The organism is uncultured Shewanella sp., assembly GCF_947501665.1.
Lineage (GTDB): Bacteria > Pseudomonadota > Gammaproteobacteria > Enterobacterales > Shewanellaceae > Shewanella.
The window spans coordinates 115,344-330,820 of sequence record NZ_CANMWS010000001.1 but is presented as its reverse complement, the minus strand read 5'-3'; the positions used below and the strand labels follow the sequence as shown (position 1 = coordinate 330,820).

191 protein-coding genes and 8 pseudogenes are annotated in these 215,477 nt (G+C 39.1%); 83 read left to right on the top strand and 116 right to left on the bottom strand.

The window, feature by feature from the left end; genetic code table 11:
- Window positions 1-131: 131 nt before the first annotated feature.
- From cydC to Q0976_RS01500, 3 genes are all read right to left on the bottom strand, one after another.
- A complete protein-coding gene (gene cydC / locus Q0976_RS01510; protein WP_299490152.1) occupies window positions 132-1,913 on the bottom strand; it encodes a cysteine/glutathione ABC transporter ATP-binding protein/permease CydC in 1,782 nt (593 codons plus the stop codon).
- A 3-nt stretch (window positions 1,914-1,916) separates the two neighbouring features.
- Window positions 1,917-3,788: a cysteine/glutathione ABC transporter permease/ATP-binding protein CydD gene (cydD, locus tag Q0976_RS01505; protein WP_299490150.1), complete on the bottom strand. Its 1,872-nt coding sequence runs from the start codon at window positions 3,786-3,788 to the stop codon at window positions 1,917-1,919.
- Window positions 3,789-3,982: 194 nt separating this feature from the next.
- On the bottom strand, window positions 3,983-4,363 hold the full coding sequence (locus Q0976_RS01500; RefSeq protein WP_299490148.1) for a DOPA 4,5-dioxygenase family protein: 381 nt from the start codon (window positions 4,361-4,363) through the stop codon (window positions 3,983-3,985).
- Window positions 4,364-4,503: 140 nt separating this feature from the next.
- Between Q0976_RS01500 and Q0976_RS01495 the strand changes: the two genes are divergently transcribed.
- Window positions 4,504-5,844: a glycosyltransferase family 4 protein gene (locus Q0976_RS01495; RefSeq protein ID WP_299490146.1), complete on the top strand. Its 1,341-nt coding sequence runs from the start codon at window positions 4,504-4,506 to the stop codon at window positions 5,842-5,844.
- Between the two features lie 64 nt (window positions 5,845-5,908).
- Here the strand turns inward: Q0976_RS01495 and murA are convergent, their stop codons facing one another.
- The 7 genes from murA to mlaF form a co-directional block, all read right to left on the bottom strand.
- The gene (gene murA / locus Q0976_RS01490) at window positions 5,909-7,168 is read right to left on the bottom strand and encodes a UDP-N-acetylglucosamine 1-carboxyvinyltransferase (protein WP_299490144.1); all 1,260 of its coding nucleotides are present in this window, start codon (window positions 7,166-7,168) and stop codon (window positions 5,909-5,911) included.
- A 9-nt stretch (window positions 7,169-7,177) separates the two neighbouring features.
- Window positions 7,178-7,435, bottom strand: a complete 258-nt coding sequence (locus Q0976_RS01485; protein WP_299490142.1) for a BolA family protein — start codon at window positions 7,433-7,435, stop codon at window positions 7,178-7,180.
- Window positions 7,436-7,448: 13 nt separating this feature from the next.
- Window positions 7,449-7,742 (bottom strand): STAS domain-containing protein, encoded by a 294-nt coding sequence (locus Q0976_RS01480; protein WP_299490140.1) that lies wholly within the window; start codon window positions 7,740-7,742, stop codon window positions 7,449-7,451.
- Entirely contained in the window at window positions 7,742-8,455 is a 714-nt protein-coding gene (locus tag Q0976_RS01475; RefSeq protein WP_299490138.1) for an ABC transporter substrate-binding protein, read from the bottom strand. Before Q0976_RS01475 ends, Q0976_RS01480 begins: the two co-directional genes overlap by 1 nt.
- Before the next feature lie 14 nt (window positions 8,456-8,469).
- Complete coding sequence (gene mlaD / locus Q0976_RS01470; RefSeq protein WP_299490136.1) at window positions 8,470-8,943, bottom strand: outer membrane lipid asymmetry maintenance protein MlaD; 474 nt, start codon at window positions 8,941-8,943, stop codon at window positions 8,470-8,472.
- A gap of 173 nt (window positions 8,944-9,116) precedes the next feature.
- On the bottom strand, window positions 9,117-9,905 hold the full coding sequence (mlaE, locus tag Q0976_RS01465) for a lipid asymmetry maintenance ABC transporter permease subunit MlaE (protein WP_299490134.1): 789 nt from the start codon (window positions 9,903-9,905) through the stop codon (window positions 9,117-9,119).
- A gap of 47 nt (window positions 9,906-9,952) precedes the next feature.
- Entirely contained in the window at window positions 9,953-10,765 is an 813-nt protein-coding gene (mlaF, locus tag Q0976_RS01460) for a phospholipid ABC transporter ATP-binding protein MlaF (RefSeq protein ID WP_299490132.1), read from the bottom strand.
- A gap of 179 nt (window positions 10,766-10,944) precedes the next feature.
- On the opposite strand from mlaF, the gene Q0976_RS01455 reads away from it, so the two are divergent.
- The 10 genes and pseudogenes from Q0976_RS01455 to Q0976_RS01410 all read left to right on the top strand — a co-directional run bounded on the left by Q0976_RS01455 (window position 10,945) and on the right by Q0976_RS01410 (window position 19,477).
- Window positions 10,945-11,904, top strand: a complete 960-nt coding sequence (locus Q0976_RS01455) for a calcium/sodium antiporter (RefSeq protein ID WP_299490185.1) — start codon at window positions 10,945-10,947, stop codon at window positions 11,902-11,904.
- 42 nt (window positions 11,905-11,946) lie between these two features.
- Window positions 11,947-12,924 carry a KpsF/GutQ family sugar-phosphate isomerase gene (locus Q0976_RS01450; protein WP_299490130.1) on the top strand — a complete coding sequence of 326 codons (978 nt, stop codon included), beginning with the start codon at window positions 11,947-11,949 and terminating at the stop codon, window positions 12,922-12,924.
- 1 nt (window position 12,925) lies between these two features.
- A complete protein-coding gene (gene kdsC, locus Q0976_RS01445; protein WP_299490128.1) occupies window positions 12,926-13,477 on the top strand; it encodes a 3-deoxy-manno-octulosonate-8-phosphatase KdsC in 552 nt (183 codons plus the stop codon).
- Window positions 13,474-14,031 (top strand): LPS export ABC transporter periplasmic protein LptC, encoded by a 558-nt coding sequence (lptC, locus tag Q0976_RS01440; RefSeq protein WP_299490126.1) that lies wholly within the window; start codon window positions 13,474-13,476, stop codon window positions 14,029-14,031. Before kdsC ends, lptC begins: the two co-directional genes overlap by 4 nt.
- Window positions 14,018-14,515: pseudogene (gene lptA, locus Q0976_RS01435) on the top strand (lipopolysaccharide transport periplasmic protein LptA); the annotation flags it as partial. The gene lptC and the pseudogene lptA, both read left to right, overlap by 14 nt.
- A gap of 587 nt (window positions 14,516-15,102) precedes the next feature.
- Window positions 15,103-15,834, top strand: a complete 732-nt coding sequence (gene lptB / locus Q0976_RS01430) for an LPS export ABC transporter ATP-binding protein (RefSeq protein ID WP_299490124.1) — start codon at window positions 15,103-15,105, stop codon at window positions 15,832-15,834.
- Window positions 15,835-16,059: 225 nt separating this feature from the next.
- Entirely contained in the window at window positions 16,060-17,523 is a 1,464-nt protein-coding gene (locus Q0976_RS01425) for an RNA polymerase factor sigma-54 (RefSeq protein WP_299490121.1), read from the top strand.
- 392 nt (window positions 17,524-17,915) lie between these two features.
- Window positions 17,916-18,359 carry a PTS IIA-like nitrogen regulatory protein PtsN gene (ptsN, locus tag Q0976_RS01420; RefSeq protein ID WP_299490183.1) on the top strand — a complete coding sequence of 148 codons (444 nt, stop codon included), beginning with the start codon at window positions 17,916-17,918 and terminating at the stop codon, window positions 18,357-18,359.
- Window positions 18,356-19,198 (top strand): RNase adapter RapZ, encoded by an 843-nt coding sequence (gene rapZ, locus Q0976_RS01415; protein ID WP_299490119.1) that lies wholly within the window; start codon window positions 18,356-18,358, stop codon window positions 19,196-19,198. The genes ptsN and rapZ overlap by 4 nt, the downstream gene beginning before the upstream one ends.
- 3 nt (window positions 19,199-19,201) lie before the next feature.
- Window positions 19,202-19,477: an HPr family phosphocarrier protein gene (locus tag Q0976_RS01410; RefSeq protein ID WP_299490117.1), complete on the top strand. Its 276-nt coding sequence runs from the start codon at window positions 19,202-19,204 to the stop codon at window positions 19,475-19,477.
- Window positions 19,478-19,561: 84 nt separating this feature from the next.
- Here the strand turns inward: Q0976_RS01410 and Q0976_RS01405 are convergent, their stop codons facing one another.
- The 4 genes from Q0976_RS01405 to Q0976_RS01390 all read right to left on the bottom strand — a co-directional run bounded on the left by Q0976_RS01405 (window position 19,562) and on the right by Q0976_RS01390 (window position 23,690).
- Entirely contained in the window at window positions 19,562-20,221 is a 660-nt protein-coding gene (locus tag Q0976_RS01405) for an OmpA family protein (protein WP_299490181.1), read from the bottom strand.
- Window positions 20,222-20,854: 633 nt separating this feature from the next.
- Complete coding sequence (locus Q0976_RS01400; protein ID WP_299490115.1) at window positions 20,855-21,256, bottom strand: GtrA family protein; 402 nt, start codon at window positions 21,254-21,256, stop codon at window positions 20,855-20,857.
- 11 nt (window positions 21,257-21,267) lie between these two features.
- The gene (locus tag Q0976_RS01395) at window positions 21,268-22,653 is read right to left on the bottom strand and encodes a glycosyltransferase family 39 protein (protein WP_299490114.1); all 1,386 of its coding nucleotides are present in this window, start codon (window positions 22,651-22,653) and stop codon (window positions 21,268-21,270) included.
- Window positions 22,650-23,690: a glycosyltransferase family 2 protein gene (locus tag Q0976_RS01390; RefSeq protein WP_299490112.1), complete on the bottom strand. Its 1,041-nt coding sequence runs from the start codon at window positions 23,688-23,690 to the stop codon at window positions 22,650-22,652. Before Q0976_RS01390 ends, Q0976_RS01395 begins: the two co-directional genes overlap by 4 nt.
- A gap of 117 nt (window positions 23,691-23,807) precedes the next feature.
- On the opposite strand from Q0976_RS01390, the gene Q0976_RS01385 reads away from it, so the two are divergent.
- From Q0976_RS01385 to Q0976_RS24170, 6 genes are all read left to right on the top strand, one after another.
- Entirely contained in the window at window positions 23,808-24,500 is a 693-nt protein-coding gene (locus Q0976_RS01385) for a response regulator transcription factor (protein ID WP_299490110.1), read from the top strand.
- Window positions 24,501-24,551: 51 nt separating this feature from the next.
- A complete protein-coding gene (locus tag Q0976_RS01380) occupies window positions 24,552-25,862 on the top strand; it encodes a HAMP domain-containing sensor histidine kinase (RefSeq protein WP_299490108.1) in 1,311 nt (436 codons plus the stop codon).
- Window positions 25,863-25,989: 127 nt separating this feature from the next.
- Window positions 25,990-26,490 (top strand): acyloxyacyl hydrolase, encoded by a 501-nt coding sequence (locus tag Q0976_RS01375; protein ID WP_299490106.1) that lies wholly within the window; start codon window positions 25,990-25,992, stop codon window positions 26,488-26,490.
- A 4-nt stretch (window positions 26,491-26,494) separates the two neighbouring features.
- On the top strand, window positions 26,495-27,718 hold the full coding sequence (locus tag Q0976_RS01370; protein ID WP_299490104.1) for an MFS transporter: 1,224 nt from the start codon (window positions 26,495-26,497) through the stop codon (window positions 27,716-27,718).
- Between the two features lie 9 nt (window positions 27,719-27,727).
- Window positions 27,728-28,633 carry a histidine kinase dimerization/phospho-acceptor domain-containing protein gene (locus Q0976_RS01365; RefSeq protein WP_299490102.1) on the top strand — a complete coding sequence of 302 codons (906 nt, stop codon included), beginning with the start codon at window positions 27,728-27,730 and terminating at the stop codon, window positions 28,631-28,633.
- A gap of 137 nt (window positions 28,634-28,770) precedes the next feature.
- Entirely contained in the window at window positions 28,771-29,208 is a 438-nt protein-coding gene (locus tag Q0976_RS24170; protein ID WP_366525043.1) for a heme NO-binding domain-containing protein, read from the top strand.
- Window positions 29,209-29,411: 203 nt separating this feature from the next.
- Here the strand turns inward: Q0976_RS24170 and Q0976_RS01360 are convergent, their stop codons facing one another.
- The 5 genes from Q0976_RS01360 to Q0976_RS01340 all read right to left on the bottom strand — a co-directional run bounded on the left by Q0976_RS01360 (window position 29,412) and on the right by Q0976_RS01340 (window position 36,173).
- Window positions 29,412-30,338, bottom strand: coding sequence for a DUF302 domain-containing protein (locus tag Q0976_RS01360; protein ID WP_299490100.1), 927 nt, complete (start codon window positions 30,336-30,338; stop codon window positions 29,412-29,414).
- Window positions 30,339-30,468: 130 nt separating this feature from the next.
- Entirely contained in the window at window positions 30,469-33,522 is a 3,054-nt protein-coding gene (locus tag Q0976_RS01355; RefSeq protein ID WP_299490098.1) for an efflux RND transporter permease subunit, read from the bottom strand.
- On the bottom strand, window positions 33,519-34,601 hold the full coding sequence (locus Q0976_RS01350) for an efflux RND transporter periplasmic adaptor subunit (protein ID WP_299490095.1): 1,083 nt from the start codon (window positions 34,599-34,601) through the stop codon (window positions 33,519-33,521). Before Q0976_RS01350 ends, Q0976_RS01355 begins: the two co-directional genes overlap by 4 nt.
- Before the next feature lie 104 nt (window positions 34,602-34,705).
- Window positions 34,706-35,326 carry a TetR/AcrR family transcriptional regulator gene (locus tag Q0976_RS01345; protein ID WP_299490093.1) on the bottom strand — a complete coding sequence of 207 codons (621 nt, stop codon included), beginning with the start codon at window positions 35,324-35,326 and terminating at the stop codon, window positions 34,706-34,708.
- Window positions 35,327-35,426: 100 nt separating this feature from the next.
- The gene (locus Q0976_RS01340; protein ID WP_299490090.1) at window positions 35,427-36,173 is read right to left on the bottom strand and encodes a class I SAM-dependent methyltransferase; all 747 of its coding nucleotides are present in this window, start codon (window positions 36,171-36,173) and stop codon (window positions 35,427-35,429) included.
- A 410-nt stretch (window positions 36,174-36,583) separates the two neighbouring features.
- Between Q0976_RS01340 and Q0976_RS01335 the strand changes: the two genes are divergently transcribed.
- A complete protein-coding gene (locus Q0976_RS01335; RefSeq protein ID WP_299490088.1) occupies window positions 36,584-37,024 on the top strand; it encodes a hypothetical protein in 441 nt (146 codons plus the stop codon).
- Window positions 37,025-37,032: 8 nt separating this feature from the next.
- On the opposite strand, the gene Q0976_RS01330 is transcribed toward Q0976_RS01335, so the two are convergent.
- The gene (locus tag Q0976_RS01330; RefSeq protein WP_299490085.1) at window positions 37,033-37,191 is read right to left on the bottom strand and encodes a hypothetical protein; all 159 of its coding nucleotides are present in this window, start codon (window positions 37,189-37,191) and stop codon (window positions 37,033-37,035) included.
- A gap of 52 nt (window positions 37,192-37,243) precedes the next feature.
- Here Q0976_RS01330 and Q0976_RS01325 point away from each other — a divergent pair, with 52 nt between their 5' ends.
- From Q0976_RS01325 to Q0976_RS01310, 4 genes and pseudogenes are all read left to right on the top strand, one after another.
- Window positions 37,244-38,143, top strand: a complete 900-nt coding sequence (locus tag Q0976_RS01325) for a hypothetical protein (protein WP_299490083.1) — start codon at window positions 37,244-37,246, stop codon at window positions 38,141-38,143.
- A gap of 503 nt (window positions 38,144-38,646) precedes the next feature.
- Window positions 38,647-38,756: pseudogene (locus tag Q0976_RS01320) on the top strand (IS110 family transposase); the annotation flags it as partial.
- Between the two features lie 330 nt (window positions 38,757-39,086).
- Window positions 39,087-39,632 carry a hypothetical protein gene (locus Q0976_RS01315; protein ID WP_299490081.1) on the top strand — a complete coding sequence of 182 codons (546 nt, stop codon included), beginning with the start codon at window positions 39,087-39,089 and terminating at the stop codon, window positions 39,630-39,632.
- Between the two features lie 629 nt (window positions 39,633-40,261).
- A complete protein-coding gene (locus Q0976_RS01310) occupies window positions 40,262-40,594 on the top strand; it encodes a hypothetical protein (protein ID WP_299490079.1) in 333 nt (110 codons plus the stop codon).
- A gap of 165 nt (window positions 40,595-40,759) precedes the next feature.
- Here the strand turns inward: Q0976_RS01310 and Q0976_RS01305 are convergent, their stop codons facing one another.
- Together Q0976_RS01305 and Q0976_RS01300 are read right to left on the bottom strand one after the other, a co-directional pair.
- Entirely contained in the window at window positions 40,760-41,494 is a 735-nt protein-coding gene (locus tag Q0976_RS01305; RefSeq protein WP_299490076.1) for a single-stranded DNA-binding protein, read from the bottom strand.
- A gap of 93 nt (window positions 41,495-41,587) precedes the next feature.
- On the bottom strand, window positions 41,588-42,955 hold the full coding sequence (locus tag Q0976_RS01300) for an MFS transporter (protein WP_299490072.1): 1,368 nt from the start codon (window positions 42,953-42,955) through the stop codon (window positions 41,588-41,590).
- A 289-nt stretch (window positions 42,956-43,244) separates the two neighbouring features.
- Between Q0976_RS01300 and Q0976_RS01295 the strand changes: the two genes are divergently transcribed.
- Complete coding sequence (locus tag Q0976_RS01295; protein ID WP_299490069.1) at window positions 43,245-43,694, top strand: dirigent protein; 450 nt, start codon at window positions 43,245-43,247, stop codon at window positions 43,692-43,694.
- Window positions 43,695-43,706: 12 nt separating this feature from the next.
- A complete protein-coding gene (locus Q0976_RS01290) occupies window positions 43,707-44,405 on the top strand; it encodes a c-type cytochrome (protein WP_299490067.1) in 699 nt (232 codons plus the stop codon).
- 8 nt (window positions 44,406-44,413) lie between these two features.
- Here the strand turns inward: Q0976_RS01290 and Q0976_RS01285 are convergent, their stop codons facing one another.
- The 7 genes from Q0976_RS01285 to ilvC all read right to left on the bottom strand — a co-directional run bounded on the left by Q0976_RS01285 (window position 44,414) and on the right by ilvC (window position 54,159).
- Window positions 44,414-45,544: an alanine--glyoxylate aminotransferase family protein gene (locus Q0976_RS01285; RefSeq protein WP_299490064.1), complete on the bottom strand. Its 1,131-nt coding sequence runs from the start codon at window positions 45,542-45,544 to the stop codon at window positions 44,414-44,416.
- Window positions 45,545-45,707: 163 nt separating this feature from the next.
- Window positions 45,708-47,252: a threonine ammonia-lyase, biosynthetic gene (ilvA, locus tag Q0976_RS01280; RefSeq protein WP_299490062.1), complete on the bottom strand. Its 1,545-nt coding sequence runs from the start codon at window positions 47,250-47,252 to the stop codon at window positions 45,708-45,710.
- 54 nt (window positions 47,253-47,306) lie between these two features.
- Window positions 47,307-49,151 carry a dihydroxy-acid dehydratase gene (ilvD, locus tag Q0976_RS01275; RefSeq protein WP_299490060.1) on the bottom strand — a complete coding sequence of 615 codons (1,845 nt, stop codon included), beginning with the start codon at window positions 49,149-49,151 and terminating at the stop codon, window positions 47,307-47,309.
- Window positions 49,152-49,267: 116 nt separating this feature from the next.
- Window positions 49,268-50,194: a branched-chain amino acid transaminase gene (locus Q0976_RS01270; protein ID WP_299490057.1), complete on the bottom strand. Its 927-nt coding sequence runs from the start codon at window positions 50,192-50,194 to the stop codon at window positions 49,268-49,270.
- A gap of 11 nt (window positions 50,195-50,205) precedes the next feature.
- Entirely contained in the window at window positions 50,206-50,463 is a 258-nt protein-coding gene (gene ilvM / locus Q0976_RS01265; protein WP_299490056.1) for an acetolactate synthase 2 small subunit, read from the bottom strand.
- On the bottom strand, window positions 50,460-52,133 hold the full coding sequence (ilvG, locus tag Q0976_RS01260) for an acetolactate synthase 2 catalytic subunit (RefSeq protein WP_299490054.1): 1,674 nt from the start codon (window positions 52,131-52,133) through the stop codon (window positions 50,460-50,462). Before ilvG ends, ilvM begins: the two co-directional genes overlap by 4 nt.
- Window positions 52,134-52,677: 544 nt before the next feature.
- Entirely contained in the window at window positions 52,678-54,159 is a 1,482-nt protein-coding gene (gene ilvC / locus Q0976_RS01255) for a ketol-acid reductoisomerase (protein WP_299490050.1), read from the bottom strand.
- Between the two features lie 205 nt (window positions 54,160-54,364).
- Between ilvC and ilvY the strand changes: the two genes are divergently transcribed.
- The 5 genes from ilvY to Q0976_RS01230 all read left to right on the top strand — a co-directional run bounded on the left by ilvY (window position 54,365) and on the right by Q0976_RS01230 (window position 60,826).
- Window positions 54,365-55,237, top strand: a complete 873-nt coding sequence (ilvY, locus tag Q0976_RS01250) for an HTH-type transcriptional activator IlvY (protein ID WP_299490048.1) — start codon at window positions 54,365-54,367, stop codon at window positions 55,235-55,237.
- 275 nt (window positions 55,238-55,512) lie between these two features.
- A complete protein-coding gene (locus tag Q0976_RS01245; RefSeq protein ID WP_299490045.1) occupies window positions 55,513-55,692 on the top strand; it encodes a hypothetical protein in 180 nt (59 codons plus the stop codon).
- A gap of 56 nt (window positions 55,693-55,748) precedes the next feature.
- Window positions 55,749-57,212 (top strand): sodium:solute symporter family protein, encoded by a 1,464-nt coding sequence (locus Q0976_RS01240; protein ID WP_299490043.1) that lies wholly within the window; start codon window positions 55,749-55,751, stop codon window positions 57,210-57,212.
- A 289-nt stretch (window positions 57,213-57,501) separates the two neighbouring features.
- A complete protein-coding gene (locus Q0976_RS01235) occupies window positions 57,502-58,479 on the top strand; it encodes an HlyD family secretion protein (RefSeq protein ID WP_299490041.1) in 978 nt (325 codons plus the stop codon).
- 37 nt (window positions 58,480-58,516) lie between these two features.
- Entirely contained in the window at window positions 58,517-60,826 is a 2,310-nt protein-coding gene (locus Q0976_RS01230; protein ID WP_299490039.1) for an FUSC family protein, read from the top strand.
- A 233-nt stretch (window positions 60,827-61,059) separates the two neighbouring features.
- Here the strand turns inward: Q0976_RS01230 and Q0976_RS01225 are convergent, their stop codons facing one another.
- Window positions 61,060-61,914, bottom strand: coding sequence for an SMP-30/gluconolactonase/LRE family protein (locus tag Q0976_RS01225; RefSeq protein ID WP_299490037.1), 855 nt, complete (start codon window positions 61,912-61,914; stop codon window positions 61,060-61,062).
- Between the two features lie 176 nt (window positions 61,915-62,090).
- Between Q0976_RS01225 and Q0976_RS01220 the strand changes: the two genes are divergently transcribed.
- Both Q0976_RS01220 and Q0976_RS01215 read left to right on the top strand, forming a co-directional pair.
- On the top strand, window positions 62,091-62,618 hold the full coding sequence (locus tag Q0976_RS01220; RefSeq protein WP_299490035.1) for a GNAT family protein: 528 nt from the start codon (window positions 62,091-62,093) through the stop codon (window positions 62,616-62,618).
- A gap of 201 nt (window positions 62,619-62,819) precedes the next feature.
- On the top strand, window positions 62,820-64,238 hold the full coding sequence (locus Q0976_RS01215) for a hypothetical protein (RefSeq protein ID WP_299490033.1): 1,419 nt from the start codon (window positions 62,820-62,822) through the stop codon (window positions 64,236-64,238).
- 327 nt (window positions 64,239-64,565) lie between these two features.
- On the opposite strand, the gene Q0976_RS01210 is transcribed toward Q0976_RS01215, so the two are convergent.
- On the bottom strand, window positions 64,566-65,786 hold the full coding sequence (locus Q0976_RS01210) for an MFS transporter (RefSeq protein ID WP_299490031.1): 1,221 nt from the start codon (window positions 65,784-65,786) through the stop codon (window positions 64,566-64,568).
- Between the two features lie 138 nt (window positions 65,787-65,924).
- Between Q0976_RS01210 and Q0976_RS01205 the strand changes: the two genes are divergently transcribed.
- Together Q0976_RS01205 and Q0976_RS01200 are read left to right on the top strand one after the other, a co-directional pair.
- Window positions 65,925-66,698: a helix-turn-helix transcriptional regulator gene (locus Q0976_RS01205; RefSeq protein WP_299490028.1), complete on the top strand. Its 774-nt coding sequence runs from the start codon at window positions 65,925-65,927 to the stop codon at window positions 66,696-66,698.
- Window positions 66,699-66,780: 82 nt separating this feature from the next.
- Complete coding sequence (locus Q0976_RS01200) at window positions 66,781-67,902, top strand: pyridoxal-phosphate dependent enzyme (RefSeq protein ID WP_299490026.1); 1,122 nt, start codon at window positions 66,781-66,783, stop codon at window positions 67,900-67,902.
- A gap of 1 nt (window position 67,903) precedes the next feature.
- Here Q0976_RS01200 and Q0976_RS01195 read toward each other — a convergent pair whose 3' ends face one another.
- From Q0976_RS01195 to Q0976_RS01180, 4 genes are read right to left on the bottom strand one after another with little or no spacing between them, the layout of a single operon-like run.
- Window positions 67,904-68,380: an alpha/beta hydrolase gene (locus tag Q0976_RS01195; protein ID WP_299490024.1), complete on the bottom strand. Its 477-nt coding sequence runs from the start codon at window positions 68,378-68,380 to the stop codon at window positions 67,904-67,906.
- A 39-nt stretch (window positions 68,381-68,419) separates the two neighbouring features.
- The gene (locus Q0976_RS01190) at window positions 68,420-68,749 is read right to left on the bottom strand and encodes an alpha/beta hydrolase (RefSeq protein WP_299490021.1); all 330 of its coding nucleotides are present in this window, start codon (window positions 68,747-68,749) and stop codon (window positions 68,420-68,422) included.
- A gap of 30 nt (window positions 68,750-68,779) precedes the next feature.
- Window positions 68,780-69,637, bottom strand: a complete 858-nt coding sequence (locus tag Q0976_RS01185; protein WP_299490018.1) for an alpha/beta hydrolase — start codon at window positions 69,635-69,637, stop codon at window positions 68,780-68,782.
- Window positions 69,634-70,503, bottom strand: coding sequence for an alpha/beta hydrolase (locus Q0976_RS01180; RefSeq protein ID WP_299490016.1), 870 nt, complete (start codon window positions 70,501-70,503; stop codon window positions 69,634-69,636). Before Q0976_RS01180 ends, Q0976_RS01185 begins: the two co-directional genes overlap by 4 nt.
- A 271-nt stretch (window positions 70,504-70,774) precedes the next feature.
- Between Q0976_RS01180 and Q0976_RS01175 the strand changes: the two genes are divergently transcribed.
- From Q0976_RS01175 to Q0976_RS01165, 3 genes are all read left to right on the top strand, one after another.
- Window positions 70,775-72,304 carry a YifB family Mg chelatase-like AAA ATPase gene (locus Q0976_RS01175; protein WP_299490014.1) on the top strand — a complete coding sequence of 510 codons (1,530 nt, stop codon included), beginning with the start codon at window positions 70,775-70,777 and terminating at the stop codon, window positions 72,302-72,304.
- 159 nt (window positions 72,305-72,463) lie between these two features.
- Window positions 72,464-73,372 (top strand): acyltransferase, encoded by a 909-nt coding sequence (locus tag Q0976_RS01170; protein ID WP_299490012.1) that lies wholly within the window; start codon window positions 72,464-72,466, stop codon window positions 73,370-73,372.
- 3 nt (window positions 73,373-73,375) lie between these two features.
- Window positions 73,376-74,323: an acyltransferase gene (locus tag Q0976_RS01165; protein WP_299490010.1), complete on the top strand. Its 948-nt coding sequence runs from the start codon at window positions 73,376-73,378 to the stop codon at window positions 74,321-74,323.
- 54 nt (window positions 74,324-74,377) lie between these two features.
- Here Q0976_RS01165 and Q0976_RS01160 read toward each other — a convergent pair whose 3' ends face one another.
- Window positions 74,378-75,469 carry a branched-chain amino acid aminotransferase gene (locus Q0976_RS01160; RefSeq protein ID WP_299490008.1) on the bottom strand — a complete coding sequence of 364 codons (1,092 nt, stop codon included), beginning with the start codon at window positions 75,467-75,469 and terminating at the stop codon, window positions 74,378-74,380.
- A 335-nt stretch (window positions 75,470-75,804) separates the two neighbouring features.
- Between Q0976_RS01160 and Q0976_RS01155 the strand changes: the two genes are divergently transcribed.
- Together Q0976_RS01155 and Q0976_RS01150 are read left to right on the top strand one after the other, a co-directional pair.
- Window positions 75,805-76,338, top strand: coding sequence for an outer membrane beta-barrel protein (locus tag Q0976_RS01155; protein ID WP_366525037.1), 534 nt, complete (start codon window positions 75,805-75,807; stop codon window positions 76,336-76,338).
- A 241-nt stretch (window positions 76,339-76,579) separates the two neighbouring features.
- On the top strand, window positions 76,580-76,783 hold the full coding sequence (locus tag Q0976_RS01150; protein WP_298773662.1) for a cell division protein ZapB: 204 nt from the start codon (window positions 76,580-76,582) through the stop codon (window positions 76,781-76,783).
- A 3-nt stretch (window positions 76,784-76,786) separates the two neighbouring features.
- Here the strand turns inward: Q0976_RS01150 and Q0976_RS01145 are convergent, their stop codons facing one another.
- The 9 genes and pseudogenes from Q0976_RS01145 to Q0976_RS01105 form a co-directional block, all read right to left on the bottom strand.
- Window positions 76,787-76,999: a DUF1107 domain-containing protein gene (locus Q0976_RS01145; RefSeq protein ID WP_299490005.1), complete on the bottom strand. Its 213-nt coding sequence runs from the start codon at window positions 76,997-76,999 to the stop codon at window positions 76,787-76,789.
- Between the two features lie 354 nt (window positions 77,000-77,353).
- Window positions 77,354-77,962 (bottom strand): thiol:disulfide interchange protein DsbA/DsbL, encoded by a 609-nt coding sequence (locus tag Q0976_RS01140; RefSeq protein ID WP_299490003.1) that lies wholly within the window; start codon window positions 77,960-77,962, stop codon window positions 77,354-77,356.
- A gap of 305 nt (window positions 77,963-78,267) precedes the next feature.
- Window positions 78,268-78,942 (bottom strand): thiol:disulfide interchange protein DsbA/DsbL, encoded by a 675-nt coding sequence (locus Q0976_RS01135; protein ID WP_299490000.1) that lies wholly within the window; start codon window positions 78,940-78,942, stop codon window positions 78,268-78,270.
- 115 nt (window positions 78,943-79,057) lie between these two features.
- Window positions 79,058-80,077 (bottom strand): serine/threonine protein kinase, encoded by a 1,020-nt coding sequence (locus Q0976_RS01130; RefSeq protein WP_299489997.1) that lies wholly within the window; start codon window positions 80,075-80,077, stop codon window positions 79,058-79,060.
- Between the two features lie 11 nt (window positions 80,078-80,088).
- Complete coding sequence (locus Q0976_RS01125; RefSeq protein WP_299489994.1) at window positions 80,089-80,394, bottom strand: DUF3630 family protein; 306 nt, start codon at window positions 80,392-80,394, stop codon at window positions 80,089-80,091.
- 179 nt (window positions 80,395-80,573) lie between these two features.
- Window positions 80,574-80,921: pseudogene (locus Q0976_RS01120) on the bottom strand (protein adenylyltransferase SelO family protein); the annotation flags it as partial.
- Between the two features lie 262 nt (window positions 80,922-81,183).
- Window positions 81,184-81,631 (bottom strand): annotated as a pseudogene (locus tag Q0976_RS01115) (protein adenylyltransferase SelO family protein); the annotation flags it as partial.
- A 153-nt stretch (window positions 81,632-81,784) separates the two neighbouring features.
- Window positions 81,785-82,126 (bottom strand): annotated as a pseudogene (locus tag Q0976_RS01110) (protein adenylyltransferase SelO family protein); the annotation flags it as partial.
- Window positions 82,127-82,328: 202 nt separating this feature from the next.
- The gene (locus Q0976_RS01105; protein WP_299489991.1) at window positions 82,329-82,928 is read right to left on the bottom strand and encodes a hypothetical protein; all 600 of its coding nucleotides are present in this window, start codon (window positions 82,926-82,928) and stop codon (window positions 82,329-82,331) included.
- Window positions 82,929-83,231: 303 nt separating this feature from the next.
- Here Q0976_RS01105 and Q0976_RS01100 point away from each other — a divergent pair, with 303 nt between their 5' ends.
- Window positions 83,232-84,116 (top strand): hypothetical protein, encoded by an 885-nt coding sequence (locus Q0976_RS01100; RefSeq protein ID WP_299489988.1) that lies wholly within the window; start codon window positions 83,232-83,234, stop codon window positions 84,114-84,116.
- A 196-nt stretch (window positions 84,117-84,312) separates the two neighbouring features.
- On the top strand, window positions 84,313-84,915 hold the full coding sequence (locus Q0976_RS01095; RefSeq protein ID WP_299489986.1) for a lipid-binding SYLF domain-containing protein: 603 nt from the start codon (window positions 84,313-84,315) through the stop codon (window positions 84,913-84,915).
- A gap of 129 nt (window positions 84,916-85,044) precedes the next feature.
- Here the strand turns inward: Q0976_RS01095 and Q0976_RS01090 are convergent, their stop codons facing one another.
- Together Q0976_RS01090 and Q0976_RS01085 are read right to left on the bottom strand one after the other, a co-directional pair.
- Window positions 85,045-87,294: a YgiQ family radical SAM protein gene (locus tag Q0976_RS01090; protein ID WP_299489983.1), complete on the bottom strand. Its 2,250-nt coding sequence runs from the start codon at window positions 87,292-87,294 to the stop codon at window positions 85,045-85,047.
- A 186-nt stretch (window positions 87,295-87,480) separates the two neighbouring features.
- A complete protein-coding gene (locus Q0976_RS01085) occupies window positions 87,481-87,879 on the bottom strand; it encodes an MAPEG family protein (RefSeq protein WP_299489981.1) in 399 nt (132 codons plus the stop codon).
- A 204-nt stretch (window positions 87,880-88,083) separates the two neighbouring features.
- Between Q0976_RS01085 and Q0976_RS01080 the strand changes: the two genes are divergently transcribed.
- The 3 genes from Q0976_RS01080 to Q0976_RS01070 all read left to right on the top strand — a co-directional run bounded on the left by Q0976_RS01080 (window position 88,084) and on the right by Q0976_RS01070 (window position 91,975).
- Window positions 88,084-89,304: a threonine/serine exporter family protein gene (locus Q0976_RS01080; protein ID WP_299489977.1), complete on the top strand. Its 1,221-nt coding sequence runs from the start codon at window positions 88,084-88,086 to the stop codon at window positions 89,302-89,304.
- 266 nt (window positions 89,305-89,570) lie between these two features.
- Entirely contained in the window at window positions 89,571-91,274 is a 1,704-nt protein-coding gene (locus tag Q0976_RS01075) for a ShlB/FhaC/HecB family hemolysin secretion/activation protein (protein WP_299489975.1), read from the top strand.
- A 119-nt stretch (window positions 91,275-91,393) separates the two neighbouring features.
- Window positions 91,394-91,975 (top strand): nucleoside triphosphate pyrophosphohydrolase family protein, encoded by a 582-nt coding sequence (locus Q0976_RS01070; protein ID WP_299489973.1) that lies wholly within the window; start codon window positions 91,394-91,396, stop codon window positions 91,973-91,975.
- A gap of 86 nt (window positions 91,976-92,061) precedes the next feature.
- Here Q0976_RS01070 and ubiA read toward each other — a convergent pair whose 3' ends face one another.
- The 4 genes from ubiA to plsB all read right to left on the bottom strand — a co-directional run bounded on the left by ubiA (window position 92,062) and on the right by plsB (window position 99,463).
- Entirely contained in the window at window positions 92,062-92,925 is an 864-nt protein-coding gene (gene ubiA / locus Q0976_RS01065) for a 4-hydroxybenzoate octaprenyltransferase (protein ID WP_299489971.1), read from the bottom strand.
- A 27-nt stretch (window positions 92,926-92,952) separates the two neighbouring features.
- Complete coding sequence (gene uvrD / locus Q0976_RS01060) at window positions 92,953-95,115, bottom strand: DNA helicase II (RefSeq protein ID WP_299489969.1); 2,163 nt, start codon at window positions 95,113-95,115, stop codon at window positions 92,953-92,955.
- A gap of 662 nt (window positions 95,116-95,777) precedes the next feature.
- Window positions 95,778-97,040: a tryptophan permease gene (mtr, locus tag Q0976_RS01055; protein WP_299489967.1), complete on the bottom strand. Its 1,263-nt coding sequence runs from the start codon at window positions 97,038-97,040 to the stop codon at window positions 95,778-95,780.
- Window positions 97,040-99,463 (bottom strand): glycerol-3-phosphate 1-O-acyltransferase PlsB, encoded by a 2,424-nt coding sequence (gene plsB / locus Q0976_RS01050; protein WP_299489965.1) that lies wholly within the window; start codon window positions 99,461-99,463, stop codon window positions 97,040-97,042. The genes mtr and plsB overlap by 1 nt, the downstream gene beginning before the upstream one ends.
- Window positions 99,464-99,839: 376 nt before the next feature.
- Here plsB and lexA point away from each other — a divergent pair, with 376 nt between their 5' ends.
- The 6 genes and pseudogenes from lexA (at window position 99,840) to Q0976_RS01020 (ending at window position 106,153) form a co-directional block, all read left to right on the top strand.
- Entirely contained in the window at window positions 99,840-100,457 is a 618-nt protein-coding gene (gene lexA / locus Q0976_RS01045) for a transcriptional repressor LexA (protein ID WP_299489964.1), read from the top strand.
- A 164-nt stretch (window positions 100,458-100,621) separates the two neighbouring features.
- Window positions 100,622-101,158, top strand: a complete 537-nt coding sequence (locus tag Q0976_RS01040) for a SulA-like leucine-rich domain-containing protein (protein ID WP_299490177.1) — start codon at window positions 100,622-100,624, stop codon at window positions 101,156-101,158.
- Between the two features lie 797 nt (window positions 101,159-101,955).
- Window positions 101,956-103,050: pseudogene (gene coxB, locus Q0976_RS01035) on the top strand (cytochrome c oxidase subunit II); the annotation flags it as partial.
- A gap of 69 nt (window positions 103,051-103,119) precedes the next feature.
- Window positions 103,120-104,709, top strand: coding sequence for a cytochrome c oxidase subunit I (gene ctaD / locus Q0976_RS01030; protein ID WP_299490174.1), 1,590 nt, complete (start codon window positions 103,120-103,122; stop codon window positions 104,707-104,709).
- A 2-nt stretch (window positions 104,710-104,711) separates the two neighbouring features.
- Window positions 104,712-105,281: a cytochrome c oxidase assembly protein gene (locus tag Q0976_RS01025; RefSeq protein WP_299489963.1), complete on the top strand. Its 570-nt coding sequence runs from the start codon at window positions 104,712-104,714 to the stop codon at window positions 105,279-105,281.
- Window positions 105,278-106,153 carry a cytochrome c oxidase subunit 3 gene (locus Q0976_RS01020; protein ID WP_299489962.1) on the top strand — a complete coding sequence of 292 codons (876 nt, stop codon included), beginning with the start codon at window positions 105,278-105,280 and terminating at the stop codon, window positions 106,151-106,153. The genes Q0976_RS01025 and Q0976_RS01020 overlap by 4 nt, the downstream gene beginning before the upstream one ends.
- A 66-nt stretch (window positions 106,154-106,219) precedes the next feature.
- Here the strand turns inward: Q0976_RS01020 and Q0976_RS01015 are convergent, their stop codons facing one another.
- Window positions 106,220-106,438 (bottom strand): DUF2909 domain-containing protein, encoded by a 219-nt coding sequence (locus Q0976_RS01015; RefSeq protein ID WP_299489961.1) that lies wholly within the window; start codon window positions 106,436-106,438, stop codon window positions 106,220-106,222.
- Between the two features lie 43 nt (window positions 106,439-106,481).
- Between Q0976_RS01015 and Q0976_RS01010 the strand changes: the two genes are divergently transcribed.
- The 5 genes from Q0976_RS01010 to Q0976_RS00990 all read left to right on the top strand — a co-directional run bounded on the left by Q0976_RS01010 (window position 106,482) and on the right by Q0976_RS00990 (window position 110,510).
- Window positions 106,482-107,177 (top strand): SURF1 family protein, encoded by a 696-nt coding sequence (locus Q0976_RS01010; RefSeq protein WP_299489959.1) that lies wholly within the window; start codon window positions 106,482-106,484, stop codon window positions 107,175-107,177.
- Between the two features lie 175 nt (window positions 107,178-107,352).
- Window positions 107,353-107,898: a hypothetical protein gene (locus Q0976_RS01005; RefSeq protein ID WP_299489956.1), complete on the top strand. Its 546-nt coding sequence runs from the start codon at window positions 107,353-107,355 to the stop codon at window positions 107,896-107,898.
- Window positions 107,898-108,881, top strand: a complete 984-nt coding sequence (locus Q0976_RS01000; RefSeq protein WP_299489953.1) for a COX15/CtaA family protein — start codon at window positions 107,898-107,900, stop codon at window positions 108,879-108,881. The genes Q0976_RS01005 and Q0976_RS01000 overlap by 1 nt, the downstream gene beginning before the upstream one ends.
- Window positions 108,882-108,904: 23 nt before the next feature.
- On the top strand, window positions 108,905-109,807 hold the full coding sequence (gene cyoE / locus Q0976_RS00995; protein ID WP_299489950.1) for a heme o synthase: 903 nt from the start codon (window positions 108,905-108,907) through the stop codon (window positions 109,805-109,807).
- A gap of 58 nt (window positions 109,808-109,865) precedes the next feature.
- On the top strand, window positions 109,866-110,510 hold the full coding sequence (locus Q0976_RS00990; RefSeq protein WP_299489948.1) for an SCO family protein: 645 nt from the start codon (window positions 109,866-109,868) through the stop codon (window positions 110,508-110,510).
- A 44-nt stretch (window positions 110,511-110,554) separates the two neighbouring features.
- On the opposite strand, the gene Q0976_RS00985 is transcribed toward Q0976_RS00990, so the two are convergent.
- Entirely contained in the window at window positions 110,555-111,604 is a 1,050-nt protein-coding gene (locus tag Q0976_RS00985) for a polysaccharide deacetylase family protein (RefSeq protein WP_299489946.1), read from the bottom strand.
- 306 nt (window positions 111,605-111,910) lie between these two features.
- Between Q0976_RS00985 and Q0976_RS00980 the strand changes: the two genes are divergently transcribed.
- Window positions 111,911-113,245 carry an MATE family efflux transporter gene (locus Q0976_RS00980; RefSeq protein WP_299489944.1) on the top strand — a complete coding sequence of 445 codons (1,335 nt, stop codon included), beginning with the start codon at window positions 111,911-111,913 and terminating at the stop codon, window positions 113,243-113,245.
- A 345-nt stretch (window positions 113,246-113,590) separates the two neighbouring features.
- Here Q0976_RS00980 and Q0976_RS00975 read toward each other — a convergent pair whose 3' ends face one another.
- The 3 genes from Q0976_RS00975 to Q0976_RS00965 all read right to left on the bottom strand — a co-directional run bounded on the left by Q0976_RS00975 (window position 113,591) and on the right by Q0976_RS00965 (window position 116,806).
- Window positions 113,591-114,712: a trypsin-like serine protease gene (locus tag Q0976_RS00975; RefSeq protein WP_299489942.1), complete on the bottom strand. Its 1,122-nt coding sequence runs from the start codon at window positions 114,710-114,712 to the stop codon at window positions 113,591-113,593.
- Window positions 114,713-115,354: 642 nt separating this feature from the next.
- On the bottom strand, window positions 115,355-115,933 hold the full coding sequence (gene nfuA, locus Q0976_RS00970) for a Fe-S biogenesis protein NfuA (protein WP_299489940.1): 579 nt from the start codon (window positions 115,931-115,933) through the stop codon (window positions 115,355-115,357).
- Window positions 115,934-116,113: 180 nt separating this feature from the next.
- Entirely contained in the window at window positions 116,114-116,806 is a 693-nt protein-coding gene (locus Q0976_RS00965) for a double zinc ribbon domain-containing protein (protein WP_299489937.1), read from the bottom strand.
- Between the two features lie 138 nt (window positions 116,807-116,944).
- Here Q0976_RS00965 and bioH point away from each other — a divergent pair, with 138 nt between their 5' ends.
- Window positions 116,945-117,790: a pimeloyl-ACP methyl ester esterase BioH gene (gene bioH, locus Q0976_RS00960; RefSeq protein ID WP_299489934.1), complete on the top strand. Its 846-nt coding sequence runs from the start codon at window positions 116,945-116,947 to the stop codon at window positions 117,788-117,790.
- Between the two features lie 454 nt (window positions 117,791-118,244).
- Here bioH and Q0976_RS00955 read toward each other — a convergent pair whose 3' ends face one another.
- Together Q0976_RS00955 and Q0976_RS00950 are read right to left on the bottom strand one after the other, a co-directional pair.
- Entirely contained in the window at window positions 118,245-120,242 is a 1,998-nt protein-coding gene (locus Q0976_RS00955) for an LTA synthase family protein (protein ID WP_299489931.1), read from the bottom strand.
- A gap of 170 nt (window positions 120,243-120,412) precedes the next feature.
- Window positions 120,413-122,755: a Tex family protein gene (locus Q0976_RS00950; protein WP_299489928.1), complete on the bottom strand. Its 2,343-nt coding sequence runs from the start codon at window positions 122,753-122,755 to the stop codon at window positions 120,413-120,415.
- A gap of 947 nt (window positions 122,756-123,702) precedes the next feature.
- On the opposite strand from Q0976_RS00950, the gene Q0976_RS00945 reads away from it, so the two are divergent.
- From Q0976_RS00945 to envZ, 4 genes are all read left to right on the top strand, one after another.
- The gene (locus Q0976_RS00945) at window positions 123,703-125,181 is read left to right on the top strand and encodes a sodium:alanine symporter family protein (RefSeq protein ID WP_299489925.1); all 1,479 of its coding nucleotides are present in this window, start codon (window positions 123,703-123,705) and stop codon (window positions 125,179-125,181) included.
- A 94-nt stretch (window positions 125,182-125,275) separates the two neighbouring features.
- Window positions 125,276-125,758, top strand: a complete 483-nt coding sequence (gene greB, locus Q0976_RS00940) for a transcription elongation factor GreB (protein WP_299489922.1) — start codon at window positions 125,276-125,278, stop codon at window positions 125,756-125,758.
- Between the two features lie 456 nt (window positions 125,759-126,214).
- Window positions 126,215-126,940: a two-component system response regulator OmpR gene (gene ompR / locus Q0976_RS00935; RefSeq protein ID WP_299489919.1), complete on the top strand. Its 726-nt coding sequence runs from the start codon at window positions 126,215-126,217 to the stop codon at window positions 126,938-126,940.
- Window positions 126,941-126,943: 3 nt separating this feature from the next.
- Entirely contained in the window at window positions 126,944-128,260 is a 1,317-nt protein-coding gene (envZ, locus tag Q0976_RS00930; protein ID WP_299490171.1) for a two-component system sensor histidine kinase EnvZ, read from the top strand.
- A 128-nt stretch (window positions 128,261-128,388) separates the two neighbouring features.
- On the opposite strand, the gene Q0976_RS00925 is transcribed toward envZ, so the two are convergent.
- Genes Q0976_RS00925 through Q0976_RS00915 form a run of 3 tightly spaced genes read right to left on the bottom strand, consistent with a single transcriptional unit; the run spans window position 128,389 to window position 131,105 of the window.
- A complete protein-coding gene (locus Q0976_RS00925) occupies window positions 128,389-128,862 on the bottom strand; it encodes a peroxiredoxin (RefSeq protein ID WP_299489916.1) in 474 nt (157 codons plus the stop codon).
- A 54-nt stretch (window positions 128,863-128,916) separates the two neighbouring features.
- Complete coding sequence (galK, locus tag Q0976_RS00920) at window positions 128,917-130,062, bottom strand: galactokinase (RefSeq protein WP_299489913.1); 1,146 nt, start codon at window positions 130,060-130,062, stop codon at window positions 128,917-128,919.
- Complete coding sequence (locus Q0976_RS00915; protein ID WP_299489910.1) at window positions 130,062-131,105, bottom strand: UDP-glucose--hexose-1-phosphate uridylyltransferase; 1,044 nt, start codon at window positions 131,103-131,105, stop codon at window positions 130,062-130,064. The genes galK and Q0976_RS00915 overlap by 1 nt, the downstream gene beginning before the upstream one ends.
- A gap of 721 nt (window positions 131,106-131,826) precedes the next feature.
- On the opposite strand from Q0976_RS00915, the pseudogene Q0976_RS00910 reads away from it, so the two are divergent.
- Window positions 131,827-132,476: pseudogene (locus Q0976_RS00910) on the top strand (transposase); the annotation flags it as partial.
- A gap of 375 nt (window positions 132,477-132,851) precedes the next feature.
- On the opposite strand, the gene Q0976_RS00905 reads toward Q0976_RS00910, so the two are convergent.
- The 4 genes from Q0976_RS00905 to Q0976_RS00890 form a co-directional block, all read right to left on the bottom strand.
- Window positions 132,852-133,424 (bottom strand): DUF1629 domain-containing protein, encoded by a 573-nt coding sequence (locus tag Q0976_RS00905; RefSeq protein ID WP_299489907.1) that lies wholly within the window; start codon window positions 133,422-133,424, stop codon window positions 132,852-132,854.
- On the bottom strand, window positions 133,405-134,253 hold the full coding sequence (locus Q0976_RS00900; protein WP_299489904.1) for an AHH domain-containing protein: 849 nt from the start codon (window positions 134,251-134,253) through the stop codon (window positions 133,405-133,407). The genes Q0976_RS00905 and Q0976_RS00900 overlap by 20 nt, the downstream gene beginning before the upstream one ends.
- Before the next feature lie 206 nt (window positions 134,254-134,459).
- The gene (locus Q0976_RS00895; protein ID WP_299489901.1) at window positions 134,460-134,837 is read right to left on the bottom strand and encodes a hypothetical protein; all 378 of its coding nucleotides are present in this window, start codon (window positions 134,835-134,837) and stop codon (window positions 134,460-134,462) included.
- Entirely contained in the window at window positions 134,834-136,828 is a 1,995-nt protein-coding gene (locus tag Q0976_RS00890) for an S-type pyocin domain-containing protein (RefSeq protein ID WP_299489898.1), read from the bottom strand. The genes Q0976_RS00895 and Q0976_RS00890 overlap by 4 nt, the downstream gene beginning before the upstream one ends.
- A 262-nt stretch (window positions 136,829-137,090) precedes the next feature.
- On the opposite strand from Q0976_RS00890, the gene Q0976_RS00885 reads away from it, so the two are divergent.
- Window positions 137,091-137,600 (top strand): hypothetical protein, encoded by a 510-nt coding sequence (locus tag Q0976_RS00885; protein WP_299489896.1) that lies wholly within the window; start codon window positions 137,091-137,093, stop codon window positions 137,598-137,600.
- Window positions 137,601-138,009: 409 nt separating this feature from the next.
- On the opposite strand, the gene Q0976_RS00880 is transcribed toward Q0976_RS00885, so the two are convergent.
- A complete protein-coding gene (locus Q0976_RS00880; RefSeq protein ID WP_299489894.1) occupies window positions 138,010-138,288 on the bottom strand; it encodes a helix-turn-helix transcriptional regulator in 279 nt (92 codons plus the stop codon).
- Window positions 138,285-138,605, bottom strand: coding sequence for a type II toxin-antitoxin system RelE/ParE family toxin (locus Q0976_RS00875; protein WP_299489891.1), 321 nt, complete (start codon window positions 138,603-138,605; stop codon window positions 138,285-138,287). The genes Q0976_RS00880 and Q0976_RS00875 overlap by 4 nt, the downstream gene beginning before the upstream one ends.
- A gap of 438 nt (window positions 138,606-139,043) precedes the next feature.
- Here Q0976_RS00875 and Q0976_RS00870 point away from each other — a divergent pair, with 438 nt between their 5' ends.
- Window positions 139,044-140,558, top strand: coding sequence for a hypothetical protein (locus Q0976_RS00870; RefSeq protein WP_299489889.1), 1,515 nt, complete (start codon window positions 139,044-139,046; stop codon window positions 140,556-140,558).
- A 501-nt stretch (window positions 140,559-141,059) separates the two neighbouring features.
- A complete protein-coding gene (locus Q0976_RS00865; RefSeq protein ID WP_299489887.1) occupies window positions 141,060-142,337 on the top strand; it encodes an SEC-C metal-binding domain-containing protein in 1,278 nt (425 codons plus the stop codon).
- Between the two features lie 74 nt (window positions 142,338-142,411).
- On the opposite strand, the gene Q0976_RS00860 is transcribed toward Q0976_RS00865, so the two are convergent.
- Window positions 142,412-142,798, bottom strand: coding sequence for a hypothetical protein (locus tag Q0976_RS00860; RefSeq protein WP_299489885.1), 387 nt, complete (start codon window positions 142,796-142,798; stop codon window positions 142,412-142,414).
- A 301-nt stretch (window positions 142,799-143,099) separates the two neighbouring features.
- Here Q0976_RS00860 and Q0976_RS00855 point away from each other — a divergent pair, with 301 nt between their 5' ends.
- The gene (locus tag Q0976_RS00855; RefSeq protein WP_299489883.1) at window positions 143,100-143,459 is read left to right on the top strand and encodes a hypothetical protein; all 360 of its coding nucleotides are present in this window, start codon (window positions 143,100-143,102) and stop codon (window positions 143,457-143,459) included.
- A gap of 274 nt (window positions 143,460-143,733) precedes the next feature.
- Here the strand turns inward: Q0976_RS00855 and Q0976_RS00850 are convergent, their stop codons facing one another.
- The 3 genes from Q0976_RS00850 to Q0976_RS00840 all read right to left on the bottom strand — a co-directional run bounded on the left by Q0976_RS00850 (window position 143,734) and on the right by Q0976_RS00840 (window position 146,409).
- A complete protein-coding gene (locus tag Q0976_RS00850; RefSeq protein ID WP_299489881.1) occupies window positions 143,734-144,159 on the bottom strand; it encodes a hypothetical protein in 426 nt (141 codons plus the stop codon).
- 1,446 nt (window positions 144,160-145,605) lie between these two features.
- Window positions 145,606-146,001: a hypothetical protein gene (locus Q0976_RS00845; RefSeq protein WP_299489878.1), complete on the bottom strand. Its 396-nt coding sequence runs from the start codon at window positions 145,999-146,001 to the stop codon at window positions 145,606-145,608.
- 3 nt (window positions 146,002-146,004) lie between these two features.
- Window positions 146,005-146,409 carry a hypothetical protein gene (locus Q0976_RS00840; RefSeq protein WP_299489875.1) on the bottom strand — a complete coding sequence of 135 codons (405 nt, stop codon included), beginning with the start codon at window positions 146,407-146,409 and terminating at the stop codon, window positions 146,005-146,007.
- 305 nt (window positions 146,410-146,714) lie between these two features.
- Here Q0976_RS00840 and Q0976_RS00835 point away from each other — a divergent pair.
- Window positions 146,715-146,929 (top strand): annotated as a pseudogene (locus Q0976_RS00835) (IS3 family transposase); the annotation flags it as partial.
- A 486-nt stretch (window positions 146,930-147,415) separates the two neighbouring features.
- Here the strand turns inward: Q0976_RS00835 and Q0976_RS00830 are convergent.
- The 3 genes from Q0976_RS00830 to Q0976_RS00820 form a co-directional block, all read right to left on the bottom strand.
- Window positions 147,416-149,593 (bottom strand): DEAD/DEAH box helicase, encoded by a 2,178-nt coding sequence (locus Q0976_RS00830; protein WP_299489873.1) that lies wholly within the window; start codon window positions 149,591-149,593, stop codon window positions 147,416-147,418.
- On the bottom strand, window positions 149,578-151,305 hold the full coding sequence (locus tag Q0976_RS00825) for a dsDNA nuclease domain-containing protein (protein WP_299489871.1): 1,728 nt from the start codon (window positions 151,303-151,305) through the stop codon (window positions 149,578-149,580). The genes Q0976_RS00830 and Q0976_RS00825 overlap by 16 nt, the downstream gene beginning before the upstream one ends.
- A gap of 400 nt (window positions 151,306-151,705) precedes the next feature.
- On the bottom strand, window positions 151,706-152,275 hold the full coding sequence (locus tag Q0976_RS00820) for a hypothetical protein (RefSeq protein ID WP_299489869.1): 570 nt from the start codon (window positions 152,273-152,275) through the stop codon (window positions 151,706-151,708).
- Window positions 152,276-152,618: 343 nt separating this feature from the next.
- Between Q0976_RS00820 and Q0976_RS00815 the strand changes: the two genes are divergently transcribed.
- The 3 genes from Q0976_RS00815 to Q0976_RS00805 are packed head-to-tail and all read left to right on the top strand — an operon-like array spanning window position 152,619 to window position 154,953.
- Window positions 152,619-153,530, top strand: a complete 912-nt coding sequence (locus Q0976_RS00815) for a hypothetical protein (protein WP_299489867.1) — start codon at window positions 152,619-152,621, stop codon at window positions 153,528-153,530.
- Window positions 153,530-154,591: a hypothetical protein gene (locus Q0976_RS00810; protein ID WP_299489865.1), complete on the top strand. Its 1,062-nt coding sequence runs from the start codon at window positions 153,530-153,532 to the stop codon at window positions 154,589-154,591. Before Q0976_RS00815 ends, Q0976_RS00810 begins: the two co-directional genes overlap by 1 nt.
- Entirely contained in the window at window positions 154,588-154,953 is a 366-nt protein-coding gene (locus Q0976_RS00805) for a hypothetical protein (RefSeq protein WP_299489863.1), read from the top strand. The genes Q0976_RS00810 and Q0976_RS00805 overlap by 4 nt, the downstream gene beginning before the upstream one ends.
- A gap of 357 nt (window positions 154,954-155,310) precedes the next feature.
- Here Q0976_RS00805 and cas6f read toward each other — a convergent pair whose 3' ends face one another.
- From cas6f to Q0976_RS00775, 6 genes are all read right to left on the bottom strand, one after another.
- Window positions 155,311-155,913, bottom strand: coding sequence for a type I-F CRISPR-associated endoribonuclease Cas6/Csy4 (gene cas6f / locus Q0976_RS00800; protein WP_299489860.1), 603 nt, complete (start codon window positions 155,911-155,913; stop codon window positions 155,311-155,313).
- Window position 155,914: 1 nt separating this feature from the next.
- The gene (gene csy3, locus Q0976_RS00795; protein WP_299489857.1) at window positions 155,915-156,970 is read right to left on the bottom strand and encodes a type I-F CRISPR-associated protein Csy3; all 1,056 of its coding nucleotides are present in this window, start codon (window positions 156,968-156,970) and stop codon (window positions 155,915-155,917) included.
- 9 nt (window positions 156,971-156,979) lie between these two features.
- Window positions 156,980-159,082 (bottom strand): type I-F CRISPR-associated protein Csy2, encoded by a 2,103-nt coding sequence (locus Q0976_RS00790; protein WP_299489855.1) that lies wholly within the window; start codon window positions 159,080-159,082, stop codon window positions 156,980-156,982.
- Window positions 159,076-160,308, bottom strand: coding sequence for a TniQ family protein (locus tag Q0976_RS00785; protein WP_299489853.1), 1,233 nt, complete (start codon window positions 160,306-160,308; stop codon window positions 159,076-159,078). The genes Q0976_RS00790 and Q0976_RS00785 overlap by 7 nt, the downstream gene beginning before the upstream one ends.
- 173 nt (window positions 160,309-160,481) lie before the next feature.
- Window positions 160,482-161,042 carry a DUF1629 domain-containing protein gene (locus Q0976_RS00780; protein WP_299489852.1) on the bottom strand — a complete coding sequence of 187 codons (561 nt, stop codon included), beginning with the start codon at window positions 161,040-161,042 and terminating at the stop codon, window positions 160,482-160,484.
- A gap of 15 nt (window positions 161,043-161,057) precedes the next feature.
- Window positions 161,058-163,325 (bottom strand): AHH domain-containing protein, encoded by a 2,268-nt coding sequence (locus Q0976_RS00775; RefSeq protein ID WP_299489849.1) that lies wholly within the window; start codon window positions 163,323-163,325, stop codon window positions 161,058-161,060.
- A 229-nt stretch (window positions 163,326-163,554) separates the two neighbouring features.
- Between Q0976_RS00775 and Q0976_RS00770 the strand changes: the two genes are divergently transcribed.
- Complete coding sequence (locus Q0976_RS00770; RefSeq protein ID WP_299489847.1) at window positions 163,555-164,064, top strand: DUF4262 domain-containing protein; 510 nt, start codon at window positions 163,555-163,557, stop codon at window positions 164,062-164,064.
- A gap of 178 nt (window positions 164,065-164,242) precedes the next feature.
- Here Q0976_RS00770 and Q0976_RS00765 read toward each other — a convergent pair whose 3' ends face one another.
- Together Q0976_RS00765 and Q0976_RS00760 are read right to left on the bottom strand one after the other, a co-directional pair.
- Entirely contained in the window at window positions 164,243-164,716 is a 474-nt protein-coding gene (locus tag Q0976_RS00765; RefSeq protein ID WP_299489844.1) for a peroxiredoxin, read from the bottom strand.
- 97 nt (window positions 164,717-164,813) lie between these two features.
- Window positions 164,814-165,134 carry a helix-turn-helix transcriptional regulator gene (locus Q0976_RS00760; protein WP_299489842.1) on the bottom strand — a complete coding sequence of 107 codons (321 nt, stop codon included), beginning with the start codon at window positions 165,132-165,134 and terminating at the stop codon, window positions 164,814-164,816.
- Window positions 165,135-165,355: 221 nt separating this feature from the next.
- On the opposite strand from Q0976_RS00760, the gene Q0976_RS00755 reads away from it, so the two are divergent.
- Complete coding sequence (locus tag Q0976_RS00755) at window positions 165,356-165,922, top strand: hypothetical protein (protein WP_299489840.1); 567 nt, start codon at window positions 165,356-165,358, stop codon at window positions 165,920-165,922.
- Entirely contained in the window at window positions 165,919-167,322 is a 1,404-nt protein-coding gene (locus Q0976_RS00750; RefSeq protein ID WP_299489838.1) for a DEAD/DEAH box helicase family protein, read from the top strand. Before Q0976_RS00755 ends, Q0976_RS00750 begins: the two co-directional genes overlap by 4 nt.
- Here Q0976_RS00750 and Q0976_RS00745 read toward each other — a convergent pair.
- The 4 genes from Q0976_RS00745 to Q0976_RS00730 form a co-directional block, all read right to left on the bottom strand.
- Entirely contained in the window at window positions 167,304-168,329 is a 1,026-nt protein-coding gene (locus Q0976_RS00745; RefSeq protein WP_299489836.1) for a TniB family NTP-binding protein, read from the bottom strand. The genes Q0976_RS00750 and Q0976_RS00745 overlap by 19 nt on opposite strands.
- A complete protein-coding gene (locus Q0976_RS00740) occupies window positions 168,326-170,164 on the bottom strand; it encodes a Mu transposase C-terminal domain-containing protein (RefSeq protein WP_299489834.1) in 1,839 nt (612 codons plus the stop codon). The genes Q0976_RS00745 and Q0976_RS00740 overlap by 4 nt, the downstream gene beginning before the upstream one ends.
- Window positions 170,164-170,697 (bottom strand): TnsA endonuclease N-terminal domain-containing protein, encoded by a 534-nt coding sequence (locus Q0976_RS00735; protein WP_299489831.1) that lies wholly within the window; start codon window positions 170,695-170,697, stop codon window positions 170,164-170,166. The genes Q0976_RS00740 and Q0976_RS00735 overlap by 1 nt, the downstream gene beginning before the upstream one ends.
- 333 nt (window positions 170,698-171,030) lie before the next feature.
- Window positions 171,031-171,813, bottom strand: coding sequence for a class I SAM-dependent methyltransferase (locus tag Q0976_RS00730; RefSeq protein ID WP_299489828.1), 783 nt, complete (start codon window positions 171,811-171,813; stop codon window positions 171,031-171,033).
- A gap of 124 nt (window positions 171,814-171,937) precedes the next feature.
- On the opposite strand from Q0976_RS00730, the gene rlmJ reads away from it, so the two are divergent.
- Window positions 171,938-172,780, top strand: coding sequence for a 23S rRNA (adenine(2030)-N(6))-methyltransferase RlmJ (rlmJ, locus tag Q0976_RS00725; RefSeq protein ID WP_299489825.1), 843 nt, complete (start codon window positions 171,938-171,940; stop codon window positions 172,778-172,780).
- A gap of 46 nt (window positions 172,781-172,826) precedes the next feature.
- On the opposite strand, the gene Q0976_RS00720 is transcribed toward rlmJ, so the two are convergent.
- The 4 genes from Q0976_RS00720 to Q0976_RS00705 form a co-directional block, all read right to left on the bottom strand.
- Window positions 172,827-173,348, bottom strand: coding sequence for a LemA family protein (locus Q0976_RS00720; protein ID WP_299489823.1), 522 nt, complete (start codon window positions 173,346-173,348; stop codon window positions 172,827-172,829).
- 1,041 nt (window positions 173,349-174,389) lie between these two features.
- Entirely contained in the window at window positions 174,390-177,527 is a 3,138-nt protein-coding gene (locus tag Q0976_RS00715) for an efflux RND transporter permease subunit (protein ID WP_299489821.1), read from the bottom strand.
- A 10-nt stretch (window positions 177,528-177,537) separates the two neighbouring features.
- The gene (locus Q0976_RS00710; protein WP_299489819.1) at window positions 177,538-178,680 is read right to left on the bottom strand and encodes an efflux RND transporter periplasmic adaptor subunit; all 1,143 of its coding nucleotides are present in this window, start codon (window positions 178,678-178,680) and stop codon (window positions 177,538-177,540) included.
- A 500-nt stretch (window positions 178,681-179,180) separates the two neighbouring features.
- Entirely contained in the window at window positions 179,181-179,870 is a 690-nt protein-coding gene (locus Q0976_RS00705) for a DNA-3-methyladenine glycosylase I (RefSeq protein WP_299489816.1), read from the bottom strand.
- A gap of 185 nt (window positions 179,871-180,055) precedes the next feature.
- Between Q0976_RS00705 and Q0976_RS00700 the strand changes: the two genes are divergently transcribed.
- Complete coding sequence (locus tag Q0976_RS00700) at window positions 180,056-180,691, top strand: glutathione S-transferase family protein (RefSeq protein WP_299489814.1); 636 nt, start codon at window positions 180,056-180,058, stop codon at window positions 180,689-180,691.
- 60 nt (window positions 180,692-180,751) lie between these two features.
- Here the strand turns inward: Q0976_RS00700 and Q0976_RS00695 are convergent, their stop codons facing one another.
- From Q0976_RS00695 to Q0976_RS00670, 6 genes are all read right to left on the bottom strand, one after another.
- Complete coding sequence (locus Q0976_RS00695; protein WP_299489811.1) at window positions 180,752-181,282, bottom strand: thioesterase family protein; 531 nt, start codon at window positions 181,280-181,282, stop codon at window positions 180,752-180,754.
- A 108-nt stretch (window positions 181,283-181,390) separates the two neighbouring features.
- Window positions 181,391-183,433 carry an oligopeptidase A gene (gene prlC, locus Q0976_RS00690; protein ID WP_299489809.1) on the bottom strand — a complete coding sequence of 681 codons (2,043 nt, stop codon included), beginning with the start codon at window positions 183,431-183,433 and terminating at the stop codon, window positions 181,391-181,393.
- A gap of 130 nt (window positions 183,434-183,563) precedes the next feature.
- The gene (locus Q0976_RS00685; RefSeq protein ID WP_299489807.1) at window positions 183,564-184,037 is read right to left on the bottom strand and encodes a hypothetical protein; all 474 of its coding nucleotides are present in this window, start codon (window positions 184,035-184,037) and stop codon (window positions 183,564-183,566) included.
- Between the two features lie 10 nt (window positions 184,038-184,047).
- Window positions 184,048-186,252, bottom strand: coding sequence for a S8 family peptidase (locus tag Q0976_RS00680; RefSeq protein WP_299490168.1), 2,205 nt, complete (start codon window positions 186,250-186,252; stop codon window positions 184,048-184,050).
- A gap of 207 nt (window positions 186,253-186,459) precedes the next feature.
- Complete coding sequence (locus tag Q0976_RS00675; RefSeq protein WP_299489805.1) at window positions 186,460-186,933, bottom strand: hypothetical protein; 474 nt, start codon at window positions 186,931-186,933, stop codon at window positions 186,460-186,462.
- 147 nt (window positions 186,934-187,080) lie between these two features.
- Window positions 187,081-189,177, bottom strand: a complete 2,097-nt coding sequence (locus Q0976_RS00670; RefSeq protein WP_299489803.1) for a S8 family serine peptidase — start codon at window positions 189,175-189,177, stop codon at window positions 187,081-187,083.
- A gap of 527 nt (window positions 189,178-189,704) precedes the next feature.
- Between Q0976_RS00670 and gorA the strand changes: the two genes are divergently transcribed.
- Both gorA and Q0976_RS00660 read left to right on the top strand, forming a co-directional pair.
- The gene (gorA, locus tag Q0976_RS00665) at window positions 189,705-191,060 is read left to right on the top strand and encodes a glutathione-disulfide reductase (protein WP_299489801.1); all 1,356 of its coding nucleotides are present in this window, start codon (window positions 189,705-189,707) and stop codon (window positions 191,058-191,060) included.
- Between the two features lie 203 nt (window positions 191,061-191,263).
- Entirely contained in the window at window positions 191,264-192,196 is a 933-nt protein-coding gene (locus tag Q0976_RS00660) for a putative sulfate exporter family transporter (protein WP_299489799.1), read from the top strand.
- Window positions 192,197-192,203: 7 nt separating this feature from the next.
- Here the strand turns inward: Q0976_RS00660 and Q0976_RS00655 are convergent, their stop codons facing one another.
- From Q0976_RS00655 to Q0976_RS00645, 3 genes are all read right to left on the bottom strand, one after another.
- A complete protein-coding gene (locus Q0976_RS00655; RefSeq protein ID WP_299489796.1) occupies window positions 192,204-192,353 on the bottom strand; it encodes a hypothetical protein in 150 nt (49 codons plus the stop codon).
- A gap of 149 nt (window positions 192,354-192,502) precedes the next feature.
- Window positions 192,503-193,117 (bottom strand): paraquat-inducible protein A, encoded by a 615-nt coding sequence (locus Q0976_RS00650; protein WP_299489793.1) that lies wholly within the window; start codon window positions 193,115-193,117, stop codon window positions 192,503-192,505.
- 66 nt (window positions 193,118-193,183) lie between these two features.
- Entirely contained in the window at window positions 193,184-194,395 is a 1,212-nt protein-coding gene (locus tag Q0976_RS00645) for an HD-GYP domain-containing protein (protein ID WP_299489791.1), read from the bottom strand.
- A gap of 234 nt (window positions 194,396-194,629) precedes the next feature.
- Here Q0976_RS00645 and Q0976_RS00640 point away from each other — a divergent pair, with 234 nt between their 5' ends.
- From Q0976_RS00640 to Q0976_RS00625, 4 genes are all read left to right on the top strand, one after another.
- A complete protein-coding gene (locus Q0976_RS00640; RefSeq protein ID WP_299489789.1) occupies window positions 194,630-195,292 on the top strand; it encodes a 7-cyano-7-deazaguanine/7-aminomethyl-7-deazaguanine transporter in 663 nt (220 codons plus the stop codon).
- Between the two features lie 623 nt (window positions 195,293-195,915).
- On the top strand, window positions 195,916-196,371 hold the full coding sequence (locus tag Q0976_RS00635; RefSeq protein ID WP_299489786.1) for a hypothetical protein: 456 nt from the start codon (window positions 195,916-195,918) through the stop codon (window positions 196,369-196,371).
- Window positions 196,372-196,405: 34 nt separating this feature from the next.
- The gene (mutM, locus tag Q0976_RS00630) at window positions 196,406-197,221 is read left to right on the top strand and encodes a bifunctional DNA-formamidopyrimidine glycosylase/DNA-(apurinic or apyrimidinic site) lyase (protein WP_299489783.1); all 816 of its coding nucleotides are present in this window, start codon (window positions 196,406-196,408) and stop codon (window positions 197,219-197,221) included.
- Window positions 197,222-197,265: 44 nt separating this feature from the next.
- Window positions 197,266-198,672, top strand: a complete 1,407-nt coding sequence (locus Q0976_RS00625) for a glutamine synthetase family protein (RefSeq protein ID WP_299489781.1) — start codon at window positions 197,266-197,268, stop codon at window positions 198,670-198,672.
- Between the two features lie 266 nt (window positions 198,673-198,938).
- Here Q0976_RS00625 and coaD read toward each other — a convergent pair whose 3' ends face one another.
- The 13 genes from coaD to moaA form a co-directional block, all read right to left on the bottom strand.
- Window positions 198,939-199,415, bottom strand: coding sequence for a pantetheine-phosphate adenylyltransferase (coaD, locus tag Q0976_RS00620; RefSeq protein ID WP_299489779.1), 477 nt, complete (start codon window positions 199,413-199,415; stop codon window positions 198,939-198,941).
- A gap of 111 nt (window positions 199,416-199,526) precedes the next feature.
- Window positions 199,527-200,201, bottom strand: a complete 675-nt coding sequence (locus Q0976_RS00615; protein ID WP_299489776.1) for a TIGR01621 family pseudouridine synthase — start codon at window positions 200,199-200,201, stop codon at window positions 199,527-199,529.
- 14 nt (window positions 200,202-200,215) lie between these two features.
- Window positions 200,216-201,439: a HAMP domain-containing sensor histidine kinase gene (locus Q0976_RS00610; protein ID WP_299490166.1), complete on the bottom strand. Its 1,224-nt coding sequence runs from the start codon at window positions 201,437-201,439 to the stop codon at window positions 200,216-200,218.
- Window positions 201,440-201,521: 82 nt separating this feature from the next.
- Window positions 201,522-202,199 (bottom strand): response regulator transcription factor, encoded by a 678-nt coding sequence (locus Q0976_RS00605; protein WP_299002445.1) that lies wholly within the window; start codon window positions 202,197-202,199, stop codon window positions 201,522-201,524.
- Window positions 202,200-202,202: 3 nt separating this feature from the next.
- Window positions 202,203-202,724, bottom strand: coding sequence for a hypothetical protein (locus Q0976_RS00600; RefSeq protein WP_299489774.1), 522 nt, complete (start codon window positions 202,722-202,724; stop codon window positions 202,203-202,205).
- A gap of 53 nt (window positions 202,725-202,777) precedes the next feature.
- Window positions 202,778-203,110 carry a NirD/YgiW/YdeI family stress tolerance protein gene (locus Q0976_RS00595; protein ID WP_299489772.1) on the bottom strand — a complete coding sequence of 111 codons (333 nt, stop codon included), beginning with the start codon at window positions 203,108-203,110 and terminating at the stop codon, window positions 202,778-202,780.
- A 110-nt stretch (window positions 203,111-203,220) separates the two neighbouring features.
- The gene (locus Q0976_RS00590; protein ID WP_299489770.1) at window positions 203,221-204,330 is read right to left on the bottom strand and encodes an ABC transporter ATP-binding protein; all 1,110 of its coding nucleotides are present in this window, start codon (window positions 204,328-204,330) and stop codon (window positions 203,221-203,223) included.
- Window positions 204,320-204,997 (bottom strand): molybdate ABC transporter permease subunit, encoded by a 678-nt coding sequence (gene modB, locus Q0976_RS00585; protein ID WP_299489768.1) that lies wholly within the window; start codon window positions 204,995-204,997, stop codon window positions 204,320-204,322. The genes Q0976_RS00590 and modB overlap by 11 nt, the downstream gene beginning before the upstream one ends.
- Window positions 204,997-205,827, bottom strand: coding sequence for a molybdate ABC transporter substrate-binding protein (modA, locus tag Q0976_RS00580; protein WP_299489766.1), 831 nt, complete (start codon window positions 205,825-205,827; stop codon window positions 204,997-204,999). Before modA ends, modB begins: the two co-directional genes overlap by 1 nt.
- A 20-nt stretch (window positions 205,828-205,847) precedes the next feature.
- Window positions 205,848-206,297, bottom strand: a complete 450-nt coding sequence (moaE, locus tag Q0976_RS00575; protein WP_299489763.1) for a molybdopterin synthase catalytic subunit MoaE — start codon at window positions 206,295-206,297, stop codon at window positions 205,848-205,850.
- Window positions 206,298-206,300: 3 nt separating this feature from the next.
- Window positions 206,301-206,552, bottom strand: coding sequence for a molybdopterin synthase sulfur carrier subunit (moaD, locus tag Q0976_RS00570; RefSeq protein WP_299489758.1), 252 nt, complete (start codon window positions 206,550-206,552; stop codon window positions 206,301-206,303).
- 194 nt (window positions 206,553-206,746) lie between these two features.
- Window positions 206,747-207,226, bottom strand: a complete 480-nt coding sequence (moaC, locus tag Q0976_RS00565; RefSeq protein WP_299489755.1) for a cyclic pyranopterin monophosphate synthase MoaC — start codon at window positions 207,224-207,226, stop codon at window positions 206,747-206,749.
- Window positions 207,227-207,294: 68 nt separating this feature from the next.
- On the bottom strand, window positions 207,295-208,275 hold the full coding sequence (gene moaA, locus Q0976_RS00560; RefSeq protein WP_299489753.1) for a GTP 3',8-cyclase MoaA: 981 nt from the start codon (window positions 208,273-208,275) through the stop codon (window positions 207,295-207,297).
- Window positions 208,276-208,642: 367 nt separating this feature from the next.
- Here moaA and Q0976_RS00555 point away from each other — a divergent pair, with 367 nt between their 5' ends.
- Window positions 208,643-210,292, top strand: coding sequence for an electron transfer flavoprotein-ubiquinone oxidoreductase (locus tag Q0976_RS00555; RefSeq protein WP_299489750.1), 1,650 nt, complete (start codon window positions 208,643-208,645; stop codon window positions 210,290-210,292).
- Between the two features lie 117 nt (window positions 210,293-210,409).
- Here the strand turns inward: Q0976_RS00555 and Q0976_RS00550 are convergent, their stop codons facing one another.
- Complete coding sequence (locus Q0976_RS00550) at window positions 210,410-211,096, bottom strand: MOSC domain-containing protein (protein ID WP_299489747.1); 687 nt, start codon at window positions 211,094-211,096, stop codon at window positions 210,410-210,412.
- Window positions 211,097-211,132: 36 nt separating this feature from the next.
- Window positions 211,133-211,975 carry a PfkB family carbohydrate kinase gene (locus Q0976_RS00545; protein ID WP_299489745.1) on the bottom strand — a complete coding sequence of 281 codons (843 nt, stop codon included), beginning with the start codon at window positions 211,973-211,975 and terminating at the stop codon, window positions 211,133-211,135.
- 144 nt (window positions 211,976-212,119) lie between these two features.
- Between Q0976_RS00545 and Q0976_RS00540 the strand changes: the two genes are divergently transcribed.
- Together Q0976_RS00540 and Q0976_RS00535 are read left to right on the top strand one after the other, a co-directional pair.
- On the top strand, window positions 212,120-213,103 hold the full coding sequence (locus tag Q0976_RS00540; RefSeq protein ID WP_299489742.1) for a nucleoside hydrolase: 984 nt from the start codon (window positions 212,120-212,122) through the stop codon (window positions 213,101-213,103).
- 77 nt (window positions 213,104-213,180) lie between these two features.
- Window positions 213,181-213,432 (top strand): DUF333 domain-containing protein, encoded by a 252-nt coding sequence (locus Q0976_RS00535; RefSeq protein WP_299489740.1) that lies wholly within the window; start codon window positions 213,181-213,183, stop codon window positions 213,430-213,432.
- A gap of 69 nt (window positions 213,433-213,501) precedes the next feature.
- On the opposite strand, the gene gltS is transcribed toward Q0976_RS00535, so the two are convergent.
- On the bottom strand, window positions 213,502-214,725 hold the full coding sequence (gene gltS, locus Q0976_RS00530) for a sodium/glutamate symporter (RefSeq protein WP_299489738.1): 1,224 nt from the start codon (window positions 214,723-214,725) through the stop codon (window positions 213,502-213,504).
- 185 nt (window positions 214,726-214,910) lie between these two features.
- Window positions 214,911-215,078 (bottom strand): DUF2986 domain-containing protein, encoded by a 168-nt coding sequence (locus tag Q0976_RS00525; protein WP_299489736.1) that lies wholly within the window; start codon window positions 215,076-215,078, stop codon window positions 214,911-214,913.
- Between the last annotated feature and the right edge of the window lie 399 nt (window positions 215,079-215,477).

Genomic DNA, 215,477 nt, shown 5'->3' with positions numbered 1-215,477 from the left:
AAAGCATTTATTTTCACTTTATTTATTAAGCACAACTTCCTAACGATTTACCCCCTAAGTTATCCACAAAGCGCCCTATTATTGCTGCAAATTACGCCACCACGAAAAAACTCTGCCTCTAATCGGCAGTTTTATACTCTTGAATACAAACTTTGGTAATACTCATCCGTTTCAAATAATGTTTGATGCGTTCCAGATGTTCTGATTTTTCCGTTTTCTATAATATGTACACTATCCATAATGGGCATGGCCGTTAAACGATGACTTATCATAAATAAGGTTTTGCCTTTGGCAAACTCAAGCAATAAATGCAGTATGTCTCGTTCCGTTTTTTTATCGAGTCCTTCTGTCGGTTCATCTAATAATATAAGCGGTGCGTCTCTCAATAATACCCGAGCAACGCCAATCCTTCTTTGCTCTCCACCAGAAAGCTGCCTTCCTCCTTCACCTATCCATTGATCGAGTCCATGGCTTGCTTTGTCTATAGAAGATAATAAGTGGCCCAATCCCACTTGATGCAAAACTTGATTCAGTTTCACATCATATTCGACACGTTCAACCTTCTTCATTTTGTGGAACGTAACATTCATAGCTAATAGTAGATTGTCTCTCAATGTCCCACTGAATAAATAAACACGCTGACTCATGACTGTCATACTCTGCCTCAACTCTGCTTCACCCAGTTCAGCAATATTCTGGCCATGAATAGTAATGCGACCTTTATCTGCTAACCAATCTCTTGTAATAAGTGATAATAAGCTAGATTTCCCACATCCCGTTTTTCCAAGTAGTGCCACTTTATCTCCCTGCTTAATAGACAGATGAATACCTGATAGCACGGTTTGATTACTCGCATATGAAAAATGCAGATCATGAATGTTCAACGCATCATCACTTTCATTAATTTCACGCGTCCCCCTATTCTTACCAAATATGATACTTGCACTGCGATCGGTTAATTCACTCACTCTGGTAGCTGATGTAATACTGCTCGACAAATGTTGAAAGGCACCTGCTATGGGCATCAGCATTTCAATCGTCGCCATTGTCATAAACACTATCATGGCAAGCATAGGCCCTGGAGGATTATCACTTCCTACCCCAGATGCAGCAAGATACATCAATAACACCACAGCACTACCATGAAATATAATCAACAATGCTTGGCTCAATGCAGTGATATTTGCCATGACTTTTTGATTGTCATAGAAGCTTGTCGCTATTTGCGATAATTGCTCTCTATAGCGTTTTTGGGCACCAAATAATGTTAACTCGGCCTGCCCCTGAATATAATCTAATAGCAAGGTGCGATAATGACGCTTTGTTTCAATTAAAATCCGTCCTGGCTTTTTGCCTAATTGATAAAAAAGAATCGGCATCACCAATAACACAAGTAATAGAAACCCTGATAATACAATTGCCAAGTGCATATCAAAGAAAGAGACGAAAACAAATACACCCAACAACACACATAGCGAAGCAACAATAGGTGTGATCAAACGAAGATACAAATGATCTAACGTATCAATATCAGCAACGAGTCTATTGAGTAAGTCTCCTCCCCTTAAGCCTTGCAGATCTTGAGCACTTAAAGGTAACAACTTACTCCATACCCAACATCTAAGTTGCGTTAATAACTGAAAAGTGGCTTGATGTGTAGCAAGTCGTTCGCCATAGCGGCTCGCTGTTCGAGTGATAGAAAAAAAACGCACGCCCGCTGCAGGCGTAAAAAAATTGAACGCTTGTGCGGTCACCAAGGTTAAACCCGCAATAGCCGAAGCGGATAGAAACCAGCCTGACAGCGATAACAAACCAATGCCAGCTAATAACGTCGTCATACTCAATAACAGCCCCACTGAAAGCATCAGCCACTGCTTTTTAAACATACGAAGATAAGGTATTAATACTTTCATTAATTAATCCTCTGAGTCAGCAGGTTTAGAGTGCACAATCGCGTTTGGGGCAACAGATAAGGATAAAGGATCCATCGCTTCATTTAACATATTACGAAATACACCATCACAGTTTGCCATATCCTTAAATAGCCCTTGCTGAACCAACTTCCCTTTATCCAAAACCAAAATTCTATTTTTATCCTTGAGTTGCTCTAAACGATGCGTCACCATGATACTGGTCTTTGACTTCATTGCCTCTGACAAGCTCATCACAACGGCCTGTTCACTTTGGCTGTCTAAACTTGCTGTCGGCTCATCGAATAAATACACATCCGCCTTATGTGCAAATGCACGCGCAAGCGCAATACGCTGCGCTTGTCCAACAGACACACCTGAGGACTGCTCTCCAATAGGATGATTAATCCCTAAATCCAACGACTCAACAAAATCCATCACCTTTGCCTCAGTCAACAACGAGATGACTTCTTCATCGCGCAAATTAGGATTAGCCATGGCCACATTTTCACGGATTGTGCCATGAAATAATTGGGGTTCCTGCCCCAGCCAAGTCAGTTTTCTGCGCCAATCATCTGTATCACTATCAGAAATTGAAATACCGTTGATAAAGATCTCACCAGTAAAAGGAAGAAAACCCATCAATGCATTGAGTAAACTTGTCTTACCTGCACCACTCGGACCGACAATAGCAATATGCTCACGGGCTTTTAATTCAAAACTAATTGGTCCTAGCAATGTCTGTCCATCAAAGCTCATTACAACTAAATCGATGACTTTTATATCAACAAATTCATTAATGGTGCCTGACGTTACTTGTGCACTATCGGCAGGAAAAGTTAACCTCTTACTCAAAGATAACATTTGACTGGCAGGGCGCTGCTCTTCATATGATAACAAGTCTTGTAATGCTTCAGCAGCGCCAATAGCTTGTGCTTTGGCATGATAATGTGTTCCTAAATCCCTCAATGGCTGAAAAAATTCAGGGGCTAAAATCAGTACAAAAAAACCAGTAAATAAAGTAATAGGGGCGCCGTAACTGCCAAAGTTTAAATGCCCTAGATAACTAAAACCAAAATACACGGCTAATACAGCAATAGATACTGCGGTAAAAAACTCTAACACTGCCGAGCTTAAAAATGCCATTCTCAGTACCGACATCGTTCGCTCTCTAAACTCATTTGATGCTTTCTCGATTGCTTTGGCTTCAGCCTCTCCTCGATAAAAGAGTTTGATCGTACTTAACCCTTTTAACCTATCCATAAAGTGACCACTGAGTCGTGATAATGCGGTGAAATTTTTACGGTTGGCATCAGCGGCCCCCATGCCCACTAAAATCATAAACATGGGAATTAAAGGCGCCGTTAATGCTAAAACAAGCCCTGCCGCCCAATTCATCGGAAACACTATAACTAAAATAATAAGGGGGATAAAACCAGATAACATCATTTGAGGTAAATATTTGGCATAAAAATCATGTAAATCTTCAACTTGCTCCAATACAAGAGTGGCCCAGCTACCAGCGGGTTTACCTTTAATAAACACTGGACCTAAAGTAGAAAGCTTTTCTAATACAGCTTCTCGAATATGTTGCCTAAGACGAAGACCCGCCATAAAGCTGACTCGCTCTCGAGCGTAAGCCAATATTGCTCTAATGATAATGACCACAATTAACGCAATAAACTCTTCTGTGAACGCCGCTTTCGGCATATTAAGAATGATAAGTCCATGTAAACAAGTCGCTAATAACCAAGCTTGGATCACTAATGCAACCCCGGTCAATGCACCTAACATCACACTTAACGATAAATAATGACCGCTTGCTTTTTTATATGATTTTAACCACAGCAATAATGATTTTTCTTGGGATTTATCCATGGTACTCCAAACTCGTGGATCAACATCTAATGCAAGCTTATTGATAAAGTATCCCAAGCATCCATATTAGAAGATACTCACAAACAAAAAAATGCTAGCCAGCGCACAAAACAATCAAACTTAGATGAATATTTGGATAATAATGTAAGTATTTACTTTCGAAATATTCAGTAAATTAACAATAGTGACATATTTTATCTTGGCATAAATAAGGATAGATTCAGTATTAAAGGCTGACCAAGCCAAAATGCATACTCAGTATGATCTTTTAAGTCATTACCCGTATCAGCATGTATTAAAATCGATAAGCCTTGCCTATTTTTATCCAACCAGTGGCATAATTTGTCATATTCCGCTTGATTGAAAGCCAGTTGACAACTCCAGCGTGGATGAGGGCCCACTAATTTTTGATGAAAACGGCCTAATGTCAACGTAAATAAACGTTCCGCTTGCTGACATAATTGTGTGGCCAGCTCAAGCGTGCCAGCATCAAAATACACATGAGCATGATAAAACGCATGAACATTATCAGGTAACATGCCATTTTTATTCTCTATTTCTTTACTCGTTGACATTAAATTGTCCTTACTGCTTATATCATCTGTTTTCGATAAAATATCTTATCTACACCTTGTCAAGGATAATCCATTAGCCCTCTCCATTAATAGTGTCAATATAGTGCCAAACATAATTTACCCTAGGTATAATCAATGCTATGAAAACACTTCTCGTTATAGGCTATGTTTGGCCCGAACCTAATTCTAGTGCTGCCGGCTCTCGTATGCTGCAGCTTCTTAATACTTTTTTACAGCAAGGATACCAGATCACTTATGCCAGTCCGGCTCAGGAAAGCGAACATGCCGTTGTTCTATCCAATTTAAATATTACTTCAGCTCATATTGAAGTCAACGATAGCAGTTTTGATGATTTCATCATTCAACTGCAACCGGATTTGGTCTTGTTTGATCGTTTCATGATGGAAGAGCAATTTGCTTGGCGAGTTGAAAAGCAGTGCCCAAACGCCTTAAGGATCCTCGATACTGAAGATTTACATTGTCTTCGGTTTGCCAGACAAAAAATGGCAAAAACACAGCCTAATACCGTCATTAGCACGGTCAATAATGACACTTTATATAGCGAACAAGCAAAACGTGAAATTGCCGCCATTTTACGCTGCGATTTAAGCATTATGATCAGCGAATATGAAATGCGATTATTACAAGAACGTTTTAACGTACCTGAGTCTATCTTAATTTATATTCCTTTCATGCTACCACCAATGGATAACCCGACCTTTAAGCCATTTACCGACAGAATGCATTTTGTTTCTATTGGTAACTTTCGCCATGAACCCAATTGGGATGCAGTTTTATGTTTAAAGCAGCACATTTGGCCGCTTATCCGTAAAAAAATGCCTAAGGCCCAACTGCATATCTATGGTGCCTATCCCCCTAAAAAAGCCACTCAATTTCATAATGAACAGCAAGGTTTTCTGGTTAAAGGCTGGGTAGATGATGCAAAAGCCATGCTCTGCAACGCTAAAGTATTACTGTCCCCTCTAAGGTTTGGAGCAGGATTAAAGGGCAAATTTATTGATGCTGCAGAGTGCGGCCTTCCCAGTGTGACCACATCCGTAGGCCGTGAAGGATTATTTTTGAATGACAGTTTGTTAAGTGGCAATCTTGTCAATAACAGCCTGATTAATCAAAGTATGACCAATGAAGCAATAAATAAAATAATAGGCGACAACACTGAGACATTACTCAGTAATGACGACTTTAATCAATTTGCCGAATTAGCTATCGAACTCTATAACAACGAAGCCCTTTGGTCTCATTTACAACAAAACGGCCCCAACTGGATTAACCAACGTTTTAGTGAGTCCAAATATCAACACCAGCTCATTTCCCGCATTGATAAGATAAGCCAAACATTAACCACACATCGCCAAAATAATTTTTTAGGTTCAATGTTATTGCACCACAGTATGAAAAGCACGCAATATATGTCGCAATGGATTGAAGCGAAAAATCAACTAATAAAACCGCCCCAATAATATCTTTAGCGCTATGAACAAAAAAGCCATTCGTGAGAATGGCTTTTAATACAAAAGGAATAGGTTACTGTACGCGAGTCACCTGACCACCTAGGCCTTTAAATTTATCTTCAATGTGCTCATAGCCTCTATCAAGGTGATAGATACGATCGACCGTCGTGATGCCATCAGCGACCAAGCCTGCAATCACAAGACTGGCTGAAGCACGCAGATCGGTTGCCATCACTTGTGCGCCATTCAGTTTTTCTATCCCGTGAATAACACAAGTATGGCCTTCAAGCTCCATATTCGCCCCCATGCGAATAAGCTCTGGCACATGCATGAAACGATTTTCAAAAATCGTCTCACTGATAGTGGCAGTGCCTTCGGCTAACACATTCAACACACAAAATTGTGCCTGCATGTCCGTTGGAAAGCCAGGATAAGGTACGGTTTTAATATTCACCGCTTTTGGCCTTTTACCTTGCATATCCAGTTCAATCCAATCTTTACCTGTCGTGATCACCGCACCCGTATCTTCCAATTTGGCCAATACCGCTTCTAGGGTTGAGGGATCAGCATCTAAGCAACGGATCCGCCCGCGGGTTACCGCTGCGGCTACCAAAAAACTGCCTGTTTCGATACGATCTGGCATCACGCGATATTCACAACCTTGAAGTGACTCAACCCCTTCAATACGAATACTGTCGCTTCCAGCTCCTTCAATTTTTGCCCCCATTGCAATCAAGCAATTAGCCAAATCGATGATCTCAGGTTCACGTGCTGCATTCTCAATGACAGTCACGCCATCAGCTAAAGCCGCTGCCATGAGTAAGTTTTCGGTGGCGCCCACACTGACCATATCCATAAAGATATGCGCCCCCTTTAAACGACCATCAACACGAGCCTTAATATAACCTTCATCTACTTCTATTTGCGCACCCATTTGCTCTAAACCTTGCAAATGTAAATTCACTGGCCTTGCACCAATGGCACACCCACCGGGCAATGATACATCTGCTTTACCAAAACGTGCCAATAACGGTCCTAAAATAAGGATCGACGCTCGCATGGTTTTCACCAAATCATATGGCGCACAAAACTCATTTAACGTTTCAGTTGAAATGCATACTCGCCCCGAAGGAGATTGCGTCACCTTAGCTCCAAGGCAACGTAGCAACTCACAACTTGTATTGACATCACGTAAATTTGGCACATTAGACACAATAAAATCTGTTTTTGCTAATACACCTGCCATCAATATGGGCAAAGCGGCATTTTTTGCCCCAGAGATCACAACACTCCCCGCCAACGCTGGACTAGCGGTTATTTCTAATTTATCCACAATGATTCTCTAACTTGGCATATTAAATACTTTTTCACGCTTCCATTGCGTGACAGTAAAAGCATTGATAGTGATAGCATGTAACTCGCCACTGGTAATATGGCCCATCAATGGACCATAAATTGTTTGCTGCTGCTTAACACGGTTCATTCCATCAAAACAGTCACCCACGGCAATAATTTTGTAATGAGTCCCCTCTTGGCTAACATGCACTTCCTCTAAAGACAAAGCCTCAAGCAGTATAGTTTCTATCTCTTTACATTCCATGGTTCTATTCACCTCAGATGACTTCTTCAACAAAGAAATCTTTTAAATCATATAATTGTATTAACTTTTTAACTTGATAAGCAGGTGCTTTCAGGGTCAATTTTACCCCTTCTTTAGCAGCGATACTCACCAATTCAAATAGAAATGCCATGCCAGCACTATCACTAAAGGCTAACTCGCTCAATTCTAATACTTGAGTATTGGCTGCTAATAACGTCGTTTTTTTCGGCCATAAGTCTATCACATCGCTTTGCCCTAAATGGCCACTAATATGACAAACTTCGCCTTTTTGAATAAAAGTCGGCACTAGTTATTCTTCTCGCTTGAGTTGCTACTTATTGGCTGTTGGGCTTTTTCATTTAAAGTTGCAATAACCTTGTCTATCCCTTGCTGTCGAATAAGATTACCAATCTCTGATTGCTTAGTAGATAACAAACTCACCCCTTCAGCGACCATATCAAACGCTTTCCAAGTATTATCTTTTAAACGTCTCACTTTGAAAATAAGCTTAATAGGAGGACGGCCTTGCTCAATCACTTGTACATCAACGCTAACGATCCTCTCATTAGCAAAATCCTCAGCAGGGGAAAACTGTATTTTTTGATTAGTGTACTCTGTAAAAGCTTGCGCATAAGTCGTAACCAAGTAGCCTGTAAACGCTTTCACAAAATTATTACGCTGCTCTTTAGTACTGTCCCTTAAATACTGACCCATGACTTTATAAGACGCATATTTAGAATCAATATAAGGCATCAAATCATCTTGAATAATCACTTTTAAGTAATTCGGATCCGCTTTAATTTTGGCTTGATCCTGATTAAAGCTCGCAAAGGTTTTATTCGCTGCCCCTTCAATCATGGAATAAGGATTTTTGGTATCAATCACAATACTGCTTGCGTCAGTCGTTTTAGAAGCCTCAGTCGTTTGCCCATTTCCAGCATCAGTCCCCTTTGCCAAAACATTTACACTCGACCCTAATAAAATAACCGTAACGGCACTGGCTAATAATTTTTTCAACATAGTTTCAACTCCGTTTATTTGCCTTTAGAAGACATGCTATATAACAGTTGACCAATTAAATCTTCAAGAATTAATGCAGATTGTGTGTCATCAATACTGTCGCCATTTTTTAACATCGATACATCATCATCGACAAACCCAGGCTTTAATCCAAGAAACTGCTCGCCCAATAATCCTGACGTTAAAATGGCTAAACTACTTGTATCAGGAAAAGAAGAATATTGTTTATCCATTGCAATGGTTACAACAGGTTCTAGTTTCACAGGATCCAATTTAATCGCAGTGACACGACCCACTACGACTCCTCCTACTTTGACTGGAGAGCGCACTTTCAATCCACCAACATTACCAAACTTGGCATACAAGGTATAGGTACTATCACCTCTGCTCACTTGTACATTAGCCACATTAAAGACTAACACTAGAAACGCCGCCAATCCTGCCAACAAAAACAGCCCAACGAGTATTTCAATTTTCCGTGTCAACATACCTTTATTACCACTCTTACTTTCGATACTCAATGTATCTACATTTACCCATTAACGGCAACTCATTATCTTCGTTGCCGCCGACTTTTGATGTGCTCATTAATTTATCATCTCATCATACTGACAGACTAAAACTAAATGGACATATTCAACTTGTGTTCAGCTCAGATTCATCATTGTTGACCAAACATCAAGGTGGTCATTAAGAAGTCTAATGCCAATATGGCTAAGCTAGATTGAACCACTGTTTGCGTTGTTGCTTTACTGATCCCTTCAGGGTTAGGAATAACATGATAGCCTCGATATAGCGCTATCCAAGTCACAACAACAGCAAAGACGACACTTTTAATTAAACAATTAACAATATCATTTCGCCATTCAACAGATGCTTGTAAAATGGACCAAAAACTACCTGAATCAATGCCTTTCCAATCCACTCCTACCAAATGACCGCCATAAATCCCCACAGCGCAGAACATCAACGCAAGCAAAGGTAAACTGATCACCCCCGCCCAAAAGCGAGGCGCAACAATTTGTCTTAAAGGATCAATAGCCATCATTTCCAAACTGGATAATTGCTCAGTGCTTTTCATTAAGCCTATTTCAGCCGTTAATGCCGATCCCGCCCGGCCTGCAAATAATAGTGCTGTGACCACTGGACCTAATTCACGCAGTAAACTCAACGCCACCATAGGGCCTAGACTTTGCTCTGCACCATAACCCACTAAAATAGTATAGCCTTGAAGTGCTAACACCATACCAATGAATAGGCCAGAAACCAAAATAATCACCATCGACTGGACACCGACCACATAGAGCTGCTTGATCAGCAATGGGGTGCCCTTTTTCACACGAGGGAATCTCACTACAGAGCGATAAAGCATAATACCTGCACGGCCCATACCCATTACATTATCAATCGCCCAGCGCCCAACATTGGCGATTTTATCAATCACACTCATTCAACACCCACCCTTAAATTTACCTGCTATCTGTATAGAAAAAATATCTATTTCAACCCCTGTAACAACTCTTGCTGATAGTCCTTAGCTGGGTAATGAAAAGGCACAGGCCCATCGGGAGCACCTTGTATAAATTGCTTCAATTGCGCACTGTCTGTATTGCGTAATGCTTCAGGAGTACCATGGGCAATAATCGTTTTATCGGCCATTACATAAACATAATCGGCAATACTTAATACCTCTTGCACATCATGAGAAACCACAACAGACGTCAAGTTTAATGCATCAGATAATTCACGAATAAGTTTAACTAACACCCCCATCGAAATAGGGTCTTGACCCGCAAAAGGTTCATCATACATCACCATTTCAGGCTCTAACGCAATTGCCCGCGCTAATGCTGCACGGCGCTGCATTCCACCAGACAGTTCTGTGGGCATTTGTTTTGCGACGCCTCGAAGGCCCACCGCTTCGAGTTTCATTAACACAATACGCTCGATAATAGGTTCAGCTAACCCTGAATGTTCTCGCAATGCAAAAGCCACATTATCAAAGACATTCATATCAGTAAAAAGTGCCCCACTTTGAAATAACATACTCATACGTTTACGAATAGAAAAGAGCTCAGTACGGCTCGCTCGATGGATATCTTGGCCATCAAACAATACTTGTCCCGAGTCAGGCGTTAACTGCCCTCCCATTAATTTCAATAAAGTGGTTTTCCCAATCCCACTCGGCCCCATTATGGCCGTCACCTTCCCTTTAGGAATAGATAAACTGACATCATCATAGATAACACGTTGGCCACGACTAAAGCCCAAATTTCGAATCTCAATGAGCGGTTTCTGCGTTTGAGTCATACTTGAATTCCGGCATTTATAAGATGAAATATCAGGTCTCCCTGACAAAAATAGAGTGATAAATTGTACGAAATTGATAAAATAGAAACAACATAATCTAGAGTATCTTGTCTCAATACTTTCAATTTACGTCAAATCCAGCGAAAATGCTCGCCAATACTCCTAAAAATTATAATCAAATGCTATTTAATATTCTGATACTGCTCGCTGGTCTTGCCACTCTAGTTTGGAGTGCTGATAAATTTGTGTATGGTGCTGCCGCGTTTGCACGCAATTTCGGCTTACCTCCCATGCTAATAGGACTCACGATAGTCGCTATGGGCAGCTCAGCACCTGAAATGTTTGTCGCGGCAACAGCATCAATCAATGGCATGACAGATATGGCCATCGGTAATGCATTAGGATCAAATATAGCCAATGTCACACTGATTTTAGGGATTACCGCATTATTAGGTGCCATTGCAGTCCAATCACAAACATTAAAACGTGAAATACCTATGATGTTGGGTGCAACAGCAATTGCAGGTTACTTTTTACATGATGGGCATTTAAATCGAATGGAAGGCATAATGCTATTAGCGGTATTTTTCATTCTCATCGGCTACCTTATTTGGCATGCCATTAAGAATAAAGCAGACGATCCCCTCGCCAACCAACACAGTGATGAAATTCCTACTGACGTCCCCACCCCTAAAGCAGTATTATGGCTGATTGTCGGGTTAATATTATTGCCTTTATCTGCCGACTGGATGGTACAAGGCGCAGTTGGTATTGCAAAAGCGTATCATTTGTCTGATTTAGTGATTGGACTCACCATTATTGCCATTGGTACTAGCTTGCCAGAGCTGGCAGCGAGTGTCGCTGGTGTGTTAAAAAAAGAAGATGATTTGGCCATTGGTAATATTGTGGGTTCAAACCTCTTCAATATTTTGGCAGTATTAGCACTTCCAGCACTTATTGCACCTGGGGCCGTCGATATCTCAGCAACCAGTCGCGATTATTATATGGTGCTAGGAACAAGCAGCGCATTGGGCGTATTAATTTTATTAAGTGGGCGTGCAAGACAACTCAAGCCTTGGCATGGTATTGCACTCCTTATAACCTTTATCCTATACCAAACGGCCCTTTTTCTGTCCTAATCGGCACGCTAAGGTCTAGTAAGATTCTATAGAGAGATCAAAATGGTAGATGAAAATAAATTACGCCAATGGGGCAGAAATGTTATTCAAATAGAGCAACAAGCCCTTGAAAACCTTTATCAATATGTTGACTCTATTGAATTTGCCCAAGCCTGCCAGCTTATGTTTGATTGTAAAGGAAAAATCATTGTCATGGGCATGGGAAAATCAGGACACATTGGCAACAAGATTTCGGCAACACTTGCCAGTACAGGCACCCCCGCATTTTTTGTTCATCCAGGTGAAGCCAGCCATGGTGATTTAGGCGTGCTGGGTCAAAATGATGTCATTCTCGCCATATCGAATTCTGGTGAATCAGATGAAATACTCACATTATTACCCGTCATCAAACGATTAGGTTTACCGCTAATTGCAGTAACGGGTAATCCGACATCTAATATGGCAAAATTATCTCAACTGCATTTATGCATACAAGTTCCCGAAGAAGCTTGCCCATTAGGATTGGCCCCAACTTCGAGTACCACAGCGACCTTAGTGATGGGCGATGCACTCGCCGTCGCGCTGTTGCAAGCAAGAGGCTTTACTCAAGATGATTTTGCTTTATCTCACCCAGGTGGTAGTTTAGGGCGTAAATTATTATTAAAAGTGAAAGATGTGATGCATCAAGGAGAACATCTACCTTCTGTCAGTCATCATATTTGTATTTCAGAAGCTTTATATGAAATATCCAAAAAAGGACTCGGCATGACAGCCATTGTCGACGACAATCATAATTTGGTCGGTATTTTTACTGATGGTGATTTACGCCGAGTCATCGATGCAGAAGTCAATTTACACACCACTCCGATAAATAATGTCATGACAAAAGGTTGCGTTACCGTCGATGAAGATATGCTAGCAGCGCAAGCATTAAAGCTCATGGACGAAGAAAATATTAACGGTCTCATTGTCATCAATGCGCAACAGCAAGTCATCGGTGCACTCAATATGCTTGATATGGTCAAAGCAGGAGTTATATAACATGTCACAATCAGGATTTTATGGCCCAATCGAAGACAGTACTTGGGAAAAAGCAAAAAACATCAAACTATTGATATGTGACGTGGATGGCGTTTTTTCTGACGGACTCGTCTATATGAGCAACAGTGGAGAGGAACTGAAAACCTTTCACACACGAGATGGCTACGGTGTTCGCTCATTACTTTCCGCCAATATTAATGTGGCGGTGATCACAGGACGTCAATCACAAATCGTTGAAAATCGAATGACCGCACTGGGTGTCACCCATATCTATCAGGGTGTCGATGACAAGCTTGTTCCCTATCGTGAATTGTTAGAACACTATCATGTCAGTCCCGAAGAAGTGGCTTATATTGGTGATGATATGGTGGACTTAGCGGTTATGAAAGCCGTTGGTTTATCCGTTTGTGTCGCAGACGGGCATCCCTATGTGAAACAACATGCAGATATGATAACCACACTCAAAGGCGGGCATGGTGCATTAAGAGAGCTCACTGACTTGCTTTTATTGAGTCAAAATAAATTTGAAACGGCACATGGAATGAGCATATGAGTCGTGTTAGCATCGCCATCGCACTTTTGTTTGGGACTGCGATCATTTTATATTGGCAGGTGCAATCGAAAAAAGAAGATCAATCACTGAATGTCGATATCAGCCAGCGCCCTGATTATATCGTGGAGGATCTTTCTGGAGTAGAGTATAACAAGTTGGGCTTAGTGAGCAGCCGTGTTTCAGCCAAGCATATGGAACATTATGACAGCACCAACATGACCTATTTTACTGAGCCGGTTTATTTCATTTATCCTGATAACCAACAAGGAAAATGGCGTATACGGGCTAACAAAGGCACTTTAAATAAAGTCACCGGAAAAGTGACATTAGAGAACAATGTCATTATCGATTCATTAAGCCCAGAACAACCTGTAAAGACAGTCAAAACTGATTTTTTAGAACTCGATCTCAACACCAAAATAATGACATCAAATAAGCATATCTATATTACGGGTGTCGATTTTACCATCGAAGGTAAAGGCCTTTATGCTGATCTCAATACGCAAACAGTCAAGCTGACTAGTCAGGTAGAAGGAACATATGAAACCAAATAAATCCATTATTGCCACATTACTGTGCCTTGTTAGTCTTCATGGAGTAGCCAAGGATGGGGATTTAGAGCAAGAGGTTAAAATATCCGCATCGAGTCAAGAAGCTGATATCAAAAATAATCAATTAATTTTTAATGGACCCGTTATCGTCACGCAAGGCAGTATTAAAATTAATGCAGCAGAATTACAAGCCTTCTCTAAAGGTGATGACACAGCTAAAACATTAGTGGCGAGTGGAACACCCGCCACCTATTTTCAAATCATGGATGATGGTCGCCCCGCACAAGCAAGTGCACATGAAATTCACTATGAACTCTCTACTCGCACATTAACCTTAATTGGAGAGGCAACGCTTTCTCAAGGTGGAAGTCGTGTCACAGGAAGCCGTATTCGATATAACATTGAACAACAAAAATTACTGGCGGAAAGTACAGGTAAAGGACAAGATCGCGTTATTACTGTGATCCAGCCTGAAACCTATAAAAAATCAACTAAAACCAATACAACAAAAAAAACAGAAGCATTAACGCCTGAGTCAAACGATAAAAACAACCTGTCACCTGAAGATAACTCACTGACACCCAATAAAAAGACTATTCCTGACACCAAACAAAAACAAACGATTGAAAATGAATCTCAGCCTGATACACAAACAGACATTCAAGAAAAGAGCACACAACAGGTCGACAAGGCAGTTAAAAATGAAATTGGAACTGTTGAGACAAAATTATCACAATTAAATATTAAACGTGAAAAACTGGAAGCCCAACTAACGGCGTTAGCAGCCAGTAAAACCAACAAAGATATCTCAGCCTCTGAATTTGATTTCAAAAAAGTGAATATACAAGAACAAATTGATAAAATAGCCCCACAACAAAAGCAACTGGAAAACCAACTTTCTCAGCTCATGCCATCGACAAGCCAATTAAAAGCCTTATCGACAGACATCGTCAGTCAAGCCACTGATCTGCAAGAATTAGCCTCCAATCTCACTCATTCGACTCAGACAGAGTCCAAGACGAATTCCACTGAAAATGTAAACACCGACACATCGCCACAAAAGCAGGTAGAAGAATGACTACGATTTCACTAGAAGCGCGAAACTTAGCAAAAAGTTATAAAAATCGTGCGGTTGTTCAAAATGTGAGCTTAAAAGTCAATACTGGACAAATAGTAGGGCTACTTGGCCCAAATGGAGCAGGTAAAACCACCACCTTTTATATGGTCGTTGGCTTAGTGCAAAGTGATAAAGGGCAGATATTTCTTGATAATGAAGAGCTAACATCAAACCCTATGCACCTTAGAGCCCGTAAAGGAATAGGCTATTTACCTCAAGAAGCCAGTATTTTCCGTAAATTATCTGTCAGAGATAACATTATGGCTGTATTGCAAACTCGCGCCTCCTTAAGTAAACAAAACCGTGAAGAACAACTAGAACACTTACTTGAAGAGTTCCATATTACTCATATTCGTGACAGTCAAGGCATGGCGCTATCAGGCGGAGAGCGTCGACGTGTCGAAATCGCGCGCGCACTTGCCGCTAACCCCAAGTTCATTTTATTGGATGAACCTTTTGCAGGTGTCGATCCTATATCTGTTATCGATATAAAAAAAATCATTGAACATTTAAGAGACAGAGGTTTAGGTGTACTCATTACCGACCATAATGTCCGTGAAACCTTGGATGTGTGTGAGCATGCCTATATTGTCAGCCGCGGTAATTTAATTGCAGAAGGAACGCCTGCTGAAGTTTTAGACAATAAGCAAGTCAGAGAAGTGTACTTAGGTGAGCAATTCAAGTTATAGTGGATGATTAATGAGTAAGTCGTTAAAAACGCATTAAAATAAAAATTAAAACGGCGGGTAACAATTCCCACTTAATTTAATCATACTTATATCGTATTATTCTAGGTTATGACTTGGTCATCAAAACAAACTGGCCGCCTTAGTACATAAAATATCTTGAGCTTCAGGTCCAACATTAACCCTGCTCAATGATTAGGATAATGACAAGTAGGGAATAGCGGTAACATGAAAGCATCACTTCAGTTAAAAATGGGTCAACATCTCACTATGACCCCTCAATTACAACAAGCCATTCGTCTGTTGCAATTATCCTCATTGGAATTACAACAGGAAATTCAGCAGGCCCTAGACAGCAATCCTTTATTAGAGCTTGATGAAGGCCAAAATGATAATGAACAAAAGTCATTAACATCTGATGATGCTTTTAGCCGTGATACCGACACTCAGCCACCTCAAGAAAATGCCGCGATCGAAACCCCTGAAGCACTCACTAAAGATTCCATGCCGGATGAGCTTCCCATGGACACTTCTTGGGATGAAGTTTATAGCCCTTCTTCTGGAAGTAGCCACTCCATCCGTGATGACATGCCCTTTCAAGGTGAAACCAGTGAAGGTTTATATGAACACTTAGAGTGGCAAAAGAATTTAACCCCATTTTCTGATAACGATTTAGCAATTGCCACCGCCATTATTGATGCCATTGATGAACGAGGTTACCTCACTCAAAGCTGCGAAGACATTTTAGAAGCCATGGGTAACGAAGAAATCGAAATCGATGAAGTCATTGCCGTATTAAAACGAATACAACATTTTGACCCTATCGGTGTAGCAGCAAGAGACTTAGGTGAATGCTTACTTTTACAGCTTACTCAATTTTCTCCTGACACCCCTCATATCGACAGTGCCAAATTATTAATCAGCAATTACTTAGATCTCATTGCGGGTAGAGATTTTCGCTTACTCATGCGTAAAACAAAGCTTAAGGAAAACGAGTTAAAGCAAGCCATTCATTTAATACAAACTCTTAACCCTCGGCCGGGTTTATCCGTTTCTCCGAGTAAAGAAGAATATGTGATCCCCGATGTTTCTGTTACCAAAGTCAAAGGACGCTGGCACGTTGAATTGAACCCTGACAACATGCCAAAAATCAATGTTAATCAACAATATGCTTCTATGGCCCGTAGCACAAAAAATCAAGCTGATGGGCAATTTATTCGCGGCCATTTACAAGAAGCAAAATGGTTTATAAAAAGCTTAGAAAGCCGTAATGACACCTTATTAAAAGTCACCAATTGCATCGTCAAATTTCAACAAGGTTTTTTTGAATTCGGTGAAGAAGCCATGAAACCTATGGTACTCAATGATATTGCTGAGGCCGTCGATATGCATGAGTCCACCATATCCCGTGTCACAACACAAAAATACATGCATACCCCCAGAGGTATTTTCGAGCTCAAGTATTTTTTCTCAAGCCACGTAGGAACAGACGATGGTGGAGAATGCTCATCCACCGCAATCCGCGCTTTTATTAAAAAGTTAGTGGCAAGTGAAAATCAAAAAAAACCTTTAAGTGACAGTAAAATGGCACAATTGCTTGCAGAGCAAGGAATTAAAGTCGCACGCAGAACCATAGCCAAATATCGTGAAGCCATGCTAATTCCACCATCAAATCAGCGTAAAAGCCTATAAACAGGCCGTCAAAAGCACAAATAATGAACAATATGTTTAATTTAACCATTATTTGTATAAAATTTGGTAATAGAGTAACTCGTTATCGTATACACTATGATTAAAAGTTACCCAAAAGCAATTGTTTTACAGCTCAAATCGTAGAGCTAGCAGCCAATAAATGAATTATAATAAGAAATACAGACAAAGCTTGAACAGTAATTAGATCAGATCCATAATGTGCGCCTTAGTTTCACCTGTATTTTTACAAAGATATTGAAAATAAATATTCCGTTCATATCTTGATTTGTTCCTGAAATAAAAGTACTCAATAAACTAAAGTAAAGCATACATCGTCTGAAGAAAAGCGCTTCAGAATAAACAATAAACAATATGAAATTAAATAGTTAATGATGGAATTAAGCAGCATACTTAAGCCAGAATGCACCACTTGTGCAACACCTGGCAGCAAAAAAAAAGTACTTGAGCTCATTAGCGATATCGCAGCTGCTCAGTACCCAGAACTCTCAGCTCAAGAGATTTTTGAAAGCCTATTAACCCGAGAAAAAATGGGCAGTACGGGGATCGGAAATGGCATTGCAATCCCCCATGGCCGATTGAAGAGTATTACTCAACCTATCGCCGTATTAATCAAATGTGAAGATCCCATCGCTTTTGAGGCTATTGACAAGCAACCAGTAGATATCTTATTTGCTTTGCTCGTTCCAGCAGAGCAATGCGAACAACATTTACCAACCTTATCGCTCATGGCAGAAAAGCTTAACGATAAAGCCATATTAAAACAGCTTAGAAAAACCCAAGACGATGCTGAGCTCTATAAGGTAATCACTCAATGAAACTTGTCATGGTCTCAGGGCGTTCTGGATCGGGAAAATCCGTTGTCTTAAGAGTGCTTGAAGATCTTGGCTATTATTGTGTTGATAATCTTCCTCTTCCTATGGTCACGCCATTATTAGAGCAACTCGCAGGCAGTACTGAACGTGTCGCAATTAGCGTAGACATTCGAAACATGCCTGCCGATGAAGAACAAATCAATGAGCACTTAGGAAAATTACCCAGTGATATTGAACTCTGTAGTTTCTTCATTAACTCAAATGATAAAGTGCTCCTAAAACGTTACAGTGAAACTCGTCGATTACATCCGCTTTCACGTAGTAAGGTCTCTTTGCTGGAAGCCATTCAACTCGAGCAGAAACTACTCGAGCCCCTGTCAAAACGCTTCGACTATTATATTGATACTTCAACACTCAATATTTATGCTCTCAGTGATAAAATTAGAGAAATCTTACTTGGCAGCACACATAAAGAGCTAGTCATTAATTTTGAATCTTTTGGCTTTAAACACGGCATGCCAAAAGAGGCAGACTTTTTATTTGATGTACGTTTCTTACCTAATCCTCATTGGAAGCCAGAACTCAGACCGATGACAGGCTTAGACGAACCAGTACAGATATTCTTGAATCAAGAAGCTTTGGTCAATAAGTTAATCTGGCAAATAGAAAACCTATTGCATACATGGTTACCTCATTTAGAACGTAATAATCGCAGTTATCTTACGATTGCTATCGGTTGTACTGGCGGACAACACCGCTCTGTTTATGTAGCAGAACAACTAGCAAGGCGCTTTATGGGTGGTAAACATAAAGTACAAGCAAGGCATAGGGAGTTAAACTAACTTATGTTGAAACTAACGCGAGAAATCACTATCTGTAACAAACTCGGATTGCATGCTCGAGCCGCAACTAAGCTTGCTATTTTAGCGTCCGAATTTGATGCAGAAATTACCGTGATCCAAGATGATAAACAAGCATCAGCTTCCAGTGTATTAGGTTTATTGATGTTAGAGAGTAGCATGGGGAAAACAGTTACCCTTGTTGCCAAAGGTAAAGATGCAAAAGAAGCACTAGATGCCGTTTGCAAATTGATTAATGAAAAATTTGACGAAGAATCATAAGACCTAACAAGACAAAAAGTGTGGTCATAAAAACCGTCCTTGGCTTTTTCAAATTCAACTTTTAATCAATATAAACACCGCACTTTACAGCGGGCTCATGACAATTTCTACTCGCCTATTTTGAGAACGTCCCGCTTTCGTACTATTACTCGCAATAGGAGCGACTTCTCCCATTCCTTGTGAGCTCAAACGACTTGACTTGATTTGTCTAGACATCAGATAATTAGCCACCTCGCTCGCCCTTACTTGAGACAAACGCAAGTTATAGGATGCAGACCCTGAGCTGTCGGTATAACCCAATACATTTAAGCGAGTGTTATCATATTTTTTTGCGACGACAGCAACACTATTGAGCACATTTTTAGCCCCTTGACTTAAATTTGTTTGATCGACGCCAAAAGTCACTGCATTAGGCATGTTCAAAATAATATTTTCGCCATTACGGGTCACACTCACTCCCGTCGATTGTAATTGTTTTCTCAGTTCCGCTTCTTGCACATCCATGTAATAGCCGACACCACCACCTAAAGCTGCACCAGATGCTGCGCCAATCAACGCCCCTTTTCCACGATCACTTTTACTTGAAGATGCCACACCAATTACGGTGCCCGCAATTGCACCAATCACTGCACCAGTTGTGGCATTAGCCGTCTCAGTTTCATTAGTATAAGGGTTGACGGTTTGACAGCCTGCCATCGCAATAGCGACACTCCCCATTAATATAGGAGTAAAAATCCGCTTCATTACTTTTATCACTTTTTTTCCTCATTACGACAAAAAATCAGAAAACCACTCAAAAGTGTGATCAATTCTTAATCATTTTGATAAATTTGGCACTAGTATAACCTCAAGTTATTTAAGAATGCGAACACTTGACGACCTTATAAGTTGCACTATTAAGGTGCATTTGCACTATCTTATCCCTTAAATAAAAAAGCTTAAAAAGTAAATATTAGTAAGTCATTGTAAATAAAAATTAAATATACGGTCCCATATTGGCATGAATTATTCATGATGTTTATTGAACGTCAATGTAAACCCTAGAGGAAACCATGATGAATCAAGTCAAAGAGCGGATTAAGCGATATTTCGACTATTGGTTATCACAACCTCATGTAGGCTTCAGTCAATGGGATGTCTATCAACCCAAAAGGAAATGATAATGAATTATTTAAAGGGCTGGCTCAAAAACTACAGTGAACATTGGTTTTTACTGAGGCATTTAGGCATCAGTCAATGGGATGTCGAAAAATAACCCCCCTACATAGCAAAGCCGATCCTTTGTATCGCCCCCAACGATTAGAGTTTCGGCTTTGCGCTTTTATTTTATCTAGGTATGTTTCTCGTTAACCTTATACCAAATTGATTAAACTGGTATTATTCCTTAATGTGTCGATAAGTGACCCAAGTTGAGCCACACCAGTTCACGACTAATCCGGCCAATACACCTATGGCTAAAGAAGAAGCTGCAAAAATAATATTTGCAGGCAAAAATAGGCCTAATAAATAAAATACCCCCAAATTGACCCCTGCAGCAAAACAGGAAACAACCAAGGCTATGGTAAATTGTGGCCCCTTATTTAATTGACTGCGATGTCGAAAAGTAAAACATCGATTTCCCAGCCAAGTAAGCATAGTCGCCACCAAAAAAGCGATGAGCCTCGCTTGAAAAACAGTCAGGCCTTCCCATTGATAAAGTGCTATAAACAGCGTCATATCAATAAAAAAAACACTGCCCCCCACCAGTAAAAAACGCATGACCTCATTATTGGGAGTCATAATATATCCGATTAATTTCCACATAATAATAGGACTTTCTTATTGGTATTTGCCTGCCTTTGACATTGATCAAATAAGCTATTATCTTCCAAAACTCTATCTTTCACGACGATATAATAAGGTGTTTGAGGTAATATTGATAACGCTTGCTTAGGTTTTACTACCTGCACTTGTCCCTGACTATAATACTGGGCTGAGAACGGAACTTTACCCCAATAATAAGTGGGTAAAGATTGTGTTCGTTGAGCTAATAGCCATTTCTCACTCTTCTCTTTAATGGGACCCTCTCTTAGTCCTATCAAAGTTAAAATCAGTAATATTGCCATGCTAACTGCTATAATTTTCAATCTCGGCACACCCGCATCACCCCACGCTTTTGCTACCAATAAGGCTAGCGCTGGCACACCAGGTAATACATAAGCAGGCAAAATATTTCCAGCTAAAGTAAATAGTAATAAAGGAGAAAGCATCCAGCATAATAAGAATGCTGTCAGCGCATCAAAACCACTTTTTCCTTCTCTATATAGTTTATATAATGCCTTCGGCAAATACAGACTCCACGGCAAAGCAGCAACGATAAAATAAACCCAAATGGTGCCACGCACCCTATCATGTGCACTACCGTATAAATCCCCTTTCCAACCGCTATCCATGAAACGATCCCAGTGCTCCCCGATAATAAAATACTTCAAAAAGCCCGGAGTTGCATGCTCTGCTGCAATATACCAAGGTAAGCAAAGCGCCAACATCAATAAAGTGCCTGAAATTAATGGGGTACGCTGCCACAATAATTTCCATGGTTTAATGAACCCATACTGCCAGAATAACCAGACTCCCACCCCTATGGCAAAAATGACTAGCGTCACCGGTCCTTTTGCTAACATACCAATCGCTAAACCAACAAAGCCTAAATAACCCCAGACGATTTTACCTTGCCAAGATCCATAAAAACCGGCCATAGCCAGCGTGATCCCGACAGTCAGTGCCATATCTGTCATCACCGCACCCGCACTGATATAAAACACAACAGTCGAAATTAAAAGGATGACACTATTAATAGCTGAAATATGATTACGTTTTGCAAAATGATAAATCACATACAACACCAAGACACCAGCAAGAAAGTGAGGAAGCCTTAGGAAAAACTCATTATTTTCAAATACGAAAATAGAAGCTGCGCTCATCCAAGTTTGTAGTGGCGGCTTTCCCCAAAACGGTACTCCATAACTAAATTGAGGCGTTAACCAATTACCGGTTTCAACCATTAATCTTGCCATTTCGCCATATCGAGACTCTGTCGTATCCATTAAAGGGTACAAACCTAACGTCACTAACCTTACGATTAACAAGCCTAACAACACTAATCCTGATGAACGCCATAAACAAACTTTTTTCATTTAAGTGACTCCTGAGCTTCTTCGGCTTGAGATAAAGTACTTGCGGAAGTCTTAACTCCATGTTTCTTTTGAACTTGATGTGACACTTCTTCAATTAAATACAAAGGGCGCTGCTTAACTTCTACAAAGACCCTTCCTAAATATTCACCAATTAAACCTAATGCTAATAATTGAATGCCTGCGAGCCCCAATTGCACCACCATCATAGAAGGATAACCAGCAACCGTTTCACCAAGATATAATGTTTTAACGATCACCCATGCACCATAAGCAAATGAACTTAACGCCGTTAATACACCACACCAAGTCGCTAACCTTAACGGCTTAAAACTAAAAGAGGTGATCCCATCCATCGCTAAGCCTAATAATTTTCCATAATGCCACTTTGTTTTACCCACAAAACGAGGATCCCTATCAAATATCAAGGTCTTTTGTTTAAAACCTGGCCAACTAAATAATCCTTTCATAAAACGATTACGCTCGGGCATTCCATTGATACTATCGACCACTTGTCGGCTCATTAATCTAAAGTCCCCCACATTTTCTGGCACCACAGAGTCTGAAACCCAATTCATTAATCGATAAAAACACTTTGCCGAAAACCGCTTAAACCAAGTCTCACCTAGCCTTTGCCTGCGTTTCATGTTCACAACATCATAGCCTTCTCTCCATACGGCTAACATATCAGGGATTAACTCTGGTGGGTCTTGTAAGTCAGCATCCATCATAATAACGGCTAGACCCCTAGCTTGCTCTAAACCTGCAGACATCGCGGCTTCCTTGCCAAAATTACGACTCAACTTAATACATTGACATTCACAGTGAGCTAAAGCAGCACCGCAGACTTTGTCCCATGTCGTATCTGTGCTACCGTCATCAACAAAGACTATCTCAACGGTATCAGAGAGAGACAGTAGTACACTGTCTAATCTCGCTACGAGTGATTCAATCATTTCAGCTTCATTAAACATAGGAATGATGATTGACAAGCAAATTTCGTTTGTCTTTAACGTACCCTGTGGAGAAAGTGAAGGCATATTTATGTCCTTACGCATCAATTATGCCGTCACTATGCTACATATTAAGTGAATGAAATGTCATTGACATTTCTTCGACAAAATTGGGTGATAATTAGCCATAGACGAGCTCACACAATGACCGAAAACAACACACTTAAGCTATTAATAATAGAAGATAACAAGGATGTTTCTGGTATTTTATGCGATTTTTTCGAAGCTCAGAACACCGAATTAGATTTTGCTGATAATGGTGAGCTTGGCTTGTCATTAGCTCAGCGTTTTGATTTTGATGTTATTATTCTCGATGTCATGCTACCTAAACTGGATGGATTTAGTTTATGTAAACAATTAAGAGCATCGGGGTGCTCTACTCCCGTGCTGATGCTCACAGCATTAGACAACAAAACGGATCAACTACAAGGTTTTAACTGTGGTGTCGATGATTATTTAGGCAAACCATTCGATTTAGATGTGCTAAATGCACGTATTCACGCCTTAGTAAAACGCCACAGAGGCCAAGTGGCTCGAGAAGATATTTATTTTGGTGATGTTGTGGTTGATATAAACAAACATGAAATACGTCGCAAAGGTATCAAACTCATCCTCACGCCGACAACTTATCAAATTCTATTATTATTAATTAAACAAGCGCCCAGAATAGTCAAAAGAGAGCACATTATTGACACCATTTGGGGAGCATCACCACCCAGTAATGATGTGCTACGCAGCCACATGTACCAACTTAGAAACCAACTTGATAAACCTTTTGAAAAGCCAATGCTAGCCACCGTACCAAAAATTGGTTTTCGATTACAGTTGAATGAATAAGTTTATGTTAATTCATTAAACTAAAAGAATGACTTAAGTAGAGGTTTCGTCATGATAAAAAAACAAATATCCGCTAAAAGCTTACCCCAACGTTTACTCATTTACTTTAGCTTTATTGCAATCATATTAGGCTTAAGCTTACACCTTATCACTCTAAGTTTAATGCAGTGGATTGAAGATGAAGTTAATCAACATGAGCTAGAAGTCAGCGCACCTTATGCCATTCAATCTTTTCAACAAGGTGCAAAACAGCCCCTCGCTATAGGGTTAAATGCAACAGCTTACTTTTCACTTGATGCCATTCCTGCCCAATACGGTGCATTAGATCAATACCCCCTTGGATTTTCAAGTGAAATTAATTTACCTGATCCCCAGCCACATACTGATAATGAGCCTGTCTCCTTTTTTTTCTATCGGGGTGAGTTCACCCTTAACGGCAAAAAGACCCCTCTTTTTTTAACCATGCCAACGGAAAATGTTGAACTCAGTTCCCATGAATGGTTACTCATTAATTTTTTTGTATTAATATTGATAGGGATATTATTCATCGCCTTCGGTATAGCCATTAATCGTATTTCAAAACGGCTCATAGCGCCCGTCTTTCAACTCAGTCAGCAGCTCAAGCAGCTCAATCCATGTCAAAACAATAGAGCATTTAGTGTGTCAGCGGAGTCCGCCTCTGAATTTAATGAATTAACCGATAGTCTCAATTATTATCGAGAACAAAATGAACAACTCATCAAGCAAGAACAAGCTTTTGCACGATATGCTAGCCATGAATTGAGAACGCCGCTGACTGTCATTACTGGAGCCGCCAAATTACAAGAACAAAATCCTAATCCTATTTTTCAAGCGAGGCAGAGAGAACGTATCACACGAGCCGCGTTAGAAATGCAACACACTGTTGATGCGCTCCTTAATTTAGTTAAGCATGAAAAAAGCATTGAAAACACAACACGCACTATTACCCTTGAAGAGATTTCACAACTCATTGAACCTTTGAGATTTCTCGCTCAAAAAAAACAACTCAACATAAATATTATCCACACTGAAATGCCAAAGATCCAAGCCAGTCAAGCCGTACTGCGTATGTTATTATCCAATCTCATCACCAATGCTATTAATGCTTCAGAGTCATCCAATATCACACTCAAAATAACAGCTGCACACATCCAGGTAATCGATAAAGGTTCAGGGCTTCTACCCCATAATAAAAATAATCAACAAGGACATCAACTGGGGCTACTCATTGTCAAAAGCTTATGTCAGCGCTACCAATGGCAATTTGAAATTAACAATACTCTTCCTCAGGGTTGCACAGCAACACTCACCTTTCCTCAGCTAGATGAAAATAAACCATAAAAAATTCTGCTAAAGCATTAATGGCTAACTAAAATAAAAGTGAATTCTATTATTTTAGTAGGTCATTAAGATTAAAAAAATATCAAAAGCCACAGTCTCCATTATCTTATTATTACTTTTTCAATCAATGAGCCACGCCAAAACGTCCCCTTTGATTGATCATCTTTCATTGGGTATCGGTCACGCGAATGGAGGAGCCGACACCTACAGACTCGGTCTTCAACATCATTTTAATTCTCCATTATGGCAAAGCAAAGTAATGTCTTTGTCTGGATACTTTGAATTTTCAGTAAGTTATTGGAATAATCACGACAACGATATCACAACGCTATCCCTCTCTCCTGTACTGCAACTCTTTTTTTTCGATAATAGCGCACTTTTCAAACCCTATATAGAATTGGGAATAGGGATTGCCTATCTCTCTAATAAGTATCTTTATGACGATACACTCAAGCAGCGTAATTTATCTAGCTATTGGCAATTTGAAGATAGAATGAGTATCGGCGTCAAAATAAAACAATATGATATTAACTTAAGATTTCTACACTACTCTAATGCTGGTTTTCAAAACCCAAATGATGGAATGGATATGATCCAGCTCACTTTCACTTTCCCAATGGATATCTAATGCAATGAATGACATCAATAAAAATAAACAACATATTATTTTATATATCCCCATGTGTTTATTACTCAGTTATTGGGGGTATATGAAAGTCGCTCTTCCCGTTATTCCCGATCTATTACATAGTTTTCAAACAACACAAAACTTACTCAATCAATTTATTTCACTGGCCTTTATTCTTTCTGGTTTATCTTCTATTTTTTGGGGGGTATTGATTGATAGATTTGAAATTAAACGATTTCTTATATATCTGACTTCTATTGGTATTATTATTTTAGCGTCAATTTCCATAACAACCAATGTGTGGTTTTGGGGGATAAACTACATTGTGGGCGCTATTTTAATGGGTGGACTCGTTGTCTGTTCTAGAAGCTTTGTTATGATTTACCTAACGGAAGAAGCTGATATTAAAAAAGCCCTAACAATGCCAATGGTAGCCGGTTTTTTTGCTGCTTTTTTCATGCCTTATATCAGCGGTTGGTTAGCCAGCTTTTTGGGTTGGAATTACGCTTTTTTTATCATTCCTTTATGGCTCATTTTATTACTTATTCTCCTGTTCAAACTCCCTCCTTCGACTCAAACTATCAACAAAAATATTAGAATAAAAGACAATATTAAAGCGATGTTTCTGCACCTTAAAAATAAAACATTTTTATTTAACATTCTGGGGATCGCTTGTATTTCCTCCATTAGCCAAAGTTATTACATCGCCATTATATTTTGGCTTATGGCGAACTATAGTATTCCCATACAAAGCTTAGCCTTATACCTTTTCCCACTGCTATTTCCAGGAATGATTATTCCACTGTTCATCCAAAAAATATATCAAAAAGTCAATGAGAAAAAAATGATAACTGTATATGTTACACTGTTATTTATTGCCGCTTTCACTGCGTTTATTCTTTATATCATATTTAACATGTCCGCAGCGTTTAGTAGTTGGCTTTGGGTTATTCCGGGTGTGTTGTGCACCATTACACTAGTGTGCTTAGTCCCTATTTTATCATTTCGAGCCTTAAATTCAGTCAAAGAGAACTATAATTCTGCATCTGGTCTACTGACTATTTCTGTCTACTGCGCTGCTGGTTTCGGTATTTATATCAATTCTTTCATTACATTAACGCATTTTTACTTAGAAGGGATTTTTATTTTTGTCGCTGCATCATTACTGATCCTATGCATTCGTAAAAGTATCGAAAATCCGGTCTCTATTGAGCAAACGCCTAGGTAAAAAATCTTCATGAATGAACTTGAAAAACTCAATAAACGCTTAAAAAGAACTCAGGCAGCACTAACAGCAGCTGAAGACTTAGCCGAAAATAAACTCAGGGATACTTATTATGCCCAAGAAAAATTAAAGGCCGAAATTGAAAACAGAAAAATAATCGAACATCATCTAAAAACGACCATCACAGAGAAAAACAAAGCTCTTTCGGTGAGAACACAATTTTTACAACACATCAGTCATCAACTTAAAACCCCAATGAATGCTATTATTGGTATGGCTGAAGTATTAGATAACCCTCAAGAGCCTCTCACCCCAGAACAAGGACAATGCTTAAAAATCATTCACCAATCCGGTGAGAATTTACTTAATATGATTGAAAACCTGATCCAATTTGCCCAACTCTCCTCATCGGTTTACCAACCAAGTACATTAAATTTTAATTTACAAGAAATGTTACATGATTTTACCCAGTTCTATTTACGCTCCCACTTACATAAGAATATGCATATTAAAACAAAGATAGCCCCAGAAATACCCAAGGTTATCAAGGCTGATAAACGCGTACTCATCAACATTATTAGACAATTACTATCCAATGCCATTGCATTTTCTCCCCCTGGATCTCACATCACCATTTCAGTCTCATTGGAAACAGAAAACAACCATCTATTTATGTTGATTGTTAATGTCACCGATACAGGGATAGGCTTTCCAGAAAACCTGTTAATCCAAGTCTCTCAAGCAAATATGAGCCCACATTTACACCACATAGAATCAAATAGTGGACTGGGACTTGGATTAATATTATGTCATATCATGCTTAATAATGTCGGAGGACATCTCAAGATTAAAACCAATGACCCCTGTGGCAGTATCGTCTCTTTTACATTCCCTGCTATGATTAAATCATCTCCCTAATACACTCAAATTGAACTGCCGCTAACTCAAAAGGCCATCCAACTATGAAAGGACATATCTTCAATTTATTAGAGCAATTTATTATTGAACAAGCGGGCGACGAAGCCTTTGAAGATATTTTAGATGCATGACAATTTATCACGACAGAGCCTTTCATTCGATCAGGTACATACCCAGATGAAGATTTAATCGAACTGGTTAATCAAACTTGTAAGAAACTCAACCTCAGTCCTAAAGATGCCCATTTTAGTTTTGGAAAATGGATCTTTCCACATCTCACAAAAATTGCACCACCAGAAGTCACGACTTTCAAGCACCCAAAAAAGCTCTTTTTACGGCTCGATCATATTCACAGAGTCGAGCTGAAAAAAATCTGGCCTGACGCCGAGCCACCAAGATTTCAATGTATTGATACTGGGCCCAATTCTGTCACCATGACTTATGACTCTATAAGAGAAATGGCCGATCTCGTCGAAGGTGTCATAGAAAGTGTGGCAATGAACTACCAAACCGCCATCCAATTTGAAAAAAAACACATCAAAAAGAAAACTATAACGTATATGAATATTTTTTGACTTTCGGTTAAAAGCATTGATTTTTCATGGGTTAATGATGCTCTTAAATCCTAGCAATGTCTGAAACCCAAGCCAAGCATATCTAAGCTGAACTCGTGTTAGTGAGTGTCAGACAGCCCAAACTATTCCTTTAAAGTCAATGAATCACAGACTGCTGTCTAAATCATCACAACAGCTCCTGTCGCTAAATCAACCGAGAGCATTCAATCACTAAATGATCGCTTATACGCTTTATCTATTCTACGTTGAATAATGCGTAATGCCGTATTAATTGGCACTTTATGACGAGTTGCAATTAACAGTAATTCATTATAAGTAATATGCGTATTGCCTTGGTTATCATTCCATATAAGAACCTTTTGTGGAAAACCATCTAATCCTAGTGATTGCGATGCTTTCATCGCCCTTCCACCTGGACCCGGCGCACCAAATAACACTAAGGTCATTTGGGGTAACATGATCCCATGCTCTTTTGCCACTGCTTGGAAATCAATAATATCGAAAACAATTACACCTTTACTATCACGAGCAATATTCACCGCTCTTTTAAGTGATGACTCAAAATCCATTGAACTAGACACAGTAATGAGAGCCGCTTCATCAATACGTGTCAATGATAACGGGCTTAAAATAGACTCATCGATCCCCTGAGTCGCCATCGCAATACTTTGTTCATACCAATGCGCCAATTGGGGCTGTTCACCTAAACCATAACGCTGACTAAGATAAGAAAAATCATTCCAAACCAACTTCACTTCACCATGGGTGGCCTCTTGATAAGCCAATAACTTAATGGGAAACTCCATGGCAATGAGAGGGTTAATCTGTAACAACTGTGATTCTAACAACTTATTATGAAAAAGAGCGACTTGCGTTGGTGCTAATCGACTCCCTTGACTACGAGCTAAACGAGAATGGTCAATATTGAGCACTTTATCCAGTAAAGGATCTTGGCTGATATTACTCGATACAGTATGCATTAGCGCATCTGTTTGTTGGTAATCACTCTCAGGTATTGGAGGAGGCTTGGAACAAGCAACTTGGCCACATACAAGTAAATAAATCGATATTCTTGTCACCTCAACAGGTAATATCAATCGCCGTATCATACCTTTGAATTTGATAAACATCTTCATCTCAATCATCATCCACTCCATCATGTTTTTCACTTCCAAAGAAAGCCGATAAAACTAAGAATAGTTGACAACACAATAAAGTCATCTCATTCAATACCTCCCACCAACTGTGAATAAATGATATTCAATCAATACGTTTCACGTTAAACCAAGTCGCATAAAGTGCAGGTAAAAACAACAAAGTTAAAATCGTTCCTATTGCCGTCCCACCAATTAAAGTATACGCCATTGGCCCCCAAAAAGTGGAGTATGTTAATGGAATAAAAGCCAATACAGCCGCAAGCGCAGTTAAAATAACCGGCCTTGAACGCTGAACTGTCGCTTCAATCAATGCGGTATATTGTGACATTCCAGCGTCTAAATTATCTTTAATTTGCTGAATTAAAATTAATGTATTACGCATTAAAATACCAGACAAACCAATCAAGCCTAAAATAGCTGTAAAACCAAAAGGTTGATTAAAAATTAGTAATGCTGGAACAGCTCCAATTAAGCCTAAAGGGGCCGTTAAATACACCATAAACATCGCAGCAAATGAGCGTACTTGTAACATAATAATAAATAAAGTGAGGCCAATCATAATAGGAAAAATAGGCAATAGTGCGTTATTCGCCATATTAGACTCTTCAACAATACCACCTTCCTCTATCACATAGCCCTTAGGTAATTGACTCATTAAACCTGACAACGCATCTTTTACTTCTGATGATGCCTGATGAGGCTGTACGTCTTCGCCAACATCCCCTCTAACGGTAATAATGGGCATTCGATTTCGGCGCATTAACACCGGATCTTCTGAGCCAAATTCAACGTGCCCAATTTGACTCAACGGAATCGCTTCACCATTCGCATTAACTAAATTAAAATCTTGAAATAAAGTCGGATCCCATTTCTCATTTCCTGCTGTGCGCGCAACAATTTCCACACTGCGAATATTTTCACGCATATTCGTCACAGTCATACCACTAATAAGCAGCTGTAATTGCTCTGACACATCAGATAGAGACATACCCAATTGTCGTAATCGCTCTTTATCTATCACAAAGTCTGCTTTTGCCTGCTTCTCCCCCCAATTACGATTAACACTGCGCATACTGTTATTACTTCGCATAACCTGAGCAACTTGGCTGGAGATGTCTCGTAATTTATCAGGATCTGGACCCATGACACGAAACTCAACAGGGTACGGTGTATAAGGACCATACACAAGTTGAGAGACACGGATCTGAGCTTCTGATCCTAGCCCTGATTGGATTGCTTTTCGTAACTTTAATTTTAAACGATCTCTTTGAGTATCATCTGCTGTCAATACAATAATTTTTGCAAACGCGGGATCCGGAAGCTCTGGGTTATAAGATAAAAAGAATCGAGGTGCACCTTGACCAATATATGCAGTCACCACTTTTGATTCTGGTTGTGATTTTAACCACTTTTCGATTTTTTGAGTCGTGTTGTCCGTTATCGCAAAACTTGATCCTTCTTGCATCTGTAATTCAACCAGTAATTCAGGTCTATCCGAATTAGGAAAAAATTGTTGTTGCACAAAAAGCATGCCAATCGCTGAAATGATAAAGAGCAATAATACTGAACTTGATACTACTCGCTTAAACCTCACAACCCATTGAATTAATTTACGTAATTTCTGATAATTTTTGGTTGCATAAATCGCTTCATGCCCGCCAGAGACTCGCTTAATATTAGGCAATAATTTCACTCCAATGTAAGGCGTAAACACCACCGCGACAATCCACGAAGCAATTAATGCAAAGCCCACTATCCAAAAAATATTACCGGCATATTCTCCAGCACTTGATTGAGCAAAACCCACAGGCGTAAAACCAATTATTGTTATTAAGGTACCTGACAACATAGGTGCAGCAGTATGACTCCAAGAGTAAGCCGCTGCCTTTACACGGCTCATCCCCTCTTCCATTTTTACAACCATGGTTTCGATTGCAATAATGGCATCATCTACTAGCAAGCCTAAAGACAAAATCAATGCACCTAAGGTAATGCGATCGAATTGCCTATCCGTTAATAACATTATTGTGAATACTGCTGCCAAAGTTAATGGAACTGCAGCAACAACAATCATTCCAACTCGCCACCCCATACTCAATAAACTCACCAACATGACCACTGAAATGGCAACAACAAATTTAAGCATAAATTCACTAAACGCATTATCAATATTGACAGCTTGCTCAGAGACTTTACTGACATCAACACCAGCGGGAAGCTGCTCACTAATTGCCGTTACCGCTTTATTTAATGCCTCTCCTAATGCAAGTCCATTCCAGCCCTCTCGCATGACGACGCCCAATAAAATACTAGGCTCACCATTATCACGAATTTTAAAGCTGGCAGGATTTTCATAACCTCTTTGAATCGTTGCAATATCTTTTAATTTGAAGGTATAACCATTACTTGAAATAACAGTATTACCGATATCTTCTAAACGATTGTAGGCACCATCAAGACGAACAAAGACTTTGCGATTTTCAGTTTCAATCGCACCAGCAGGAGACAATCTATTTGCACTTTGTAGTGCAGAAAAAATAGCAGTAGGTGAGATACCTAAACTAGCCAATTTAGCATAAGAAAACTCCACAAAAATACGCTCAGATTGCTCCCCCAAAATATTCACTTTTTTAACGCCAGCCACATGCAATAGTTGCTGTCTAATGCCTTCGGCTTGGCGAGCGAGTAACCGCATAGGCATCCCATTGGCCTTTAAAGCATATAATGCAAACGTCACATCAGAATATTCATCGTTAATAAAAGGCCCGACGACACCCGCAGGTAAACTTTTCGCTTCATCATCTAATTTTTTACGCGCTTGATAAAACTGTTGATCGAGCTCACTTGGTGGCATGGATGATTTAAGTGTCAACGTCATCAGCGCTAATCCCGGACGAGTCACTGTTTCCACTTTGTCATACCAGCGTAATTCTTGCAGCCGTTTTTCAAGGGGCTCAGCCACTAAATCTTGCATCTCTTCAGGTGTTGCTCCCGGCCATACAACCGAGACGGTTAAGACTTTCACCGTGAACATAGGATCTTCAGCACGGCCTAACTCAAAGAAAGAAAACACGCCAGCCAACGTAATTGCAATAATAAGAAATAACGTAATGGATCTTTCACGAACGGCTAAAGCAGATAAATTATATTTATTCATTGAACCACCTGCTTATCATATAGAACGGCAACCAACTCATTTTCATGTAAACGATGCGCCCCATTGGCCGCAATAAACTCATCAAGCTTAAGGGCACCTCGTACACTGGCATTTTTTGTATTCATTCGTAGAATACTAACCCGCCTAAAAGTTACTCTGGAATCTGCTTTATTGAGTACCCACACTCCACTGCCTTGCCCATCGTTATACAAGGCATCAATTGGAACGATAAAACTGCCTTGCGCAGCAGGTAATGTCAGTGTCACACTGACCGTAGAACCTAATAAAGGGGGGTGTTTTCCATTTAATTTAAAACGCGCTTCATAAGTTCGCGTTACAACATCAGCCGCATTTGATAACTCCCTTAAATAAGCATCTCCCTCTGGTATATTTGCATTGTAAAAACGTGCTTTAGCTTGGGTCCCCAACGCTGGGTGTATGGTTTCAGGCAATCTTACGACAGCATCTCTTGGACCGTCTTGTGCTAACGTCATCATAGGTTGCCCCGCCGTGACCACTTGACCCGCTTCGCCCGTCACATTGACAATCACGCCATCAGCATTGGCAACTAACGCTGAATATTCCATCGCATGTTCGGCAATCGATGCCTTCGCTCTTGCCATTGCTAACTGAGCTTTACTCGCCTTCAACGTCGCCAGAGCATAATCATAGTCTTGTTTAGAAACATAACCTTCATCAACAAGTTGACGCTTTCTACGTTCATCACTTTTTGCTTTAAAAACATCTGCTTTTGCCGCTTCAACGGCTTTATTCGCAGAAGTCAGCTCTAAAAAGAGATCTTTCGTATCAAGTCGCATCAATACTTGGCCTTTCTTGACATATTCCCCTGTATTAACCTGCCTTTCTAAAATTTTACCTGCAATACGAAAGCTTAAATCACTCTGTATTTGAGCTTCAACAGTACCACTAAAGGTCCTTTCTTGACTGACATCGGGTTGCACTGCAACAAATGGAATAAACGGCGGTTGTATTCTGGGATCAGTTTCTAGCCGTGGTTGCTGCCCACAAGCGATAAGCAACACGCTCATGAATATGATGATAGGGAGCTTATATGACATACAAATAGGACCTATTAAACTTCAATGGGACCCATTATTGGTTACAAGTTACAAAAAGTCAAACTTGTAACCTTGTTTTATTGATACTTCATACTCATAAAACTTTAAATAGCCAAGCTACGAAGTACCATATTGGTTATTGCTATCAAGCTTTCTTCAAGCTGAGACTCCTCTTTTTGCTCTAATAATAATGGATGTGAAATGTGCAACATCGTATCTCGAATGGCCAAACAAACTTCATCTAAAGGTGCCTTACGATCAAAAACCCCATCTTCACGCCCCTGTATAACCACCTTTTCAATAAGGCTAAAAAGAGCCGCTTGATGATTATTATTTGAACACCAATTATTTTCAAAACTCAATGCGGCAATTTCATGTAATTTCTTTTCTTTAGAAAGAAGCTCTAAACTTCCTTGCATCAATGCCTTAAAAATCAATCTTAGTTTATGAGTTGCACTGTGTTCAGCATCGACAATAGCCGCTAAACCTTCATCAAGCGCCATTAATGTTTCAGCACAAACCGCCTCAGCAATATCTTTTTTAGATGAAAAGAATTTATAGATATAGGCATTAGAAACACCAATGGCTTTTGCAATATCGCCCACAGAGGTTTTGTTATAACCATAATGACTAAAATGCTCAATTGCGACATGAATAATTTGCTCCCGCCGCTCATGTGATTCTGGTCCGCGCTGAGGAAGCGGCGTCTTTTTATTATTACTCATCGACCCTACTTAGGTGACATAAATTAACTTATGTCACCATCTTAGCACAGTCATCAAAAACTCGCTATTTCCTCCAGCGCATCACATTTATCACTCAGAATTAACGAGGTTTACTGGCAATTATCCCTAAAATGCCTCGACCATTACCGCCAAAAAAATGGTCTAGCTCATCTGGAAAGTGAATATCAAAATAGTGACTATCCTCAACAACAAAACCAATCCCCTCCAGTAAGCTTGAGAAACTTTTGATAGTAAACACATGAAAAAAATCAGGTAATGCATCTCCAGGCATAAGATCATTTTTTTCTTGATGAATAAATTGCCCCATATTTTGTATATCGATTTCACCAGGGAAACGTTCACCTAATGCTTCTTTGCGCTTAAACTCATCAATAAAATTAAGCCAGTTCAAATAAGGCGTTGCTGTATTGATATACAGTTTACCTCCAGGTATCAGCCAATCATATGATTTTTTAATTCCTTCTATAACCTCTCCACCTTTTAAAAAATGGAATATATAAGAACAGTGGATCCCACTAATCGAATGACTTTTAAAGTCATAATCATAGGGGAAACACCCTTGTTTTAAGCTTAAAAAAGGCAATAAGGCTTTGGGGGTTTCAGCTTGTAAAATATCCAAATGCTGCTGCTCTAAGTCACAAGCAATGATGTGTTTTTTCATTTCAAGTATGGGAAGAGTCGCTATGCCGTAGGCACAGCCCATATCAATTAAATCATGTGTTGCACTGGCTGCATCTCGAATAAAGGCCTGACTAACATTGGAAAACTGCTTTACCATCACGCCTTTTTTATTCAAAGAGCTTCTTACCCATTCATCATCAACCATCACATCCGCCTGACTTAGAAAACATCTGTTGTCAGTATAGGATCGGTTTAACTTTTGTGATGAACCATACGCCATTTACAAGTTATTTATACATGCCGGTAAGATGTCCTTATGTTCAATTGAGCTTCAAACACCACGCTAGTTTCCCCATTCGTGGAACTTAAATGAATAAGTGATAACGCCATAAAAAAGAGTCACACTTAATCCCCCCGAAAAAGGGCTCCTCAGAAAGCGTTAAAGGACATCGATAACTAAAAAACATTTCACTCTTACGGATAAAAAGATTAATTTTTAAACTCGTCAGACCAATTCATTAAAAAAAGTTTATATTGTCGATATATTTTCATAGCTTGTTCCCATTAAGCTAGCACTTATCTTAATGCTGTACTGAGTATTTAAAGGGGTAATCTATGCTGACAACAACACCACTATCATATTCAAATCATTATCATCAAAGTTTAGAATCTTTAGTCGAGCAAGCGCTGATTTCATTGGAGTGTCCAGCCGAACAACTTACAGGCTTTCGCGATCACTCCAGTATTCACCTTGAATTTGAAAATCTGCCTGATATTACCATCAGTATTGAAAATGATAGACTATGGCTATGGTCGGCTTTTAGTGAACTCACCTCCACTTTAATCACTCAACAGGCAGCAGAATTACTCAGCCTCTTACAACAACCCATCCCTAATATTGAACTCGATCAAGCGGTACTAGTACAAGCAAATCAAGGTTATGAACTCAAAGCTCTGGTCGATCCCAGCTGCCTACATATTGCATCTAATCTCGGTATGATTATCGAGTATTTCTACCAAAAAGTGGATGGTATTAAAAAACTTTTTGCCCAATAACAGTCATTTTAATTCATCATCATCAAACAGAGACATTTTCTTATGCCAACAACATTATCGGTTCCAAAATCTGCTCCGCCACCACCACCAATTTCATCAACCTCCATTGAGAGTTCGCGAACATCGACAAGCATCAACTCAAACACAACTTCAAGTGTAAGAGACAATTTGACAGGAATATCGAGCAGTCAAAACCCAAGCCAAAGTCAATCCGTAAAGGTGCAAAAAGATGGTATCATCTATAGCCCCTTTGCCGTTGAAGACTCTGTTGAACAATGCATGGGGAAAAATATCACCCGCATAAGACAAGGTAAAGAAGCCTATCCTGTTATCGTTAAAGATAACAATGCAAAAGTGCAATTCGAAAACATTAAACAGCAAAAAATAAACCAATACTCTAGCTATATAGAAAGACTTCAAACATTAATACAAAAAAACAACCAAAATATACTTTCAAATAATCAAATAAACTATACTTCTAATGAAAATATACAGTTAAGAGAGCAAACAAATAAAACAATAGAAAATCGAATAATCAAAGATCAGGCATTATTAAGAAATAATCTTGAAATGCTCAATACATATCAAAAATTAGAGGTTTACAGTAATCAAGATAGCCATTTGCTTGGACAACTCTCACAAGGAAAACACAAACTCTACATTGTTGCACATGGTACAGCGGGAAAAGATACGCTGCAGGCTACATTGTCAAAAGATTCACCACAAATTTCATCTAACCAACTTGCTAAAGATCTCAAAAAAGGAGGACTGAAAACCAGCTTTGATGACGTAAGAAGCGTAAGTTGTGAGAGTGCAGACACACGCTCCATCACTTCTTTCAATAAGGAAGAATTAAAAAAAGCAAGCCAACCTACCTATAACTTTAATTTCAATCTGGGTTTTACGAGCTTTAAATCAATTGATCGCCAGCCCTTTGCTCAGGAACTCAGTGACGCACTCGGCGGCTTAGGTTATAAAAACATGAAAGTCACAGGCTATCACGGCTCTGGAAGAGGGATGCCTGAAGGGGTAAATCAACTTCGTGTTCTGGGCGAAAACATCAACTCTGAATCTATGAGACGATCATTGGTGAAACAAGTCTTTACTCCCAAAGTCTAAACAGTAAGTCGTACACAAGCCAACACCGATTCTGCGTTAATGTGCCATCATAATAACCATAGAACTGACTAGTGAACTCATAATTACTCACGGTTTAATTCCAGTTATAATTTGTTTGAACATTAACGCAAAAGATAAGTTTACTGCCAGTCTTACTGAGAGCGCCACCCCACAGTCTTTTAAATCACTTCGAAACTCTTTTTCTTCCTTCTCTAATCTTCTAATGATCCTATCTACCAAGTTTAAAATACTTGTAGTGGCATAGTTAAATAAATATTTTTCTTAAGCGAACCATGTGTCTCGAAGATAATAAGCTCTCGCAGAACCAGTTCTGCAGCCCCATACATAGGTCTGAGCGTCATAGAAGTTATTGGGCGAAGGCCATAATAATGACTTTTCCTGAGCGAGAAATACGGATGATGGGATGGACACCTCTTGTTGAACCGGCGTCATTTGCGCCATATTGAGTTTGCATGTTCAATAATCAACCAAAGGTGTCCAATATGAACGTTACACTAATCGGAATTGATTTGACAAAAATGTTTTTCAAGTTTGTGGTATTAACCAAATTGGGAAATCTATTTTTAATCGTGTGTTAAAACTTTCACAACTTAGCCAATACTCAATAATCTGTTTTTTCTTTACTTATAAATCTAAGTGAATATGAAGGCTTCGAATTCAGCGATGAACTTGCTGAGCGACCAAAACTGAGTCCACAGAACACCTTGAAATGAATCATCCACCAATCTAAAAATCATCACAGCCCTCCAAATAAACGATGTGATAAATCACACTCATTTTTACAATTATTTCATTAATAAAAGTATTTCTGCGAATAACAAAATCTCTTAAAAACTCTTGCAGTATATTCAATTAACACGCGTTCACATGCTATAGCCCAAGCAAACGTTCCCACCCTTTATAACGGTAAAAGGAGAGATATATGTATGCCCAACGACAAATAAAACCTCAAAAAAAAACTGATATCAAAAAAACGAAATCTGCCTCAGTATCCATTAAGTATGACAAAAAAGGCAATCTTCTTCTTAACCCACTCCCAAGCATGTTTTATAACAAGCTTGCTCAAGCATCTTGCATTCAAAAACTTCAGATCATAGATGGCAGTGGCTTTATGAGCGAAGATAGACTCACGCAGTGGCTACAAAACAAAGCATGGGCAAATGCTGACGAGCAACATGTCAGGCACTGCGCTCAGTATATTTTAGCCCATAACGGCACCACGACAGGAGGAGGAACGGCTTATCAAGTTGGAGGAAAAACCGTATTTCATATCTCACATGGTATCAGAGACAGAGATGATGGTTGCACTGTCTTTTTTGTTTGTAATCGCGTTAAAGCAAATAACAATGATGATAAAGGGATAGCCTATATTGTTGGGGTTGGACATCATACTGGTCCCACTTCATACCGATTAGATTGGGGCTGTGGTCAAGGCGCTTTCAATACGGGGGCCAATATTAATCTTTAAATAGCGGCCACGGCTATGTCATCGCCTTATTACAAAGCAAAGGCTACGAGTGTAAATAGAAAATATAACGTGGATCTTAGCCTTTGAATGAAATTGAATAGCATTTTTTATCGATTAAGCTTCGCTTAATATGCGAAGTCCCCCAAGTCGAAGAAACCACACGCTTTGACTTTTTTGCTTTTAGATCCCCATCGAAATTGCTGAAATGCGTTCAATAAATGATGTAAAGCTGACATGGATGTCAGTTTAACTTTCGGGCTATAGGCCGTTCATTGATATCCCTATCATCACGGCATTTGTAAATCCATTTACATCAGATATAGCAGCGGAAGTGTTAATCATTTTTTGAGTCAGCATAAAGCTCGTACTTAATGCAGGTAACTTCGTCTGGGTGTTATGGAGATTATAAAGAGGATAAGGACGAGCAGCCCTCTTTACCCCACGCTTTATTACAAGAAGAAATGGGAACTCACGACCTTCCATTAAGCAAAGCTTAATCGCCGTAAAAAATAGTGCTCAAGTTGTACACCGAAAACGAAAAAACAGATAAAGCAAAAACTCCTCCCTATACTCTATAAGCTCACCTGATCACGCTGGTGAGTCGTCACATATTCTATAAGGAAATGATTATGAATAAATCTATCATAGGCTTACTCATGCTATTCTTTTCAACTAGTGCTATAGCCAGCACTAGTAACGGTAAGATCATCGATTATTGGATACATAATTTCCATGATAGTTTTGCTTTTACCGTTGAAAATCAAACTGGTCGTCCTTATTGCGCCTCATATGGCACCATAGCAGGTCGATATGTCGTTGACACTACGACAGAAAAAGGAAAGTTAATTGCAACTGCTGTCATGGCAGCAAAAGCGGCTGATACCAGTGTTCATGTAGAAGGAACAGGAGATTGCCTTTACTACACTGATTCAGAAGACTTAAATTGGTTACACGTCGAATAATAGTCAATACACACCTCAAAATGTAGATTCAAGGTTATTAGAGACACTGAAACCTAAAACGAAAAAAGTCCTGCTCACGCAGGACTTTTTATCAATTCATCTAACTATTAATTACAAAAGTTAATCACAAGCATTAACCGTTAGATGCACTCTAGGCGCAAAAGCCTAAAACGGAATATCATCATCCCAACCGTCATCCAAATCTGGCGTGAAGTTTTGCGCTTGCTGAGGCTGTTGAGCTGGTTGCGCAGCTTGCTGAACTGGCTGCGGAGCAGGACGCTGCTGAGGAGCATTTTGCACTGGACGTTGCTGAGGAGCAGCTTGTGGTTTAGGCGCATAAGCCGCTTGCTGTTGCATACCTTGTTGTGGTACTTGACCTTGAGGGGCTTGCTGGCCGCCACTCTGTTGACCATAGCCACCTTGTTGTGGCGCGCTCTGATAACCCCCTTGCTGAGGTGCACTTTGTTGACCGCTATTATGTTGGCCATAGCCACCTTGTTGAGGGCTATTTTGTTGGCCACTATTTTGTTGATAGCCGCCTTGTTGACCACCGCCTTGTCCACGGCTGTCTAACATTTGCATTTCACTGGCATTAATTTCAGTTTTATAACGGTCTTGACCCGTTTGCTGATCTTGCCATTTGCTGGTTTGCAATTTACCTTCAAGATAAACTTTAGAGCCTTTTTTCAAGTACTCACCAGCCACTTCAGCCAAACGACGATACATCACAATGTTGTGCCATTCGGTACGTTCTTGTTGCTGGCCTTGCTGATCTTTCCACGTTTCGCTGGTCGCCACGGTAAAGTTGGCTACTGCGTTGCCATTCGGCATGTAGCGTACTTCAGGATCTTTTCCTAAGTTACCGACCAAAATTACTTTATTGACACCACGACTGGCCATTGAACTCTCCTGCAATTGCTAATAAAAACGGATCATGTTGATCGCGTGTTATTTAATATGGGTAAAACGTAAGTGCAGTTAACGCACTCCTATTCATTGGGTGAAGCCTAACACAGCTCGCGCTTCTCTTAAATCGAAATGCGCATCTACTTTCAAATAAGCCACTTTTTCTTCTAGCACGACCATGGCTTCAACCACCCCATTCAACATGGATAATTCACCAGCCATTTGCTTAGCATCTTGTTTATTTTCGATATTAGCTTCAAGTGTATAAGATTTCAACATCACAGGCTTTTCCATACCTAAAGTTAATAGTAGCCAAACAACAATCAAAACCGCAGCGGCAATAAAAACCCCACTCGCCCCCAAATATTGATAGGCACCACCACCAATCAAACCACCACAAAATGCCCCTAAAAACTGGCTTGTGGAATACACCCCCATGGCAGAACCTTTACTCCCCACTGGCGAGAACTTAGCAATCAAACTGGGCAATGACGCTTCAAGGTAATTAAAGCCAGTAAAAAACAATACAATCGCAGCCATCAATAGGGTCAAGTTATGAGAAAACGTTGCCATCACACCTAAGGACAATAACATGATCATCAAGGCAACTTGGAACATCGTCTTGGTATTATTACGCTTAACCCCGATAATAATCAGCGGCACCATCAGCATAAAAGAGCCTATAAAAGCGGGAAAATACAACATCCAATGCTTTTCTTTTACTAAACCTGCATCCACTAAATCCAGAGGCAAAGCCACAAACACTGCCGTTAAAACTAAATGCAAAATAAAAATCCCCGCATCTAACCTAATAAGCTGTGGATCGTTAAGCATGGCTTTTAATTTGGCAGGCACAGCGAGCGTGTCACCTTTGGGAGCATGAGAAATAGGGTTAGGCACCAGTAATTGAACAATTAACATGCCTACAACGGCTAAAATTGCCGTCATATAAAACAAGCCTGATAGCCCAATATATTGCGCAACAATGGGGCCCACCAGCAAAGAAAGTGCAAATGAAAAACCAATACACATGCCAATCACAGCCATCACTTTAGTACGCTGCTCATCACGGGTTAAATCTGCTGCTAACGCCAACACTGCTGCTGCAATAGCACCGACACCTTGCAATGCCCTACCAGCTACCACGCCATAAATACTGTCGGCATTGGCTGCCAATAAACTGCCTAAAGCAAAAACAAAAAGCCCGATGAGAATAATCGGCTTTCGGCCAAATTTATCCGATAATATCCCCATTGGAATTTGCAACATAGCTTGTGTTAAACCATAAGCACCAATCGCTATTCCCACCCAAAGCGGCGAGAATCCCGTTAAGTTTTGTCCATAAAGAGCAAAGACGGGCATGATCATAAACAAGCCCATCATGCGTAAACCAAACACACTGGCCAAAGAAAATGCGACTGTTTTCTCAGTCTTTGAAAGTCCTGTACCGATCATTACTCTGCCCTGATCACCAAAGATATAAAATTAGATCGCGCAGTTTACCATGAAGTTTTTCATTAACCCAAAAGTAAAGTCAGCTAAAGTACAGGTATTGTTACCGCTTTACGTTATACTTATTCCCAGTGACTTGATTTAATACCGCCAAAAATTCATCAAATTCACTCTCATTAAAATACAACTTAATCATTTATTTTAATTATGATTTTATTTAATTGACTCACTTTTATTTACGATATACCCCATCAAAAAAAGCACCATGGGTTAAATATGATTAAGGAATAACATGCGCGCAACAAAAAAGATTAACCTCATCTGTATTGGCCTGCTAATGTCAATTTCATGTAGCACAATTGCCAAAGAGAAGACCCTTGTGACTATTGCCGACGCTAAAACAGCCCCTGCGATATATATCGATCTTCCACCAAAAGGTGACTCTTTAGGCGATCAATATTTATTTGACCAGCCATTATTAAACGATAAAAAACAAAAAATCGGCACCAATAGTGGATTTTGTGTACGAACGCGGCTAAACCATAGCTTGCAATGTCAATGGACACTTAGCTTACAAAACGGCACTATTCAGGTACAAGGCCGAGAATTCGATAAAGGTATTTCACCTATTGCCATCGTCGGTGGCACAGGTCAATATCGATATATTGCAGGCGAAATGGAATCAAAAAACAATGGCGATGGGACCTTTTTACAGACATTAACGTATTCGCTTTTGAAATAAGGTTACCTACGGATGGTCAAAAAATTATTACTCAGTTATTGCGCATTGGTGCATTTATATGCTCCAAGCTATGCGGCATCTAGCGATAGCTTAAAATTGATCACACAAGTTCGAGAACACGCCCATTACTCCTGTGCAGAATGTCATGCTATTGACGGTAATCCCCCCATCACAGATCAATATAACAAACAATCGCCCACCTTAGCTGGGCAAGATATGGATTATTTAATTCGCCAGCTATTGGCCTTTAAAGCAGGTGAACGTCAAACAGATGAAATGAAAGGTATTATGCAAGATTATTCTCGCAGTGAAATTAAGAAAATTGCCCAGTATTTCTCAAAGCAACCGCTTAAAATAGCCTCAAATTTAAATCCAACTATCGATACCTTAATTCACACTCAAAAAGAAGATGCGATATGGGTAGAGAAAGGCAAAAAACTGTATCAAGAAGGCGATATCAAACGCAATATCGCCTCATGCCAAAGCTGCCATGGTATCAAAGGGGAAGGCAACAAAATAAAACATGCTCCACAATTAACGGCCCAGCATGCTCGATATGTTCGAATGGCACTACATGAATATCAGCAAGGTAAGCGAACCACAGATAAAGCATTTGGTAGCCCAATGCAGTTAATCACCAAAAAACTCTCAAATGATGACATCAAAGAGCTCGCTGCTTATATTCAAAGCATGACGCCTTCCTCTCCTTAAAATAGCGCCTAATTCAACACATCACTCAACGCCTTAAGACACAAGCTCACATTTTCACGTCGTGCGCCATAGCCCATTAATCCAATGCGCCATGCTTTACCTGCAAAAGCGCCTAAGCCCGCGCCAATTTCAAGGTTATAATCTTGCAATAAACGCGATCTCACTTGTCCATCATCGATACCTGCAGGAATCAACACGGTATTAAGTTGAGGCAACCTCACCGCTTCTTGCACCACAAATTCAAGCCCAAGCTTTTCTAAGCCTTGACGTAAAATTAAGTGTTGATCTTGATGCCGCTGCCATGCATTTTCCAACCCTTCTTCAGCTAATAAACGCAAAGATTCATGTAAGGCATATAATGCATTCACAGGGGCCGTATGATGATAACTGCGCTTGCCCTCTCCACTCCAATATCCCATCACCAGACTTTGATCGAGGAACCAGCTTTGCACGGGTGTGGCTCTTGCTTTCAGTTTTTCAACAGCCAAAGGCGAGAAAGACACTGGCGATAACCCAGGCACACAAGATAAACATTTTTGGCTACCAGCATAAATGGCATCAATGCCCCATTCATCGACTCTAAGCTCCACCCCCCCTATGGATGTGACCGCATCAACAATAGTTAAACAATCATGTTGTTTCGCTAGTGCACAAAGACTTTTAGCATCAGATAACGCTCCAGTGGAGGTTTCCGCGTGCACAAAAGCCACAAATTTTGCATCGGGATGTGCCTTTAGCGCCGCCTCAAGTGCATCAACATTAACCGCTTCGCCCCATTCATTATCCACCACAACAGCAACCGCGCCAATACGCTCGACATTTTGACGCATACGCTCACCAAACACACCATTACGGCACACAATCACCTTTTCCCCTGGCTCAACTAAATTGACAAAACAGGTTTCCATGCCCGCAGAGCCGGGCGCCGATACAGCCAGCGTCATGGCATTACTCGTTTGAAAGGCATATTGAATAAGTGCTTTAAGCTCATCCATCATGGCCACAAATAAAGGGTCAAGATGCCCAATGGTTGGTTTAGCTTGCGCTGCTAATACTTGTGGGTGTACATCGGAAGGCCCTGGCCCCATTAATATACGTTGAGGCGGGAAAAATGGCTGAACGGTAGGAGCAACTAACATGATATTTCCTTATAAAAACAAGACAAAAAACACTAGAGCAGAAAAATAACTGACACATAAAATAGCAAGCCAATAACATACCACAAGCTTAAAAAAGAATCATAATGAAAAAGCCACACTGAATATTCAGCATGGCTTTTTTGTCTCACCCCTATACTTCCATTCAGTTCGTTAAGAATAATTGATAAGCAGGGTTATGTGTTTCTTCTTTATACTCAAAGCCTAACTTATTTAAAAATTGTTGAAAAGCCAAATTGTCAGTTTCGGGTACTTCAAAGCCTGCCAGTACTCGGCCAAAAGCCGCTCCATGGTTACGATAATGAAACAGCGTAATATTCCACTGGCTTTTTAATGTGATTAAGAATTGAAACAAGGCGCCAGGATGCTCAGGAAATTCAAAACAAAACAAACGTTCTGTCAAAACTTCAGAGGGATGACCACCCACCATATAGCGCACATGTAGCTTTGCCGTTTCATCCATGGATAAATCTTGAACTTCAAAACCTTCATCTTCAAGATTTGTCACGATGCCATCAAGCTCACTTTGTCCTGAAGTGAGTTTAATCCCCGCAAACACCACTGCTTTATCACGGCTGTTGAAACGGTAATTAAATTCGGTCATGACACGTTTTTCAAGTAACTCACAAAAACGCAAGAAAACACCTGGCTTTTCAGGTACTTTCACCGCTAGAATCGCTTCTTTTTGCTCACCAAGCTCACAACGCTCTGACACATAGCGTAAGCTATGAAAGTTCACATTGGCGCCACTTAATATTGCTGCAACCTTCTCACCTTTACCACTATCACCAACATACTTTTTAAGGCCTGCTAACGATAAGGCGCCTGCAGGCTCTGCAATCGCGCGAGTATCTTCAAAAATATCTTTCAATGCCGCGCAAATTTCATCTGAAGAAACCGTGATCACTTCATCCACATATTCACGTGCCAATTTAAACGGCTCAGCGCCAATTTGTTTCACCGCGACACCATCGGCAAACAACCCGACTTTATCCAGCACCACACGCTCATCAGCTGCTAATGCGGCTTTTAAACAAGCAGAATCTTCCGGTTCGACGCCAATGATTTTCACTTGTGGCATCACCGCTTTATAATAAGCAGCAATGCCTGCTATGAGCCCGCCACCACCCACAGGCACAAAAATGGTTTCTAAGTCCCGCTGTTGCTGTAACATTTCTTGTGCAATGGTGCCTTGACCCGCAATCACCGCTTCATCATCAAAGGGGGCCACATATACACGCCCTTCTGTTTTTGCTAAATATTGTGCATGGGCATTGGCCATATCAAAGGCTTGACCATGTAATACCACCTCACCGCCTAAACGGCGCACGGCATCAACTTTAATGTCTGGCGTCGTCTCAGGCATCACAATGACAGCACTTATTCCTCTTGCGGCCGCAGACATTGCTACGCCTTGAGCATGATTACCCGCAGAGGCACACACGACACCGCGCTGACACTCATCAAATGAGAGTTCAGCAATCTTATTGTAAGCACCTCTTAACTTAAAAGAATGCACAGGTTGGAGATCTTCTCGCTTTAAAAAAACCTGACAGCCTAATCGCGCGGATAGCTTATTAAGACTCGATAACGGCGTCACCTTGGCAACATCATAAACGGAGCTCAACAAAATTTTCTGTAGATAATATTGGGCTAATTCTAACTGTGACTGTGAAGCTAATGCGAGCATATCAAACCTCAATGGCAGGACATTCGCTCTGTCCTGCCTATAGATGAAAAAGAACTACAACTTAGTGAGATCGCGCACCGCACCTTTATCGGCACTGGTGGCTAATAGCGCATAAGCTTTCAATGCTGAAGACACCTGTCTAACACGACCAACAGGTTTCCATGCATCTTGTCCTCGCCCTTCCATCGCATAACGGCGTGCCGTTAATGCATCATCACTAATGGCTAAAGTAATAGAGCGAGAAGGAATGTCGATTTCAATTCGATCGCCAGTTTCCACTAGACCAATGGTGCCACCTGCTGCCGCTTCAGGTGACACATGGCCAATAGACAGACCTGATGTGCCGCCAGAGAAACGTCCATCGGTAATGAGCGCACAAGCTTTACCTAAACCGCGAGATTTTAAGTAACTAGTCGGGTAAAGCATTTCTTGCATACCCGGCCCCCCTTTAGGGCCTTCATAGCGGATCACCACCACATCACCGGCCACCACTTCACCACCAAGAATACCGGCTACCGCATCATCTTGACTTTCGTATACTCGAGCAGTCCCCACAAAGGTATGATTCTCTTCATCCACACCCGCAGTTTTCACAATACAGCCATCAAGGGCAATATTACCCGATAGCACCGCTAAACCGCCTTCTTGACTAAACGCAAATTCACGTTTGCGAATACACCCTTCTTCACGATCGATATCAAGACTCGGCCAACGACAACTTTGACTAAAAGCCAGAGTCGTTGGAATGCCCGCAGGACCTGCTGAGAAAAACTGATGCACAGCCGCATCATCACTTTGCGCCACATCATATTTTGCCAACACGGCTTTCAAGCTCTCACCAGCCACGTGAGGCACTTCGTTGTGTAACAATCCTGCTCTATCAAGCTCACCCAAAATCCCCATCACACCGCCAGCGCGGTGAACATCTTCCATATGATATTTAGGCGTTGACGGCGCCACCTTACAAAGATGAGGCACAAGACGTGACAATCTATCGATGTCATCCATAGTAAAATCGACTTCTGCTTCACGCGCCGCCGCCAATAAATGCAATACAGTATTACTGGAGCCCCCCATGGCAATATCCAATGTCATGGCATTTTCAAACGCTTTAAAACTGGCAATATTACGTGGCAGCGCGGATGCATCATCATCACGGTAATAACGTGTCGTTAAATCCATTACACGCCTACCCGCTTCTAAAAATAATTCACGGCGATCGGCGTGAGTGGCTAGCATAGAGCCATTACCAGGCAAAGATAAGCCTAAAGCTTCAGTTAAGCAGTTCATTGAATTTGCGGTAAACATGCCAGAGCAAGAACCGCAAGTGGGGCAAGCGCTACGCTCAATTTTCTCACTGTCTTCATCAGACACGCGCTCATCGGCGCCCGCCACCATAGCATCAACCAAATCAAGCTTAATGATATTATCCGATAGCTTAGTTTTACCCGCTTCCATCGGCCCACCCGACACAAATACCACAGGTATGTTAAGTCTTAATGCAGCCATCAACATACCAGGGGTGATTTTGTCGCAGTTTGAAATACATACCAAGGCATCGGCGCAATGGGCATTAACCATGTATTCGACACTATCGGCAATCAATTCACGAGAAGGTAAACTATAAAGCATACCGCCATGCCCCATAGCAATGCCATCATCCACCGCAATAGTATTGAACTCTTTCGCAATACCGCCCGCTTCTTCGATGGCGCCGGCCACTAAAGATCCCATGTCTTTTAAGTGAACATGTCCGGGAACAAATTGTGTAAAAGAATTAGATATAGCGATAATCGGCTTGCCGAAATCGTTATCTTTGACACCCGTAGCACGCCAGAGTGCGCGAGCACCTGCCATGTTACGACCTTCGGTACTGGTAGCTGAACGTAATTTTGGCATTGCGATTGTCCTATCTTTGAGAAAATAACCCTATATTAGAATGAGCTATTATCATCTGTATCAATAATGCTAAAGCAGCGATGCAATCAACACCCTGCTTTAACCACGACTCATTTTCACTTTAAAGGCTCTAACCAGCCCCACTTATCTTTTGTTTCTCCGGTAAATAAACCAAAGAAGCTATGCTGTACTTTCTTAGTAATAGGCCCACGGTGCCCTTCACCTATATCAATTCTATCGACACTGCGAACAGGGACAATTTCAGCCGCTGTTCCCGTCATGAAAATTTCATCGGCTAGATATAAAAACTCTCGTGACATGGCTTCTTCAACGACTTCATAACCCATGTCTCTGGCAAGAACCATAATCGTATCGCGGGTCAATCCCATTAAAATGGCAGCGGTTGCAGGTGGGGTATAAATTTTGTTTTTCTTCACCACAAATAAGTTAGCACCCGCGCCTTCGCTCACTAACCCGTTAGTATCAAGGGCAATCCCTTCATCAAAACCATTTCGTTTGGCTTCCGTTGAAATTTGCAGTGATGATAGATAATTACCACCCGCTTTAGCGCCAGTAGGGATAGTATTGGCCGCCAAGCGATTCCAAGATGTAACCGCGACATCAACCCCCGCTTCCATACTGTCTTCACCTAAATAAGCTCCCCATGGAAAGCCTGCCACCAATAAGTCACATACTGCATCTTTAGGGGGCGTGATCCCCATGCCCACATCCCCATAAAACGCTAATGGGCGAATATAGGCACTGCTTAAGTCATTTTTCAGTACACTATCAGTACAAGCTTGCATAACCTCATCAAAACTAAAAGGAATAGGCATGCGATAAATCTTGGCTGAATCAAACAAACGTTGCACATGATCCGTTAATCTAAAACCTGCTGGCCCCAAATGTGTGTCATAAACACGTATACCTTCAAATACAGAAGTGCCATAGTGCAACGCGTGGGACATCACATGAACTTTTGCATCCGCCCAAGGCATGATTGCACCATTAAACCAAATATATTCTGCTGTTTTTGCGGCCATTATTTTTTTCCTTATACGCTAGCAAGTTTGTTTTCTATCTTTGATGGTAAGACTTGGCACTCAAGCACATCAATTAATTTATTCAATTGATTACTCAGTAAAGTAATTGCCCGCTCACTCTCTACGGCTATATCCACCATACTAGTCTCATTCTCATGGACTTGCATGTTAATGCTCATCACCTTAAAACCACGATGGCGAATGACTCTTAAAACACGCTCTAATACTTCGGCGCGTTGATGTACCGTTAAAATCATGTCGTAGATCATATTTGCGTCTCCGTCTCGTCCATCATATTGTGATTCGCCGCCCCAGGCGGCACTAAAGGCCAAACATTATGTGCATCATCAATAGCAACATGTAATAAAAAAGCCCCTTTCGCATTAAGCATTTCATCAAGACCCGCTTCGACTTCATCAGCCTTATCAATTGTGCGGCCAGGAATGTCAAAAGCTGAAGCTAAGCGTACAAAGTCAGGATTATCAGATAAATCAGTTTCGCTATAACGCTCTTCAAAAAACAGTTGCTGCCATTGTTTAACCATACCTAACTTTTGGTTATCAATAAGCAATATCTTAACCGGAAGTTGCCGACGCTTAAGCGTGGCAAGTTCTTGTACATTCATCATAAAAGACCCATCACCTGATACCGCAACAACGGTTGATTCAGGGCGACTCACTTTAGCGCCAATCGCCGCAGGTAAACCAAATCCCATCGTGCCCAGCCCGCCACTGGATAAATGATTTTCAGGTCTGTCAAACCACATATGTTGAGCAACCCACATTTGATGTTGCCCCACATCACAGCTCACAACGCTGTCTTTTGGCAGTTTTTGCGCTAAGCGCCTTAACATAGAAGGTGCATAAATCAGCTCCCCAGGACAGTCATAATGTCGCTCATGAGTTACTTGAAGTTGTTTCACTTCCTCGCACCATTCATTGATATTCAATGTTTGAGTAATGGCAGGTAACACTTCACGTAAATCACTGGCAATAGCAACATCCGCAGCCCGCAATTTACCTAACTCTGCCGCATCTATATCAAGGTGAAGCACCTTGGCTTTACTCGCAAAACAAGACAAACGTCCAGTCACTCGGTCATCAAATCGTGCTCCAATGACCACGAGTAAATCACTTTCTTGTACCGCAATATTTGCCGCTTTTGAACCATGCATGCCCAGCATGCCTAAATAACCAGGCGTATCGATAGTAATGCTCCCCAGCCCTTTTAGCGTTGCAACGGAAGGCATGCCAGTCACATCAATAAAGTCACGTAATTGACTCACTGCATTGGCCATTCCCACACCACCACCGGCATAAATAATGGGTTTCTTTGCCGCTTGTAATAAGGCTTTTGCAGCATCAATATCGGAATCTTGATGCCAAGGTTCAGGTATTACAGCATGTAAGGGGGTTTTATATTCCAGCATGGCCACTTGGATATCTTTAGGTATATCGACTAAAACGGGACCTGGACGACCCGAAGTTGCAATTTCAAAGGCTTGATATAAGGTAGGAATAAGCTCATCAATGTGAGTCACCATAAAACTGTGTTTAGTACAAGATAAGGACATCCCTAGCATATCAATCTCTTGAAAAGCATCGGTACCAATAAGATGATTCGGCACTTGTCCGGTAATCGCCACCATAGGCACTGAATCTAATAATGCATCGGCAAGGGTAGTCACTAAATTTGTCGCACCCGGTCCTGAAGTGGCAAAGCACACACCAATTCGGCCACTGGCTCGCGCATAGCCTAATGCAGCAAAAGCAGCACCTTGTTCATGCCGGCTTAATAGGTGATCCACAGTGCTACCATGAAGTGCATCATAAAGCGGCATGATAGCGCCACCAGGATAACCAAAGATTGTATTCACACCATGAGCGACTAACGCTTTGATTACTGCATCAGCACCACGAATTTTCTGCCCTTGTTCCATTAATCTCGTCACCTCTATTGCCATGCATTACAAAAAAATTGTGCTTTACAGCCCATTGAAACTTTAAGGATACTAATAAAAAACCCCCCGGTCCTTTCGGAGCGGGGGGTTTGTTTCAATCTTTAAACCTCATTAGGTATATCGATTTAGCATACGCTGCCCCCGCTGTGACTTGAGAGCCACGACGGTAATAATCACAATAATGAGCTGAGCAACTAAATGACGCATCGTTAATCTATATCCTAATCAGTTTCTTTGCATAAATTCGGTTATCGACTCTTACATAAACATAAAAGCGATACTTAAGGTTTACCACAAAGCCAAAAATAAAGACAACAAAAACTTTGTATCATTTGTTGTCTTTCAGCTAATACGGAATGTAATAGCATTAAACACATGAAAGAACAACATACTACTCACGTCCTTATTGCAACTATTCTACATTCCTTAAAATTAAATCTTGCACTCAAACTCAATCTCAATCTCAATCTCAATCTCAATCTCAATCTCAAAAATTATTCGCGTTTAAGGGCAAACCTAATCATTAAGCTTCTTCTACAATTTTTTTCATTTCTGTCATGTAACCGCGCAACTTAGCACCCACTTTCTCAACTGGGGTATGACGAATAGCTTGGTTGACTTCAATTAATCGAACATTATCGACACCATTATGAGTATCGCTAAGGCCTGCGCCTAATAGTTCTTTAGGCATATTATTGACGTAATCACGCAACATAGGCAACGCAGCGTGATTAAACAAGTAACATCCATATTCAGCCGTATCAGAAATAACAACGTTCATTTCATATAAACGTTTACGGGCAATTGTATTCGCGATTAATGGCGTTTCATGTAATGACTCATAATAAGCAGACTCTTCGATGATGCCGGCTTCAACCATAGTATCAAAGGCAAGTTCTACGCCCGCTTTAATCATAGCAACGAGAAAAATACCTTTATCGAAATACGCTTGCTCATCGATAACCTCATCACTTTCTGGCGCATTTTCAAAAGCAGTATCATTCGTTTCATTGCGCCATTTTAAAAGATTTGCGTCATCATTGGCCCAATCTTCCATCATGGTTTGTGAAAAATGACCACTGATAATATCATCCATGTGCTTAGCAAAAAGCGGTTTAAGAATTGATTTTAGCTCTTCAGCGGTTTCAAAGGCCTTAATTTTGGCCGGATTGGATAATCTATCCATCATGTGAGTAATACCGCCGTGCTTCAACGCTTCGGTCGTCGTTTCCCACCCTTGCTGAATAAGCTTAGCCGCATAACCTGGCTCAACACCATCGGCAACCATTTTCTCATAACCTAAAATAGCTCCCGTTTGTAACATGCCACATAAAATGGTTTGCTCACCCATCAGATCCGACTTCACTTCGGCAATAAATGATGAATGCAATACACCGGCTCTGTCACCACCGGTTGCACTGGCATACGCTTTAGCAATGTCGAAACCATCGCCATTAGGATCATTTTCAGGATGAACCGCAATCAACGTTGGCACACCAAAACCACGCTTGTATTCTTCACGAACTTCGGTACCTGGACACTTAGGTGCGACCATAATAACCGTTAAGTCGGGACGAATTTGCATGCCCTCTTCGACAATATTAAATCCATGAGAATAAGCCAGCGTTGCATTTTGCTTCATGAGTGGCATAACTGAATTGACAGCTGCGGTATGCTGCTTATCAGGGGTTAAATTCAACACTAAATCCGCTGCTGGGATTAAATCTTCAATAGTACCAACACGGAAACCATTGCCCGTGGCCATTTGATACGAAGCGCGCTTTTCACTAATCGCTTGCTGGCGCAGTGCAAAAGAAATATTTAAACCAGAATCACGCATGTTTAAACCTTGGTTTAAACCTTGAGCGCCACAACCTAATATGACAATGTTCCAGTCTTTGATATAATTACAGCCTTCACTGAACTCACTGCGATCCATAAAGCGGCACTGAGCCAGCTGTTCTAATTGTTGACGTAAACTCAGAGAATTAAAATAGTTAGCCATCTGTTGTACCACCTCATTAAAGGACTACGGGGAGCGATTGACTCTCATTAAGCCAAATCGCGATTGAAGCCACTATAGCGCAAGCTTTTCATTGCTTAAAATGATATATTTGGAACACTGTATTGCATTTTTTGCAACACAAATACTATGTTTTGTATTAGTGATCACAGCGTTAAGAAAAATATTTACTACTTGAGCAAATGTTATGGATATTCGTACAATTAAACTCTATCTTCACCTATGTGATAGCTTACACTTTACTAAAACAGCACACGCCATGCATGTGAGCCCTTCAACCTTAAGCCGTGCCATGCAACGTTTAGAAGAAGAAGTGGGTGCACAATTATTTAGGCGAGATAATCGCAGCGTTTCACTGACTAATGCAGGGATTGAATACCGGCATTTTGCCGAACAAACCTTAAATAATTGGGGAAAATTAAAAACAAAAATCGATCCCAAACAAGATCTGCTAAGAGGAAGGTTAAATTTATTTTGTTCCGTAACGGCCGCTTATAGCCATCTACCGGGTTTACTTGACCGCTTCAGGCGAGAACATCCTTTAGTTGAAATAGCCTTAACCACAGGCGATGCTGCGAACGCAATCCATGAAGTAAGTCAAAATCGAACCGACATCGCTATCACTGCTTTACCCGAGCCTTTTCCTGATAGCTTACATTTTTCCAAAATCGATAATATTCCTTTAGCCATCATAGCCCCGACTTTTAGATGTAAAGTACAAGAATTACTTAACGAATCATACCTTCCTTGGGACAGACTGCCTTTTATTGTTCCTGAACATGGCCCTGGACGCATTCGTATTGATAATTGGTTCAGAAAATTAGGGTTAATTCCCAATATTTATGCTCAAGTATCGGGCCATGAAGCCATTGCCTCTATGGTTGCACTGGGTTGTGGTGTCAGCATCACACCAGAAGTTGTCATTAAAAATAGTCCTGTGAGAGATAGGATCCAACTCCTACCTTCACCTATCGCCATAGCACCTTTTGAATTAGGTTGCTGCTGTAAAATAAAGCGCCAAGAAGAGCCCGTGATCAGCGCATTTTTAAAAGCAATATAAATTAACTGATCACACGAAAAGAACCTTAAATTGGTAGTGTAATTACAACCATACCAATTTAAGATCATTATTAACTATTAACCTCCCAGTTGTTACAAAAATGACTAAGTTAAATGATTAGTCTTTCCAACAAACATCTTGTTGATAATTAAGATCTTTTAATACAGCTCACCAGCCAAATTTAGACTAATATCTACTATCAGGTTGATTTAAAATAGTAAATAAACGCAGGCTGAATTACACTGTAAAACACTGTTACACACCATTGAAAAAACATGACTCCCGTAAAAGCGCCTTTGCTCAAACTGTCTTTTTTATGTTTATTATTAACTGCTCCCTTTCTTGATGCCACCACCTATTGGGGGATCCCATTGTGGGCATGGGGCTCACTTATCCTCAGTATCATTTATGCGCTGCTCCTGTTTATCGCACTAGAAAAAGAGTGGGATGAATAAAAAACCTATCACCGCCTTTTCCCTGTTAAAAACGAATAAAATAGCGTAGAGACAACATGACGAATCCCTTACTCAACCCCCCTAGTATGATATTTCTTATCCTTTATTTGGTATCTCTTATTGGCGTTGGCATTCTAGGGAAGCAAAAAAGTCAAGAAAACACACTTAATGACTTCTATTTGGGCGGTAAAAGTTTTGGCGTCGGGGTGTTATTTTTGACCTTATATGCAACACAATACAGTGGTAACAATCTCATTGGGTTTGCAGGTTCAGCTTATCGAAGCGGCTGGTTTTTCTTAGTTGGTATGACCTTAATGCTATCGGTTATCGGTGGTTATATGCTGTATGCCCCCAAGTTATTTCGATTATCTCAGACCCATAATTTTATCACTGTCGGTGATTTCATTGCTTATCGCTATAACAATAAATGGCTCACCACTCTCATTGTCACTATTTGCTTAATGGTGTTATCCGGTTATATTTTAAGCAACCTTAAAGCCATTGGTTATATTATGGATTATGCCACTGGTGGACAAATTAATTTTGCCCAGGGGATAATCTCTATGGCACTGATTATGGTGATTTATGAAACCTTAGGAGGAATGCGCTCAGTTGCTTGGACTGATGCCATACAAGGCATTCTATTGTTAGTCACCATTTTAATTATTTTTACGGTGGTTTGGACTCAGTATGGTTCAATATTAACGAATCAAACCCTACTGGAAAATACTAACAAACAATTCTTTAAAACACCGAACATAGCAGATATAAAGAGTTGGATTGGAACATTAATCATGGTCTGTTTCGGTGCCGCAGTTTATCCTCAAGCCATTCAGCGAATTTATGCAGCCAAAAATAAAAAAACGTTGCAGCGTTCTTTACAATTAATGCTCGTCATGCCATTTATCACCACATTACCCATCATCATTATTGCCATTATCGGCGCCGCACACTTTCCTAACTTAGATAAAGTCACTTCTGATGAAATCATACTGTTAATGCTATCTAAACTTAATCATATTGCCGGTATGCAATATATCATTACTTTGTTTATCGCAGCAGCGATTGCCGCTATCATGTCAACCGTTGATTCAGCAATGCTGGCCATTTCCTCGCTATTTACGCAAGATATTTATCAAGCTTATCGCCCAAAAACGAGTCAAAGAAAATTGATTTATATGGGAAAAGTGTTTACTTGGATATTAATTGCTATTATGGCTAGCTTGGCCATTTATGTCCCTGTGACTTTATGGTGGTTAATCCAATTAAAATTAGAGCTTCTCTGTCAAATCGCACCAGCAGTTATGATGGGGCTACATATAAAACAATTAAGAGCAAGCTCGCTGTTATGGGGCCTCATTACTGGATTAAGCTTTACACTCATTTATATGTTTACCCCTTCTCTCACCCAACCCTTTGGACTTCCAGCAGGTGTCGTTGGCCTCATGCTTAATGGACTCGTAGTGAACTTGCATCATAGATTCATCCACCAAACTCCTTTAAAAAACCAACAAACCTAATTAGCCTGAACTCGAGTTAAGCAGCGCCGTTAAATATCGCTATTTTGGCCCCTATCTGTGTTGTGCTTCCGACTAATAGCGGGCTATTAGGCACGAAACCTCGCCTTGATATCGACAAAAATATCGGCATTTAGCAAAAAGTGACATAAATAAAAACAGGCAAGTAAATTAAGAATTTGATTTTAAATGCCATTAAATTTATATCTGACACTCATTAACCCGAGTTAAGGTTAATTAAAGCCTATCCAGCTATACTGCTAAATATATGCATTTTAATTATGACGATGTCATGGGATCATTTTTTCACAATAAATTGCTGCTTTTAGCAAGCCTTTTACTTCTCTTTATTGCGGGGTATTACAGCTCTGGCTATTTTTTTATTTATAATAACGATGCCTATGTCAGTGCCAATGTCGTCAAAATCACGCCTAGCGTATCTGGCCTGATAACTCACATAAACATAATAGATAATCAAGAAGTTAAAAAAGGTGACTTACTCGTCACTTTAGATCAAGAACCCTTTAATATTGCCGTTAATAATGCCACAGCCCTCGTTGCGCAAGCCGTTGCACAACAAGATTTACTCAGTACTCAACTTAAGGAAGCACAAGCAGGAATAGAAATCAGCCAAGCTCAAGCCAATTTTGCTAAACTCGAATTTGAGCGTTATCAGATATTACAAAAAAAGAACTCAGTCTCTAAAAATGATCTCGACTCCAAACAAGAAGAATACAACATTGCCACGGCCACACTGGAAAAATCTCAACTCACCTATCAGGACTTAGTCAAAAGAGCCCCGCTCGATCAAGCCCTTGTTCAACAACAAAAAGCCGCATTAAGGCAAGCTGAATACAATCTAAAAATGAGTCAAATTTATGCACCATCAGCTGGCTATATTAACAATTTAAAAGTATATGCTGGCGACTATGCCAATCAAGCCACCCCTCTTTTCGGCTTTATAACGAAAAATAGTAAACATATTGTCGCCAATATAAAAGAAAGTAACTTAGTCTCACTGACGAAAGGCACCCTTGTTTGGGTCTACCTATCAAATCATCCTTGGAAGCTGTATCGAGGACAAATCACCAGTTTTGGCAGAGGTGTATCTCGCAGCAATACCCAACCAGACCCATCATTACCTTACATTGAACCTATCACTAACTGGATACGTTACGAATATAGGATCCCCGTTCGTATAAAGCTGATGAACTTTCCTAACAGTAATCATCTCCCTGTTGGTATTGATGCTAAAGTCATCATCTTTTAACCAGCCTAATGTTAAGCGTATTTAAAGGTACTTATTAATGAATGTCCTTGAAAAAATAAAAAAAGACACTCATCTTCAAGTGCAAACCTTTACATTAAGCTCCCCCCAAACAAGATTAGCTTTTCAAGCCAGTGCAGCCGTTATTGTCGCTATTTTTCTGGCCGTCTTATTGCAAACCCAAGAGCCTTATTGGGCAGGCATTTCAGCCTTTATCTCTACCCAACCGACAGTGGGTAATACCTTATCTAAAAGCCTAGAGAGAGCCATAGGCACAATACTTGGTGCAGCAGCGGCTTTACTGATCATCTCATTATTCATCACATCTCCGCCGCTTTTTTCAGTTGCTATTTTTTTTCTTGCTTTTATCGGTATTTATTTAACCTTTGCCATTGAAGAAAAAACTTATACATGGCTTTTTTTCTATGTCACTGGCCTTATGATCTTATTAGCAAGTCTCAATAATCCAACACCTGAAAATTTTATTAATACCGCCTTTTTTCGCAGCCTAGAAATTATTATAGGTGTATTCAGTAGTTGTATCATTAGCTTATGTTTCACCACTCAATATGCCCATAAACAATTAATTGATTCATTGATAAAACTGATTAATTTACTCATTAAGCTAAATGACACAAACATGCAATATATATCATTGATAGCTCAGCCAAAAAGCCATAATCAACATGAGCAAGAAAAAATACAGCAAGACATCTTTGACACGCTTAAAGCAATCAGTACACATCAAATAAAACAGGATCAATTATTAATCTTTGCTCAGCATGAAATCAAATCTAAAAAACAACATGAGCAATTAATCAGTTTACTCACTAATATTAGAAACATCACTTCCATAGTGATGGATACCACACGACATCAATATCTCAGTGGTGCATTCAAATCAATATTGAAAGAAAATGAACATAGCAAAATGCTCTCAGCCTTAAATCAATTCCATACCCCCTTATCAGAAATACTGAATACAATCAAAGTCGCCTTAACAAGTACTACTGTTCTCAGTGTTTTTGAAAAAACAACCCAATCTTTCATCAATGAAAATTTAACGACAATTAAAATAAGTATGGTTCAACTCAAAAGCATGCTTTTTAAAGAATACACAAATCCCCCAGAGACAGTACATCATCATATACATTCTAAACTCATCGGTTACGAATGGTTTCAATCATTAAAATCCATACAAAATGAAACAAAGAAACTTGCGTTACAGAGCAATGTAGGTAAAGCAAAAACCCATGACTCTCCAGAATTTAAACGCCATATCAGCGATTATTTTAAATATGACCCCTACTATTTTAAACATGCAATCATAGGCGCGGCCGCTATTTTATTTGTCCCTTTTATTTGGCTTTATTTTAATTTGCCCGGTTATTATCAAATTGCAGTTTCTATTGCTGTTTGCTTTAACTTATCGAGCGATATCTCTCGAGATAAGGGTCTATTACGTATTGCGGGGTGCCTTATTGGAAGCATTATATCTCTCTTTGTGCTCACTTTAAGCTTGGACAGTTTCCCATTAATATTAGCCATTTTATTTGGCGTTATTTTCAGTTTTGGGCTTTTACATTTCTCCAACACAGACTCCATGAGCCTAGGAACACAGGCTAATGTTGTCTTTATCATAGGTGTAATCAATCAATTAACCCCTAATACATCCCTCGTCGTTCCATTAGAAAGGCTTGGCGGTATTTTTTTAGGTGTAAGCAGTGTCATCATCTTTCAAGCTTTATTTTGGCCTTATCAGCAACAGGACAAAATAAAGCACACCTATACTTTGCTACTGACTCAATTTAATCAAAATTTGGCTCAAATTTTTTCACATAAAAAAGCCTTAAACACCGCCAATCTTTGGGATAGTCAAGGCGCATATAATCTAAGAAGTTTAAAGCGACACCTCATCGCATTTATAAATTTAAACCAAGATAACCATTCAAATAAAGCTGCTTTTCTATCCAGAAAACAAACACCTTTACGCCTATATTACAGTATTTTTCATTTCTTAATGATAAAAGAAGATCCCTATTATACCGAGTTCGTTCAATCACAAGATAAAAATAAATCTATAATCACAGAAACATATAAACTATTGTCGACACCGCTCTCCCCTGATGAAGCAGACGATATTATGACGCAATACAGTGAAATTGAAGCTCAGTTAATAACAATACTGAAGGAAGTCAGTCCCTCCAAGCTGAAAAATAGAAGCAATACAGCAATCACTCCAAACGCTTTTTATTTATCATTACTGAATATATGTAGCCACAAACACACTTTACTGAAAGAAAATACCCTCTACCTTTCTAAGTCAGCACAAACACCGCCGATAGAATAAAAAATACGATAAAAATGCCTTCTTCAAATTTAGAGCCTTTACGATGTGCAGGCATTTTTTGAATCTTTCTTAGATAATCAGAAAATATTTTCATACGACTCACCTACAATATTCACTTCACTAAATTTTACCATGACAATTGATTAAAAGTTATTCGCTTTTGTAACCATTTATTCTATTGTTGAATAAGTCATTAGCCAATTAATCTAGCAGATATACCCACACCCTACGGCTCATGGTTTTCCAACACCGGAATACTCAATATCAAGGCTATAAATAGCACCGGTTAACAGAGATGTCGCTTCCTCAGGATCAAAGGTTTTTGTCGTCATAATAAACAATGTTCTTCGCTCTTTTCCCCCTAATACGCAAGCCAATGGATGGACTTCATCAGGCAAACTAATTTGCTCCAAATACTCACCTTGTAAATTGACTCGATAAACTAAACAAGACTGACTACAGGCAACCCAAACCGCCCCTTGATTATCGAGGCATATTCCATCTGGACAACTTCCTTTGGGAAAGTAAGCGACTTGTCTCTTATTAGTTAACACACCATGACTATTTAATTGATAAGCACTTAAACAGTCTGCAAAAGTTTCAGCAACAAACAAGGTATTGCCATCAAGACTAACGGCCATTCCATTTGCCGTTCCTATTTCTGTTACGGCTGTTAAACAATGTCCATCACTGTCCAAATGCTTAATGTTACCTAGCCTAGGCGATTCTCCTTGCATATAATTAAAGCTAATATTACCAATAAAAGCATTTCCCCTTTCATCAATAATCATATCATTACTGGCAAAACTTCCCTCATCATCCAAGTTCGCCCAAATGTAAAACTGCCCATCATCATTGAGTTTAAGGACGCTATGTTCAAACACTGATACCGCACAAAAGTCACCATTAGGCATCCAACCTATACCTGATAATGCCCCTTCATATTTTGCCACCAACCTGAGCTGCTGTTGGCCATCAAGCACTTTTATTTCCCCAGAAAACACATCAGTAAACCACAGCTCCCCTTTATGCCAACGAGGAGACTCAGGATAACTTAGCCCTTTAGCGACGCATTTTAATTTCGCCATAAAATGACTCAATATAGCTCACAGATAAATTAAGCATAGTGTAAACATACCTTTGAGGAAAAAAACTTTAAAAAGCATTTAATAATCAATAGATAAAAGAATAATATTGTGATAAAAGAGTCACAATATTATTCGATAATCAGTAGCAAGCGGCGATAAAAAGAAGGTTAAATCACATGAATTTAGTAGGTTCAAGAATCACACTCAAGCAATATGATGAAAGCGACTGGCCATTAGCATTGCATCTCTCGACTGATCCTATACTGATGGAACATGTGTACGATCCTTTTACTGAGGAAGAAGCCAGAACAAAATTTGAAATGCAGCTTTTACCTTGGAATAAAGACAGTGAACACTGGTTATCTTTGAGTATTAATCATAATGAAACGGGTGAAAAACTGGGCAGTATTGGCCTAAAAATCACTAACCCCGATGCCGCAATCGCCGAAATTGGCTTTATGCTTAAAGCATCATCACAGGGGAAAGGCTATGGTTTTGAAGCCCTTTCACTCATTCAAGCCCATGCCTTTGTAACCTTAAAGTTGAATAAACTTGTCGCAACCTGCGCCGTTAATAATACAGGCTCCTATAAGCTACTAGAAAAGGCAGGCTTTATACGAGAAGGGCATTTAAAGCAAAACGCCTTCATTGGCGGTCAATATGTTGATGACTATTTTTACGGGCTGTGTAAATACGATAGATAATGCCAAGAACACACTGGCAATAAGTTAAAGGCCGTTAATAAATTAAGCGATAATAAGTCAACGAGCAGATTCAAAGGATTAAAAAATGAAATATAAATAAACAATTACGTTTAATTTATAATTATTCACTTTTCTGATAGCAAGTGAATATTCTACCTGAGAGAATCAAAAGATTAACATTAATTAATCTTAGGCGGTGAAATGTCCCTCTCTATTTCTATTAGTAATCAATCCAGTATTTTCTCACAATCTCTTACGATGGAAAATTTGCAAACAATTGCAGCGGCAAAACATACAGGTAATGTGCTAAACATGAGCTTATTCGAAAAATTCCTTGACTGGGCTTTTTCAGGCTCAGTAAAGCAAGAAACCGCCGAATTACTGTATGATATATTTCATAACGAGAACCAAGATGAAACCCAAATTAAAAATATAATTGAAAAACTGAACAGTTTGGCACATTCTCAAGATCCACTTAAGCAATGCTTCAAAGCCAATGTATATAATGGCCCAAATGGAGAGATGAAATGCCACATTCAAGTTCTGAACCAATCCTGCGATCAAACTATTTTCAAACGCACGATTAGTGTTAACCTTCAAGAAAAAGCACAACAGCAAATAGCAGAGCAATTGAATCATAATCTTTTAGCCCTGCAAAATAATGGACTCATTGAGAAAGCTTATATTAACCCTGACGATATTTTACCAAAACTCATACCGGAAAATTCACATAAACCTCTCGACATTAATCAGCTTGAAATCAACGTAAACCTAAATCAGAATAACCATAGAATCGCAAAAGAGGTTTTTGAAAAAAATACTGAACTAAGAGAGCTCAATGCTCAAAATAATCTTAAAAAAATCGACGAAATCAAAGACTGGTTCATCGATGATGATATGCATTCAGCAAAACGGCTCCTAGAATGCACAGATGAAATAAACCTTTCGAATTCAATCGTCGCCCCAGTATCGATGTGTAACAAAATGATCAACATGCTCAACTCTGTGAAGCCTGAATACAGAGAGCAATTTAATGCCACACTTGAAAAAAATGAAGTAGGTCAATATCAGTTAAAACTTAATATCATTCGTGATGATAAAATTTTTATTCAACACACTCAGCCGGTTGAAGATTACAGCAAGTTTCAACAAATCGACAAAGATGACCTAGACGTTCCTTACGGTTTCTCAGATGAGTTCAAAATAGAAGCAAGCCAGCATCAACTCAAGGTACTAGAATACCCAAATGAAGGTATTGAGCAATTCTCAAGTGTTATTGATCCATACACAGTTAATTTAGGGCAATATAGCCGCGAGCCAAAAGATATTCAAGAAGCACATGACGACACCGAAATCCAGATTGAACTTGCTAAATTTGAAATGATACTACAGGACAAGTTCAAAAAAGATAAACAGAGTATAGAAGAACTATCAAAGACAAATAACCCTACAGTTACATCACTTTTAAATAATTATATCACCATGCAAAAGGAGATATTCTCTAACCTAAGACTTGCTAAAGGAATAGATGTATTTCATGGTGTTGAAGAACACATGAAGTTTGGTGGAAAAGGCCAAATGGATGACAATGGTAATATACACTATTTTAACCATGTATAAGTTATAAAAATCAACAAAAACAACATCAATGAGTTAAATAAGCGCCGCAAAAAATGCTGGCGCTTACATTCTTTTTACTTTAAAACAGCATTGAATTATTCATTGTTAAGGCTAACGCACTCATTTTTATTTACGTACAGGCTCATGACCTAATATCCGTTTATGCATAACCTCTGTAGCTCAATCAATATAAAAATACCATAGCCATTACCACTAATAAATTATTAATGATAAATAAGACTGACTAAACGAAAGTGAAATATTTAGCCGAGATACGATGAGTTCTGAAGCTCTCAAACATATGAAAGAAAGCTTTTACTAAAAAACTTAACTGAATTCAGTTGCCATATTTCGCTTAAATAACGACTCATGACCTGGCTTAGGAATATGCGGCACCAATAAAGCCAGTCCAAGAGACACCACAGCCATACCTGCGCCAATATAAAACACCAATGCAGGACTTATCATCCAGATCATACCTAAGAAAACCGGTAACACCACTGCAGCAATATGATTAATCGTAAAGGACACCCCCGATGTAGACGCAATATCTTCAGGTGATGCAATCTTTTGAAAATAGGTTTTAGTGGCGATAGCCATAGCAAAGAAAATATTATCAATGACATATAAGCTTGAGGCAACCCAATGGTTATCTACCAGTCCATAGGCTACAAACACAATAATTAAACCAATATACTCCACTAGTAGCACATTTCGCTCACCAAAATGTCCGACAAACCGGCCAATTTTAGGTGCTAACCAAACTGTTGCAATTTGATTAATGATGAATAACATGGCCATATTTTCTACCGAAAAGCCAAATTTATCGACCATTAAAAATCCAGCAAACACCACAAATATCTGCCTGCGAGCACCACTCATAAACACCAATGCATAATAAAGCCAATAACGTTTCCTTATTACTAAATGTCTGTGTTGAATTGATTTTTTTGGCAACAAAGGAAAGCGAAGAAATAAATATAAAGCCATAACACAGCCAAGTATTCCTGCAATCACATAAATAACCCAATAAGGCACCTGCAAAAATTCCATCGCACACCAAATAATACTAAAGGTGATTAATGCCGCCATCGCTGTTTTACTGAGTATTTTCCCCATCACGGCTGGCGCTTCTTTTTTCCCTAACCATTGAATTTGTAAGGAGGTATTAATTGTCTCAAAATAATGAAAACCCACCGACATCACAATCGTCGTTGCATATAAACCATAACTCGTTGGAAAAAAACCAGTTAACCCAACACCAATAGAAAGTATAGCCAGTGAAACCACCGCTAAGTATTGCTCTTTTAGGAGTAGCAATAGAAACACAGCCCCAAATGCAAGAAACCCTGGAATTTCACGTAATGTTTGTAATATGCCAATTTCGGTCCCAGTGAAGCTGGCCTGCTCGACACTAAAATTATTTAATAACGCCTGCCAAACTGAAAAAGTAATCGCCACACAAATAGCACTGAGCAATAAAAACTGCTGCGCGTGCTTATCTTGAGAAAAGCCATTCAGAGTATGGTATTTATCCCTAACGTTCATTTTTATTCCTAAGTTGTAAAATAATCTAAAGCAGTTTACGAGGAAATAAAGTGGCAAACTTCATCAATTATGACTTATTATTTATCAAATACGCCAAATTAATCCTTTGTCTACTCCGTGATAAGGAATAACGACTCGATGACCCCTTACCCCTTCACACTCAAAAAAATAATGAAGTACCCTATTGAAGCTATTGTCGCAACACATGAAGCCAATACCTTAGGCATGCCGCATCATCACACTTGGTATCAATTGCAATATGCAGTAAAAGGAACAATGAACATCATTGCTGGCAACCAAAGCTTTCTCATTCCCCCTCAAAGAGCCGTCTGGCTGCCTAAGTATGTCACTCATCAAGTCAATAATTTATCGACAGTCGCTTATCGTAGTTTGCACATTAGTGATGAATTAGGAAAAAAAATAGGTAACAAGGTCAAAGTCATTGAAGTGTCTCAATTTTTAAAAGAACTCATTATTCGAGGCTGCAATGCATGGCAATCTCGCTACGCTTCAACTCATGTAGACAATGCCATGGCAACCTTGATCATTGACGAAATACAGCACGCAGCTGAAAGCCCATTACATTTACCTTGGCCAACGGATCCTAGATTGAGAAAAATCTGCCAAATTCTACAAAATAATCCAGCTGATAACCGAACTTTGCCTGAATTAGCAACACTTTCTGGTGCTTCGGTTCGCACTATTAATCGTATTTTCATCAAAGAATGCCAATTATGTTTTAGTGATTGGCGGCAAAAGTTGCGCGTACTCATAGGGCTTGAGCGACTGCAAACTCATGCATCCATCACCCAAGTCGCATTAGATTTAGGTTATAGCTCTAGCTCTGCGTTTATTAATGTATTTAAAAAACATTTACATGTCTCGCCTAAGCATTATTTAAAGCAAAGCTAATCAACGGTCATAATCATTTAGCAGCGTATAAAAATAAACATAATATGATCTAAAACTTCGACATAAATTCAAAGGAAATGCCATGCAATATTTATGTATGCAATGCAAAACCACCTACCTCGCCTCCCCAACACGCATAAAATGTGATTGCGGTGGAGCACTTTGGCTAAATGACGATACATTAGGATTAAATAAAAGTGATATAATTCAAGAGGACTTTTCGCTTTGGCGTTACAGTAAAGCTTACCCTATCGGTAGGCAAAATATACAAGTCTCGTTCAACGAAACCCTCACGCCTATGCCTGAATGTGTATGGGATAACACGCCCATTTTTGTAAAAATGGATTCCTTAATGCCCACAGGTTCCTTTAAGGCCAGAGGTGCGGCCATGGTCATTAATTACTTATTAAAACAAGGCATTGACTGCTTTGCAGAAGATTCAAGTGGTAATGGAGGCTCCGCTTATGCGGGCTATTGCGCCAAAGGTGGCCTAGCACTCAATGTCTTTATTCCCGCAGGAACCGCAGTAGGAAAAGTCGTACAAACTAAAATGTATGGTGCGAACTGTATTGAAATCAATGGATCACGAGAAGATGTAGCCAATGCAGCTATTAACAGTCTTCACACTCATGGCAGTTACTATGTTGGCCACAACTGGCATCCATTGTTTATCGAAGGTGTAAAATCAATCGCTTATGAAATTTGGGAACAAAACAATTACCAAGCCCCTGATAACATTATTGCACCAGCCGGTAATGGTAGCCTCATCGCTGGCGCTTATCTTGGATTCAAAGAACTCTTAAAAACAGGTGAAATAACTAAAATCCCTAGACTATTTGGTATTCAATCAAAAGCTGTCAACCCGTTTGTTAAACAATTTAATCATGATCACTCCCCCTTAAAACCGCAAGATACCATTGCAGAAGGGATCCGCATTATTCAATCTTCTCGTATAACCGAAATCATTCAATTTGTGCGTCACACTCAGGGGCAATTTATTGATGTATCAGACAAACAAATCAAACAAGCCTTAATAAAAATGGGGCAAAAAGGCTTCTTCATTGAACCAACTTCAGCAGTCGCTTTTGCTGGAATAAGCAAACTCATTAAAAATAATATTATCAAACCCGAGCAAACAACAGTTGGGATCATTACCGGAAATGGATTAAAAGCAACAGAAAAAATACACTCATTGACCAGTTAATTTAATGGATAAACGATTCTACTATACGATTAAATTTCTTAGGGTTTTCAATAAAGGTAAAGTGTTTCCCCCCCTCTTCAACTTCAAAAACAACAAGCTGAGAATCGTTAATAATACTATTCATCCAAATTTGAGAGCTCACAGGTGTTGGGCTTCCTCTACCGACGATAATTAAAGTGGGTAAGTTAATACGAGCAATAACATCACGGCAATCTTGATGAAACTCATTATACAACAATACTGCACCTTCAGAGTTCGACAAAGCACAACTGCTATCCACTAATAAGCCTTCATCCTCAGGAAGAATATTTGGAGTGATCTGTCTATGCAATAAAATCGTCTTTGCCATATCAGCTCTGTCACTTAATAAAGTATTCACAAAACTCATAGAAGAAACAGGATCGACAAAGGATCCATAACTCGCCACTTCTTCTGGTGACCATAGAGGATTAGAAGTTAATACCGGGATTTTATCCACCAATACCAGCTTAGCTAATCGCTCTGCTTCAAATAATTCTCAATAGCAACAAATCACCGCGGCGCCCGATGCATGTCCAAGCGCAACCACATCATTTAAATCCAAATAGCACAGTAATTCATTAACATCTTTAGCAAGTCGATATATTTTAAAGCCATAATTGACCTTTTCAGATAAACCATGCCCCCTCATATCTAACGCAATAATACGATACTTATGACTTAATCCTTCAATTTGATACTTATATTGCTCACAGCTTTGTGACCAACCATGCAGTAAAACTAAAGGTATACCCCGACCTTCATCAATATAATGCAGCTTGACATTGTCAGTCGTCATAAAATAATGATGCACTATATTGGAAACCATCAGACCCCCCAGTCTTAAAACTCATTAAGATTATTCAATAAACTTGTCAATAACACGATTAAATTTAATTGGATTATCAATAAAAGGAAAATGCTTCCCTCCTTCATGCTCTTCAAAAATAATCAATATAGAGCCTGTAATTTGTTCTTTTACCCATTGTTGTGATGATAAGGAAATCGGACTAGCTCTACCCGCGATGATTAAAGTCGGTATATTTATTAAGGACAATACCTCTCTCCAATCTTGATGTACTTCATCATAAAAAAGTATTGCAGCTTGCTCCTTAGGTACAGCTTGACTCGAATCCAACAAACGTTGCCTCATATAAAGAGAAATAGGTGGTGTGAGCATACAATTCAATAACACGGCTTTATATTGATCTCCTTCATTTCCAGCTATCATATTTCTCACCTCCATGGCTGTATGCACATCCATTGCTGCTCCATAGTGCTTCACTTGTTCCGCTGTCCACAGCGGATTAGAAATAGTCATTGAAGGACGATCGACTAACACAAGTTTTAACAGCCTTTCCCCAGTAAATAACTCCCAATAACACATAATGACTGCGGCTCCCACAGAATGACCCAAAAGCGTTATATTGACCAATGCTAAATGTTCAAATAACTCATGGAGATCTTTCGCAAATCGATATATTTTGTATCCATAATCTACTTTTTCAGATTGCCCATGGCCTCTCATATCAAGTGCTATAACACGATTTCTTTGACTAAAGTGCAAAATTTGAGCGCTAAATTGCTCAGCAGACAAGGTCCAACTCGATATCATCACCAAAGATTTTCCTTCACCTTTATCAATATAATGTAATTTCACTTTATCTGATGTGTAAAAATAACCATGTTCAGAGGAAAGAATATGTAAGGGTTTCATCTTTCTTCCTCTTTCTGCTCTTGAATAAAGTCATCAACAACACGATTGAACTTTTTAGGGTTTTCAATAAAAGAGAAGTGATTTCCTCCCTCTTCTTTTTCAAATATAACCAATTGTGAATTTTTTATTTGTTGATGTAACCATTGGTGAGATGCAACTGAGACTAAACTCGCTCGCCCTACAATCAGTAAAGTAGGCACTGTAATTCGAGGTAATAAATCACGCCAGTCTTGGTGAGCATTACTGTAAAAAAGTGTCGCAGATTCTTTATTGGGAACACGCATACTTGCAGCTAAGATTGATACCCTTTGCTCATTTGAAAGCGTTTCTGAGAATAAAGAATGAACAAAAATACGCTTATATTTTTCCCCTTCCTCTCCCGCCAATTGATTGCGTATATCAATGGCAGACTTAGGATCTAATATCGCCCCATATTGTGCTTTTTCTTCTATTGTCCACTTAGCATTAATCACTGTCGCTGCCGACTTATCCACTAAGACTAATTTATCGAGTCGATCTAAACCAAATAAATCCCAATAACAATAGACGATTGTCGCTCCAACAGCATGGCCGAGTAATACCACTTTATCCAATGAAAGGTGAACTAATAATTCATGAACATCTTTTGCAAAGCGATATACTTTATATCCAAAGTCAACAAACTCAGATTCACCATGACCTCGCATATCAAGTGCAATAGTACGGTACTTCAGGCTTAATCCCTCAACTTGATATCGGTATTGCACAGCACTCATTGTCCAGCTGGGGATCATAACGATAGCCTGACCTTGACCTTTATCGATATAGTGTAGATTGACATTATCACTGGTTTTAAAATAGTAGCTATCATGCTTTGAAAAGACCATATTAATCGCTTAAAAACATAAATACCTTGCCTTAATTATAACATTTTCACGGTGAGATTAAGCACTAAATTGTAAGCATTAATTTATATTGAAAACAAATTAAAAATTATTTATATCAAAATGTTATGACTTACCCCTTATCAAATTTATACCCTTGTATATTATTAAGTAAGTTTGTATAGATTATAGAATCATAAAAAACAAAGATGAAAAAATAGAACAGCAACTACACTGTAAAAAACCCACATAGCCTTAATAAAAGGATTGGTTTATGGCCATTGCTTGTGTTAAAACAAGGGCAAATAAAGGGGTTGATGCCCCATCAGTTACTGTTGAAGTACACTTAAGTAATGGTTTACCTGCTTTTAACTTAGTGGGATTACCAGAAACATCTGTCAAAGAAGCCAAAGAAAGAGTACGCAGTGCGATTATTAATACTGGCTTAGAGTTTCCAGTGCGACGTATAACGGTTAACTTAGCCCCTGCCGATCTTCCAAAACAAGGCGGACGTTATGATCTCCCCATTGCTATCGGGATTTTAGCCGCATCAGGACAAATACCACCACAAGCCATTATTCCTTTAGAATTTGTTGGTGAACTTGCACTTTCAGGCTATATACGCCCGTGCCAAGGCCTTATTCCCGTTATCACTGCAGCTCAAAGACAGCAGATCGGTCTTGTTCTTCCTATTGATAATCAAAAAGAAGCTGAATTGGTGGGTTACCAAAATGTACACTTTACCAACACACTACAATCACTTTGCTCTTTTTTACATGGCCAAACCTCTCTTCCCAGCCTGGACAATAATATCCAATGGCAATCCTCCCCAACTGAGCACTCGCACAATCCACTCGGCTGCTTAAGTGATATTATCGGTCAACAACAAGCAAAGTTAGGTTTAGAAATCGCTGCCGCAGGTAACCATAATTTGTTAATGATGGGCCCCCCAGGGACAGGGAAAACCATGCTGGCCAGCAGAATACTCAGCATTCTACCAGATTTAACTTATGAAGAAGCCTTAGAAGTGGCAACCCTATATTCAGTAGCAGGCCAATCGATCAATCAAAATGCTTTTTTCTTACGTAAATTCCGCAACCCTCATCATACCAGCTCAGCGATATCTCTCATCGGAGGTGGCAGTATTCCGCAACCGGGTGAAATATCACTCGCCCATAAAGGCGTGTTATTTTTAGATGAACTAGCAGAATTCCCAAGAAAAGTATTAGATTGCCTCAGGGAGCCGATGGAAACAGGGGAAGTCGTCATTTCACGCGCTGCAGCCAAACTCACCTTTGCAAGTCAATTTCAGTTAATTGCCGCAATGAATCCCAGCCCTTGCGGGGATATAAACAACCCAAGAGCCAATCCAGATCAAATTTTACGTTATTTGTCTAAATTATCAGGCCCTTTTCTAGATCGATTTGATTTAACATTAGATGTACCTAAATTACCTGTAGGCACCCTAAACAATCATCATTCACAGCAAGAAACCAGCCAAATAGTGGCTAAACGCGTAAAACAAGCTCGTGAAATACAACTTGAACGCTCAGGGATACTGAATAATCAACTGACAGGCACTCAATTGAAAAAAACCAATTGGTTTCACCCCTCTGATTTACACTATTTAGAAGACACACTCAATAAACTGGGGCTATCTGTAAGAAGTTACCATAAAATACAAAGAGTTGCTCGAACCATTGCCGATTTAAAAAGTGAGAAAAATATTGATCGCTCTCATATTGCACAAGCCTTGAGTTACCGAGCCATGGATAAACTACTAAACAATTTAAAAGCATATTAGATTATACAGCCTTACCACTGCATTCCCGCAACGATTCATTATCAATAGAATCAACTTGCGTCTGTTAGGCTAATATTTAATCATATTTACATTTCATGATTGAGCCCAAGAGCGACTACGAGTAACATAGGTCTCCAATTTTTATCGAGGCAATATTTAATGGGTTCGTTCGTATCTGGGATCACTGGCTGTTTGGCTTTTTTGTTATATACAATAAATACACTTTTCTGGATCTGCCCTATCCTCATCATTAGTTTACTCAAGCTTCTTCCACTGCGAGTCATACGAACAGTATGCACTTACCTCATCGATTTTTCAGCCAGTTCTTGGATAAGCTGCAATGGTATTATTGAAAGGCTCTTCCACCCAGTTAAAATTAATCTTGAGTGCGATCAGCCGCTCAGCACCAAAGAATGGTATATGGTCATTGCCAATCACCAATCTTGGGTCGATATTTTAGTTTTGCAACGCATACTTAATCACCGTATTCCTTTTTTGAAGTTCTTTTTAAAACAAGAATTAATATTTGTACCAGTCCTTGGTTTAGCTTGGTGGGCGCTGGACTTTCCTTTTATGAAACGCTATAGCCCAACTCAATTAAAGAAAAACCCAAAACTAAAAGGTAAAGACATAGAAATTACCAAAAAAGCCTGTTCAAAATTTAAAACGAAACCCGTTAGCGTAATGAATTTTGTAGAAGGAACACGTTTCCATAAAAGTAAACACACAAGACAAGCTTCACCTTTTACCCACTTACTCAAGCCCAAAGCAGGTGGAATGGCCTTTGCGCTTTCAGCAATGGGAGAGCACATCCATAAATTAGTCGATGTCACCATTTATTATCCGCAAGGGAGTCCCACTTATTGGGAGTATATCTCAGGTAAAGTCAAACACGTCGATGTACATATTAAGGTCACAGACATCAATGACAAAATGAGAGGTGATTATACAAAAGATCGCCAATTTAAGATTGATTTTCAAGCCGAACTGAATAAAATTTGGAAGACAAAAGATGAACAATTAACCAAGATGGCCCAACAAGGGACCCCCAATAAAGAGGTGCTATAATCAATGCTTAATTTTTTACCAGGCCCACTTCTCTATTTAATAAGTGCTGTATTATTAATCATTAATACCACAGTATGGAGTACTCTTATTTGTATCGGCGGGATCATAAAATTCATTACGCCAGCCCCATCTGGACGCATTTTTATTACTAAAATAATGAATCGATTTATGTGGGCTTGGGCAACATGCAATGGCGGTATTTTGTTTTTACTTGCTGACATTGAATGGGATATTGAAGGATTAGACAGTTTAGATAAAAATGCATGGTATTTATTAATCAGTAACCATTTAAGTGGATTTGATATTGCAGTGCAAACTTACATATTACGCAATAATATTCCCATGCTTAAGTTTTTCCTAAAAAAGGAATTAATTTTTATCCCATTAATGGGACTAGGATGCTGGGCGTTAGACATGCCTTTTATGAATCGCTCCAGCCCACGTAAACTGAAAAAAAACCCAAAGCTAAAAGGCAAAGATCTCGAAACAACACGTCGAGCCTGTAAAAAGTTCCGCCATATGCCAACCTCTATTATCAATTATGTTGAAGGTTCACGCTTTACTGAGCAAAAAAAGGCACGCCAAAACTCTCCCTACCGCCATTTATTAAAACCCAAAGCTGGTGGAATAGCCTTTACATTAAGCGCTATGGGTGAACAGTTTACCAATGTTCTTGATATTACTCTTTTATATCCAGAGGCAATGAATAAAGACGCATTAGTTGAAGTGATGCATGGACGCATTAAAAAAATAACCATTCGAATTCGTGTATTACCCGTACCAACAGTAGACGATAAACGTTATTTTTCAGATCCTCAATACAGAGTGGATTTTCAACGCTGGCTAAATCAAATTTGGGAAGAAAAAGACGAAACACTGCACCAATTGATCAATGCACATCAAACCTTATCGACAGATAATAGTCATAAAAAACCATTAGAAAATCAATAAAGACAAAAAAAGCCTTCAGGATTGAAGGCTTTTTATACTCATTATTTCAATCAACTAATGACCCGTTCGGCCCACTTTAACTAGCCAATCTTTAGGGCCTTGCTTATAACCTTTTTGAATATCAGTCAATACGTTATAAATTCGTTTGGTATGCTCGCCAACACCACCATTTCCCACAGTCAGTATTCGCTTATCTTCAAAAATATACGAACCAACAGGCGCTACTACTGCAGCAGTCCCCAATCCACCCGCCTCTATAATTTCGCCAGATTCAATATCTTGAATGAATTTATCGAGTAAAACAGTTTCTTGCCTGACTTCACAACCCAGTAAATCACCCAATTCTAAAATAGACTCAGAAGTAATCGACTTCAAAATGGTATCCGTAAAAGTAGGGATAATCACGGTGCCATCTTTAAGAATATGAAAGTGGTTCATTGCCCCCACTTCCTCTATTTGCTGATTATTAGCATCTAAATAGAGCACCTGTGCCGCACCGTATTCAGCAGCTACTTTACCCGCTTTTAAAGAAGCTGCATAATTCCCTGATGCTTTAGAAGCCCCTATGCCTCCGGATACAGCGCGATGAAAACGTTGACTTATCAGTAAACGAATAGCTTGATTGAAGCCCGCTTTATAATAGGGGCCACTTGGACTTAAAATAACACAAAAGGTATATTGCTCACTGGGTGAAACGGATAAACGATCTTCTGTTGCAAAAATAAAAGGACGAATATACAAACAAGCATCATCTTGCATCGGAAACCATAATCTATCGACATCAATCAACGCTTCAATACCCGCTCTTTGCATTGCTTCAGGCACACCCTGCATGCACAAAATATCTGCAGAACGATTTAATCGTTGAGCATTTTTATCCAATCTAAAAGTATAAATTTCACCATCTTTATGATGAAATGCTTTCGCTCCTTCAAAAACAGACTGGCCATAATGCAGTGCAATAGCACCCGGCGCCACTTCAAAAGGTCCATAAGGCACTATCCTAGGATCCACCCATTGACCCTCTCGAAAATCCATTAAAAACATGTGGTCAGTTCTCAGTTCACCGAACCCCACATTGTCTTTCGGTTCAAATGCCACTTGTCGACGTTCAGACTTTGACTTTAAATTGTAACTAATTTGCATGAAATACCACCTTAATCAATGTGACGCAGACTATGGAGCCTCACGCACAAAGTCAAGTATAATGACCTTCCTCCTCTCTATTTTTATGTATTGAATACATAAAATTATGTGTATGCAATCTCCATATTTAACCAAAAACATGCCATAGAAAACGGTAAACATTAAATCAATATAAACACAGAATTAACATAGAAATACAATTGAATTTCAATTGGTCAATTTTTTCAAAAAACATTAAAATTCAATAAGTAGCTATGTTCAGTTATTATTCAGCTTATCTCTCCTATGATGTTTCGAGAAAAATTTCTTATAATATAGCGGAGTCAATGATGAAAATGATGAAAACGAAATCTCTTGTTTTAGCATCTGTAGTTGCAACAACGCTTTCTATCCCAGCAATGGCCGCCGATAACTTTGTCGGAGCAGCCTACGGTAATCAACAAAATGATTATGATTTTGGCAGTGGTTATTCAAAAGATGTGAATGATCCTACTTACCAACTACGTGCTGGTACTTATATCAACAATGAAGCACGACTTTATTTGACTTACTCATTCAATGATGATGAATTTGCAAAGCAGCAAATGGGTCTAGTCTCTTATGATTTCCTCATTCCTGTCACAAGCGACCAAAAACTCAACTGGTTTGTCGGTGCTACTGCAGGTATGAACCATATCAGTCCTGACGCTTCTTCCCTCGACTCAGCTAATCGATTCGTCTGGGGTGGACAAACAGGGTTACAGTATAAAATAAACCCTAAATTGAGCACTGAAGTGGGTTACCGTTATCTAAAACAGGATTACTCTAAATCGATTGTCTCTCTAGATAACTCACAGCAAGTTTATCTCGGCGTAGATTACCGCTTCTAGAAAATCCACACTGATAAAACCCCTCAATAAGGGGTTTTTTTTCGACATAAGATCATCAAATATAAAACTCTTTCACTCAAGGATTGACTCTTTGAAAAGATAATGTGGAAAAACCACTATAAAATACAAAATTCGTGCAATTTATTGATTTTTTTTTCATCACTTGAAAGAATTGGCTATTCACTAAGCCTACCGCACTGCTAGAATCAGTATTTGTAATCTTGACACAAAAGGAACTCCCATGAGCCTTGAATTATTATCAAAACTAGAAACAAAAATCCAAACTGCACTTGAAACCATTGAATTATTGAAAATGGAGCTTGAAGAGGAACGACAATCAAGTAAATCATTAATTGAGAAAAACCAACATTTACAACAAGAGCTCACTTCTTGGAATGAAAAAGTAACTGGATTAGTTGGTTTACTCAATGAAGAAGTTAGCTAATTATTAGCTCGCTTGTTCTTCAAGGTTTTGCGACTCAATTAGCTCATTGAGTTCATCAATCGCCTGCTGAACCTTTGGCAGGCTTTTCTTGGGTAATAGCACTCTTCCCTTTGAAAATTCTAACCTTCCTAGTCCCCTAACCCAAATCGATCCCTTTAAAAAAATCCTCACGTGTTTGACAATCAATTTTGGTGCATAAACGGGAAATACCCTCATAAAGCGCCTCCTTTAATGATTCTACAATTAACACATTTCAAAAATCAAAACCTGCCCAAATCACGTTTTGGGTATGATCTCTGTTCTTTCACTCTAGTTCGACCATAAAGATAGAAGTAGAGTTGCATCCTTTACAAATAAAAACTGAATTTAACCCCATTTTCAGCATAAAAAAACAATTTAAGCTTCTCTTTCAGACAAATAGTTCGCAAAAATAATAAAGTGACACTTGCCAAAAAAATGACTCTCTGTTAAATTTTATGAGTTACTCAGGGTAATATTGAGCAAATAGCTCTTGTAGCCGTACTTCTCACAAAAATGAAGTACGGTTTTTTTCTATCTATGAAGTTATACCTAATTCAACCCAGTTAAATAATAGGCTATTTGCCTCATCTCATCATAAGATTTAATCGCACCAGTTTCGACACGATATTTTCCGTTTACAATTAAGGTAGGTACGCCTACTATGTCGGCATCTTTAACCGCCTGTTCCATTTGTGCCACCTTACTGCTGACCATAAATGAGGATGCTGCAGCATCAAATTCTGCATCATCCACACCATTTTCAATAAATACTTTTTTAATATCATCTAATTGAGTAAACCGAACACCTGTTTTATGTACTGCTTGAAATAATGCCCCTTCAATGACCTCTTCCACATCAAGTAACTGGGCAATCACAAAGGCTTTAGCCATTTCTTTTCCCATCGCTCCACCCACGGCCGCAACTTGCACCTGTTTAAAGCTTACACCTTGGGGTAACTGTGCTTTCATTTTAGGTATTTCCATCTGTGAAAATTGGTAACAATGACCACAATAAAATGAAAAGAAACTAGTAATTTCAGGCGTTACAGAAGCCCTTTCTCGAATTACGGTGTAATGAACCCCTTCCTTGTACTCCGTTGCTAGCACATTCAACGTCATGAATGATAAACTTAAAATTACTCCAAAAATCGTCTTCATTATCTTCTCTCAAAACACCTTACTTACTAAAAGTCATCAAGCACGGACCAAGGTTGTATCATTAACCGAACTGAATTTATGTAGTAATCAATAAAATAAAAAGACAATATAAAAGATTGAATGGCATTAGGCAGTTAGACAAATAGATAAAATAAAAAAGAAGCCATGTGGCTTCTTTTTAAAAGATTAACAAGTGTTTACCCCCACCTTAAAAGGTTGTCGCATTTCGACAATAATACGCTTTAAATGATGCACTTTTTTACTCTCTGAAAATATGTATCTAGAGTATCATGGGTATCACTTATTTATTTCAAGGTGGTGAGATAAAACGCAATGTTAAGCATATCATCGTAAGATTTAATCGCACCAGTTTCAACACGATATTTACCGTTAACAATCAATGTGGGCACACCCTTAATCCCCGCATCTTTTGTTTCACGTACCATTTGCGCCATTTGAGCATTCACCATAAATGAATTAGCCGCTGCATCAAATTCCGCTCCATCCACACCATTAGCCACGAACAATGCCCTAACATCGTCTAAGCTGGTAAAACGTTGCCTTTTATCATGAATGGCTGAAAATATAGCTGGCTCAATTTTATTTTCAACTTTGAGCAGTTGAGCAATCGCAAAAGCACGGGCCATGACATCACCCATGTTCACGCCACCCTTTCCTTTACCACCTAAAAAGTCAACTTGAACTTGCTTAAACTTCACACCCTTCGGTAAACGCTTCTTAATTTTTGGTACTTCTGATTTTTGAAAGGTATAGCAATGTGGACAATAGAAAGAGAAAAACTCTGTAATTTCAGGCTTGCTTGTGGCAGGCCCTTGATTAATAACAGTGTAATGTACTCCTTCTTTATACTTTGATGCTACTACAGGCTTAGAAACATCAGGTTTAACTGGCGCAGTATCAGCCATCGATACCATTGGCGCGATTAACAACATCGCTGCAATAAGTAATGCTTTTTTCATGCTTATTCCTTGTCGACTTCAAATAATATAATTGTCACTTGGAGCATATCATAGAGTTCTTTTATCTGTATTTCAAAACAGTAATAATATATTACTGCTTAATATCAATTGGACGTTAGTATTGCGGTAACAAACTCAATGGGGGCTCATTCAATGCGGCGAGCTGTTCTTTAAAGGCTAAAATTTGCTGCTCCCAATACTTATCTTGTCCAAACCAAGGAAAGTTCATCGGAAAGGCGGGATCTGCCCAACGGCGACTCAGCCAAGCATTATAATGCAACATCCGCATCGCCCTTAATGGCTCAATTAACGCCAATTGCCGTGAATCAAAGTCACAAAACTCTTCATACGCTTCTAATATCACCTCAAGTTGCAATAATTGTTGAGGTCTATCTCCCGATAATAACATCCACAGATCTTGAATCGCAGGCCCGGTACGAGCATCATCCAAATCTACAAAACTTGGACCATCATTCGGTGTCCATAAAATATTACTAGGATGCAAATCGCCATGTAATCGAATTCCAGAAACATTAACGCTTTCCCATAAAGCAGTAGCTTTAGCAAGCACCTGTTCCACTACAGTGAAATAAGCTTCCCGCAAACTGACTGGAACATGACCAGAACTTTTTAACCACATTAATGACTCATCACCCAATAGTTGAGGTGACATGCCGTCTCGATAATGAAAAACATCCTGTGATGAATATTGATGAATACGGCCTATAAATCGCCCTGCCGCTTCAAGTTGATCAAGATTGTCCACTTCAAATGAACGCCCGCCAATAGAAGGGTATAAAGCAAATTTAAACCCTTCATACACATGTAACGATTGATTATTAATCATAACAGGCGTTGCGATAGGAACCTCATTTGAGACTAAGGCTGCTGAAAAATCATGTTCCTCTTGAATTTGCTCAATACTCCAACGCTCTGGTCGATAAAATTTAACCACATAACGTACACCACGATCGCAGCGAAACTGATACACCCTATTTTCATAACTGTTCAACGCCAATAACCCCGTTTCAGGATAAACACCCAGTGACTCTATGGCGGTTAAAATCAAGTCGGGAGTCAAAGCTTGATAATGAAATTCACTCTGTATTGGCGTACTTGGTTCTACTTTATTCATGTTTTTCTCGTTTACTCATTTGACGCAACATAAGGCTTTAATAATCCAGCTAAATAAATTAACACCTCTATATCCTCTTCGTTTGAAACCGATAACCAGCATACATCACCATAGAATTCATAATGTAACTGCAACTGACAACCTTCAAAGTCCAACAACCATTGATGGCGATCGGCTCCCCACTGTCGTTCTATCACATGGCAATCTAATCGCTTAACGAAAGGCTCTGCAAAATCTGAAAAATGCTCAAAATCCACATTGGCTAAAATTGATAAGCTTAACTGTACTTCATTAAGTTGTATTGCATTTATTTTCATTTTACTCTTCTCAATGACTGTAAGACAGCATCATGTCTGCCTCATCATGGGTTGGTTTTCTGGCAAAATCAGAGACAATTTAAGTAGTTTCGATAAATCATCCTTCTACGTAGCCTTTAGGGCCTCTTGAACCAGAAAATTTGGTACTATATATTTAGAGTTTGACTGATTACGTAATGTCAGCCAATTCTCGATTTTCCGACTCGCTGCTGATAATGAGTAAACCAAATATCAAAATCATCTCGAACCACAAAACCCTCCCTTAAACTCACTTGTTTGTCTTTAGCGTCAATTTGTCCACATTGACACCATGTTAGCGTATGAACTAACTGGCTGTACTTCATTGGCCGCATAAATTCACTAATTAACGCTAAATCATTTTCATCTTCTTTTGGTGAATCTTTTGAGACATTGATTATACTGATGCCAAGTTTATTACGCATTAAATGTAAATAATGGCTAACAAGTTCATTCTGGTATGTGTTTAACACTTTCATTAAGTCATCTGGTGATATAATTGGTATTAATGCTTGGGTTAAACGTTATAAGCTCCAAAGTACCCTCCAGTTGCTGATTAACCTGAACTAGGGCCAAAAGCGCCGTTACATATCGCTTTTGGCCCCTATCTGTGTTGTGCTTCCTACTAATAGCGGGCTATTAGGCACGAAACCTCGCCTTGATATCGACAAAAATATCGGCATTTAGCAAAAAGTAAAATAAATAAAAACAGGCAAGTAAATTAAGAATTTGATTTTAAATGTCATTAAATTTTTATCTGACACTCATGAACCCGAGTTCAGGTTGATTAAACGCATAACGTCCTTGAACATCAAAATCATTACAAATAAAATCTTCCTTAAGCATACCTAAAAAAGCAAAAGGACCAAAATCACTAAAATAGGCATGTTATCAGTATTCATCACTCCATGAACAAGCCCTACAACCTATCAATGTGCAATCATACTCGCAGTATCTTTATCCACCTGACAAAACCATGCCCGGTTGCCTAGGTTATCAGCTCAATGAGGGGAGTGTTGTGAGATAGTGAAATTCAATAATTGGAATTAATTTATCATGCGAACTGGTATCACTATGACAAAAAATACTCAAAGTGAGCAAAACAAATATGACTCTTAGCCAACCTCAGCGTTATTACAGCCATTTCTTGAGTATCTCGCCACACAGGTGTCTTTGAGACTATAACAGCCAAAGCGTGAATCATAGGAATATGTAAATAACCTGAACTCGGGATAAGCAGCGCCGCTTAATAGGGGTATTTAGTCAAATTAAACAATAAAGAATAACTGAAATGATTTTAACCAATTAATTTTAAATGGATAACTAATATTCTTTGACACTCATTATTCCCAGTTCAGGTTAACTAATGTCAAGCTTCAGAAATCAAAAAGATCTCGAGTTGCCGAACGTAACACCGCCCGCCCATCACTATGTCTCGAATAAGAGGTCATAGCCGATCCTTTTAACGCAACATCCCAATCAGCTAAAGGCCCTTGAGCCTCCCCGATAATAACTGAACATCCATCACCCAATTATGAAGTGTAACCACCAAACTGATGACCAGAATAAACTTGAACCTAGTAACAAGCACAGTCAATGATCTGATTGACTGATAACTGAGCGAGTAAAATATTGGTTGGCTAAGTGAGTCCAACAAAATGGGCAGCATCACTCCATCCCACCCATTAGGCTCTTCTAAGTATTGTGGTGACACTTCTGAATAAAAACCGAATAACTGAGTAAAGAAATCTTACTTAAACCCTCTAATTGAAACCTGTATAGCTAAATCAATGCAGATACAGTATACCTTATAGGCTAACCATCTTTAATTAATACCAATTCCATTATAAGGTTCAGAGGCTCCCGCAGAAAGATCATATATAATGAAATTGGTATTAGCATCAAACTTACCACAATTATCTGGCTTGCTTATGCTTTGCCTTCTCAATGCGACTTTTACGACCAGAAAAGCCACTCACCGTTCCATCGGTTAATTCATAATCAATCGCTTGCTGACAAATCGAAATCGCCTCATCAAAATCACCTTTATCGTTTAGCAGTGTTGCCAATTGCATAAAGCTCACCCCTTTCAAATCCAGTAAAGATTCATCTTGACTAATCCTCTCACATAATCGTGAAAAATCTGAGGATAACGTCACGCAAAAATCAACATATTGCTTATCTTTCCGCTGTTTATAGCATTCAGCTATAACCGCAATCATCGCTGTATATTTCTCTTCTAATATTTCAGATTGATTGAGGTTGTCCACATGCTTTTTAAGCCGCTCGTTCGCTTTAACAAAAAGCTTAAACACTTTTTTTTCTCCATCAGTTAAGGACGTTATACTAGGTTCAGCCTCCTCTTCCTTAGACGAAGAAATCGATAAATGTTCAGATGACCCATCAACCTCAGACTGTTCATCATGGATTGTGGCTTCTGGTGTCGAAACGGTTTTATTACGTCTATAAAGATAAACCCCAATTAGTACAATGATAATGATGGCAAGAATTTTCATTTTATCTTCCTTGGATCAATTTAATGCAAGTAATCAAAACATATATAAAAATATCAACTATAAAAATCATAGTATATTGTTTAGAATAATCAGCTAACAAACCCTATTCAGTTTAATTTATTATCAATATTCCTTTTTTGACAGAACATCACTCCCACAAGACTTGTCTTAAGCCTATAAAACATGTAAATAATTATATTAATGTTTATATTACTATTTTTATTTCATATCCTAGAAGCAAACAGGCATCACTCTAAAATACAGCCTCTATACAAATGTGATTAATATTGTGTATAAATAATAATGAATGAATTTAATCAATTTTTCTCTCAAGCCTATTTATGGCTCTCAATATTAGGCGGACTAAATTGCTTAACCGCTTGTATTTACATAAATTTAAATCACCAACCTCGCTCATTCAACTCTCATTTATTAGCGGGAATATTAGGGCTATTAGCGGTCTATTTTTTTACTGGTGCCATCAATGAGCACAACGCCCCCATCCCCATCAATATGTTATTTACGTTAATTATTCCAATTTATTTCTTACTCATGCCATTGGTGTATTTATATTGTAAAAGCAATGTAACAATAAAAAGTATTAATCACTTAAATTGGAAACATTTTTACCCCGCTATCCTCGTCGCTATATTGGTTGTCTTAGTCTTTGCCTACCACTGGTTTATACTCCTTCATTCATCAAATTTATTTTTTCAGACTATCTGGACACCTCAAGAATTTAATATGATTTTTATGGTTTTTCCGGGATTATTAAGCCTGCAAGCCGCTTTCTATTTCATACTCATATTCAATTTATTAAACAAATTTCCATTCAAAAAAGATGCATTACAGAATCCAGAGTTAACACAAATAAAATTTAAATGGTTACTGCTTCTAACCTTTGCACTGATCATGAACTGGCTCGTCAGATGCCTGTTAATCATGCTGCCCTTTTATACTGGCGATACGATCAATCTCTTTAACTTACTCTTATCAAGAGTAATATTGTTAATATCTTTATACATACTTGCTTTCTATGGCTTAAAACAAGTCACTCATATTGCTCATATTAAAAAGCAAAAAATGTCATCCATTCAGCCACCACCATCATCCAATACAGTTAAAGACAACTTACTAACCGACGAAGAACTCGACTTTTTACAACAAGTCATGAATGAGAATAAGTAACCTCTATTTTCCGTACAAATATTTAACACTCTGTGATTTAAGCTAAAAAATACCTTATCTCGTCTCCATATCACTGAACCAGAGCTTGCATGCTTAAAAATACACTCAAGTGTGTTCATTTTTTAATCTAATCATGTTCATTTTTAACTAAGCTATGCGTATGCTTTAAATTCACCCTTTATTTTGGAGACCGCCAATGAAACACCTTATGTCAAAAACAACTTACCTACTATTTATGATATTAAGTCTCTTTTTCACAACACAAGCATTAGCCGACAATCACAATAAAAGTGATTGTAGCCAAATAGATAATTCTTATAAAAAAGCTACCTGTAATTTTAAAAAGGCTAAAGAAACACGCCAGTTCTTTAATAACGCGTATGGGTATGCCCTCTTCCCAACAGTAGGCAAAGGTGGGTTTGTCGTTGGAGGTGCTTATGGTGACGGGCATGTCTACAAAAAAGGAAGAATTACTGGCGACACCACCTTAACGCAACTGTCTGTCGGTTTTCAGCTTGGTGGGCAGGCTTATAGTGAAATCATCTTTTTTCAAAACGAAGCCGCTTACCAAAAATTCACCAGCGGTAATTTCGAATTCAGCGCACAAGCCTCAGCCGTCGCCATTGTAATTGGCGCTAATGCCCAAACGAGTACAACCGGCAACTCCGCGAGTGCAGGTAAATCTGCCGCAGCCGCCTCTTATGTCAATGGCATGGCAACGTTTACCCTAGCAAAAGGCGGTTTAATGTATGAAGCTGCGTTAGCTGGACAAAAATTTACCTTCGATAAAAGAGACTGATATTCCGTTATCGATTAACAATTACAGATAAAAAAAGCCAGTAGGCTCCCTCCACTGGCTTTAACTAGATCACCAATACGCTTTGACACTCATTATTCCAAGTTCAGGTTAACGACAAGTCAATACACATTACCATTGATGCTTTGGTGTTGTCCCCCAAGCATTGGTCTTTGTATTACGTTTAGCCTGTGGTTTTTTACTCTTACTGTTTGCATCAGATTGACTAAATGTTTTTTGTTTTTTCCCATTGCGTTTAGTATCAAATTGATCTGTTGAAAAACGCGTCAATCCTTGTTTTCCTTTGACTGCCGGTTTTGTTTTATAACGTTGCTGTTCATGACGAGTCTCTGCGGGAACTAAACAATTTGCACCATTACCGATAAGATGTTCTTTTTTCATATCAGTCAACGCTTCACGAATAAGTGGCCAACCTGCTGGATCATGATAACGTAACAAAGCTTTATGTAATCGGCGTTGTCTACCCTTTTTAGGCACTGGAACTGTCTCACTGGTATGCTTTACATTTTTTAATGAATTCAATTCAGTATGATAAATTGTTGTTGCATTTGCCATCGGAGATGGATAGAAATTTTGCACTTGATCCAGTTTAAATTTTTCATTCTTCAACCATAAAGCCAAGTTAATCATATCTTCATTAGTTGTGCCTGGATGAGCGGAAATAAAATAAGGAATAAGATATTGCTTCTTTCCAGCCTCTTGAGAATACTTATCAAATAACTCTTTAAATTTATCATAGGTGCCCATACCTGGCTTCATCATCTTGCTCAATGGGCCTTCTTCGGTATGCTCAGGTGCAATTTTTAAATAGCCACCCACATGATGCTTAGCCAGCTCCTTCACATAGCGGGGATCTTCAATAGCTAAATCATAGCGGACACCTGATGCAATCAGAATTTTTTTAATCCCGGGTACATCACGCGCAGCACGATAAAGATCAATGGTGGCTTGATGATCGGTATCTAGATGACCACAAATCGATGGAAAAACACAAGATAGCCGGCGACAAGTCTTCTCCGCCTTTTCACTCTTACATCCCAAACGATACATGTTTGCTGTTGGACCACCTAAATCTGAAATCACACCAGTAAAACCCGGAACTTTATCTCGTATCTCACCAATTTCACGTACAATAGAGGCTTGTGAACGACTCTGAATAATTCGCCCTTCATGTTCCGTAATTGAGCAAAATGAACAACCGCCAAAACAACCACGCATGATATTCACTGAAGTCTTAATCATGTCATAAGCAGGAATTTTAGCGGTGCCATATACAGGGTGGGCAACACGTTGGTAAGGTAAATCAAATACCGCATCCATTTCATCGGTATTGAGTGGCCATGCCGGTGGATTAACCCAAACAGCTCGATCGCCATGAGGCTGATACAAGGCTCTTGCACAACCAGGATTCGTTTCCTGATGTAAAATACGTGAAGCATGAGCATACAAATATTTATCTTGTATTACTTTTTCAAACGCAGGCAATAATACATAGGTTTTTTCCCACGGCTTAGGGCGCGGAGGCTGAACACTAATCGCTTTGGGTTTATCATTATCAAATATTTTAACATCACTAGGGCCTGATAAATTACTACAACCAACATCATCAGCCCCATAAGGATTGGCTAAAGGCTCAATTTTATGTAATTGATCAAGCTTACGCGAGTCCATCCCTCGCCACTCGACTAAAGGCGTCTTACGTAATACTGCTGTGCCCCGTATATCATTTAATTGCTCAATAGATTCACCCGATGCAATTCGATGAGCAATATCAACAATCGGTCTTTCAGCATTCCCATAAACTAAAATATCTGCTTTAGCATCAAATAATACACTGCGTCGTACTTTATCTGACCAATAATCATAATGGGCTATTCGGCGTAAACTCGCCTCAATCCCGCCTATCACCACAGGACTGGTTTTATAAGCTTCTTTGCACCGTTGAGTATAAACAGTCACTGCACGATCAGGGCGTTTTCCCCCTTCATTGTTAGGTGTATAGGCATCATCATGACGTAATCGACGATCTGCAGTGTAACGGTTAATCATCGAGTCCATGTTGCCAGCTGTGACGCCAAAAAATAAATTAGGCTGTCCCAATTGCATAAAATCAGCCTTACTAGACCAATCTGGCTGAGAAATAATACCGACTCTAAACCCCTGCACTTCAAGTAAACGTCCTAGCACCGCCATACCAAAACTGGGATGATCAACATAAGCATCACCTGTCACAATAATAATGTCACAGCTATCCCACCCCAGTTGATCCATCTCTTTTCGAGACATAGGTAAAAAGGGAGCAGTGCCATAACACTCCGCCCAATATCGAGGATAAGTAAATAAAGTCGATTCAACTTGCATGAGATAAAAAGCCTAATAATCTGATTCAGGGCAGAGAAAGCACATTCGCCTCCCTACACAGGGAGGCGAATTATACACGATAAACAGAGTACCCCTCAAATTAAAGCAAAGTGAGCATTAATGCGGCATAAAACAAGAGCAAAAAATCGAATACCGCTTAAAGTCTATAAAACCTATTAATATTCATCACATGGGATCAAAAAATTGAATAAAATTGATAGTCACTAAACCTAACATGACTAACCAAGTCAGTAAGGTTCCCCAATACCGGCCAAAGTGCGCCCCTCCTTTTCCAAGAATGAGCCCCGCTGCATGCAATAAACGTGAAAAAATCCAGACACTACCAAAGCAATGTAATAAGGTGGGCGACATACCGTTCGCCTCTGTCGCCAGCATTAAAATTAATGTTACTGGGGCATTTTCTAATAAGTTACCATGCACTCGTGTGGCAATCAGTAATGTGGTGTTATCTTCAACGCCAACACCTATTTTATGTTCACTTCTAAGCCTTATAACTCGATACGCAAAAATAATAACTAGTAACGCCGTTAAGCTGGCATAAAAACCTGTAATAGCAAGTGACATGAATATCCCTCTTAGAATTGTTTTATGTACTGAATTAAACTCGAGTTAATTAGAATTAAGTTAACATTATTAACAAATGCTTTCTCCTTTTCTAGCGTAAATAGGGTAATATTACCAACTTAAATAGCAAGCAATTAACACCGACTTTCAATTTATCGTCGGAATCCGCATCACAACCCCTCTTTGTTATAGTGAAAAGCAGCAGTGGATAACGAACAATTTTTAAAAAAACGTAGCTTTATTATAAAATTAGGAAAGGCTTTGCATAAGTTTGGCACCCCAGCTTATCGACTTGAAGCTCACCTACAATCAGTATCTCATTTATTGGGGATTGAAGGCTATTTTTTGATCTCACCGACTAGCATGACATTTGTACTACAAAATGAAACTGATCAAGAATACAATCATGTCGCCAGAGTCAATCCGGGAGAGCTCGATCTAGGGGCCTTAGCAAGAACAGATGAATTAGTGGAAGAGCTTCTTTCTGGGCAACGCAGCCTCATAGAAGCACTCGCTCGATTAGAAGAAATAATCAATAAACCTAATCCTTATGGAGTCGGACTCACTTTTCTAGCCTATGGCACTGCAGCAGGTGCATTTTCCATGTTGATGGGCACCAGTTGGAGTGATGTATTTACATCTGCACTCTTAGGATTTATGGTTTATGGCTTAGTTTACCGTGCTGAACGTTCTAAACGTATGGCTGAAATGCTGGAACCGCTTGCCGCTATTCTCTGTGCCATCTTTAGCTGCGCCATGGCACAATTTGATCCCCATATTAATATTCCTGTGGTCATCTTGTCAGGTATTATTATTTTTGTCCCTGGATTGGCGCTCACACTAGGACTCGCTGAACTAGCAGCGCGTGATCTAATATCGGGTACTGCACGCATAATGGACGCCTGTATGCTCCTCTTTAAGCTCTACTTTGGCGCTATTTTGGGCATGGCCGTTGCTGGCGCTCTTTTTACCCCAGATCCTTTCATGGAACCTGAGTCCTTACCACAATGGGCTATTTGGTCTGCCGTCCCGATATTGTCTATGGCATTAGTCATTATTTTTAAAGCCCGTATGAAAGATTCTCCATGGGGTATTTTAGCCGGCATTGTCGCTTTTTTCTCTTCCATGTTAGGTGCCATCTATTTAGGTGAATCTATTGGTATTTTCTTTGGTGCATTAATTGTGGGTATTTATTCCAACCTTTTTGCCCGCTGGATGAAAGCTCCCGCTTCAATAGCCCTGTTACAAGGTATTGTGATCCTCGTGCCAGGCAGTAAAACCTATATCGGTCTCAATACCTTAATTTTAGGGGAAACCATGCTCAATCAATCTCATATAGGTACTCAGATTTTTTTGATCTTTATGTCACTAGTGGCCGGACTCATTTTTGCCAACGTTGCCGTGCCTCCGAGGCGTACATTATAACCTTGAAGCCATAACACAATTCTTCTTTCCTTAACTCGTTAAAGCCTCTTCAACGAGTTAAGGCCCTAAAAATGATGGCTTCGATGACTACACCAGTTCACCGCTAAAAATCACAAACCCTTTCTTTTACTTTTTCCACTTCTTTATTCCTACAACAACTTGACTAACGTGCGTTTTACATCTGTTATTAATAAGCGCAATACGATAAGTAAAACTGATTTAACACATCAATTTTTTAAGATCACTAGCAAGGAGGCGATAAAGCCATGAGGCATCTCTCATTAAGTAGACTTATCGCGTTATCTTTACTTTTTGTCTCATCAAAAGCTTATGTTCAAGAAACGCAACCTTCGAGTCAGCCTGCAAACAACACAAAAAATAATAAACAAGATCAAAAAATAAAAAGCACATTAAATTCAAAAGAGATCGATCCTAATAAACCTTTTCTGATAGATAAAATTATCATCAAAAGTAATAATATTTTTGACACATCACAGTCCAATACATTTTTTATTCATCGTTGGGCCAATTATTTACACATTAATACGCGAGATTGGATTATTCGTAAAAATCTCAATTTTAATGAGCACAGTGAAGTGACACTCAAACAACTCAATGAAGCCCCTAGGTTGTTAAGGGCAGAACCTTACATTCGAGATGCAAAAGTAGAACTTTCAGCTAAAGATCCCAGTGTAAAAAACTCTGACAAAGGTCAAAATGTACTTGTTGAAACATGGGATAACTGGTCGTTGCTGCCCACAGCAGATTTCGGAAGCAGTGGCGGTAATACCAGCACTTCTATTGGCTTAAAAGAAGATAATCTACTTGGACTCGGCATTAAAACACAATTTAAATACAGCTCCGATATCGACAGAACAGGTTATAAGTTTGAAGTTGAAACACCAGTTTATTTTTTAAGGCATGCCACACTCACCACCAGTTTTTTTGATAATGATGATGGCCAAGCAACAGAGATTTTCTTTAACAACCCTTTTTATTCATTAGAAACAAAACAAATGTATTCGGCTCAATATATTGATGATTTACTCACCGACACCTTAAGACAGAATGGTGAGGAGGTAAATGAATTTAAACAACAAATTGACTATATTGAATTGCAATATGGCTGGTTAATCAATAAAGATAATACAGAGTTATCACGCTTCATCATCGGTGGAACAAAAGATAAAAATGACTTTACCAATACCGACGATTACCCCAATTCACAATTACCTAAAAACAGAGACTTCCTCTACCCTTGGATAGGTTACGAATACATCCAAGATGACTATACTGTCTTAAATGATATCTACCTCATTAATAAAAATGAAGATTTTAATTTAGGCTGGTATCATTATGCTCAATTTGGCATAGAAACTAAAGATTTAGGCAATCATTTACCTATTGGCTTCCATCTTGAATGGCTTGCCAGTCGAGGTTATAAACAAGAAGATCATCTTTATTTACTCAACTTTTCGGGTTACAGCGATCTTGCAACAAGCCAAAAGGAGTATTTTCAAATTAATGCCACAGGTGAACATTTTTACCACATCAATCCCAAATTCACCATTTACAACAAGCTCCGCTTGAGTACTTCACAAAATCATTATTATGATGAACCTTTTGCTTTAGGGGATGATACAGGACTCCGTGGATATCCAGATAATTACCAGTGGGGAGATAATCAATGGCTGATCACCAATGAACTTAGATATTACCCCAACATCAATCTCTATCAATTGGCAGAGTTAGGTTGGGCAGCCTTTACCGATATAGGGCAAGCATTTGGTGGCGATGATGAAAATAATGAAGTCTCAGGCCCCATAGGCGTATTGGGAATTGGTGCGAGAGTCTATTCCTCCAAATCCAGTTTTGGTAATGTGGCGCATATCGACGTAACTTTCCCCTTTACTCGCGGTAAAGATGTCAATACGCTTGAATTTCGTTTTCTCGTTAAAAGTCATTTTTAAATCCAAACTTGCCTACCTAAACTGTAACGCGGAATTCCCGCCAAAATCCCCTTTCAATTATAGGTAGATTCCCTTAAAATCACGGCCTCTTTATCTTTCAATTTTTCAAGGTCAAATTGATGAAACTCAGCGCTCTTACCCCTGCTTTATATGAACATCTTTATCGGGATATCCATGAATTTCGCGCCACCTTCGATTTGCCTATTGAAGCACCACAAACACTCGATGATAAAGCCGATACACTTCATACTTCGCTTGCAATTGAAGAACTAACTGAACTGGCTGAAGCAGATTCCAAGATTGAGCAAGCTGATGCAATTGTCGATAGTGTCTATGTGTTAATGGGTCGCTTAGTGCATCTTGGCGCATCACAACTTAATGACAATATTGAAATCAGCTATATTATTGATTTGTTGTTACACGTCGCCAAAAACAGAGGCATTGATTTCATTAGCTGCTGGAATGAGGTCCATTCAAGCAATATGAGTAAAGTGTGTAAAAATGAAGATGAACTCACGGAAACAGTCGCTCACTATGCAAAACAAGGTGTAGAAATCGAAGGCAGTAAAAAAGGCGATTTTATCATTGCGAAATGCGCTAAAGATGTTGAAATGGCAGGTAAAGTCGTACGCCAAGGAAAAGTATTAAAATCTGTATACTACCGTCCAGCGGATCTTGAAAAATTAGTCCAGAATTCATAAAAGCACATAGTCAACAGAAGTAGTTCTTCAAACAATAGTACTACTTCTGCTGATTTTTATAGGATAACGTCAATTAAAACTGCTGCTTATCCAAGCCAATAGTCTAACCCCAACGCAATAAATAAACTCATTCCAGCCCAATTATTATTTAAAAAAGCCTGTAAACACGATGCTCGGTCACGATGAAAAATCAGTTTTTGTTGATATAAACCAAACCCAATAAAAGCCAGAACGCCTAAGCCATAAATAAAGCCTCTATCAGCAACATAACCTGCTGCAATGAAACAAATAAGCGCCACAACCTGAAAAGCCAAAATAATTTGCCTATCAAAACGGCCAAATAATATAGCCGTTGATTTTATTCCGATTTTTAAATCATCATCTCTGTCTACCATGGCATACATAGTGTCATAGGCCACCGTCCAGCACCAATTCGCAGCAAATAACCACCAAGCTTCAGCAGGAATATGCCCTAATTGTGCCGCATAGGCGATTGGAATAGACCAGCTCCAGACTACGCCCAAAAACATTTGCGGCATGTTTGTCACGCGTTTCATAAAAGGATAAATAACGGTTAAAATTATCCCGACAATAGCCAGTTTCATGACTAACGCATTCAGCATCAGAACCAATAAAAAAGCAATTAAGGCTAATCCAAAAAATAAGCTCAGCGCTTCTTTAGTACTCACCTCACCACTGGCTAATGGCCTGCTTTTTGTGCGCTCTACATGGCCATCTAATTCTCGGTCGGCATAATCATTAATAATATCGCCGCAAGAGCGCATCACTAAAACACCAATCACAAAAATCACAATATTTTTGGCATCAGGCATGCCGCCTGCAGCAAACATCAACGCCATCAAACAAGGCCAAAGTAATAAAAAAGTCCCAATAGGACGATCCATGCGTGCTAAACGCATATAAACCGACGCTTTTTCTTTAATATTCATGAATTACATTACCCTACTTTAAATCGCTTAACAGGCTTCGAGTCTTGCATAAGACAACATTAACCATTTACTGCCAACATCAATAAAATTCACTTGTACACGTGACTGCGCCCCACTGCCTTCATGATTGGTTACCACACCTTCACCAAACTTAGGGTGCATGACTTTTTGACCTAATTTGAAACCAGAATCATTCCCCAAATGACTCCCTGTAGTCGACATCCTAACAGCAGGTTTTGATACTTTTGTTTTTAGACGAATTTCTTGTATGTGCTCTTTCGGGATTTCGCCGATGAACCGTGATGGTCTCGCATAATCTTCTCGGCCGTATAATCGCCGAGACTCGGCATAGCAAACATACAGCTTTTGCATGGCTCGCGTCATGCCCACATAGCAAAGACGGCGCTCTTCATCGAGCCTATCGCCTTCTTCTATGGCACGTTGGCTCGGAAATAGCCCTTCTTCCACGCCAGCCATAAACACCATGGGAAATTCTAATCCTTTTGCCGAATGCAGTGTCATCAACTGAACCGCATCGGTGAAATCATCCGCTTGTCCTTCTCCGGCCTCCAGTGCAGCATGAGATAAAAAAGCGCTTAACTCGCCCATATCGTCACTCTCTTCTGGCATGACAAAGCTACGAGCTGCAATAACCAACTCTTCTAAGTTTTCTATTCTGGCTCTGGCTTTTTCACCTTTTTCGGCTTCATACATGGCTTTCAAACCTGAATGACCAATAACATGATCTGTCATTAAATGCAGACTATGAGTCGTCGTGTCTTGGCTCATTCCCACAATCAAATCCATAAAACCACGTACCGCATTCGCCGCACGTCCACTCAAGACTTTCTCTTCTAATAAACGTAGGCTCGCTTGCCACAGCGTCATCTCATGTTGGCGGGCCGTTTGACGTAAAATGTCTAAAGTGCGCCCACCAATACCACGGGTAGGGGTATTCACCACACGCTCAAATGCCGCATCATCGTCTTTATTATTCATAAGACGTAAGTAGCCCATGGCGTCTTTAATCTCTTGTCGTTCAAAAAAGCGCTGACCGCCATAAATACGGTACGCCAAGCCTTTATGTAACAAGGCTTCTTCTAATACGCGTGACTGAGCATTAGAACGATATAAAATAGCGCAATCTTCTAGTTTTTTACCTTGTTCTAACCATTCACTAATGCAGCCAACAATAAAACGTGCTTCATCCATTTCATTAAAAGCGCAGTACAGACCAATAAGCTCACCATCTTTATCGTCGGTCCACAGCTTTTTACCTAAACGCTCAGCATTATGAGCAATAAGCTCATTGGAGGCTTTTAAAATGTGCCCCGTCGAGCGATAATTTTGCTCTAATCGAATAGTTTGTGCGGCAGGAAAATCGGCTAAAAATTTATGTAAGTTTTCCACTTGTGCGCCGCGCCAGCCATAAATAGACTGATCGTCATCACCCACTATCATGACATTGGCTTTCGCACCAGCAAGCACACGGATCCAAGCATATTGAATTGCATTGGTGTCTTGAAACTCATCCACCAAAATGTGTTTAAACCTATCTTGATAATGCGCTAGTATGTGAGGTTTATTGAGCCAAAGTTCGTGGGCTCGCAGCAAAATTTCAGCAAAATCCACTAAACCCGCTCGATCGCAGGATTCTTGATAGACTTTATAAATAGCAAGCAAATTTTGCTCAATGGGAAACCCACCCGCATCAATATGTGAAGGGCGTAGACCTAAATCTTTTTTGCCATTGATATAACCTTGAGCTTGACGAGGTGGATATTGTTTTTCATCAAGGTTTAAACTTTTTAAAATACGCTTAATCAGCCTTAACTGATCATCCGAATCTAAAATTTGAAAGCTTTGAGGTAAATTCACCTCTTTATAATGGGTTCGAAGCAATCGGTGCGCTAAACCATGAAAGGTGCCTATCCACATGCGCCCCATATTTCCACCAGCCACCTTTTCTACACGCTCACGCATTTCAGCAGCGGCTTTATTGGTAAAAGTAACCGCTAAAATAGCATAAGGACTCTGTTGTTCCACTTGCATTAGCCAAGCAATACGGTGAGTCAATACTCGAGTTTTACCACTGCCAGCACCAGCCAGTACTAACATGCTCGATTGAGGTGCGCCCACAGCCTCACGCTGCTTATCATTCAGGCCGTCTAGTAAAAAAGATACGTCCATTATTGCCTCCAAAAAATCAAGCCGGAAGTATAACAGAAGTTATCAGGTGAGGTTATCCCCCCAAGGATCACAAATGAAGAGAAGAGCAAAGAAGATCCACCACTCTTTTAAAACAAGCACACGATAAAATATCGTTAAATCGCTTGTCATTCCAGCAGAGAGCCTCATGTTTGTTGGTTTAACTATAACACTTAGAAATAGGATGAATTAAACGTCTTAAGCAAGAAATTAATCTTCACATAATTAGCCATAAAAAAGCGCCTACATTAAGGCGCTTTTTTATGGCACTAAATATAAATAACCTGAACTCGGGTTAAGCAGCGCCGGTAAATATCGCTATTTTGGCCCCTATCTGTGTTGTGCTTTCTACTAATAGCGGGCTATTAGGCACGAAATCCCGCCTTGATATCAACAAAAAATATCAGTATTTAGTAAAATACACAAAAACAAGAGTGCAAGTTAAGATTCTGATTTTTATATATTATTTAATTTAAACTTGACACTCATTATCCCGAGTTCAGGTTAAATAACCAGAACTCGAGTTAATCAGCGCCGCTTAATAGCAGTATTAAGCGAAACATGAAAATAAATTATAGCCAGATTGATTTTAACTGACTATTGAGATTTTTTGACACTCGTTATCTCGAGTTCAGCTTAAATAATCAACCAAATACAGGCAATAAATCAGCCATGGCTAACAAATGACACGTCGCTGTTACCAAGCCAAATAAAACCACCAGAATAATCAATGATGTTCCACCAGGAACCCGAAAGCTGTCATGATTAGGAAACAACTTTCTAGACTGATAAGCCATCATGGCAGGCACAATTACCGCCCAAATAGTCGCCGCCAAGGCAGCAAAGCCAATTGCCACAAGAAACCCATTAGGAAATAAAACGCCGAGTACCGTCGGCGGAATAAAAGTCACAGCTGCCGTTTTTAAACGCCCTTTTCGAGAACCATCAAAGTTAAATAAGTCCGCTAGATAATCAAATAAGCCTAATGTCACACCTAAAAAAGAAGAGGCCACAGCTAAATTAGCAAATAAATTAAGCATGGTATTAAGCCAATCACTTTCAATCACTTGAGACAAAGCCGCAACTAACACTCCCATATTGCCGCCTTGCTCAATAATATCAGTAAACTGGCTTCGTGCTAAACTGCCCATCGTCGCAATCAACCATAAAAGGTAAATACCTAAAGCGATTAAGGTACCAATAACAATAGCCTTAATAATGGTTTTAGGCTCTTTACCGTAATATTTCATTAAACTCGGTACATTGCCATGATAGCCAAAGCTGGCTAAACCAAAAGGTAAAGCAGCCCAAAGATAAGGAAAATAACTAGGATCACCATTAGGATGAAATAATGTCACACTGCTGACATCAAGCAACAAATTCCCAATCGCTAAAAAGAAGGTGATAACCATACCACCTATCATCACAGTCGTGATCCGATCCACCGCTCTAGTGCTAATAAATACCACTATAGACAACACAACAGCAAAGATTAGCCCGGCAACACTTTGAGGTAATTCAATGCCAAAACTCGACAGACTATGATCAACAATCGAGCCTCCGCCACTGATATAAGCATAAGTTAAGATATAGAGTACAAATGCAATAGAAACCCCATTAATTACCCGCCAGAATTGCCCTAATGTTACTTTGGTTAACGTATCAAAACTATCACCAGGATTAAAATGTAAATTAGTTTCAAGCAAAAGTAATCCTGACGCCAACATGCAAAACCACACACCCAGTAACATTAGTGCTGAGTAACCAAACCACATACCGGCCCCTACGACAGGCAAGGAAAACATTCCAGCCCCGACTGCCGTTCCCGCTATAATCATTGCTCCGCCTAATAGGGAACGATGAGGTTTAATACTCGCTGTAGCTGTCGTTTTAATAGAATGAGGCATTAACTTGAAAGCTCCGCAGCAACACTGTCCACTATGGTTTGCCTTACCGAAGAACGTAACAACATATTGGCGCGCACTTGTATACGGTTAACCTCTTTATGGGAGCCAGAATCACTGAAATATCCTAACTCTTTTAGTTTGACACTCAAAGTGTTGTACAATTTTTTATCATAAAATTCAGGAGCAGTAATTCCATGTAAAGCGCCCAAGCGTTTCGCTAAACGATGACTTTCACGCTCCAGATCAGAGCGTTCCATATCAGGAAAGACTGTTAATAAATTAAAGATAATGGCATAACGTTGTAGGGTTTCACTCACAGTATCAGAGAGTAATAACACTTGTGCCGCTTTAGACTCAACAAGATCAAGTGTATGCGTCTCAATAATAAGACCTTCTTCAATAAAGACATCCAAAACTTGTTCCACATACTGCGCAGGATTAGCTAATCCCATAAATAGCTCAGCTTCAAGCAAAGGATAAAAATCATTGACCACATCAATAAGATCGGCTCGCGTACCATGATCTTGTCTGATCAAGTAGCTCGCTATTAACGAAGGAATAATTAATAAATGGATCATATTATTACGATAATAAGTCATAGTGACGGCATGCTTATCATCAATTGAAATAATATCCCCTAGAGGATCTTGTGTTTCCACGATTTTATTGAGTTCTAATACTTGGTTAACTAAACTGTTCCCATCTCCCTGAGGTAAGGACATATATTGTGTGTACGGCTGAGCTTTAAGAATATGCAAATACAAATCCAACTGCTTTTCCAATAAACTTCTCTCTAGTGCATTTTGCTCTGAAGCCAATAACACTAAACTGGTTAAAGTGACTGAACTCACTGCCGCCGCATCATTAATGTAAGTCATCACTTTACCCGCAAGGTTGTTCACAACAGGGGTAAACCAAGGTTGTTTTTGATCAGGGTCAAATGCCACATCTTCTCGCCAATTTGGCACTTGCTCAGTTAAAAAATGACTTAACGTAATCGGTTGACCGAAATTAACATAGCCTTGACCAAAATTACTCAATTTACGAATGGCACCAAATACTTGCCAAACAGACTCTTTTTCTTTTTTTTGCCCTCTCAGCTCTTTATGATAAGTTTTGACTTCCATCACATGATCATAACCAAGATAAACAGGCACTAAGGTCACCGGACGATCCACCCCCCTTAATACGCTATTAATCGTCATGGCAATCATCCCTGTTTTAGGCGGCAATAATCGACCAGTTCTAGAGCGGCCTCCTTCAGTAAAATATTCAACAGAATACCCTTTACTGAACAATTGAGATAAATATTCTCTAAACACAGCTGTGTATAATTTATTACCTCTGAAACTTCTACGAATAAAGAAAGCACCGCCTCGTCTAAATAAAGGACCCGCTGGCCAGAAATTCAGGTTAATTCCCGCAGCTATATGCGGCGGAACCATACCTTGATAATATAAAATATAAGATAAAAGCAAATAATCCATATGGCTTCGATGGCAAGGTACGTACACAATTTCATGACCATCATGATGCAACTGACGAATTTCTTCAGCGCCTTTAATATTGATCCCTTTATATAACTTATTCCAAAGCCAAGTTAAAAAACGCTCAGCAATACGTACTAAACTATCCGAATAATTAGCCGCCACTTCATCCAAATATTCCATCGCTTTGGTTTTCGCCTCAGCTTCAGAAATTTTCTTACTGCTAGCTTCTTCTTTTATGGCTTTTTGTAATGACTCTGATTTCAATAACGCATGAAACATCGTCTGGCGATCAGGCAATTCAGGGCCTGTCATCACCATGCGTTGACGTTTAAAGTGCGCACGAGCCACTCGTGCTAATTTATGGGCAATACGCTCATCGGTTCCATGCTCGTTGGCCATATAACGCAATGAAACAGCATTGGAAAATTGCACAAAATTATGTCTGCCTAAAAACAAGATCATTAAACACTTACGCAACCAAGTTGGGCTCTCTCGCTCAAATACCGCCGCTTTCATGGTATCGTCTTCTTTACCCGGGGTTCGGCCCCAATATAAACTCACAGGCACTAATTGAATATCGAGTTTAGGGCTGCTCTTATGTGCTCTGAGTAATCGTTTAAACCAATGAAGATAATGTTCAGCACTTTCTCGTTGCCCCAAAATGGGTTTTGCCCCCTCTAAACACACGACTCTAGGTGTGGTGATCCCATTAACTTCAAGTGCTTTATATGGACTGGGTAATCCGATCTTGTCAGTCACTTCACTTAGTGCAGCGATATCACTCACAGATTCTGTTTTCATCACATAAACAACAGGGCGGTTCGGGTCCAAGTTAAGATCTTCAAAAGGATCTTGAGGTACAACAATAGTATGCACTAACTTTTTCTGGATCCAACGAAGCGATTTATACCAAAGCGAGTCTTGTTTAGACATTATTCTTTTACAATGTAAGCGATTTCAATATCGCAACATACTATCAGAAAATGAAAACATTTGCCTATTTAGCACTTTGTTATGTCTTGAACACATCAAGATGCAAGATTCTACCTGAATAAAAAACCTTTTAGGTTGAATTTTGAACAAAGGTTTTAATACTCCTAAACCAAGGAGTAATCACCCAGCATAAGAAAGTGTGAACCCGTTTTTTGGGTGTGTGTAACAGCCCCTACTCTTTATTTTAAAAATATGTTTCTGTAAATAAGATTTTTACGCCACCTTTAAAACAGAGATCTAAAGTAAGGCATATGACTTGCACTCAAAAAAATACTGTATATACTAACAGTTACTGTATAGAAAAACAGGGTTGACTATGAGACCGCTCACCAAAAGACAAGACGAAATTTTAACCCTCATAAAACGAAATATCGCTGATACAGGTATGCCCCCGACACGAGCAGAAATTGCCAAGCGACTCGGCTTTAAAAGTGCAAATGCAGCTGAAGAACATTTAAAAGCCTTAGCCAAAAAAGGGTGTATCGAAATTATTCCAGGCACATCTCGCGGTATTCGATTAACGCAAACCGATACAGAGACTGATTTAGGCCTACCACTGATTGGCCAAGTCGCTGCAGGTGAGCCCATTTTAGCCCAAGAACATGTCGAACAACACTACCAAGTTGATCCTGCCATGTTTCGCCCACAAGCGGATTTTTTACTGAGAGTCCGTGGTGATAGCATGAAAGATATCGGTATTATTGAAGGCGATTTATTAGCCGTACACAAAGTACAACAAGCCCGTAATGGACAAATTGTTGTTGCCAGAGTAGAAGATGACGTAACAGTAAAACGATTTGAAAAGCAAGGGCATACGGTATATTTACATGCTGAAAATGAAGCTTATTCTCCTATTGAAATCGATTTAACCTATCAAAGTTTCAATATTGAAGGCTTAGCCGTGGGCGTGATCCGTAATGGTAATTGGCAATAATTCATTATGACTTGTCTGAACGGGTAAATACAATCGCATGACCCTGTATTTATCCTGCTTTAACATTAAATTCATTATTGCTTCATCACTTGATAAATGGTCGATATAAGAGAGCAGTATGCTAACGCTGTATTCTTGCAACGGAGGTTACGATCTTGAAAAATATAAAAATAACTAAAAGCAAACAACGTGTGGTAACCTTAACGAGTACGCCAGCTCATCATCCTGGGCTCTGGCATTATCAAGATACGTCCAGCAATACAATCAATGCGTTTAATCACAGTATTACTATTCTGAATACTCAGTCACAAGGCACCGAAGAGCTCCTTCATGTGGGCCATAAATTGGCACAATTAAGCCAAGAAGGCCGTTGGATAGTCCTGATTAGTCCACCCAATATTGCTTATAAACCACTCTTAGAAAAAGCTGGGGTCAGAATGGACAGAATATTATTAGTCCATGCAAAAGATGAAGTCGAATCATTATGGGCAATGGAAAAAGCATTAACCAATGGCACTTGTAGCGCAGTGATCACTTGGACACAATCGCTCAACAGCCGTGATAATAGAAGACTGCAAATTATTGCGAAAAAAGCCTGTGCAACAGGTTACATCCTCGACAAAAATACCAATATAACGCAGACTGAACAATTAGCTCACTATAGCGGTGAACTTCCAATACTTAAAAGTGAATTGCACTGAATGGCATAAAGACTCATATTCAATAATAACGAATGATTGAGTCTTTATTTAATTTATAGCATCAAGCTCAATTTAGGCTACACTCATAATTTCCAGCTCAAACATCAATAATGATATTTAATTTAAAATATGAAAATATATTTCTTAATACGAGACTAATTAAGCAATAAAAAGTCGCCACTCGAACTATTAATTTAAATAATTTTATGTTATGAAATTAACAATGAACTTTAGTCGTGATCAAGATCACATTTTTATTATTTTCACACTAGTTTATTAAGTAACTTTATTGAATATTGTCGCTTCATTTCAGAAGCTCTCCACTCAATCGACTGACAATTCATACTTTTTATGACGTATTTTATGCATATAGAATAAAAAACACGCTTGAACAATACGTAAACATTCAGTAATGTATACAGTTATAACAACGATAATTTGTTATATCTGAGCGATTCGTCGTTTGTCTTTGTTAATATTTTTATGAGTACTTACTTAATTAAATAATGAGAATAAATACCCACTAGAATATTGAATAAAATATGCTCCTGATTAGCCCTATTCAAGGATTGAAAAAGCAATTGTTAATCTCGTCCATGCCATTTCAAAGACTAAAATTGGCCTGATATAGTCAGCCGTAGGTGCTCTGTGGAATATAAAAAATATAAACACATTTTTATATTAACCGCTGCATTAGTACTTTGAAGTCATCGTTGCTTTTTTGAGAACTGAAGAGTTCACAGAGAGCAAAGATTTACTGTGTAACTCTTCTTTGTCTATGACGAAGGAGAAGTCTAGTGAAGCAATTGTGGTGTGGTGCTTTGGCGTTACTCTTAACGCCTGCAATCTTGGCAGCAGAAATGCCCTTAAATATGACAGAAGGTGTAACCGATATTAGTGGCAGAGTGTATCACCTGCACATGACTATCTTATACATCTGCTGTGCTATTGGTTTAATTGTATTTGGCATAATGCTCTATTCAATCATCTATCATCGAAAGTCTAAAGGCGCAGTCGCAGCCAACTTTCATGAAAGTACAAAAGTCGAGATCCTCTGGACTGTTATCCCATTTATTATTCTTATTGGAATGGCTATTCCGGCAACAACAACATTGATTGCCATGGAAGATACCAATGATGCTGCGTTAACCATTAAGGTCACGGGCTCGCAATGGAAATGGCATTACAGTTATTTTAATCAAGGCGTTGAATTTTATAGTTTGATGTCGACCCCAAGAGATCAAATTGAAGGTGATGCCCCTAAAGGAGAGCATTACTTACTGGAAGTCGATAAACCCTTAATCGTCCCCATAGGCCGAAAAGTCAGATTTTTACTCACATCAGATGACGTTATCCACTCTTGGTGGGTGCCCGCCTTCGCCATCAAAAAAGATGCGAACCCAGGTTTTATCAATGAAACTTGGACACATATAGATGAGCCAGGTATTTACCGAGGTCAATGCGCTGAACTCTGTGGTAAAGATCATGGTTTTATGCCCATCGTCGTTGAAGCCTTACCAGAAGATGAATTTGAAGCTTGGCTCGTCAGTCAGCAAGAAGAAGCCAGCTTAGCCGCTTTAGAAGCAGAAGCCTCACTTACTGTCACTCTCGAAATGGAAGAACTCATGGAAAAAGGAGAGCAAGTGTATCTGACCTATTGCGCCGCTTGCCATCAACCCAATGGAATGGGGCTACCTGGGGCTTTTCCTGCAATGAAAGACAGTCCCATCGTGATGGGAGAAATCAGCGAACATATTGAAATCATTGTCAATGGTAAACCTGGTACTGCAATGCAAGCATTCAAAAAACAACTCTCTGCAGAAGATATTGCTGCTGTTATCACTTACGAACGTAACGCTTGGGGCAATGATACTGGTGATGTCGTTCAAGCCGCTCATGTTAATAGCCATGGTCAATAAGGAAATAATATGAATACTTTGACCCCAGAAAATCAAGTTAGCATGGAAGACACCCTCAACCCAGAGCAAGAACATGATGATGGACACCATGCTCCACCAAAAGGCATTATGCGATGGTTGTTGACCACCAATCATAAAGATATAGGCACACTTTATCTTTGGTTTAGTTTCATTATGTTTCTTACTGGCGGTGTAATGGCGATGGTGATCCGCGCTGAACTCTTTCAGCCAGGATTACAATTGGTCGACCCTAATTTTTTCAATCAAATGACCACAGTTCATGGTTTAGTCATGGTCTTTGGTGCTGTCATGCCTGCTTTTACAGGCCTAGCTAATTGGCTAATCCCTATGATGATAGGGGCACCTGATATGGCTCTCCCTCGCATGAATAATTGGAGTTTTTGGATCTTACCCTTTGCTTTTATTATTCTATTAAGCTCATTATTTATGGAAGGGGGAGCGCCCAATTTTGGTTGGACCTTCTATGCACCATTATCCACACAATATAGCCCTGATAGTACTGCTTTGTTTGTTTTCTCTGTACATATTATGGGTATTAGCTCCATTATGGGTGCCATTAATGTCATCGTAACCGTCATTAATATGCGCGCACCAGGCATGACTTGGATGAAACTTCCTTTATTTGCTTGGACTTGGCTCATTACCGCCTTTTTGCTCATCGCCGTCATGCCTGTTCTGGCGGGAGCCGTCACTATGGTGTTAACCGATAAATACTTCGGCACCTCCTTTTTTGAAGCCGCAGGCGGCGGCGATCCAGTGATGTTCCAACATATTTTTTGGTTCTTCGGTCATCCTGAAGTTTACATCATGATTTTGCCATCTTTTGGGATCATGTCAGCCATCATTCCTACTTTTAGTCGTAAGAAATTATTTGGTTATTCATCGATGGTTTATGCCACGGCCAGTATCGCCATTTTATCTTTCTTAGTGTGGGCACACCACATGTTCACCACAGGGATGCCCGTATTTGCTGAGCTCTTTTTCATGTATTGCACCATGCTTATTTCTGTTCCCACTGGGGTCAAAATTTTCAATTGGGTTGCAACCATGTGGAAAGGTTCATTGACCTTTGAAACCCCAATGCTCTTTGCCATTTCCTTTTTAGTCCTGTTTACCATTGGGGGCTTTTCAGGCTTAATGCTTGCGATTACGCCCGCCGACTTTCAATATCATGACACTTACTTTGTGGTAGCGCATTTTCATTATGTACTTGTCACAGGTGCCATTTTTACCATTATGGCAGCCGTATATTATTGGTTACCCAAGTGGACTGGGCGTATGTATGACGAACGCTTAGGTAAATGGCATTTTTGGTGTTCAGTTATCTCTGTCAACGTCTTATTCTTCCCCATGCATTTCTTAGGGTTAGCGGGTATGCCAAGACGGATCCCTGATTACGCCATTCAATTCGCGGATATTAATCAAATTGTCTCTATTGGTGGATTTGCCTTTGGGTTATCACAACTTATTTTCTTGGTCGTGTTAATCAAATGTATTCGCAGCGGTGAAAAAGCGCCCGCTAAACCATGGGAAGGTGCGGAAGGACTAGAGTGGGATCTCCCCAGCCCTGCACCTTATCATTCTTTCTCAACTCCACCGGTAATCAAATAATCATGGATAAAGATAAAGCAAATTCAAATAAACGTTTAATTCGTTTTCTCATATTAGGAGCAATCTCTATGTTTGGTTTTGGCTTTGCTTTAGTTCCGCTTTACGATGTACTTTGCGAACAACTGGGAATAAACGGAAAAACACAAAACACAGCCAGTCAATATATTGATAATGAAGTCGATAAAAGTCGAACCATTACCGTCGAGTTTATCTCCCAAGTGCAAAAAGATATGCCTTGGGAGTTTACTCCTCAAGTCAATCGCATGAAGGTTCATCCTGGAGAGTTAGTCCGTACTCACTTTACGGCAGAAAACTTATCAAATAGGCAGATTGTCGGTCAGGCCATTCCTTCTGTCTCACCTGGCATGGGCGCGGCCTATTTTAATAAAACAGAATGTTTTTGCTTTAATCAACAAACATTAACAGCCAAATCAAATGCAGATTTACCGCTAATATTCTATGTCGATCCAGCCTTACCGGACAACATATCCACCCTGACCCTCTCTTATACACTCTACAATATCACCGACAAAGGTTATGTCGATGCAATAGAGCAAGGAGCAGCAAAATGACAACCAAACATGAAAATTATTATGTTCCTGAACAAAGCGCTTGGCCTATTATTGGCGCAATGGGGTTATTCCTCATCGCTTTTGGAGCAGGGACTTATATTTCAGAAATGGGCACCGAAGCCACATTTGGCAAATACACCTTAATTGCAGGTATTGCCGTGATCATTTTTATGATCTTTGGCTGGTTTAGAACCGTGATTGCCGAATCTATGGCTGGATTGTACTCGGCACAAATGGACCGTTCATTTAAACAAGGCATGAGCTGGTTTATTTTCTCTGAAGTGATGTTTTTTGCCGCATTCTTCGGTGCGCTATTTTATGCCAGAATGATCTCCGTGCCTTGGCTAGGCGGAGCCTCTAATAATGCAATGACAGCAGCTATTCTTTGGCCCGATTTTATTGCGGTATGGCCACTTGAAACAACACCAGATGGCCGCTTAACCCAAGCGATGGGCTGGATGGGGTTACCCCTTTATAACACGCTGATCTTGCTCGCGTCATCGATAACTCTACATTTTGCCCATGTGAACTTAGAAAATGACAACATAAAGCCTGTAAAAGCATGGCTAGGAGTCACCATTATTTTAGGTGTCGTTTTCCTCATGCTGCAAGTGCTTGAATATACCCATGCCTATCAAGTCATGGGATTAACTTTAGATGCGGGCGTTTATGGTAGTACCTTTTTCTTATTAACGGGTATACACGGTATGCACGTAACCTTAGGCACTGTATTTCTTTTCGTATTATTTATTCGTATTGCAAAAGGACATTTTACCCACGATAAACATTTTGCCTTTCAAGCAGGAAGTTGGTATTGGCATTTTGTCGATGTGGTCTGGCTCTGTTTGTTTGTTTTTGTTTATGTCCTTTAACACCTTTTTACAGACTCAAATAAAAACGATTTGAGTCTGTAAAACACGTATCCCCTATCAATAATATCAGTAAGGTCTCAGGTTAGGATTAATCAATCCTGATAAAGAAGCAAACACGAGTAATGCCATGACAATCAATGCAAACGCCACTCTTCGCCCTAAAAAACGACTCATAGTGGCTGACTTTTTGCCTTTGACCATGACATACCAAGCACGACCTAGGTTAAAAATCATGAATAGCAGCAGTAACACTAAACAAAGCTTAAACAACAATAAGAGATCCATTCTTACTCCTCAAAAGGTAGTCACAAAATCTGGGGTATTTATTTTGATCTCTACTGTGAGCGTGTTTACCCTTTTGGTCAAGCTAGGTATGTGGCAACTTGAACGCTATCAAGAAAAATTAGATTGGCAACAAGAACTCACCTTAAGACAAAACCAAACAGAGCTCAGTTATCCTCAGTTAATGACCCTACCCAGTCATACTTCATATACAGGGTTTAGGCTATCTACGCGTGTCACCCCAATCCACACGCCAATAACAAATCATATATTACTGCTGGATAACCAAGTATACCAAGGGCAAGTGGGCTATTTAGCGTATCAAATCATGGAAGTCTTACCCCACCTGCCTTGGCTATTAGTCGAATTAGGCTTTGTAGCGGCCAATATCAATCGACAAATTTTACCAAGTATTCACCCCATTTCAGTCCCAACGACACTCAAAGGGCGACTTTACAATAAACAGGCCAATCCAATGAGCCATACTTTAATGGCTGAAAAAGGCTGGCCTAAACGCATTCAAAATCTTAATTTAAATCAGTTAGAAAAAGAACTTCAACATGCAATAGCGCCTGCAGTGCTTCAACCCGATACACTGGATACACACACCTTACCCCATCCATGGCAACCTTTCCCCATGACAGCAGATAAACATAAAGGCTATGCCTTGCAATGGTTTGCCATGGCAGCGGTATTTATTTCGATTATGGGAGGCTTGCTATTAAGAAAAATAAAGCAATGAAAGGCTGATTTATTCTTTTTCGGCTCGTTATTGAACCAGATTAAATAAGTAAAAACCTTCACATGAAACATCTTCCTAGCTGCTTCGGGAAGTGAATATATTCGTTAGTTCACAAGATGGTTATGCATCTATGTGCACTAGAAAATACTCATCAACTAAGGTATGAGGAGATGGAATGAACTCCCCTAAACAAAATGGAAAAAATACGCTATTAATATTACTTTTAGCCTTTATCCTTCCAGTCGCGGTTGCAAAACTGGTGCTCAGTATGGATCTTTACCGAGGAGGAGCCACTAATAATGGTACCTTAATTGCTGCCGATACCACTTATGCCAGTTTAGCGATGAAAAACCCTAAACCTCAACAATGGCAAATATTGTATCTGTTACCCAAAGACTGCCAACAAAAATGTCAAAATCGTCTGTATATTTTACAACAAAGTCACACGGCGCTAGGCAAAGAAAAAGACAGAGTACATCCTGTCATTATGCTCGATGAACACAGTGATATTTCAGCCCTATTACCCTATCAATTTATCACTCATTCAGTTAACAGCAAATTGGCAGCATTATTAAGCGAACAAAAACTCATTATTGTTGACCCCTTAGGCAGCCTCATTATGAGCTACCCTATCGTCCTTAATAAGGATGCGCAAATAATGCAAGGTAAAGCCCTGATTGCAGATCTTCGCAAACTCCTTAAACTCTCGAGGATAGGGTAATGCAAATCAGTCCTTTGCTTAAAATCACCCTGATCTTCACCTTATGTGTCATTTTAATGGGCGCCTATACTCGTCTATCCGATGCGGGACTCGGTTGCCCAGATTGGCCGGGATGTTATGGCATGCTAAAAGTCCCGACGCAGGCACATGAACTCACTGAAGCTAAATTAACTTTTCCTGAATTTACCGTTGAATCAGATAAAGCTTGGTTAGAAATGATCCACAGGTACATTGCAGGCACGTTAGGCATATTAGTCATGCTCATTTTATGGCTTTGCCTTAAAACAGCTAATGCGCCTAAAAATTTACCGCTATTTATTGGTGGGTTAGTTTTATTTCAGGCTGCATTAGGTATGTGGACCGTCACAATGAAACTCATGCCAATTGTGGTCATGTCACATTTACTAGGGGGATTTACCATTATTTCCTTAGTATTGTTACTGTATTTAAGAACCAAGCCTCTGAGAATTATTGGCGGCGATCCTCAAGCCAAAAAGCTAGCCACTTTCTCGCTTGCCTGCTTAAGCGTACTGGTGTTACAAATTATTCTGGGCGGGTGGACATCCGCAAACTATGCCGCCCTCGCCTGTACAGCGCTCCCGATTTGTGAAGGCAACTGGTACCAAAACCTCGACTTCATTAACGCTTTTTCCCCTTGGCAAGGTGAGCATCCCAGTTTTGAATTTGGTGTCCTAGAATATCCTGCTCGAATGACAATACATGTCGCCCACCGATTATGGGCTGTTGTCACTGCAATCATGTTAGTGACTTTAGCATATAAACTCATGCAGCGTGCCCGCTCATCGACATTAAAACAAGCCGCATGGGTATTACTGATCCTTGTTGGGATCCAAATAGGACTGGGGATCAGTAACGTTATCTTCCACCTTCCTTTAGGTATTGCCGCAGCACATAACGCAGGCGCCGCCTTGCTATTGTTGAGTCTAGTATTCATCAATTATGCCTTATGGCGTAAAGCTTAACATTTTGTTTTAAGGAGTAAGAAATGAATAAATCACTATCTTTATCTATGACCCCCCCATTATTGCAATGGCGCGCTTATTTAGAAATGACTAAGCCTAAAGTGGTCGCCTTAATGCTACTCACCGTATTTGTCGGTATGTGTCTAGCAGTACCTGGGGGCTTACCTTTTCCAACGGTTATTTATGGACTCAGTGGTATTGCTATGATGGCAGGTGCTGCGGCCGCATTTAATCATTTAATCGATCGCCGCATCGATGGATTGATGTCTCGAACGGGTAACCGTCCTTTACCTCAAGGTAAGATATCTATATCTCGAGCAATCTTGTTTGCGGTGACGCTCGCCATTGTAGGTTTCATTCTCTTATATGCACAAGTTAACCCACTGACAGCTTGGCTCACCTTTGCCAGTTTAATTGGCTATGCCGTCATTTATACAGCTTATTTGAAGCGAGCAACACCACAAAATATCGTCGTTGGAGGGTTAGCAGGTGCCATGCCTCCTTTATTAGGCTGGACCGCTATCACAGGAGAGTTTCATGGTAATGCATTATTATTAGTGATTATCATCTTTACTTGGACACCTCCTCATTTTTGGGCATTGGCCATCCATAGACGACATGAATATGCAAAAGTAGACGTTCCTATGTTACCAGTGACTCATGGTATTGCTTTCACTAAAACCTGCATTTTTTTATACACCTTATTGTTAGCTATTGCTTGTTTACTGCCAGTACTTGTCGGCATGTCTGGTCCACTGTACTTAGTTTGCTCCACTGTGCTAAGTGGCATTTTTATTTATAAAGCCTGGGTATTAAAATTCAACGACAAACCTGAATTAGCAATGGGGCTCTTTCGTTTCTCCATTTATCAATTAATGTTGTTATTCGCAGCATTACTTATCGATCATTATCTGTGGATCCAATAACTCACTTATCCCTCCCTTTTTTGAGCAATAGAAAAAAGGGACATAAAAAGGATGTCCAATGAAAAAAATTAGCTTACTCGTTATCGGTGGGATTATTTTACTGACTCTAGGGGCTGTCGCGGCCAATCAATGGAAAGGGCAAACTCAAGAAAAAAAACTCTCATTAAAAACCAGTTACGTTTTCCCTGAGGCACGTGTACTCCCGCCATTCACACTCAAAGATCAACAAGGTAATCCTTTTACAAACGAACACTTAAAGGATAAATGGAGTATTATTTTTATTGGGTACACATCTTGCCCAGATGTTTGCCCCACCACAATGAGTAAACTCACTGCAGCCCATGCCCAGCTCAATAGTGATCTGAATATACAAGTGATTTTTGTTTCTGTTGATCCTCAAAGGGATTCCCAAGATAAACTCAGTGATTATATCAATTTTTTCAATCCAGAATTTATTGCCGCAACAGCCGGGCATAAGGTATTAATGCCTTTCACGCGTAGTTTAGGTTTTGTCTACGCCATGGTCGGTGAAGAAGATAACTATCAAGTCGATCATAGTGCTTCTTATGCGCTTATTTCACCAAAAGGAGAAAGGCTAGCCATCATTAAACCCACGTCACCCGCTCCGGGAATAACACCTCAAATCAAAAATAGTGAACTCATGGCTGATATCACCCAAATAGTTGAGCATTACTCATACTAATCACTCCCCCATTGAAAGTAACCACTTCAATGGGGGGATTTTTCTTAGGGCTCTTTTTTCCAAGAACCATCATCATTTGGCCTAACCCAAGGCTGAGAGAACCAATAATAATTACCTGTTTTTTTACTCGGCGCAGTACAATTATAACGAGAGCGACCAGGCGGTAAATCTAATTCCGCTCTAATACTCATCTTATTTGGCGCTATCCATGTTGGTTTTTTAGCCCCTTGACCTTGAATAAAACACATCATTTGACTTTTCTCGATATCACTCATATCCAAAGTCAACATTAACGTCGGCCGCCAATGGCCATTAGCAAGTTCAGGATTACTTTCATTTTGAGCGAGTACAGGCATATTTAAACTGTGAAGTTTAACTTTTAAGCTGGCTAAATTGGCATAAACCCCCGCCACAGGAAAACGAGGAAGCGCTTCCAGTTGAGAGTATACCCCTGCCGCGCCTGATTGCTGACCAAAAGCGACAAAACCTAACTTTGCCATAAGATCTTCAAGATCTTGATTGTATTCTCCATAAGGATAAGCCAACATTTTTAAATTCTGTCCAGTACCCTCCAAAATTTTCTCTTCTGTTTTCACAATGTTTTTTTCTATTCTCGCTAACCACTGTGTTTTTGATTCATTCGGTAATCGACGGATCAAATGTTCATGGCCCCAGCTATGATTTGCAATTTCAGCACCTTCTTTTGATAAAGCCACCAGCTGCTGCCAACTCATCATCGTTTTATATTTCTTCTCAATGGGTTCAACAGACACAAACAAGGTATAAGGGAAATGATACTTCTTTAAAATAGGATGAGCCGTATCAGCAATACTTTGATAACCGTCATCAAAAGTGATTGCCACTGTTTTAGGCGGCATGTTTCTTTTCGCCTTTAATGCCAATACCACCTCAGATAAAGGAACGACATTAAAATGATTTTCGGCCAAATATGCCATTTGCTCTTGAAACTGTTCAGGTGTCACACTGGTAATCGCTGGTGTCTGTGCAGAAACATGATGATATTGTAAAATAACGACAGCGTGAGCCGAAAAACCTGTTAGCGCTAACAACACAAATAACACGTTTTTAATCATAACTATCCAACCTTAAATTTTCCAAGTCGCTAAAAAGTGCACATTGCCAAACTCTGTCAAATGGTTCGTTCAGAGCACGTCATTCACAAAACGCGAACCAATAAGAGTTATGCAACCAAAACAATAAATAATTGAAGCTTTCATTTTTATCCCAGGCATGTTGACTGGGAGATCAATTAGTATATACAAAAAGGTATACTTAGGGGCGCGAGTTTATATAAAATAATCAATTATCGGGAAGTAAACTTGCCATCATTCCATAAAAAATGCCATTTTAGCCACTTTTCATAAGAGCATGCATCACTTATGTCGTTACTTTCATTACTTAGTAATAAGCACAAAAATAAACGCTTATTTGCTTTAGCACTGCCGATGATCCTCTCAAATATTACCGTTCCCTTATTAGGACTGGTTGATACCGGTGTGATTGGTCACCTTTCTAATGCTTATTATTTAGGGGGAGTCGCACTCGGTGCAACAATGATAAGCGTAATTTTATTTTTACTTGGCTTTTTACGTATGGCCACTACCGGTCTCGTGGCACAAGCTTACGGCGCCAATGATAAACAAGGTCAATATCAGCTCCTTTTTCAATCTGCCAGTTTAGCATTAGTATTGGGATTGCTCACTGTCATTTTTCAATCCCCAATCGCCCAGCTTTCTGTTTATTTATCGAGTCCAAGCAATGAAGTCGCCCAATATTGCATAGAATATTTCAGTGTTCGAGTGTGGTCGACGCCTTTTGCATTGTTAAATTTAGCCCTTTTAGGTTGGCTACTTGGTATACAAAAGCCCAAAGCGGCAATGTTACAATTAATACTCGCCAACTGCGTCAATATTTCACTCGACCTACTGTTTGTTCTAGGTTTTGGTTGGGGTGTCAAAGGCGTCGCTTTAGCCTCAGTGATTGCCGATATATCAGGGTTTATTCTCGCCCTATCCGTTATTTGGTACCACTTAAATAAAGATAAAAACTTCCACTTATCAGCATTAGTTAGCCATTTGAAAATTAGTCATTATCAGGCCTTGCTTAGCCTCAATCGCGATATTTTTCTTCGAAGTTTATGTTTACAACTCGTGTTCACTTTTATCACCTTTCACAGTGCTAGCTTAGGCGATAACATACTGGCGGCCAATGCAGTCTTACTCAATCTCGTGATGCTGATCTCTTATGCACTCGATGGCATTGCTTATTATGCTGAAGCGGAAGTAGGTCGAGCCTATGGTGAACAAAACCAAACATTACTCAAAGAAAGCGTTAGCCTAGCATGGGCTTGGTCTGCCATTGTCGCTATCGGGTTTGTATTTATTTTCATGTTTGCAGGAGAGTTCTTCATTAGCTTGCTCACTAATATTGAAACCGTACAAATAATGGCGAAACAATACTTATATTGGATTGTATTCTTTCCTTTACTGGCTTTTAGTTCATACCTATTTGATGGCGTTTATATTGGCGCTGCTAAAGGTAAAATCATGCGTAATAGTATGCTTATTTGCACTTTTATGATTTTCTTCCCCATTTGGTCTTTATTTAGCTCAGGTGAAAACCATGCTCTTTGGGCGGCTTTAAGTGCTTTTATGCTTTCAAGAAGCCTCACACTTGGACTACATTATCACTACAAGCTCAAGTTTTTTCAGTAATATACCCGTGATACTTCAAGATGCCTGTTCTCAGAGTGCGTAAAAGTGCCTAATTCAAGGCGTACTCTTTTGCAAGAAAAGGGGCCAAAATGCTTATTGCCTTTTAAGATGATACAACGTAGAAGTTGGTGCTTTTACACACTCCCAAGGGGCTGGTTTAAAAGCCTTTTATACTGTGTTATTAAACATCGGCTTAGAATGACTAGGCTCGATGTTCAATGCCTTGTCTAAAAGGCTTTTAATTCCAGCTGAATCCTGCAGCTTGAAGTATCATGGGTATATTTAGCAAATGCAACAACAGGCAATATCTTCTAATATTGCCTGTTGTTGCATTTACACAGCCACTTAAATATCATCAACCGTTGTAAAAGAGAATACAATTTGACTTGTCTGCACCCCAAAGCTATTGATCCCATCGACTCGCCAATAATATGTTTCACCCGGCCTTAATTGCCCCGTAGCGAAAGTACGTTCAGACGTATTCGCCACTTGTAAGTCTTCCTCAGTCAAATTCACATTTTGACCGAAATATACATTGTAGGTTTCAGCAGCAGAGCCTTTAAGCCATTGTAACGTAGGAGTGAGTTGTACTTGAGGGTTTTCATCTCTAGGATATTGTAATAGCGTCGATCCTGGCAGCATTGCTTGCATGTCCTTTATTTGTGCTTGAGCAAATTCCTCTGCTCCCCAGTCCAATAATTGAAATATAGAATTGTATTTTAAAGTACCACCATTAACCATGCGCGCCCCATGAGCATAAGAACCATCCTGCCCACTGTGCACCCCAACAATACAATTTCCGCAACCGGTATCATTTCGATACACAGGTGCACCACTATCTCCAGATTCTGACTCATAAGTTGCCATGAAATTTGCTGAAACATAAGTATCGAGAAGCCCTGTGACCCCATCGCCCACATAAAGAGTATAACCGGGTCCATAACCTAACATTCTTACATTATCAAGCCTTACCAGCTCATCAGTTAAACCAAACCACCCTGTAAACTCACCAATATTTTGACTCATTGAGCAATCAGTTAATGTAATTAGGGCATAATCAGCCCAAACGGTCTCTAAAGAATAGTTACCTGATTTGGCCTCTGGTAAATATGTAATCTCTTGTGCTTTACAAGCACCAAATGGCGCCAGTTTATTACTATGATCGTAAGCAGGATATACATTGCTCACATGTTTTACTTCACTAAAGCAATGAGCAGCAGATAAAACATGATTAGGGCCAACCATAGCCCCACTACATCGGTAACTTTTCCCCTCATCATCCATAATAGAAATATAAACAGTTGCGCTTGCAGGGTATTCATTTGTAACAACAACTGCTTCTCTATTCGTGTTTTCTCCGTTAATAGGATCATCAATTGATAAAGCATTAGCTGAGAAAACATACACCCCATAGAACAACGCCACTAAACCAAGTTTCCAGATGATTTGAAATAGACTCTTATTCATCAGTACCACCTAACTTAACCTTTGAACGCCCATATAAAGAATTCAATCAATGTTAGCTCATGAAAAAAAGTGAATGATAAATAGAGTGTATCTAAATATGTCATATAAAAAATATCTTAATGATATTTAGAATATTTACTATCAAGTATATTTATTTCACCGTCCCCAAAATAAAAGCAATTTAGAACCGATCCGTTATTAACCGCATGTCTCATACTTTCTCAACTAAAACGGATCCTCATCATGGTTAATACCAACCTAAGTAACCTGAACGCGAAATAAGCAGCGCCGCTTAATAGCGCTATTTTTGCCCCTATCTATGTTGTGTTTTCTACTAATAGCCCACTATTAGACACGACATCCCGCCTTGATATAGACAAAAATAGTGGTATTTAGCCAAATTAAACAATAAAGAATAACGAGATTTATTTTAACCTATTGACTTTAAATGGATGAGCAATGTTCTTTCACACTCATTATCCCATGTTCAAGTTAAGCCAAAAGAGAGATAGTCCCCCCTAAAAAAAAGCGGGTTAGCAAAGTGGGTAGAAACACAAATACAGAATAAAATTTTATAAATAAAAATCACTTAAAACAAAAAAGCCTGCTAAGTAAGCAGGCTTTAAAATAAATATCATACCTTTACTGATATGAATGCTCACCCGCTTGATGATCCGTCACATCTTTTACGCCTGTGATCTCACCAGCAAACATGTCCAATAGCTGTTTTTCAATGCCATCTTTTAAAGTGACATCAACCATAGAACAACCATTACAACCACCACCAAACTGTAATACAGCCACTTTATCTTCAGTCACTTCGATTAAAGTAATATTACCACCATGACTGGCTAATTGAGGGTTAATTTCGGATTCAATGACATATTGAATACGCTCAATTAAAGGCGCATCACCAGAAACTTTGCGCATTTTTGCATTAGGCGCTTTCAATGTCAGCTGAGAGCCCAGTTGATCGGTTACAAAATCAATACTCGCCTCTTCAAGAAAAGGAGCACTTTTCTCATCAACCATGGCACTAAAACCATTAAAACTTAATTCAGTATCATCTGTTTCCACCGCATCAGGTGGGCAATAAGACACTCCGCACTCAGCCTGCGCAGTACCTGGACTAATGACAAACACACGTATATGTGTGCCTTCAGGCTGATCCGCTAGTAATTTAACAAAATGGGCCTGAGCGGTATCAGAAATATTAATCATGAAATATGCTCCGTCAGGTTATACCTGAGCATTTTAATAAGGAATAGGTCTATGATACTCCGACAACGGGGTTCTGTGTAGTCCCGATTGAGTTTGTCAGCATAATTTTAACACTAAGTTATAATCTATGAAGTTAACCCCAAGATACAAAATAGGTTAGAAAATTGATAATGATGAACGTTAATCCATTAACTTAGGCGCTTCAGCTCTTGCTAGGCACCATACTTGAACGTGAATATGTTGCCGCTGAAATAAACAAGCGATTGCCTGTGTTGTCGCCCCAGTTGTCACCACATCATCGATTAATGCGATACGTTGTACTTCGGCTGCTGGTAATAATTGAAAAGCCTTGTTCATATTTTTTCTTCGTGCTTTACCTGATAAGCCCGCTTGAGCCTGAGTATGTTGAGTGCGAGTCAACTTTTGAGTCGATAATGGAATATTCATTTTTTTACTCAGGCAATTAGCGATTATCCAAGCCTGATTAAAACCTCTTTGTTGCAATCTTTTTTTATGCAAGGGAACAGGTACTAACACCTGCGGCATGGGCAATAATCCTTGTTCATATAATAAAGTAACACGCAGAATCAATGCGTCAGTCAAACAATCTAATGCAGCAAATTGTGCTTGATACTTCATTGATGCAACAAAGGGTCCTAAGCCTTGATGATAACTACATGGTGCCACTATTTTTAAGGGAGTTACTGCTAAACAGTGCCCACAAAAATCTGTCTCTAACTGCATTTTACGTCCACAGCCCAAACAAACAGGCGATGTGTACAAACAAGCTTTAAGGCAAACTCGACAAATACCTTGATGAGGAAATGCAATCTCTTGATGGCACATTAAACAACGATTAGGTAAAATCAGCATAAAGAGATGAATGCTGCTTGTTTTCAACCATTGAAAACATGACATGAATGAACGAAAGTAATTTAGTAACGGCCTTAGCATTAGATTTATCAATGTTTTTTGTTAATCATGTTAAGGTGTTAAACAGGTAAAAGTTAAGTGGAATATTGTCATAATCAAAGTACTAAAACGCCTCATTCATTGCACCTAAACACAATAGGGCAAGGGCCCGATATTGTTATGCTTCATGGCTGGGGCATGAACAGTGCCGTCTTTATGCCACTACAACAGGGTTTCTCACAGTATAGAGTGCATTATGTCGATTTGCCGGGATTTGGCTTCAGCCCAAGTATCAATGGCAGTATTGATGATTGGGTTGATGCAATTATTGATATCGTGCCTGATAACAGCATTTGGTGTGGCTGGTCACTTGGTGGTTTAATTGCTTCAAGAGCCGCTCTACGCTACCCACATAAAATCAAAGCATTATTAACTATCGCTTCTTCGCCCTACTTCATGGAACAAGATAAATCCATTATCGGTGACACAAAAAAAAATACAGATATATCATGGCCGGGTATGGCTCCACAGGTACTAGAGCAATTTCATCATGCTCTTAGTTTAAATTTAACTCGCACAATCAATCAGTTTTTGTCCATTCAAGCAATGGGAAGTCAACATGCAAAAAATGATATTAAACAGTTAAAATCACTCATTTCTGAACGCCCTGCCCCCCAAATAAATGCATTAACCCAAGGGCTTAATATCCTTGCCCGTACCGATTTACGTGAAGATATAAATCAGATAAATCAGCCTTGGCTTAGAATTTGGGGTCGCCTAGATGGATTAGTACCGCAGATTATTCATACCTTAATGCCTCAAAAAAAGTCCATTACCGATATTGTATTACCTAAGGCTTCCCACGCCCCATTTATTAGCCACCCAAAAGATTTTTTAGATGCTGTGCACCATTGGCTAAATAAACTCAACGACTCCCATCACTGACAGGCCTACTCACTTCAATTGGAGCAGTATGCCTGTCACGATAAGAAATAAACAACTCAATAAGAATCGATTCAATGTTCGACGTAAAGACGCAGGCATCAATCACCTCCTGAGAAATAAAAAGTGTCTATACAATAGCGACCAAAAATACAACACCTGATAATAAGTAAAAATAAATCCAATAATGTCAGTAAGTAATCAGACTTATTTTTACCCATTCAGTTCCAGCTTAATTTAAGATATGTGGGATCCAAAGTAATAAAGAGAATAAAATAACGAGTTTTACGACCTCTGTCATAATTAACTTCATATTGATTAACTTCATATTGCTTCTCCAACTTAGCTTTGAGTCCTTAAGTTTATAGAAGATGCTTTAATCTAAGCTGAATAAAAAAGGGATAGCACAGCTATCCCTTAGTAAAAAACACTTAAATAACCCCTTTATTAAAATAGATTAATCACTACTTTTTCCTTCTGTATCGAGTGTTTTTTCACTGAGTGGATTATCATTTAGCCCATTAACATTAAAATAGCCTTTTTGATAAGCTAAGCTTCCCCATAATGCCCAAGCAAGTGCAGTTTGTTTCATATTCTTACTTTGTGCCTGAGGCGTTAAACTTTGCTCATTAGGATTATATTCAAAACCTTTTGGCGCATGCTCAGGCTGCAAAATCACCACATCATTTCCTCGCATATAAGCCATATTTTTATCATATTGCATTAGAGCTCGGCCAGGCCAATCATCACTCACCTGAGTTAAATCCTGCCCTAGCATAGGGTAAGTTGCTGAAATTCCTATTAAAGATAACAATGTTGGAGCTAAGTCGATTTGACTGACAACACGATTATCTTGTTTAGGTGCAATCCCCTCACCTAAAATAACACCTGGGATCCTAAAACGTGAAATAGGGACCAAGCTCGCTCCACTCACACGGCTGTCATGATCAGCAACAATCAAGAAAACCGTATCTTTCCAATAATCAGATTTCTTCGCTAATTTAAAAAATTCACCAATGGCAAAATCAGCATATTTAGCGGCATTATTACGCGTTTGCTTAGGTTGTTCATATAACTTAATACGGTCATCAGGAAACTCAAAAGGATCATGGTTACTCGAACTAAACACTAAACTAGCAAAAGGTTTACCTTGCTTATGTAAACGCTCAAATTCACTATTAGCCTTACGCATGAGATCTTCATCCGACACGCCCCATGACCCCACAAAAGCAGGTGAGTCATAATCGGTTTCATCAACAATATCCTGAAAACCATTACCTAAAAAGAAGCTGCGCATATTATCAAAATAGCTTTCTCCACCATAAATAAACTGAGTGGTGTATCCTTTTTTAGATAATAAATCCGCAATAGTGAAAAAATTAGTCTGGCTCTTGCCTAATTTCACCACAGAACGTGCTGGAGTTGGTGTGAACCCAGTGGTAACTGCCTCAATCCCTCTCACTGAACGTGTGCCCGTTGCATACAAGTCATTAAACGACCAGCCCTGTTGAGATAACTTATCCAAATTAGGGGTCAAGGGAAGCCCGCCTAAATTACCGACAAATTGGGCGCCGAGACTTTCTTCTAAAATAATCACTAAGTTCTTAGGCTTGCCGGTATAACTCGCTTTATTAAAAGTACGACTTGGAAACTCCGTAGACGTAAACTCGCTCAAAGGACGACCGCTATCCGCTCTCACCAAAGAAACAATGTTATCTTCATCCATCTTACCGTAAATCTTAGCCGCATCGGCTTCACTGCCCATCTGATTGATGGCAAAAAATAATGAATAAGAAGAATTGATGACTAAAGAGTTAACTAAAGGATCCGTTGAAAATGCCACCATAGCAGGATTTAACGGTCTATGCCCCAGTGTCGATCGCGCTCCTGCGAAAGTCACAATAATCACCATCAACGCAATCACTGGTCGCCAAAAAAAGCGAGGATAAGTGACTTTTTTAAGTAATGAACCACTTAAACGCCAACCAAACCAAAGAGTCACTATGGTCAATAATAGTGAGAAAATCACTTCTATTGGACGGCCGGCCCATAACATTGAAAGTACTTCTTTAGGATAAATAAGGTATTCAACATAAAGCCGATTAGGTCGAATTCCGTATTCTTCTATAAAGGCGGGTGTCGATGCCTCTAAAAACACAATTAACCATAACCCTATGGTTAGCCAGCTCCTTAAAATAACATGCCATAAACGGCCGATAAAATGTGAACCACTAAAAAGGGCCGTGCCTAGTGCAGCGACTCCCCAAAGCCAACATAAAGTGGCGACATCCACTCGCAAGCCTTGGATAAGTAAATTAGACCAGCCATCTGCCGCACTAACGCGATCGGCTTGCCATAAGCTGAAACCCAATCGGCTTGCCATCATCACAACCAACGCGATAACACAAAAGACTAAAATAGATCGAAATGGACCTAAGTTGACTCTATCTTGCATATACAACCTCTCAATGGAACAACTTGCACGTATTTACCGTGCAATATTGAACTAAGCAATAGTCAATCCTCGTCCATAAGGGAAGTTATCTAAAATTTTTTATACATCAATATCAACTTTACAATAAGCACATTGTTAGCCCGCATTGTTTGCGGGCCATACCTCGAACACTATTTCTTTAACTTAGCAAATGCATCAGCAAAAGCATTCCCCATCGCAGCATTCATCGGTTGCTTTGGTTTACTTTTTACGGCTTGCTCTTGGTGATGATGGCGTTTAGCCTGAGGCTTATGCCTTGGCGCATCAGCAGGCTTAGTCTTAACCTCACCCGCTTTATCGTTAAGGCGCATACTTAAACTGATCCGCTTACGCTCAACATCCACTTCCATCACTTTAACTTTAACAACGTCACCCGCTTTAACAAGCGTGTGCGGATCGCTAACAAATTTATCGGTTAAAGAGGAAATATGGACCAATCCATCTTGATGAACGCCAACATCGACAAATGCACCAAAGTTAGTCACATTAGTCACCACACCTTCAAGGATCATATCAAGTTTAAGATCACGAACCTCTTGCACACCTTCTTTGAAGTTAGCCGTTTTAAATTCACCTCGAGGATCTCGACCGGGTTTATCTAACTCTTCTAAAATGTCAGTGACTGTTGGCAAACCAAAAGCCTCAGTCGTAAAAGCTTGGGGATCCGTGCTTTTTAACACCTCAGTATTACCAATCAAAGCATCAAGGGTTTGCTGTTTCGCTTTTGCAATAGACTCAACTAACGCGTAAGCCTCAGGGTGGACAGCCGAACCATCAAGTGGATGGTTGCCATCTGAAATACGTAAAAATCCCGCTGCTTGTTCAAACGCTTTTGGGCCTAATCTCGGCACCTTGAGTAACGCTTTACGATTATCAAAGCGGCCATTTTCATCACGATATTGCACAATATTTCTTGCTAAGGTCTTATTCAAACCAGCAACTTGTGCAAGCAACGAAGGTGAAGCCATATTTACATCCACACCAACAGCATTAACACAATCTTCAACAACAGCCTCTAAAGAAAGAGACAATTGACTTTGACTCACATCGTGTTGATATTGTCCCACACCTATCGCTTTAGGTTCTATTTTCACTAATTCGGCCAAAGGATCCTGTAATCTGCGTGCTATCGACACAGCACCACGAATAGAAACATCTAAATCAGGAAATTCCTGCGCAGCCAAAGCTGATGCTGAATACACAGATGCACCCGCTTCACTCACCATGACTTTAATTAATGTGGGACACTCTGTTTTTAACGCCGTTATCAATTCACTGGCCAGCTTATCGGTTTCACGAGAAGCCGTACCATTGCCAATAGCAATAAGCTCGACTTTATGCATTTTAACCAAGTTAGATAAAGTCCGGATAGATTTATCCCATTGATTTTGAGGGGCATGAGGAAAAATAGTCGTATGCGCAACACATTTACTTGTTTCATTCACAATAGCGACTTTAACGCCACTACGTAACCCTGGATCTAAGCCTAATGTGACTTTCGAACCTGTCGGCGGCGCCATTAATAAATCAGACAAATTACGACTAAACACTTTAATGGAATCATTTTCAGCCATTTCACGCATACGAGCAAAAAACTCGGTTTCCATTTGTGGTAACACTTTAATCCGCCAAGTGGCCGTGATAACGGTTTTAAGCCATTGTTCAATATCACTCGACCCTAAATTAAACCCTAAATGTTCAGCAATAATCACCACACAATAACTGCTTTTATTTTTCTCCCCCTCTTGACTGGGATCAACATTCAAAGATAAAGACAGTGCCCCTTCATTTCGACCCCGTAGCATAGCTAATGCACGATGGGATGGCACTTTTAGCAATTTTTCACTGTGATTAAAATAATCCTTAAACTTAATCGCCTGCTTTTCTTTGCCTTTAATGAGTTTACTTTCAATTTGAGCACTTTGGCTCACATGGCGACGGATTTTTCTTAATAGCTCTGCATCCTCAGCAAAGCGTTCCATCAAAATAAAACGCGCCCCTTCTAATACTGTCTTGACATCGTTAAAACCCGCAGCCTCATTACAATATTGCTCAGCAATGTCTTCTAGCGTTCCTTGTCTTAAAGACAACAAGGTATCCGCCAGTGGCGCTAACCCAGCTTCAATGGCTATTTGACCCTTAGTACGTCTTTTAGGCTTAAAGGGGAGATACAGATCTTCTAAGCGAGTTTTACTCTCAGCCATATTAATGGCCTGACTCAATTCAACCGTTAACTTTCCTTGAGTATCGATGCTAGACAATATTACTTCACGTCGTTCATTTAAATCACGTAAATACTGTAATCGGCTATAAAGATTACGTAATTGGGTATCATCCAATCCACCTGTTGCTTCTTTACGATATCGAGCCACAAAAGGCACTGTAGCCCCTTCGTCTAATAATTTAATCGTAGACGTAACTTGCTGCTCGTTAACCTTAAGTTCATGAGCAATAATGTGAGCAATATTTTGCATAAATAGAATTGAGCCTAGATTGAAAATCAAAATTATGCCCACAATACCACAGGCGCTAAGCAAGGTTAACCTCCAATCCCAAACAGCTGAAATTTCACCCAATCAAACAAGCAAATAACGCGTCGAATTAACCTGCCAAAAATATGTAAATAACCATAAAAAACAAATAAGTAATCAACATAATAAAATTCATGGCTACAGTCGATTTCATAAAAACAAAACAGCACTCACTCTCGTTAGTCAATATTCCATCCAATAAATAAAGTACCCATATTAAGATGAGGTTAAAACGTTAATTAACATTAAATATCTTAATGATTATATTATTACGAAATAAAAAATACTGTTTTTAAAATAATTATATAAAAATGTTCTTCCACGCTAAAAATAAAGCGTAATCATCAATAAAACATTCCAATTTAAGTTTCATTAATAATTGAAGTATGAAGTGATACTCAATTTTACATTCAATAATATTCAATCAAGCTTCATCGGCAGATAATGCCATCGACACAAAAAAGCACAATGACACTATATTGACCTATAACCACTCTTAAAAAGTGACTAAAAAGGCAACAATCACTAAATAACACTTTATAAAAACAATTTTTATTAACAATAAAAAAACAAATTAACACAAAGATTAACCATTTATTGGTGTCAGCAAAAAATAATGATTAGTATTCAGATGTGTGCTATTTTGCTGTGCCTATTTTTTAAATAACAACGATATTAATATAATTTAAAATAAGATAAATAAAAGGTTTCGAAAAAATATGAATGTTTGTCATCCATAAAAAGACGATATAAATATAAACAAAGTCATTCGTTTTACTTTCATAACTTTGTTTATAAAATATTCATATTTTGTTGAAAAAATCACATTCAGCCAAATACTAAAATCGTTTCGGTACGAATTTAGGTTTAGTAGTGAGGAATAATAAAAAATGTTAGACACTATTGTTAATTTTTTAAACGATTTACTCTGGGGAAAAGTATTGATCTATGGGCTGGTTGCCGCAGGATTATATTTCACCTTACGTCTTGCCTTCATACAAGTGACTCATTTTAAACATTCAGCAAAATTAATGCTCAAAAGTCGTCAGGGTCCAACGAAAGATGGACTCACTTCCTTTCAAGTATTCTGTACCAGCATGGCCGCCAGAGTCGGAGCGGGTAACATGGCAGGTGTTGCTGTGGCGATCAGCGCAGCGGGACCTGGGGCTATTTTTTGGATGTGGCTCATCGCTGTACTCGGTATGGCCACAGCTATGGTTGAATCCACTCTAGCACAAGTCTATAAAGTCCGAGACAAAGATGGACAATTTCGCGGCGGCCCTTCATATTACATGGAAAACGGGCTAGGAAAACGTTGGATGGGAGTGTTGTTTGCCTTTTTCCTTATCCTAGCATTTGGTCTCGTCTTTAATGCCGTTCAAGCCAATACCATTTCTGGTGCCATGAGCAGTATTTTTGATATTTCGCCAACGACAGTGGGAGTCACTCTAGTCATTTTTAGTGGGTTAATCATCATTGGCGGACTGAAAAAAGTGGCGAAGGTGTCAGAGATCATTGTTCCTGTCATGGCCCTTGGTTATATTGGCATCGCATTTATTATTGTACTCATGAATGTCAGCGAACTACCTGCAATCTTTATGCTCGTCATCAAAAGTGCCTTTGGTGTTCAAGAAGTCGTTGCTGGAGGCGTAGGTTATGCCATCGCACAATCCATGCAAGCGGGTATTGCACGAGGTTTATTTTCAAACGAAGCCGGTATGGGCAGCGCAGCCAATATTGCCGCCAGTGCTTCACCCAATCCAAACCATCCTGCATCACAAGGTTTTATTCAAATGATGGGGGTTTTTGTCGATACGATAGTTATCTGTACGGCAACCGCGGCTATCATTTTATTAGCCGGTGACGTGGGCGCAGATAATGACGGTATTGCCATTACTATTCAAGCACTCACTAACCACGTAGGTGCTTGGGGCGGCATTTTTATTGGCTTAGCTATTTTACTTTTTTGTTTCACTTCAATCATTGCAAATTACTCTTACGCTGAAACCAATGTCCTATTCTTAACACGCAATAATAAAAAAGCCCTGCCCTTATTTAGAATGTGTGTGTTAGCCATGGTGATGTTTGGCGCCGTTGCCAAAATTGGTTTAGTTTGGAACTTAGCTGACTTATCCATGGGTCTCATGGCCACCGTTAATATTATTGCCTTACTCATGCTATCTAAGCTTGCCATTAAGGTCATCAATGACTATCGCTATCAATTAAGAGCCGGAAAAACACCGACTTTTAATAGCAATCAGTTCCCTGAACTCGCGAATTTAAAAGGGGGAATTTGGAACGGGGCCGCAACTCCTGAAGAAAATACTGACACTGCGGGCGACCAAGGTTCGGAACCCACAAAAGCATAATATTCATTCAATAAACAAACCACGCTCGTTGAGCGTGGTTTTTTATGTCATTATCAACCCATTCAATATTCTTATATAACATTTGAGTGTTCCAGTGAAAACCAATCTAATTACCCCTGAAGGGTTTGATAAATTAAATCAAGAATTGAACTATCTATGGCGGGAATATCGACCTGAAATTACTAAAAAAGTGACTTGGGCCGCTAGCTTAGGCGATCGTTCTGAAAATGCTGATTATAAAGAAAACAAGCGCCTACTAAGACAAATTGACAGTCGTGTTCGTTTTTTAAGGAAACGCATTGAAGCATTAAATGTCATCCATCATAGTCCAGAACAAAATGGTAAAGTCTTTTTCGGTGCTTGGGTTGAAATAGAAAATGATGATGGGCATAACAAGTCTTTTCGCATTGTCGGGCCCGATGAAATTTATGGCCGCAAAGATTATATATCAATTGACTCCCCGATGGCACGAGCCTTAATCAAAAAAGAGGTGGATGATGAAGCTGTAGTGCAGACCCCCACCGGCCCGCAAACTTGGTATATCAACACCATTACTTATACCAACCCTAGTACATAAGTACTCATTTCAGTGACAATACAAAATATATCACTCAGCTTTCCTCATCTCATGTCTCAATTTTTGTTGCTCCCAGACAGCAAGCAATATTGACTCTCACCAGAAGAAAAGTATCGAGTTCTCATCTGTGTGAATAAACAACAGAGATCAAAAATAGTTAATCAGTACTGAATACACTTCTCAACAATTCTATTTCTGCCGTTTAAATTAGTTACAATTTATCCTTTTTTAATAACATTATGATATATTAATAACCATTTCATAATGTTAATGACTTATTTATATAGCAAAAAGACATGTTCACCTTCACATTTCTTTACTGCTTAATCACCATCAAGACTGAAAAACAACTATATTACAAGAAGACTGTATACGATATGCTTAAAAATTAACTGAAGTACACTGCTATGATATTAAAAAGTCATCATTCATCACAGCCTAATAAAGGGACAAAGCATGGGACAAGAAACTTCCAAAATACTCATCGTTGATGATGACATGCGTTTGCGTTCTCTACTTGAACGCTATTTGGTCGAGCAAGGATACCAAGTACGTAGTGCAGCAAATGCTGAACAAATGGACAGATTATTGGAACGAGAAAACTTCCATTTACTGGTATTGGATCTGATGTTACCTGGAGAAGATGGCTTATCCATTTGTAAACGCTTACGCCAAGATGATGATCAATTACCTATTGTAATGCTAACCGCTAAAGGCGATGAAGTGGATCGTATTATCGGACTCGAATTGGGCGCCGATGACTATTTACCTAAACCTTTTAACCCTCGAGAGCTGCTTGCACGCATCAAAGCTGTCATGCGCCGTCGCACCACTGAAGCACCCGGAGCACCAGCACAGGAGGAAGAAGAAGTCCATTTTGGCGAATTCACCCTCAACCTTGCTACTCGAGAAATGATTAAAGAAGGGCAATCAATCTCTCTCACCAGTGGGGAGTTTGCAGTGTTAAAAGTACTGGTTAATCACCCTAGAGAATCACTGTCTCGAGATAAACTGATGAATTTAGCTCGCGGTCGAGATTATTCCGCTCTAGAAAGGTCTATCGATGTGCAAGTCTCTCGCCTTAGACGACTCATTGAAAAAGATGCCGCAAACCCAAGGTATATTCAAACCGTTTGGGGATTAGGTTATGTATTCGTGCCTGATGGCAGTGAACGTCATTAAATGATGAAAACATCTTGGTGGCAACGATTCATCCCCCATAGCTCTTTTAGTCAAACGGTGGTGTTGATTGGTTGCTTACTATTAACTAACCAAATTGTCTCGTATATTTCTGTGGCAGTTTACTTTATTAAACCAAGCTATCAACAAATAAACCAGCTGATTGCGCGGCAAATAAAATTACTTTTCATTGATGGCGTTGAAGTCGGTCGTGAACACCTCAGCATGGTCGATGCCCTTAACGCCAAAGTACGCGATGATGGCATTCGAATTTACAATCAAAAACAAGCAAGAGAAGCTGGCGTCAATAAAGCAACCTATTACAGTTACTTTTCATCACAAATGTCTGAATATCTCGGCGGTCCAGCTGAGGTGCGCATCGCACAAGGTGCTGAATTTCAAATATGGATCCGCCCACCACAAGCCCCTTCCATCTGGGTAAAGGTTCCCTTGCATGATATTAGTGAGCAAAATTTATCTCCTTTAACCCTATATCTAATGGTCATAGGCGCATTGAGCGTTGCCGGCGGATGGTGGTTTGCACGAAAACAAAACTCGCCTTTAAAACGATTACAAACTTCCGCACTTGCTGTTTCTCGTGGGGAATTTCCAAAAGCTTTGCCCTTAACAGGCTCAAGTGAGTTGGTTGCGGTCACAAAAGCTTTTAATCAAATGTCTTACAGTATGGAGCAACTCGAACACGATAAGGCACTGTTAATGGCGGGCATTTCTCACGACTTACGAACACCGCTAACTCGTATCCGTTTAGCCTCAGAAATGATCAACAGCCAAGATGAATATTTAAAAGAAGGGATCGCCCATGACATCGAAGACATGGACGCGATTATTAATCAATTCATCGATTATATTCGTCAAGATCAATCCTCTAATCATGAGATGGCACAACTCAATGACATTATTAAAGATGTCGCGGATTCTGAAGCCAATAGAAAAGGCAGTATTGAAGTTGAGCTTGCCGATCTTCCTATGATCCCAATACAAATTGTGGCCATTAAGCGCGTGATCAGTAATTTTGTCGAAAACGCCTTTCGCTACGGCAATGGCTGGGTCAAAATCAGTTCCCAATTTAACGGAAAACAAGTTGGCTTTAGTATTGAAGACGACGGTACAGGTATAGATGAAGCCCAAATACCCAAATTATTTGAACCCTTTATTCAAGGCGATAGTGCTCGAGGTAGCATAGGCTCAGGTCTTGGACTCGCTATTGTCAGGCGTATCGTCGACAGACACCAAGGAAAAGTAATATTAAGCAATCGTAAAGAAGGCGGATTACACGCCCAGGTTTGGTTACCGCAGGAATAATTAGATCAATAATGACATTACATAAAAACGTGTGTCTCTTATTGCTAAGATCTAGGACGCAATATTAAAAAACAAATAAAGCGCCATCAAGGCGCTTGCTTTAATCCATTTTAAGTGGAAAACTTAACTTATAGCCCTGCTAAAATCACTTCCGCTTTACTAACGTCAAATGATTTGGGTGCTTCAACATTAAGCGTAGTTACCACGCCATTGTCTATCACCATCGCATAGCGCTGTGAGCGCACACCACCGAAACCAGCAGTATCCATCTCAAGGCCTAATGCTTGCGTAAAACTGGCATCACCATCAGCAAGCATCATGAGCTCTGATGCGTTTTGTGCAGCGCCCCAGGCTTTCATAACGAAAGCATCATTGACCGACACGCAGGCAATAATATCCACACCTTTAGCTTTAAACTCATCGGCGAGGACCACAAAACCGGGCAAGTGCGCTTCGGAGCACGTCGGGGTAAAAGCGCCTGGCACGGCAAATAAAACAACTTTCTTATTGGCAAATAACTCAGTGACGTCATGGGTAACCATGCCATCACTGGTGAGCTCACTTAAGGTAGATTCTGGCAGTTTTTGACCTGTTGCTATCATTGGTTTCTCTCACTTAGCAGGTTATAGGGAATAAACCTGAATACTATAATTTATTTATCCGCTAAATGCGCCTACTGATGCCTTACAAACATAAATACTCGCGACTAACCCAAACATTTTAGAATAACGACTCCCTATTACGCTAGTCAGCATCTGCACTGCATGGGTTGGAACTAACGCCACCACACAACCACCAAAACCACCACCAGTCATTCTCACAGCGCCTGTATTACCCAATACGTCATCAATAATGTCAACTAAACCATCCATTTCTTTCGTTGTCACTTCAAAATCATTTCGGAGAGAAAGGTGTGATTCTTTCATTAACACACTCAGCGCAACAATATTATTGTCTCTTAATGCCTTGAATGCAGCTTGAGTACGTATATTTTCAGTGATGACATGACGCGCTCTTTTATACAAAACAGGTTCAAGCTGCGATTTGGCTGTATTTAACTGCACCAGAGACACATCACGAAGCACCTCTCGATTAAAAAAGTGAGCCACTTTTTCACACTGTAAACGTCGCTGATTGTACTCACTATCAACTAATCCACGTTTAACATTAGAATTAACAATATAAAGAGATAAGTCCTTTGGAATGAATACATTTTCAAAGGTCAAACTTCGACAGTCCAGTAACATAGCATGATCTTTTTCCCCCATAGCAGACACCAGTTGATCCATAATGCCGCAGTTACAGCCAACAAACTCATTCTCAGCTTGTTGGCCCAACAGCGCTGCTTTTACGCCATCTAAACCCAAATCAAATAAGGCATTAAAAACCTTTAAAATAGCAATTTCAAAACTAGCAGACGAACTGAGACCCGCACCTTGTGGCACATTCCCAGAGACAACTAAATCAGCGCCTGTTACGTCAGGAAATTGCATCGCTAATATCTGTAGCGTACCGGCAACATAATTGACCCACATTTGTTGAGCATTAAATTGAATACGATCAAGCGAAAACTCAGCCGTTTCCTGAGCACAATCGTGTGCATAAACACGAATAATCTTGTCATTTCGTCTACTCGCTGCGATATAGGTTCCAAAATTTATCGCCACAGGTAAAACAAAACCGTCATTATAATCAGTATGATCACCCAATAAATTAACACGTCCAGGCGCATGGGTAATCCATTCTGGCTCGGTGAGATATTGCTGAGAAAATAATTCTGAAACTATATGAGCGTTCGACATTATTCGTTCTCCAGATAATGCGTTAACGGCTGTACTTTTAACCTCTCAGCAGCCTGCTCAGCAGTGAGATCACGCTGGACTTCGGCCATCATTTCATAACCCACCATAAACTTACGCACCGATGCTGAACGTAATAAAGGCGGCACAAATGTCGCATGTAACGTCCACTCGGGGTGCTCTTTACCATCATAAGGCGCACCATGCCAGCCCATGGAATACGGAAATGAACAATGAAATAAATTGTCATACTTGGTTGTGATTTGCTTCACTATCGTTGCTAATGACTCTGCCTGTGGTTCGGTCAGCTCTGTCATGCGTGAAATACTAAAGCGGGGTAAAATCATGGTTTCAAAGGGCCAAGCTGCCCAATAAGGCACTACAACTAACCAGTGGTCATTTTGAACTACAACACGTTCGACCAACAGTGCTTCACGCTTAACGTAATCGCTCAATAATGACGATTGATATTGTTGAAAATACGCCAATTGAGCAACGGCTTTCTTACTCACTAAGCTAGGTAACTGATGCTGCGCCCAAATTTGTCCATGGGGATGAGGATTGGAACATCCCATCATGGCCCCTTTATTTTCAAAAATCTGGACCCACTGATATTTTTCACCTAGCTCGGAACATTGCTGTTTCCATGCGTGAATGACAGCAATCAGTGCTTGTAATGATAATTGCGGCAATGTCTTACTGTGATCAGGCGAAAAACAAATGACTCTGCTTTCACCTTGCTCGGTAATCATTTTAAATAACGGATCATCTCTGGTTATTGTCGGTGTATCGGTTTTTAATGCCGAAAAATCATTATTGAACACAAAAATATCGCTGTACTTATCATTAACCTTTCCGTTGACACGAACATTACCTGGGCATAAATAGCACGTTGGATCGTAATTTGACTTATGCGCATTATCAACTGTCTCCATTTGGCCTTGCCAAGGGCGTTTTGCTCGATGAGGACAGACTAAAACCCATTCATTGATCAAAGGGTTATATCGACGGTGCGAATGCTCTGTGGGATCAAATTGGCTGCTCATAAAACTCATCCAATATAAAAGCCTAACGAGATAGAAGAATAAATAGTATCGCCTGAAAAATTTGATAACAATCTTTCAATTTTCTTGAACATAAAGTGTATAAAGAAAGGCTAGTCGATGGCATATTGAATTGCCAAAGAGTTACAGTCCTTTTATATTCTCTTATTGATATGCAAAGATAAATGCAATAATCAAAAGCAATAAGCCTTAGCTGCTATCACCTCGCTATAATGAAAGCGATTTCAACCACTCGGTATAAACAACGTGAAAGCTGACGCTAGCTTCAATACTTATTTCACCTTATCATGGGCGTTAATTCAAGGCAGGAAAATGACTAAGCGAAATAAGTAAGCCAACCAAAAAAAGACATATCTGAAGTATCGATAAATAATAATACATTTATTCATTTTATATTTCCGAGCACCGAGACAGCTTAACACTATATCTGATTTATCGTAATCAACCATGTCAGCATCCCAATAATATTAATGAAATCGCAGTCAGCGCAATTTTGATGGTTATTAACGCCTGTTAACAATAAGGGGAATACTTAAATGTTATCGTTGACACGAATATTGAATGCCCTTCAGATCAAATTGTTCATTATTATTGTATGCCATTATTGGTCATCAGCCCACTTTAATGAACCAATCGTTGATGACGTGGTTTAATTGATACGACTAACCCAGTTAAGACATAATTGATTTAACTGGAGATTGAAATGAAAACACGTAAATCCTATTCAAAAGAATTCAAGCTTGATGCCATTGCACTGGTAAGAGAGCAAAATTACAGTATTGCTGAAGCCGCTAGAAATTTAGAGCTTACTCCTCAACTACTTGGCCGCTGGATAAAAGAAGCAAAAAATGATGATGGTCATGCATTTAGAGGCAATGGCAAGCTGACACCTGAGCAGGAAGAGATCCGAAAGCTAAAAGCACAAGTTAAACGCTTAGAAATGGAGCGTGAAATATTAAAAAAGGCGACGGTCTTCTTTGCCAAAGAAACGAAGTAAAGTACACGTTTATTGCCCAAAATAAGAAGATCTGGCCAGTGATAGTAATGTGTCACGTATTGGGTGTGAAAAACAATAATTATTACAGTTTTCAAAAGCGGAGATCTCAGGTGTCTGTTGATACAGAGCATCAAGAGATGTTGCAGTGGGTTAAAGATATTGCTGATTTTAGCGATAATACCTATGGACAAAGACGCATGCAAAAGGCATTAAATTTGCTTGATTACCCTGTTGGACGCCGAAGAACAGCACAATTGATGAAAGAGGCAAACGTTTGGGTGCGCTATAAAAAGAAGTACAAAGCAACGACCAACAGCGAGCATAAGAAACCTATATATGATAATGAACTTAAACAGGGTGACCGAATTCAGTTGACCATGTCAGGCTATTATGTTTCGCGTGATAAACATTAAGCCGTTTTAGCTCAATAGGGAACGCCCCATGAGCTTCAAAATCTAACTCATGCAATGCTTCTCTAATAGCGAAACTCAACTGCTGATAAGAGTCAAAAAAGTTTTCAGCAACCACACGCAATAAATAACTTTCTAATGATTCATCAGCAAATGCTCTAGCAGTCGGTGAAAACAAAAATGCCATAACCCACCAAAACTAAGGATATCTTAGTTTGATTAAGTTACTGGGCTAACACTTTTTTAGCAAGAGCAAAAACATGATCAACCACTCAAAAAAACAACAAAGCCAAAGCATCATAGATACTTTGGCTTTGTGATTTATAAAGAAAACTCTTCTGGTTTGTAGAAGGTGAACCCAGTGATATTATTCGCTTCAAAAGCTTGTTTTACTTTGTCGTGAGCAATGACAATGGGTAAGCAGGAAGACAACCTAAAAATATAATGTAAAGTGATATTCGAAGTGTCAATAAATGATAACGAATCAATGGATCTCACATTGCCTGACTCAAATAACGATATATCAGATTTATCGTAGTCAATGATATCGGCATCACCAATAACATTGATCAACATATAATCACTGCAATTTTGATCGTTGTTTATACTTTTTAGTAATACGGGAAATTCTTGAATGTTATTAGCACCTAAATCACGTAAAGCTTTAACTACACGTTCATTTCCCAATATTCCATTAAACCCTGGTGCAACTAGACTATCTGTCAGATTATTAAACTCATCATCTTCTTCTACTTCATATTCAATGACAGGAAGTGATCCCGTAATATGTATACCTTGATCAAATTCCAAATCTAAATCTTCAATCAAAGCAGGTACACCTGAAAGAATAGCATCTTGTTCATTTTTTCGTTCACTAAACATTACCCAATACATTAGTTACCCCTTCTTTTTCAATTATTTTTATCATTCTTTCTTTGGAAAACTCTCTATCTGCAAACGCATCAGTCCTAAGCAAGTATTTCCAATTTTTTATTTTTTTAGCAATATCCGACGATAATATATTTAATTCTTTGATTAATTGTTCACTGTGCTTATTGTTATCATTTTTAAGACATAGCTTTTTAAATTCATTTTGTAAAATCTTTAATTTCACTGAAATTTTATCATTGTAGAGACTTGTTGGATGACGCCCACGATGGCATTGCAAACCATGCTGAGCGATATCAAACCTAAATGCAGGTAAACAAATGCCATTCTTAGGATGATTCACATCATAACCTGATAATTCAGCATTGTGCTTTAACTTAGGTACCCGAGTGAACAAATTAATGGAAATCAAATGGTGCTTTTGTGTTGGATACTCAGGATGTTGCATATTGACGGCTTTATTTACATCATCGATTTTTTTCGTTTCAGCAAGATACTCTTCTCGAGTTGCTTTAGTATCTGTCCCCGCACCATGAATGACCCAAGGCTCTAACCCCGCTTTAACCCACTTTTTAGCAAAAACATTGTTTCGTTTTATTACGCCATTGTTTGGGTAATGGATTGGTTTTTTATGCTTGCCTTTACAGTCTTTCCAGTCGCATTTGTGCGTTTTATCTTCGTCCTCTTTATGCTTATTGTTTTGTTTGTTCTCTTTCAAAGGCGTCACAAAGGTACGAGTATTGAGATCGGCTTGATAGTTAGGAATGGAGGGATCTTTTTTGTATAGTTGTTTTTTGGGGTTGTTGTTACGCACCACTTTAAGGGCGTCTTTCATTTCTCCTAGGACTTCAACGGTTTCTTCTCCTCAGGTTTTAAAAGAGAGTTTACCCGCCTTGCGGCCGTTAGCGGCAAGCAAGAGTGAGGCCTGAAGTGATTAAATATGAGCAGTATTATGAATCGATTAGATGGAGGATAAAGCTGACGTTATTTTACCAAAGCATTTGATAATGCCTTGGCAAATTAAAAAGAGAAAATGAAGAGTCAACGCCCTGTTGGTTCACAATTTATTTCGTTAGTAAATGGCATTATTTGGCATTGTTGTTCATTCCAAGGGGCTGCGACAATGAAACTAATACTACCAGGGGAAACATATAGATCTGTTACATAAATAGTCGGGCTATCTTGCTCAAGATTTAATCCTGATTTCCCCATTTGACAATATCGCTTTGTTTTTTTATTAGGTAAAACTTGTACTGTAATACAAGGATCATCCTTTAATACATAGGCTATGATATCTTCTTTTTTAGTATCATAATTATAATTAGTTTGATAAAACTTCAAGTTATCTATTTGTAACGCATAAGCATTAACTGATTGATAAAAAATACTTAAAATTAATATCAGTATCATTCTAATCATTTCAATCCCTCTATCCTTTTTTCCATTCTAATTCTATTTACACCGTATGTAGACATCCATTTTTTATGGTTCATTACGTTAAAAAATTTAGATTGCGTGCTGATTGTACCACTTTGTTGATCACTTACAATCGCTGGTACAAACCACTTTCGGGTAGAGCCACGTTTGTCATCCGAACCTGTATTGTCACCTCGATAAGTGAGATCTGTGAGTACTTCTTTTACGTTATCAGCCAAATTATCCCAGTTTATTTTACCGTAATGTTGTTGTACATCGGCTTTAGTGATTAAACAGCGTGTTTTATCTTCTATAAAATCATACGTTTCATTAAAAATGATGTGTTGTTGCTTTCTCGTTAGCGTTAAATCTTTCTCGGTTAACCCTAAATCGGCTGCGTTGGCTAAATAGTTTTGAGCATCGTTTTTCACTAAACCTTTTGCATCAAGTAACCATTTTTTCAATTTAGGTGATATTCCTGCTTTTGTTAAAATAGCTTCTAAATCAAACCGACGAGTTTGATTTTGAGCGGCAGTAGGTGGATTGCCAAGGTCTAATCCCCGACCAATGGTTACACCAGAATTACCTATCGTTACTCCTCTTTGAGTGGGGATATGTGCTTTTCTAGAAAAGTACATATGACCTTCTCGATCATTACCTTCAACATCAAAAGTGAGCTTTCCTTTAGGTACAGTTAGCCATTTTTTATCCATTTCATCATCTTCACCCGTGTGCAGGGCTAAATACACGGCTTTCAACTTCAATTCTGCGGGGAAGTTCACGATTACTTCTAGGTTAGGTTCAACAATATCATTAGTATTTTCCTCAGTCTGTGGATGGACTTTTAAGTCCCATAAGGCATTGTTGATCTCTTCGCTCAGAGTGTTGGCGCTTTCATTGCTTTGTGGTGCTGTGTTAGCACTTGTGTCATGACTGGCCGTTGATGGCCGCCAATGCAAACTGAGTTCATCGGTTAAATCGGCACGTATGCCGTCACCATCCATCACAGCTTGGATCACTTTGACTTTATCGGGGTACACCTGCCGTTCATCGGTATGCACGGCCTTGAGTATGGGCTTGTTTTTATCTAAGGTGCTGTCATTTTTTAACGCTTGCTCTGACGGCAACTGATAATAAAACCGAACACGGGTCGTGGCTTCGACCATGACGGGAAAATCAAAGCTTTCATACTGTGCCCCGCCAGTGTCTTTTGCCCACATGGCAAACAATTGCGTGTAAGGGGGGAAGCATGAAACGGACGCCCCTGAAAACGACCATGTTCCTCTGTCAGCTTCCCGTGTATCTGCACGTTTTAGCAATAATGTTTGTGCTTGATAATTGTTTTTTGGGCTAATGGGATTTGCATTCAGGCTAAACAAGCTCAATACACCAAAATTCTTGGCGGACTCCACTTCTGTTCGCATATCTGAGACGTGTTTTCCCAGTACAATCGACTTAGCAAAAACCTTTTGGCCATAAGCTTGCTCTTTAAACTTGGCAAATTTATCAGGCCCCGTTGGTTTTGGCTTAGGTTCCTTAATGACTGGCTCTTCTGAGCGCGGCTTCATGGGTGAAGGAGGATGCAGGTTATCCGATGAGGGGCTTTTGTACGGATTGCCGCCAATAGCGATCGTGCCACCTGCAGTGCCTAAGCGATTATCAATGGCTTTGATGACCTCTTTTGGATACGTGGGATTAATAGTGGAATGCACTTGCCTGACTTGCATAGGTTTTAAACTATGCAAAATGATTTTAACCCTGTCTTCAGTACTGAGCTCAGCCTTGGGAAAGTCCATGATGAACATAGGCGCACGGGGCTTTTCGAGGAGTAAGAGCTTTTCACCGCGAGTGAGGGCGGTTTTAAGACTAGATAATGACTCGCCGGTGACGATATAGGATTTAAAATCATTATCTTTTAGATGAGTAAAATCCGTTTCAATGCTTAACGCTTCATGCTCCATCAATTGATGAAGTTGCACTACCTTCCCTGACATACGGCTTCCTATTCCCTTTTTTACTTTCTTTAAGTACGCCTTTACTTAAAACGGTTCATCCTTCCCTAAGGGCGATAATTTACCACAATCAATTAATAATAAAAGGGATTTTTTTGTCCTGTCGTGGGCGAATTTTCACTAGCTATGGCTAGAAAGAGGCTAGAAAGAGGCTAGAAAGAGGCTAGAAAGCAAAACAATAATGCGCTAAATTAGCGCGCACACTATTTATTAACGCTAAAAACCAGCCGTAAAGGGATAGACGATGGAAAAATGGGGCAGTGACACACCTGAGCGAGAAGAAGTCGATATAGCGGCCATTAATAAAATAAGAATCAAATACATAGAAAAACACGGGTTTAGCATAAATCATGCTAATGATGAACATACCGTTACCATCGGCATGTGCGCCCACGGTTTACCGGATTTATTGATCTCATCCAGAGATTTAGAAACCAATAAAATCATCTTGTCCTGCATCGCAAAGGATTGGCTTAAAAATGGGGTTAACCTACAAACGAGAGATGATTTGTTTGAATATGACGGTGGCAAACCTTTCATATTAAAATTTAATGTGATCTATAACGGTGAGCCTATGTTCAGCCATAACATAGATTTTTATTACACTCATCCGCAATACCAAAAGCTAAAGTCCCCTGAAGTCGTGCAAGTTCTTTGGCAAAATTATCAAGGGTTATACCCAGATGAACTAGGCTATGATAAAGCCTGTTATCAGTACTATTTTACTCCGTGGGTAATCGATATCAGACACTAAACCGGCCCTAGACGTCGACCACTACGTAGCTTCGCTTCGCTTCGCTTTTCTTATTTTTATATTCTTTCAAGAGATAAATGTCTGCCTTATAACAAAGAGTATTTGTAATACATTTATCTTCAATAAAACCAGATTCAGTTATTTGATAGTGTAACAGAATCAAGTTACCCAGCTTAAATACCCCATCAAAGACCAGCCGTTTTACAGCGACTGGCAACGACTTGGTTCACACTCATTCCAACCACAGGCTTGAATTTTTTGAATGCACTCATGTTTGGTAAATAGTGCGCGAGTACATTCCCATTTTACTCTCGTTACAATAACCTTTCTTTTGACAGAATGGGGCTTATCCCAAGCTGTCATGAGTTTTTGTTGCTTATCTGCACAGTTAACCGCCCATTTTATGGGGCTAATTTAAGTGCGCAAAGCCAAAATTTAACTTACAGCCGCAGGCCTTCGCATACTTAACCAAAGTGTTAAAGCTAGGATTCCCTTTACCTTGCTCAAGCCTAGACACATTCGATCCTTTGGTTCCCATTTTTAACGCGACTTCTTCTTGCGTTAACCCTGCGTCTTGCCTCATGCTCAGTAGCGTATTAATCAACTCAAATTCAGCACTTAAATCATCATAAGCCGCTTTCACATCTGATTGTTGTAATGCTCGTTGTTTAAGGTTTGCTAAAGTCATTTTTTAACCTCTCTCATTCTACGTATGGCCAAGTCCAACTCTCTCTTCGGTGTCTTTTGACTTTTTTTCACAAAAGCATGAAGAATATGAACGTGACGACCATCAAGATAGCAAAATAGGCCACGACCTATTCCTTCCTGTGCCTTGGCTCTTATTTCAAATAATCCATCACCCATAGGCTGAGTGTGAGGAGAGCCTAAGTAAGCGCCGTGTGACTCGATTAATTCAAGTAATCGAATGATCCTAGCTTGGATCTTTGGCGGCATGGCTAAAATGCTATCCTCCACACCATCATAAAAATCAATCTTCCACTTCATTTCACGCTCTCTAAACTTATCATATATGATAATAACAGCTAGTCACAAAAAAGTACAACGAACAAGCATGGATCATGCATTGCAAGCAAAAACGATTAAACGACCGACGCAACAATACTGGCATAAACTCACCTCGTATGAGTGGAATGAATATTAGAGAAAAATGCAGTATAAAGTAGCGACCTAAACCCAAGCTGATGAAATGGACGCTTCGAATAAAAGACCCCCAACAGCGATGACAAACTGCGAACACTACGTGGTTTTTGGAAAAGAGAAAAATGAACATTTATAACACCTAAAAAGACATACTGTGACACAGCAAGAAAAATGAAAAAAAAATAACAGTAAAACTTCTTACATATCAATATTGTAACTTTATCTTTTTAGCTTTAATCTATGTATAAATTTATTTTATATATATAGCGCAGTGTGACATACATGGAAAGTGTTAAAGATTACCTTCGTAAAAAAGGGCCTAGCCTAAGCTCTGATATTACCGAATACCTTATCAGTAAACATGGTATTTTACCTGCAACGGCTAGGCAAAGAGTATCAAGGGCAAGCAAAGAAATTCTGAAACTTGAACTATCCTTCCCACGAAATGCCAAATTCCTTTTTTTACGAGAGCAATCAGGCAGTGATAAATACTGGTCGAATTTAGTCAATGCTCTTCTTAAAACTAAATCAGCATATGGCTATGCACTCACTTCGTTAATGGCCCGTGATGGGATAACTCCCCTACATCATTTTGATATAGTTTGTGGCGCACCAATTAAACAAAAAAAGCATTTATCTACCAATACCATCTTACAGCGCCTTCTTCAGGTTAATTTAATAAAAACTATAGATGTACCGAAAATAGGTAATTGCGTTTATATTGGTTTTCACTCAAACCATGTTGAAGATTTATTTCCTCAGCTAAAAGCTCGATTGTTAGCTGAAGACATTCTACTAAGAGGATTCTCATCATGGCTTAAGAGAAATAATTTTATATCTTACAATCAAGTAAAAACCAGAGAACAAGAACCCTTACCAATTGTAAGCACTACAGCTTGGGATCTCTGTGGTCCCTCTTACCTTTCACCATTAATTGCATTCAATCCCGGCGACACAAAACCAAAACCAGGTTTTGTAACTTGTGACGTGTTAATCAAACCTATGGTTAGTAAAAATGACTTACAGCCTTATATACAGAAAGTGAAAGCCCTAAGAGGATTGAAAAATGTAGGAAAAAGCCTTCATTTTTTTATCGCCTATAAATATAGTGAAGAAGCTTTCGCACTTTTAAAAGGAGAAGGGATATCACCTGCGACCATTGATAGCATTTTTGGCAAAGAAGTCAGTAATGGTATTTCTCATATTCTCAATATATTCACTGAAATCATACCAAATTCAGGATTAGACTTAGCATCATTAGATAAAATTTATAACATACTTGGTAAAGTCGAAGGTGCAGCTAGCCGTATTAGAGGTGTTTTTTTTGAATATCTTGCTGCTGAGGTTATAAGAACACTCTTCACTTATCATTCAATTAATATGAACTATATCTGTAAGACTGAAAATGGACAAAAAGAAGCTGATATTGTTTACGTTACCAAGAATAATCAAGTCATATTTGTTGAAGCTAAAGGCTACAATCCTCGTACTTTGATTACTGAAAAAGAAGTAAATTATTGGCTAACAGAACAAGTACCAATATTTTATAAATATTGTCAAAATCACCCTGATTGGAAAAACAAAAAACTTGTTTTCAAATATTGGACTACATCTGATTTTAATGAAGGTGCTTTACTACTGCTTAATAAAATGAAAAATCAAGTTTCACCCAAAAAATATACGCTAGAATATTCAAATGGATCAGATATCCAAAAAATAATCAAAGATACAGACAACAGCCAATTAAACGATATTTATAATACGCATTATATGAAGCATCCTTTCAATAAAATCTAACTTAAAAGCCAAGCCGCATACTAGACTTATGCATCCAAAATAAGGGACTCCACAGCTTCGCTTTTTCTATTTTTTAATATAAAAACTATCATGTTTTACAAGGAGTACTACTTATAAATGTCTGCCTTATAACAAAGAATATTTGTAATACATAAATGAACACATAAGTGGTCAAAGTCGCTTCCGCTCTGAAGAAGTCCTTAGCTGTAGAAATAGCCCTTAGCGACCAAAACAGCATAGACATGATACAGTGGTGAAAATGGCTAATTATTGGCATGTCGTTTTTAGGCTGATTTTGCGAAGATAACGTCTCATTTTAAGACCTTTACCCCCCTTTTTTTTCGAAACCTACAGACGCATTTCGCACTTTCACTATTATGTTAAAAAGGCGGTTTTTGAGGGCAATTATGTTACAAGTAGATCCATATAGACAAAACAACATTAGACCGATAGCATTAATTTTTTCTATCTAAATGTAGCTGTCATAACAAGGATAATTCAATGCGAAGGATATTAGCAACTGATTTTGGGATTTGGCCTTCAATTAGGGATGTTGAGAGTATTTCAAACATAATGATTCACTCTAAAGATAGTTGGTCATCACTAGCTAATTATATTTTACTTTATGATCAATTGGTCATACCTACTGGCAATTTTCAAATTTTATCAGTACTAAAAATAATGCTTGGAGAGGACATACTTTATGAGCTAATAAATAATAATGTTATTGTATTAGCTAGATATGATAAATGGTTTTCCTATAGCGGATCAAATATTGCCTCTGGTCAAGGATCTGGTTTAAGATTTTATCAATATGCACCCAATACTGACACATTATTATCAGGGTACTTTAAATCACTTGATGAAGCTTTAAATATTGGTGTTTCATATTCAAATTTAAAGAATCATAAAGGTTTGTCGAATGCCATATTGGATAAAGCTATCCCTGTCACTAAAAACCTAAAAATGATAGATTTTAGGGAAGAAACTTATAGAGATATTTTGGATAGCCCTTATTTTAAGGATTTCTTATCGATAAGAAATAGAGGCGTGAGTTTAAATAAATTAAACGGCATAAAGAAAAATTCAATAAAAATTTATAACCCGCATACTTCTAATGACGATAGTAAAAGTGCAGAGATTTGGTCAGTTTTAAGAGCTGCATTTGAAAATTTCCTATTAACAATTGCCATTGATAGTGAAGTAAATGAAATTCGAGGCGATAACTATACTTTGGCTTCTTTTAATGCAAAAGGACAACGCCTTGGGGCCAGTATCGAAGGAGAAAAAGCATTTATACAAATTCAAGAAATTAGTGGTGTACCTAATATCGGACATGCTTTTGCAACAAAAAACTTTTCTGCCACACAATTATTAGATCTAAGAGAGTCAAAGCATAGTCAAAACTTCCGTAATTGGTTTTCTTCTAATAATACCGAAAATTCAAGTGAAATAGTTCAACAGTATGTTGCTAATATAAATAAACCTAGCTTAATAAATAAACTACCCATAAAACTTTTACGTTTTGCAACCACTCTAGGAATTAGTAGCTTAGAACCTATTTCAGGAGCTATTACATCATCTATTGATAGTTTTATACTAGATAAAATATCATCTAAAAATGCTCCTAAATTATTTTTAGAACAAGCAAAAACTATGCAATTAAAAAGTAAAGAAAAAAAAGTAGAGGCTTATAAACCCAAGAATAGTGGGCGGGATCGAAATCGATTGTGTTCTTGTGGTAGTGAAAAAAAATTTAAAAAATGCTGTGGAGCTTAAAGATTATCACTGGCTTGTTTAACACTTGGGTAAGCTCACGGCTGACGCGGCCTATCCTTATTTTTTATATATCTTCACTCCGGTACTGACCAACCATAAAAATTGAGGTTAATTGAATCTCTTGCAGCTGCCGCAAGGAGCAATGCTTCTAGCTCTCTAAACAAATTTTCAGATTTGTTTGTTTTGTTACGCCTTTTAATCAATTCAGCGTAATCAAAAATATCATTTGGAAGGTATTTGGTCAGTCCCATACTAGGAATATCGGAAAATCCGTCATCTTCAGGAAATACTATCACTCCATTTTCGATCTCAAAAATTGAGTTTCCTTCTTTATTTGTGACCATAACAAAAGGAACTATTTGCCAAAACTCTAACCCCAAGCGAACAGCTTCCCCAACATCTTCCAATGGTTGACCATAATGATATTTTCTATCTGGGTTTTTGAAATATAGCCGATACATAAAGTTTCCTATTGATATATAACAGCTTATTCAATAGCAGCAAGATAATCTTCCAGACTGCTTAATTTTATGAAGTTAAGATACACTCCCAGCTCATTACTGTAAAATCAGTAATCATTAATATACAGTTGAAAATATTGTTATTTTTTAATCTAGAAAATGAGGTTTAGCTGAGTGACAGAATCATATTAAGTACGGTCAATATTATGGAAAATTGGGGGAATGGAGAAGAAAATAGGCTTGAAAAAATACATTTCTAGATATGTTACAATTGATGCTCACTTGTAAATGAGGCAACCACATGGAACCACAGTACAACCAATACCCCAAAGGAAGCGTTAATTATAACAATCTAACCTCTAAAATTGAAAAACTTTTAGCCAGCGCTAGTGATGATATAAGTAAGCAAAATAGGTTTCAAAAAGCGCTAGCTGGAATTGGACGTGATTACTATAAAGTTCAGGAAATAGCATATAGTAATTATACTCAATACCCTTTAACTTATAAAAGGTTTGAAGCCAATGAACCAATGAGTATTGCTTTTAATATAGAAGCATTCAAAGAGGTTAAAAATAAGTTTTCGGATATTTCTAATATGCTTGACAGGAGAGATCTAAATGAACTTATTTCTTTTATTCAAGATATTAGAGGGATAATCTAATAAGCTTCAATTTTTAATCCCTACCAGTGATAAGGCACGTTATCGCTGGTAGAGTGATCACAGCTGCCCTTCGAACCCATAACAACCAAAACAATAAATGAATACATTTAAAGCAAAAGCGATACCAAACTGCGAACACTCCGTAGCTTCGACTTTCTTATTTTTCAGTAATTAACGACTAAAAATGTATTACATTTGTAATACATTTATTGTTATCGTCAACTTCTCGATGTACACAGTCATTATTAAGGTAAGCGGGGTTTATATGGGAAAGTCAGCGTCGAATACAACCTAATGGACGATTGGATGCTTTTATTTCTTTTTCTAATTTCTGTATTTGCAAATCCAGCAATCTATCTTGTTTAGGCTGAATTTTAGTATGCCAGTAGCCAAAACCATAAGCAGTAAAACCAACACCAAGAGTAAGAAAGAAAAAAGCATAAATACCGAGTTCAACATCTTCATCGCTTTTATCCATTTTAGCTCTCTCCTCAAACACTAATAACTCATGCGCTTCATCTTTGTTTAAAGTTTTTTTGGCCTTGAGAATTTCCATTGGTATATAGCGATCAAATGCCATGGAGTTGTAATGAATATGCCGTGTGAAAAACATTATTGCTGTTGTAAGTAATATCAATAACCCTAAAAGGGCATAGAACTTATATATATTATCTGTTGGTAATGGGATCCTTGACTGCACCTAAATATCCTTCTCGTTGTGTAAATCATTCAATTTCGTTCCTAGATTGCCCCCTTTATCGGCGGAATATGGTGTTTACTTTAGATAACCCCCAAGCTCATTCCAATACAAGGAACATTGAAATATGACATAAAAGCCGCATGCTAGACTTATGCATCCAAAATAAGGGGCTTCATAGCTTCGCTTTTCTTATTTTAATAAGCCTTCAAGAGATAAATGTATTACATTTACGCTTTTTATAAGATAGACATTCATCTCTTGATATCTTTTATTTTTCTGGTGTTTAAACCCCCTTTTACATACCACCAATACGACCCAAACATAACCATTCACCAACCACCGACACACCCGTGCTGCGCCCAAGGATGCTTTTAAAAAGGGGCGCAGCGTTGGCGGGTGGGGGATAAACTCACTCTCGAAAAACAGCGAGGCAGGCTTCTCTCTTTTATAAATCATCCAGCGAAACGTAACTTATTCTTGGCACTTGATTGTGCTTGTTGCTCATTGCACTCTTTACTATCCATTCTGCAATCTGCACTCATCAGGCTTGGCCATACCGACCGTGGGCGGGGAAAAAGTGGCCGAGGGGTTAACAGCAAAACCTGGCACGTTTTTACGCTAAGCAATAGGCATTGGGTTTGGCATAAAGACGGCTGATTGATGAACGGCTGAGCAGTAAAGCCGCTGCCTTACCGCGCTTTTATTAAGGGCTTTTACCAGCGGCTATTCTGCACGGCCGTGAGTCATGGAGGAAAACAATTAAAACGCGTGGCCTTTATGCCTGTTGTTGCGTTTAATTTGTTTTATGGTGAAGCCGTATTAGGGATTGCTTAGCGTAAAAAAAGGGCAAAAAAAACACCGATGTCATGCCTTGCCCTTGAGCCCACAAACCCGAGGGTGGGGGCGGTAGTGGCGCAGCTTTACCCCATAACCCAAGATTAAACCCATACTTTATAATAAACAGCCAATGAGCGAGAATAACCACCATTTTAACCGCACACAATGAGCACGAAAAATAGGGTTTAATCCGCACTATAATGACCGAAATAAATATGATTTACCGTTTATTTCGGTCACATATGCTTTTGCTTGGCTTTTATGGTTAGCTTTATGCTTATTTTTAAGGTGATACGGGACTCAAATGCCAAAGCAGCCAAGCCGCCGTTGCGAGCCGCGCGGGAGCAGCCCCACAAGGCTTTGGGTGTGGCGAGGCTGCTTTGATGGCTTTATTTTTTAAACCCTGTGCCGATCACTTTGTGGGTGGAAAACATTATAAACGGCCTTTGCAAGCGACTTAAACGGCACTGGGGGTGGCAGAATGATGCTTGAGGGTCAGTCGCTTGCAAAGGCCGTAAAAAAGACAGTGGGCGGGTAGAGGTGATCGGCACAGGGTTTAAACACAGATATCAAAATCAGTCTGGGTGTGGGGCTGCGGGTTTTTGATCTTTAAGTTTTTATGTATTGGGCCAGTTGAACTATAAAAGGCATCAATGGAGTCATAATAGTCATATGTGCAGCTATGAAATTAGTAAATTCTTTATACACATTAGAAAATCCTGATGTACCTATTGTATTTTCAATATTACTCATATGTTGATTAAGTTGATTTTCATTCTCTTTGTCGAGGTTTAAATCAGCTGCTTCATTTTTTAGTTTTTCTAATAATATCAACGCTTCATTAGAAACAATTCTATTATAAGAAGCAGTCGTATTTGTAACATCACCAATAGCATCAATAAGCTTTACTTCTTCGTATCCTTCTATGTCATTGCCTGTCATTATAGCATTCGATACTTTTCCCTTAGACTTTATCAGGGTTACTTCAGTTTTTTTCTCAGACATTTTTTATTTCCTTATTTTTATATTATTCCCGCTCAATTTTAGGTCTTCTAGGAGACCTGTTGAATCAATTAATGTCGCATTATCGAACCCTTGCATAGAGTTGCCTTCTACATTTAAACCAACAACATAACCTTCTGTTTCAACAAGGCTAGCATTACCAAAACCGGACATACTAGTACCAATCACACTACAATTTATGCTATTACTAAATTTTATCAAAGAAAATTTTCTTTCCTGCCTTTTTTTTAATTCACTTTTATCGGTATTAATCCAAAAAAACGGGTCTGGATTATTATCATATAACTCATGAATATTTGATAACGATCCAGCTGGTATTTTCCTCCCATGAATAGAACATTTATAAAAATAAAGTTTTATAAAAAAAGTTACTCGATTTGATTTGAACATATAACCATACTTTTTAAATGTATATAATTCATGATAATGAAGTTCATAACTTATAAAATCAACATTTTTTATAATCCTAACTTTTTAGGTAAACATAAACATTTTTAACATAACACCCGTTGTATATATCAGCCCTAACACCCACGAAAAATAGGCCATAAGCTATCTTAACGAACCTTGTCCCTACTGTTTTTTCGTCGTGTGTTCGCACACTATCGAACTTCATCGCTTGAACTCATGTCCTTAGCTTATGCCTACGAATATCATCATTGACTGTTGTTAGCGGGTGTTCGATCAATATAGCAATGGAGCATTGCTTTAGAAGTTTAAAAAAAGAATGGATACCAACAACGGGGTATTGTCGTTTTTCAGAGGCGCAGCAAAAAATTATTCAATACATCATTAAATGTTGTTGTCAGCCTCGCTCTCATAATATAACGGTGGGCTGACATCAAATGAATCAGAACGGTTATTCTGGTTAAACTCTAAGAACGTGGCCAACTTTAGTGGGCCACTATAAATGAAGACTCTAGCGTCAACGAAGCACGGTTCTTTAGACTGGCAAACTTAAAGAGGTTCTTCACGCGAGAGTGTTTTATGTTTCGTTGATACATAAACACACTCGAATGTTGTTTAGTTATATAAGTACACTACACTATGTAAACTTACACTTCAAACTATGCAAACTTATTTATCACTATGCAGACTTATGGGTAATTTATGCAGACTTATGCTTTAAACAACAACAGATGTTGTTTCAACCATAAGCTGACATATTGTAAATCAAAGATCAGTACCTTAGGAATAAATTAACACCAAAAGCGTGCATAAAATATCAGCATAAACGTGCATAAAATCGCTTCTTAACCTGACAAACTACAAAGCTCTTTGATTGATGTAATAGTGGCATTTAGCTAGATTGAAAAGGTAGCCTTATTTTCTGCCTCCAGAGTGAACATTGTAACACCATGGTTTTGTGGCCACTCTGAAGGTTCCGCACATACATTTAATAAATTGCCTGCTTAATAAACATTTGGTCTATAGAGTTCAACTGAACAAGGTATTTTAAGTTCATTCGTAAATAGCGAATCAAAGTATCTATATCCGTTTCACTTAGTTCTGTAGTAACAAGCTTTTCTAATGTTTCTATTGGTATTCCCATTTCCTCTAACGCGGAAAATGAAGCAGGTAAGTGGCTGTCTTCGAATATATGTAGAAGCCACCCCAAATTCGCACTGGGTTCTCTATCAAGTAATGTATATTCATAATTCAACAATTCTTGCAGTAAACATAGTGCTCTTGAAACAGCATGCTTAAAAATATTGCGCACTATACTAAGCTCTCGATCTGTTGCATCTGAACGGTCGGTAGCACTTCTGTTTGCTTTATAGATATAATTTATCTGCTCTCTGATATATGCCGTATGGTTATCTGCGTATATATATTCACGCAATTTATTATAAAGCTCGTCACTGTCCTCATAATTAAGTTTTTGTCTACTTAACACTCGATTTTCTACAGTTTTGATAAAGGCTGTCAGTAGCTCTAGTTGGTACTTCTTAGGTTTAGCTACTGTCGCAATTTGATCCATATCGCTAATCGATAACTCCGTAATCAGTTTGTAAGCTTCCTCCAAAGTTTCAACGTCATAAGATGAATTTTTTCGAATAATTTCCATTGGTATATCTGATTTTTTTGTAAATTGAATCAGGCTGTGGTCACTTTGTTCTGATAAATGTTCTGGTTGTATCCCAGCTAAAAGATTAATAGGTGAGTCTTCATCCTGTAGCCCTAAAGGAAGAGCTACAATTTGTGATTCTTGTTCAGGTAATTGCTCCAGACAAAAAACGTTTCCAACTAAATATTGCCCCATCCTACCAGCTCGACCCGAAATATTTTTATGAGTAAAGCTATCAATTCGGGGATTACCATTACGGTTGTCATAGATAACGATATTTTCTGCAGAAGTGTTAACCCCCTCAATCATTGTTGAAGTACAAATTAAGTATTGAATTTGTCTTCTATTAAAAAGCTCAACGTTTTTCTGCTGGATTGCACGAGGTAATGCTCCGTGGTGAATACCTATACCGCTTGCCAAAGCGTGTGTACATCCCCAATCAGCACCATAATTTTTCTTTAGCCATTTATAGTATTTCTTTAATGGATGCTCTTCAAAATCAGTAAATTTTTCCGTCTGTAAGTTCGCTTTTGATGTTAGAAAGCGAATGACATTTGAAATGGAATTTGAAGATTTACAATAGATAATTGTTTGACCCTTATGAGACTCAATAATCTCCGCTAGTTGTTCATTCTTCTCTTCTGTATTATTTGGCGCAATATTGTATTTGTGGATATTTAATGCGACAGTTTTAAAATCAGATGGAATGAATATAAATTCACGTGTTAATGCACTCATCCCTTGAACTGCGTCTATATAAGGTCCAATCATGTAAAACTGCTTAGATACTGTAAGCAATTTGCTTAGAGCTATATTCAAAGCAAAAGCTCTTGGCCTGGACTGGGCATCTTTGGTATCGGCAAGCTTATAAAACTCATCAATAATGAATAAATCAATATTTCTTAAGTCTTCTCTCTCATTCACGCGCTCTTGTGTAAAAACATAAATTACTTTGTCTTTTCGTCTTGATTGGGAGCCATGATGAATAATTTGGTACGAATTACCAAAACGTGTTTGAATTCGTCTTCTAGTTTCGTCTATGAGAGCTATTGTTGGAACAACAATGACGATGTTGTTGAACTTATTCTCCGCTAATAAAGCATCAACGATAGCACTTTTCCCCATACTGGTAGGAGCACTCAAAATAACGTTTTTCCCAGACAAGAGTAAGTTAAAAACTCTGGCTTGCATTGAGTGAAAGATGAAATTGTCATCAAAGTTACTCTTATAAATATCTAGTACAAATTCTTTTTCAGGCGAAAGGTCAGTGAAGTACTTTTTTAAATAAGGGTAAAGACCTGCAGTACGCAGGAGATTTTGAAGCAGTAAACTTTGATTTTTAAAAAGCGGTAATGCTTCTAATGCTCGAATAACAAACTCTTGACCTATTGGCAATAAATCCGGTGAAGATAAGCACTCGCTAGCTTTTTTCAAATACGAGAATGCACTTAACGTTTCATTCCGAACACTCTCTAGACATTGTTGAGGGTCTAAGCTATTTTCCATTTTGATTCCACCTGAGTTTGTATTTCACTAATGAGAGAGCTTAGTGATGGAATAGGATATAAGTATGCTTCAACATGAAGGTCTTCATAAAACTCATCTGCAGAAATCATATTATTTACCAGTGACTTAAATTGAATTATAACTTCTGATTTTAGATGATTTTCATAATCGACAGCCATATCTTTAACATGACATTGAAGGTGATCTGACTCATAGCCAATAAAAAACACAAACCTAAATCTATCTAGGTTTGCATCTAGGGAGCTGTTTGCCTTAAGGATGTCATTAATATCATGGTCTAATAGATAATTGTCTTTTTTTGCGAGCAGCACTTTTTCTTTTTGGGTAGAAAAGGCTTCAGATTCTAGGAGGACATTAAATTCGGAAACAATATTTGCAAGTGATGAGATATCAATTTTATTTATTAGTCGACTAAACCCCATAAGTAAAATATCAGGCTGATGCGCATTTAGAATTATATGAATATTATCAAAGCAAGTGTCGTTACTACCATCTATGTGAAGATTTGCTGCAATTGGTTGAGTTTTATAAGTAGTTCTGACGGTTGAGTGTAATAATGCTTTAGCTACTAGGTTGTTGATGAAACTAGCCTCTTGTGTATACCGTTGAGTCAATAACCTAAATTTATCTGTAATTTTGTCAGGGGCATGATCTGCAATTTCATTGGGCAACAATAAGACTTCATGAAACCATTTGTATAAATTACGAGCTATTAAATCATAGCCATACTTCCTCCGATAATACTCCCCTTTAAGCCCAGTACATTCTTTTCTTCCATTGAATCCATTTTCTTCATAGAGATGATTATCCTGAAAAAATGCCGAAAGAACGACTTCGAGCCGTGTGCTATCTGTGGTGTATATTTTTACGTGTTCACCGCTTAGATGTGCATAATGCTCAATTTCAGCTTCAAACCATGAAATAAAATCTTCTCGAAGATAAGATTTATCGTCAATTGACTTAATAACTCGTGATGCTGAACCTTTTTTAAACAGGTTATTAAGCAAAGAACATAGAATTCTTTCGGAATCACCATTTTCAATGAGATAGATAGCTTTTCTCTGCGCAGCCTGTCGTATTAACTTCGTGCAGCGTGACTCGAGCACCTCTTGCAATGGAATGACTTCCCACTCGGCATGGTCAAGCCAATATTCAATACCATTTCCATTCGGTGATATGAAAGGTACCGATTTATTTGGTCGGTTACGCTCTATACAACCACTTAACCTTCTCAACAAACTAGCCTTAAGCTCAGTTTTTTCATTGCGTATGTTTAGAGATGTTTTCAAATATTTAAGTGAATCAGTAACATCTCTTGGTGTGACTATGCGGAAATAACCTGGAAGTTTACCTTTATCACAGAGAATTGATTTATGTAAGATGGAATCTTCTTTGCTGATGGTCTGATGTTTTTTTTGCCGTCCTATAGGGGGGACGCTTTTTGTTTCAGCGTCAGCAAATTCTGAAACATTCCATTTACTATCCTTATCTGTAGTTTTGACCTGTATGTATTCCACCTTATCGGCGTATATAGCATCAACGTCATCAACTACTTCACAGCGTACCGATAGTAGATTTTTGTCTTCTAACATACGTAGCACATAATAAGCAGTTACAAAATTTTGGTAAACAAACCCTTTGAGAGCTGCAGGGCCTCCACTATCTGATAATTCCATTTCAGATGTACTCATTGATTTTCCAATTACACTCTTTTGATTCAATATCAATCAGTGTACATCGTTAACGCAAGAGAAAACCAGTTGCATTAGAAAAAGATAGGACATATATAGTCACCTCTGGTTTAGCAAGGCCAACGTCCTATTTTGTTCAAATTAAATTTGCGAAATCGATAAATCACCTTTCACAACGGAGAAGCTGCCGTTAATGGTTTGTGGTCTTGCTACATATCCAGTGAAAATGGAGTCTGATTAAGGTTGAGCCATATTTAGAATTTGATTAGTTTTGTATGCTTCAACACAATTGTTGTTAAGTGGATAACATTAGATATAAACTCATAGTGGAGCATAAATTATTTATCTACCTTATGTTTTCCAACAAAAAACGCCCTCCCATGCAAAGTCACCAGCCAGACTAATCCGGCTTCCAAACACGGCTACTCAATTTAATCGAAAAGGAATAAGGTGCGCCAGTATAATCACAACCAAAGCTGATATAATATTTTGAATTCAAATATGAAAAAATATGCGCATGTGGCCACCATCTGGTCATGACTAACTCCTCTGGGTCATAACCAATATTCAACAACATTTGATCAGAGTCAAACGGCGTATCCCAATCACAGGGGCCCGTATTCAATAACTCCATTTGAATAAAGGTGATTTTATCGCCATCGGCGGCTTCAAACAAAATTCTTTTATCTCCTTCAGCCACAATAACATTCCCAGCTTGATTCGGTACTGTATTAAAAATTCTCGCAACATCAACGCCATCCATATCAAGGTAACGTTCCAGCTGAGTTATTTTTTCAGCAAAGCTCTCAGGTTTCAATGGTTCAAGCTGAGGCTTTAGTTGTTTCGCATGTTCAGGACAAGGGATATCAGAAAAACTCATCTTTCCTTGGTATTCACACTGATAATAAGCATTAACAGAGAAAATATTCCCCATCAACACCAACACCAACAATAAGAATAATCGCATCATTCCATTGACTCAATCTCAGATAATTACATCACATTATAGACAATGAGATTAATCACAAATGATGTGGTATTAACTCATCAACCACCCACTTAAGTGATTAATAAAAACTTATAATGATCAAATTTAACCTTTTAGGCAGCATAAACGCATACACGATAAGGCAATCAACATATTGTTCAAGATCAAAAGATTCCCTACTATATACTCTGTCACATTATCTTTTAAAACAACAAGGTAAAATCAAGTGAGCAACAAGGAAAGGGATGCTACTATACAATTTAGTATCTTATGGATGAACGTTCACAAATAAGGGTAAGTTGTGTTGCAGAACAAGAAAATCCTCATGGTAACCAGTAGCTACGATAAAACCTGTTCTTATATTATAAAAAAATTCAGTCAACTTACATTTTTCCGCTTAGATCTAGATAAGTTCTCTGATTATCACATCACTTTTTCAGTCGATGGATTCAAAATAGAAGATGCTAACCACTACATTGATTCTGGCTCATGTGTATCTATTTACCTTCGAAAGCCTTCAATGGAAAAGCTCGATGATATCTTCGAGACTCACTATCACTCCTATATTCATAAGGAGACATATGCCTTTGTAGAAGGCATTATAGAAAGCTTTAATGGAATCGTGCTCACAAAGCCTTCTGTGATGCGCAGAGCCAACAATAAAGTGTTTCAAGCGTCCCTCGCTGCTAAAGTAGGATTCCATTTACCAGAATTTGCTATTACAAACAATGTCGACTTGCTAAAGCATTTTACTGAAAATGCAGGCATCATCAAACCTATTGCTATTGGTGAAATAACAAGTGGCTCTAGTAAAGAGTTTGTACAAACAAACCTGATAGACCCCACTTTCGAGGCCAACAATTTTGAATACTCACCAGTTTACCTACAACACTTCATCGAGAAAGAGTATGAAGTTCGAATCACCGTTATCGATGGGAATTTTTTCCCCGTAAAGATCAATTCTGAGAACAACATTGACTGGAGAAAGCCTAACAATAAAGTGTCTTATGAAGTTTACTCAATTCCATCAACAATAAGAAATAACTGCCTTAATTTCATGGATCTTTGCAACATGAAGTTTGGATGTTTTGATTTTGTTGTGAAGGATAGTACCTGGTATTTCCTTGAAATGAACGCTAACGGGCAGTGGGCATGGTTAGAATTTGAAACAGAATTCAATATCTCTGGTGCTATTATTCGCTACTTGACGAAAGATATAGCACAGAAGGAACAGTAATGGAGCATCGAAACCACTCTATTGGGTATAAACTGGGGACACTTTTTTGCTGGATACTTAACCTTTCTCCTATTTTCCATATTTCACGAGATAAAGAGTTTGATTCTATTACTCAGCTTACGGAACTTAGAATCTCTATATTTTCGTTTCCTTGGGGTGATAAACACTTATATTTTATATCATTAAGCAAAGAAAAGGGCTTTGAGCTATTTTCAGTTATTAGAACCTCTGATTTACAGTCGTCACGTAACCAGCAGGAGCTAAATGAATGCAAAATTAAATTCCTTGAACTAAACGATGGACCTAATGGATTTGAAAGCCAATTAAGAATAGAGTTTTTAAAACACAAACACGCTTGTTCTCAAAACAGCATCAATACTCTTAACAACAAGGTAAATAGTTATATAGCAATCGCTTTAGTATATGCTGGTTTATGTGCATTTTTATTTAAATCAATAATTAATTTACCAGTTTCAACAATCAGTATTGTAATGTGGGCAGCTTTTGCTCTTTCCGTAATCTTCCTTGTTAACGTTTTAGTTCTATTACGTCGGTATTTACAAGTAAAAGCAGTAGTAAAAAGCATGTTTAGTTCTTTCAAGGAATCCCCTGATTGGAAGAAGTTAGCAGAAGGTATATATATTGACTGGTTAACATCACAAGAAGAGCAAGTAGTAGCAGCAACGCTGGTTAAAAATATTGAAAAATACTTTATTAGAAGTGCTGTTTTAAGCGCATTACTACTTCTTTCCACTGTTTTACAACCTTACAACTGGCTGGAAAACAAACAATCAAGCAGTGGCGATAAAACGAGTACTGAATTCGTTTTACTTGATAGCGAAGGAAACTTTTCTCCTCAGGAGCTATTAAGGCTATCAAAAGCCATTTCACCTGATAAAAAAATAACTTTTATTTACTCATCATCAAATGCTGTAGGTAAAGCAACTAAAGATTTCACTATTACAGCACTTAAGCTTACAGAACAAAACTCGACAATAGAGTTAAGTGACCATTTTTTTGATACTAATGTGCTTATTGCAAATATGGAAGAGCAAAAATGAAACCTTACATCATGAACTATAGTCAGAAAGTAAAACTTGTCACACCTTATACTTCCTGTAAAGGAACAGATACAACAACTCAGACATTTACAATTGAAAACCAAGATGAAGACGCTGTTAGCTTGGACTGGACTATACAAACAAATACCACAGAACCAACAGATAATGATAGTGTCTATTTTTTAGATCAGACTACAATAACAAAAACCTTGGAAACAACCGATCAAGATCAACTTCAATTAGACACGACATATGAAACACGGATGCTCGAAACAAGTGACAATGATGAGATATATCTCACCACCACACTTATGACTGAGTCGTTTGAAGAGCTTGATCACAATGAATCTAAATTATACTGACTCACCAACCCTGTTTTCTCAATATTGTTTTTATTTTCAGCTACCTATGCGGCAGGCCACATGTGTAAAGACGGTAATAGCCCATTTCAAGTATTTTTAGCTGCCTATGCGGCAGGTCACTCAACAATTGGTGATATACATGGAGTAAGAACATTTTTAACTGCCTTTTCGGCAGGATGTCGCATTAACATAAATATCGAAACGATTGTTTTTATTTTCAACTACCTACTCGGCAGGTTACAAAAAACGAAAGCTTTAAAATTTCATGTTGTGATTTTTAGCTGCCTATGCGGCAGGTCATTTAACTCACGTTCTACGGTGCGCTTGTAGAGAATTTTTAGCTGCCTACTCGGCAGGTCACATTAAAAATGAAAAATCCGGCACACTACCTTTAAACTTCTCATTGGTTGCTAGGCCATAAGCCCCAAAGCTAGGCTCAACAGGCTTACCCACCTGCTCTTTTTGAATGTGAATGGTAAAATCTTGTTGGCTGGAGTCACTGGCCATCGGCACACGATGAAAACACTCCACGTCCCGTTTGCGCTCATGAAAATCAGGCTTAAAGGGCTCACCTCGCGCTCGCGCACGTTTTTCTAAGCGCTTTAATCGCCTTCTCGCCTCCCCAGAAAACAGTTTGGCGACGCCTTGATTGCGCTTAAACCGCACCTCTTCACATACTCTTGGTACGATTTCAACTTGGCTCACATTGAAAAAACCATAAGCTTGCATATCCATAAAATAGGCTTGTTGCCGTAACACTGATAATACTTGCTTATCCGTATGAACAAACACGATTCGATCACCGATTGAAGCATCAGACCAAGCAGGAAAACTCACTCCCATACCTTGAATATGATGTTGACAAGTATAACCATGCAGTATCGAAATACATCGACCCATCAAGAGTGCGAAGTTTGCTTCTTTCGGTAAAAAACTGATCATAAAATAATATCGTTGCATGTTAAGCCTTCTTTTTTAGTTCCGCTTTCTTTTGAAACATGCCGCCCTTTATTAACACAGCAAAAAGATAATATATATCAGGGTTAATGGACTCTTTAGGGTTCAATAATTGCTGTTTTAGCTCGGCTAAATAAAGCTCGGCATTGACAAATAAAGAATAGAAATCACGTTCAGACTTAGGCGAACGACGTGCAATGCCTATCTCTTTATCGGCACCATACTCATGCACCCGTAAACGCTTAATATTATCCTCAAGCCACCAATCATCTATTGATTGTAATGCCGCGCCAATTTTTACCGAGTTAAAACTAACGGCATAACGCCCATCGATACATTTGACCTTTGAAAACTGTTTCGATGCCTCACCTTGCGCCGCCTTTTCACCAAAGCTTTGGCTTGGATAGATCTCCTGGCAAAAAGTGGTTGCTATTTTTGCCGTGATATCGGCACTCCAAAATACCTTAGGATCGGTTAACGCTTGCAAAAACTCTTTGCTTAATTCATTTAATGCTGCTTGAGCATCAGTTGGCCAAATACTGTCCCAGTCTAAATGCCGAGTATTCGCTATTTGATAACAACTCCCAAAACTGGTTTTAATCTCAATTTGCGTATGGCCTGTATTTTGATTACGCCATAGCCAATTGCCTAATAACAGGTTTTTACAATATCGAAGCGCTAATTCTTTATAGCCATCACATTCATTGAAACTCACTGTCAAGGCTTCAAGCAAGGCATGCACATCAGGATCACTACAGCCTGAAGGTTTAAGAGAATTCGCCTGTACTCTTAGTGAAAACCGGCAATAAATATGCGTTATATTAGGAGGAACATAACACTCTTCAAGGATCAATGGATTACAATGGGTTAAATCCTGTGGGGCTAAGTTTTTAGGTTTGAATTGCGGGGTAAATGCTTCAGTAAAGCCTGCCTTTTGGCCACGAATTCGGTTGATTTCAGCTTCAAGTGGAACAAAATCACTATCAGCTGTTTTATAGAAAAAAACAGCCTTACTCGGGTATAGAGAGCGGTCATACTTTAAAAGATTACATAACTCCATATCATTCCTTCAAATCCGTTTCATCAGCATGGTGCACTCTTTTACATCAAGCATCCAAAATGCTCGCCTAAAAAAGTGTCTTATTCCCTGTAACCTTATATCAATAGCGGTTGCACACTCTACGACCCCGATCACAGATTCGGCATAGCAATGTAGTGGTTCAAGGGAATGTTTTCTGCTCTTGGGCTTATCTAATAACACATAGCCTGACATAACCGGACACAATGATGGTTTTTGCTTTAGCAAAAGCAAAAGCGCTTCCAGATTATCCAATGAATATCTTGTTGGCATAATCCATTTCCCCGACATAGGGAGGCGACTCAATGTTGAATAAAGTGATGCTTCGCAATGGTAAAGCTCACACCAATCATTAGTAGAGCCTAATTCTGGAGGGTGCATCACGCCACCTGCAAAACTTGCCGGAAAGCTTGCCTTTAATATATCACTCTGATGATCTAGCGTGTCTAATTCATCTTCATCGCCATCAATATGAACGATAAGATCAAACACTAAATCACAATATCGATTATCTATGATCCCCGACCGCCTGAATTGATTTTCTTTTTGGCCTTGCATGCCAAACTCTGGCAATTTTTTGCCTTTAACTGACGAGTACTGACGAATAAACCAAGAAAAAGAAGTCATTCTCAGCTGAGTATTCAGTCTTTCATTTAACCTTCGTTGATAATGGTGCATCATTCCCCAAACAGCGGTTAATGAAGGAATACCAACACAATAAGGGTTTGATAATGCATTTGCGTCAAATACACGAATGCCTTTCAGATACAAATACCGTTGCGTAGGAGTCTCTTCATCATCGTCTACAACACTTTTTTCAGTATCAATATGAGCCAACAACCACTGTAAATGATGTTTAAACGGTTTCATCAAATGTTGATGAAACGCATACTGACGATTGGTATTTAAGTTGGATAATTCGGTATTGAATAAACTCAATAATGGAACAAGTGATTCGGGTAATTGTTCGTTAGGTACTGTTAGCAATTGATACTCTAATGAACCTTCGATCTCTTCTAACTGATTAAATACGTCATTATTCTCCTCAACTGCTAATCGCCATTCAATAATAGGGGCGAGCCACTGTGATAGCGTTGATCTTATCTGCCTATGGCTCGCTACTTTCTGTCGGCGGCGCTGCTTTAGAACTAGTGCCTTGTCACTCAATAATAGGCCTTTTAACGCCTTAATAAATTCAGGATGCTTAAGGGCGTTACTATTAAATACGGTTTGCCCATTTCTCATCCTCGATAACCAAGAATGACTTAAGCCGTAAACAGAAGGATGAAGGCTTGGCGGATAATTCAACACCTTGATATTCCCACCCAATGAGGCGGCTAAATCACTCACGCCAGCTGGACGAGTAAATTCGATATTGGTATAGCGCCCTTGTTTTTTAAACGCCGTTTGTTGAATACTTGCTTGTAGGGCATGATTGACCACAGGTGTAATGGCTAGGTATCCATCCCGATAAGGCATACGCACTTGAACCGAATACTTATCCACCTTCTCTGGCAACGCACTCTCAGGTAAAAAATTTTTCACCGCATTACATAGCACGACAAAATGCTTAACAGACATTCCCAGTGATTGAAAAGCCATTTTCCACTCTTTTGGCTGAACGGATAATAGCCTTGCCAGACAGCAGGCCTTATCTTGCCAAATAAAATGAGCCCCAAATAACTTGGCGAGATTGACTTTGGCGCTGTCATGGGACCAACCAAAAATCTGTTTGCAATTGGCACCACTTAATACAGAAGGAAGCAAGGTCGAAGGTACAGCAATCAGCCTTTGCTTACTGACTCGAATATCGGGGTATTTCAGATTATGGGTATGCAGCCATTGCACTTCCTTAATGCAAGCCCCTATATGCTCATTATTCATGAGTGTTGTTTTTGCCAATTTATGATCGAGTAAATCATCAACCAACTTTCTAGAGTAGGTTAGATTCAGCAAAATGATCAAAGCGCTTTTTTCATGCCCAGTCACATCCAATGGCTCGGTATAGGCCGTAAATCCACGCCTCAAAGCCACTGTGCGCTCCTGAATATCACCAATTTCCAATAGTGTGTTTAACTGTCCCTTATTTACCATGCTGATAAGTACATCCCTTGTCTATTAGCTCCAAAGCTACTTTTATACTCAATAACCTGCCGTATGAAAAAAACACCGATGTGAGGTTCAATTCTCTGCCGCATTTTTTGTCTAAATGCTGAAATCAAAATACCCTCTTGATAAAGCCGATATACCTGCTCATGGGTTGTTGATAGCAAAATCGCTGTTTCGGCCACACTCACAAGCATATCGGCCACATTTGGCTTATTGGATTTAGGATGTGATTCGACCCATTTATGTAGATAATCCATCAACGCAAGATAGATAAAATGAGGCTCTTTTTCTTCAGGTAATAGGCAATGATAATGTAAAATTATTTCGCCATAAATAAACCGAAATGATGTGTGATTAAATTCGTCGATAAGCTTTAAATCTGCATTCAAAGTCAGCTGTTCTAGCTCCGAATAAAAGTTATTTGGCCATGCCGAAAAATATTCAACAGCATCACTGTGCCGATAATTCCCTCTATTCGCGTAACGTTTTTGATACCAAAGCAAAGCGGCAAATCGATGCGAAGTAGATAAAACACTTAACAAGGGGTTTGCAGAGTGAAGATCACCTTGGATCAAACATTGGGATAATAACAGTGCTTGGCGATCCGCTTTTTTAACTGTTACAGTCGCAAATTCAAACCCACAAACACAATGGGTGATGGAGCCATTCTCAATGTAATTAATGGATAGCTGGCAACTAGGACAATGATGGAGTAATTCACATTCATGCTTTGCACACACCTCATAGGGGGTTAAGTGCCAAACTTGTCGAATATAAGCATCATCCACTAAACAATGAGGGCAAACAGGCACAGTCCCTATGCCATTTTCTTCCGCATAACGAATAAAACTGAGCGGAATATCAATGCCATTACGATGTACAGCAGATAAAGCATTTAAAAACAATCGATTCGATTTAAATAATGCCAGTTTTTGTAATTCGTGGGAGGGTAACCCCAACAAAGACTCGAGTAAGTTCAATGCTCGCATTCTAAAATGACTATTGTGTTTCGCGTGGTAAACATTGAGCCGTTTTAGCTCAATCGGGAACGCTCCATGGGCATCAAAATCTAACTCATGCAATGCTTCTCTAATGGCGAAACTTAACTGCTGATAAGAGTCAAAAAAGTTTTCAGCAACCACACGCAATAAATAACTTTCTAAAGACTCATCAGCAAATGCTCGAGCAGTCGGTGAAAACAGAAATGCCATAACCCACCAAAAAACTAAGATATCCTTAGTTAGGTTAAGTTACTGGGCTAACACTTTTTTAGCAAGGGTAAAAACATGATCGACCACTCAAAAAAACAACAAAGCCAAAGCAGCATCGATACTTTGGCTTTATCATTAACAATGGAAGAAAAACCTCTTTAGGATTTTGTGTTCTATAGCGAAAACTCTTCTGGTTTGTAGAAGGTAAATCCAGTGATATCATTGGCTTCAAAAGCTTGTTTTACTTTGTCATGAGCAATCACAAGCGGCAAAAAAGAAGTTAAGCGAAAAATATAAGGTAAAGGCATGTCGGAAGTATCTATAAAAGAAAGTGAGTCAATAAAATCAATATCACCGGGTTCAAACATAGTCACTTGAGATTTTTCGTAATCGACGATATCAGCATCACCAACAATATTAACCAACTCGTAATCATCTGAGGTTTTATGACCATCAATGCCTTTTAGTAACACTGGAAACTCTTGTATATTATTAATGCCAATTTCCCTTAGAATTTTTGATATTTTTTTGTGTAGCAATAACCCCTTAAACGCTGGAGCCATTAGATTACCATTGGGATAATCAAAATTATCATCATCTTCCAATTCATATTCAATTACAGGGTAAGCGCCTGTAATATGTTTACCCTGATTACATTCTAATCCAAGTTTACTTAAGGAGTCTGGCACTCCTATTAACTTTGCTTCTTTATTACTTTTTCTTTCACTAAACATTATCCAGTACATAATTTATACCCCTATTAGTTCTTGATTTATTTTTTCTAACCGTTGCTTAGCAAAATCTCGATCTTCCAAAGCTTCTGTTCTAAGCAAATAATCCCAGTTTTTAATTTTCTTATAAAGGTAACTAGATAGCGTATCAAGCTGTTTTATCGTTTCTTTTTGATGATGTTTCCCATCAGCTTTGTCTGAACAAATCTTGCTCAACCTGACTTCTAACTTTTCTAAAAACGGCTCAATTTTATCATTGTATAAATCTTGAGGATGTGGCCCTTTATGTAGCTGTAAATCATGCTGAATGATGTCGAATTTAAAAGAGGGCAAACAAATGCCATTTTTAGGATGATTGACATCGTAGCCAGCTAATTCAGCATTCTTCTTTAATTTATCAAATTGTTTAAACAAATGAATCGAAATCAAATGATGTTTTTGAGTATGGTAAGCGGGGTAATTTAATTGAATTGCTTTAGCAACCATACTCTTTCTTCCATCAGCCTTTTTATACTCTTCCGGACTTGCTTTACTGTCTATACCAGCCCCATGAATTATCCAAGGCTCTAACCCTTCCTGTACCCATTTTTTCTCGTAATTATTACTGCGTTTTAATTTTAATTTATTTGGATAATGAATAGGTTTTTTATGCTTCCCCTTACAATCTTTCCAGTCACACTTGTAAGTTTTCTCTTCATCATCTTGTTTTTTATTGTTGTTCTTCTCCCTCAAAGGCGTCACAAAGGTGCGGGTATTGAGATCTGATTGTTCGTTGGGAATGGAGGGATCTTTTTTATACAGCTGTTTTTTGGTGTTGTTGTTACGTACTACTTTAAGGGCGTCTTTCATCTCGCCTAAGACTTCAACGGTTTCTTCTAATACTTTACCTGCTTTGCGGCCGTTAGCTGCAAGCAAGAGTGATGCACCAGCAATAGGGGCGCCTACGCCTCCGGCAAACGCACCTAAAGCGGTACCGCCTGACACTACCGCGATATCCATACCCAGTTGCGTGGCATGGTACGCACTTATTTCTACCACTTTATCGCGGGGCAATGCCGCCAACATACGCGCCGGTAAACTGGCGATCAGCTCTCTCCCTTGGCTGTCGCTGAGTAATAGAATGAGCATTTCCATGGTATCGGCAGCTTCCCACATGCCTTGTTTACCGCGCTCTTTCCATGCTTGGAATTTATCCTCAAGCGCATCCACATCGCCCGTAACGATGGCCTCAATGAGCATAGTGACATTAATGTCTGCCGCATCGAGCAGCTCACCAAAATCCCCTAAGTCGGGTAAGTATTCGGTCACGCCACTGGTGGCACCGGATTGGGTGGCCTTGGCCATGTCCCAGGATTGACTTAAAAAAGACTGATTATTAAATGCTTGGCTTTGTTGGTTAAGCTCATCCAGTTTGTGATTAACGGCATCTGCAAAGGCTTGGGTAACGGGTACCTTTTGTTGCTGACTTTGTTGCTGATTAAGCTTATCAAAAGCATGTTGAGCGCTTTGTTTGGCTTTGTTATTAATGGCGTTATCGAGCTTGGAATAGGCGTTATCAAGTGACTTTTGCGCCTCAGCCGCTAAGGCTTCATCACCAAACAAAATATAAGCGGCGTGGTTAGTATCAGGCTGCACATCCGCTTTGCCATGTTTGTCGAGCGTGCCTGTGATTTGAGTATTTTTACCGTCTTCCATGATGACGGTATAAGGCACATTGGCCGCCTTGGTTTGCTCTTTATCGTCGTACACCAATTTAAAAATAAGCCGATTAGGCGCCATGGCAAAGGTATCAGCCACCTTCTTTTTGGGTGGCTCAGACTTAGGATCTGCTACTAACGGCTCTTTCGTACGTTTAGGCATTTCCGCTGGCGGATGCAGATTATCCGATGACGGACTTTGATAGGCGTTACCACCAATATTAATCATGCCACCTGCGGTGCCTAAGCGGGTATCGATGGCTTTAATCACGTCCTTTGGATAGTCATTGTTGATGGCAGGATTAACCTGCCTGACTTGCGCAGGCTTAAGACTGTGAAGAATGACTTTTAGTCTATCTTCCATGCTGAGTTCGGTATCAGGGAACCCGATAATGAACATGGGCTTTGTGGGTTTGTCGGCCAGTAAGAGTTTGTCACCGCGAGTGAGGGCGGTTTTAAGACTGGCTAATGACTCGCCTGTGGCAAGGTAAGCCTTTAATTCGTTATCTTTTAGATGAGTAAAATCCGTTTCAATGCTTAACGCTTCATGCTCCATCAATTGATGGAGTGACACTACCTTCCCTGACATACCGCTTCCTTAATCCTTTATTATCTTTCTTTAAGTACGCCTTTACTTAAAACTTTTACTTAAAAATGGCAGCTCTTCCCTAAGAGCAGTTAATTTACCACAATTGATTAATAATAAAAGGGATTTATTTGTCCTGTTGTGGGTACATTTTCATAACTCAAGGGTAGAAAGTGAGTCAATAATGCGCTAAATTGGCGCGCAAAACATACCAGCCGTAAAGGGATAGACGATGGAAAAATGGGGCAGTGACACACCTGAGCGAGAAGAGGTCGATATAGCGACCATTAATCAGCAAACAATCGAATACATAGAAAAGCATGGTTTTTGCTTTAGTCATCCCAATGATGAGCATACCGTGACCTTTGGCATGTGCGCCCATGGTTTACCGGATTTATTGATCTCATCCAGAGATTTGGAAAGCAATAAAATCATTTTGTCCCGCATCGCAGAAGATTGGCTTAAAAATGGGGTCAATCTAAACACCAGGGACGATCTCATTGAATACGATAACGGCAAGCCGCTTATATTAAAATTTAATGTGATCTATAACGGTGAGTCCATGTTCAGACATAATATGGATTTCTATCGCACTCACCCACAATACCAGAAGCTATATTCACCTGAAGTGGTGCAAGTACTTTGGCAAAATGACCAAGGGTTATACCCGAACGAAGAAGGTTACAACAAAGCTTGTTATCAGTACTATTTTACCCCTTGGGTTATCGATACGAGGCACTAAAGCAGCCCTAAATGCTCAGACTACGCAGCCTCGCTTTTCTTACTATTAAAAAATGAAGAGTTATAGACAGCAAGCACAACCAACCACAAAAAAAGCGCCTCTCCGGCGCTTACTGCTTTATTCAATTTCTACTTAATCTTGAGCTCAGGATCGACTTTAAAGCCCTAGCAGCTTTGACTTACAGCCCTGCTAAAATCACTTCCGCTTTACTGACTTCAAATGATTTTGGCGCTTCAACATTAAGCGTAGTTACCACGCCGTTGTCTATCACCATCGCGTAACGCTGTGAACGTACGCCGCCGAAACCAGCCGTATCCATCTCTAGCCCTAACGCTTGAGTAAAACTGGCATCACCATCAGCTAGCATCATTAACTCTGATGCGTTTTGTGCTGCTCCCCACGCTTTCATTACAAAGGCATCGTTGACCGACACGCAAGCAATGATATCGACACCTTTGGCTTTAAACTCATCGGCGAGGACCACAAAACCGGGCAAGTGCGCTTCGGAGCATGTTGGGGTAAAGGCGCCTGGTACGGCAAATAAAACAACTTTCTTATTGGCAAATAACTCAGCGACGTCATGGGTAACCATGCCATCTTTGGTGAGTTCACTTAAGGTAGATTGGGGCAGTTTTTGGCCTGTTGCGATCATTATCTTTGCACTCAACTTGTAGATTAATGGACTAAAAAAGCTAATATAAGCAGCTTAACATACAAGAAACCACCACTGAAGCATTCAAAAAATGACACTACTCCTCTTTTTCTGAAGACAATTTATTAAGTAAGGCTGTTTTCTTATCTTCATCCATGTTCTCAAGTAGGCATAGTAATTTTGCTGTGGTTTCTGACTCACAAAAAAAGTAAGCCACAGGCACACCTAACTCATCGGCCATTGCCTTTAAGGTATTAAAATCAGGTGTGTGCTTACCTTTTTCATATTGATTCATGCGCGTACTCGCAGTACCAGGATCCATACCTAGCTGAAGGCCCAGCTGCTTTTGGCTGATCCCCAAGGCAGTTCTTGCTTGTTTGAGCCTAAAAGGCAATGGGTTGGTAAGTTTATCCGCCACGTATTCGTCATTATTTGATCCTAGATAACTTAGATTGTCTTCGTTTTTTCACTTGAGGTATACTAAGGAATCCTTAGCTTTTTGTGTTCTCTTGTCAAGTTTTAAACAAGATCAAACGTAAAACAAGCAAGTAGCTAAGCAAAAACATGAGTATTGATACTTAAAAAACTGTCATGGAGTGGCACATTACATATTGAAATTAATAATAATTGGTAAATATTGTGACCTCATCATTGATCCCGATAAATAAAACACTGCTGAATATTTTACAGGATGAAACCCTAAGAAATTTTACAGCTATTCAATTGAAAAACATGTGTATTAAAGCCTTACCTCTGGCAAATACAAAAGAAACCGCACAATTAGTCTACCGTGGCTTAAGGCGATTACATCAAGCTGGGTTTATCGATAAGAAGCCACATACCACTTCCAAAAAACAAACTCATATTTTTTCAAAAACAGCCTTATTTAATCCAGAACAGCTCATTGCCAGCCAACCACGCAAAGGCCAGAAAATAAATATGACTCCCCCTTCAGCACCTACACCTGCGCCAACAACGACGAGTGCTCATACCCAATTGAAAACCACGCTTAATCAATATCAAGTCGATTTATTGAGTAGCATTGGTGAAGCCGAAGAATTTAAACGACTTTTTGAAGAGTTTCCTTACGCTAAGTCATCGCTATATCCACGATACATGCAAGCGAGAAATCAAAGCTCCACCTTAGTCGGTAGAATTAAAGCCATAGAAGTTTGTTTGAATGAGCTTCAAGGCTTGCCATCATGAAATTAAGGGCATGGCAGCAAACTTGTGTAGAAAACGCGTTGCACTTATATCGAAGTCAACAACACTTCTTGTGTTTAGCCACACCAGGAGCAGGAAAAACTGTCATGGCCGCAGAGTTAGCAGCAAGATTAATTGAAATAAATAAAATTGATTTTGTTCTCTGCTTCTCACCGTCATCAGAAGTGAATGAGAGTATTCAGCGCACGTTTACTCATCGACTGCACAAGCGTTTTGATGGATTAATGGGGGCTATAGGCAGTGTCTATACTTATCAATTTATGCCTTCACTAACGCCTGAATTTTGGATGCTATTAAAAACTCATAAGGTCTTGGTCATTATGGATGAAGTGCATCACCTTAAAGGCACAGAGCTGAGTAATGCCAACGCATGGGGAGAAGAAGTACTGCTTAATATTCAAGATAATGCCGCCTATACCTTAGCACTTTCTGGCACGCCTTGGCGATCGGACAAGGCGCCTATTGTTTTATCCAAATTTACCGAACCCGATAATACTATTCATTGTGATTTTATTTATGGATTACAACAAGCTGTAAAAGACAACATATGTAGAATCCCTAATATTGTTCTCATTGACAATGATAAAATTCAAGTAAAAACCAATGAAATAACGGATGATTTTTCATCCATTTCAGAATTACTGGAACACTCACTATTAAGCTATCAAGCACTCATTACACACCCAGAAATTATGCGTTATATCCTGAGACAAGGCATAAATAAGCTCTCAGACATCAGGTTGTCAAACTCTCAAGCTGGCGGTTTAGTCGTCGCGGCGTCCATTACCCATGCCAAACTCATCTTGCATATGTTAACCACAGAGTTAAATCAGAGCGCTTGCATTGTTACCTCACAACTGAAACACCCCACCCAAGTGATTGCATCCTTTAGGCATAGCCAAATCCAATGGATAGTCAGTGTGGGCATGATTTCTGAAGGAACTGACATTCCGAGACTACAAGTGTGTTGTCATTTAAGTCTCATTAAAACTGAGATGCATTACCGTCAAGTGTTGGGACGAATATTGCGCGTGAGTGCAGATGAAAAACAACAAGCTTGGCTATTCACCTTAGCGGAAAAAACGCTCTCGGCTTTTGCCTATCGTATTCAACAAGATTTACCTGATGCTGCCGTAGTTATAAAACAAAATGAGCCTCAAGAGCTCACAATTAATTTAGAGACACAACAAGCACCAACCTCACCACCAAATACCGAGCATAACCAACCCAGTATTGACTTACATTTATTAAATGAGTCGACTCAATTCCCACAACAAACACTGACCGATATTGAAGAGGAAAATCATTATAACTTGTCATTAATTGGTGGCTTCAAAGAACAAATAGTCAAGATGTTTGATATTCATTTAGCCAATAATTGAGCTAATGTTTTTGGCACTGAAAATACGGGCTTTATCACCCTATCTTCTTCAAGAAGTGCACTAGGATTATACCTAGATGGTTTAATGACTTCAGAGATAAGTATTTCATCTATAGGTTGAATAAAGGGGTTAATGGGCACTTCCTCTTCTTCTCGATCACTTAGAAAACGTTCATAAGCATAAGATAAATGCTCGATATTTAGAGTATTATCCTTATCAATAAGTGCTATTTTTAACGCTTCATATAATATGTATTTTAATCGACGGTTTTCCCCTTTGCATGCCGCAAACAGTGAAATGAAAAAATGTTTACTTTCTAGTTTTGGTGGTTCATCAAATGGCATATACCTTGCCAATCCCATTAAATATTCACGAAAATACTTAATGTCATTTTTAAGGCTAAAATATTCCAACTTTCTTCGACGTACCAAGCGTGATGACCATTGTGGTTCTTCAGCTATTTTTTTGGCCCAAGGCATGCCCACTAAAACAATAGGTACTCTTGCTTCTTCACTAATAAATTTCAGTGCATTAGCGATTAATTGTCGCTCCTGGAGTGATTTAAATTCTATGAGTTGTTGAAACTCATTAATAATAAGCAACTCAACCTTAGCTCGAACCAAACTATTGACCAGCATTTTTGTCAGATCAACAGCATAGCCACGCTTCTTCCTTTGATGGCTTGCAAATAACTCCAAATCAGAGATCATTTGAATCAAAGTAGCATCTAGATTGTTTCCTTTATGGATACGACTAAGCAACACAGGTACAGTATCATGACTGTAACGCTGACTAGCCAATACCTTTTTTTTATAATTATTAATCAAATGACTTTTACCCACCCCTGTATCACCTGTGAGTAACATACACTGAGGCTCCGAAAAAAGCGTTTGATTTTGTCTTAGCTCATCAAAATCATTAAAAATACGCTTAATTGCTGGGTGCATGATACAGCAGTCACTAAATCGTCGTAGTTGTTCCATTTGAATGTGGCTTAACATAATCATTCAAAAGCCTCTAAATCATCATCCAAATTATCGAGAATATTATCTAATGCGTCGAAGACAGTTGGGCGCTGTTCGTCTTTTTTACATTTAATCGTACCTTGGCCAGTATTGCTAATATCTGCCAGCTGGGCCTGTTTCTTTACTGCTGAGATTTTTGCTTTCGTTTTGGCTCCATTAAATATCTCCTGCTCTAGTTCTACTCGAGCATGAATTGCCATCCTCGCTTTAGCTAACCCTAAGTCATCTTTATTTTCTCGCACCATTTCACGATTAATTTTTTTAATCACTTTATGCTCATGTAAACTTAACTCTTTGGTATAACTCGTTGTATCAGTACAAGGTACTTTAAGATAGCCTTCTAACTCTTCAAGGTACACATGAATATATGAAAGATCATCAGGATCGACTTTAATGAGTTTTTTTATTGAATCTTTAGTTTGCGGATAGCGTTTACGATAATCAGCCAGTGCTGTGGAGTCATACATTAATTCTTCAAATTTAAAACCATTTCTAGTTAAAGACCTTTCATAAGTGAGCCCCATAAGCACATTAAAACGCTCTTCATCTTCCTCACTCATTAGCAATGGTGGATAGACATCAAAACCATGCTGCCATTGCTTTATTGGGATTTTAATGTTTCGTGAATCTGAATCTTGATGATAAATATCAATAATCCAACGATGAAACTCTTCCACAAAAACTGAAAAGCGCATAATGGCATCTTTTTCAGGTTTATAATTTTCCTTTTCAAGAATATTTGAGAAGGTTTTACCTGGTAGTTCCACTAAAAAATACTGGTTAATCATCCCAAAGAAACGCTCAACCAATGGCTTCAACCAAGGTTTACCGACAGGGTTATATTGAACGTTGATCCCTGCTTCATGACAAGCATGATCTAAACTTTTAGACCAAAACTCAGCACCATTATCCACCACTAAGGTTTCAAACTTTCCATAACAAGGCCAGCCATTCTGAAAATCACACCCAATACCATCGAGTAATTTAGATTTTATCGCATGTACGATTGCTTTAGCCGCTGAGACATAAGAAGGTGCCTTGTAGCTCAAATGAAAGCCTAAAACACAGCCACTAAAGACATCAATGACTAAGGTGAGATAGGGTCTCCCCAGAGGAATGCGTAATTCATCATCAAGTAAGATTAAATCAAGCGGCGTATGATCAATTTCAACTCGCTCTAAGATCCTAGTAGGCGGAATATGAGAAGAGCAATAGGCGAACCACTGATCAGCTAATGATTTACCGTGTCTGGCAATTGCTACTGGATAAGGTGGTAGTGATTTTATTCGTCTATTAAAACTATTGTAAGAAATAATAGGAATTTGTCCATCAACAATATTTTCGTTTTCAATAGTGATGGCATCTTTATAATACTGATATGCTGTCGTCACTTTAGGTCTTTTGGCATCTAAAAAACGGACTAATGCTCGCTCAAAAAAAACCTCTTCCCCCTCAACTCGGCTTTTCCTATTACCCATTTTATGACGTTTAACAACCAGTGCAGCTAAATCGCCATTGCTCTCAATGTAACTCTTACGCCAACGCACTACTGTTCGCCAATTTGGCCTCTCCTCCCTATTAGCAATAAACAATTTATCGAGAATTGGATCGAGTTTCTTTTGAGTCCAGCCACCCGAGTTTTCTCGCTCAATAACACTAATTAGTTTGTATTTATCAAGCGCTTTTTCTTTCAAAAAATCAGGAAATGTTTCTAAGTCCCTCTTCACTAGCTCAGCATCATCTAACTTGATATATTGAGCAGGCGTATCGGGTTTCTTAATTAATTTATCGCCTCTAAACTCGTCTTTAAACTCCATTACTCAATTCCCCACACTAATGGATTAGAAGCTAGGTCATCTTCATTCAGATCTGCCTTTAATAAACCTTTATTGATTAATGAATAAAGAAAAGAGCGGGTTTCTCCCATTGTCAGCGCTGATTGTTCAGCAACTTTCTCAAGCCGAGTTGAGCCTGATTTTCTAATTAATTTTAGTAGCTCATATTGCATATCACTCACCCCATAAATACCAGAGTACCGATGAAGTAATTTGAGATTATTTAAGATTGGATAGATACGTATTTGCTTATCTGTGACAAGTATAAGCTCACAACCCATCTCGTGAGCAGCTTCTTTTTTAGCGATAAATTTAGCTCTAAAAACAGGGTCAAAAGTTCTGTTATACGGTTTGTATTCATGGAACTTAACCGTCCCATGAATATCGTAAATAACTGCATCTGGCGTGTAAGGTAGCTTTTTCCCCTCAAAGCGGTAATAAAAACCTTCTGGCTGACTGGCAAATGTCTCAATAGTTTCATTATACTCATGATGAAAACATGCATCGAATTCCAATGAGCTTTCACACATGATGGTGTTGCTAACTTTTTGACTTGAAAATTTAAACACATTTTTATTCGGGGAAGGCTTACGTAAATTCCTAATATACATGAGCAAAACTCGAGCAATAAGAGTACATTTAACGTACATTCATTTAAAATTTTGTCAATGGTTGGTTAAATATTTACGTAACTAATTGAAGTGATTTAAAATGGTATATGTAACTAAATTACAAATACCATTTTTATGTCAGAGTATGGGTTAAATTTGTCAGACTATGGGTGTTTTATGTCAAAGTATGGGTTCAGCGACAACAGATGTCATACTCAACCTTGAACTCATTCCCCATTATTTCATTGCCGCTTTGACATAAACATCGAAACGGTTTTTCTTGGTCTTGATCACGGTACTGGGCTTTATACCGTTCAAATCGTCAGCATAATCTGGGCGCTTCACCACCACCCTTTTATTCGCAAGCGCCATAGCAGGGGTTAATAAATCATCAGCATCGAGATCGGCACCGACTAAGGATTGAAACACCCGCATTTCTTTTTTCACTAACGCCGATTTGTCTCGGTGAGGATACATGGGATCGAGATAAACCACATCAATATTTGATACATTCTGTTGTAATGCCTGTAAGCTGGACCCCGGCATTAACCGCATTCTTTGCTGTGTCCATTCACCAATTTCCGCGTCGTCATAGGCGCGGCGCAGACCATCTTCTAATAATGCCCCCACCACAGGATGGCGCTCAATCATAGTGATATCACAGCCTAAACTCGCCAACACAAACGCATCCCTACCCAAGCCTGCAGTGCCATCAACCACGCTCGGCGTCACCCCATTTTTTAGACCCACAGCTTTTGCAATGGATTGACCTCTCCCACCACCAAATTTTCGCCTATGGGCCACGGCGCCAGACACAAAGTCGACACAAATCCCCTTGAGTTTAGGTTCATCACGTTTCAATAAAGTCAGCATATTGTGTTCAAAAACAAGTTCAAATTGAGCATTTTTATCAAAATGTAATGACCAACGCTCACAAATTGCTTCAAGAGTCGGAAAATGTCGATTAAAAAAAATGGGAGTAGACTGGGCCGATGAAGTCACAATATTTATATTACTCATAGTGAAGTTAATAATGAAGTTAATGCTATTATGCCAAAAAAGACACTCACTTAGTATCCCACTCGCTTCAGGCTAGGTATAATTCTTACCATTATCCATACACCTTCTCATTGCAGGGATCCTCATGCTCAGTTATCGTCACGGTTATCATGCCGGAAATTATGCCGATGTGTTAAAGCACAGTATGTTACTTCAAGTGCTTTCACTCCTTCATAAAAAAGATAAACCATTGGCTTATATCGACACACACTCTGGGGCGGGAGGCTACTCCCTTTCAGATCCATTTGCTCAGAAAACTGGTGAGTACCTCAATGGTGTCGCAAAGTTATGGGATAAAACAGACTTACCCACTCCACTGGCGCAGTACATCGCTGATATCAAACATTTTAATCCCGATCCCAATCAACTCGCTTTTTATCCGGGATCGCCCGCATTTGTTGATATGAATATGCGCCCAAAAGATCGCATGGTGTTGCATGAAATCCATTCAAGCGATCATCAAATATTAGCCGAGCAATTTGAAGGTGATAAACAGATTCGTGTGGTCAAAAAAGATGGGCTCAAAGGGTTAATGGCTGCCGTTCCCCCAATAGAACGCCGAGGGGTTATTTTAATTGATCCCAGCTATGAAATAAAAGACGACTACTTAAACGTCGCTCATGCCATCATAAAAGCCCATAAACGTTTTTCAACTGGCGTGTATATGCTCTGGTACCCTGTGGTAAAACGAGAACAAACAGAAGAAATGCTCCAACTTCTCGCCACATCTGGGATCAAAAACCAACTCCGTATTGAGCAAGCCATCCAAGCCGATAGTCATGAGTTTGGTATGACAGCAGCAGGGTTATGGGTGATAAATCCGCCGTGGAAATTAGACTCTTCTGCCCGAGACACATTAGATTACCTTGCCCCTTTGTTGGGTAAAAAAAGTGGAAAAACCATTGTTAAACTAGAAGTTGATGAATAACGCTGCTTTAACAAGGTATTACTAGCGTGTTAACCACACGCTATTCCTATGACAAATGACGTTTAATTGGATACAAAGGCATAGTGTTAACTCTTAAAATATAAGCAATCATCACTCCTGGAAACACATTCACGGCTGTATTAAATTCGCTGACAGCCACATTATAAAACTGATATGCCCCTTTTATTAACTCGGCTAGCTCTTGGTAAGATTGTATTGTTTGAAATACCGCTGCCTGTTGGGTCAATTCACGATTATTTTCAAGCTTGCTTAAAATGGGCTGCATTAATTGCTCAAATGTTTGCATATCAACAAAATGCTGCGTGACTTCAACTTGTTTAAGCTTTTTATAATCAGCTTTTAAACGACGCGTTATTGCTATTATTGAAACCATAGACACTTCTATTTTCAAAGCCAACAATTCATCAATCAAATTTGTTTGTTTAGCGACATAGCTATCTATTATACCTAAAGCGTCAAGTACGGCTTGGCGTTTTTTAAATAAACTCATGATCCATAGATAAGTCATCACAAGTAATAAACCCATTGCGAATACTATTCCTTCCATCAATCCGTCCTATCTTCACAATTTATAGCTTGAAATCTTACTCTCCATTATTTCTACAAAAAAATCTACTCATTACCGATTTTCACTTTACTGCAATAAAAAATCTCATGTCTAACTAAATCAATATATTTTCAAATTTATACTCGCCTCCTTGAATAATCCCCCCCCTGTTATTACATATTTTGTTACAATTAAATAAAGCTTTTGAGAAAGGAAATCATTTTATTGACCGGCCCAACCTGAAAATAGTAAATAAATACCGCAGTAAAAAAACTACATACTTTTCAGTAGTAAAGATAAAAACAAAAGCTATATCAATATATTTGACAATAAAAAACTGATATCAATAAACACATAACGATAAATGAATAATTTATTTACAAACAACAAGATAAAAATAAAAAAACACTAACTAGAAAAGTCAATACTCCATTAATCTAAGATACGTGAGTCAGCTAATCGAGTAAATTATATACATTAGCTCTAACCGACTAATAATGCCTTTTTGACCCAGATTTTCTGGGTCTTTTTTATTAATACTATCACCCCGCCCCTTTACTTCACTCTTCTTTCAAATAACCTATGCCCTTTGAGCTAACTTATCTACTATTCAGCACCAATACAGCTTAATACTTATATACTAAATCACATATTGTGAAGTTGATACTTTCATTCTGTTACTAACAGAATGCTTAAGTAAACTGATTTAAGCAAACCGATCCCCTTGACCCATTCTTATGGGTCTTTTTTTTGCCTACTCCACCTTTTTACAGACTGTCAGAATCGTTTTATGCTCTTAATGCACATTTTGTTCAAATTTATATGCCGTATTCAGCTAAGATACAGAACTAAACTTTTATACTAACCCCATATTGTGAAGCCTATTGCTGAACTCGATGGTACTCATCCATTTTAACGAGCAATAAGTCAGTTAACACTATCCCCTTGACCCATTCTTATGGGTCTTTTTTTTACCTTTAAAAACATTAAGCCAATAAAAATGGCTGGAATATACCAACCATTTCTGCATTATTTTTTCTGTCAGCTTGAGTTTTTATTATTGATCCCTAATTGCTTTTCTTTAGGACTAAATATGCGCTCAACAACCACGAAAAAAATAGGAATAAAGAAAATCCCTAAGAAAGTGCCGCTAAGCATTCCTCCCACCACACCAGTCCCTATTGCATTCTGACTTCCTGCGCCCACCCCTGTACTTAAAGCCAGCGGCAACACACCTAATCCAAATGCAAGGGATGTCATTAAAATAGGCCTTAAACGCACTCTAATCGCATGTAAGGTAGCATCAACTAAACTATCCCCTTTATCATAATAACTTTTTGCAAATTCAATGATTAAAATGGCATTTTTCGTCGCTAAACCAATAGTCGTTAGCAATCCAACTTGGAAGAAAATATCATTTGAAAACCCTCGACTACTCATGGCTAACTGAGCACCTATCACCCCTAAAGGCACAACAAGGATCACAGCCAATGGCACTGACCAACTTTCATATAATGCCGCTAACACTAAAAAAACAAAAGCAATTGATAATACATAGAGCATAGGAGCTTGCCCACCTGACAATTGTTCTTCATATGACAACCCATTCCACTCAATACCAAATCCAGGAGGTAATTGTGCAACAAGCTTTTCCATTTCCTTCATGGCTTCTCCAGAACTCACCCCCGCTGCACTTGCCCCTTGTATATTAACAGCAGATAACCCATTAAAACGTTGCAGACCTGGCGCATTAAACTCCCAACTTCCCGTCGTAAAAGCTGAAAAAGGCACTAACTGATCCTGGCTATTTTTGACATACCAATCATTGAGGTTATCTGGCTGCATGCGATAAGGAGCATCACCTTGCACATACACTTTTTTTACGCGGCCCCGATCAATAAAGTCATCAACATAATCACTCGCCCAACCTGTCGTAAGCACACTTGTTGCATCACTAATGCTTACACCTAACGCACTCAATTTTGCATAATCAATATGCAGCTGATAGGTGGGTGCATCTTCTAAGCCGTTCATGCGCACCCCCACGAGCTTAGGATCCTTAGCCGCTAATTGCAGTAACTGATCTTTCGCTTGTATTAACTTGGCATGACCCTGGCCATTTTTATCTTGTAAATAAAAATCAAAGCCATTAGACGTTCCTAACTGTATAACTGCTGGCGGCGCAAACGCTAACACTACCGCCTCTTTAAATTGTGAAAAGGCCATCATTGCTCGATTAGCAATCGATTGCACATCTTGGCCTACCCCCTTTCGTTCAGACCAGTCTTTCAAGCCAACGAACGCCATACCCATATTCTGGCCACTACCTGAAAAGTTAAACCCTGCGACACCAAAAACAGAGCGCACATTTTTCGATTCTTCATTCAAATAATAATCAGTGGCTTTCTTTATTACCGCCTCAGTTTGCTCCAAAGAAGCATTAATCGGTAACGCCACTTGAGTAAACAACACGCCTTGATCTTCTTCAGGAAAAAAAGCTGTCGGCATACGCACAAATACCCAAGCCACAATACCAATCAACACTAAATAAATCATTATCACTCTGCCCGTACGTTTTATCATACTGGAGACATTCTTCTGATAACGGCCCAATAAACTCGCTAAAGTGCGATTAAACCAGCCAAAAAAGCCACGTTTATCATGTTTTTGACCTTTAGGAATAGGCTTAAGTAAGGTCGCGCAAAGTGCTGGCGTTAAAATCAGTGCGACCAACACTGATAATGCCATTGCAGACACAATCGTGATAGAAAACTGCCTGTATATCACTCCCGTTGAGCCTGACATAAAGGCCATAGGTATAAACACTGCAGATAAAGTCAGGCCAATTCCTACGAGTGCTCCCGTGATCTGCCCCATTGACTTCTTTGTTGCCTCTAAAGGGCTGAGCCCCTCTTCCTCCATAATACGTTCAACATTTTCAACCACCACAATCGCATCATCAACCAGTAAACCAATGGCTAAGACCATTGCAAACATAGTTAATGTATTAATGGAAAACCCTGCAAAAGATAAGACAGCAAAAGTCCCCAATAACACCACAGGAACAGCAATAGTTGGAATGAGTGTTGCTCTGAAATTTTGCAAAAACAAATACATAATAAGAAATACAAGCACAATAGCTTCAAACAAAGTTTGTACAACATTTTCAATCGATTTTTCAATAAAGGGGGTGGTGTCAAATGGATAGACCACTTCCATCCCTTCTGGAAAATACGGCTTCATCTCATTTATTTTAGCTTTAACCGCTTCAGCCGTTGCTAATGCATTCGCTCCTGTGGCTAAAACCACCGCCATACCAGAAGCAGGCTTACCGTTATAAAAAGAGTTCACAGAATAATCTTCAGAACCCAATTCGACTCGGGCCACATCAGATAAGTGCACAAGGCTGCCTGTTGTATCGGACTTGATAATGATATCTTTAAATTGCTGCGCGGTTTGTAAGCGACTTTGTGCCGTGATAGTCGCATTTAACTCTTGACCAGCCTTAGCAGGTAAACCGCCTAACTGCCCTGTTGTGACTTGAGCATTTTGTGCCGTAATGGCTGATTCAACATCAATACTGGTTAAATTATACCGAGCAAGCTTAAGTGGATTTAACCAAATTCTCATGGCATATTCGGCACCGAAAACCCGTACTTGCCCAACACCTGAAATACGATTAATCGGTTCTTGTAAATTCGACCCCACATAATCAGCAATATCGCCTTTTGACATAGAGCCATCTTGAGAAACAAACCCCATCACCATTAAAAAGCCTGAGCTTGACTTATTGACACTCACCCCTTGACTTTGCACTTCTTGTGGCAAAAGTGGCGTCGCTAATTGCAGTTTATTTTGCACTTGAACTTGTGCAATATCAGGATCGGCTTCAGCGTCAAAGGTTAAGGTAATGGTTGCCGATCCTGAACTGTCGCTACTCGACGAAATATACCGCAAATGATCTAAACCAATCATTTGCTGTTCTATCACTTGAGTCACACTGTTTTGCATCGTTTCTGCAGAAGCACCCGCGTAACTAGCCTTTATCTCAATCGTTGGCGGAGCAATATCAGGGTATTGTGAAATGGGCAAACGTGTTATGCCTAAAATACCAAATAACATAATAATAATGGCAATAACCCAAGCAAATATCGGACGATCAATAAAAAAACGTGCCATCTACAATACTCTAATTTTCTGTTGAGGTTAAAACAGGTGTCGGATTAACCAAACTACCCACTTGTATTTTTTGCAACCCACTGATCACTAAAGTGTCACCTACCTCTAATCCATCAACAATACGCCATTGATTATCAATCGCCTCTGCCGTTGTCACAATCCTAGAAACAATCTTATTATCACTATTCACAAGCATAACAACAGCTTGCCCCTTAACATTATGTGTCACAGACTTTTGAGGTACGAGTATGGCTTTTTCATCAACTCCTACATTCAGTAGTACCCTGACATACATTCCAGGTAATAGCTCATGTTCAGGGTTAGGAAATTGGGCCCTTAACGTCACACTTCCCGTCCCCTCGTCGACATTAATATCAGAAAACTTAATGCTACCGAGGGAAGAATAAAAAGAATCACTATTTAAAATAAGCTGAACATTGTTCTTTGTATTTGCTTTAAGTTCACCATTTTTAATTTGCTTTTTAAAGTCATTTAACTGATTACTCGATTGCTGTATATCGATGTAAATAGGATCAATTTGCTGTAAATATGCTAGGACATCCGTTTGATTTCCGGTCACCAACGCGCCTTCTGTCACACTTGATTTACCGATTTTTCCAGAAATAGGTGCGGTCACTTCAGTATATTTAAGATTAATTTCTGCTGTATTGACATTGGCTTCGCTCACCGCTATTTGTGCTTGTGCTTCTTTATACAAAGCTTGGGCATCATCAAAATCCTGTTGGCTGATGGCATTAGTTTTAAGTAACACTTTATACCGCTTAGCTTTAGATTGAGCCGAAGACAAGGTCGCTTTTGCGCTCCTTAATTCAGCTTGAGCATTCATTAATACTGCCTTGTATTGAGAGGGATCAATTTGGTATAAAGATTGGCCTTTTGTCACAAACCCCCCTTGTGTAAAACTGCGTTTCATGACAATCCCCCCAACTTGAGGCCTCACTTCTGACTCTAAAAATGCCACAGCTCTTCCCGGAAGCTCAACTTTTATTGCTTGAGCTTTGGATGACACAGTAATAACTCCAACATCAATTGCTGGATCCGTATTAGGTAATTGATTTTGTTCATTTTGATGACAAGCAGAAATAAGAAACAGTGTACTTAACACCGTGGCAAAATAGATTCTTTGCCTCATAGACACTCCAAACATAAAAAGATATAAAGGAATTAAATAATTTCACTTGCTGAAACAGAAAGTTATACCACATTATTTTATATAACTATGATATATCATAGGTATTGTTCTCAACGCTTTTACCTGCACCAAAGTATAGATAAAAAAATAACTTTCTGTATTAGCTCAATACTAGTGTAAGGTCCAAGTGATAAACAATCCCTTTTAAAAAATTTAAATAACTTTAAGCTATTAAAATTATTTAATGATTGATAACAATTAAATTTATAATTAAAAAAACATATAGTTAAAAAACTTTTTATTTGAAATTTTTCTGTCATTAAAAAAGTAGAAACGAATAAGTAAAAACATTACATTTAAAGCAACAACAATAATTAACCAAATAATTACAAGTGACCTACAAATAGTCGCACACTAATGACATTACTTGAAAGGATTGGCTAATCCATTCAAGAAAAGTCACTTAATTTAAATTAATGAAAACAGACTTTCAATACGCTCTAAACCTTATTGTCACCGACACTTAATGCTAAAATACGACTTAAATCGGTTAAGTTTCGCCCACTTTCTTGTTGCCAAACATTAAACACATTCTGAACCTGATTAAGGCCACTCTTACTTGAAAAACCATAATCTATTAGCTTGTGACTTTTAAAATAACCTTGTATATCATTCGTAAGAGCAAATGTAGGCTTACCAATTGAACGTAGAAAATATGGGCCCGTATTCCCACCCAATCGTGCCCCTTTTGACTTCAATAATGCCCATAAACCAATAATATTTTCCTCAGGCCAGTTACTAATAAGTTGAGGTAATCCACCTTGAGTCCTCTCCAATTCATTCATCATCAAGGCATTATCATAAATGGCTTGGGTCTTTTTCTGATGACGGATTAACGCAGGATCACTTGCTCTTGCCTGCAATTGCTCAGGAGATAGCATTAATACTTTCATCGGCTCAAAATCAAAAAAAGCTTGCTCATAGGCTGGCCATTTAAGGTCAACAATCCGCCATATAAATCCACTTTGAAAGACTTTCTTACTGAGTTCCGACAACAATCTATTGCTAGGAGTTTGGACAATCTGTGACGCCGTTTTAACAGGAGAAAGCAGTGCTTCCAGCCCATCTTCACCACCTTTTCTTTCACAGGCTCGTTGATAAATGGTAGAAAATGATTCTAAATAATTCATATAAACAACTAATAATAATATTTAATACTCAATAGTCTACGCGCTAAAAATCCCTTTTGTCTATAGACAGAATAATCATAATCTCAGATTTATATCAACGTAAATAAAGCAGCATGAAAATCATTATAAAGAAAAGAATCCGACTATACTTATATTTAAGAAACACTAGGCTGGTACCCTATTCCATGAAGCTGTATTATCATCCCTTATGCCGACACTCACAAAAGGTGTTAATCGCCTTATATGAAAAACAGGCCTACTTTCACCCTCAGGTAATTGATCTGAATCATGCGCAATCTAGACATGATTTTAAAAGTTTATCGCCTTTAACTCGCTTACCATTACTCTTGCTTCATGATGACACTAAGCTACCTGAATCCAGCATTATTATTGAATTAATCGATAGCATTTTAGAAACCGGTACCCAATTATTGCCTAAACATATGAAGCACTCACTTGAAATACGCCTTTATGACCGCTTAATTGAACATGACTTACATCAAGCTCTATCACACTTTGAAATTGAAAAAAATCAGCCACCAATCGATCAACTTAAAATTAAGGGACTAAAAAACAATATAACCGTATTTCTCACTGAACTAGATGATAAATTACACAACAGTTACTGGCTGTGTAGCGATCACTTCAGTTTGGCCGATTGTAGCTTAATTCCCTGCTTATTCAGTTTACAGAATGAATTTCAACTACTTGACTACGAACATTTAGGACGATATTGGATGCAAGCTCAGCTACGAGGATCTTATTTGCAAGTCAAACAAGAAATCGAGCTCGCAGAAATAGAAAGCTCGAATGAAACTTAACATGAAAAAACAGAAGAAATAAAATTACATTAAACATTAAAGCCTTCAATAAAAGTCAGCTTAACTGTTATTTTGTTTTTTTAACTGTAGGAAGTCTTTCCATTTGAGAACTTCAGCGGGTAACGCAGGCGTAGTCTGCTCATAGCCCACCTCTTTTAACATGGAATCAATAGGCACTTGTTTACCTTTACACACAAATACACCTCGAACATGGACGATACAATGTAATCCTTTATTGCTGACAAAACGTTGTTCGATATAAAAATATTTCTCATCCCACCCCACTAATTTTGTTTCAATTTCAAATTTAGCAAGCGGTTTAATATCACGAATATAAGTAAATTCAACCGCATTAACAATGGGCATCCAGCCTAACTTAATAAAACGCGACAATAGACCCATTTCAGCCAACATGTAGGTTCTCGCTAAATCCATAAAAGCAGGATAACGTGAATTAGTCAGATGAAAATTAATATCACAATCAGAGGGCAAAGCACGATAGCTAATACGGCTGGTACCTAGAAAATCAATCTCACCACAACGACGACTACGCCATGCTAATAACCAAAACAACCTAAAATACAGGTTCATGAAAAATGACTACCTAACAACAAAAATAAAACAGCATGCTAGCAAAGGTCTGACCAGATGGCAAACATCAATAAAGTAAAAAGGGCACGATACAGTGCCCTTTACGCTTTAAGCTGCTTGAATACCACTATGGCGTAATAAGGCGTCTATTTTAGGTTCACGGCCTCTAAAACGAGTAAACAACACCATAGGCTCTTCTGAGCCCCCCATTTCCAAAATATTCTCTAAGAAACGCTGCCCAGTAGTTCGATTAAAAATACCTTGTTCTTCAAATAATGAAAAGGCATCTGCTGATAAGACTTCAGCCCATTTATAACTATAATAACCAGCAGCATACCCACCAGCAAAAATATGCGCAAACCCATGCTGAAAACGATTAAAGTCAGTGGCTTTAACAACTGCGACCTGCTGACGTACATCATCCAATGTCTGTTGAATACTCGCCCCTTTATTCGCATCAAACTCTAGGTGTAATCTAAAATCAAATAATGAGAACTCCAGTTGTCTTAGCATCATCATGCCAGACTGAAAATTCTTAGCAGCTAACATCTTATCAAGCAATGCTTGGGGTAAAGGTTCACCCGTTTCATAATGACCCGAAATTTCAGCTAACGCCTCAGCTTCATAACACCAGTTCTCCATAAACTGACTGGGCAATTCAACCGCATCCCAAGGAACACCATTAATGCCCGATACGTCAGCGACATCAATTTGAGTCAACATATGATGTATTCCATGACCAAATTCATGAAATAATGTGGTAACTTCATCGTGCGTAAATAAAGCAGGCTTTCCATCGACAGGGCCATTAAAATTACAAGTCAAAAATGCAACTGGAGACTGCAAGCCTTTATCTGTCATACGCCTGACTCGACAATCAGCCATCCAAGCCCCACCTCTTTTGCCTTCACGAGCATATAAATCCAAGTAAAAACGGCCTCTGACGGTGCCATTAATATCTTGAATTTCAAACATACGGACATCTTTATGCCAAGTTTCAAAATCAAAAAGCTCAGTAACCGTCAATCCAAACAAACGAGAAACAGTATAAAAGAGCCCTGATAAAACTTTGTTTTCAGGAAAGTAAGGCCTTAATATTTCTTGTGAAATGTCATACTCATGCTGTTTTAGTTTTTCGCCATAAAATCCTATATCCCAAGGCTCCAGCTCGCTCACCTGATAATGCATTTTTGCAAAAGCAGTTAATTCTGCCAACTCAGTTTCACCTTGAGCTTTAGAACGCTTAGCCAATTCGCCTAAAAAGTCTAATACTTGCTCAGGCGTCTCTGCCATCTTAGTGGCTAATGATTTGTGCGCAAAACTATCAAAACCGAGTAATTGTGCCAATTCATGACGTAATGAGACGATTTCATCCATCAATGGGCCATTATCATATTGGCCAGCAAAAGGTCCTTGATCCGATGCTCGAGTCACAAATGCACGATAGCATTCTTCTCTTAACGCTCTATTTTCACTGTAAGACATCACAGGCAAATATGACGGAATATCCAAAGTGAACAACCATCCTGATTGCTCTTTTGCTTCTGCCATCGCCTTAGCTGCAGCGATAGCCGATTCAGGTAAACCAGCAAGCTCTTCCTCTTTTGTGAGTAATTTACTCCAAGCTTGGGTTGCATCTAATAGCTGATTTGAAAATTGACTCGTCAATTCTGACATCCGCTTAACCAATTCACCATAACGCGCTTTGTCATTATCGTTTAGACCAATTCCCGACAACTCAAAATCTCTTAGACTGTTTTCAATCGCCTTCTTCTTAGCCAGGCTCATGGCATCAAACTCAGGTGACTCTCTCAATGATTTGTAAGCTTGATATAAACCTTGATGCTGACCAATAAATGTTCCGTACTCAGACAACAAAGGTAAACATGCATCATGGGCAGCACGTAATTCATCATTACTCACTACGGCATTCATATGAGAAATAGGTGACCAAATTTGGTTTAATTCATCATCAACTTGCTCTAAAGGAGCAACCAAACACTCCCATGTAAAGTCGGTATGTTTATCCAAAATAGCATCGACAGTCCTGCGACACTTCCCAATCGCCTGCTCAACAGCAACTTGTATATGTTCGGGTTGAATTTGAGAAAATAAAGGTAATTCTGAACCAGTAAGCAAGGGATTATTCATGGCTGTCCTCAGCAATTGATATTGTCATCATTAATAAAATATGGGCGCAAATCGTATTATTCAATGACCAACAACATAAATTAGCCAGTTTCTCGTGTTCATTTAAACTTGGAGGATTTCAAATAACGTCTTATTTTGTTAAAAAACGGCGATCCCCTCGACCGATTTCGACCCATAGTACATCGTCGCTGGCTTCCAATTGCTCTGCTAAGGTAAAAAAGTATTCTATATCAGCTAGCTTAGTTAAGTTTAACGAAGTACTTGGTTTGGCATCCACGACTTTAAAATCACTTTTCCAATGAATATCAATAGCATAATTTTGAATAAATGCCTCAAGTTCAACATCAGGTTTTAATTGAAAACTAATTATCCCCGTGAGTTTTGGCTTAATCTTCTGAGAAGGTGAGCTCATAGAGGAATGGGATGACATTTTAACTTTCATTGCCATATCACTTTTAATAAATACACGAGGATCCGTCCCATTATAATTTTCTTGTGAAGAAGGAGAAAAGCTTCCATCACTATCGACGAATACAACCTTTTCCCCCCCTACACATGGCATCAAATACATAAAGCATAAAATAAACAACGCGAACTTTGGCACCGTATCCCCCCTAATAAACTGAATGTCCATGAATGCGTAAAGACCAAGAGATAAGCTCGCCATGGGCTTCATTTGGAATAACATCTTCATAATCCATATTTTTATAATACGTTCCATAATGGAACTCGCCACTATTGACATCAGTCACTTTAAGTTTCCACTCTCCCTGACTTTTTTCTCCATAAAATGCATTACTCAACATAACGGTATTATCAAAGCCACCCAATGTTGAGGCAACAAAACCATTATATGGTGTTAATAATACACTGCGCGTGCCCGAAGGCGAGATAAGCTCAATGGCTAAATCGGGTAAACGATCATGATTAACTGTGAGCGCGATTTGCACGCCTTCAACAATCCAATCATTCTGAAAAGTAATACTGTCACTGACACCTTGAATACTGCCATCGGGAATAGCCCGATGAATGCAAGCCGACTCAAACCAATTAGATACAGCATATTCGCCTAACTCAGTATTGTAATTCAATGCCATTTCAACGGCATCACTAACATTCACTCGGCCAAAACCGTAAAAATCATGAAAATGAAAACCAGCGGCATTGGTGGTCCATTTCGGTATCGCGATAAAATCTGCTTGCTTCACATCAGAGATAATCTCAACCGTTTTGTCTGTAATATTCTCATCCACTTGTGTCGCTGTACTGGCTAAAACGTGTCGAATATCACGCCAATTAAGATCTGGGTTTGCCCCCCAAATCACCGCAATAGCACCACTGATATTGGGAGCAGCAGCAGAAGTACCTTCCATTCTAGCGGTATAATGACAGTCAGGATTTAAACGATGATGACCATCATCAAATACTGATAAAAGCCCAGATAGGAATGCCTCATATGAAAAACCAATATGGCAGCCTTGCCTATCCGTAGTAATGATTTTGGGAAGAAACGCGTCATCTTCACCGCCCGGCGCACTAATAAATATATTGGCCCCAATAGTGCTGTCACGGCTTAATGTGCCCTCTGCATTTAATGCACTCACCATTAAATGATAAAAATTAGCTTGATCGGCTGACATATTGGCATGGTACACAGGTAAACTATTGGCCCCTTTTACTATGTTAGTGCCTCTAAAATACTTATCACTGCCACTTTGAAAGCCATGGTATTCATTACCCGCAGCTTTGATAAATAAGCGCCCTTTTCCCTCATTCGCCGCATGGCGAAATAATGCTTCTTCGCGCAAGCTCATTTTATTAGGATACGGATATTCAAAACCATAACTTTGATTGAAAATACGGGCTAATTGACTCTCCCCCTCAATGCCGTGTGAAATCTTAAAACTGTCTTCGGAATAACCCCAAAGACTTTGTTCCTCGAGATAATTAAACCCGATTAAACTGGCTTTAGGCGCCACGCCACGATTACCTATATTATTCCAACCTTCTGCAGCAATGATGCCAGCCACTGCGGTCCCATGCGCTTTACTCATATCTACAGGCGTCGGATCGCTTGATCCTGTTAAAAAATTATAAGAACTATCGACTAACATATTATTGTGTAAATTAGGATGATTTATCTCGACACCATCATCAATGACAGCCACAATTATATTCTCACCATGATGACCTTGTGCGACAGCCTCCTTTACATTTATGTCTTGCCCCTCTAATCCCCCATTGAGTGCAAAGGCCGTTTGCCCATTATTGTGTAAATGCCACTGCATTGCATACAAAGGATCACCTGCAGTAATGGTAATAATGATTCTCCCCACCACAGATTGAGTCGCGCTTTGTACACGATAAGTCACAATCTCTTCCCCTACCGCCGCATCAGCTAAATAAGTAAAGGCCCCTGTTTCTGCATTGGTAAATTCAAATTTTCCCAATGTCACTTGCGTAGGATCTAGCACTGAAAAACTGGCATGCCCTTGATTGCCCTCACCCAGTAATTGCTCGGTTAAATACACAGACTGCTTTGATGTAAAATAATGAACTTGATCCGCCTTCAGTTCGGGCTCAGGTTCAGGCTTTGGTTCTGGTTCAAACTCGGGTTGCGGTTCGGGCTCTGGCTTTGGCTCAGGAATAGGTTTTGGATCGGGAGTAGGTAATGGATGTGGCTCAACTTCTATAACGGATATGTCTGCCTCACTCAATCTTTGCTGATGATTATCTGTGTCATTGCAGCCCACTAACAACAAAATAAAGCAAAACCAACCTGTATTAAATAATAAAGAACGAAAAGAGAACAAGATCATGGACAATAAAATAACCTAGAGAATAAAAAGAAAGGTAATATGAAATTAGCCTAAAAATCATAGCAAATTACTCTGCCAGCAGAACTAAGACCTTGGTATTCCTTCATTCAAATTCACCATGCGTACATTCATATCATCAAGTAACATTAACTGAAATAAAAAAGCCTTACCGCTCAAAGTAAGGCATCTATATTTAATCCTCTCACACTAGTGAATTTGGTAACGCTGAGCTTTATTATCCACTTCAACCCATTTTACATCTTCACTTGCGTTAATTGCATCACGAAGTACAAAGAAATCATTCACACTGATATTTTCAGGAGCCGCAATCACCACTAATTGGTTATCACTTTGCCAATCAAGCGTGACATCATAATTCGAAATAAAATAACTCACATCAACATTCTCTTCTAATTTCACCATTAACTTACCCGTTAATAATGTTGATGAAACCATCAAAGGCTCACTGTTATTATGAGCAGAATTAGACGCTAATACTCGATTACTACCACTCTCTTGAACGGAAAAAGCGCTAGGGCTCGACAATTCATACCCTGCTTTTAACTTACCTTTTGACAATAAATCGCTCGGTACCATGATGCCTGTTTGTTCTGTTGCCAAACAAGAAAATGCCACTGTTGACGCAAGAGAAATCACAAAGAATTTCATTAAAACTTTCATAAAACTATTCACTTATTATATAAATAACGCTAATTCATTATATGCTTGATTGAAAGCATTATTAACATCAAAAAAATCGATATTTTAACCCTAAAATCAAGCTTATGTCTGATTATGGTTGAACTTAGCTATTCAACTATTTAAAAGTTAATGTTTGCTATGCCCATGAAATTGAATAGACCAAGCCTGCAGCTCACCGTTCGCTTCATTTGGTGTAAATTCCAATTTATCAGTCTCAATATCATTTTCTGTTTTTACGACTCTCGTCTTTAACAGACCATTATTCACATCCACCAATTTAATCGTCCAATCACCTTGTACGGGCTCACCGTAAAACGCATTAGAGAGCATAAGGGTGTTCTTAAAACCTTCAGAATGATCGGCAGGATCTATCGGATTACCAACATATACATAACCATTATAAGGTGTCATCACCACACTACGAGTGCCTGAAGGCGAAATCAGCTCCACCGCTAAATCGGGTAATCTGCCATGTTTTGCCGTTAATTGAATTTGCACCCCTTCCACAATCCAGTCATCAAGTACATTAATGGTATCACTCACGCCATTAATATCCCCATCGGGAATGGCAGCATTGATGTTTTCCGATTTTTTAAAGCCAGATATTTGATATTGGCCTAAGTCGGTTTTATAGTTTTTTGCCATGGCAACGGCATCGCTGACATTCACACGGCCAAAACCGTAAAAGTCATGAAAATGAAACCCTGCTGCATTGGTGGTCCAAGCAGGCAGTGCAATATATTCATCATTGGTACCATTAGGATCAATTCGAATGGTTTTAGCTTGAATATTAGCATCAACTTGCGTTGCCGTTGACGCGAGAATATGACGAATATCACGCCAAGTTAGATTCGGATTAGCCCCCCAAATAACTGCAATCGCCCCACTGACATTCGGCGCAGCCGCAGAGGTGCCATTCATATGCGCGGTATAGTCACAGGCACTATTGAGTGGATAACTCCCATCATCAAACACACCTGCCATACCAAACGTCGCGAGTTCTTTTGAGAAACCAGTATGGCATCCTTGAAGATCAGTCGTCAAAATCGCCGGATTCATAAACCCATATTCTCCACCAGGCGCACTGACAAACACATTGGCGCCAGCACTGCTGTAACTACTGAGCGTTCCTTCTGCATTGAGTGCACTCACCACAAGATTATAAAAATTCGAGTTATTAGGTGACATATTGGCATTATGAAACGGTAACCCGAAATTGTTCATATTAGTTTCAGGAGTAAATTGATATTCAGCAACACTGATGTCCTTAAAAGAGTTACCCGCTGATTTAACAAATAAGCTCCCTTTACCGTTAAAACTATTCACCGTCACATCTTGGTAAATATCATCTTCAGCTTGTGAAAATTGAACCGGAAAAGGTGTTACAGTACCAAAACTCTGATTAAAAATTTGTGCTTTCTCACTCAACGCCCCTTTGCCAAGAGATAGCTTAAAATTATTAAAACTTTGATCACTGGTAATCAAGTTAAAACCAATCATACTGGCCTTGGGCGCGACACCACGGCTACCGATATTATTCCAGCCTTCAGCAGCAATAATGCCACCAACAGCAGTACCATGACTATCAGATGAATCAACTGGGCTCGGATCGTTTGTATCTGTTAAAAAATTGTACGACCCACCTGTTAGAATATTATTTTGTAAATTAGGGTGAGCGATTTCTAAGCCATCATCAACAACAGCAACCACAATACCTTCACCATGATGACCATTGGCTACGGCCTCACTGACATTCATGTCTTCACCGATAACACCGCCATTATCAGCAAAAGCCTTCTGACCTGTGTTGTGTAAATGCCACTGCTCCTTATACAGCGGATCGCCAGCATTTATTTTAATCATTAAACTGTAGGTATTCGTGTCTATACCATTTGTCACGGTATATTTGAGTTCTTCAGTACCTTCCGCTTCAGCCGCTAAATATTGATACTGCCCCGTAGCTGCATTAATGATGTTAAAGCGACCGTATTTGGCCACAGAGTCAGGGCTAAGAGCAAAGGTCAAATCCCCCGTCTCGGTCGGCGCCTTCAAGGTACTTTTAAGGTATACAGATTGTTTGGCGTTGGCTTGCGTCGTCACCTGTGTCGGAGACTGACTACTACCGCTACTATCGCTACCACCACAAGCAACAAGTAATGACGCTGATAATAAACCAATACTTAATTGACTATAACGAGGAAAAAACGTGCTTAACTTCTTCATATTAAATAACAGATATGCCCTGTAAAAAATAACCAAAAATAGATAAAATAAAAAAGTCCTCTATATTGAATGAATATAGAGTTCAATTGAAGTTCAAATATTTCTCACTACATTAGACTAAACTTAATGACATCATAATAAGTTATTCTATACATTAATCATTAAGACCTTAGTCAAAGAAAGAAGAGAGCCATTAAATAACACATTAATAAAAATAAATATTCTTATAAAACATATGAGTTTAAATATTATTAATGTAAATGAATAAATATAAATAATAATTGATATCATTGAGTTTTATTTATAGAAAAATCAAACTAAAAACAAAACTGAAACTGAAACTGAAACTGAACTTAAGCTGAACCTATTAAGAATAATATAGATCATCCTTTATATACTCAATAATAACCATCATAAAATGAATGATAAAAAGTGAACCAAACTCCTCAATTTTTGCCATTCGCATCTTTGTATCACATCAGGCACAATAGCCCTTTGGCTTACTTTTACTACTTTCGGAGATCCCGATGGCTCAACAATTTGATTATATTTGTTTAGGTGCTGGCAGTGGTGGCATCGCATCAGCAAACCGCGCTGCTATGCGCGGCGCAAAAGTCTTACTCATAGAAGCAAAAGAGCTTGGAGGGACTTGCGTAAACGTCGGCTGTGTCCCTAAAAAGGTCATGTGGTACGGGGCACAAGTGGCCGAAGCCATGCACCTTTATGCTAAGGATTATGGTTTTGATGTCAGCGTTAATCAATTTGATTGGAACACATTAGTGGCTAGCCGTGAAGCCTATATTGATCGTATTCATGGCGCTTATGACAGAGGCCTAGACAGTAATGGCGTCACCGTTGTAAAAGGCTATGGACGCTTCGTTGATAGTAAGACCATCGAAGTCAATGGTGAGCATTACACAGCAGAGCATATTTTAATTGCAACAGGCGGCGCTCCAAGTTATCCCGATATTCCAGGTAGCGAATTAGGCATAGACTCAGATGGTTTTTTTGCCCTAACAGAGCAACCGAAGCGAGTCGCTATTGTGGGTGCTGGCTATATTGCCGTTGAAATTGCAGGTGTATTACATGCATTAGGCAGCGAAACCCATTTATTTGTGCGTAAGCATGCCCCCTTACGCAGTTTTGATCCTATGCTCAGTGAAGCCTTAGTCGATTCAATGCAAACTGACGGGCTAAGCTTACATACTCACAGCATTCCTAAGTCTGTGATAAAAAACAGTGATGGCAGCTTAACCTTAACCCTTGAAGATGGGGTAGAGTATGACATTGACTGCCTAATTTGGGCCATTGGTCGCCACCCATCAACGGGCAATATTGGCCTGGAAAATACCCAAGTGACTATGAACGAGCAAGGCTATATCATCACAGACGATCAGCAAAATACCACTCAGAACGGTATTTATTGCGTGGGGGATATTATGGCCAATGGCATTGAACTCACACCTGTGGCAGTAAAAGCAGGTCGCCTATTATCCGAGCGGCTATTCAACGGCATGACAGATGCTAAAATGGATTATAAAAATGTCCCCACCGTAGTATTTAGTCACCCAGCAATCGGTACTATGGGACTGACAGAGCCTGAAGCCGAAAAAGAATACGGTAAAGATAATATTACCATTTACACATCAAGTTTTACCTCTATGTATACCGCCGTCACGACGCATCGCCAAGCCTGCAAAATGAAATTAGTGTGTGCTGGCACTGATGAAAAAGTCGTCGGCATTCACGGTATCGGCTACGGCATGGATGAAATATTGCAAGGCTTTGGCGTCGCCATGAAAATGGGGGCGACTAAAGCCGACTTTGATGCCGTAGTTGCCATTCACCCAACTGGCGCTGAAGAGTTTGTTACTATGCGTTAATATTTTTACTGTCAGCACGCCTTTTTTCAATCCTTCAAGTTGAAAAAAGGCACTTTAACGTCGTTAATCCCTGCCAATTAAACACTCCCTCCTTCATCAATAAGTTATTCAATAAAATTGAACCTATGAGTAAGTTATATTTAGTTTATCTAAACTGCTTTGGGCGTTATACTCTCATATAAGTCGTAATCATTGGGGCCAACATGCTATTAACAACATGTAATAAATATAAAATTTATATTTTTTTATTACTAGTCCTATTTTGTTTATTACCCATCATAAGTTCCCCAATCGCCCTCATTTTAGGTTTTAGTGCAGCAAGTCTAGGCATTGCTCCCGATGCTAGTAAATTATCCCCTTGGATAAAAAAATTATTAGCCTGTTCGGTTGTGGGTTTAGGTTTTGGTATTCAACTTAATACCGCCATATCAGCCAGTATAGAGAACCTGCCTCTGATCATTGGCTCCATTTTATTAACGCTACTTTTAGGCTATTTAGTCACCAGACAACTCAAGCTCAATACGAAAACAGGGTATTTAATTTCAGCCGGTACAGCCATATGTGGTGGTAGCGCAATTGCAGCAATAACCCCTGCAATTAACGCCAACAGTGATGAATCAGGCATCGCATTAGCCACGATTTTTATACTCAATGCTGTTGCCTTATTTCTTTTCCCAGCCGTGGGACATTTATTGGCCATGAGTCAGCATGATTTTGGTGTATGGAGCGCTATCGCTATTCACGATACATCCTCTGTCATTGGTGCAGCTTCCGCTTATGGTAATGAAGCATTGGTTACTGCAACAACCATTAAATTAGCACGTGCTTTATGGATCATTCCCATAGCATTTATCAGTGCCGTCATGTTTAAAGGCAGTACCAATCGTATTCCAATCCCATATTTTATCTTATTTTATTGCATCGCTATCGCCATCGCCTATTACTTCCCTGACGGCAATGAAATATATCAATTATTATTTGACGGCGCCAAACGATTGCTGGTTGTTTGCTTGTTTTTAATTGGGGCTGGGATCACATTACAAAAAATGAAGCAAGCAGGATTAAAACCCTTAATACTTGGAATATCACTATGGGGTATCATAGCCAGCACATCTTTGATATATATTCTGGTCTAGCCTAGCATTACTCTTTTTTGGGAGGTTTAGCATAAAAAACATACCCCATGATCCCAAAAAAAACCACCAGATGCAGTAAAGACTGAGCTAAGCCACTCGTTAACATTGATATAATCGTTAACACCAGTAATAGGCCAAATATCAACCAAGTTTTCACAGCCCCTCTCCTTCACAATCCAAGCAAGTTCGTTTAATAAGCTATTATTATTGAATTCTAAATAAAAAAATAAGAATTTTTCCCTCTACTACATAGCCATATCAACTAAGCATACTTGTTAGCAGCAGCGCTTTTCGTCCTTAACGTCGCTAACTCCGCTTCATTGACAAAAAGCCATGACTCAATAAAGAAAATAGGCAATACCCTAAGAAATAGTAAAACCCCACTTCAAACTGTGCCGTTGTTTTCAATAAATCCCCCATGCCAGCAGAGGCATTTCCCGCCATATAGCTTACTATGATGGCTACAATGAAAACATCTGCCATAGACCACTTACCTATCACGCCAATAAACCGATTTAATGAAATAGAAAACGACTCTTTAATCGGTAATGACATCAGTAACATCAACAGTAATTTCACCACAGGAATGAATACACTAAATAATATAATTAATACTGCAACTAGCTTATTACCTGAATGATAAAGCTCCTCACTCGTTCCCCAAATACTGCGCGTCTTCTGAAAAACCTCAACCTCACCTTTTACATCATTGAGGCCTAGCAACCCTGTTACCATAGATAACATACCTCTAGCACTGCTCTGAGAGTCTTCACCCATTTGCTGCGCAATCATATCGAGACCCGCATCTCTTAACGCCGTTTTTTCTATCGACCCCTGAATGCTTAAAATAGGTTGAGTTACACCAGGAATAAGTAACACGAGTGACAAAACAATCACTAAAATAGAGACAACTTGCTTCATTTTATTTTGCTCAATTAATTCATATTCAATCCAGTCTAAAGAATTTAAATACAGAATCCAATGCGATTAATAAAATGGGGTAGGGTCAATATTTAAACAAGTAGACACGATACCTCGCTCAATGTAGAGTTCTGATTTTGATAAATCAACCATCCTAACATTGACATATTGCCTGTTTATCACTGAATAAAAGCATTTCACAATAGGATGAAGCACATCACTTTTATTCGCAGTCCACACAATCCCCACTAAACCATTAGACAGCTCAACCAAAGAGCCAACAGGATAAATTCCTACACAACGAATGAAATCATAAATGAGTGTTTTATCAAGATGAAAGGGAGTGAGGCTTAATAAAATTTTAAAAGCTGCAGCGGGACTCATTGCTTCTTTATAAGAGCGACTTGCAGTCAAAGCATCAAAAATATCAACAATACAACTCATTCTGCCATAAAGTGAAATCTCATCTCCCGACAAACCTAGTGGATAGCCCTTACCATCCAGCTTCTCATGATGCATTAAGCAGACATCCTTACTTACTTGTGATAACCCTTTAATACTACTAAGAATATCAATCGCATGGTTTTGATGAGATTTAATATGTTCAAATTCGACATTAGTGAGTTTTCCGGGTTTATTTAGTACATTGATATCCACTTTAATTTTACCAATATCGTGCAAAATGCCGCCTATCACTAGCTCTTTTAATATCGATTGTTCTAATTTTAAAAAGCGCCCAAACGTCAATAATAAAAAAGCCACATTCACTGAATGCTCAAGTAAATAAGCATCTTTATTACGTAAAGCAGACATACAGCTAAGCGCATCAAGATCTTGGCACATCATATTAATCATATTGTCGGCTAAGTTTTCAAAAGGCGCTATTTCAATCGCTTTACCTTCAAATGTTTCAAATAACACTTTTTGAATAAGACGCTTTGACTCAGATAATAATTCACCCGCTTTTACTTGAGCCATGTCACGACTCATCCACTGCTTTCTCACAAATGATCTTAAAGACATTTCTTCGATAACAGGCACACATTGAACAGGCTGACTGATTGCTGGCGTAAAAGTAGAGCGAGTTAAATCAACCCAAACATACTTCACACCATGTTTGATTAACGTATTAATATCTGCTTGGCTTTTGATTAAACCGGAATTGGTAATACTGACTAACTGATTTTTGCGATCAAGAGACTCTATAAACATCCCCACAATCAGGTCAGATACGGGGGTTTTGAGACATTTTTCAGCTAAAAAAGTAACATTCCTCACCGGCACACCATCCTTAGAATATAAAGCAAGCCATCATTCAAAATACGGGCATTAATATTACGACACTTACCATCAGTTTTATACTCAACCTAAGTGAACTCTTGAGCAACCCCTTTTCTATTTAAATAGGATTTTGCTTGAACTCATCATAAACGCCTCTATAATGTGCCGCCTTATTTATTGTCATCAACCCTGCGGGTTCCCTTACCCCGCCAAGAATAAAAAGGCGTCACCATGTTCACTCAATCCCAGATGAAACGTGCACTATTGCTGCTAGTCTCTTTTCATATTCTCATCATATGTGTTAGCAATTATCTGGTGCAACTCCCATTTCAATTATTTGGATTGCATACCACTTGGGGAGCATTTAGCTTTCCTTTCGTTTACTTAGCAACCGATCTCACCGTCAGAATATTTGGCCAAACCCAAGCCAGAAAAATAATTTTTATCAGCATGCTACCGGCCCTCATACTGACATACCTTATTGGCGTATTGTTTCAACAAGGGGAATTTCAACATTATTCAAGCTTACTGGAGCTAAATAGCTTTATCTTACGAATCGCCTTCGCCAGTTTTGCGGCTTATTGCATAGGTCAGTTAATGGATATTTTTGTTTTTGCCAAATTGCGACAGCTTAAAAACTGGTGGCTCGCTCCCACAGCCTCCTCTATTATCGGAAACTGTGTCGATACACTTGTTTTTTTTAGTATCGCTTTTTATGCGTCATCTAATGCCTTTATGAGCCAAAACTGGCCAGAAATCGCCTTTGTAGATTATGCCTTTAAGCTCATTGTCAGTCTTTGCTTATTTATTCCTGCCTATGGATTGCTACTCGTTTACCTGCAACGAAAGCTATTAGCATATCGCCCCCTTAATACTGAAAATATAAACCTTTAAAATCAATTGGTTAATTTTTTTAGCCTAAAAATATTGATTTTTATTCGCATAAGGGCTTGCAAACGCAAATGAGAATGATTACTATTAACTTGCGTTCTGAAACTCGCTTCTAAATTAAAAATAGTCTTTATTTTTACATTAGTCTTTGAGTTTATATGCACAACATTGCTCACACTCTTTTATAGCCGTAGATTATCCTTCGGCTTTTTTTTGTCTTAAATTTACTCAAAAAAGACCTTATACCAAACTAAGTAAGTGATCATTCAACGGGAATGAAAGCCTTTTAGACAAGATCATTAATTGCTCCTGCATAAATAACATTTCCATCACCCTTGATGGTCAGCTGAACATTGAGCCTAATCATTTAAGCCGGTGTTTAATAACACAGTATAAAAGACTTTCCTTTTTACGAATAAGAGTCAACCTCTTGAGAATGTGTAAAAGCACCGACTTCTAGCTTGTATCATCTTAAAAGGCAATAAGCATTTCGGCACCTTTTCTTTTTAAAAAGAGTACACCTTGAATTAGGCACTTTTACGCACTCTGAAAACAGGCATCTTGAAGTATCACAGGTATCGGTATAGCATCCCACTATCTAACATCGCTAACATTGATAATATTGCATGGGATTTTCTCGAAAAAAATGGAACAACATCATTATTATTGCCAGTCTAATCATGATATCGGTACTCAGTATTCTCTATGATAAAACACAACATTTACCTTTAGAGTCCACATCACCAAGCACCCCACTATTTGATGATAATTTGACATTAGTACAGTTAACAATCGGCTCCTTCTCAATGAAAAAAAGCCCCCAAGGTTGGCATTGCAGTTCCAATGTGAAAAACTGTCAACATTGGGCTGAAACTTGGGCGAATTTGCACATGACGTCTATATCGACTCCTGCAGAATTACCCGAAACAGCGCAACAGATTATTTTCTATGTTAACGACTTTTCAACCCCACAAATTTGGCAATTATTTTCAAAGACCCAAATATTAAAATCACCCCATAATAATTGGTATCATGTATCCATCAGACCCAATGAACATTTATTACCAAAGGGTTTAAAATAACCATGCCGTGCACACAAAATGAGAGCGAGTTATAATGCCTGAATTACCTGAAGTTGAAGTCACCCGCCAAGGTATTTCACCTTATTTAATTGATAATAAAGTTACAAACCTAACCGTTCGCAACGCAAAGTTACGCTGGCCTGTACCGGATATTGCACAGCAAATTGTTGGACAAGTGATCCGCAACGTAAGACGTAGAGCCAAATATCTGCTTATAGATACCGATGCGGGTACTACCATTATCCATTTAGGTATGTCTGGTAGTTTACGACTCGTCTCTCACGATACCCCCATTCAAAAACATGATCACATTGATTTAACACTCGCCAGTGGCCGAATATTACGGTTAAATGACCCCCGCCGATTTGGTGCTTGGCTTTGGTGTGAACTACCAGAGCAAGCCCACCCTTTATTATCAAAACTCGGCCCAGAACCACTACATAACAGCTTTAATGCCGATTATTTATTCCATGCCTTAAAAAATAAAAAAAAGGCGATTAAACTGTGTTTAATGGATAATCATATCGTTGTCGGCGTTGGTAATATTTATGCTAATGAAGCATTATTTTCTGCTGGGATCCACCCTCAAACTCCAGCAGGTAATATTGATATTGAACGGCTTACATTATTGGTTGTAGAAGTAAAACAAATACTTGAAAATGCAATAAAACAAGGCGGAACCACATTAAAAGACTTTACCAATGCCGAAGGTAAACCTGGATATTTTGCACAAAAATTGCATGTTTACGGCAGAGGCGGGCAAACCTGCACTCATTGCGGTCATTTACTCAGTGAAATAAGGCTCGGGCAACGAGCCACTGTTTTTTGTAGTGTATGCCAAACGCTTTAATTGAACCTGAACTCGGGTTAATTGATTAAAAAAGGGAGCCATTAATGCATAACGACAAATTCAGTTCACAGCAACACTTGGGTAATCCAGTGACTGAAAAAAGTGCTATTACACTCACTAAGCAACTTCAAGACCAAGATATTAAAGCTATCTCACTCTCTTATATTGATAATAGCGGCATCAGTCGTATGAAAGGGATCCCAATTACACGGCTCACTCAAGCATGCATGTGGGGGGTGGGTATGTCTCCTGTTTTTGATACGTTTCTACTCAATGATGATGCCACAACCAGCCCAAGTGCTGGCGGCCCAGTGGGCGATCTTAGATTACTTCCCGATCTCAATAAAATTACCCCATTAGCAGGAGAGCCCGGCTGGGCTTGGGCACCTGTAGATAGAGTCAAACAAACCGGGCAGCCCCATGAACAATGTCAGCGTCAATTTTTAAAAAAAATGGTCCAAGCAGCTAAAGATCAAGGTTATGAGCTCAATATGGCCTTTGAAATAGAATGGATGCTAAGCCTTGAACAAAGCCATCAGTTTACCCCCTTGAGTACCAGCCCAGCCTATAGCCATCAACGTATAACCGAAGTCTCAGGTTATTGTATCGATTTACTCGATGCTCTGGCTAAGCAAGGTATTGAAGTTGAGCAGCTTCACCCAGAATACTCACCTGGACAATTTGAGTTATCAATTCGTCATAGTTGTCCACTCACTGCTGCCGATTTAAGCATTCTGGTCCGTCAAACCATTAGGGCCATTGGCGCTAAACATCATATGCATACCACTTTTTCTCCTTGTGTTGTTAATGGAGGAGTTGGAAATGGTTGCCACTTACACTTAAGCCTTAATAACAAAAAAGGCATTAATTTATTTCAAGGTGGCTCAGGGCCTGAAGGCTTAACCCAAGAAGGGGAATATTTTATTGCAGGTATTTTAACGGCCCTACCGTCACTGCTTGCCATCACAGCCCCCAGTGTTGCCAGCTATTTACGTCTCATACCTCAACATTGGTCAGGAAATCATCAATGCTGGGGAGTTGAAAATAGAGAGGCTGCCATCCGCTTTATTAAAGGCCCACCAGCAAATAGCCACAATACAGCCAATATAGAAATTAAATGCATTGATGCGACAGCTAACCCTTATTTAGTCATAGGCAGCGTCATCGCCCACGGTTTAGCTGGGCTCAATAATCAGCTGCCCTTACCAGCCCCGGTTAGTATCGATCCCGCCACACTCACTCCAGATCAAAATAAAGCATTAGGCGGAATTAAGCCATTGCCCACACAATTGCCAGACAGTGTAGCCGCTTTTAAACAAGATACGGTATTAAAAGCAGCCTTAGGCCAAGCGCTATTTGAAACCATCATTGCAGTTCGTACAGCTGAAAATGCACTCTTTATGCAATCAACAGCTGCTGAGATTATTGCCGCCACATGTTGGCGACATTAATACCAATCTAAGTAATTGATCATTCAGCGGGAATGTAAAATGCGGTAGGCAAGGTCGTTAATTACTCCTGCTTTAACTGACATTCCCACCATCCATGGAGGTCGCGGCAGTTTAACGCTAATCGTTATTCTATATCGAAAACTGACAACGCAGCATAACGTATTTTTAAACCCGCCCAGCCTGTGTGGCTCTAAACTGATCATTTACTTACTTAAATTGGTATAATTCATTATCAACGCACTACACTCTGATATCTGGCCTAAATCTCAGGAATTTTTATTAAGTGCATTAGCCACCTCAGCATGAACAAACTGACTTACATCGCCACCGTGAAGGGCCACCTCTTTCACTAAGGTCGATGAAATGAAAGAGTTTTCTTCCGCTGGGGTTAAAAAGACACTTTCTAAATCTGGACTTAAACGACGATTCATATTGGCTAATTGAAACTCGTACTCAAAATCCGATACTGCTCTTAAGCCCCGCAACAATACACTGGCATTTTGCTGCTTGGCGAAATCAACCAATAAACCACTAAAACCGACAACCTCAACATTATCAAGATGTGCCGTCACTAACTTGACTAAATTCACTCGCTCTTCAAGCGTAAATCGAGGTTGTTTAGAAGGGTTTGAGGCAATCGCGACAACGACATGCTGAAATAATTTAGCTGCACGTTCAATGAGATCCGTATGCCCATTGGTAATGGGATCAAAAGTACCAGGGTAAATAGCTCGCTTATGCACGAAATGTTCCTTGTCACATCAAATATCATTGCTACTATCCTACCTTTGTCTCTCCATTTTGTGAATCAAGAAAGTGTGAGTATATATCGCTATACATTCAGCAAAAGGACATTATTTTCGGTTTGGCCAAGCTAATAAATCAGGTTCTGCGAGATCTTGCATCAACTTTTGCATCGTTGAGCAGGTAAAAAAGTCACCAGAGCAAGGATTATCCTTATAGAAATAATCCTGTCCAAGATAATTAAATGAAAGAAAATAGGCATGTAAATAAGTCCGATCTGCTATGTCACCACCATAAAGCTTATCACCTAAAATGGGCACACTTAAACTGGCCAAAGCAACACGTAATTGATGCGTCTTACCACTGTGTGGCTTAAGCAAATAAAGCCTTAGCCCTTCATCAAGAGAATAAGAAAAAAACTGCGTCACGGCAGGATTATTTTGAGTACGGAGCAATTTATGCATACTGCGCCGAGACGGTCCCATATCGCCTATCACCCAACCTTGTTTTTTCTTAGGCTTACCTTTGGCAATGGCAAGGTAATATTTCTGCACTTGATGAGCGCCCAACAAGCGTGTTAACTCTGCTGCTGCTTCAGAGGTTTTAGCAAACAACAATAACCCTGATGTCGGTGTATCCAATCGATGAACAGAATAAAGCTTAATGTTTAAATCCAATGCTAATTGAGCCATCACACCAGCCGAACCAGATTGACTATGAAAATGGACATCGGCTGATTTCGAAATCACTAAAAAGTCGACTTCATTTGCAATAATTCGATACATAAACCCAACATGTTCTAAAAAGTAACAGTGACAACTAAACCGGGATGGTTATCACTTAAAGTAATGCTGGCATTATGACGGGATAGAATGGCTTTAACCATAGATAATCCCAATCCTGTCCCTTTAAAATGACGACTGGGATCGAGTCTGACTAAACGCTCAAAAACTCGCTCTTTTTCTTCATCAGGGATCCCAATACCATCATCGCTAATGATTAAAGTATTAGCCTGTTGAATAATCTGAATTTTTGCCCCTTTGGGCGAATACTTAATGGCGTTATCAACAAGATTAAACAAAGCTTGGAATAATAAATATTTATCACCAATAATTAAATGATCGTCTGCCACTTCTAAGACTAAACTCTGTTCATTATATTCAGTAATCGCTTCTGCCATTTCAAAAAGATCACGACTAATGGCTTGTAAACTCAGCTCTTGTAGCTCAAGAGTCTGTTGACCTTCCTCAATACGTGTAAGGGACAACATCGCATCGAAAGTTGCAAGGCAATGATCAAGCTCTTCAGTGATAATAGCACAACTCTCTGGTAATGCTTCGGGGGATTTTTCAGGTAACTGTTCAAGACCTATTCGTAAATGAGACAAAGGGGTCCTTAAATCGTGCGCAATATTATCGGTTACGCCGCGTACAGCAGCAAGATTGCCTTCTAAGGTATCTAGCACACTATTAAATTGTTGCGCTAACATATCAAATTCATCTTTACGCCAACTAATGGGAAGACGTGTTGAATACTCTCCTTGTTCTATTTGTTCACTCAATCGGTTGTATTGTACTAGACGCCGTAATAACGTTTTAGAAAAAAGGTAACCTAAGGCTAAAGTTAATACTATCGTTAACATCAATGCCGTAATGGCTGCATTACTGAATTTATCAATTAACGTGCCTAATTGATCCGTTCGCGTTGCAATCAGTACCGGACCATAACGTGTCATCGCCAATCCACCGGTTAAAATATGTAATTTATCCGATCCTCCTGCAAAAACAGGAAACTCACGCTTTTTAGGCAGCATAGGCATATCATCGGGGATCATACTCAATGCCCCAATCAGATCGACTGAGTTACGCCAAACGATCAAAGCCACTTTAGGATCGGCTGTTCTCACCTGCGTTGCAAAACTTCGGCGATCTAATGTTAACGCCATTTGTTGATAACGGGCTTTTTCTGCCGCTAATTGTTGATCTAATTGCAGCTCTTGCTCACTCATTAGCTGCCTGTACATACCAAACAATAATGTACCTATAATGAGAATAACCAATATTGAGAAAATAATGGTTATTCTCCATGCGCTACTTTGGTGAGGCTTAATGCCCTTGACGTAACCGATAACCTGCGCCTCTAACCGTTTCGATGAGTTCGCCATGACCTAACTCCTCGAGCTTTCTACGAAGTTTTGCAATATGCACATCAATCACATTTGTTCGAGGATCAAAATGATAATCCCACACAGCTTCAAACAACAATGTTCGACTAATCACTTGATCGGCATGTTCCATTAAATACTTTAACAGTTGAAACTCTTTTGGCTGTAACATAAGCTCATTATCATCAACCAATACTTTTCGAGTTAATAGCTCCATCGTCAAAGGGCCAACAACAAGATCGGTTTTGGTGGGCTGTAGTTCACCTCTTTGCATCAACTTTTCAGCTCTTACTAAAAGCTCAGAAAACGCAAAGGGTTTGGTCATATAATCGTCTCCCCCAGCACGCAACCCTTTCACTCTTTCATCAACGTGACTCAAGGCTGATAAAATCAATACCGGAGTTTGACTCCCAGTTGCCCTCAAAGCTGCCAATACTTTTAATCCATCCAACTGAGGGAGCATACGGTCTAAAATAATCAAATCGTATTTCATGCTCGTAGCAAGCAGTAGACCTTGATGGCCATCACTTGCTGTTTCAATATTATAGCCTTGCTCAGCAAACCCTTTGACGACATAATCAATTGTTGTACTATCATCTTCTACTATCAGTATTTTCATATGTTAATCCCATTTCAGCAAAGGTAATAAGCGTTGACTATTAATATTATATGCCAATTGATGCTGACCTTCTTGCGTTAAAAATTCAAGTTCTAAATAGTTAATGCCCAATGCATTATCAATACTCGCCTTAATCAAATACCCTTTATTATTTTTACTCGCTTTTTGAACTAATTCGACAAATGTCATCCCAACACTTTTTAAAGCCATTACAGCGAGTAATTCACTTTTTTCTTTCTTTTTAAAAAAAGAAGCATTGTGTAATAATAATTTCCCATCACTTGCACGATAAGAATAATTCAATATTTCATTGGTCGTCGTGTTTATAATTCGAAAATCATAAACAAGCTCACCTTCTTTGTGCTCAACATCAAAACCGGATATCTCACCTAAATGTAAATTTTCAAGCTTACGCATAACCAGCATCACAGGTTGATTGTCTGTCTGAGAAAGTAATAGGTAAAGCCCTGGCTCTGCTACAACGCTCCCAGAAAAAAGTATTAAACCTATTAGCCATCGAGCCATGGCTCCTCCGTGATGAATACAACTTTGTGTCATATAAACAATAATAATTGTTGTTAAATCAAACGAAAACTGTCAATTTCAATTTCAATCCCTTGCCAGCGGTCTTCTTGTCGACCAATCAATTTGACTTGACTATTACCTGATATTTCCATATCTCGCCATAGCGTATTTTTTATTTCAACTTCAATATCACCGGCATTATCACGAAATAAGTATGATTCATCATCTAAACTTTTAACCAGATAACCAGAAAAAGCAACTGGAATACTCGAAGTAATATTCTTATTGGCAGAGGTCATACTCACTTCGGTCTGTTTATTTTCAGTATTTGCAGACAAAGTTAATACGCAAGTTAATATCATGGAGCTTGCTAATGTGTTTGCCATTCTTCTGCCCCTAATCTAAATATAGGCTAGGGTACAGAAACATTAATAATCTTGAGGTGGCTGACAGATTAAACTTTGATCATCTGTATATCACTCTTCAACATTTTATTTCAATCACTTGAAGAAAAAACATGAATACAGCTTGAATTTAACATTATTACGGTCTCAATCCCTTGAGTTAACCCTAATTGTTTAACAACTTGCACAGATAAATCCAAATGTAACACTTGTTCGTTGGCATTTACTCTCAATATTATGCGAGTCATATCCCCTATATCAAGCAAAGAAACAAGCGTTCCCACAAAGCAATTTTTCCGTGTCACTAAAGATAAATCATTAAATAATTCAATACCTGAATTGGGTACCATCCAACGAACATGCTCACCCACCATTAGCGATGACTGGTAAGGAGTTTCTACTTTAATTCCTTGCCAGTTTAAACATGACCCAGATAAAGCACTAACTTCATGCTCCACTACCCCACTAAATACATTTTTTATGCCCATTTGCTTAGCAACAATTTCCGATGCCGGTTGAGTGAGCACCTGTTGAGGGCTACCGTGCTGTAACATACCACCATTATCCATTAGCAACATATTATCAGCTAATAACAATGCTTCCTTTAAATCATGTGTCACCATAACAACAGGAATGTTTAAGCTGCTTTTTAAATGAAATAAAGACTCATAGAGAAATTCTCGCGTTTCCCAATCAACAGCAGAAAAAGGTTCATCGAGCAACAAGAGTTGGGGTTCTCGAGCCAACGCTCTTGCAAGTGCAATACGTTGCTGTTGTCCGCCAGATAAGTGTCTTGGACGTCGGTGGGCGATATGCGATAAATTCATCGTTTCAAGCCACTTTTGTGCTCGAGGCTTTCTAAGTGATTTTGAAATATGATCTAAACCTGAAAGAATATTATCCAATGCGGTTAGATGGGGAAATAATCCGAAATGTTGAGGCACATAACCCACATGGCGCGCCGCCGGTGAAAGTATTGTGTGCTTGTCCGTATCACACAAAATACGCTCACCTAGCTGAATATGGCCAATTTGAGGTAAACTGAGTCCAGCAAGCATACGTAATAACGTTGATTTACCTCCACCAGAAGGTCCAACCACCGCCAACAGCTCTCCAGCTTTACAGTTAAAATGAACTCGTAAAGGTATCGGTATGCTCTGCTCTATTCGACAACAAAGAGTCTGTTCAAGCTCAGTATTCATGTCGATTTCCAGCAGTAAAATGACGCGATAAACTGGTCGTTAATGCTAAAACACTGATTGCAAAAATCAATAAAACTAAAGACATTAATCCCGCGCTGTCAAAGTCAAATGCTTGCACACTATCATAAATTGCAATAGCAATTGTTTGAGTTTCCCCCGCAATATTGCCTCCCATCATCAATACCACACCAAATTCACCTAACACATGAGAAAAACACAACACTAATGCCATTAATATGCCAGGCCAAATCATAGGTAGTTCTATTTTAAGGAGTATTTTATACTTGCTCATACCACAGCACTGAGCAGCGTCACGAACTTCTATCGGAATAGCTTCAAAGGCGCGCTGTATTGGCTGAATGGCAAAAGGAATATTCACCAAAATCGATGCAACAACAAGACCTGAAAAATGAAAAACTAACTGTACGCCAAACCACTCTTCTAGCCATTGACCAAGCCAAGACTGTTGACCCAGACCCGACAATAAATAGTAACCCACCACAGTGGGAGGCAGCACTAAAGGCACCATGACCAATGCTTCAATCCAAGCTTTACCTTTAAACTGACTATAAGCCAGTAACCGACCAAAAAAAATGGAGAATGGGATAAGTATTAATACTGTAACAACACTTAACTGTATCGAAAGGTATAAGGCTTGCCAATCCATTACAATGACTCTTCTGAGGCAAAGCCATATTGTTGAAAAATAGACTGAGCCTTAGGAGATAAAACATATTGATAAAAGAGCGTCGCCGTAGTGCCCGCATCATTTAACAAGGCCATACTCTGCTTTAAAGGTGGATATAAATCCTTTGGAAGCACGAAATAATTCACTTTTTCAGCAAATTGAGGTCTAATCGCTAATGATAAAGCAACAATCCCTCCCTGAACCGCTCCGGTCAAGACAAATTGAGCCGCTTGAGATACATTTTCTCCAAGTACCAAATGAGGATAAATACTGTTCCACAGCTCAAGGCGTTTAAGCAAAGCTTGTGCTCTTTCTCCATAGGGCGCATGTTTTGGATTAGCAATAGCAAAACGCTCAAGTTGCTGCTTTTTTAATAATGCTCTCACCCCCATTAATGACCTATCTAAGCGTAAATTCGATGTCTTAGGGGACACTAAGGCTAATTTTCCAACAGCGTAAACCTGTCCTCCACCTTTTATCAAATGGGCCTGTTTGAGCTTTAAAACATAAGACTCATCAGCTGAAAGAAACAATTCAAAAGGCGCACCATGCTTAATCTGCGATACTAAATTTCCTGATGAGCCATAAGAGACATTAACCGTTAATCCCGTATCGATTGTAAAAGCTTGTACAACATCATCCAAAGCAAATTTAATACTGGAAGCGGCAGCGATAAGCGGGGAGTCGCTTTGAAATGAATCACCTTGCGTGGCATTAACAGAGAAAGCCATAAAATAAAGATAGAGACTTAAAAAAAAGAATTTAAATATTTGCTTCACTAAAATGAACCCATACTGACGTTTTTGCATTGATAACCAACAATCACGGTTTACTCGCTTTGCCAGTGCTGAGCGGCAAGATCATCTGAGGTTTTCGCATCAATCCATCGTTGGCTAATGTCATTCGCCTCTAGTTTCCAAAAAGGCGCTTTAATTTTCAAATAATCAATGAGAAACTCACAAGCCTCAAAAGCCGCTTTTCTATGTTGACTTGTCACGCCAATAAAGACAATTTGATCGCCAAGCTCTAATGCACCCACTCTGTGTATGATTCGAACAAGGTTAAGCGGCCAACGTTCGCGTGCTTCTTGCTCTATTTGCGCCAGAACTGTCTCAGTCATGCCTGGATAATGCTCAAGCGTTAAACGACTCACATTTATTCCATCATTAAAATCTCTCACCTTCCCCACAAAAGTGACCATGGCGCCATCACTGTTATCTGTGTTCAGGTGTTGATATTCATCGGCTAAGTTAAAATCTTCATTTTGTACTCTGTTCATGTTTTATCCACCTGTCACTGGAGGAAAAAAAGCCACTTCATCACCATCTTCAATAGCACTATCCCATTGACTTATCGTTTGGTTAACTGCGACCAATAAACGTTCAGACTCAAGAGCCTTAGCCCACTTATCCCCTTTTTGAGATAAAAGCAGCCGAAGATCATTGGCTGTTTGAATTGCATCTGTTGCAGGTACTAACAAATGGCTTAACTGTAATTGCTCTCGTACTTGAGCAAAAAACAATACATTGATCATATTGAAACATTACCTCTAAATAAACGACCAACTTTAAAAATGGTATGCATTTTAGTCCTCATTAATCAATTCAATACTGACAAATATATGTCATTATTACATAAAATCTGACATCAAAAGTTAAAGTATTGTCGACTTTACTCATTGTAGAACAGGGGAGCGATTACACGTCACGATGGAGAAAGCCTCAAACATTATTTGATGCAATAATCTCCTGACTTACCTCCAGTTTTTTCCAATAAACATATCTGAGAAATAAGCATATCTTTTTGAATTGCTTTACACATATCATAAATCGTTAACACCGCAACAGATACTGCTGTTAAAGCCTCCATTTCAACCCCAGTTTTACCAGACAACTTACATAAACTGGTCACTTTCACTCTATGATTATCAAGTTCTGCTTCAATATTAACCTCCACTTTTGTCAGCATCAAAGGATGACAGAGTGGAATAAGATCTGAGGTTTTCTTCGCAGCTTGAATACCCGCTATTCTCGCCGTCGCAAATACATCTCCTTTATGGTGACGTCCTTGAACAATCATTTGCAATGTTTCTGGTGCCATTTCAATGAAAGCTTGTGCCCTTGCTTCTCGTTGAGTTACTTTTTTTTCAGTAACATCAACCATATGAGCATTACCTTCTGTATTGATATGAGTAAATTTTTTCGTCATTCCAACCTTCAATTATAATATTTATACGACGCTCACTAAACGCTTATTACTTGAGTCAGTAACCAAACTTACCCACCAATGGATGCTAAATGCTGAGTGACACCCGTCACACCTTGGTGTAAAAAATGCGTTTGATTTTTTGTGGCTAATTGAGCATGTAATCGAGCAATCAAAGCAGCCTGCTGAGAAGGTGAAACCAATAAATCTCTTAAATCAACCCCATTCTCAGTAAACAAGCACAAATGCAGTTTTCCTTTTGCTGAAACACGTAAACGATTACAACTTGAACAAAAATTTTGTTCATAAGGCATAATTAATCCGATTCTGCCTAAATAATCTGGATGGCTAAAATTTTGTGCCGGTCCATCATCAATATTGCGAGGCTCTAATTGCCAGCCTTGTTGCAATAACCAGCTTTTGATTTGACGCCCAGCCACATGATGCTGTTGAAAATAATCACGCCCAAGCCCTGTTTCCATCAATTCAATAAAGCGAAGATCAATCGGTGTCTTTTTAATCCAATGTAAAAATTGAGGTAAAGATTGATCATTAAGACCTTTAAGTAACACTGCATTCACTTTAACGCTCTCAAAACCCGTCTCTAAAGCAGCATCAATGCCTTGCATTACTTGATAAAACTTATTTTCGCCTGTTATTTGATAAAATAAACGCGGATCAAGACTGTCTACCGATATGTTGATCTTCTTGAGTCCAGCTTCATGCCAACCTTTCGCATGTTTGGCTAAGCGATCACCATTGGTCGTGGTTGCCAACGTTTTTATTTTTTGATTATCAGCAATCACTCGAATAATGTCCGTAAAATCTCGACGTAAAGACGGCTCACCACCGGTAATTCGAATTTTTTGTGTGCCGACTTGTGAAAATGCATCCACCAAATGGGAAATTTCATCTAAGGTTAAGAATGAAGGTTTCCCACTGGTTTGATACCCATGAGGCAAACAATATCCACATTTAAAGTTACACACATCAGTGACTGACAAGCGTAAGTAATGGAATCTTCTACCAAATTTATCTTCTAATTGAGACATTCCACCCTTCCTGCTGGGAGGTGAGAGAAATCATTCCACACCTGATTACCATTATTTAACAATCTTACTTCCCAGATTTCACATTAAATATAAAAAAAGTGGGATTTCAATATGCTGATTATAGGCCGAAACAGACCCGCAACCCTAGCGTTAAAAGGGAATTTATTATGCCATAATCAATATTCGTAGCGATTTAATGACAGTTATCGTTAAATAATCATGCTTAACTTCACTATTCAAATACACGGATCACTGTGACGAAGTTAAAAATTAAGGTAAGCTTATAAATTAAAACACCCGTTTATATCAAGTGTCCCTTAAGATACCAATGATAAGCATCGGGGAAAAGTAAGGATGAGGTGAACTGATGGAACGTGAATCAATGGAATTCGACGTTATCATAGTTGGCGCTGGACCTTCGGGATTAGCAACAGCATGTCGATTAATGCAAATATCTAAAGATTGCGGCCAAGATATTTCAATTTGTGTGGTTGAAAAAGGCTCAGAAGTTGGCGCACATATCGTATCGGGCGCTATTTTTGAACCTGATGTACTTGAAGAGTTATTTTCCAATTGGCATGAAATGAATGCCCCATTACACACCGCGGTAACAAGTGACGAAATTCACCTTTTAAAGTCTGCCGATAAATCAACACTGCTACCCAATGCTATTGTCCCTAAAACAATGCATAACAATGGAAACTATATCATTAGCCTAGGTAACCTGTGCCGCTGGTTAGCCGAACAAGCCGAAGCATTAGGTATCGAAATATTCCCAGGATTTCCTGCAAGCCAGTTATTATACAATGAAGATGACAGCGTTAAAGGGATCCTCATTGGTGACATGGGAATGGGCGCAAATGGTCAAGCTAAAGACAGTTTCGAACCCGGTATGGAGCTTCATGCCAAATATACTGTACTGAGTGAAGGTTGCCGAGGACATTTAGGTAAAGAGTTAATCGCTAAGTATCAATTGGATAAAGACAAAACACCGCAACACTATGGTTTGGGATTTAAAGAGATTTGGAAAATTCCAGCCGATCAACACCAACTCGGAAAAGTGGTTCATACCGCAGGTTGGCCACTCACTGAAGGGTCATCTGGGGGAGGTTTTCTTTATCACTTAGAAGATAATCAAGTTGCTGTTGGCCTTATTATCGATCTCAATTATAAAAACCCACACTTAAGCCCATTTGATGAATTCCAACGTTATAAAACCCATCCAGTGATTGCGCAAACATTAAAAAATGCAGAGCGGATAACTTATGGAGCACGTGCTATCACAAAAGGTGGCTTAAATTCATTACCTAAGATGAGTTTTCCCGGGGGACTGATTATTGGATGCAATGCTGGCACCCTTAACTTTGCCAAAATAAAAGGCACTCACACTGCAATGAAAAGTGGTATTTTAGCAGCAGAAACACTTGCCAGAGCTTTTATGGCTGGCGTAGAAGCAGGGAAAGATTTAAACAGTTACCACGAGCGCTTTGAAGAAAGCTGGCTTAAAGATGAACTTTATCGTTCCCGTAATTTTGGCCCCGCCATGCATAAATTTGGGACCTTGTTAGGAGGAGCATTTAATTACATCGATCAAAACTGGTTTGGTGGACGCTTCCCCTTTACTCTCAAAGATCAAACACCAGATTATGCTCAAATGGCCCCTGTGAGCAAATACACTAAAATCGATTACCCCAAACCTGATGGAAAACTCATTTTTGATAAACCTTCTTCAGTATATTTATCCAATACCTATCATGAAGAAGATCAACCCTGTCATTTGCAGTTAACCGATCCAAGCATTCCACTGAATATCAACCTCATTCAGTTTAATGAGCCAGCTCAGCGGTATTGCCCAGCAGGTGTTTATGAAGTAATCCAAGAACAAGGTAAAAATAAGTTCGTGATTAACAGTCAAAACTGCATTCACTGTAAAACCTGTGATATCAAAGATCCCAGCCAAAATATCACTTGGGTGACACCAGAAGGCGGTGGGGGACCAAACTACCCTAATATGTGATCATCAGCACTAACATAATGATCCAATAGAACGGCAGATATCACTGCCGTTCTATTGGCCTCATCAACTCGTGTATATACCCGTGAGACTTCTAGATCTAGGATTTAGCTGGAAGTATTACGAGTATAATCGTCTTTGCCAATCTTCTATCTCACCGGTTACTAGCCTTTTTTCTAAACTATTTTTCCAATTTTCAGCCAGAGCCGGACACTGAGATAACACTTCATAACCTTGAGCATTAAACACTTCAGAAAAATATAATGTTATCGCTCTCGCCACACTGATGTTCGATACTCTCTCTTGTAACACTAAAGTATTCGACTCATTTATCAGACCCGGCGTTAATACTCGATACAGCCAACCACAGCGTTGGGTTCTTTGCATAATCAATGATAGCGTAGGGTAATTAAACTGAAGATTCACTTTAAAGCAGGGGGATCTTGGCTGAGAGACTTGCAATATAGCTTCGCCAATTTGAATAATATCACCAATATTAATATCTTCTTCAGTGAGCCCTTCAGTACTAATATTTTCCCCCATACGTGGCGCACTTTCTGTTTTATTAAAATCCTTCATTTGGCCAAAATACGTATAATGCTCTCTAGGATAATGATGTACCACTCTATCAGGGCCACCGTGAAAGCGTTTATCAGCTTGAGCGTCACCCACAATTTGCTCTATCTGCACATCTAATGCATTGACGCGAATTTTCTGCTCTATACCTGTTTCAACATTCGATAAAAGCTGAGTGTTTTCGCCACGATATAAACGTAATTTTTCTGCTTTTAACAACATCCCTTCCATTGGAACTTCCTTTCTGTATTAAAAAGTGAGTGGCTATTATTTTGATTGTAAATAGTCCCTGAGTTCAACACTGGGTATGGAAGTATTAGAACTGACACTAAAAGCAGACCAAATAGCCGCTTCTTTCATCGCGCTTTCGATATCACATCCAGTCAATAATCCATGGATAAGCCCCGCTGCATAGGCATCTCCAGCCCCCGTTGTATCAACAACATTGGCCTGCTTAGCACACACTTGCTTCATACCTGATGCGGTATATAACCTCGCCCCAAAACGCCCATTGGTGACAATAAAATAACGTAATTGATGGCCAGCAATATCGAGTGCAAATTGCCAAGGTGATTGATCACAGCGCCCCTGCAGATCATTTTCAGATGTGAGTAACACATGTGCGTCACGCTTGCGATTATCTTTTGCCAATTGTGTTACCACTAAGCAATCCACCAAAGCTGATGCTGTCCACTTTGATAATTCATCCGCTGATGAATTAATATATAGGGCATCAATATTGCTCCAATTTGGCATATGCGGCAAATGTAAAGGCGGACGCTCTGGACGTAAAATCGTTCTCTCTCCATTGGGTGCCATCATTAACATCATCTCACATGATAAATCTTTTCGGCGTACAACTCCTTGACAATTCACCCCATGAAACTTGGCTTCTTGTAATAACCAATCACCATTGCTATCGTCACCCACCTGACTAATAAGCTCTACATTATGTTCAGCCCAAGCTAATCCAATACCGGTATTCGCTCCTCCTCCCCCGAGGCGTTTGCCTTTTTCATGATAATAAAACCGACCACCTGTATGGAGCGTTGCAGGTAATTGCAATACACGATCGCAATTTAAATTAGCAACGAGCAAAATATTCGCCATAAAGGCACCCTGATTAATACCATAGATCAGTAAATGGTAAGGGATTTAAGTATAAGAACCAAGAAAAACAACACAAACCATGGCCTTTTACACACTAATATCCCACAATAAAACTCTCCTCAATAACAACCAAGCAAACTCATTATGACTAAAAAAATAATTTTAGATACCGATCCTGGCATTGATGACGCGATGGCTATTTTGTTTGCACAGGCCAGTCCAGAGCTTGAGCTAAAAGCTCTCACAACAGTATATGGTAATACTGACATTGAAAATGGCACAAATAATGCCCTGTTTCTAAAAAATAAATACCAACTCTCAGCCGATATAGTGAAAGGTGCTAGCTTCCCCCTTTCAGGTATACCAAAAGCGCCTGTCGTTCAGGTTCACGGAGAAACAGGATTTGGTCATATCAAAGTCGATAAACAATCAACAAATCACCTTGATAAACGCTCTGCTGCCCAATATATTATCGATTCAGTCAATGCAGAGCCAAATGAAATCACGCTCATTGCTGTCGGCCCACTCACCAATTTAGCGCTTGCTTTACAATTGGCACCAGAAATAGCACCTCTAGTCAAAGAAGTGATTATTATGGGTGGTGCATTTGGAATGAATGAGCACAGAGGGAATGTCACTCCTTATGCAGAAGCCAATATTTATGCCGATCCCCAAGCGGCTGATCTTGTTTTTGCTGCTAACTGGCCCATCACAGTCATTGGCCTAGATGTCACCCATGAAACTTTTTTTACTCAAGAGTATTTAGCCGATATCAAGAATAACACACAAGAAGTCGGTGAATTTATTTGGGATATCAGCCAATACTATTTAGAGTTCTATAAACAGATCACAGGTTCAAACTCGTGTCATGTACATGACCCGTCGGCCATTGCCTATGCAATTTCACCTGCATTATTTTCTGTCCGTAAAGGCCCTATCCATGTTATCACCTCTGGTCCAGCAACTGGTTATACACTGCAAAAATTCGATAATGTGCCTTATATGAACGATCCTTGGTCACACAGACGTTCACACCAAGTCGGAGCAAGTGTCAACAGTGAAGCATTGCTCGCACTTTATAAAAAAACGCTCTTAGACTACGATAAAGTGCGCCATACCACACCTTAAAATAGCTATGTAAATAGACAATCTTTTTTTTAAAAGATTGTCTATTCTTATCTCAATACTCATTTTAAGGATCAATTATGCGGCACGTTATCGCAATATGCGCTTTGCTTTCAGCACTCATCTTATCTGGCTGCTCTCCTGAAAAAGCGCCCGAAAAACAAACTGAAAAATTGGGACAGAAAAACCCTGCGTCTCAATATTGCGTCTCACTTGGAGGCACCTTAGAGATTAAAACAGAAGAAGCAGGACAAGTGGGCTATTGCACACTCCCCAGTGGAGAAGTCATTGAAGAATGGGCTTTATTTAAACGCGATCATCCAATGGATTAAATCCACGTCAACAAAAAAGTGCCTTAACAATAAGGCACTTATCATGATGATGTCACACTCAGTGCAGACTTAATGAATAAAAGAAATAAATCCTTGCAAAACAATTAAGTTGGCAATATCAATAAAGAAAGCCCCCACAATAGGAACCACTAAAAATGCTTGGGGAGAAGGACCATTTCGAGTCACAAGTGCCCCCATATTTAATACTGCTGTAGGTGTTGCACCTAAACCAAAGCCGCAGTGCCCGCCCGCCATAACGGCCGCATCATAAGTCGATCCCATGAGTCTAAAGGTGATAAAGTAAGCGAAGAATGCTAATACAACGGTTTGTACCAACAAAATGATCAATAAAGGAATGGCTAAATCTAAAATCGCCCATAGTTTTAAACTCATCAACGCCATAGCCAAAAAGAGAGACAAGGTCACCGTCCCTAACACATCGACACACTCCTTATTAATTTGATAGCCTTTAATAAACTCACTAATATTAGTAATGGCTACCCCTAAAAAGAGTGCATAAACAAAATCAGGGATTTGTAACCAACTAATATGTAAACTGCTAACTAATTGATCGACCCAATGCGCTCCTGCCACACAGAAAAGTAAAATAAACAATGTTTCCGTGATATTTTTAGCCGTGACTTTATCTTCTTCTAAAGGATCAAATGTCACCATTTCAGGATTGTCTACATGATGATCTGTTCCCTTACCAAACGCTGATTTTAAATTATTTTTATCAATCAAACGTTGAGCCACAGGACCGCCTATAATGCCCCCCATAACCAAACCAAACGTAGCAGCTGCCATAGCAAGTTCAAGTGTATTTAAGCCGTACTGATCTGCAAAAGTCTGAGACCACGCCGCCCCCGTACCCGCGCCGCCCGATAAGGTAATTGATCCCGCAATGAGTCCTAACAATGAATCTAAACCCAAAAACGTTGCTAACCCAACACCAACCAAATTTTGTACGACAAGAAAAACAGACGCTATTCCCAAAAAAAGAACCACTTTAAGGCCCCCTTTTAATAATAACTTGTAACTTGCCGCTAAACCTACCGTACTGAAAAACATTAACATTAATGTGTTCTTCATCGGTAACGAAAATTCTAAGTCGATATGATTAAAATGCAAAACGGTAATTAAAGCCGCAATCACTAAACCACCAACGACGGGTTCAGGAATATTATACTTTCTAAAGCAACTGACATTGCGGTTCACTGCATGTCCAATGAATAATACTAGAATTGCAATTAAGAATGATTCTAGTTCACCTATAAAATATACCGTATTCATGTTGCTCCTACTCTTAAAAATAGTGATGAATAATGATGCAAGTATTTATCTCACTAAGTTAATAATGGTTAATTTTTTCGATATAAAAACTCGATTAAAAATGGATACTATGTTAATTATAATAAAAAATGACAGGTTCAATTGAAAATAAACCAATAATAAAAATAACAAAAATTAGAGTTGCCTTATGTAAGGCTTTCATCTATATCTGCAGATACTTTATCTGTTCCCCCTTCTGTGGCAACTCTATCGGCTTTTGCAATGTAAGTAGGCTTTTTTCGCCCACTAAGCTTAGCATTGGCTTTTCGGGTTTTACTCATAAATTTTTGAGTAATTTTTTTAGTGCGGTTCATAGTGATGCTCAAACAAAGCGTATTCTGGTTAACGGAACATTATACGCAAATATTAATAAACTCTGGAATAACCCGCAAAAATATCCACTGTCATAAAACCTCCCCCTCCCGATATAAACCAAAAAAAAACACTATGAAAACTTTTTTAAAACAGAAATCATATTAAAAAAAACAAAAATCACCATTGAAAAACACAATGTAAATCTTAGTCAAGCAAACTAACAAAAAATGAAACACATGCAAATAACAACTAAACATAATGTTATGTATAAAAAAAGACTTTTGATGTTGAATTAAAAAGTAAATATGCAAAATAGTATCACCTACTCAGATACGTATTAACTGATGAAATTAACATCTTTTTAAGTACAAAAAATAATAATAAATCGTGTAAAAAGA

Bases quoted from the DNA above. Each gene is read 5' to 3' on its own strand.
- Q0976_RS01400 (WP_299490115.1), bottom strand. From the start codon at position 21,256: ATGACTCCCAATAATGAGGTCATGCGTTTTTTACTGGTGGGGGGCAGT.
- Q0976_RS00710 (WP_299489819.1), bottom strand. From the start codon at position 178,680: ATGAGGCAAAGAATCTATTTTGCCACGGTGTTAAGTACACTGTTTCTT.
- Q0976_RS01475 (WP_299490138.1), bottom strand. From the start codon at position 8,455: ATGTTGAAAAAATTATTAGCCAGTGCCGTTACGGTTATTTTATTAGGG.
- Q0976_RS01200 (WP_299490026.1), top strand. From the start codon at position 66,781: ATGCAATATTTATGTATGCAATGCAAAACCACCTACCTCGCCTCCCCA.
- Q0976_RS00695 (WP_299489811.1), bottom strand. From the start codon at position 181,282: ATGAACCTGTATTTTAGGTTGTTTTGGTTATTAGCATGGCGTAGTCGT.
- Q0976_RS00740 (WP_299489834.1), bottom strand. From the start codon at position 170,164: ATGGAGTTTAAAGACGAGTTTAGAGGCGATAAATTAATTAAGAAACCC.
- ilvG (WP_299490054.1), bottom strand. From the start codon at position 52,133: ATGGAACAAGGGCAGAAAATTCGTGGTGCTGATGCAGTAATCAAAGCG.
- Q0976_RS01000 (WP_299489953.1), top strand. From the start codon at position 107,898: ATGCAAATCAGTCCTTTGCTTAAAATCACCCTGATCTTCACCTTATGT.
- Q0976_RS00955 (WP_299489931.1), bottom strand. From the start codon at position 120,242: ATGCAAGATAGAGTCAACTTAGGTCCATTTCGATCTATTTTAGTCTTT.
- Q0976_RS01125 (WP_299489994.1), bottom strand. From the start codon at position 80,394: ATGAAAATAAATGCAATACAACTTAATGAAGTACAGTTAAGCTTATCA.
- Q0976_RS01360 (WP_299490100.1), bottom strand. From the start codon at position 30,338: ATGTTTATCAAATTCAAAGGTATGATACGGCGATTGATATTACCTGTT.
- Q0976_RS01365 (WP_299490102.1), top strand. From the start codon at position 27,728: ATGAATGAACTTGAAAAACTCAATAAACGCTTAAAAAGAACTCAGGCA.
- csy3 (WP_299489857.1), bottom strand. From the start codon at position 156,970: ATGGAGTTATGTAATCTTTTAAAGTATGACCGCTCTCTATACCCGAGT.
- Q0976_RS00770 (WP_299489847.1), top strand. From the start codon at position 163,555: ATGGAAAAATGGGGCAGTGACACACCTGAGCGAGAAGAGGTCGATATA.
- galK (WP_299489913.1), bottom strand. From the start codon at position 130,062: ATGTCGAACGCTCATATAGTTTCAGAATTATTTTCTCAGCAATATCTC.
- Q0976_RS01005 (WP_299489956.1), top strand. From the start codon at position 107,353: ATGAACTCCCCTAAACAAAATGGAAAAAATACGCTATTAATATTACTT.
- Q0976_RS01235 (WP_299490041.1), top strand. From the start codon at position 57,502: ATGGGATCATTTTTTCACAATAAATTGCTGCTTTTAGCAAGCCTTTTA.
- Q0976_RS01300 (WP_299490072.1), bottom strand. From the start codon at position 42,955: ATGATCGGTACAGGACTTTCAAAGACTGAGAAAACAGTCGCATTTTCT.
- Q0976_RS01405 (WP_299490181.1), bottom strand. From the start codon at position 20,221: ATGAAGCGGATTTTTACTCCTATATTAATGGGGAGTGTCGCTATTGCG.
- Q0976_RS01375 (WP_299490106.1), top strand. From the start codon at position 25,990: ATGAGCCACGCCAAAACGTCCCCTTTGATTGATCATCTTTCATTGGGT.
- rlmJ (WP_299489825.1), top strand. From the start codon at position 171,938: ATGCTCAGTTATCGTCACGGTTATCATGCCGGAAATTATGCCGATGTG.
- Q0976_RS00745 (WP_299489836.1), bottom strand. From the start codon at position 168,329: ATGATTATGTTAAGCCACATTCAAATGGAACAACTACGACGATTTAGT.
- Q0976_RS01085 (WP_299489981.1), bottom strand. From the start codon at position 87,879: ATGTCACTTGCTATTACAGGTTTTTATGCCAGCTTAACGGCGTTACTA.
- ubiA (WP_299489971.1), bottom strand. From the start codon at position 92,925: ATGAATATTAAAGAAAAAGCGTCGGTTTATATGCGTTTAGCACGCATG.
- Q0976_RS01350 (WP_299490095.1), bottom strand. From the start codon at position 34,601: ATGTCATATAAGCTCCCTATCATCATATTCATGAGCGTGTTGCTTATC.
- prlC (WP_299489809.1), bottom strand. From the start codon at position 183,433: ATGAATAATCCCTTGCTTACTGGTTCAGAATTACCTTTATTTTCTCAA.
- Q0976_RS00990 (WP_299489948.1), top strand. From the start codon at position 109,866: ATGAAAAAAATTAGCTTACTCGTTATCGGTGGGATTATTTTACTGACT.
- Q0976_RS01455 (WP_299490185.1), top strand. From the start codon at position 10,945: ATGCTATTTAATATTCTGATACTGCTCGCTGGTCTTGCCACTCTAGTT.
- Q0976_RS00785 (WP_299489853.1), bottom strand. From the start codon at position 160,308: ATGGCATTTCTGTTTTCACCGACTGCTCGAGCATTTGCTGATGAGTCT.
- Q0976_RS00750 (WP_299489838.1), top strand. From the start codon at position 165,919: ATGAAATTAAGGGCATGGCAGCAAACTTGTGTAGAAAACGCGTTGCAC.
- Q0976_RS00820 (WP_299489869.1), bottom strand. From the start codon at position 152,275: ATGATGCGATTATTCTTATTGTTGGTGTTGGTGTTGATGGGGAATATT.
- mlaE (WP_299490134.1), bottom strand. From the start codon at position 9,905: ATGAGTGTGATTGATAAAATCGCCAATGTTGGGCGCTGGGCGATTGAT.
- gorA (WP_299489801.1), top strand. From the start codon at position 189,705: ATGGCTCAACAATTTGATTATATTTGTTTAGGTGCTGGCAGTGGTGGC.
- Q0976_RS00890 (WP_299489898.1), bottom strand. From the start codon at position 136,828: ATGTCAGGGAAGGTAGTGCAACTTCATCAATTGATGGAGCATGAAGCG.
- Q0976_RS01295 (WP_299490069.1), top strand. From the start codon at position 43,245: ATGCGCGCAACAAAAAAGATTAACCTCATCTGTATTGGCCTGCTAATG.
- uvrD (WP_299489969.1), bottom strand. From the start codon at position 95,115: ATGGACGTATCTTTTTTACTAGACGGCCTGAATGATAAGCAGCGTGAG.
- Q0976_RS00605 (WP_299002445.1), bottom strand. From the start codon at position 202,199: ATGAAAATACTGATAGTAGAAGATGATAGTACAACAATTGATTATGTC.
- ctaD (WP_299490174.1), top strand. From the start codon at position 103,120: ATGGAAGACACCCTCAACCCAGAGCAAGAACATGATGATGGACACCAT.
- ompR (WP_299489919.1), top strand. From the start codon at position 126,215: ATGGGACAAGAAACTTCCAAAATACTCATCGTTGATGATGACATGCGT.
- Q0976_RS00610 (WP_299490166.1), bottom strand. From the start codon at position 201,439: ATGTACAGGCAGCTAATGAGTGAGCAAGAGCTGCAATTAGATCAACAA.
- Q0976_RS00700 (WP_299489814.1), top strand. From the start codon at position 180,056: ATGAAGCTGTATTATCATCCCTTATGCCGACACTCACAAAAGGTGTTA.
- mlaF (WP_299490132.1), bottom strand. From the start codon at position 10,765: ATGACTCAAACGCAGAAACCGCTCATTGAGATTCGAAATTTGGGCTTT.
- envZ (WP_299490171.1), top strand. From the start codon at position 126,944: ATGAAAACATCTTGGTGGCAACGATTCATCCCCCATAGCTCTTTTAGT.
- Q0976_RS00945 (WP_299489925.1), top strand. From the start codon at position 123,703: ATGTTAGACACTATTGTTAATTTTTTAAACGATTTACTCTGGGGAAAA.
- Q0976_RS01370 (WP_299490104.1), top strand. From the start codon at position 26,495: ATGAATGACATCAATAAAAATAAACAACATATTATTTTATATATCCCC.
- Q0976_RS01025 (WP_299489963.1), top strand. From the start codon at position 104,712: ATGGATAAAGATAAAGCAAATTCAAATAAACGTTTAATTCGTTTTCTC.
- cydC (WP_299490152.1), bottom strand. From the start codon at position 1,913: ATGAAAGTATTAATACCTTATCTTCGTATGTTTAAAAAGCAGTGGCTG.
- Q0976_RS01205 (WP_299490028.1), top strand. From the start codon at position 65,925: ATGACCCCTTACCCCTTCACACTCAAAAAAATAATGAAGTACCCTATT.
- Q0976_RS01160 (WP_299490008.1), bottom strand. From the start codon at position 75,469: ATGCAAATTAGTTACAATTTAAAGTCAAAGTCTGAACGTCGACAAGTG.
- Q0976_RS00715 (WP_299489821.1), bottom strand. From the start codon at position 177,527: ATGGCACGTTTTTTTATTGATCGTCCGATATTTGCTTGGGTTATTGCC.
- Q0976_RS01185 (WP_299490018.1), bottom strand. From the start codon at position 69,637: ATGAAACCCTTACATATTCTTTCCTCTGAACATGGTTATTTTTACACA.
- moaE (WP_299489763.1), bottom strand. From the start codon at position 206,297: ATGAACAGAGTACAAAATGAAGATTTTAACTTAGCCGATGAATATCAA.
- Q0976_RS01095 (WP_299489986.1), top strand. From the start codon at position 84,313: ATGAAACACCTTATGTCAAAAACAACTTACCTACTATTTATGATATTA.
- Q0976_RS00865 (WP_299489887.1), top strand. From the start codon at position 141,060: ATGCGAAGGATATTAGCAACTGATTTTGGGATTTGGCCTTCAATTAGG.
- Q0976_RS01270 (WP_299490057.1), bottom strand. From the start codon at position 50,194: ATGGCCGCAAAAACAGCAGAATATATTTGGTTTAATGGTGCAATCATG.
- Q0976_RS00810 (WP_299489865.1), top strand. From the start codon at position 153,530: ATGGAGCATCGAAACCACTCTATTGGGTATAAACTGGGGACACTTTTT.
- lptC (WP_299490126.1), top strand. From the start codon at position 13,474: ATGAGTCGTGTTAGCATCGCCATCGCACTTTTGTTTGGGACTGCGATC.
- Q0976_RS01090 (WP_299489983.1), bottom strand. From the start codon at position 87,294: ATGCAAGTTGAATCGACTTTATTTACTTATCCTCGATATTGGGCGGAG.
- moaA (WP_299489753.1), bottom strand. From the start codon at position 208,275: ATGTCTCAATTAGAAGATAAATTTGGTAGAAGATTCCATTACTTACGC.
- Q0976_RS00600 (WP_299489774.1), bottom strand. From the start codon at position 202,724: ATGGCTCGATGGCTAATAGGTTTAATACTTTTTTCTGGGAGCGTTGTA.
- Q0976_RS00790 (WP_299489855.1), bottom strand. From the start codon at position 159,082: ATGGTAAATAAGGGACAGTTAAACACACTATTGGAAATTGGTGATATT.
- modB (WP_299489768.1), bottom strand. From the start codon at position 204,997: ATGGATTGGCAAGCCTTATACCTTTCGATACAGTTAAGTGTTGTTACA.
- Q0976_RS01450 (WP_299490130.1), top strand. From the start codon at position 11,947: ATGGTAGATGAAAATAAATTACGCCAATGGGGCAGAAATGTTATTCAA.
- moaC (WP_299489755.1), bottom strand. From the start codon at position 207,226: ATGACGAAAAAATTTACTCATATCAATACAGAAGGTAATGCTCATATG.
- Q0976_RS00525 (WP_299489736.1), bottom strand. From the start codon at position 215,078: ATGAACCGCACTAAAAAAATTACTCAAAAATTTATGAGTAAAACCCGA.
- Q0976_RS00555 (WP_299489750.1), top strand. From the start codon at position 208,643: ATGGAACGTGAATCAATGGAATTCGACGTTATCATAGTTGGCGCTGGA.
- Q0976_RS01140 (WP_299490003.1), bottom strand. From the start codon at position 77,962: ATGAAGACGATTTTTGGAGTAATTTTAAGTTTATCATTCATGACGTTG.
- mtr (WP_299489967.1), bottom strand. From the start codon at position 97,040: ATGCCTCATTCTATTAAAACGACAGCTACAGCGAGTATTAAACCTCAT.
- Q0976_RS01315 (WP_299490081.1), top strand. From the start codon at position 39,087: ATGTATGCCCAACGACAAATAAAACCTCAAAAAAAAACTGATATCAAA.
- Q0976_RS00590 (WP_299489770.1), bottom strand. From the start codon at position 204,330: ATGAATACTGAGCTTGAACAGACTCTTTGTTGTCGAATAGAGCAGAGC.
- Q0976_RS01170 (WP_299490012.1), top strand. From the start codon at position 72,464: ATGGGTTCGTTCGTATCTGGGATCACTGGCTGTTTGGCTTTTTTGTTA.
- Q0976_RS00875 (WP_299489891.1), bottom strand. From the start codon at position 138,605: ATGAAGTGGAAGATTGATTTTTATGATGGTGTGGAGGATAGCATTTTA.
- ptsN (WP_299490183.1), top strand. From the start codon at position 17,916: ATGGAATTAAGCAGCATACTTAAGCCAGAATGCACCACTTGTGCAACA.
- Q0976_RS01215 (WP_299490033.1), top strand. From the start codon at position 62,820: ATGTCCCTCTCTATTTCTATTAGTAATCAATCCAGTATTTTCTCACAA.
- Q0976_RS01165 (WP_299490010.1), top strand. From the start codon at position 73,376: ATGCTTAATTTTTTACCAGGCCCACTTCTCTATTTAATAAGTGCTGTA.
- Q0976_RS00870 (WP_299489889.1), top strand. From the start codon at position 139,044: ATGGAAAGTGTTAAAGATTACCTTCGTAAAAAAGGGCCTAGCCTAAGC.
- Q0976_RS01220 (WP_299490035.1), top strand. From the start codon at position 62,091: ATGAATTTAGTAGGTTCAAGAATCACACTCAAGCAATATGATGAAAGC.
- Q0976_RS01075 (WP_299489975.1), top strand. From the start codon at position 89,571: ATGAGGCATCTCTCATTAAGTAGACTTATCGCGTTATCTTTACTTTTT.
- Q0976_RS01135 (WP_299490000.1), bottom strand. From the start codon at position 78,942: ATGAAAAAAGCATTACTTATTGCAGCGATGTTGTTAATCGCGCCAATG.
- Q0976_RS00615 (WP_299489776.1), bottom strand. From the start codon at position 200,201: ATGTATCGAATTATTGCAAATGAAGTCGACTTTTTAGTGATTTCGAAA.
- Q0976_RS01155 (WP_366525037.1), top strand. From the start codon at position 75,805: ATGATGAAAACGAAATCTCTTGTTTTAGCATCTGTAGTTGCAACAACG.
- Q0976_RS00705 (WP_299489816.1), bottom strand. From the start codon at position 179,870: ATGAATTATTTAGAATCATTTTCTACCATTTATCAACGAGCCTGTGAA.
- Q0976_RS00595 (WP_299489772.1), bottom strand. From the start codon at position 203,110: ATGGCAAACACATTAGCAAGCTCCATGATATTAACTTGCGTATTAACT.
- Q0976_RS00625 (WP_299489781.1), top strand. From the start codon at position 197,266: ATGCATAACGACAAATTCAGTTCACAGCAACACTTGGGTAATCCAGTG.
- Q0976_RS01240 (WP_299490043.1), top strand. From the start codon at position 55,749: ATGACGAATCCCTTACTCAACCCCCCTAGTATGATATTTCTTATCCTT.
- Q0976_RS01290 (WP_299490067.1), top strand. From the start codon at position 43,707: ATGGTCAAAAAATTATTACTCAGTTATTGCGCATTGGTGCATTTATAT.
- Q0976_RS01100 (WP_299489988.1), top strand. From the start codon at position 83,232: ATGAATGAATTTAATCAATTTTTCTCTCAAGCCTATTTATGGCTCTCA.
- ilvY (WP_299490048.1), top strand. From the start codon at position 54,365: ATGGATATTCGTACAATTAAACTCTATCTTCACCTATGTGATAGCTTA.
- plsB (WP_299489965.1), bottom strand. From the start codon at position 99,463: ATGTCTAAACAAGACTCGCTTTGGTATAAATCGCTTCGTTGGATCCAG.
- Q0976_RS01305 (WP_299490076.1), bottom strand. From the start codon at position 41,494: ATGGCCAGTCGTGGTGTCAATAAAGTAATTTTGGTCGGTAACTTAGGA.
- Q0976_RS00765 (WP_299489844.1), bottom strand. From the start codon at position 164,716: ATGATCGCAACAGGCCAAAAACTGCCCCAATCTACCTTAAGTGAACTC.
- Q0976_RS01175 (WP_299490014.1), top strand. From the start codon at position 70,775: ATGGCCATTGCTTGTGTTAAAACAAGGGCAAATAAAGGGGTTGATGCC.
- Q0976_RS00550 (WP_299489747.1), bottom strand. From the start codon at position 211,096: ATGGAAGGGATGTTGTTAAAAGCAGAAAAATTACGTTTATATCGTGGC.
- Q0976_RS00985 (WP_299489946.1), bottom strand. From the start codon at position 111,604: ATGATTAAAAACGTGTTATTTGTGTTGTTAGCGCTAACAGGTTTTTCG.
- Q0976_RS01020 (WP_299489962.1), top strand. From the start codon at position 105,278: ATGACAACCAAACATGAAAATTATTATGTTCCTGAACAAAGCGCTTGG.
- Q0976_RS01130 (WP_299489997.1), bottom strand. From the start codon at position 80,077: ATGAATAAAGTAGAACCAAGTACGCCAATACAGAGTGAATTTCATTAT.
- Q0976_RS01410 (WP_299490117.1), top strand. From the start codon at position 19,202: ATGTTGAAACTAACGCGAGAAATCACTATCTGTAACAAACTCGGATTG.
- Q0976_RS01150 (WP_298773662.1), top strand. From the start codon at position 76,580: ATGAGCCTTGAATTATTATCAAAACTAGAAACAAAAATCCAAACTGCA.
- Q0976_RS01230 (WP_299490039.1), top strand. From the start codon at position 58,517: ATGAATGTCCTTGAAAAAATAAAAAAAGACACTCATCTTCAAGTGCAA.
- lptB (WP_299490124.1), top strand. From the start codon at position 15,103: ATGACTACGATTTCACTAGAAGCGCGAAACTTAGCAAAAAGTTATAAA.
- Q0976_RS00775 (WP_299489849.1), bottom strand. From the start codon at position 163,325: ATGTCAGGGAAGGTAGTGTCACTCCATCAATTGATGGAGCATGAAGCG.
- Q0976_RS00885 (WP_299489896.1), top strand. From the start codon at position 137,091: ATGGAAAAATGGGGCAGTGACACACCTGAGCGAGAAGAAGTCGATATA.
- cas6f (WP_299489860.1), bottom strand. From the start codon at position 155,913: ATGCAACGATATTATTTTATGATCAGTTTTTTACCGAAAGAAGCAAAC.
- ilvM (WP_299490056.1), bottom strand. From the start codon at position 50,463: ATGATCTACGACATGATTTTAACGGTACATCAACGCGCCGAAGTATTA.
- Q0976_RS01105 (WP_299489991.1), bottom strand. From the start codon at position 82,928: ATGAAAATTCTTGCCATCATTATCATTGTACTAATTGGGGTTTATCTT.
- Q0976_RS01495 (WP_299490146.1), top strand. From the start codon at position 4,504: ATGAAAACACTTCTCGTTATAGGCTATGTTTGGCCCGAACCTAATTCT.
- Q0976_RS00540 (WP_299489742.1), top strand. From the start codon at position 212,120: ATGACTAAAAAAATAATTTTAGATACCGATCCTGGCATTGATGACGCG.
- Q0976_RS01245 (WP_299490045.1), top strand. From the start codon at position 55,513: ATGACTCCCGTAAAAGCGCCTTTGCTCAAACTGTCTTTTTTATGTTTA.
- Q0976_RS00660 (WP_299489799.1), top strand. From the start codon at position 191,264: ATGCTATTAACAACATGTAATAAATATAAAATTTATATTTTTTTATTA.
- Q0976_RS01015 (WP_299489961.1), bottom strand. From the start codon at position 106,438: ATGGATCTCTTATTGTTGTTTAAGCTTTGTTTAGTGTTACTGCTGCTA.
- Q0976_RS01395 (WP_299490114.1), bottom strand. From the start codon at position 22,653: ATGAAAAAAGTTTGTTTATGGCGTTCATCAGGATTAGTGTTGTTAGGC.
- mlaD (WP_299490136.1), bottom strand. From the start codon at position 8,943: ATGTTGACACGGAAAATTGAAATACTCGTTGGGCTGTTTTTGTTGGCA.
- Q0976_RS00830 (WP_299489873.1), bottom strand. From the start codon at position 149,593: ATGGAAAATAGCTTAGACCCTCAACAATGTCTAGAGAGTGTTCGGAAT.
- Q0976_RS01145 (WP_299490005.1), bottom strand. From the start codon at position 76,999: ATGAGGGTATTTCCCGTTTATGCACCAAAATTGATTGTCAAACACGTG.
- Q0976_RS00895 (WP_299489901.1), bottom strand. From the start codon at position 134,837: ATGATTAGAATGATACTGATATTAATTTTAAGTATTTTTTATCAATCA.
- Q0976_RS00825 (WP_299489871.1), bottom strand. From the start codon at position 151,305: ATGAGTACATCTGAAATGGAATTATCAGATAGTGGAGGCCCTGCAGCT.
- Q0976_RS00780 (WP_299489852.1), bottom strand. From the start codon at position 161,042: ATGTTTAGTGAAAGAAAAAGTAATAAAGAAGCAAAGTTAATAGGAGTG.
- Q0976_RS01485 (WP_299490142.1), bottom strand. From the start codon at position 7,435: ATGGAATGTAAAGAGATAGAAACTATACTGCTTGAGGCTTTGTCTTTA.
- Q0976_RS01210 (WP_299490031.1), bottom strand. From the start codon at position 65,786: ATGAACGTTAGGGATAAATACCATACTCTGAATGGCTTTTCTCAAGAT.
- Q0976_RS01225 (WP_299490037.1), bottom strand. From the start codon at position 61,914: ATGGCGAAATTAAAATGCGTCGCTAAAGGGCTAAGTTATCCTGAGTCT.
- Q0976_RS00915 (WP_299489910.1), bottom strand. From the start codon at position 131,105: ATGAGCAGCCAATTTGATCCCACAGAGCATTCGCACCGTCGATATAAC.
- Q0976_RS00860 (WP_299489885.1), bottom strand. From the start codon at position 142,798: ATGTATCGGCTATATTTCAAAAACCCAGATAGAAAATATCATTATGGT.
- cydD (WP_299490150.1), bottom strand. From the start codon at position 3,788: ATGGATAAATCCCAAGAAAAATCATTATTGCTGTGGTTAAAATCATAT.
- Q0976_RS00730 (WP_299489828.1), bottom strand. From the start codon at position 171,813: ATGAGTAATATAAATATTGTGACTTCATCGGCCCAGTCTACTCCCATT.
- Q0976_RS00675 (WP_299489805.1), bottom strand. From the start codon at position 186,933: ATGAAAGTTTTAATGAAATTCTTTGTGATTTCTCTTGCGTCAACAGTG.
- Q0976_RS00905 (WP_299489907.1), bottom strand. From the start codon at position 133,424: ATGTATTGGGTAATGTTTAGTGAACGAAAAAATGAACAAGATGCTATT.
- Q0976_RS00975 (WP_299489942.1), bottom strand. From the start codon at position 114,712: ATGAATAAGAGTCTATTTCAAATCATCTGGAAACTTGGTTTAGTGGCG.
- kdsC (WP_299490128.1), top strand. From the start codon at position 12,926: ATGTCACAATCAGGATTTTATGGCCCAATCGAAGACAGTACTTGGGAA.
- modA (WP_299489766.1), bottom strand. From the start codon at position 205,827: ATGCAAAAACGTCAGTATGGGTTCATTTTAGTGAAGCAAATATTTAAA.
- moaD (WP_299489758.1), bottom strand. From the start codon at position 206,552: ATGATCAATGTATTGTTTTTTGCTCAAGTACGAGAGCAATTACAGTTA.
- Q0976_RS01380 (WP_299490108.1), top strand. From the start codon at position 24,552: ATGATAAAAAAACAAATATCCGCTAAAAGCTTACCCCAACGTTTACTC.
- Q0976_RS00545 (WP_299489745.1), bottom strand. From the start codon at position 211,975: ATGGCGAATATTTTGCTCGTTGCTAATTTAAATTGCGATCGTGTATTG.
- Q0976_RS01385 (WP_299490110.1), top strand. From the start codon at position 23,808: ATGACCGAAAACAACACACTTAAGCTATTAATAATAGAAGATAACAAG.
- Q0976_RS00950 (WP_299489928.1), bottom strand. From the start codon at position 122,755: ATGCAAAATATTGCTCACATTATTGCTCATGAACTTAAGGTTAACGAG.
- Q0976_RS01355 (WP_299490098.1), bottom strand. From the start codon at position 33,522: ATGAATAAATATAATTTATCTGCTTTAGCCGTTCGTGAAAGATCCATT.
- Q0976_RS00855 (WP_299489883.1), top strand. From the start codon at position 143,100: ATGGAACCACAGTACAACCAATACCCCAAAGGAAGCGTTAATTATAAC.
- Q0976_RS01190 (WP_299490021.1), bottom strand. From the start codon at position 68,749: ATGGTTTCCAATATAGTGCATCATTATTTTATGACGACTGACAATGTC.
- ilvD (WP_299490060.1), bottom strand. From the start codon at position 49,151: ATGCCAAAATTACGTTCAGCTACCAGTACCGAAGGTCGTAACATGGCA.
- Q0976_RS00965 (WP_299489937.1), bottom strand. From the start codon at position 116,806: ATGCTGATTTTACCTAATCGTTGTTTAATGTGCCATCAAGAGATTGCA.
- Q0976_RS01425 (WP_299490121.1), top strand. From the start codon at position 16,060: ATGAAAGCATCACTTCAGTTAAAAATGGGTCAACATCTCACTATGACC.
- Q0976_RS00815 (WP_299489867.1), top strand. From the start codon at position 152,619: ATGGTAACCAGTAGCTACGATAAAACCTGTTCTTATATTATAAAAAAA.
- Q0976_RS00650 (WP_299489793.1), bottom strand. From the start codon at position 193,117: ATGAAGCAAGTTGTCTCTATTTTAGTGATTGTTTTGTCACTCGTGTTA.
- rapZ (WP_299490119.1), top strand. From the start codon at position 18,356: ATGAAACTTGTCATGGTCTCAGGGCGTTCTGGATCGGGAAAATCCGTT.
- Q0976_RS00640 (WP_299489789.1), top strand. From the start codon at position 194,630: ATGTTCACTCAATCCCAGATGAAACGTGCACTATTGCTGCTAGTCTCT.
- Q0976_RS00845 (WP_299489878.1), bottom strand. From the start codon at position 146,001: ATGTCTGAGAAAAAAACTGAAGTAACCCTGATAAAGTCTAAGGGAAAA.
- ilvC (WP_299490050.1), bottom strand. From the start codon at position 54,159: ATGGCTAACTATTTTAATTCTCTGAGTTTACGTCAACAATTAGAACAG.
- Q0976_RS00840 (WP_299489875.1), bottom strand. From the start codon at position 146,409: ATGTTCAAATCAAATCGAGTAACTTTTTTTATAAAACTTTATTTTTAT.
- ilvA (WP_299490062.1), bottom strand. From the start codon at position 47,252: ATGCTCGCATTAGCTTCACAGTCACAGTTAGAATTAGCCCAATATTAT.
- Q0976_RS00670 (WP_299489803.1), bottom strand. From the start codon at position 189,177: ATGAAGAAGTTAAGCACGTTTTTTCCTCGTTATAGTCAATTAAGTATT.
- Q0976_RS01340 (WP_299490090.1), bottom strand. From the start codon at position 36,173: ATGGTTGATGATGAATGGGTAAGAAGCTCTTTGAATAAAAAAGGCGTG.
- Q0976_RS00925 (WP_299489916.1), bottom strand. From the start codon at position 128,862: ATGATAGCAACAGGTCAAAAACTGCCAGAATCTACCTTAAGTGAGCTC.
- Q0976_RS00900 (WP_299489904.1), bottom strand. From the start codon at position 134,253: ATGAAAGACGCCCTTAAAGTGGTGCGTAACAACAACCCCAAAAAACAA.
- Q0976_RS00880 (WP_299489894.1), bottom strand. From the start codon at position 138,288: ATGACTTTAGCAAACCTTAAACAACGAGCATTACAACAATCAGATGTG.
- Q0976_RS00720 (WP_299489823.1), bottom strand. From the start codon at position 173,348: ATGGAAGGAATAGTATTCGCAATGGGTTTATTACTTGTGATGACTTAT.
- cyoE (WP_299489950.1), top strand. From the start codon at position 108,905: ATGAATAAATCACTATCTTTATCTATGACCCCCCCATTATTGCAATGG.
- Q0976_RS01500 (WP_299490148.1), bottom strand. From the start codon at position 4,363: ATGTCAACGAGTAAAGAAATAGAGAATAAAAATGGCATGTTACCTGAT.
- Q0976_RS01345 (WP_299490093.1), bottom strand. From the start codon at position 35,326: ATGAGTAATAATAAAAAGACGCCGCTTCCTCAGCGCGGACCAGAATCA.
- Q0976_RS00635 (WP_299489786.1), top strand. From the start codon at position 195,916: ATGGGATTTTCTCGAAAAAAATGGAACAACATCATTATTATTGCCAGT.
- Q0976_RS00535 (WP_299489740.1), top strand. From the start codon at position 213,181: ATGCGGCACGTTATCGCAATATGCGCTTTGCTTTCAGCACTCATCTTA.
- gltS (WP_299489738.1), bottom strand. From the start codon at position 214,725: ATGAATACGGTATATTTTATAGGTGAACTAGAATCATTCTTAATTGCA.
- mutM (WP_299489783.1), top strand. From the start codon at position 196,406: ATGCCTGAATTACCTGAAGTTGAAGTCACCCGCCAAGGTATTTCACCT.
- Q0976_RS01180 (WP_299490016.1), bottom strand. From the start codon at position 70,503: ATGGTCTTTTCAAAGCATGATAGCTACTATTTTAAAACCAGTGATAAT.
- Q0976_RS01335 (WP_299490088.1), top strand. From the start codon at position 36,584: ATGCTGACAACAACACCACTATCATATTCAAATCATTATCATCAAAGT.
- lexA (WP_299489964.1), top strand. From the start codon at position 99,840: ATGAGACCGCTCACCAAAAGACAAGACGAAATTTTAACCCTCATAAAA.
- Q0976_RS01070 (WP_299489973.1), top strand. From the start codon at position 91,394: ATGAAACTCAGCGCTCTTACCCCTGCTTTATATGAACATCTTTATCGG.
- Q0976_RS01390 (WP_299490112.1), bottom strand. From the start codon at position 23,690: ATGCCTTCACTTTCTCCACAGGGTACGTTAAAGACAAACGAAATTTGC.
- Q0976_RS01310 (WP_299490079.1), top strand. From the start codon at position 40,262: ATGAATAAATCTATCATAGGCTTACTCATGCTATTCTTTTCAACTAGT.
- Q0976_RS01285 (WP_299490064.1), bottom strand. From the start codon at position 45,544: ATGTTAGTTGCTCCTACCGTTCAGCCATTTTTCCCGCCTCAACGTATA.
- Q0976_RS00980 (WP_299489944.1), top strand. From the start codon at position 111,911: ATGTCGTTACTTTCATTACTTAGTAATAAGCACAAAAATAAACGCTTA.
- Q0976_RS00680 (WP_299490168.1), bottom strand. From the start codon at position 186,252: ATGATCTTGTTCTCTTTTCGTTCTTTATTATTTAATACAGGTTGGTTT.
- Q0976_RS00805 (WP_299489863.1), top strand. From the start codon at position 154,588: ATGAAACCTTACATCATGAACTATAGTCAGAAAGTAAAACTTGTCACA.
- nfuA (WP_299489940.1), bottom strand. From the start codon at position 115,933: ATGATTAATATTTCTGATACCGCTCAGGCCCATTTTGTTAAATTACTA.